General features: G+C 65.8%; 216 protein-coding genes and 4 pseudogenes. 118 read left to right on the plus strand and 102 right to left on the minus strand.

Translation table 11 applies throughout. The features are described 5' to 3' along the window. The first annotated feature begins 122 nt into the window (after window positions 1-122). The 4 genes from HQ325_RS02955 to HQ325_RS02970 all read left to right on the plus strand — a co-directional run bounded on the left by HQ325_RS02955 (window position 123) and on the right by HQ325_RS02970 (window position 2775). Entirely contained in the window at window positions 123-302 is a 180-nt protein-coding gene (locus HQ325_RS02955) for a hypothetical protein (protein WP_222626629.1), read from the plus strand. Between the two features lie 92 nt (window positions 303-394). Then, on the plus strand, window positions 395-1168 hold the full coding sequence (locus HQ325_RS02960) for a hypothetical protein (RefSeq protein WP_222626630.1): 774 nt from the start codon (window positions 395-397) through the stop codon (window positions 1166-1168). A 466-nt stretch (window positions 1169-1634) separates the two neighbouring features. Beyond that, a complete protein-coding gene (locus HQ325_RS02965; protein WP_222626631.1) occupies window positions 1635-1775 on the plus strand; it encodes a hypothetical protein in 141 nt (46 codons plus the stop codon). 43 nt (window positions 1776-1818) lie between these two features. After that, complete coding sequence (locus HQ325_RS02970) at window positions 1819-2775, plus strand: DUF4192 family protein (protein WP_222626632.1); 957 nt, start codon at window positions 1819-1821, stop codon at window positions 2773-2775. Window positions 2776-2925: 150 nt separating this feature from the next. On the opposite strand, the gene HQ325_RS02975 is transcribed toward HQ325_RS02970, so the two are convergent. Beyond that, complete coding sequence (locus HQ325_RS02975; protein WP_222626633.1) at window positions 2926-3105, minus strand: hypothetical protein; 180 nt, start codon at window positions 3103-3105, stop codon at window positions 2926-2928. Between the two features lie 232 nt (window positions 3106-3337). On the opposite strand from HQ325_RS02975, the pseudogene HQ325_RS02980 reads away from it, so the two are divergent. The 4 genes and pseudogenes from HQ325_RS02980 to HQ325_RS02995 form a co-directional block, all read left to right on the plus strand. Continuing rightward, window positions 3338-3463: pseudogene (locus tag HQ325_RS02980) on the plus strand (glutaredoxin family protein); the annotation flags it as partial. 84 nt (window positions 3464-3547) lie between these two features. Further along, window positions 3548-3697: a hypothetical protein gene (locus tag HQ325_RS02985; protein ID WP_222626635.1), complete on the plus strand. Its 150-nt coding sequence runs from the start codon at window positions 3548-3550 to the stop codon at window positions 3695-3697. A 15-nt stretch (window positions 3698-3712) separates the two neighbouring features. Then, entirely contained in the window at window positions 3713-4300 is a 588-nt protein-coding gene (locus tag HQ325_RS02990; RefSeq protein ID WP_222626636.1) for a DnaB-like helicase N-terminal domain-containing protein, read from the plus strand. Continuing rightward, window positions 4297-4521, plus strand: coding sequence for a hypothetical protein (locus HQ325_RS02995; protein ID WP_222626637.1), 225 nt, complete (start codon window positions 4297-4299; stop codon window positions 4519-4521). Before HQ325_RS02990 ends, HQ325_RS02995 begins: the two co-directional genes overlap by 4 nt. Window positions 4522-4649: 128 nt before the next feature. Here the strand turns inward: HQ325_RS02995 and HQ325_RS03000 are convergent, their stop codons facing one another. From HQ325_RS03000 to HQ325_RS03030, 7 genes are all read right to left on the minus strand, one after another. Beyond that, entirely contained in the window at window positions 4650-4919 is a 270-nt protein-coding gene (locus HQ325_RS03000; RefSeq protein WP_222626638.1) for a metal-sensitive transcriptional regulator, read from the minus strand. Between the two features lie 103 nt (window positions 4920-5022). Further along, window positions 5023-6399 carry a rhodanese-like domain-containing protein gene (locus HQ325_RS03005; RefSeq protein ID WP_222626639.1) on the minus strand — a complete coding sequence of 459 codons (1377 nt, stop codon included), beginning with the start codon at window positions 6397-6399 and terminating at the stop codon, window positions 5023-5025. Between the two features lie 59 nt (window positions 6400-6458). Continuing rightward, complete coding sequence (locus tag HQ325_RS03010) at window positions 6459-7238, minus strand: sulfite exporter TauE/SafE family protein (RefSeq protein ID WP_222626640.1); 780 nt, start codon at window positions 7236-7238, stop codon at window positions 6459-6461. Continuing rightward, entirely contained in the window at window positions 7235-7657 is a 423-nt protein-coding gene (locus HQ325_RS03015; RefSeq protein WP_222626641.1) for a DUF302 domain-containing protein, read from the minus strand. The genes HQ325_RS03010 and HQ325_RS03015 overlap by 4 nt, the downstream gene beginning before the upstream one ends. A gap of 69 nt (window positions 7658-7726) precedes the next feature. Next, entirely contained in the window at window positions 7727-7984 is a 258-nt protein-coding gene (locus tag HQ325_RS03020) for a YgaP-like transmembrane domain (protein WP_222626642.1), read from the minus strand. Window positions 7985-8010: 26 nt separating this feature from the next. After that, window positions 8011-10077 carry an MMPL family transporter gene (locus HQ325_RS03025; protein ID WP_222628833.1) on the minus strand — a complete coding sequence of 689 codons (2067 nt, stop codon included), beginning with the start codon at window positions 10075-10077 and terminating at the stop codon, window positions 8011-8013. A gap of 527 nt (window positions 10078-10604) precedes the next feature. Beyond that, window positions 10605-11804: an IS110 family transposase gene (locus HQ325_RS03030; protein ID WP_222626643.1), complete on the minus strand. Its 1200-nt coding sequence runs from the start codon at window positions 11802-11804 to the stop codon at window positions 10605-10607. A 110-nt stretch (window positions 11805-11914) separates the two neighbouring features. Here HQ325_RS03030 and HQ325_RS22750 point away from each other — a divergent pair, with 110 nt between their 5' ends. Genes HQ325_RS22750 through HQ325_RS03050 form a run of 4 tightly spaced genes read left to right on the plus strand, consistent with a single transcriptional unit; the run spans window position 11915 to window position 13161 of the window. Beyond that, window positions 11915-12133, plus strand: coding sequence for a hypothetical protein (locus HQ325_RS22750; protein ID WP_308014235.1), 219 nt, complete (start codon window positions 11915-11917; stop codon window positions 12131-12133). A gap of 39 nt (window positions 12134-12172) precedes the next feature. Continuing rightward, entirely contained in the window at window positions 12173-12322 is a 150-nt protein-coding gene (locus HQ325_RS03040) for a hypothetical protein (protein WP_222626644.1), read from the plus strand. A 15-nt stretch (window positions 12323-12337) separates the two neighbouring features. Then, complete coding sequence (locus tag HQ325_RS03045; RefSeq protein WP_222626645.1) at window positions 12338-12925, plus strand: DnaB-like helicase N-terminal domain-containing protein; 588 nt, start codon at window positions 12338-12340, stop codon at window positions 12923-12925. Beyond that, on the plus strand, window positions 12922-13161 hold the full coding sequence (locus tag HQ325_RS03050) for a hypothetical protein (protein ID WP_222626646.1): 240 nt from the start codon (window positions 12922-12924) through the stop codon (window positions 13159-13161). The genes HQ325_RS03045 and HQ325_RS03050 overlap by 4 nt, the downstream gene beginning before the upstream one ends. 24 nt (window positions 13162-13185) lie before the next feature. Here HQ325_RS03050 and HQ325_RS03055 read toward each other — a convergent pair whose 3' ends face one another. Both HQ325_RS03055 and HQ325_RS03060 read right to left on the minus strand, forming a co-directional pair. After that, window positions 13186-14010, minus strand: a complete 825-nt coding sequence (locus HQ325_RS03055; RefSeq protein WP_222626647.1) for a hypothetical protein — start codon at window positions 14008-14010, stop codon at window positions 13186-13188. A 39-nt stretch (window positions 14011-14049) separates the two neighbouring features. Next, window positions 14050-14367 carry a hypothetical protein gene (locus HQ325_RS03060; protein WP_222626648.1) on the minus strand — a complete coding sequence of 106 codons (318 nt, stop codon included), beginning with the start codon at window positions 14365-14367 and terminating at the stop codon, window positions 14050-14052. 318 nt (window positions 14368-14685) lie between these two features. On the opposite strand from HQ325_RS03060, the gene HQ325_RS03065 reads away from it, so the two are divergent. After that, entirely contained in the window at window positions 14686-14892 is a 207-nt protein-coding gene (locus tag HQ325_RS03065; protein WP_222626649.1) for a hypothetical protein, read from the plus strand. An 89-nt stretch (window positions 14893-14981) separates the two neighbouring features. Here HQ325_RS03065 and HQ325_RS03070 read toward each other — a convergent pair whose 3' ends face one another. From HQ325_RS03070 to HQ325_RS03105, 8 genes are all read right to left on the minus strand, one after another. After that, on the minus strand, window positions 14982-15578 hold the full coding sequence (locus tag HQ325_RS03070) for a hypothetical protein (protein WP_222626650.1): 597 nt from the start codon (window positions 15576-15578) through the stop codon (window positions 14982-14984). A gap of 111 nt (window positions 15579-15689) precedes the next feature. Beyond that, window positions 15690-16259, minus strand: coding sequence for a thermonuclease family protein (locus HQ325_RS03075; RefSeq protein WP_222626651.1), 570 nt, complete (start codon window positions 16257-16259; stop codon window positions 15690-15692). Next, the gene (locus tag HQ325_RS03080) at window positions 16256-17248 is read right to left on the minus strand and encodes a hypothetical protein (protein WP_222626652.1); all 993 of its coding nucleotides are present in this window, start codon (window positions 17246-17248) and stop codon (window positions 16256-16258) included. The genes HQ325_RS03075 and HQ325_RS03080 overlap by 4 nt, the downstream gene beginning before the upstream one ends. Beyond that, the gene (locus tag HQ325_RS03085) at window positions 17245-17622 is read right to left on the minus strand and encodes a hypothetical protein (protein WP_222626653.1); all 378 of its coding nucleotides are present in this window, start codon (window positions 17620-17622) and stop codon (window positions 17245-17247) included. The genes HQ325_RS03080 and HQ325_RS03085 overlap by 4 nt, the downstream gene beginning before the upstream one ends. Window positions 17623-17813: 191 nt before the next feature. Further along, window positions 17814-18089: a hypothetical protein gene (locus HQ325_RS03090; protein ID WP_222626654.1), complete on the minus strand. Its 276-nt coding sequence runs from the start codon at window positions 18087-18089 to the stop codon at window positions 17814-17816. 89 nt (window positions 18090-18178) lie between these two features. Then, window positions 18179-19183, minus strand: a complete 1005-nt coding sequence (locus HQ325_RS03095; protein WP_308014236.1) for a CHAT domain-containing protein — start codon at window positions 19181-19183, stop codon at window positions 18179-18181. Between the two features lie 165 nt (window positions 19184-19348). Beyond that, window positions 19349-19966: a hypothetical protein gene (locus HQ325_RS03100; protein ID WP_222626656.1), complete on the minus strand. Its 618-nt coding sequence runs from the start codon at window positions 19964-19966 to the stop codon at window positions 19349-19351. A 17-nt stretch (window positions 19967-19983) separates the two neighbouring features. Next, a complete protein-coding gene (locus HQ325_RS03105) occupies window positions 19984-20352 on the minus strand; it encodes a hypothetical protein (protein WP_222626657.1) in 369 nt (122 codons plus the stop codon). A gap of 331 nt (window positions 20353-20683) precedes the next feature. Here HQ325_RS03105 and mobF point away from each other — a divergent pair, with 331 nt between their 5' ends. Beyond that, window positions 20684-25408, plus strand: coding sequence for a MobF family relaxase (gene mobF / locus HQ325_RS03110; RefSeq protein ID WP_222626658.1), 4725 nt, complete (start codon window positions 20684-20686; stop codon window positions 25406-25408). A gap of 9 nt (window positions 25409-25417) precedes the next feature. Here the strand turns inward: mobF and HQ325_RS03115 are convergent, their stop codons facing one another. Beyond that, on the minus strand, window positions 25418-25693 hold the full coding sequence (locus tag HQ325_RS03115; RefSeq protein WP_222626659.1) for a hypothetical protein: 276 nt from the start codon (window positions 25691-25693) through the stop codon (window positions 25418-25420). A 189-nt stretch (window positions 25694-25882) separates the two neighbouring features. Here HQ325_RS03115 and HQ325_RS03120 point away from each other — a divergent pair, with 189 nt between their 5' ends. Further along, window positions 25883-26128: a hypothetical protein gene (locus tag HQ325_RS03120; RefSeq protein ID WP_222626660.1), complete on the plus strand. Its 246-nt coding sequence runs from the start codon at window positions 25883-25885 to the stop codon at window positions 26126-26128. Window positions 26129-26191: 63 nt separating this feature from the next. Here HQ325_RS03120 and HQ325_RS03125 read toward each other — a convergent pair whose 3' ends face one another. The 19 genes from HQ325_RS03125 to HQ325_RS03215 form a co-directional block, all read right to left on the minus strand. After that, entirely contained in the window at window positions 26192-26665 is a 474-nt protein-coding gene (locus tag HQ325_RS03125; protein WP_222626661.1) for a hypothetical protein, read from the minus strand. Next, window positions 26662-28572: a type IV secretory system conjugative DNA transfer family protein gene (locus HQ325_RS03130; RefSeq protein WP_222626662.1), complete on the minus strand. Its 1911-nt coding sequence runs from the start codon at window positions 28570-28572 to the stop codon at window positions 26662-26664. The genes HQ325_RS03125 and HQ325_RS03130 overlap by 4 nt, the downstream gene beginning before the upstream one ends. A 416-nt stretch (window positions 28573-28988) precedes the next feature. Beyond that, window positions 28989-30146 carry a DUF11 domain-containing protein gene (locus HQ325_RS03135; RefSeq protein ID WP_222626663.1) on the minus strand — a complete coding sequence of 386 codons (1158 nt, stop codon included), beginning with the start codon at window positions 30144-30146 and terminating at the stop codon, window positions 28989-28991. A 52-nt stretch (window positions 30147-30198) separates the two neighbouring features. Further along, complete coding sequence (locus HQ325_RS03140; protein WP_222626664.1) at window positions 30199-30774, minus strand: hypothetical protein; 576 nt, start codon at window positions 30772-30774, stop codon at window positions 30199-30201. 17 nt (window positions 30775-30791) lie between these two features. After that, entirely contained in the window at window positions 30792-32438 is a 1647-nt protein-coding gene (locus tag HQ325_RS03145; protein ID WP_222626665.1) for a peptidoglycan DD-metalloendopeptidase family protein, read from the minus strand. After that, on the minus strand, window positions 32435-32761 hold the full coding sequence (locus tag HQ325_RS03150) for a hypothetical protein (protein ID WP_042575825.1): 327 nt from the start codon (window positions 32759-32761) through the stop codon (window positions 32435-32437). The genes HQ325_RS03145 and HQ325_RS03150 overlap by 4 nt, the downstream gene beginning before the upstream one ends. Further along, window positions 32762-34579, minus strand: a complete 1818-nt coding sequence (locus tag HQ325_RS03155; RefSeq protein ID WP_261777637.1) for an ATP/GTP-binding protein — start codon at window positions 34577-34579, stop codon at window positions 32762-32764. It lies immediately after the preceding gene. A 79-nt stretch (window positions 34580-34658) separates the two neighbouring features. Further along, window positions 34659-36158 carry an SCO6880 family protein gene (locus HQ325_RS03160; RefSeq protein WP_222626666.1) on the minus strand — a complete coding sequence of 500 codons (1500 nt, stop codon included), beginning with the start codon at window positions 36156-36158 and terminating at the stop codon, window positions 34659-34661. After that, complete coding sequence (locus HQ325_RS03165; RefSeq protein ID WP_222626667.1) at window positions 36155-37669, minus strand: hypothetical protein; 1515 nt, start codon at window positions 37667-37669, stop codon at window positions 36155-36157. The genes HQ325_RS03160 and HQ325_RS03165 overlap by 4 nt, the downstream gene beginning before the upstream one ends. Beyond that, window positions 37666-38502 (minus strand): hypothetical protein, encoded by an 837-nt coding sequence (locus HQ325_RS03170; protein WP_222626668.1) that lies wholly within the window; start codon window positions 38500-38502, stop codon window positions 37666-37668. The genes HQ325_RS03165 and HQ325_RS03170 overlap by 4 nt, the downstream gene beginning before the upstream one ends. Beyond that, window positions 38499-39134, minus strand: coding sequence for a hypothetical protein (locus tag HQ325_RS03175; RefSeq protein ID WP_222626669.1), 636 nt, complete (start codon window positions 39132-39134; stop codon window positions 38499-38501). The genes HQ325_RS03170 and HQ325_RS03175 overlap by 4 nt, the downstream gene beginning before the upstream one ends. A gap of 41 nt (window positions 39135-39175) precedes the next feature. Further along, window positions 39176-39460 (minus strand): hypothetical protein, encoded by a 285-nt coding sequence (locus HQ325_RS03180; protein WP_222626670.1) that lies wholly within the window; start codon window positions 39458-39460, stop codon window positions 39176-39178. Beyond that, window positions 39457-39735: a hypothetical protein gene (locus HQ325_RS03185; RefSeq protein ID WP_222626671.1), complete on the minus strand. Its 279-nt coding sequence runs from the start codon at window positions 39733-39735 to the stop codon at window positions 39457-39459. The genes HQ325_RS03180 and HQ325_RS03185 overlap by 4 nt, the downstream gene beginning before the upstream one ends. Before the next feature lie 29 nt (window positions 39736-39764). Beyond that, entirely contained in the window at window positions 39765-40058 is a 294-nt protein-coding gene (locus tag HQ325_RS03190; RefSeq protein WP_222626672.1) for a hypothetical protein, read from the minus strand. A 40-nt stretch (window positions 40059-40098) separates the two neighbouring features. Further along, entirely contained in the window at window positions 40099-40743 is a 645-nt protein-coding gene (locus tag HQ325_RS03195; RefSeq protein ID WP_222626673.1) for a DUF6668 family protein, read from the minus strand. Window positions 40744-40772: 29 nt separating this feature from the next. Then, the gene (locus HQ325_RS03200; protein ID WP_222626674.1) at window positions 40773-42434 is read right to left on the minus strand and encodes a cutinase family protein; all 1662 of its coding nucleotides are present in this window, start codon (window positions 42432-42434) and stop codon (window positions 40773-40775) included. A gap of 26 nt (window positions 42435-42460) precedes the next feature. Then, on the minus strand, window positions 42461-43279 hold the full coding sequence (locus HQ325_RS03205; protein ID WP_222626675.1) for a hypothetical protein: 819 nt from the start codon (window positions 43277-43279) through the stop codon (window positions 42461-42463). Between the two features lie 72 nt (window positions 43280-43351). Beyond that, window positions 43352-44137: a hypothetical protein gene (locus HQ325_RS03210; protein ID WP_261777638.1), complete on the minus strand. Its 786-nt coding sequence runs from the start codon at window positions 44135-44137 to the stop codon at window positions 43352-43354. Window positions 44138-44636: 499 nt separating this feature from the next. Continuing rightward, window positions 44637-44783 (minus strand): hypothetical protein, encoded by a 147-nt coding sequence (locus tag HQ325_RS03215; RefSeq protein WP_222626677.1) that lies wholly within the window; start codon window positions 44781-44783, stop codon window positions 44637-44639. Window positions 44784-45011: 228 nt separating this feature from the next. Between HQ325_RS03215 and HQ325_RS03220 the strand changes: the two genes are divergently transcribed. From HQ325_RS03220 to HQ325_RS22930, 5 genes are all read left to right on the plus strand, one after another. After that, window positions 45012-45647: an XRE family transcriptional regulator gene (locus tag HQ325_RS03220; RefSeq protein WP_222626678.1), complete on the plus strand. Its 636-nt coding sequence runs from the start codon at window positions 45012-45014 to the stop codon at window positions 45645-45647. Between the two features lie 444 nt (window positions 45648-46091). Continuing rightward, the gene (locus HQ325_RS03225) at window positions 46092-46574 is read left to right on the plus strand and encodes a hypothetical protein (RefSeq protein ID WP_261777639.1); all 483 of its coding nucleotides are present in this window, start codon (window positions 46092-46094) and stop codon (window positions 46572-46574) included. Beyond that, window positions 46571-47710 carry a DUF6545 domain-containing protein gene (locus HQ325_RS03230; protein ID WP_222626679.1) on the plus strand — a complete coding sequence of 380 codons (1140 nt, stop codon included), beginning with the start codon at window positions 46571-46573 and terminating at the stop codon, window positions 47708-47710. The genes HQ325_RS03225 and HQ325_RS03230 overlap by 4 nt, the downstream gene beginning before the upstream one ends. Then, window positions 47707-49119: a cytochrome P450 gene (locus tag HQ325_RS03235; protein ID WP_222626680.1), complete on the plus strand. Its 1413-nt coding sequence runs from the start codon at window positions 47707-47709 to the stop codon at window positions 49117-49119. Before HQ325_RS03230 ends, HQ325_RS03235 begins: the two co-directional genes overlap by 4 nt. Window positions 49120-49626: 507 nt before the next feature. After that, complete coding sequence (locus HQ325_RS22930; protein ID WP_162245516.1) at window positions 49627-50262, plus strand: uracil-DNA glycosylase; 636 nt, start codon at window positions 49627-49629, stop codon at window positions 50260-50262. Between the two features lie 28 nt (window positions 50263-50290). Here HQ325_RS22930 and HQ325_RS03245 read toward each other — a convergent pair whose 3' ends face one another. The 4 genes from HQ325_RS03245 to HQ325_RS03260 all read right to left on the minus strand — a co-directional run bounded on the left by HQ325_RS03245 (window position 50291) and on the right by HQ325_RS03260 (window position 53443). Continuing rightward, the gene (locus tag HQ325_RS03245; protein ID WP_156148856.1) at window positions 50291-50443 is read right to left on the minus strand and encodes a hypothetical protein; all 153 of its coding nucleotides are present in this window, start codon (window positions 50441-50443) and stop codon (window positions 50291-50293) included. 247 nt (window positions 50444-50690) lie between these two features. Then, window positions 50691-51863, minus strand: coding sequence for a TDT family transporter (locus HQ325_RS03250; protein WP_082043007.1), 1173 nt, complete (start codon window positions 51861-51863; stop codon window positions 50691-50693). A gap of 69 nt (window positions 51864-51932) precedes the next feature. Beyond that, on the minus strand, window positions 51933-52838 hold the full coding sequence (locus HQ325_RS03255) for a LysR family transcriptional regulator (protein WP_229746301.1): 906 nt from the start codon (window positions 52836-52838) through the stop codon (window positions 51933-51935). 278 nt (window positions 52839-53116) lie between these two features. Continuing rightward, entirely contained in the window at window positions 53117-53443 is a 327-nt protein-coding gene (locus HQ325_RS03260; RefSeq protein ID WP_371829995.1) for a hypothetical protein, read from the minus strand. Between the two features lie 96 nt (window positions 53444-53539). Between HQ325_RS03260 and HQ325_RS03265 the strand changes: the two genes are divergently transcribed. Continuing rightward, the gene (locus HQ325_RS03265) at window positions 53540-53968 is read left to right on the plus strand and encodes a hypothetical protein (protein ID WP_162245349.1); all 429 of its coding nucleotides are present in this window, start codon (window positions 53540-53542) and stop codon (window positions 53966-53968) included. Window positions 53969-54052: 84 nt separating this feature from the next. Next, window positions 54053-54688, plus strand: coding sequence for a DUF305 domain-containing protein (locus tag HQ325_RS03270; protein WP_042574315.1), 636 nt, complete (start codon window positions 54053-54055; stop codon window positions 54686-54688). A gap of 102 nt (window positions 54689-54790) precedes the next feature. Here the strand turns inward: HQ325_RS03270 and HQ325_RS03275 are convergent, their stop codons facing one another. From HQ325_RS03275 to HQ325_RS03295, 6 genes are all read right to left on the minus strand, one after another. Then, a complete protein-coding gene (locus HQ325_RS03275) occupies window positions 54791-56851 on the minus strand; it encodes a heavy metal translocating P-type ATPase (protein WP_222626682.1) in 2061 nt (686 codons plus the stop codon). Between the two features lies 1 nt (window position 56852). Then, complete coding sequence (locus HQ325_RS22305; protein WP_042574317.1) at window positions 56853-57371, minus strand: helicase-related protein; 519 nt, start codon at window positions 57369-57371, stop codon at window positions 56853-56855. Further along, window positions 57349-57867 carry a restriction endonuclease gene (locus HQ325_RS22310; RefSeq protein ID WP_042574318.1) on the minus strand — a complete coding sequence of 173 codons (519 nt, stop codon included), beginning with the start codon at window positions 57865-57867 and terminating at the stop codon, window positions 57349-57351. Before HQ325_RS22310 ends, HQ325_RS22305 begins: the two co-directional genes overlap by 23 nt. 882 nt (window positions 57868-58749) lie before the next feature. Then, window positions 58750-59007, minus strand: coding sequence for a cytochrome P450 (locus HQ325_RS03285; protein ID WP_222626683.1), 258 nt, complete (start codon window positions 59005-59007; stop codon window positions 58750-58752). Between the two features lie 168 nt (window positions 59008-59175). Next, on the minus strand, window positions 59176-60477 hold the full coding sequence (locus HQ325_RS03290; RefSeq protein ID WP_222626684.1) for an MFS transporter: 1302 nt from the start codon (window positions 60475-60477) through the stop codon (window positions 59176-59178). A gap of 80 nt (window positions 60478-60557) precedes the next feature. Further along, complete coding sequence (locus HQ325_RS03295; RefSeq protein WP_222626685.1) at window positions 60558-61493, minus strand: DMT family transporter; 936 nt, start codon at window positions 61491-61493, stop codon at window positions 60558-60560. A 232-nt stretch (window positions 61494-61725) separates the two neighbouring features. Here HQ325_RS03295 and HQ325_RS03300 point away from each other — a divergent pair, with 232 nt between their 5' ends. The 10 genes from HQ325_RS03300 (at window position 61726) to HQ325_RS03345 (ending at window position 72659) form a co-directional block, all read left to right on the plus strand. Further along, a complete protein-coding gene (locus HQ325_RS03300) occupies window positions 61726-62151 on the plus strand; it encodes a GGDEF domain-containing protein (protein WP_222626686.1) in 426 nt (141 codons plus the stop codon). 494 nt (window positions 62152-62645) lie between these two features. After that, the gene (locus HQ325_RS03305; protein WP_222626687.1) at window positions 62646-64253 is read left to right on the plus strand and encodes a carboxylesterase/lipase family protein; all 1608 of its coding nucleotides are present in this window, start codon (window positions 62646-62648) and stop codon (window positions 64251-64253) included. Window positions 64254-64429: 176 nt separating this feature from the next. Further along, complete coding sequence (locus tag HQ325_RS03310; RefSeq protein ID WP_222626688.1) at window positions 64430-65269, plus strand: citryl-CoA lyase; 840 nt, start codon at window positions 64430-64432, stop codon at window positions 65267-65269. A gap of 4 nt (window positions 65270-65273) precedes the next feature. Next, on the plus strand, window positions 65274-66173 hold the full coding sequence (locus tag HQ325_RS03315) for a nitrilase-related carbon-nitrogen hydrolase (RefSeq protein WP_222626689.1): 900 nt from the start codon (window positions 65274-65276) through the stop codon (window positions 66171-66173). Beyond that, on the plus strand, window positions 66173-66601 hold the full coding sequence (locus tag HQ325_RS03320; RefSeq protein WP_222626690.1) for a thioesterase family protein: 429 nt from the start codon (window positions 66173-66175) through the stop codon (window positions 66599-66601). The genes HQ325_RS03315 and HQ325_RS03320 overlap by 1 nt, the downstream gene beginning before the upstream one ends. 79 nt (window positions 66602-66680) lie before the next feature. Further along, window positions 66681-68207 (plus strand): class I adenylate-forming enzyme family protein, encoded by a 1527-nt coding sequence (locus HQ325_RS03325; protein ID WP_222626691.1) that lies wholly within the window; start codon window positions 66681-66683, stop codon window positions 68205-68207. 117 nt (window positions 68208-68324) lie between these two features. Beyond that, the gene (locus HQ325_RS03330) at window positions 68325-68813 is read left to right on the plus strand and encodes a MaoC/PaaZ C-terminal domain-containing protein (protein ID WP_222626692.1); all 489 of its coding nucleotides are present in this window, start codon (window positions 68325-68327) and stop codon (window positions 68811-68813) included. 10 nt (window positions 68814-68823) lie between these two features. Then, window positions 68824-69876 (plus strand): alcohol dehydrogenase catalytic domain-containing protein, encoded by a 1053-nt coding sequence (locus HQ325_RS03335; protein ID WP_261777907.1) that lies wholly within the window; start codon window positions 68824-68826, stop codon window positions 69874-69876. Window positions 69877-69902: 26 nt separating this feature from the next. Then, on the plus strand, window positions 69903-71219 hold the full coding sequence (locus HQ325_RS03340; RefSeq protein ID WP_222626694.1) for an NAD(P)/FAD-dependent oxidoreductase: 1317 nt from the start codon (window positions 69903-69905) through the stop codon (window positions 71217-71219). Window positions 71220-71231: 12 nt separating this feature from the next. Then, window positions 71232-72659, plus strand: coding sequence for an aminobutyraldehyde dehydrogenase (locus tag HQ325_RS03345; RefSeq protein WP_222628842.1), 1428 nt, complete (start codon window positions 71232-71234; stop codon window positions 72657-72659). Window positions 72660-72741: 82 nt separating this feature from the next. Here the strand turns inward: HQ325_RS03345 and HQ325_RS03350 are convergent, their stop codons facing one another. Further along, window positions 72742-74412, minus strand: coding sequence for a CdaR family transcriptional regulator (locus HQ325_RS03350; RefSeq protein ID WP_222626695.1), 1671 nt, complete (start codon window positions 74410-74412; stop codon window positions 72742-72744). 167 nt (window positions 74413-74579) lie between these two features. Between HQ325_RS03350 and HQ325_RS03355 the strand changes: the two genes are divergently transcribed. The 9 genes from HQ325_RS03355 to HQ325_RS03395 all read left to right on the plus strand — a co-directional run bounded on the left by HQ325_RS03355 (window position 74580) and on the right by HQ325_RS03395 (window position 85298). Next, complete coding sequence (locus tag HQ325_RS03355; protein ID WP_222626696.1) at window positions 74580-75827, plus strand: FAD-binding oxidoreductase; 1248 nt, start codon at window positions 74580-74582, stop codon at window positions 75825-75827. A gap of 122 nt (window positions 75828-75949) precedes the next feature. Then, window positions 75950-77584 (plus strand): GMC family oxidoreductase, encoded by a 1635-nt coding sequence (locus tag HQ325_RS03360; RefSeq protein WP_222626697.1) that lies wholly within the window; start codon window positions 75950-75952, stop codon window positions 77582-77584. Then, on the plus strand, window positions 77581-78051 hold the full coding sequence (locus tag HQ325_RS03365) for a hypothetical protein (protein ID WP_222626698.1): 471 nt from the start codon (window positions 77581-77583) through the stop codon (window positions 78049-78051). Before HQ325_RS03360 ends, HQ325_RS03365 begins: the two co-directional genes overlap by 4 nt. Then, window positions 78048-78458 (plus strand): nuclear transport factor 2 family protein, encoded by a 411-nt coding sequence (locus HQ325_RS03370; protein WP_222626699.1) that lies wholly within the window; start codon window positions 78048-78050, stop codon window positions 78456-78458. The genes HQ325_RS03365 and HQ325_RS03370 overlap by 4 nt, the downstream gene beginning before the upstream one ends. Before the next feature lie 142 nt (window positions 78459-78600). Then, window positions 78601-80781, plus strand: coding sequence for an FAD-dependent oxidoreductase (locus tag HQ325_RS03375; protein ID WP_222626700.1), 2181 nt, complete (start codon window positions 78601-78603; stop codon window positions 80779-80781). 15 nt (window positions 80782-80796) lie between these two features. After that, complete coding sequence (locus tag HQ325_RS03380; protein WP_222626701.1) at window positions 80797-81576, plus strand: SDR family NAD(P)-dependent oxidoreductase; 780 nt, start codon at window positions 80797-80799, stop codon at window positions 81574-81576. A 40-nt stretch (window positions 81577-81616) separates the two neighbouring features. Continuing rightward, complete coding sequence (locus HQ325_RS03385; protein WP_222626702.1) at window positions 81617-82465, plus strand: polysaccharide deacetylase; 849 nt, start codon at window positions 81617-81619, stop codon at window positions 82463-82465. A gap of 39 nt (window positions 82466-82504) precedes the next feature. Further along, complete coding sequence (locus tag HQ325_RS03390; RefSeq protein WP_204870069.1) at window positions 82505-83671, plus strand: acyl-CoA dehydrogenase family protein; 1167 nt, start codon at window positions 82505-82507, stop codon at window positions 83669-83671. 175 nt (window positions 83672-83846) lie between these two features. Then, on the plus strand, window positions 83847-85298 hold the full coding sequence (locus tag HQ325_RS03395) for an APC family permease (RefSeq protein WP_222626703.1): 1452 nt from the start codon (window positions 83847-83849) through the stop codon (window positions 85296-85298). A gap of 193 nt (window positions 85299-85491) precedes the next feature. On the opposite strand, the gene HQ325_RS03400 is transcribed toward HQ325_RS03395, so the two are convergent. Continuing rightward, entirely contained in the window at window positions 85492-85800 is a 309-nt protein-coding gene (locus tag HQ325_RS03400) for a WhiB family transcriptional regulator (RefSeq protein ID WP_222626704.1), read from the minus strand. A 322-nt stretch (window positions 85801-86122) separates the two neighbouring features. Continuing rightward, a complete protein-coding gene (locus HQ325_RS03405; RefSeq protein WP_222626705.1) occupies window positions 86123-87013 on the minus strand; it encodes a LysR family transcriptional regulator in 891 nt (296 codons plus the stop codon). A gap of 99 nt (window positions 87014-87112) precedes the next feature. On the opposite strand from HQ325_RS03405, the gene gabT reads away from it, so the two are divergent. Genes gabT through HQ325_RS03420 form a run of 3 tightly spaced genes read left to right on the plus strand, consistent with a single transcriptional unit; the run spans window position 87113 to window position 93028 of the window. Next, window positions 87113-88483 carry a 4-aminobutyrate--2-oxoglutarate transaminase gene (gene gabT, locus HQ325_RS03410; RefSeq protein ID WP_374107180.1) on the plus strand — a complete coding sequence of 457 codons (1371 nt, stop codon included), beginning with the start codon at window positions 87113-87115 and terminating at the stop codon, window positions 88481-88483. Window positions 88484-88504: 21 nt separating this feature from the next. Further along, entirely contained in the window at window positions 88505-89974 is a 1470-nt protein-coding gene (locus HQ325_RS03415; protein WP_222626706.1) for an NAD-dependent succinate-semialdehyde dehydrogenase, read from the plus strand. 24 nt (window positions 89975-89998) lie between these two features. Further along, entirely contained in the window at window positions 89999-93028 is a 3030-nt protein-coding gene (locus HQ325_RS03420; protein WP_222626707.1) for an NAD-glutamate dehydrogenase domain-containing protein, read from the plus strand. Window positions 93029-93433: 405 nt separating this feature from the next. On the opposite strand, the gene HQ325_RS03425 is transcribed toward HQ325_RS03420, so the two are convergent. From HQ325_RS03425 to HQ325_RS03440, 4 genes are all read right to left on the minus strand, one after another. Next, window positions 93434-94642 carry a cytochrome P450 gene (locus tag HQ325_RS03425; RefSeq protein ID WP_222626708.1) on the minus strand — a complete coding sequence of 403 codons (1209 nt, stop codon included), beginning with the start codon at window positions 94640-94642 and terminating at the stop codon, window positions 93434-93436. Window positions 94643-94668: 26 nt separating this feature from the next. Continuing rightward, window positions 94669-95640 carry a PDR/VanB family oxidoreductase gene (locus tag HQ325_RS03430; RefSeq protein ID WP_222626709.1) on the minus strand — a complete coding sequence of 324 codons (972 nt, stop codon included), beginning with the start codon at window positions 95638-95640 and terminating at the stop codon, window positions 94669-94671. A gap of 153 nt (window positions 95641-95793) precedes the next feature. Next, entirely contained in the window at window positions 95794-96573 is a 780-nt protein-coding gene (locus HQ325_RS03435) for an alpha/beta hydrolase (RefSeq protein WP_308014341.1), read from the minus strand. Window positions 96574-96595: 22 nt separating this feature from the next. Continuing rightward, complete coding sequence (locus HQ325_RS03440) at window positions 96596-97972, minus strand: MFS transporter (RefSeq protein ID WP_222626711.1); 1377 nt, start codon at window positions 97970-97972, stop codon at window positions 96596-96598. A gap of 245 nt (window positions 97973-98217) precedes the next feature. On the opposite strand from HQ325_RS03440, the gene HQ325_RS03445 reads away from it, so the two are divergent. The 10 genes and pseudogenes from HQ325_RS03445 to HQ325_RS03485 all read left to right on the plus strand — a co-directional run bounded on the left by HQ325_RS03445 (window position 98218) and on the right by HQ325_RS03485 (window position 106873). Then, complete coding sequence (locus tag HQ325_RS03445) at window positions 98218-98859, plus strand: 4-carboxy-4-hydroxy-2-oxoadipate aldolase/oxaloacetate decarboxylase (protein ID WP_222626712.1); 642 nt, start codon at window positions 98218-98220, stop codon at window positions 98857-98859. 111 nt (window positions 98860-98970) lie between these two features. Next, window positions 98971-99954, plus strand: a complete 984-nt coding sequence (locus HQ325_RS03450) for a hypothetical protein (protein WP_222626713.1) — start codon at window positions 98971-98973, stop codon at window positions 99952-99954. Beyond that, the gene (locus tag HQ325_RS03455; protein ID WP_222626714.1) at window positions 99951-100613 is read left to right on the plus strand and encodes an RraA family protein; all 663 of its coding nucleotides are present in this window, start codon (window positions 99951-99953) and stop codon (window positions 100611-100613) included. The genes HQ325_RS03450 and HQ325_RS03455 overlap by 4 nt, the downstream gene beginning before the upstream one ends. Continuing rightward, complete coding sequence (locus tag HQ325_RS03460; protein WP_222626715.1) at window positions 100610-101272, plus strand: RraA family protein; 663 nt, start codon at window positions 100610-100612, stop codon at window positions 101270-101272. Before HQ325_RS03455 ends, HQ325_RS03460 begins: the two co-directional genes overlap by 4 nt. Before the next feature lie 5 nt (window positions 101273-101277). Further along, window positions 101278-102378, plus strand: a pseudogene (locus HQ325_RS22935) (FAD-dependent oxidoreductase); the annotation flags it as partial. Window positions 102379-102555: 177 nt separating this feature from the next. Then, window positions 102556-103050, plus strand: coding sequence for a hypothetical protein (locus tag HQ325_RS22940; protein WP_374107206.1), 495 nt, complete (start codon window positions 102556-102558; stop codon window positions 103048-103050). After that, window positions 103047-104654 (plus strand): fatty acyl-CoA synthetase, encoded by a 1608-nt coding sequence (locus HQ325_RS03470; RefSeq protein ID WP_068148308.1) that lies wholly within the window; start codon window positions 103047-103049, stop codon window positions 104652-104654. The genes HQ325_RS22940 and HQ325_RS03470 overlap by 4 nt, the downstream gene beginning before the upstream one ends. Before the next feature lie 3 nt (window positions 104655-104657). Beyond that, the gene (locus tag HQ325_RS03475) at window positions 104658-105047 is read left to right on the plus strand and encodes a RidA family protein (protein ID WP_188547900.1); all 390 of its coding nucleotides are present in this window, start codon (window positions 104658-104660) and stop codon (window positions 105045-105047) included. 47 nt (window positions 105048-105094) lie between these two features. After that, window positions 105095-106096, plus strand: a complete 1002-nt coding sequence (locus HQ325_RS03480; protein WP_222626717.1) for an amidohydrolase family protein — start codon at window positions 105095-105097, stop codon at window positions 106094-106096. 99 nt (window positions 106097-106195) lie between these two features. Next, the gene (locus HQ325_RS03485; protein WP_222626718.1) at window positions 106196-106873 is read left to right on the plus strand and encodes a GntR family transcriptional regulator; all 678 of its coding nucleotides are present in this window, start codon (window positions 106196-106198) and stop codon (window positions 106871-106873) included. A gap of 96 nt (window positions 106874-106969) precedes the next feature. Here the strand turns inward: HQ325_RS03485 and HQ325_RS03490 are convergent, their stop codons facing one another. From HQ325_RS03490 to HQ325_RS03505, 4 genes are all read right to left on the minus strand, one after another. Beyond that, window positions 106970-107914: a dioxygenase gene (locus tag HQ325_RS03490; protein WP_222626719.1), complete on the minus strand. Its 945-nt coding sequence runs from the start codon at window positions 107912-107914 to the stop codon at window positions 106970-106972. Between the two features lie 46 nt (window positions 107915-107960). Further along, entirely contained in the window at window positions 107961-109034 is a 1074-nt protein-coding gene (locus tag HQ325_RS03495) for a maleylacetate reductase (RefSeq protein ID WP_222626720.1), read from the minus strand. 73 nt (window positions 109035-109107) lie between these two features. Then, window positions 109108-110502, minus strand: a complete 1395-nt coding sequence (locus tag HQ325_RS03500; RefSeq protein WP_222626721.1) for a hypothetical protein — start codon at window positions 110500-110502, stop codon at window positions 109108-109110. Between the two features lie 41 nt (window positions 110503-110543). Next, window positions 110544-111347: a glucose 1-dehydrogenase gene (locus HQ325_RS03505; protein ID WP_308014237.1), complete on the minus strand. Its 804-nt coding sequence runs from the start codon at window positions 111345-111347 to the stop codon at window positions 110544-110546. 108 nt (window positions 111348-111455) lie between these two features. Between HQ325_RS03505 and HQ325_RS03510 the strand changes: the two genes are divergently transcribed. Continuing rightward, window positions 111456-114104, plus strand: coding sequence for a LuxR family transcriptional regulator (locus HQ325_RS03510; protein ID WP_222626722.1), 2649 nt, complete (start codon window positions 111456-111458; stop codon window positions 114102-114104). Between the two features lie 6 nt (window positions 114105-114110). Here the strand turns inward: HQ325_RS03510 and HQ325_RS03515 are convergent, their stop codons facing one another. Beyond that, window positions 114111-115289 carry a serine hydrolase gene (locus HQ325_RS03515; protein ID WP_222626723.1) on the minus strand — a complete coding sequence of 393 codons (1179 nt, stop codon included), beginning with the start codon at window positions 115287-115289 and terminating at the stop codon, window positions 114111-114113. A 50-nt stretch (window positions 115290-115339) separates the two neighbouring features. Further along, on the minus strand, window positions 115340-118063 hold the full coding sequence (locus HQ325_RS03520; RefSeq protein ID WP_222626724.1) for an AAA family ATPase: 2724 nt from the start codon (window positions 118061-118063) through the stop codon (window positions 115340-115342). A 70-nt stretch (window positions 118064-118133) separates the two neighbouring features. Here HQ325_RS03520 and HQ325_RS03525 point away from each other — a divergent pair, with 70 nt between their 5' ends. Genes HQ325_RS03525 through HQ325_RS03555 form a run of 7 tightly spaced genes read left to right on the plus strand, consistent with a single transcriptional unit; the run spans window position 118134 to window position 123975 of the window. Next, window positions 118134-119324, plus strand: a complete 1191-nt coding sequence (locus HQ325_RS03525) for an NAD(P)/FAD-dependent oxidoreductase (RefSeq protein ID WP_222626725.1) — start codon at window positions 118134-118136, stop codon at window positions 119322-119324. A gap of 26 nt (window positions 119325-119350) precedes the next feature. After that, entirely contained in the window at window positions 119351-119764 is a 414-nt protein-coding gene (locus HQ325_RS03530) for a cupin domain-containing protein (protein ID WP_204870084.1), read from the plus strand. Beyond that, window positions 119761-120633 carry an NAD(P)-dependent oxidoreductase gene (locus tag HQ325_RS03535; protein WP_222626726.1) on the plus strand — a complete coding sequence of 291 codons (873 nt, stop codon included), beginning with the start codon at window positions 119761-119763 and terminating at the stop codon, window positions 120631-120633. The genes HQ325_RS03530 and HQ325_RS03535 overlap by 4 nt, the downstream gene beginning before the upstream one ends. Then, a complete protein-coding gene (locus tag HQ325_RS03540) occupies window positions 120630-121535 on the plus strand; it encodes an alpha/beta fold hydrolase (protein WP_222626727.1) in 906 nt (301 codons plus the stop codon). Before HQ325_RS03535 ends, HQ325_RS03540 begins: the two co-directional genes overlap by 4 nt. Before the next feature lie 50 nt (window positions 121536-121585). Continuing rightward, on the plus strand, window positions 121586-122452 hold the full coding sequence (gene purU / locus HQ325_RS03545) for a formyltetrahydrofolate deformylase (RefSeq protein WP_204870849.1): 867 nt from the start codon (window positions 121586-121588) through the stop codon (window positions 122450-122452). A 15-nt stretch (window positions 122453-122467) separates the two neighbouring features. Beyond that, window positions 122468-123325, plus strand: a complete 858-nt coding sequence (locus HQ325_RS03550) for a bifunctional 5,10-methylenetetrahydrofolate dehydrogenase/5,10-methenyltetrahydrofolate cyclohydrolase (protein ID WP_222626728.1) — start codon at window positions 122468-122470, stop codon at window positions 123323-123325. Beyond that, window positions 123322-123975, plus strand: coding sequence for a cyclase family protein (locus tag HQ325_RS03555; protein ID WP_222626729.1), 654 nt, complete (start codon window positions 123322-123324; stop codon window positions 123973-123975). Before HQ325_RS03550 ends, HQ325_RS03555 begins: the two co-directional genes overlap by 4 nt. A gap of 4 nt (window positions 123976-123979) precedes the next feature. Here HQ325_RS03555 and HQ325_RS03560 read toward each other — a convergent pair whose 3' ends face one another. Beyond that, window positions 123980-125497: an FAD-binding oxidoreductase gene (locus tag HQ325_RS03560; protein ID WP_222626730.1), complete on the minus strand. Its 1518-nt coding sequence runs from the start codon at window positions 125495-125497 to the stop codon at window positions 123980-123982. Window positions 125498-125626: 129 nt separating this feature from the next. Here HQ325_RS03560 and HQ325_RS03565 point away from each other — a divergent pair, with 129 nt between their 5' ends. Genes HQ325_RS03565 through pcaD form a run of 5 tightly spaced genes read left to right on the plus strand, consistent with a single transcriptional unit; the run spans window position 125627 to window position 130445 of the window. Continuing rightward, a complete protein-coding gene (locus HQ325_RS03565) occupies window positions 125627-126502 on the plus strand; it encodes an SDR family NAD(P)-dependent oxidoreductase (RefSeq protein ID WP_222626731.1) in 876 nt (291 codons plus the stop codon). A gap of 31 nt (window positions 126503-126533) precedes the next feature. Next, a complete protein-coding gene (pcaH, locus tag HQ325_RS03570) occupies window positions 126534-127280 on the plus strand; it encodes a protocatechuate 3,4-dioxygenase subunit beta (protein WP_222626732.1) in 747 nt (248 codons plus the stop codon). Beyond that, window positions 127273-127923 (plus strand): protocatechuate 3,4-dioxygenase subunit alpha, encoded by a 651-nt coding sequence (gene pcaG, locus HQ325_RS03575; protein ID WP_222626733.1) that lies wholly within the window; start codon window positions 127273-127275, stop codon window positions 127921-127923. The genes pcaH and pcaG overlap by 8 nt, the downstream gene beginning before the upstream one ends. A gap of 31 nt (window positions 127924-127954) precedes the next feature. Then, window positions 127955-129292, plus strand: a complete 1338-nt coding sequence (locus HQ325_RS03580; RefSeq protein ID WP_222626734.1) for a lyase family protein — start codon at window positions 127955-127957, stop codon at window positions 129290-129292. After that, window positions 129282-130445 carry a 3-oxoadipate enol-lactonase gene (pcaD, locus tag HQ325_RS03585; RefSeq protein WP_222626735.1) on the plus strand — a complete coding sequence of 388 codons (1164 nt, stop codon included), beginning with the start codon at window positions 129282-129284 and terminating at the stop codon, window positions 130443-130445. Before HQ325_RS03580 ends, pcaD begins: the two co-directional genes overlap by 11 nt. A 6-nt stretch (window positions 130446-130451) precedes the next feature. Here the strand turns inward: pcaD and HQ325_RS03590 are convergent, their stop codons facing one another. The 3 genes from HQ325_RS03590 to HQ325_RS03600 all read right to left on the minus strand — a co-directional run bounded on the left by HQ325_RS03590 (window position 130452) and on the right by HQ325_RS03600 (window position 133200). Beyond that, window positions 130452-131450 (minus strand): alpha/beta hydrolase fold domain-containing protein, encoded by a 999-nt coding sequence (locus HQ325_RS03590; protein WP_222626736.1) that lies wholly within the window; start codon window positions 131448-131450, stop codon window positions 130452-130454. Window positions 131451-131514: 64 nt separating this feature from the next. Continuing rightward, a complete protein-coding gene (locus HQ325_RS03595) occupies window positions 131515-132579 on the minus strand; it encodes a hypothetical protein (protein WP_222626737.1) in 1065 nt (354 codons plus the stop codon). A 27-nt stretch (window positions 132580-132606) separates the two neighbouring features. After that, window positions 132607-133200, minus strand: a complete 594-nt coding sequence (locus tag HQ325_RS03600; RefSeq protein WP_222626738.1) for a TetR/AcrR family transcriptional regulator — start codon at window positions 133198-133200, stop codon at window positions 132607-132609. 199 nt (window positions 133201-133399) lie between these two features. Between HQ325_RS03600 and HQ325_RS03605 the strand changes: the two genes are divergently transcribed. The 6 genes from HQ325_RS03605 (at window position 133400) to HQ325_RS03630 (ending at window position 138686) form a co-directional block, all read left to right on the plus strand. Further along, a complete protein-coding gene (locus HQ325_RS03605) occupies window positions 133400-133711 on the plus strand; it encodes a hypothetical protein (RefSeq protein ID WP_222626739.1) in 312 nt (103 codons plus the stop codon). 5 nt (window positions 133712-133716) lie between these two features. Further along, the gene (locus tag HQ325_RS03610) at window positions 133717-134658 is read left to right on the plus strand and encodes an alpha/beta hydrolase (RefSeq protein WP_261777917.1); all 942 of its coding nucleotides are present in this window, start codon (window positions 133717-133719) and stop codon (window positions 134656-134658) included. 155 nt (window positions 134659-134813) lie between these two features. Beyond that, the gene (locus tag HQ325_RS03615; protein ID WP_222626741.1) at window positions 134814-135476 is read left to right on the plus strand and encodes a TetR family transcriptional regulator; all 663 of its coding nucleotides are present in this window, start codon (window positions 134814-134816) and stop codon (window positions 135474-135476) included. Then, window positions 135382-136194, plus strand: coding sequence for a mycofactocin-coupled SDR family oxidoreductase (locus tag HQ325_RS03620; protein WP_308014342.1), 813 nt, complete (start codon window positions 135382-135384; stop codon window positions 136192-136194). The genes HQ325_RS03615 and HQ325_RS03620 overlap by 95 nt, the downstream gene beginning before the upstream one ends. Before the next feature lie 6 nt (window positions 136195-136200). Then, a complete protein-coding gene (locus HQ325_RS03625) occupies window positions 136201-136956 on the plus strand; it encodes a response regulator (protein ID WP_222626743.1) in 756 nt (251 codons plus the stop codon). 26 nt (window positions 136957-136982) lie between these two features. Next, window positions 136983-138686 (plus strand): GAF domain-containing sensor histidine kinase, encoded by a 1704-nt coding sequence (locus HQ325_RS03630; RefSeq protein ID WP_222626744.1) that lies wholly within the window; start codon window positions 136983-136985, stop codon window positions 138684-138686. A 29-nt stretch (window positions 138687-138715) separates the two neighbouring features. On the opposite strand, the gene HQ325_RS03635 is transcribed toward HQ325_RS03630, so the two are convergent. After that, on the minus strand, window positions 138716-140731 hold the full coding sequence (locus HQ325_RS03635; RefSeq protein ID WP_222626745.1) for an acetoacetate--CoA ligase: 2016 nt from the start codon (window positions 140729-140731) through the stop codon (window positions 138716-138718). A 166-nt stretch (window positions 140732-140897) separates the two neighbouring features. Between HQ325_RS03635 and HQ325_RS03640 the strand changes: the two genes are divergently transcribed. The 3 genes and pseudogenes from HQ325_RS03640 to HQ325_RS22945 form a co-directional block, all read left to right on the plus strand. Then, a complete protein-coding gene (locus tag HQ325_RS03640) occupies window positions 140898-141887 on the plus strand; it encodes an LLM class flavin-dependent oxidoreductase (RefSeq protein ID WP_204870110.1) in 990 nt (329 codons plus the stop codon). A gap of 34 nt (window positions 141888-141921) precedes the next feature. Continuing rightward, window positions 141922-142227, plus strand: a pseudogene (gene fbiC / locus HQ325_RS03645) (7,8-didemethyl-8-hydroxy-5-deazariboflavin synthase); the annotation flags it as partial. Next, window positions 142227-142454, plus strand: a pseudogene (locus HQ325_RS22945) (hypothetical protein); the annotation flags it as partial. The pseudogenes fbiC and HQ325_RS22945, both read left to right, overlap by 1 nt. 74 nt (window positions 142455-142528) lie before the next feature. Here the strand turns inward: HQ325_RS22945 and HQ325_RS03650 are convergent. Beyond that, complete coding sequence (locus HQ325_RS03650) at window positions 142529-143539, minus strand: oxygenase MpaB family protein (protein ID WP_222626746.1); 1011 nt, start codon at window positions 143537-143539, stop codon at window positions 142529-142531. A 409-nt stretch (window positions 143540-143948) separates the two neighbouring features. Here HQ325_RS03650 and HQ325_RS03655 point away from each other — a divergent pair, with 409 nt between their 5' ends. Both HQ325_RS03655 and HQ325_RS03660 read left to right on the plus strand, forming a co-directional pair. Next, complete coding sequence (locus HQ325_RS03655; RefSeq protein ID WP_094695276.1) at window positions 143949-145061, plus strand: NDMA-dependent alcohol dehydrogenase; 1113 nt, start codon at window positions 143949-143951, stop codon at window positions 145059-145061. Between the two features lie 11 nt (window positions 145062-145072). Further along, entirely contained in the window at window positions 145073-146539 is a 1467-nt protein-coding gene (locus tag HQ325_RS03660; protein WP_222626747.1) for an aldehyde dehydrogenase family protein, read from the plus strand. A 37-nt stretch (window positions 146540-146576) separates the two neighbouring features. On the opposite strand, the gene HQ325_RS03665 is transcribed toward HQ325_RS03660, so the two are convergent. Beyond that, entirely contained in the window at window positions 146577-147416 is an 840-nt protein-coding gene (locus tag HQ325_RS03665; RefSeq protein ID WP_222626748.1) for a mycofactocin-coupled SDR family oxidoreductase, read from the minus strand. Between the two features lie 81 nt (window positions 147417-147497). Between HQ325_RS03665 and HQ325_RS03670 the strand changes: the two genes are divergently transcribed. The 5 genes from HQ325_RS03670 to HQ325_RS03690 all read left to right on the plus strand — a co-directional run bounded on the left by HQ325_RS03670 (window position 147498) and on the right by HQ325_RS03690 (window position 152368). Further along, complete coding sequence (locus tag HQ325_RS03670) at window positions 147498-147854, plus strand: DUF4286 family protein (protein WP_222626749.1); 357 nt, start codon at window positions 147498-147500, stop codon at window positions 147852-147854. Window positions 147855-147965: 111 nt separating this feature from the next. Then, on the plus strand, window positions 147966-148562 hold the full coding sequence (locus tag HQ325_RS03675) for a nuclear transport factor 2 family protein (RefSeq protein ID WP_222626750.1): 597 nt from the start codon (window positions 147966-147968) through the stop codon (window positions 148560-148562). Window positions 148563-148624: 62 nt separating this feature from the next. Next, on the plus strand, window positions 148625-149800 hold the full coding sequence (locus HQ325_RS03680; protein WP_222626751.1) for an acyl-CoA dehydrogenase family protein: 1176 nt from the start codon (window positions 148625-148627) through the stop codon (window positions 149798-149800). 10 nt (window positions 149801-149810) lie between these two features. Further along, window positions 149811-150851: an acyl-CoA dehydrogenase family protein gene (locus HQ325_RS03685; protein ID WP_222626752.1), complete on the plus strand. Its 1041-nt coding sequence runs from the start codon at window positions 149811-149813 to the stop codon at window positions 150849-150851. Beyond that, the gene (locus HQ325_RS03690) at window positions 150851-152368 is read left to right on the plus strand and encodes a class I adenylate-forming enzyme family protein (protein WP_222626753.1); all 1518 of its coding nucleotides are present in this window, start codon (window positions 150851-150853) and stop codon (window positions 152366-152368) included. Before HQ325_RS03685 ends, HQ325_RS03690 begins: the two co-directional genes overlap by 1 nt. Before the next feature lie 44 nt (window positions 152369-152412). Here HQ325_RS03690 and HQ325_RS03695 read toward each other — a convergent pair whose 3' ends face one another. The 5 genes from HQ325_RS03695 to HQ325_RS03715 all read right to left on the minus strand — a co-directional run bounded on the left by HQ325_RS03695 (window position 152413) and on the right by HQ325_RS03715 (window position 156170). Next, window positions 152413-153672, minus strand: a complete 1260-nt coding sequence (locus HQ325_RS03695; RefSeq protein ID WP_222626754.1) for an FAD-dependent oxidoreductase — start codon at window positions 153670-153672, stop codon at window positions 152413-152415. Window positions 153673-153736: 64 nt separating this feature from the next. Further along, on the minus strand, window positions 153737-154048 hold the full coding sequence (locus HQ325_RS03700) for a 2Fe-2S iron-sulfur cluster-binding protein (protein WP_222626755.1): 312 nt from the start codon (window positions 154046-154048) through the stop codon (window positions 153737-153739). Between the two features lie 160 nt (window positions 154049-154208). After that, complete coding sequence (locus tag HQ325_RS03705) at window positions 154209-155063, minus strand: SDR family NAD(P)-dependent oxidoreductase (protein WP_222626756.1); 855 nt, start codon at window positions 155061-155063, stop codon at window positions 154209-154211. After that, on the minus strand, window positions 155056-155919 hold the full coding sequence (locus tag HQ325_RS03710; RefSeq protein ID WP_222626757.1) for an SDR family NAD(P)-dependent oxidoreductase: 864 nt from the start codon (window positions 155917-155919) through the stop codon (window positions 155056-155058). Before HQ325_RS03710 ends, HQ325_RS03705 begins: the two co-directional genes overlap by 8 nt. 56 nt (window positions 155920-155975) lie before the next feature. Continuing rightward, window positions 155976-156170, minus strand: a complete 195-nt coding sequence (locus HQ325_RS03715) for a ferredoxin (protein ID WP_222626758.1) — start codon at window positions 156168-156170, stop codon at window positions 155976-155978. A gap of 173 nt (window positions 156171-156343) precedes the next feature. Between HQ325_RS03715 and HQ325_RS03720 the strand changes: the two genes are divergently transcribed. From HQ325_RS03720 to HQ325_RS22325, 3 genes are read left to right on the plus strand one after another with little or no spacing between them, the layout of a single operon-like run. After that, the gene (locus HQ325_RS03720; protein ID WP_222626759.1) at window positions 156344-157606 is read left to right on the plus strand and encodes a cytochrome P450; all 1263 of its coding nucleotides are present in this window, start codon (window positions 156344-156346) and stop codon (window positions 157604-157606) included. Beyond that, a complete protein-coding gene (locus HQ325_RS22320; RefSeq protein ID WP_261777645.1) occupies window positions 157603-158532 on the plus strand; it encodes an alpha/beta hydrolase in 930 nt (309 codons plus the stop codon). The genes HQ325_RS03720 and HQ325_RS22320 overlap by 4 nt, the downstream gene beginning before the upstream one ends. After that, on the plus strand, window positions 158529-159326 hold the full coding sequence (locus HQ325_RS22325) for an enoyl-CoA hydratase/isomerase family protein (protein WP_308014238.1): 798 nt from the start codon (window positions 158529-158531) through the stop codon (window positions 159324-159326). The genes HQ325_RS22320 and HQ325_RS22325 overlap by 4 nt, the downstream gene beginning before the upstream one ends. On the opposite strand, the gene HQ325_RS03730 is transcribed toward HQ325_RS22325, so the two are convergent. Further along, window positions 159314-159463: a DUF1059 domain-containing protein gene (locus tag HQ325_RS03730; RefSeq protein ID WP_222626761.1), complete on the minus strand. Its 150-nt coding sequence runs from the start codon at window positions 159461-159463 to the stop codon at window positions 159314-159316. The two genes, HQ325_RS22325 and HQ325_RS03730, sit on opposite strands and share 13 nt — an antisense overlap. Before the next feature lie 151 nt (window positions 159464-159614). Here HQ325_RS03730 and HQ325_RS03735 point away from each other — a divergent pair, with 151 nt between their 5' ends. Further along, a complete protein-coding gene (locus HQ325_RS03735; RefSeq protein WP_222626762.1) occupies window positions 159615-161240 on the plus strand; it encodes an NAD(P)/FAD-dependent oxidoreductase in 1626 nt (541 codons plus the stop codon). Window positions 161241-161316: 76 nt separating this feature from the next. Then, entirely contained in the window at window positions 161317-162060 is a 744-nt protein-coding gene (locus tag HQ325_RS03740; RefSeq protein WP_222626763.1) for an enoyl-CoA hydratase/isomerase family protein, read from the plus strand. Between the two features lie 50 nt (window positions 162061-162110). On the opposite strand, the gene HQ325_RS03745 is transcribed toward HQ325_RS03740, so the two are convergent. Continuing rightward, entirely contained in the window at window positions 162111-163049 is a 939-nt protein-coding gene (locus HQ325_RS03745) for an alpha/beta fold hydrolase (protein ID WP_222626764.1), read from the minus strand. A 241-nt stretch (window positions 163050-163290) separates the two neighbouring features. Between HQ325_RS03745 and HQ325_RS03750 the strand changes: the two genes are divergently transcribed. Next, a complete protein-coding gene (locus tag HQ325_RS03750) occupies window positions 163291-164163 on the plus strand; it encodes an alpha/beta hydrolase (RefSeq protein ID WP_261777921.1) in 873 nt (290 codons plus the stop codon). An 87-nt stretch (window positions 164164-164250) separates the two neighbouring features. On the opposite strand, the gene HQ325_RS03755 is transcribed toward HQ325_RS03750, so the two are convergent. Continuing rightward, the gene (locus tag HQ325_RS03755; protein ID WP_222626766.1) at window positions 164251-165093 is read right to left on the minus strand and encodes an enoyl-CoA hydratase/isomerase family protein; all 843 of its coding nucleotides are present in this window, start codon (window positions 165091-165093) and stop codon (window positions 164251-164253) included. A gap of 137 nt (window positions 165094-165230) precedes the next feature. On the opposite strand from HQ325_RS03755, the gene HQ325_RS03760 reads away from it, so the two are divergent. The 3 genes from HQ325_RS03760 to HQ325_RS03770 all read left to right on the plus strand — a co-directional run bounded on the left by HQ325_RS03760 (window position 165231) and on the right by HQ325_RS03770 (window position 169022). Then, window positions 165231-166064 (plus strand): SDR family NAD(P)-dependent oxidoreductase, encoded by an 834-nt coding sequence (locus tag HQ325_RS03760; RefSeq protein WP_222626767.1) that lies wholly within the window; start codon window positions 165231-165233, stop codon window positions 166062-166064. Between the two features lie 281 nt (window positions 166065-166345). Further along, window positions 166346-168139, plus strand: coding sequence for an NAD(P)/FAD-dependent oxidoreductase (locus tag HQ325_RS03765; protein ID WP_222626768.1), 1794 nt, complete (start codon window positions 166346-166348; stop codon window positions 168137-168139). Window positions 168140-168188: 49 nt separating this feature from the next. Then, window positions 168189-169022: a mycofactocin-coupled SDR family oxidoreductase gene (locus HQ325_RS03770; protein WP_222626769.1), complete on the plus strand. Its 834-nt coding sequence runs from the start codon at window positions 168189-168191 to the stop codon at window positions 169020-169022. Window positions 169023-169106: 84 nt separating this feature from the next. On the opposite strand, the gene HQ325_RS03775 is transcribed toward HQ325_RS03770, so the two are convergent. The 4 genes from HQ325_RS03775 to HQ325_RS03790 form a co-directional block, all read right to left on the minus strand. Next, a complete protein-coding gene (locus HQ325_RS03775; RefSeq protein ID WP_222626770.1) occupies window positions 169107-170066 on the minus strand; it encodes an ABC transporter permease in 960 nt (319 codons plus the stop codon). A 103-nt stretch (window positions 170067-170169) separates the two neighbouring features. Next, complete coding sequence (locus tag HQ325_RS03780; RefSeq protein WP_261777646.1) at window positions 170170-171657, minus strand: sugar ABC transporter ATP-binding protein; 1488 nt, start codon at window positions 171655-171657, stop codon at window positions 170170-170172. Between the two features lie 56 nt (window positions 171658-171713). Further along, window positions 171714-172856 carry a substrate-binding domain-containing protein gene (locus HQ325_RS03785; protein WP_222626772.1) on the minus strand — a complete coding sequence of 381 codons (1143 nt, stop codon included), beginning with the start codon at window positions 172854-172856 and terminating at the stop codon, window positions 171714-171716. A 325-nt stretch (window positions 172857-173181) separates the two neighbouring features. Beyond that, the gene (locus tag HQ325_RS03790) at window positions 173182-174132 is read right to left on the minus strand and encodes an acyl-CoA dehydrogenase family protein (protein WP_222626773.1); all 951 of its coding nucleotides are present in this window, start codon (window positions 174130-174132) and stop codon (window positions 173182-173184) included. 107 nt (window positions 174133-174239) lie between these two features. Here HQ325_RS03790 and HQ325_RS03795 point away from each other — a divergent pair, with 107 nt between their 5' ends. The 5 genes from HQ325_RS03795 to HQ325_RS03815 all read left to right on the plus strand — a co-directional run bounded on the left by HQ325_RS03795 (window position 174240) and on the right by HQ325_RS03815 (window position 179207). Further along, window positions 174240-175394, plus strand: coding sequence for an acyl-CoA dehydrogenase family protein (locus HQ325_RS03795; protein WP_261777647.1), 1155 nt, complete (start codon window positions 174240-174242; stop codon window positions 175392-175394). A gap of 154 nt (window positions 175395-175548) precedes the next feature. Next, window positions 175549-176298 carry an ABC transporter ATP-binding protein gene (locus tag HQ325_RS03800; RefSeq protein WP_308014239.1) on the plus strand — a complete coding sequence of 250 codons (750 nt, stop codon included), beginning with the start codon at window positions 175549-175551 and terminating at the stop codon, window positions 176296-176298. Further along, a complete protein-coding gene (locus HQ325_RS03805; protein ID WP_222626775.1) occupies window positions 176295-177164 on the plus strand; it encodes an ABC transporter permease in 870 nt (289 codons plus the stop codon). The genes HQ325_RS03800 and HQ325_RS03805 overlap by 4 nt, the downstream gene beginning before the upstream one ends. 40 nt (window positions 177165-177204) lie before the next feature. After that, window positions 177205-178266: an ABC transporter substrate-binding protein gene (locus HQ325_RS03810; protein WP_222626776.1), complete on the plus strand. Its 1062-nt coding sequence runs from the start codon at window positions 177205-177207 to the stop codon at window positions 178264-178266. After that, window positions 178263-179207, plus strand: coding sequence for an SDR family NAD(P)-dependent oxidoreductase (locus HQ325_RS03815; RefSeq protein ID WP_222626777.1), 945 nt, complete (start codon window positions 178263-178265; stop codon window positions 179205-179207). Before HQ325_RS03810 ends, HQ325_RS03815 begins: the two co-directional genes overlap by 4 nt. Before the next feature lie 27 nt (window positions 179208-179234). Here HQ325_RS03815 and HQ325_RS03820 read toward each other — a convergent pair whose 3' ends face one another. Further along, window positions 179235-180053, minus strand: a complete 819-nt coding sequence (locus HQ325_RS03820) for an MBL fold metallo-hydrolase (protein WP_222626778.1) — start codon at window positions 180051-180053, stop codon at window positions 179235-179237. A gap of 105 nt (window positions 180054-180158) precedes the next feature. On the opposite strand from HQ325_RS03820, the gene HQ325_RS03825 reads away from it, so the two are divergent. Beyond that, entirely contained in the window at window positions 180159-180935 is a 777-nt protein-coding gene (locus HQ325_RS03825; protein WP_222626779.1) for an SDR family NAD(P)-dependent oxidoreductase, read from the plus strand. Between the two features lie 78 nt (window positions 180936-181013). Here the strand turns inward: HQ325_RS03825 and HQ325_RS03830 are convergent, their stop codons facing one another. The 3 genes from HQ325_RS03830 to HQ325_RS03840 form a co-directional block, all read right to left on the minus strand. After that, window positions 181014-182543, minus strand: a complete 1530-nt coding sequence (locus HQ325_RS03830; protein WP_222626780.1) for a class I adenylate-forming enzyme family protein — start codon at window positions 182541-182543, stop codon at window positions 181014-181016. Between the two features lie 69 nt (window positions 182544-182612). Next, complete coding sequence (locus tag HQ325_RS03835; protein ID WP_222626781.1) at window positions 182613-183800, minus strand: acyl-CoA dehydrogenase family protein; 1188 nt, start codon at window positions 183798-183800, stop codon at window positions 182613-182615. Between the two features lie 24 nt (window positions 183801-183824). After that, window positions 183825-184949 carry an acyl-CoA dehydrogenase family protein gene (locus HQ325_RS03840; RefSeq protein WP_222626782.1) on the minus strand — a complete coding sequence of 375 codons (1125 nt, stop codon included), beginning with the start codon at window positions 184947-184949 and terminating at the stop codon, window positions 183825-183827. 159 nt (window positions 184950-185108) lie between these two features. Between HQ325_RS03840 and HQ325_RS03845 the strand changes: the two genes are divergently transcribed. From HQ325_RS03845 to HQ325_RS03865, 5 genes are all read left to right on the plus strand, one after another. Beyond that, window positions 185109-186431: an MFS transporter gene (locus HQ325_RS03845; protein ID WP_222626783.1), complete on the plus strand. Its 1323-nt coding sequence runs from the start codon at window positions 185109-185111 to the stop codon at window positions 186429-186431. Further along, window positions 186428-187243: a mycofactocin-coupled SDR family oxidoreductase gene (locus HQ325_RS03850; RefSeq protein WP_222626784.1), complete on the plus strand. Its 816-nt coding sequence runs from the start codon at window positions 186428-186430 to the stop codon at window positions 187241-187243. Before HQ325_RS03845 ends, HQ325_RS03850 begins: the two co-directional genes overlap by 4 nt. A 54-nt stretch (window positions 187244-187297) precedes the next feature. Continuing rightward, the gene (locus tag HQ325_RS03855) at window positions 187298-187702 is read left to right on the plus strand and encodes a nuclear transport factor 2 family protein (protein ID WP_222626785.1); all 405 of its coding nucleotides are present in this window, start codon (window positions 187298-187300) and stop codon (window positions 187700-187702) included. Window positions 187703-189675: 1973 nt separating this feature from the next. After that, window positions 189676-191739 carry a hypothetical protein gene (locus HQ325_RS03860; RefSeq protein ID WP_222626786.1) on the plus strand — a complete coding sequence of 688 codons (2064 nt, stop codon included), beginning with the start codon at window positions 189676-189678 and terminating at the stop codon, window positions 191737-191739. A 26-nt stretch (window positions 191740-191765) separates the two neighbouring features. Then, the gene (locus HQ325_RS03865; RefSeq protein WP_094695201.1) at window positions 191766-191951 is read left to right on the plus strand and encodes a hypothetical protein; all 186 of its coding nucleotides are present in this window, start codon (window positions 191766-191768) and stop codon (window positions 191949-191951) included. Between the two features lie 92 nt (window positions 191952-192043). On the opposite strand, the gene HQ325_RS03870 is transcribed toward HQ325_RS03865, so the two are convergent. Beyond that, window positions 192044-192844: an enoyl-CoA hydratase/isomerase family protein gene (locus tag HQ325_RS03870; RefSeq protein ID WP_094695199.1), complete on the minus strand. Its 801-nt coding sequence runs from the start codon at window positions 192842-192844 to the stop codon at window positions 192044-192046. Window positions 192845-192883: 39 nt separating this feature from the next. After that, window positions 192884-194083 carry an epoxide hydrolase family protein gene (locus HQ325_RS03875; RefSeq protein ID WP_222626787.1) on the minus strand — a complete coding sequence of 400 codons (1200 nt, stop codon included), beginning with the start codon at window positions 194081-194083 and terminating at the stop codon, window positions 192884-192886. Window positions 194084-194300: 217 nt separating this feature from the next. On the opposite strand from HQ325_RS03875, the gene HQ325_RS03880 reads away from it, so the two are divergent. After that, on the plus strand, window positions 194301-195002 hold the full coding sequence (locus tag HQ325_RS03880; RefSeq protein WP_222626788.1) for a FadR/GntR family transcriptional regulator: 702 nt from the start codon (window positions 194301-194303) through the stop codon (window positions 195000-195002). An 11-nt stretch (window positions 195003-195013) separates the two neighbouring features. Here the strand turns inward: HQ325_RS03880 and HQ325_RS03885 are convergent, their stop codons facing one another. Continuing rightward, a complete protein-coding gene (locus HQ325_RS03885; RefSeq protein ID WP_222626789.1) occupies window positions 195014-195982 on the minus strand; it encodes an LLM class flavin-dependent oxidoreductase in 969 nt (322 codons plus the stop codon). Between the two features lie 157 nt (window positions 195983-196139). Here HQ325_RS03885 and HQ325_RS03890 point away from each other — a divergent pair, with 157 nt between their 5' ends. The 5 genes from HQ325_RS03890 to HQ325_RS03910 all read left to right on the plus strand — a co-directional run bounded on the left by HQ325_RS03890 (window position 196140) and on the right by HQ325_RS03910 (window position 200897). Further along, window positions 196140-197042: a nitronate monooxygenase family protein gene (locus HQ325_RS03890; RefSeq protein WP_222628851.1), complete on the plus strand. Its 903-nt coding sequence runs from the start codon at window positions 196140-196142 to the stop codon at window positions 197040-197042. A 68-nt stretch (window positions 197043-197110) separates the two neighbouring features. Then, window positions 197111-198388 carry a MaoC family dehydratase N-terminal domain-containing protein gene (locus tag HQ325_RS03895; RefSeq protein WP_222626790.1) on the plus strand — a complete coding sequence of 426 codons (1278 nt, stop codon included), beginning with the start codon at window positions 197111-197113 and terminating at the stop codon, window positions 198386-198388. Window positions 198389-198489: 101 nt separating this feature from the next. Continuing rightward, window positions 198490-199251, plus strand: a complete 762-nt coding sequence (locus HQ325_RS03900) for an SDR family NAD(P)-dependent oxidoreductase (RefSeq protein ID WP_222626791.1) — start codon at window positions 198490-198492, stop codon at window positions 199249-199251. Further along, window positions 199252-200061, plus strand: coding sequence for an enoyl-CoA hydratase/isomerase family protein (locus tag HQ325_RS03905; RefSeq protein ID WP_222626792.1), 810 nt, complete (start codon window positions 199252-199254; stop codon window positions 200059-200061). A 5-nt stretch (window positions 200062-200066) separates the two neighbouring features. Then, window positions 200067-200897 carry an NAD(P)-dependent oxidoreductase gene (locus HQ325_RS03910; RefSeq protein WP_222626793.1) on the plus strand — a complete coding sequence of 277 codons (831 nt, stop codon included), beginning with the start codon at window positions 200067-200069 and terminating at the stop codon, window positions 200895-200897. Window positions 200898-200959: 62 nt separating this feature from the next. Here HQ325_RS03910 and HQ325_RS03915 read toward each other — a convergent pair whose 3' ends face one another. Continuing rightward, the gene (locus HQ325_RS03915) at window positions 200960-201460 is read right to left on the minus strand and encodes a hypothetical protein (RefSeq protein WP_222626794.1); all 501 of its coding nucleotides are present in this window, start codon (window positions 201458-201460) and stop codon (window positions 200960-200962) included. A 339-nt stretch (window positions 201461-201799) separates the two neighbouring features. Between HQ325_RS03915 and HQ325_RS03920 the strand changes: the two genes are divergently transcribed. After that, on the plus strand, window positions 201800-202792 hold the full coding sequence (locus tag HQ325_RS03920) for an SDR family NAD(P)-dependent oxidoreductase (RefSeq protein ID WP_222626795.1): 993 nt from the start codon (window positions 201800-201802) through the stop codon (window positions 202790-202792). Beyond that, entirely contained in the window at window positions 202789-203271 is a 483-nt protein-coding gene (locus HQ325_RS03925) for a nuclear transport factor 2 family protein (protein WP_222626796.1), read from the plus strand. The genes HQ325_RS03920 and HQ325_RS03925 overlap by 4 nt, the downstream gene beginning before the upstream one ends. Here HQ325_RS03925 and HQ325_RS03930 read toward each other — a convergent pair whose 3' ends face one another. The 7 genes from HQ325_RS03930 to HQ325_RS03960 form a co-directional block, all read right to left on the minus strand. Beyond that, window positions 203272-203964 carry a cytochrome c oxidase assembly protein gene (locus tag HQ325_RS03930; RefSeq protein WP_222626797.1) on the minus strand — a complete coding sequence of 231 codons (693 nt, stop codon included), beginning with the start codon at window positions 203962-203964 and terminating at the stop codon, window positions 203272-203274. Window positions 203965-204290: 326 nt separating this feature from the next. Then, a complete protein-coding gene (locus tag HQ325_RS03935) occupies window positions 204291-204494 on the minus strand; it encodes a hypothetical protein (RefSeq protein ID WP_222626798.1) in 204 nt (67 codons plus the stop codon). Window positions 204495-204562: 68 nt separating this feature from the next. Continuing rightward, window positions 204563-206521: a hypothetical protein gene (locus tag HQ325_RS03940; RefSeq protein WP_222626799.1), complete on the minus strand. Its 1959-nt coding sequence runs from the start codon at window positions 206519-206521 to the stop codon at window positions 204563-204565. A 372-nt stretch (window positions 206522-206893) separates the two neighbouring features. Beyond that, a complete protein-coding gene (locus HQ325_RS03945; RefSeq protein ID WP_222626800.1) occupies window positions 206894-208492 on the minus strand; it encodes an NAD(P)/FAD-dependent oxidoreductase in 1599 nt (532 codons plus the stop codon). 77 nt (window positions 208493-208569) lie between these two features. Beyond that, a complete protein-coding gene (locus HQ325_RS03950) occupies window positions 208570-209670 on the minus strand; it encodes an NAD(P)-dependent alcohol dehydrogenase (protein ID WP_222626801.1) in 1101 nt (366 codons plus the stop codon). A 5-nt stretch (window positions 209671-209675) separates the two neighbouring features. After that, a complete protein-coding gene (locus HQ325_RS03955) occupies window positions 209676-211160 on the minus strand; it encodes an aldehyde dehydrogenase family protein (RefSeq protein ID WP_222626802.1) in 1485 nt (494 codons plus the stop codon). Continuing rightward, window positions 211157-213649 carry a CaiB/BaiF CoA-transferase family protein gene (locus HQ325_RS03960; protein ID WP_222626803.1) on the minus strand — a complete coding sequence of 831 codons (2493 nt, stop codon included), beginning with the start codon at window positions 213647-213649 and terminating at the stop codon, window positions 211157-211159. The genes HQ325_RS03955 and HQ325_RS03960 overlap by 4 nt, the downstream gene beginning before the upstream one ends. A gap of 24 nt (window positions 213650-213673) precedes the next feature. On the opposite strand from HQ325_RS03960, the gene HQ325_RS03965 reads away from it, so the two are divergent. The 5 genes from HQ325_RS03965 (at window position 213674) to HQ325_RS03985 (ending at window position 219997) form a co-directional block, all read left to right on the plus strand. Then, the gene (locus tag HQ325_RS03965; RefSeq protein ID WP_222626804.1) at window positions 213674-214690 is read left to right on the plus strand and encodes a LysR family transcriptional regulator; all 1017 of its coding nucleotides are present in this window, start codon (window positions 213674-213676) and stop codon (window positions 214688-214690) included. 214 nt (window positions 214691-214904) lie between these two features. Then, window positions 214905-216404, plus strand: coding sequence for an MFS transporter (locus tag HQ325_RS03970; protein ID WP_222626805.1), 1500 nt, complete (start codon window positions 214905-214907; stop codon window positions 216402-216404). Between the two features lie 94 nt (window positions 216405-216498). Continuing rightward, window positions 216499-217311 carry a crotonase/enoyl-CoA hydratase family protein gene (locus HQ325_RS03975; RefSeq protein ID WP_222626806.1) on the plus strand — a complete coding sequence of 271 codons (813 nt, stop codon included), beginning with the start codon at window positions 216499-216501 and terminating at the stop codon, window positions 217309-217311. Next, window positions 217308-218891: an acetyl-CoA acetyltransferase gene (locus tag HQ325_RS03980; RefSeq protein ID WP_261777651.1), complete on the plus strand. Its 1584-nt coding sequence runs from the start codon at window positions 217308-217310 to the stop codon at window positions 218889-218891. Before HQ325_RS03975 ends, HQ325_RS03980 begins: the two co-directional genes overlap by 4 nt. A 149-nt stretch (window positions 218892-219040) precedes the next feature. Then, the gene (locus tag HQ325_RS03985) at window positions 219041-219997 is read left to right on the plus strand and encodes a cytochrome c oxidase assembly protein (protein WP_222626807.1); all 957 of its coding nucleotides are present in this window, start codon (window positions 219041-219043) and stop codon (window positions 219995-219997) included. A 721-nt stretch (window positions 219998-220718) separates the two neighbouring features. Here HQ325_RS03985 and HQ325_RS03990 read toward each other — a convergent pair. The 7 genes from HQ325_RS03990 to mftA form a co-directional block, all read right to left on the minus strand. Beyond that, entirely contained in the window at window positions 220719-222506 is a 1788-nt protein-coding gene (locus HQ325_RS03990; protein ID WP_222626808.1) for an NAD(P)/FAD-dependent oxidoreductase, read from the minus strand. A gap of 325 nt (window positions 222507-222831) precedes the next feature. Beyond that, the gene (gene mftG / locus HQ325_RS03995; protein ID WP_261777931.1) at window positions 222832-224295 is read right to left on the minus strand and encodes a mycofactocin system GMC family oxidoreductase MftG; all 1464 of its coding nucleotides are present in this window, start codon (window positions 224293-224295) and stop codon (window positions 222832-222834) included. 42 nt (window positions 224296-224337) lie between these two features. Beyond that, window positions 224338-225015, minus strand: coding sequence for a mycofactocin biosynthesis peptidyl-dipeptidase MftE (gene mftE, locus HQ325_RS04000; RefSeq protein WP_222626810.1), 678 nt, complete (start codon window positions 225013-225015; stop codon window positions 224338-224340). A 1-nt stretch (window position 225016) separates the two neighbouring features. After that, a complete protein-coding gene (mftD, locus tag HQ325_RS04005; RefSeq protein WP_222626811.1) occupies window positions 225017-226204 on the minus strand; it encodes a pre-mycofactocin synthase MftD in 1188 nt (395 codons plus the stop codon). Between the two features lie 47 nt (window positions 226205-226251). Next, window positions 226252-227541: a mycofactocin radical SAM maturase gene (gene mftC, locus HQ325_RS04010; protein ID WP_222626812.1), complete on the minus strand. Its 1290-nt coding sequence runs from the start codon at window positions 227539-227541 to the stop codon at window positions 226252-226254. Beyond that, entirely contained in the window at window positions 227538-227852 is a 315-nt protein-coding gene (gene mftB, locus HQ325_RS04015; protein ID WP_308014241.1) for a mycofactocin biosynthesis chaperone MftB, read from the minus strand. Before mftB ends, mftC begins: the two co-directional genes overlap by 4 nt. Window positions 227853-227859: 7 nt before the next feature. Then, complete coding sequence (mftA, locus tag HQ325_RS04020) at window positions 227860-227970, minus strand: mycofactocin precursor MftA (RefSeq protein ID WP_374107181.1); 111 nt, start codon at window positions 227968-227970, stop codon at window positions 227860-227862. Window positions 227971-228088: 118 nt separating this feature from the next. Between mftA and mftR the strand changes: the two genes are divergently transcribed. Both mftR and HQ325_RS04030 read left to right on the plus strand, forming a co-directional pair. After that, a complete protein-coding gene (gene mftR, locus HQ325_RS04025; protein ID WP_222628859.1) occupies window positions 228089-228700 on the plus strand; it encodes a mycofactocin system transcriptional regulator in 612 nt (203 codons plus the stop codon). A 599-nt stretch (window positions 228701-229299) separates the two neighbouring features. Then, the gene (locus tag HQ325_RS04030) at window positions 229300-230346 is read left to right on the plus strand and encodes a GGDEF domain-containing protein (RefSeq protein WP_222626813.1); all 1047 of its coding nucleotides are present in this window, start codon (window positions 229300-229302) and stop codon (window positions 230344-230346) included. Window positions 230347-230686 lie beyond the last annotated feature (340 nt).

Consider the following 230686-nt stretch of genomic DNA (forward strand, 5'->3'; position numbering starts at 1 on the left):
GGCATGTTATGGGCAGACGCACCGCGCAGAACGACACCAACGGCACACCATCACTGCCTCCGGACCTACGGCCGCACTCATCGTTCGCGGCTTGTCGGTACCCGGCGATACGATCACCGGCTGTGCAAACAGGCGACCGCGTCAAACTCCACGCCCACGGCGTCACCACCTTCGAGATCACCGAACTCGACGACACCCACGCCACCATCACCCCCAGCGAAACCCACGCAAACGCACCCGGCGCCTACCCCTTCCGCATCCTCCGCGACAGCCTCGTCCCCGCGAACACCGAAGGGCATTGAGCTCGCTCCGCTCGCGCAGTTGTTAGCCGGGCGGCCGCTCTGCGGCCACGAGAACAAGCGCCCTGCCAAGGATGCGGCGCTAACATTGCGTCATGCGCGACGTCGACGTCATCAATATCATCGAGACGGTACTTCGCAATCTCATTCAGGAAGTGATCAACGACGAGTGGCAAAACCAGCCGCAGATCAACACTGCCGATTTGGAAAAGAAACGCAGGAGTGACAGCCGAAAGCGTCCCGAGCGAATCGGTGAAGCACCATTGATCGAGTTCCTTGAGTTTTCTCAGCTCAAAGGAATTATCGTCCATGAATGGCAGCGGTTTGAAGATGCCCTAGGCAACCAAGAAGCCTTCGAACTAGACATGACCCGCCTCCACGGCTTCCGCAACCCCAAGATGCACAGCCGCGAACTGTTGGTCTACGAAGAGGACCTTGTCAACGGCATCACCGGCCGCATGCGCGCGCAGATCGCCAAATATCGAAGCGAACAGGGGCCGGACATGAACTATTACCCCACAATCGACCGCATCATCGACGCCACATTCGCGGAAACGCTCACTGACGGGCTGAAGTCGAGCGTGACATTGAGACCGGGCGACAAAGTCACCTTTCGATGCTCGGCAACGGACCCGAACGGTCGTCCCTTCCGCTGGGAACTGCGCGTCTCGAAAGCCGCTGGTCAGCAGCCTACCGTCGATGAAGCAGATGGCAATGACGTCGAACTCACCTGGGAAGTTCAAGACGAACACGTGAAAGATGGAAACTCTGCAAGCATCAAGCTGATAGGTAGCGGCAACTACCACCGCAACGGTTTCTACGACGACTCGTTCCATATCTACTACGACGTTCACCCACCCAAGCACTAAACCCACTCGCAGCGCTGCCGCGACCCGCGGGACGTGGTTGATTCTCGTCGCTCCCGCACAATAACCACCGAGCCGAACGGGTGGGAGGTGGCAGCTCGGGGGAGCGGCCGGCAGTTCCCGGTCGCAGGCCGGCCGTGACCGTCCGGGCGTGGGCCACCCTGCGGGCGTCCGCCTAGTGGAGCTCCGCTGCGCTCCGCACTCTGGAAGAGCATTCGTTCTTTCGACACATCTGGCTACTCCGATGCTGCGTCACCCGTGCCCGTCTTACCAACACCCGACCTCCGCTGCGCTCCGGCCCCTCGGGGTCCGAAAACTTCTCAAAGCGCCTCCGGCTGAGAACTTTTCGTATCGGGTGCAGGACGCCGTTCCCGTGCGCCGCCTCCTCTGCGCCACGCCAGATGACGGCGAAAGAACGTGGTGAGGGACAAGGACCGAGCCACACGAGTCCCGGAAGGAAGCACCAGTCATGCGCGCACAGCACCCGTCCACCGCAGACGAGATCGACATCCTCGTCCACAAGCAGGGCGCACCCAAGATCCGCCGCACCGTCAAACGAGCCAGCGCCCGCTACGACCGCCGTAACGCACGCCGCGCACTCCGATCCTGACCGTCCCCCAGTCACACACCACCCACCCGAAAGGTTCACCATCATGACGCAACCCCGCATCACCCTCACCAGCCCAGCCCAGGTCATCGCCGCCATCCCCGCAGCCCTGCGGCACGTCCCCACCGAGTCCATCGTCGTGCTCGCATTCACCGGCAAGATCCTCACCTTCGCCGCCCGGTTCGACCGCGTCGACGTCGTCACCCAGGCGCACAAGATGAACGACGTATTGCGTCGCCACGGCGTCGAGTCGGTCGTCGTCGTCACCATCGCAGAACGACCCGGCAAGAAAGCGGCCGCCGTCGAGAACCTGGTCATCGCCGGAATCCTCGCCACCGCCGTCGAGGTGATCGGCACCTACTGGGTTCCCACCCTCGCCGGACCGGCCACCGCCCAGGACCTCGACACCCTCGACACGTTCGACGTCGACCCCATCGCGTCCGAAGTGGCCGCCAGCACCGTCGAAGCCGGAACGGTCATCGAGGGCAGCCGCACCGCGATCGGAGACCGCTACGCCCACGCCGAAGAGGTTCACCCGGCCGAGCACGCCGACGCCGCGCAGGTACTCGAAGACCTGGCCGCAGTCGTCTACGCCGACGAGCTGCCCGACAGTGGCCTCATCGCCCGCACCGCCGCCGTCATCACCGCACTGCCCGTCCGCGACGCGATGTTCCGGCTCCCGCTCTACGGCAGCACATCAGCGCACACCGTCATGGCCACCATCGCCCGCCACACCCGCGCAGAGGCCCGCATCCAGGCCCTCAGCATCGCCGGGTGGCTCTGCCACCGCGCCGGAGACGGAGCGGCCGCGAACATCGCCTACGACGCGGCAGAGGACGAAGCGAACAGCGCAGGCATCGCCACCCCGCAGATGCTCCGCCTACTCCGTCAGGCACAAGACGTCGCCATGAGCCCCGATGAGATCCGGACCCTCGACGTCGACGCGGAGACCGTCCGCGCCACCACCGGGGCGCACCTGCCAGGGGCACCCGACCGGGAGTAGAGCACGGGCCGGGCGGCTCCCGCAGTCAGCGGGGGACGCCCGGCCACCGGCGGGGGGTAGCCGGCGATCGGGCATCGAGCCCTCACACCGACCTCGACGCACCCACCACCGAGCGGACCTGTCGCCACCGACCGGGGCCGGCCACCGCGATCACAGGTCAGGCATGTCCTCCGGCACCCACACCACATCCACAGCGCCCGGGGTAGCGGCACGGGGCAGCGTCTCCTCGACAGGCACCCCCGACACCATCGCCTCGACCGCCAGATCCGACGGTGCACTCCGATCCAACGCCATCGACACCAACGCCGACTCCACACGCGAATACGTCATCCCGCGATCCTAGACGAACGCCACGAAAAAACATTGCCGCCGGTGAGGAAGTGCAATCACATAGCCCGCCGAAACGGGACCGAATGACATTCACGAACGCCGCCATATCGGTTGCAGCGCAATAGAAAAGCCCGGTTCATCGTTACCGAACAAATACCGTACAGCGGTGGAAATAAACCCGTTCGTGAAATAGAATGGAACCACTCCACCGAATAGTCGAAAGGCGTGAGCCATGTCCGGAATCACCGTCTACACCAAACCCAACTGCCAGCAGTGCCGGGCGACGTTCCGGGCACTCGACAAGGCCGGCCTGGACTACACCGCCATCGACATCAGCGTCGACACCGAAGCCCGCGAATCTCAATGCGGCTGTCAACACGGACGAGTGTCGGACGCAGCCTGACGAGACCCCGCAACCCACCACCGACCGAAGGAGACTCCCATGGCGCACCTCGCGTTCGACTACCAGCCCGACCACGACTTCATCGCCGCCCAGATCGAAGCGGACCTCGCCGCCGAAACCACCAGTGCCGTCGTCATCCCCGGCCCCTGGACCACCCAGCCGGCCGCCGACTCCACCGACGCCCGGTAAGGCCAGGGACACGTCATGAGCGCATTACGGGCCGTCCCCGAACCCGAGCAGAACCCGAGCGACCCGGTCCTCGACCTCGCACCCGACGCCGCAGACCCCGGCGCCGACACCGGCGCCGGCCTCGACCCGCGGACCGACCCGGAATCGTTGACCCTCTGCGCGCTCATGTGGTCCACGGACACCACGGCCGCCGCCCGCGTCACCGACGCCCTGGAGCCGGCCGACTTCGCCGAGCCCGCCTACGCGGAACTGTTCACCGTCATCGCCGACCTCGTCACCAGCGGACAGCCTCACGACCCCGCGTCCGTGGCTGCTGTCCTGCACCGAGCCGGGGGAGGGCAGAAGGACGCACCGCTGCGCCGAGCGTTGGCGGACGTCGTCACCGCCGACACCACGGGATCCTCCGCAGCCGTGCACTACGCCGACATCGTCCTCTCCCAGTCCTACCGGCGAAGCTTCCACGTCACCGGGCAGCGACTCATCCAGGCCGCCGAACAAGGACCCGAGGACGAGTTGTTCGACTACATGGTCGAACTCGGTACCGCACAGCGGGCAGCGTGGAAGCGGCTCAACACCTTCCGAGCAGGAGGAGTGCACGCATGAGGACTGGATTCGCCATCGATGAACGCTATTTCACGGCCGACGGAAAGCTCACCACGGTCGGGCTCGAGAGTGGTCGGTGGCTCGATGCTGAGCGTGCCCGCGGAGTGAACTGGGCCGAGCTCGCGGACGAACTCGAGGTGCATACCCGCGTCGCCGAACGTCTGTATCGCACTTGGTGCGAAACGGGGGATGATCCAGAGACGCAGTGTTCGTTGTTCTGACGTGCAGCCGCCGTAAAGGCCGCGATCGAGCTTGGGCGCAGCGGTGACGCCGAACCGCAACCGAGACAACGGACGACGTCGATATTCGACGGGTTCGTCGTCTCGATGTGGGTCCAGCCACCGACTGATCAGGCGAGCGCGAGGAACAGCTTCTCGAGTTCTGCTTCGGTCATGGGTTCCTTGTCGTCGGCGGTGGCGCCGGTCATGCACTCGCGCAGTCCGGTGGCGACGATCTTGAACCCTGCCTTGTCCAGTGCGCGGGAGACGGCGGCGAGCTGGGTGACGACGTCCTTGCAGTCGCGGCCGTTCTCGATCATCGAGATCACACCCGTGAGTTGACCGTTGGCGCGTCGCAAACGGTTGAGTACCAGTGCGATGCTGTCCTCGTCGCCGATCATGGTGATGCTCCTGTTCAGTGGTGTCGATGTTGGGTCCCATAGTACCCCTGGGGGCATATGAACTGCTGCTGCTGCTGTGCGGAGTGCAACCTGCAACGTGTGGTCAGTGTTCGGTGTCCAGGCCCAGTTCTGCGGCGTGGTCGTAGTCGTCGTCGATGAGGACGACGGTGCGGTCGGTGCGGTCGAGGATCGACGCGGCGATCGACGCTCGGTATCCGGAGGCGCAGTGCACCCAGATTTCACCCGCCGGTGCTTCGTGGTGCCGTTCGGCGAGTTTGGGCAAGGGAATGTTGACGGCGCCGCTGATGTGGCCGGCGTCGTACTCTTCGGATTGGCGGGTGTCGAGGACGACGAGGTCATTGTCGTTGCGTCCGAGCGCGTCTCGCAGTCCGGCGAAGTCGGACGTTCCGTAGCTGCGGACGGGGTGGTCGCCGGTGAGGTCGGTGATGTCGCCGACTGCGGACCCGGACGGGGAGTCGATGCCGATACGCGCCAGCTCTCGGGTCGCGGTGAGGATGTCGTCGGCGGTGTCGCCGATGAGGGTGAGGGGTGCGCCCCACTGGTAGAGCCATCCGAGGTAGGTCACGAAGCTGGAGGACAGCTCGAATCCGAGGCTGCCGTCGAGGTGACCGGCGGCGAAGGCGGTGCGCGAGCGCAGGTCGACGACCCATTCGCGGGCGTCGATGCGCCGTCGCAGCTCCGCCGGGTCCACTGGTGCGGGCATGGACAGGTCGACGGGGGCGGGGCCGGCGGTGTTGATGACGCCCATGTGGGCGTAGTAGGCGGGGTAGGCGGCGAGGCCGTCGATGAGGGTGTCGACGTAGGTCTGTTCGTCCTGGGTCAGCGCGGGGTTGGCGCTGCGTTGTTCGCCGATGGTGGAGGATTCGCCGCTGGTGGGGGTGGCGGAGCAGAAGCTGCCGAATCCGTGTGTGGGGTAGACCTCGGTGTCGGCGGGCAGTTCGTCGGCCAGTCGGCGCACCGAATGGAACTGGGCGTGGGTGAGGTCGTGGGTGTGTTCGGATCCGAGCAGGTCGGTGCGCCCGGTGGACCCGTAGAGCATGGAGCCGCCGGTGAACACGGCGATCGGGGTGCCGTCCGTGCCCCGCAGGACATAGCTGACGTGATGGTGCGTGTGCCCGGGTGTGTGCATCACCTGCATGAACAGCGGGTCCGCGTCGACGACGTCGCCGTCGACGACGGCGCGGCGCTCGAAGTTGACCGGGTCACCGTCCGGCACGACGTACTGCGCACCGGTCGCGCGGGCGAGTTCGAGCCCGCCGGTGACGTAGTCGTTGTGGATGTGCGTCTCGAAGACGTGGGTGATGCGAGCGTTCTTCTCTTGAGCGAGGGTCTCGATGCGGTCGATGTCGCGTTGGGGGTCGACGACCAGGGCGATGCCGTGGTGGCTGATGAGGTAGCTGCGATCGCCGAGGCTCGAGGTCTCGATGATGGCGATGTCGGGGGTGTCTGTGGTGGTCATGGATGCTCCTCGTCTCGTGGGTGCGTCGATCGGGTGGTCTGGGCGGTGTGGGTGGGGTGTCAGGTGACGATGGTGTGTGCGGCGTCGATCAGCACGTATCCGGCGACGGCGAGCACCAGGTAGGCGAACCAGTTCTTCAGGCGGTCGGCGTTCACCCGGTCGGCCCAGCGGCCGGCGACGAGTGACCCTGCGATCGCCGCCCCGGCGAACGTCGCGGTGAGTGCCCAGTTGCCGCCGAGCCCGTCGGTGTGGGACGCCAGTCCTGCTGCGGAGTTGGCGACGATCACCACCAGCGACGTCCCGACGGCGACGGTCATCTCGATGCCGAGCAGCAGCACCAGCGCCGGGATTATGAGGAAACCGCCGCCGACACCGAACAGGCCCGTCAGCACACCGACGGCGAAGCCGGTGGGGATCGACCGTGGGGCGCAGCGTCGCCAGTCGATCCCGGAGGTGCCTGTTCGGCAGGCGGTCCCGAGGGAGGCGTCGCCGCGAAGCATCCGCACTGCGGCCGCGATCATGACCAGCCCGAACCCGACCAGCACGACCGACTCGGGCAGGTGTCGGCCGGCGGCGCTCCCGAGGAAGGTCCCCACGATGCCGGTGCCGGCGAAGATCGCCGCGAGTCGCCACTCGATCAGCCGTGCCCGGATCTTCGGGACGGCCCCGGTCAGGGACGCCAGCCCGACGACGAGCAGCGACACCGGGATCGCCTCGGTCAGCGGGAGGTGCAGGGCGTAGACGAGAACGGGTACGGCCAGGATGGACCCGCCGCCGCCGAGCAGTCCCAACAGGACCCCGATGACGGCGCCGAGGACCAGCCCCAGTACCAGCGTCATCGGTTTCGGGTGTCCCCGTCGCCGCCGAGGGCGGTGATCGCAGCGCGGAGCTTGGTCGCGGCGTCGTGGGCGACGTCGCCGAGCGCCGGCTCACCGGTCGCCTGGACCATGATGTCGGGGTTCATGGCGTCGACGATGATTACATCCGCGTTGTCTGGGTCTTCGCGGACGACGACGTTGCAGGGGAGCAGCAGGCCGATCTGTCGCATGACGCCGACGGCGCGGTGGGCCAGGGGTGGGTTGCACGCGCCGAGGATCAGGTAGCGCTCCATGTCCTCACCGAGTTTGGCTTTCAGGGTGGCCTGCATGTCGATCTCGGTGAGCACACCGAAACCCTGCTCCGACAGCGCGTCTCGGGTGCGCTGGACGGCGGTGTCGAAGTCTGTGTCGGTCAGGGTGGTGGTCAGGGCGATACTCATGAGGGTGGTTCCTTCCGTCGGCGATGCAGTCGTTCAGGTGGTGGAGATGTCCGGTGTCGTGGGGGAGGGTTACCCGCGGTCGGCGGTGCGAAGACTGCGCGCCCCGATCCGGCGCAGCAGCAGGCTCGCCGGACACCACCCGACCGCGGCGTAGAGGGCCAGGTTCGCCGCGGCGAACGCGCTGAGCAGCCGCCAGTACGGCGATGCGGTCTCCCCGAGGATCAGCCCGGCGGCGACGACGACGCCGGCCAATGCGGGGACCAGGCGTTCGATCGGCCAGCCGGTGAAACCGGCGGAGACGCGGGCGGGACGGGCAGTGGTGGTCATGAGTGTCCTCTTCCGGTCGTGGGGTGTCAGTGGGAGAAGCTGATGGACGGGAGAGCCTTCCGGAGCCACGTGGGTGACCACCAGGCGGCGGAGCCGGTCAGGCGCAGCAGGACGGGTAGCAGGATCAACCGGATGAGCACCGCGTCGAGAAGCACGGCGACACCGAGGATGATGCCCATCTCCTTCGGCGGGAGCGGGTCGGCGAGGGCGAAGGTGAAGAACACCGCCACCATGACCGCGGCCGCGGCGAAGATGACCCGTCCGGAGTGGGCGAGACCGTCGATCATCGCCGTCGTCGCGTCGCCGGTGCGCTCGAAGTGTTCCTTGGCGGTGGCGAGGAGGAACACGGTGTAGTCCATGGCGATGGCGAAGATCATCGCGAAGAAGAACACCGGTCCCCAGCCGTTCAGGAAGCCCTGCGGAGTGAAGCCGAGCAGCGAGGCGCCGTGCCCGTCCTGGAAGATCAGCTTCGCGACGCCGAACGCGGCGGCGGTGGAGAGCAGGCTGACCGCGGTGCCCAGGAACGCGATCAAGGGTGCTTGCAGTGCGACGAGGAGCAGCACGAATCCGAGGATCAGGATGATCGTGACGACGAGCGGCAGGTAGTCGTTCAGGGCCTGCTGCAGGTCGAGGTTCTCCGCGGGTGCGCCGCCGACCAGCGCCGACTCCGGCAGTTCGCCGCGGAGGTCGGCAAGAATGGTGCCCATCGACTCGTCGGACGGGTCGGCAGCCGGAATCGCTTGCAGGAGTGCGTAGCCGGAGCCGTCGGCGGCGGGTTGCGGTGGGGTGACCATGGTGATTCCGGATATCTGCGCCGCGGCGGCGGCCGTGTCGGCGGTGTCGGTGTCAGAGACGACGATCTGCAGTGCGCCGGGGGCTCCGTCGCCGAACTGCTGCTGGACGAGGGCGTAGCCCTGCCGCACGGGCGCGTCCTCGGGGACGACGGAGATCGACGGCATCGCGACCTTCAGGCCGAGAACAGGCAGCGCCAGTGCGACGAGGACGCCGATCGAGGCGAGCGCGAACGGCCACGGGTGCTTGTGCAGGAGTGCGCCCCATGCGGCGAACACCGGTGAGCGGTGCTGCTGACGCTTGGCGTAGGGGAGGGACGCGGCGTTGACCTTCGGTCCGAGCGCGCCGAGGGCCGCGGGGAGCAGGGTGAGGGTGGCGAGCAGGACGAAGGTGACCGCGAGCATGATGCCGACGGCCATGGTCCGCACTGCGGGGGCGGGGACGATCAGCACGGCGGACAAGCTGACGAGGACGGTGAGTCCGGACAGGACCACGGCTTTGCCGGCGGTGTCCATGGTCTCGGCGACGGCCGCGCGGGGATCGCGGGAGCGCAGGGCGTCGCGGAAGCGGGCGACGAGGAACAGCGCGTAGTCGATGCCGAGTGCGAGGGCGAACATCATGGCGAAGTTCATGGCCCACACCGAGATCGGGGTGATCTCGTTGAGCAGGACCAGCCCGCCCGCGGAGGCGACGAGACCGGCGATGGTCAGCAGCAGCGGGAGTCCGGCGGCGACGAGCGAGCCGAACGCGAGAACCATGATGGCGAGGGTGACGGGCCAGGAGATGAGTTCGGCCTGGATCATCGCGTCGTGGTTGGCCTTGTTGAAGTCCGACCACAGCGCCGACGCGCCGGTGGGGTAGACCTCGACACCGTCGCCGGAGAGTGCGGTGAGCTGGTCCTTGACGTCGTCGACGGCGGTGACCATCTCGTCGGTGGTGCCGTCGGCGCCGGCGATGAGGATGCCGGTGCGCCCGTCGGGGCTGATGGTCATCCCCTGCTGCGGGGGCACGATCTCACCGAAACGCGGGTCCGCGTTCAGGATGTCGGTCGCGCCGGTGAGCGCGGCGGTCGCTGCCGGGTCGCTCAGCGCACCGGAGTCGCTGTGGATGACGACCTGCACCGCGGCGGAGGAGTTGCCGCCGAAGTGTTCCTCGGCGAGCTCGCGGACCTGAACCGATTCCGATCCGTTCGCCTGCCACCCGGCGCCGGCGAGGGACGAGAACACCGACGGTGCAGCGGATCCGAGGGCGATCAGCAGAATCAGCCAGGTGCCGAAGACCCAGCGGCGGCGGGTGACCATGGCTGCGCCCCACCGGCCGAGGCGGCCGGGGGCACTGTCGTGGTGGTCGCCTGGCAGGGATTCGGCGACGGTGTCGGACTGGGACACGGTGGACTCCTATACGGGTGGGGGTATCCGAGCGGCCTGAATCGGCCATGGTCGAGAAGTGGTGTGAGGGTGTGATCAGCGGCGGAACAGGGAACGCAGTCCGCCGGACGGGGATGGTGCGGACCGGCGGTCACACGTGCAGCGTTGCGACTGCGGGACCGAGGTCATCACGCTGTCGACATGTCGGCCGCAGCCCGACCACGTGGTCTTGCCGCACTGGGGGCATTCGGCGGGACGGCACACGGAGCACTCCTTCGGGGTTCGATCGCCTGGACGACACCCACCGTGCCACATACGAGGGGGGGTATGCAAGTACCCCAGGGGGTATGGGGAGTGGTCCGGCGTGTCTAACCGACGGAGACGAGCCTGTGGGCGCAGGGCTCTGTCCACAGGTGTGTATGGACGTCCCGCCGCGACATCGGCCGGTCGACCCGCGGCAGTCAGGCAGCCCGGAGTCGCCCGGGTGCCTCTGGGGTGAAGACGCGGTCATCGCGGATCAGGGCCCACACGACGTCCACCTGTTTGCGCGCCACGGCGAGCAGGGCTTGGGTGTGCACCTTGTTCTGGTCGCGTTTGTACTGGTAGTACTCGCGTGAGGGACCGTCGGTGCTCAGGCTGCCCTGTGCTGCGAGGTAGAACATCCGGCGAAGTCCCCGGTTGTACCGCTTGGGTCGTCGAAGGTTGCCCGTGATGCGGCCGGAGTCGCGAGGAACAGGGACGAGGCCGGCGTACGAGGCGAGGTGGCCGGCGGTTGCGAACCCGTCCAGCGTCCCACCGGTCTCGACGAGGAACTCCGCTCCCAGCCGTACGCCGATGCCGGGCACGGATTCGAGTGCTCGGGCGTACTTGTGCTGGTGGAACAGATCCTGGATCTGCTCGTCGACTTCTTTGGTTTCGCTGTCGATGGCCAGGAGCCGACCGGCCATCCGCCTGATCAGCGCCGCGGTGACCTCCTCACCGGCGACGACGCATGTTTGCCGTTGCGCGGCAGCGAGCGCGGCGGTGACCACCGTTCTGCGCCGGTCGCTGCGCACACCGAGGCCGGCGAGGTGCGCGTCGAGACCGTCGGCGCCGACCTCGAGTATCGCCCCTGGTGTGCAGAACGTGGACAGCAGCAGTAGTGCTGACCGCCCGAGGAACCGGAGCTCGATCTCGAGGGCGGGAAAGATGCTGTTCAGGAGGCCGCGGAGACGGTTGACGGTGCGCACCCGATCGGCGACCAGCTCCGCTCGGTAACCGGTGAGATGGCGCAGGTTGAGCACCAAAGGCTCCGGAACCATCACGGTATCCAAATCGGTTCGTGTGCGGGCGATGTCGGCGATAAGGCGGGCATCTTTGGCGTCGGTCTTGCCTTCGCCGCGGTACGCGGACGCCATGGTGTGCACGACCCGGCCGGGGATGTAGACGACATGTTGCTCGGCCAAGGTGAGGAGCGTGAGGAGCAGCGAGGCCACCGCGCTGGTCAGGTCGACCGCCCACCGCACGTTCGCGGTGCCCACCGACCGGATGAGGTCATCGATGGCAGTCTGATCGTTGTCGACGCGCCGCGACCAGACGACGGTGCCGGCGTGGTCGATCGCGCATGCGTGATGGGTGCGTTTACCGACGTCGATTCCGATCCACAGCTCCACTTCGGCCATCGGTTCTCCTTCTGTCAGTGCGTCGTTCCCGAGGACAGCTCCACCATCAGGTCCCTAATCAGCGACACTGTCGTCGCAGATCTCAATGTGCGGCCAGAGTGTCCAGTCCGGTGGGGCAGCCATTCGCGGGAAGCGACTCGAACTGCACTACGTCCTCTGCTACACCCCACCGTTCCGGGCGTCCGGTCCTGCCGGACCTGCAGCACTTTAGGGACTACGTCCTCGCACTCGGCTACCTGGCCGCACCCGTCGTGGTCGCCGGCCCCGACACCCACTGGTCAGGACATCGGGTGACCCGCATCGAGCAGCTCGTCGCCGCCGCGGCCTGACCGAACCTCACAGCCCACCACCGATCGAAAGAGACTCCCATGGCGCACCTCGCGTTCGACTACCAGCCCGACCACGACTTCATCGCCGCCCAGATCGACGCGGACCTCGCCGCCGAAACCACCAGTGCTGCCGTCATCCCCGGCCCCTGGAGCACCCACCCGACCGCCGACTCCACCGACGCCCGGTAAGGCAGGGAACACGTCATGAGCGCACTACGGGCCGTCCCCGAACCCGAGCAGAACCCTGACGACCCTGTCCTCGACCTCGCACCCGACGTCGCAGATCCCGGCGTCGACACCACCGCCGGCCTCGACCCGCGGACCGACCCGGAATCGTTGACCCTCTGCGCGCTCATGTGGTCCACGGACACCGCCGCCGCCGCCCGCGTCACCGACGCCCTGGTGCCGGCCGACTTCAGTGAGCCCGCCTACGCGGAACTGTTCACCGTCATCGCCGACCTCGTCACCAGCGGGCAGCCGCACGACCCCGCCTCCGTCGCCGCTGTCCTGCACCGAGCAGGGGGAGGACAGAAGGACGCACCGCTACGCCGAGCACTAGCGGACGTCGTCACCGCCGACACCACCGGATCCTCCGCCGCCGTGCACTACGCCGACATCGTGCTCTCCCAGTCCTACCGGCGAAGCTTCCACGTCACCGGGCAGCGACTCATGCAGGCGGCCGAACAAGGCCCCGAGGACGAATTGTTCGACTACATGGTGCAGCTCGGTACCGCTCAGCGGGCAGCGTGGAAGCGGCTCAACACCTTCCGGGCCGGGGGAGCGCACGTATGACCCTCGACGAGCTCGACGGCGAGGGTCCGGACCGGTACCTCGCCGCCGATGGGACTCTTACCGCGGACGGTGACGACGCCGGCCGGTGGCTCGACGCCGAACACGCACGCGGCGCCGACTGGGACACCCTGGCCGACACCCTCGAGGTGCACCCCCGCGTCGCCCGTCACCTGCATACCCTCTGGTGCACCGCCCGTGACCGGGCCGCCGACGAGGCGCAACATGCACTGTTCTGATGAGTGAACCGTCGGTGTGTGTTCTCAGTGGGCGCGACGAGGCGCAGGCACGCCGTAAGCCAGAACCGCGATGGGAACGAGGTTCACTGGATCGACCCACACGGTGCACGAACCATGAAGCCGGTCTTGCCTGGTGCTGGCTATGAGACGGATAACGAGCGCGGCGCCGCCCGCGCCGAGTGCGTTGATCGACTCGTCGAGCCCCACGATCCACGAGCTGTACTCGTTGTATTCGTGTCGCCTCGTCACGAGGTCGTCGTGAGAACTTCGCATGTCCGGAGTGAAGTTCGCGCTTTCGTCGTCAGTAAGCGAATCCTCCAGCGCAGCGCGGTATTCGATGATTGCTTCTGTCGACAGTGTCGAGCGGTCGATCGCGTCGAGCAGAGCTGCCTTCGATAGGACCCGTTTGGTGGGCGGCGGACCGAACCCGCGGAACACCCCGTCCGCGCCGACCGCCGACGCGAAGTCGTCGAAGTCCATGTTGGCGAGCGAGAGGTTGTTCTCCACCGACGGCATCTGCGACGGGTGCACCCGGAACGTCGGGAAGTCCGACGGGTCACCTGAGGTGTCGACGGCGAGGATCGAGTGTTCCGGGTCGGCGATGGTGTCGGAGTCGGCGAGGAAGACGTAGTACGGCGGCGGTCCGTCGATGACATCAGCCAGCTCCGCCAACGTGAGGCCGTCGAATGCGGCGTCGTCGACGACCAGGAGGTGGGCGCCAGTGATGACACCGCCGCCCAGGTCCCACGGCTGAGATGCAGCTTCGACGGTGGCACGCCACCCCGCGTCGTCGGAGAAGTCCGTACGAATCAACAGCGACTCGACGGTGTCGGGCAGTGCGCGGGTCATGCCTGACTGTAGAACGGGCCGTCGGTTCCCCGTGTGCCGTCATCGACCCACACGGCTGACACGCACACCGACGATCGCGAACGGAACCGACAGCACCGCCGCGGATCCGGCACCGATCAGCGGGTAGCTCCACCACGGGAGCGTCAACAGATCCCACCAGTTCGCGGCCCAGTCCAGTCCCAAGCTGGTGTCGAACGCTGACGTGGATTCAAGGTCCGTCAACGGTGCATACGAGCCGCCGTAGTAATCGCTGCTGTCGCTGTCGAGATACGCGCGCGCCGCGACCACTCCGGCCCCCAGGAATACCAGACCAATCACCGCACCCGCCAGCGCCGCCCACGCCATCAACTTCGTCATGCGCGCCACCCAACCACACGCCGTCCGCGCTACGCCGACGCCGGAATACAGCCGGCGCCCACACAGTTAGTCAGAGTGACGGTGTTCGATCCCAATGCCCCGGGTACCACCCCTTCGCCGCTACGAGCGGCCACCTGCCGAGAGGCGCACTGGCGAACACCGTCCCGCACGACGAGCCGCAGACCACTGGTCTGCGGCTTTCGTCGTTCTCGCGGACAGTCGTATCGACGAACGCCGAAACGAGCTGACCGGGTCCGTAACCTGTGGTGGCCGGCACCCACACGGGACGGCCCACCCCGAGACGCAGGAGGCAACTTCATGGCTGGAATCGCCGACAAGCTCGACAAGGCGTACGAGGACAAGGCGCTCACCGAACTGGTCGACGCACCCGTCGACGCCCTGCAGGGCGTCAGCCCGGGCGACGCCGAGCACCTCAAGGCCGCCTTCGGTATCAAGACGATCGGGGACCTCGGCCGCAACAAGTACTTCCTGTGGGCACAGTCGATCGCCAAGCTCGCCGAATAATCACCCGCAGCACGCACGAAGGCCGCGCCCCGGACGAGGGGTGCGGCCTTCGTCGGCTGACACCAACTTCTCGCGACCGTCCCGCCTGTTCAGGTGAGGCCGATGATCGCCGTCGTGACCAGGAGAGCGGTGGCGACGACGAGTAGAGCGATCCCGGCAGCGGCGTAGAGCTTGTTGGTCGGCGACGCGGCAACACCGGAACGCTGCGGCGTCACCGCACGCGCTCCCGATGGTGCCGTTCCGGATGTCGAGCGAGAACGAGTGGTGGACGCGACGATGATCGACGCCACGATGACACCCGCCGATGCGATCGGCGTCAGCCACAACCCCCACCCGACCTCGGCCGTCGACGCCACCGCACCGGACCCCGCTGCAATCCGGCGACCGGTGTCCATGATGTCGACGACCCCGACAACAGCACCGAGCACTCCACACAACGCGGCAAGAACCATCACCGTGCGAGAGGCGAACACCGCGCGCACGAACACCAAGAGCAGCGCCGCCGCACCCAGGCCGAGAACGACTTTCCCGTCGGGTGTGCTCGTCCCCGCCGCCGACGCCGACGGGAACCTGTTCGTCGCCCACGGACCCAGCGCACTGATGACCAGAGCCAATGACGACAGCGCCGCGAGGACGTAGCCGGGCATGTTCATGTTCGACATCGCTGTCGGCGTCGTGGCGCTCATCGTCCGCTGCATCCTTTTCGTCCTGATCGGTCTTGGAACGCCATCCAACCCTGTCGACGTCCCGCAGACACAGCGGCCCGCACACAAGGTGCGAAGGACGGACGTCGACGCTCATGCACCGCCGTTGCAGGGCGGTCCCCACAGACCGGCACCCGCTGCCTGCGCGCGGTTCTCGGCGTCGTTGATGTCCACCGCGGCGGTGGGCGGATTGCTGCGGTCGTAGACGTACGGGCGCGCTGCGCCAGCCTCGGTGGCCGCGACCGAGTAGTTCCGCCCATCGGGGAGGACCAGGTACCGCAGGAGCCGGCCGTAGTCGTCCACCTCGTCCTGGCTCGGATCGGTGACCATCCGGACAGCTTGCCCGTCGAGCAGGGCGCGGGCGAAGTCGGTCGCTTCCGGACCCCAGCACTGCACAGGTGTGTTCGGCCGTTTCGTCTCCGGGGTGTCGATACCGATGACGCGCACCCGCGCTGTCACACCGCTGGAGACGGTGACGTCGACGGTGTCGCCGTCGACGACGTTCGTCACCGTCACTGCCTCACTGACACCGACGTCCTCCGACCACCCGCGGACCGGCTCCGGTGCGACCGAAAAGTCAGCCGGTGGTCGGCAAGCGACGACGATGGCGCACACCGACAGTGCGCCGACCACCGCGCCGCGGACTCGGTGACGCCGGGTCACGACGCCACCTGTTCGTCGGTGCCGCCCTGGCCGCGTGCGCGGTCTCGGTACCCGCGGTGGTCGGCATGTTCGGCGGTGATGAACGCCTCGACGTCGACACCGCCGTCCGGGGAGCGGTGCGGGAACGTATCGGGGATGTACCCACACCCGGGCAACGGGGCGACCGAGAACGCGTGGTCGTAGATCGGTTCGAGATCCCCGTCGTCGAAGAACTCCGTCTCCTCCGTCGACACCACTACCGGTACCGATTCCCGCAGTCCCATCCGCCGCGCCTTCTCCGTCGCCGCCGCGGTCCACGCGGCGAGGTAGGCGTCGGTGTCCGCGGCGTAGAGCCGGTCGACGGCGACCAGCTCCGCGCCGTGCTCGGTCACCGCCGAGGACGGTAGGTCGGCCGGCCGCATCGCCGCCCGGATGCTCGTCCGGTCCCGGTGCCACAGTTCCTGGATCCCGTAGTCGGAGAGTTGTTGGTCGCGGGTCTCGAGGTAGAGCACCACCGGCGCTGTCCGCTTCGCCAACGGCAACTGCGGGTCGGTCCCGAACGCCGCCAGTGCGGCGACGTGCTGCGCCGACTCGGACTGCGGCGACGCGGCCAACAGGGTGTCGGTGCCGCCGACGTTCGCCGCCGCCGACGCAGCCGCGTGCTCCAACACCGCGGCGACGTCCACGCTGCGGGTCTGCGCGATGCGGGTGAGGACGGAGGAGATCGCGTGTGCCGCCTCGTCGGGGTGGTCGAGATCCGCGAGTACCGATTCGGTGGACCCGACGATGTTGCGGGTCGGCCGTGCCGGGCCATCGCCGTCGACGGTGACGAGTTGGATCATCACGTCGTCGCCCTCACGGTCGGGGAGCGTCTGCACCTGGTGGCGGATGAACTCGTGCGCGCCGACGTCGTCGACGAACACCCCGTGCGCCAACGGTGTGCGGCCGGGTTCCCCGGTCGGGGTGCGCCGCCGCACCGTCGCCTCGATTGCCGTGGTCGCGCCGGTCATGCGGTCGCCTGCTCGTCGACGGCCGCGCCGTCGCTCGGTACGGTATCGATCGGTGTCGGCACTGTCGGGGTCGTTGCCTTGCTGCGCCGGGGGGTGCTGCGGCGACCGGACCGGCGTGGTGCGGCGGGGGTGGGGAGGCCGGCGGCCTTGAGCTCCGCGGCGGTCCATCCGGCGGCGAGCGCGTCGCGGTACGCCTTCTCGAACACGGTGTCCGCGGTCGCGGCGGCGTCGCGTGCGTCGGCGACCGCGGAGTGCGCGGCGGCGGCATCGGTGGCGGCGTCGAACAGCGTCTCGACGAATCGAGTGCGGGTGTCGATCGCCTCGCGAGCGCGAGCGAGGACAGCGGACTTGTCGAGCGTGGTGATGGCAGACATGAGGGCCTTTCGAGATGGGAGCGTCGACCGGCACACGCAACCGAACACGCACGACTGGTGGAGCTGCCGTGCGGCGGTGGTGCCGGTGGTGATGGACGCTCGACCGTGACCCTCATCGACGGTCGAACACGGACGACTCTAAATCATGGCTCCGACATGTGCACGGCCGCGCCGCGCACATGTCCGCCGGGTCAGTAGTAGCGGCGCGGGTAGACCCCTCGGCTGCCGTTGCCGACTGACCCGCCGAGCAATGCCAGCGGGATCATGAACGCGAACACCACAGCGATGAGCGCGAACACAGCGGCCCCTGCGACGAGCGCGGCGATGACGGCACCGACGACGGTGATGGTGCCGAGCCAGATGATCGCACCGGCGACCCATGCGAGCGGCCCGGTGCGATGTTCGGCGACGTACTTGATCCCGAGGATGAGCAGTCCGCCGCCGGCCAGTGCCAGTGGTGTGAGCATGGTGAGTCCTCCCGGTCGGGAAGTGCACCACCAGGTGCGGCGCACGTGTCGTGACCCGCTGTCTACACCGGGGGTGCGACAGCGTCAGGTCAGGAATCGGTTTCGCTCACGAGGAACGCATCGGCCGCGTCCAGGTCGTCGGCAGCCCGAAGGACGACGATGTCGGGGTCGAGCCCAGCCATCTCGAGTTGCACGAGACCGGCCGCATGAGCCGACGCGATGGACTGACCGTTGGCGATCGAGGCGTAGAAGCGAGCGGCGTAGATGATGGCATCGCTGTCCCCGATCTCGTCGGTCATCCCCACAGCGAAAGGGACCAATCCTCCGATGAGCGCGTCGAGATGCGCAGCTGAGTCGCACGAGTTCAGGACGACGAGAGTCGGTGGCTCGTCTGTCGCCTGCATGGCGCGCGCGAACGCAGTTCCAGCGACCATTGTCCCGTCGTGGGGTGCGTCCTCGTCGTCCTCGAAAGCAAGGATGCTGTTGTTGCTGTGCCCCGAGAAATGAACGACGTGTGGACGGAACTGACTGATCCCATCGAGGAGGTCGTCGGTCGTTGCAGCTGGCCGAGGCTGCAGTTCGATCAGATCACGGTGGTTCGCGTTGCGCACTGCCGCGGCAATGCGTTTGTGCTCGCGTCCGATGCGCAGACCCTCCTCGCCGGCTTCTGCGCCCTTGCTGTCCGCACCCAGCAACAACACGCGCAGTTTCTCGGGCTTGGGTTCGGGGAGGGACCGAGCAGACGTCGTCGCATCGTGTTGCGCCTGTCGGGCAACTGCTTCCGCGGCGGCGATCCGGCGCTCGTATTCGTCGCGCTCCGCAGCGTGCGCGCGCTCGACGCGCTTGTCCTCCGTCTTCTGCTTCTGCTCGGCGGCCTTACGTTCTGACGTCTCGGCGGTGGCCAGTCGTGTCCGGATCCTGGCTTCGTCCTTCCTCAAGCTCGCAGCTTTCGCGTCCGCCGTTGCCGCATCCTTGCTCGACTTCATGGCGTCTTTGTCGCGCCTCTCCGCTTCCGAGGTCTTCGATTTCGCAGTCATCGCGCTGGTCGTTTTAGCGGCGTCCAAGCGTGCCTTGGTCGCCGCGGCCGACGCCACGGACGCCTTCGCCCGGTGTTTTCCCGAGTCGGTTTCGGCGTCCTCACGCGCCTTGATCTTGCGTTCCAGTTCACGCCGAATCTGATCTGCACTCACGAGCCCCACCTCCAGAACCGACCGTTCGATTTGACCGGTCGACGCCAGACTAAATGAGACCTACGACACCTAGAACAGCGTTGCCATGCCGTCGCCGGTGCGGTCTGTTCCAGTGACCGCGGCGCGTAGCCGGTCGGCGTCGTACCCGTGCGCGAGTGCGTCGCGGATGGCGAGTGCGCGACCGTAGCGGCCGCGCGGATCGGCGTACGCCGGTGTCGGTCCGAGGTGTCGGCCGGTGGCGACGGCGTAGGCGAGGTTGCCTGCTTGCGTGCCGAGCTTGAGGTGCCCGTCTCCGACGCGCACGCACAACGTCTCGTTGCAGTCGTGTTCTCCGACGACGTCGGGGCCGAGGTCGCCGTGCGCGAGGATCAGCGCGAACCGGTGTGCACCGATGGTGCGCTGGACGCCGCCGTCGAGGAAGTTGATGCGCCCGTACCCGTCTGGGTTGGACACGGCCCCGACGAAGAAATGGCACCCCGGAGTGACGACCACTTTGGAGCGGAACCGCTCGATCGTCGCCGCCGACGGGGGAGCGGCCAGAGGTGTCCCGCGGTGAGAGCTGCGCGCCGGCGGTGCGGCGACGCCGGCGAAGCCGGGTAGGAGTAGTTGACCGTCGGCCGGTGGCAGACCGGGCAGGGCGAGTTGACCGGGCACCGGGTCGTGCAACGCCGGATCGGGGGGAGGCATTTGCACCCGCAGTGGTGCTAGACCGCCGACTCGGACGAGTCGGAAGCGTCGGCGGTGCGCGGCAGACAGTCAGTGCTCGACGTCGCCGCGGCGTCGTCGTCGGGCGCCGGGTCCGGCGCGGTGAGCACGGCGAGCAGCGTGCGCGCTTCGCCGAGGGTGAGGCCGGCCAGCGCGGCGGCCGCGGTGAGCGTTCCCTCCCGCTGACGGATCGCGGCGAGAGCGCCGGCCTGGCGGCGGCGGGCAGCCTCGATCTCTTCGGCTGCGGTGAAGAACTCGGTGAGCGAGTCCATGTTCGCCTTGTCGCGTTCGGCGCGGGCGGCGAGGACTTTGCGCTGTGCGTCGCGTGCGCGGGTGCGCGCCGCGACGCGGGCCGATGTGGACGCCATGCCGGTCACCCTAGCCGCAATCGCCACTTGCCCGCCGATTCCTAACACAACCCCCACCCGTGTCGACGTTCCGCTCCGCTGTCGACCCAGAGACCACCATTCCTCCCTCGTCGTCACCCAGCATCGCGTTCCTCGCCCCAACCAGACCCCACACACCATTTGCTCTTGCAGAGCGCCTGCGGCACTATCGGACTGTGCATCCCCGGTCGATCGACCCTCTCGCAGGGGGCCTGACGTGCCCTGAACGGGTCGCTGAGCGGCGGGTTTTCACCCCGGCAGGACGCCCCGCAGGGGCACCGATCCAGGGCGCCAGGGGCGGTGGTCTGCGGTGATGACGCTGCACCGCCTGCACGCGGGCGACGGATACACCTACCTCACGAAGCAGGTCGCGGCGTGCGATCACACCGTCACCCGTGGTCAGAACATCGCCGACTACTACACCGCCGAGGGCGCCCCTCCCGGACTGTGGGCCGGCCGCGGAGCGACCGCACTCGGTGTCGACGGTGTGGTGTCCGAGACGCAGATGAAGGCACTGTTCGGCGAAGGGCTGCACCCGGACGCGGAGGCGAACATCGCCCGCGCCGCGGTGTCGGGAGAGAACGTCGACCGCGCCGCCGCCGCGCAGCAGCTCGGTCGCCCGTTCCCCAGCTTCGAGAACAAGGTGCCCTACCTCACCGCCGTCAAGGACGCGACGGCCGCCGCGGCGAAAGACGCCGGTAAGGCGTTGTCGGCGGGGGAGCGTCAGCGTGTCCGCCTGGACGTCGCGCAGCCGTTCTTCCGCGACGCGCACGGACGCGACGGAATGCCGAAGGAGCTCACGGAGTTCATCCGCGCCCAGGAGTCGAAGGTGCGTCACCCCGTCGCCGGATACGACCTGGTGTTCACCCCGCAGAAGTCGATCAGCGCCCTGTGGGGACTCGGCGACGCGGCCGCCAAGGAAGCGGTCGAGCGTGCCCACACCGAAGCGGTGAACGAGACGTTGGAGTGGATCCAGGCCGAGGCCGGGTTCACCCGCCGCGGCAAGGGATCGACCGAGCAGGTCGAGACGGACGGGTTGGTCATTGCCCAGTTCGTGCACTACGACAACCGCACGGGGGATCCGAACCTGCACACGCACTGCGCGGTGTCGAACAAGGTCCGCACCACCGCCGACGGCAAGTGGCGCGCCCTCGATGCGCGTCCACTGCACCGCGCCGCGGTCGCCGCGGCCGCCCGCTACAACTCCCTCGTCGCGGACAAGACTGCCCGCTACGCCGGCGTGCAATTCGAGGACCGCGCCCGCGCCGACGGCAAGCGTCCGGTGCGCGAGATCGTCGGGTTCGACCAGGAACTGTTGTCGGAGTTCTCGCGCCGCGACGCGATCATGGACCGCGCGCGCGAGCTGACCGAGGAGTACCGCGCCGAGCACGGGCGCACCCCGTCGAAGGCGCAGCAGATCCGACTCGTGCAGCAGGCGACGCTCGACACCCGGTCCGGGAAAGCGCCGCCGGTGTCGCTGTCGGTGATGCGCGGTCAGTGGCGTGAACGCGCCGAGACCTTCCTCGCCGAGCGCGGCGCCGACGGCGGGGTGGACGCACTCCTCGCGTCGGTGCAATCGCCGACCGCCACGTTCGACGTCGTCACCGACATCGACGCGCAGCAGTGGGCGCAGCGCGTCATCGACCGCGTGTCCACCGCCCGGTCGACGTGGACGGAGGCGAACGTGCGCACCGTCGTCGAGGACGAGCTCTCCCGCGTCCGGTTCGCCGACCCGGCCCACGCCCGTCGCGCCGTCGAACAGGTCGCCCACGCCGCCCTGCACCGCGACTCACTGCTCCTCGACATCACCCTCGACGACCTCCCGTCCGCGCTGACGCGCGCGTCGGGGGAGTCGGTGTTCACCGACCACGGCGCATCCCGCTACTCCTGCGCAGCGGTCCTCGACGCCGAACAGCGCCTCATCGACGCCGCCCACACCCAGACGGTGTTCACCGTCTCGGCGGACGCGTTCGACGGTGCCCGCGCACGCCGCGAAGCACTCGAATCCGCCCGCACGGGCGGCGAGTTCGTGTTCAACGACGGACAGCTCGAGATGGCACGCCGACTGGCCACCGCGGAAACACTCGTCGCTGTCGGTATCGGTCCCGCCGGCACCGGGAAGACCGCCTCGATGAAACTGCTCGTCGACTCCTGGCACGAACAAGGCCGCACCGTCCTCGCGCTGGGACCGTCCGCCGCCGCCGCGACGGTGCTCGGCGAGGACGTCGGTGTACCCGGCCGCACCATCGCCTCCGTACTGCATCGGCACAGCATCGGCACCGAGACCGGTATCGACCGCGGCACCCTGATCCTCGTCGACGAAGCGGGCATGGCCTCGACCCGCGACCTCGACCAGCTCGTGGCCCTGGCCGCCGAGCGCGGCGCGGTGGTGCGCATGATCGGCGACTCCGCACAACTCAACGCCGTCGACGCGGGCGGCGCACTCGGCATGCTCGCCCGCGAGACGAATGCGCCCGAGCTCGCCGACGTGGTGCGCTTCCGCGACCCCGCGGAGGCGACCGCGTCGCTGGGGCTACGCACCGGCGACGACACGGCGATCGAGTTCTACCGCACACACGACCGGATGATCGGCGGCACGGACGACGAGCTGCGGGTGCGTCTGCTCGACGATCACCTCACCGACACCCGCGCAGGTCTGTCGTCGGTGATGCTCGCCCCCACCAACGAGCAGGTCCGCCAACTCAACACCGCCGCCCAGGCGATCCACCACACCGAAGCCGGCACGGGCGACGGAATCTCCGCGCCACTGTCGGACACCGCCCGCGCCCACGTCGGCGACGTCGTGGTCACCAGACGCAACCGCGCCGAGCTGCGCGCCACCGACGCCGCCGGCCGCCGCTTCTCCGTGCAGAACGGTGACCTGTGGACCGTCACCGGTGTCGGAGAGGACGGCAGTATCGCCGTCACCGGCAACCGGCACGGCGCGCACACCGTCCTGCCCGCCTGGTACGCCCAAGGGCACACCGAACTCGGTTACGCCCACACCATCCACCGCGCCCAAGGGCTCACCGTCGACATCGGCCGCGCACTGCTCTCCGATGCTGTGGACAGGCAGGCCGCGTACGTGGCGATGACCCGAGGGAAGGCCGGTAACTACGCCTACCTCGTCACCGACCAGCTCCCCGACCCGGACCTCGACCACGCCCCGGGGCCGGAAGCGACACCGACGACGGTGTTCGCCGGCATCCTCGCGCGCGACGGCGAAGAACGCGCCGCCGTGGAACACCTACGCGCCGGGCTGGCCCGCGCATCGGACCCGCACCGGTTCCGCGAGTACTACGACACCGCCGCCGCGAAACTCGGCGACGCCCACGCCCGCCACCTGCTCGACACGGTGCTCCCGGCCGCGATCCACACCACCGCGAAGGCGCAGCGCGGGTGGGACGCCGCCGTGGCCGGTGTCCGCGACGCCATCGCCCGCGGCGCCGACGTCGACTCCGTCATCGACGTCCTCAGCGACCGTGGGTTGCACAGCGCCAGCAACATCCCCGTCGCGATCCTCGCCCGCCTCAAGAACGTGCAGACGCCGGCGGCCTCGTCGACGGTGCCCGTGCTGCCCCCGCAGCACCAGGGAGCGGACACGGAGCTGCGCACCTTCGCCACCGCGATGGTCGCGGCGATCATCGACCCGCACGGCCCCGACGCGGTGTGGGCGACGGACCTCGACTACACCCACCCGCAGCAGCAGGCGTACCGGAACGCGGCCCTGGCGATGCAGGATGCAGCGGTGCTCGCCGCCACGAGGACCGTGCTGCCCGATCGCGTCGCCGACACCCTCGCCGACCGTGACTGGAGCGAACTGACCCGCCGCATCGTCGACACCGCGCAGGCCGTGGACGGAGCCGCGGACCGTCTCGAGCTCAGCCTCGCCCGCTTCGACACCACGGAAGCGGAAGCCGTGCGCACACTCGCACAGACCCTCGCCGTCGACACCGCCGACATCGACCTGGCGGTGTACGTCGACGAGCTGCGCGGCTACCTCGACCTGCCCGACACCCGCAGGCAGGCAGACACCAAGGCCGACACCGAGGCACCCAGGGCCGACCGGCCCGGTTCCGCAACCGAGACGGCCGATCGCTCGACGCCCATGCCCACGCCCGCCCTCGACGACCGCGGCACCCGGACCGATCCCGCTCTGCCCACGCGCGCCGACGCGGCGACGAGAGAGGTCGCAGCGGCGATGTCCCGCGACCCGCTGCGACTCCTGGCCAAGCAGGACCTCGATGCGGCGCTGGCGGACGCAGCGCGTCGCCGGGCGACACTGGACCAGCAGATGCGCCTCGCTCGTGCCGCGAAGGCCGCGGCTCTGGGTCAGCGGTCGGTCCACGCGGTGCGCGCAGAGCACGCTGCGGTATCAGCACCCGCGGCGGCGGCGGCGGCCGTGGAGAAGGCACGCGCCCGCAAGGACCAGCTCGACGCCAAGTTCGCCGCCACGGTCCGCGGGCTCGACGCCGCGCAGCAGGACCTCGCACGGGCCGGGCGGTTCGCCGGCGCGGCCAAGGCCGAAGCACGCGAGCGCATCGCCGACCTGACAGTCGAGCGTGAACAACTCAACGCCGCACGATTCGCCGCAGCGGACGACGTGCGCCGAGCGACACAGGCGGCGCCGTCCCCCGCGCAACGCGCAGCACTGATCGAGGCCGCGGCGCGATCGGAAGCCACTCTCGACGACAGGCTTGCCGCAGCCGCCGAGCGTGACCGCGCCGTCGCCGAACGAGCCGACGCCGCAGCGGTGCGAGTGGGGCGCGACCGCGAGAGTGTCGCCGCACTCGGACGCCGCCTACGTGAGGAGAGCGAACGCAGAGGCGGCCTCGACGACTCGTCGAGCCGCATCGAGCAGCAGCTCCGCCGCCCCGCGGAGGCCGAGACCATGCGAGGCACCCGTGACGGTGAGACGTACCGGGATGCCGCCCACGTCGCCGCCACACAGGCGCAGCTCGAACGCCAGCGAGCAAGTGAGCGAGCGGCCGAGGTGCAGCGCGAGCGTGCGAATCGGGGGAGCGAGCGGCAGCTCTGACCGTGGAGGTCAGGCGAGCAAGGTGTTCGGACCGATGTGAAGAACGGTGGGGACTTCGTTCTCGAGCGACCAGAGAAGCATGTAGTCGTCTTGGCCGCGTGGGTGACGCACCCGGAGTGCGAACACCTTGCCGGGGCGAATCAAGTGTCGGCGCACCTCTGCCGCTCCGGGGTCGCGTTCGATCGCATCCGCGATGGCGTCCACGGCGTCGGCCAGGCCGGGGTCACTGTCATACAGCGCGACAAGCGTCTCGTGGGCCTGGTCATCGAATTCGACTTCCGTCATCGTGCATCCCGTCGTGAAGGCGTGTGATGGTTTCACTGTAACAAATGCACCGCCGTGTCAAGCGTAACGTTGCGACAAACGCGACAGCAGCGGTACAGTTGCGGTACAGCAACCCGACCACGCGCCATCGACATCACACGTTGACATCACGCTCCACACCCCCTCACAGAGTCACGGATGGATCCCGCCATGCCCGACGTTCTCGCCGAAATCGACAACCGCAACCGCATCAGCCTCAGCCGAGTCAAGAACCTGCACGAGCGCTACTTCATCCGCGAAGAATCCGACGGCACCGTCATCCTCGAACCGGCGATCGTCATGACCGCGGCCGAGCGGGCGTATCTCGCAGATCCGGAACTGCAGAACATCGTCGACACCGCCCGGGCACACCCGGAGAATCGCAAGCCGCGCCCCCGGCGCCCGAACACCGACTGACCCCCCACAGACGACAGCGCACCCCCGGAGACTCGGGGGTGCGCTGTCGTCTGCGTAGATCGTCTATCGGGTGCCCAGGTCGTCGTAGATGAACGTGGCCGCGCCGTCGACGTCCTCGATAACCGTCGCCGGCACGTACACGCACCCATCGACGGCAGTGTGGGAGCACTCATTCCACCGGGCGGTGCCGCCCAGGCGACCCAGGACCGGCCAGCACCACATCACATGCCACGCAACGAGATCGGACCCCGGCTCACCGTTGTCGTAAGCCGCGTCGTGGGCGACCATCAACGCGGTCAGCTCCTCCACGGCCACACTGTGCCGGAACCAGCACGGCGGGATCGCGAGGTCGGCCGGCACCGGGTACCGCCGCCGGAACCACTCGACCCATACCGTCAGGCGCCCCCACAGCTCCTCCGCCCGGTCGGCGTCCAGATCGGCCCACCGATACGACACCACATCGGCGCCCTCGCCGTCGGTGTCCCCTGCGGTGGGCACCACGCCATCAAGGTCCGCGACGTCGTCGAAATCGGTCACAGCCTCGCCTCCTGTCCGTACTCTTCGTCCACGACGACTCCGTCGGCGGACGTCGGCGTGAGTACCCGCCCGGCCGCCACACTGCGCAGTGCCCATTGTTCCGACTCGGCGACGATCTCGGCGATTGCGGGATCCTCGTAGTAGCCGAGCAACGTCACCATCACCGCCTTGGAGTTGCGTCGGATGACGAGCGCGGTCTTGTCGGGCATCTCGCGGATCGCGCTCTCGGTCATGATCGGCCGCACCACCAGCGATCCTTGCCGCTGCTGGGTCATTCCCCCGTCACGTTTCTTGTCGGGAGCGTTCAGCACCAGTTCCTCGCGCTGCCCGATCAGCGTAGAGATCTCACGCAGCGCGTTGGTGTCGAGCAACCCGGGCAGCACGATCCGGGTGTTCGCCGATCCGACGAACAGGGCAGCACCCTCTCGCCCCCAGCGCTTCTCGGTCTGCGAGCGGTTATGGGTGAAGCACCACAGCGAAATCCCGCGCCCGCCGGAATCGCTCATCTTCTCCGGCAGCTCCGGAATCGGGGCAACGTTGTTGACCTCGTCGAGAAGCATCTTGAGCGGCGGGTCGATCCTGCGTGCGGGCAAGGTCTGGGAGTAATCCGAGGCGACCTTGAACACCTCCGCCGCGAGCAACGCCACGAACGGCGCGACGGACTCGTTGCCACCTTCGGAGAGCAGATACAGAGTGCCTGTGTTGGTGCGCACGAACTCCGCGACGTCGAAGGACTCCTCTGCCGGGCAGTCAACCGCGGCGAGCAGCGCGGGGGAGGCGAGCGGTTCCATGATGGACGAGAGCACCTGGACGATGGTGTCGGTGGTCTTGTCCGCACGGGAGTCGAGGATGCCGCTGAGCGCTTCGGCCCAGTCGGGTCGGTGTTCGCTCAGGATGCGCAGCGCTTCCTCGGGCGCTTTAGACGAGCACCAGCGGGCGACCGCGGTCAGGCCGAGATCGGCGAGTGCCGCGGCGTGCAGGTAGCACCGCAGCATCGTCTTGGCGCGGCCTTCGAAGAAGTCCGCACCGGTCGCGCCTTCCATCGGCCGGGCCGATACCAGCGCAACGGCCCGCCGGATCGCGACATCCGGATCCTCGCACCCTGCGACCGCGGAGAACTTGATCCGGCCCGGCCACTGCGAGATGTTCTCCGGATCGAACACGGCGATCGTGCCCTGCCGCGAACGGGGCAACCACGTCAGATAGACGATCTCGGCTTTCGTGCTGGACAGCACCAACGCCCCGGGCGCGGGAAGGGCGTTCGGAACCACAATCTGCGAGGTCTTACCCGCCTGCGCCGGCCCCTCGATCAGGTGGGAATCGGCGTGCTGAACCCACACCGGGACACCGGAGGCGTGCTCGAGGCCGAGCAGAGCGCCGTAGCGGGTCGACGGAACCGCGGTGTCGTCGCGTCCGGAGCCGCGACGACGGGTTGCTGCGCCGTCCTTCGTGAACGCGGCAGCACCGGCCAGTGTCGCGGTGTGCTCGTAGCGGGCCGAGTTCTCCTGCCCCCGAAGGCGGACGCTCTTCTCGGTCATCCCCGATCGGTGCAGGTCGGTCTTCGTTGCGAGACCTTCCGGTGTGGGCATCGGCGCGCGCGACCGACGCCGCGCCGCTACCCGCACCGCGAATCCCGCAGCGATGACGAGAACGGCAGCCAGCGCCACTGCGATGACTGTGGACGCGGGGTGCCAAACCACCTCTCCGCTCAGCAACGCGGGAATCGTGGCGAATGGGTTGTAGGAGACTTCGCCGTCGCCGCCGGCCAGGGCCGACCCCCACACCGCGGCCACCGTGACGAGCACGGCTGCGATCACGAACAATCCGAACAACCACAACGCAACGGTCGCCCATATCTCGTTGCGGTAGAGGTCGCGGACGATCACACCGTCTTTACGGCGCGTCATCGGACGGCCGCCGTCCGGGCACGTGCGAAGGAAATGACGGGAGTGAATCTCATGAGGGTCCTAACGGGAGCGTCGGAACGACACACCGCAGGTTCGGGTCACCGCGATGTTGATGCGCAGCGACACCGACCTGTGGGGCCGGGTGGACGCTCGACCGTGACCCTCATCAACGGTCGAACAACACCCACGTTAGCGCACGAGAGGCCATCTTGCGACGCACTGTCATGAGCCAGCACGAACGGCATTGCAGCGTCTCTGAGAGCGTCGGAAAGTCGAGCGGGTAAGGGCGGCGATTGTCATGCGGTCCATGCACCCTCGATGATGAACTGTGGCGTTCGTCTGCCGGTCGTTAAGGCCTTGGTGTGAACTTGGTTAGCTCGATGATCCTGTGCACGCCAGTGTTGTTTTGGCCCGGATCAGCAGGAATCAGCAACGGTCACTAAGCTCTGACCACGTTTGTTTCCGTTGTTTGTTTCCGCGGAGGAATCGATTCGCAGTTCTCCGCAGGCGCTTGAGGAAACGTCCGCTCTGTAATATAGGAACGCGTTGGCTCCTGGATTGTACGATCCAATGTTTACACCAGCCCCATTGATGCCATCACCAATGGTGAGGCCTTCTGGGTGAGACCCATTTGTGAGCGTGGAACTGCCGTTGACATAGCTTAGTTCACGAGGAAGCACGTTCTTGAGGACTACATTCTTTTGTTCGGTGCTTCCATCATTTGCGTACGCCAGTCTGATTTCGACCGAGTCGCCCGGTTGCGCTGCGATATTGCTTTGCCAACGATTTGTGCCGGCGATGCGCACAGATGATGAATAGGCGAAACTGGGCCAGTCCGCAGTGAATGAATATGTCACCGTGGCGGATGATCCGGCCTCCAGGATCGGCACACCATCTTCGTCGGAAGTGCCCACCGCGATACCTTCAGGTCCAAAGAAGGATTCGATATCCTGAATCGTCTGCACCTCCTGATCGCCTATCGACACTTTTCCCGAGTCTGGCACGTAGCGGAGTGCAACTCCCGATTCGCTGGATTTTGTGAGAATTGCCCTGTCGTACACGTCGGGCGGTAGCGAAGATGATGAGCTCGCATAACCTGTGGCGTACGCCTCGTGGTCATCGCCCGGTATCACTGAAGGGATAGTGGTTCTGACATAGGTATACTTCGATTCGAAATCTGTGGCGTCATTTCTAACAAAAATGGAAACGTCGTAGCTCTTGCCCGGTTGTATGTCGACAGAGTTGGACCACTCACCCCCCGTTTGTCTAACTAGTACGAAATTGCGCTCGTCGCCGTACTGACTGTCGACCACGGAGTTGAGTACTGATATCCCCGGACGATCAACTTCCTCGAACACGCGGCGTTTAGGCCCCCAAGTGCTGTCCGACGAATCGCCCGCGGCACCTGCGAGCGGACCGGGTGCACTGCCAGAGTCGAAGTGGTGGAAGACCGCGGTAGTACCAGCGATGAGAGCTGTGGCTAGGGCCAACACCCCAACCGCGAGACCCACTACGGCCTGCCATGGCTTTACGTGCTTCTCTACAAACGCGGCGAACCGGTTAGACCCCTCCATGCCGGTAGCTTAACCGGATGCTTTCCCGGTTTTCGGGGTACGTCGGTGCAGGTCACTGGATTATTCCGACAACAAGGTAGTTGGAGACTTTCCACTCACCAGTGATGTCATTCAGGATGACCCTGGCGGTGTAGGTGCTGTACGGGGTGGCCTGCCCGGACTGGTGCTGCACGGTCTGCGCGATGGTGACCGGCACCGTGGCGGTGTCGCCGTCGACGGTGGTGTCCCCGTCGGTCCGTACGACGGCGGTGAGGGTGTCGCCGCTGCACGCCCACGCCGCCCAGTCCGAGATGGGTTTCGGGGCCTGTGACGGCGCCTGTGCGGCGGCGGTGGCCATCGGGCCGGTGAGGTGCCCGGCCTGGGTGTGCAGGGCGTTCCAGGTGGAGTCCTGCACTGCTGGTTGCCAGGTGAACACGCCGGCCATGACGACGGTGGCGACGTCGATCGGGTCGGTTCCGACGGGGTCGATGGTGAACCCGGCGTCGGTTCCCCCGGCCGTGGGGGTGTCGTCGCTGTCGCCAGTGACCCACAGCGCGACGGCGGTGCCGACGGCGACGATCAGGACGACGGCCAGGGCGGCGAGCACGACGGCGATGGTGGGGCGTCGGCGGTGGCGGGTGTCGAACACGGGTGCTCCTTGTCGGGTCATCGGGCGAGGTCGTACTCGCCGGCGGTGGCGGTGATGGTGGTGACGTAGTTCTGCGTCTCCGCGTACGGGGGGATGCCGCCGAACTGCTGCACGGCTCCGGGTCCGGCGTTGTAGCCGGCGAGCATCAGCTCCACCGGATCACCGGTGACGGCACCGGATTCCATACCCGGGCGCAGGTCGTCGAGGACGGCGCAGTTGTACCGTCCTTGCGCCATGACCGCATCCCCGACGTCGTCCGGGTCTCCGGCTCCGGCGGGTCCGGTGACCTCACCGGTCTCGTCGTCGACGGGGAACCCGTAGGACGCCCAGGTGCCGGGTAGGAACTGGGTGTAGCCGCGTGCCCCGGCAGGACTGGTCAGGCCGGGACGAAACCCGGACTCCTGCTTGATCTGTGCAGCGAGGATGGCCGGGGAGAGTTCGCGGCACTGCGCCGCGGAGAGCGGCAGCCACTTCTCGAACTCCGGTGGGATCTGACCGGCCGCGAGGTCGGCGTGGTCGCCGATACCCGCGCCGGGTGCGGTGGTGCAGGTGCCGTTCGCCTTCGGTGCCGATCCCGCTCCACCCGGTGCGGCCCCGTATCTTTGTCCGGGTGCGGGCGGTCCGTGGCCGATGGTGGTGACGTAAACGTGGTCGAAGTGGTTCTGCGTCGGTGATCCCCTGTCCTCCATGACGTTCGGTTCACCGTCGGAGGGGATGTACTGCTGTCGCCAGATCATGTACTCGATCTGCAACACCTCGCGGTTGGCCCAGAGATAGTCCTTCACCTGATCCCCGAGAGCTTTGCCTTCCTCGGAGGACCAGCTGTCGATCATGATGTCCGCGGCACGCCCGGACGGGTGGTCGTCGAAGCCGCCGCCGTCGGCGCGCCACCCGCCGATGGTCGTGATCTGCGGGAACTTGGCGTGGACGGCGCGGGCGACGCGGACGGTGTCGACCTGGAAGTGCTCCTCCGACCCGACCGAGGCGGGGAGTGCTGCCATCTCCGCGCCATTCGATGACACGGCGACGTCCGGTGCGGCCGGGGCCGGCGGGGTGGTCGACGGCGAGCTGCCCGGCGATCCGGAACCGGCTGCCCCGGAACCGGGCTCGGCGGCCGCGGCGTAGAACGGTGCCGGGTCGACGGCGTTGCCGGGTGCCCACCCGCCGGGGTGGTACTCGAAGTGCAAGTGCGCTCCGGTGGTGTCGCCGTTGTTGCCCTCGTTCGCGATGTGTTGGCCGGCGGTGACCCGGTCTCCCACCTTGACGAGGACGCCGTCGGGGAACATGTGCCCGTAGACGGTGGAGACGACCTGGCCGCCGATGTTGTGGTCGAGGACGATCCACTGCCCGAACCCATTGGCCGCACCGGCTTTGGAGACGACACCGTCGGCGTAGGCGTAGATGGGGGTGCCGATCGGTCCGGCGAGGTCGATGCCGTTGTGCTGCGTCCCCCACCGAGGCCCGAAGCCGCTGGTGAGCTGCGCTTCGCCGGTCTTCATGGGCTTGGCGAACGATCCGGCCGGGACCCCCCCGGCCGACGGAACAGAGGCCCCTGATGGCAGGCAGTCCTCGTCGCCACTGGGGCTCAGGGTGGTGACGAACAAGACCACGAACAGTGCCGCCGCGAGGACCGCGACGAGGGCGACGATCCCGCCCTTCTTCACCGCCGCGCCCCGCTCATGACCGACTCGGCGGCCACCGAACGCGGTGAGACCGCGGCGAGCCGGTCGGTGAGTCGGCGGTTGACCGCGAGCAGCCGCTCGATCTCGGCTTCGGCGGCCCGCAGCTTCGCCACGACCTCGTCGGCGGCCGGGGCGCGGGAGGGCCCGAACTCGGTCTTGATCCACCGGTTCACGGTGTTGACGTGCGCACCGATCTGCTCGGCGATGGCGGTGACGCACTGGTCGCGGGAGGCGTAGTTGGGCCGCGAGGACCGGTAGGTGCTCAGCGCCCAGTTCCGGACGTCCGCCTCGTACCGGGGCCGCATCTACAGGTCCCCGGTTCCGGTGTGAGCGGCGACGAGATCGCCGCGATTGCCCTGGAAATACTCAGCGAAGCGGGCGTTGGTGTCGTGGACGCCGGTGTCGAGCTCGACGTCGGTGAACACCGTCTGGATCGGTATGCCGGGGGTGTTGTCCTTGGCGACCTTGATCAGAAACTTTCCCCGCCCGATCGGTGTTCGTGCGGTGCGTCGTTCCGCCGAGCGCAGCGCCGCCCCGCGGGACCACGAGGTCACCATGCTCGCTTCGGCGGGGGTGAACTTGAGCTCGCCGGAGAGTCGTTCGACCTCACCGATGGGCAGCCCCCCGCACACGACCATCCCGGCGCGGTCGATGAACCCTTTCGCAGTCTTGATGTCGGCCTCGGTGGGCAGGGTCTCGAGGTCGCGGCCGGTGTGGGTGATCATTAGCAGCCCGGCGCCGTCGGTGCGGTTGAGTCGGGAGATCTCGTTGACTCGGGCGACCATGCCGGGGCCGGCGCCGATGACCTGCCACAGCTCGTCCAGGGCGAGCAGGAACAGTCGCTGTCGGTCCAGTCCGGCGTCGGCGAGCAGGTGCGCCGCTTCGACGGTGCCGTAGGCGTCGGCCCAGCAGGAGAGCATCACGGCCGCTTTGAGGGTGGTGTCGCCGCGGTCGAGGGAGGAGACGTCGATGACGATCATGGGGGCGTCGAGGTCGAGCGGTTCGGAGGTGTGGTCGGCGAAGATGTCACCGAGAGGGCCGGAGATGAGCGCTCCGAGCGCCTGCATCAGCTCCGTGATCTGCTCCCGGTATCCGCCCCGCGTCGTCTGGTAGGCCGCGCGCTGCATCGCCGCGGACCCGGCGTCGATGCGCTCGTACAGGTCGACCAGCAGCGGGGGCCGGTCGTAGCTGAAACCGCCGTCGGAGTAGAGCTCATCGAGGGCGGTGCCGATGAGGGAGTTCTCGAACGCCTTCACCGAGTGCGTGTCGTAGCGGATCAGCTCCACAAGGGCGCACACGGCGTTGACCTGCCGGGTACGCACGGTCAGCTCGGCCGTGCCGATCAGGTCGTCGAGTTGGGCGACCCTGGCGCGGTCCCCGGCGGCCGCGGCGTCGACGCGGGCGCGGCGGATGCGGGCGACGGCCTGGCCGAGGGTGCCGGCGGCGAGCGGGTTGAGGTGCCCGCCGCCGTAGCCGAGGGTGACGACCTGGCCGCCGACGAGGTGCGCCAGCTTGACGTATTCGGCCTTGATGTCGCCGGCGACGATGGGCGTCTGCCCCCACGCGATCGCGCCGAGCAGGATCTTGCGGATCAGCGAGGACTTCCCGAGTCCGGGGAGGGAGAGGACGAACATCGACGGGTTGGCGATGTGGTTGTCGCGGAAGTAGGCGAAGGGGTCGCACGAGACGGCCTCGCCGGTGATGGCGTGCTGGCCGACGATGGTGCCCGAGGCCGGTGCGGCGGCGCCGATGGCCCAGGGGTTGAACCCGCAGACCTGCACCGAGGATGCCTCGTACTCGATGGGCGCGGGGACGGCGAGCATCCGGCCGCCGCCCGGGCCGGTGTAGCCGCGGGAGGCGGCGCGCTTGGCTCCCCGCCACCAGGGATCGCCCGTCAGTTCCTCGGTCACCTCACCGTGGGCGTTGCGCCACCGGGCCAGCCCGAGGCCGGTGCGGGTCCACCAGGCCGGTTCGTCGTCGTCGCCGTCGGCGATGCGCTGCGCCAACTGCTCGTAGTCGACGTCGGCGATCAACCAGCGCACCCCGCGAGGGAGCATCTGCAGTTGAACGTCCACCCCGGCGTCCGGATCGAGATCGTGGCGGGGACTGGTGGTGATGCTCATGGGGGACCTTCCGGTGGGAACGGCGGGGCGGGGCGGGCGAGCGAAGGCGGGCGGTGCGGACGGGGGTGGTGTGGCCAGCTCAGCTGTGCCGCACCAGCGCCGAGGTGGTGACGTGGTCGGGCAGCAGGAACCCGACGCCCAGGCCGGCGGCGAACGCGGCGTCCTGGAAGCCGTGGGCGCGGCGCAGTCCGAGGCGGGCGCGGGCGGCGAGCGATTCGATGACCGCGGCGGCGTTCGCGACGTCGGCGGGATCGGCGACGGTGATGGTCACCAGCGCCGAGTAGCGCAGTTGTCCGGCCCCGGCGACCATCTCCTTGCGGGTCTGGGAGGTGATCTCGAGGCGCTTCTCCGCTTCGGCGGAGCTGATTTTCGCTCCGCGGGAGTTGATGGCGTGCAGGGCGTCTCGGTGCTGCTTCTCGACCTTCTTGGCCGCGTCACCGGCGGAGAACGGCCGGTAGATCAGGGTGAGGCGCTTGCGGAGCAGGTCGTCGTGCGGTTGGAGCAGCGGCTTGAGGACGGTGTCGGTGAACACCGATTCCGGCGGCGCGGCCATCTCGTAGACGACGGAGACGACTCCGTCGTGCCGGTACTGCCCCCACACCGAGGAGGCGCGGCCGGGACCGGCGTCCTCCCACGCCACCCCGTGATCGAGGCCGGCGATGTCGAGTTCTTCGAAGTCGTTCTCCGTCGAGGGGTTGTACGAGCGGTGCACCGCGGCGGTGATCTCCGCCGCGGTCATCGGCTGCGCGTCGATGCCCGCCCCGGCGAGGTTGCCGTAGAGGTCCGGCAGTCGCCGCGCCAGCTCGGCCGCCATCTCCTCCGGATCGTTCTGCCGTTCCTTGGTGGTGGCGCGGAAGGTGATCGACAACCGGGCCAGGGTGCGGTGACGGCCCGACGGCATCCGCACCGACGACTGCCGCACGAACGCCGTCGACAGCTCCGGTGCGTACGGGACGACCTCACGCTCGACCAGACGGGACAGGCGCAGCCCGGTCGCGGGAATGTTCTCCACGACCACCTCGGCGCCGACGATGTCGCCCGGCAGGCCGAGGTCGGCGAGGTAGACGCCCCATTTGGCGGTGTAGAGGTCCTTCTCCCCGCGGGCGACGGCTTCGTCGCCGCCGGGGAGGCAGTCGATGACGACGGTGTACCGCTGCTTCTTGGGGTGATGGATCATCCCGAACTCGTTGCCGTGCCGGTCCATTCCGACGTAGAGCTTGGTGTGCGCCAACCACCCGGGCAGTCGATAGCGGCCACCGGGGATCGAAGAGTGCGGTCCGGCGTGGTACTCGGCGGAGCGGCTGACGCGGCTGCGGAAGAACTGCATTCTCAGGTGGCCTTTCTCGTAGAGGGAGCGCCCGCCCGGCGCGATCGCCAGCGGCGCGAGGAGCACTGCGCCGAGCGCCATGAGGGCGAGGCCGGCGGGGGCGTTGCCCCAGATCAGGACGGCGAACGCGAGGGCGAAGAAGCCGCCTGCGTAGGCGATGACCTTGTTGGAGAGCCCGAACGCGAAGGTGCTCTTGGGGCGTGTTCCGGCGGAGTAGATCGCCGGCTCTTCGTGGATCGTGGGTGCGGTCATCGTTGAATCCGTCCGTGGTAATTGCCGACTGCGCCGTCGGCGGCGGCGCCGAGGCTCCCGGCGATCTGTGCGGCCCCTCGGACGCCGGACCCGGCGGTACGCATCGCACCCGCGGCTCCGGACATGACACCGCCCGTTGCCCGTCGTCCACCGGAGGCCGCTCTCGACAGTGCGCCCGTGGGCCCGGACCGTCCCGACGAGCCGGCCGAGGCCGATCCGCCCGTGTAGCGGCCCTGCATCCCGGGGACGGGTTTCGCGCCGGTGCCCGCAGCGCCCATCCCGCCGCCTCCCCCGCCGGACGACGGCGGTGAGACGGTGCGGGCCATGCCGCCCAGTGCGCGAGCACCGGTCGCGGCGGCTCCACCCGACAGCGCCCCGCCGGCGGCGGCGAGGCCGGCGGCCTGCGATCCCCCGGCGGCGATGGTCTCCGCGGCCGGGGCGATGATCCGTACCAGCGTGGGCAGCGCGAATCCGACGATCGCCAGCAGCACCGACCCGATGATGACCGAGGACACCGGATCACCGGACGTCGCGGACTGCGCCCAGAACGCGAACAGGTACAGCAGGGTCGCGACGGGCTTGAACAGCAACGCGCCGATGGTGAAGGCGATCATCGACTTGTAGGACGAGCGGCCGGTAGCGGTCGCCGAGGATGCCGCGGCGAGCGGGATGACGGCGACGACGACGCAGAGGACGGCTTCGCGGATGAGCAGGGCGATGAGCTGGGCGACAGAGCCGAGGAAGGCGAATCCGGCGCACGCGAGGGCGAACACCGGTCCCAGGCCAGTCTTGTCGTCGAACGCGGTGATGGCGGTGATCTTCTCGTTCAGGTCCGCCCCGACGAACTCCTTCAGGGCGAACGCCGATGCGGCGTCGCCGCCCTGGTGGAGCATGAGCACCAGCACCGGCAGCAGTGAGACGGTGAAGACGGTGCGCACCAACATGTTCGCGGTCTCCGTCGCCCCCTCCATCACGGCCTGTTTGCGGGCGATGGCGAGTTTGGTCATGGCGATGACGATGGAGGCGAACAGTGCCGCGATGGTGAATCCGGAGACGATGTTGCGTAGCCCCGACATGGCCGTCTCCGCTCCGAGTCCCGGTATGCCGGTGGTCATCCAGAACGTCATCACGGTGCGGAAAGCTTGCGCGTTGCCTTCCATGACGGCTTTGGCGAAGTCGCCGACGGAGTCGCCCCAGAACGCGGAGGCGGCGGACGACGCTGCGGTGGCCACGGCTGCGCCGGGGTTGTCCTCGAACGCGTTGATCAGGCAGAAGGATTCCGGTACGAGGTTTCCGGTTGCACCGTTGATCACATCGCCGATCCACGGTGCGTCGGTCTCGGCGAGGCATTCGCGCCGATCCTGTTGGAAGGCGTTGCCCTCGTCGGCGATCCCGGTCACCGGGGCCACCGGGGGCGGGGTCGGTTCCTGAGCGGCTGCGGTGCCGGCGCCGAGGCCGAGCAGGGCGAGGAGGACGACGACTGCCGCGGTGAGCCGCGCCAGTCGCGTCACGAGAGCGTCCAGGGGGTGAATCCGGCGATGCTCGCGACGTCGGGTGTCGCGAAGACGGATCGGCCGTCGAGTCGAGCGCGCCACTCGACGCTGTCGTGGAACAGTGCCGCTCGCACCACGGTCCAGGCGGGGGTGGTGCGCCGCTGACCGTTGTCGTCGATGGGGATGGCGATCGCGAACTCGACGGAGGCGAAGTCGTCCGTGCAGCTGACGATCCGGAACGCCTCGGGGGCTGGGAACGAGGAACCGCTGAGTCCTTCACCGTCCCAGGACTGGCCGGCCGACTTCTGCGCCAGCTCGTCGGTGGCAACGGTCAGCTTCTCGTAGGCGTCCTTCGCCACCGGGCCGGGGCCGTAGACGCGGCCGATCCAGTTCCACCCGGCGAGCGCCGCACCCTGTGGGGTACGGGAGTACCCGGTGAGCACGTTGCCGTCGACACGGGTCGGTCCGTCGCTGGTGGACACCAGCGTCGGCAGTCCGACGGTCTGCTGGATCTGCACGCCGGACGGGGACGAGACAGGTCCGGCGGTGTCGCATCCGCTGCGATCGCCTGCCGGTTCCTGCGTGAGTGGTGCTCCGACAGGGTTGTTCGGGACGGTGACCTTACGGCCGAGGATGTCCACGACGGGGGTTCCGAACCCTGTGCGGCCGTTGTCGACCGAACCGGGGACGGACGGGGCCGGTGACTGCGCGGCCGTCGTCGACGGGTCGGCGGTGTCGGTGGCCGCATCGTCGTCCCCGAGGTTCGGGACCACGAGGACCAGGCCACCGATGACGGCCAGGACGACGAGGGAGGCGGCCGCGATCAGCAACCGGCGGACGAGGGTGCTCATGACGCAGCTTTCAGTTCGGTGTAACCGGCCAGGTCGTCGAGCTGGGCGGCGTCGATGTTCTCCTCGGGAGTGGGGAGCACGATCCGCCAGTCGTCGCCGACCCACTGCAGCGCGACGGGGTAGCTGTAGAGCTGCGAGTCCTCGCCGATTGTTTGTGCCACCGACACTGCGGCGGTCGCCGCGTCGGGTTCGTAGGCGGTGACGTCGAAGCCGACGAACCGCGGCACGGACTCCTGCGGCACGGTCCCGGCGACGGTGACGGCGGCCCGGGCGACCGCGAACGCGTCGCGTCCCGGGCCCGGCGCGGTGACGGTGTTGACCACCTCGGGCCAGGTGCGATCGTCGGCGACGGCGAGCGCGGTCTGCCCGTTGATCGCGGCCAGAACGGCTCCCTGCGGGGTCTTGTCGTAGCCGTGGCGGGTGACTCCGGTTCCCGTCGACGGTCCGGCACTGGGCGAGCTGGGCACGTCGACGCCCCCGACGGTGCGCCACTCGAGGTCGGCAGGTGCGGAGGCGGTGTCGATCTGTTCCTCGGCAGGCGCGTCAGTGTCGCTCGACTCCGACCCGCAGGCGGCGGCGATCAGGAGGACGGCGACGGCGGAGGTCAGGCAGGAGATGCGGGACAGTGTCACGGGCGGTGCACCTTTCGAGGAGTGGACGTGGCGGCGAGGGTTCATGCCAGGACGCTCTGGGCGAGTCCCGATGCGGAACCGATGACGGCGGCGCAGATGAGGATGCGGGCGAGGGTGGCGTCCTCGATGACCTGAGTGCCGGTGGACTTCTGCTGGTTGACGAAGACCGCTCCGCACACGAACAGCGCTGCGATGCAGACGATGATGGCGAACCACAGCAACCAGGACAGGGCGCTCATCAACGGATCCCACACCTCGGCGGGGAACGTCACCGGGCCGGTCGGCGGCTGTGCGAGCACCGCTTCAGTGGAGGCTTCGCCGATCACGGTGCGGTCCGGCTGCCGGTGGAGGTGGCGACGGCCGTCGTCTGTGCGGTGTCGATCATCCAGTCGATGCCGCCGCTGAGCGCGATGGTGGAGATGGCGACGCCGGCGATACCGCCGAACAGAGTGCCGACGGCGCGAGAGCTTCCGGACACGAGCAGGACAACACCGAACGCGATGGCGATACCGGACGCGATCAGAGTTCCGCGGGCGAGCGTGTCGAGCAGGCCCAGCGCGGAGTCGAGGACACCGGTGGCGGTGCCTTCGAGTTCGGCCACGCCCGTGCGGACGATAGCGGCGGTGGCGCTCACAGGACGAGGCCGTTGACCAGTCCGGCGGCACCGCCGATGATGACCGCTCCGACGAGACCGCCGACGAGTTTGCCGGTGGAATTGCCGCCGCCGCCGGTGATCTTCTCGTAGCCGAGCATCGCACCGCAGATCATGATTCCGGCGACGGAGGCGAAGATGCAGCCCCACATCAGCCAGGACATGAGGGTGGTGATCTTCTCGCCGAACTCGCCGTTGGGTGCCTGAGGATCGACGTCGCCGATGTTCTGGGCGAGGAACACGGTGGCGTCGGTGCGGAGTGTGGTGAGCATGGTGGGTCCTTTCGAGGCAGGTGGGTCGAACCGAGGTGGGTCAGTGCGCAGCGGCGCGGCGGGCGGCGTCGAAGGCGGTGTGACCGGCGGCGACGAGGCCGGGGTGCGGGGCGGCCGCGGAGGTCACCGACCGCATCCGGCCAGGAGGCGGTGGGTCCGGTTCGGCCGGCGACCACACCGCGAGATCGGAGTAGGTGTGCACGCGCAGGTCCGGCACCCACGGCAGATGCCACACCGCGGGTGCGGCGGACGCCACGACGTCGGCGCTGCGCCGCAGCGTCTTCGGCAACTTCCCCGGTGCGTCCGGGACCAGAGCCAGACCGAGGACGGTGCACCCACCGGTGAGACCGGCGGCCGACTGGAGCAGCAGGTCGTGGGCGGCGGCGAGCCCGGTGCGGTGGGTGCGGGCGACGACGATGACCGACCGGTACCGGTCGTGGGCCGGCCACCCACCGTGCGCATCGGCGGCGGGTGCCCAGACGCGCGCCAGAGTCGACACGCCCGCGCCGCCGTGCGCGCCGAGCAACCACATCACCGGCGCTCGCCCGACACCGGCGACCGGTTCTGTGTGGACCGGTGCCTGGCGATCGATCGGCGGGATCCGCAGACCGGCGGGGACGACGGGGGCCGATCCCGAGGTGTCGTCGCTGTAGAGCTCGTGATCGTTGATCGGCTGTGCGGCCATGTCGACGTCTCCTTCTACGGGTGAGTCGGTCACCTGGCGGCGGTCGGGGTGGCCCCGGCCGTCGTCGGCGGTGCCGGCGTGGTGGTGGTGGTGGTGCCGCTGGTGGCCGCGGACCGGCTGCTGGTCGGTGCAGCGCCGACGGCGGTCCGCGCACCCGCGGTGAGGATCTGGCCTGCGCTGCGGACGGTGTCGGGAGTGGCGAGGAGCTGGGCGCTGCGGCCGAGGACGGCCCCGACCTTGTCGGCGAGGGTGCTGTCACCGGTGAGGTCCGCGGCGAGCGCGACGATCCACCGCACCGTCAACTGCACCGGAGTCTCGCCGCGGGTGCCGACCGGGACGCTGTCGTAGGAGCCGTGTTTGACGGCGGTGTTCCAGTACGAGGTGTCGGTGACGAGCTGCGCGAGACCGGAGTTGTCGTCGATGGTGCGGGTGACTTCCTCGAACGCAACGTTCACGGCGGAGTCGATCGTCGCCGGGGGCACCAGCTCGACCGCGGCGGTACCGACCTTCGCGGCGAGGATGGCCAGTGCGGCAGGGGGGTTGGTCAAGCCGACGGCGGCGAGCTGGCCGATGGTCTCCGGGGTGATGACGTCCTTGGCGACGGTGATGGCAGCGCCGATCGCCATGCCCGCGATCTTGGTGACCGCGCTGACCGCCTCGTCGATGGCGTCGTCGTCGTCGCCGACGGTCGTCGGGTCGGAGTACTTGGCCATCTTTCCGAGCACGGTGTCGTGGGCGCTGGTGACCTCGAACTGACCGCGGTCGGTGTCGAAGTCGAGGTTGTCGTTGACCACCGAGGCGCCGGTGAGCAGTGCGGAGCGTCCGACGGCGGCGCTGACGTCGGTGAGGATGCGCACCGGGTCGCGGGTGTCCATCGAGGACTGTCCGGCGATGTTGGCGACCATCTTCGCCGCGGGAGTGTTCGCGGGGGTGTCGCACGCGAGATCACCTGCGGTGCAGTACGAGGCGACGCGGTCGGCGACTGCGCCGAAGTCTGCCTCGGCGGGGTCGGGGGCGATGCCGCCTCCGGCGGGTGGTGTCGAGGCGACGGCCGGTGCCAGCTGCACGGACTGCACCGCTGCGCCGTCGGTACCGGGGGCGGGTGCCGGACTGGCGTCACCTCCGCCGAGGACCGGTTCGCCCTGTCCGCGCGTGGGGTCGGAGAACAGTGCGCCGCCGGCGAACCGGTCGGCGTCGATGGGTCCGGTCCCGGCTCCGATCTCGCGGATGACCTCGGAGGCGATCTGACCGCCCTGGGAGTACCCGGAGACGAACACCCTGGTGCCAGGGCACTTCTCGGCGATGTCGCCGATCATGGTGGTGGCGTTGTCGACGCCGGTCTGCACGGATGTCGCGTAGGTGTCGGAGGACCGATCACCGGGCTTGCCGCCGAACGACGCCGGATACGGGACGTAGCTGCGGTCCAGCGCGGGTTCGGCGCCGGAGTTGGCATCGCGCATGGCCGGGACGGTGAGCCGGGAAAAGAACCCGGAATCGGCGTCGGGTGAGCTGTTCTCGTCGATCTCGGTGGTACCGGGGACGACGACCAGGTGCAGCGGTGCGCACCCGTCGGCGGCGGGTGCTGTCGTGGTCGGTGCGGCGTGCGCGGTCGCGGCGGCGAGCAGGGTCGCGGCGACGGCGGTGCCCGCGACGGCGACGCGAGCCGTTCTGCGGTGCGGGGCGGGGGTCATGGGTGGTGCCTCTCGTCGAGCTCGGATCAGCGGCGGGTGATGGCGGTGATGGAGGTGGTGCTGCCGGACTCGGCGGTGGTGAAGCGTTGAGAGGAGGTGCGCGGGTCGATGCCGGGTCCGCGTTCGAGAACGGTGACGTCGTAGACGCCGGATGAGATGGGGTCGGCGAGGACGCAGAACTCGACCTCCGGTTCGAGGGCGTCGATGCCGATGCGCAGGCGCTCCGCCGACGCCATGACGGCTTCCGGTGCACCGACGGCGCGGGCCGCGACCGGGTCACGGTCGTAGTAGAACGCCTTCTCGAAGCGCCAGATTGTGCTCAGTCCGGGATCGGTGGTGTCCTCGGTGACCGGCTCACCGGCACCTTGGCCGGCGCACCAGGTGAAGTCCGCAGCGGCAGCGGCGCCCGCTGCTGGTTCCGCCGCGACGGTAGGAGCGGTCTGCGTGGTCGGGAGAAGTGGTGCCGGATCCGCGGTGAGGGTGTCCTCGGAGGCTCCGGTGAGGAACACGGCGGTGGCGCCCACCGCACCTACCAGGACGAGGAGTGACGCGGTGACCGCCACGGCGGACCGGTGACGACGCCACCACGAGGGCCTGGCAGCGGGGCCGGTGGCTCCGCTGCGCTGGCTCTCGGTCGCCGCGTCGAACGTCGGTGTCGGAGCGTTTGTGAGCCATCCGCCGTCGTCCGTGTCAGGGCTTTGTTCGGCGAGGACGGTGAGGCGTCGGTTCGGTGGCGTGTCGGTGGACGCGGCGGGACTGGGGGTCGGGACGGGCGAGCGTTTGCCTGTGGCGGGCGGTGCGGCGTCGAACCAGTCGTCGGCTGCTGTGTCGTCGGGATGAGCCACCGCGGGACCTCCTCGGTCGGATCGGGCGAGCGTCGGGTGCGGACGAGCGGTGTCGGCCGCACCCGGCATCGGTCAGGCCCCGATGTTCAGAGCGGACAGTGCGCCGGTCAGGGCTGCTGCGCCCTGATCGAGCGCGGGGGCGTTGTCGGCGATCACGGTGTCGACCGCGGTCAGGACGTCCGCGCCGCCTGGCACGTCGGTGACTGCCTGACGGGCCTGCTCGACGTAGGACGGGGCCGTGTCGAGCACCTGCAGGACGTCCTGCGGGGGCGTCCACACCGGCGCGGCGGGGGCGGGAGCCTGTGCCTTGGCTGCAGGTGCGAGGACAGGGGCGGGCTCCTCGATGATCTGCTGCTCACCACCCGTCACCGTGGCGCCGAGGAGGCCGCCGAGTGCGGCGCCGGTGACGGTCAGACCCAGGACGATCGGAGCGGACAGTGCAGCTCCCGCAACCCCACCGGCCAGCGCGGCTGCACCGGGGATGAACACCCAGCCGACGGGTCCACCCCACACGATCACCCCGCTACCGGTGCTCGCAGCGACACCCAGCGCGCCGCCGAGTCCTGCCCCGGTAGCCGTGATGACGGTCGCCGGGACGAGCGAGGTCAAAAGCCCTGCGGTACCGCCGGCGACAATGCCGGTGGCGACTCCCGCGGAGATGCGGTCGGCACGGGGTGCGTCGGCGAATCCGGCGTCGACGAGGAAGTTCCCGCCGTCTGCCTGCAAGGCCTGACTGGTGTTGTTGAACTGCTCCACCAGGTTTGGATCCACGACATTCCGGTCGTACGGCACGATTTCACCGCCGACGCCGATGTACCCGTCGGGAATGTCGATGGGCGCGATTGCTGTGCGACGCAACGTAGGTGCGGGCGGTGGGGATGGACGAGGAGATGGTGTAGCCGCCGGCCCGAGTGCCTGGCTGTCGTAAGACGACTGCTGATTGCCGGATCGGTAGTCTTCGTAGCTGCGCCAGTCGCTCTGCTGCACGCGAGGTGACGCATGGAAGCCTGGTAGGAAATCTCGTTCCGCGGTGGGCTCGGGCGGCTGAGCGAGGGGAGTGGTGTCCGTTGTTCCAGACTGGGCCGTGTCGGGCGCGGTGACGAAGTCCTGAGGCGCACCTTCCGCTATTCCCTGACCGACCGTGAATGCGATCAAGAGAGGCATCGCAGTGCACGCTCCTGCTCGGTATCGATGAGCGCTGTGTCTACCGGCATTGTGCATTGCAGAGTTCCTTGCCTAGTTGGTTGTGGCACAACCACATCGAGGTCACGAGTGCCCGCCCGGGTCTGAGGGTCGAACTCGGGATGACACGGTGGCGTGCCGTTGCGCTCCATGTTCGCTTCGTCCGATCGCGGCTCTATCTCGCCGCGAAGTCCGGCTCGCACAGGGTGAGCGGTCTCGGTGCGACCCACCGCGCGACGACGAGTCCGTCGTCCGACCACGATTCGTGCTCGCGGTCGAGATGCTCGACCAACGAGCAGCGGAAACGGTCGCCCGTGACCACGTCGACGACAGTCTCCGCACACCCAGGCCCGGTCGCTCTATCGCTCTCTGATGCCATGTCGCTTACCCCCGTCGTCGCAGCAAGATAAAGATAGCAATAAAAACGCAAATAAAGCTAGACAAATAAATATTTCCCGTAGATCGACGAGATGTTGTGAGATCTCCAGGCAGCCGAGTTGGTCTTGGCTTTTCTTGCCGGTCCAGGTTCGGACCCCTTACTGTTCCGAGCGTGGACGGTTATGGACGTTTGGCCGAGTACGCGTGGAAGCGCCGTACGCAGCTGGGTCTGTCGCGTCCGCAGGTCCGCGAGCGGGGCGGGCCATCAGTGCCGACTCTCAAGGACATCGAGGAGGGGAGTGGGCGGACCGTGTCAGCCGGGACACTCGGCAAGCTGGACACCGGTCTCGAGTGGCAGCCAGGGAGCGCCGCCGATGTCCTCCGAGGTGGCGAACCGCGGAGCAAGTCGTCGACCGACGTGGACGCCGTTCTGGGCCCCGACACGGTGGTCGTGTCCGTGCGAGTCGTTCTCGACCTGTTGTCCATCTCCCGAGAACTGGACGCGATGGCGCGCGACCGCCAAGATCTTGCCGAACTGAGTGCTCTGTCGCGACGTATGGGAGTTGCCCTGCGTCCGATCTACGGCGAGTACGTCACGCGCTTGTTCGAGGAGAACAGGCGTCAGAACGGATCGCTGTCGCCGATCTACGCGATGTTCGGGCAACTACTCGACGAGCCGACCGAGTCCACCGACGAGGTGGAGCGCGAGGAGCGTCTGTACAGGCGCTGGCTCGCCGGTCGTGACGTCGATGTGCCGGCGGAGACAGTGGCCCGGTTCGAAATGCGTTTGAACAGGGGGCAGAAATGACGGGAACTGCGGCGCAGGAGGCGGTGCCAGTCAACGCTCGACTAGACCTGCTCTTCAAGATCTGGCGCACTGAGGACGGCTCTGAACGAAGCCCTGAGTCTGTGGCATCGGCCGTAAGTGTGGCCCTGGGCAGGCAGGTCACCGCGCGAGACATCTCCGCTCTCCGTGAGGGGACACGTACTGCCACACGAGACATGCTCGAGGCGATTGCAACCGTGTTCCCGTCGAGCAGCACCTACTTGCTCGACGATTCGGCAGCGCCGAGCATCCATAGTCAGCTCAGTTTGATCGGGGAGGTGCTCCATGGAGGGATCACCGGCATGAGGCTCCGAACAGGTGATGAACGTATGCGCATCGAGCATCTCACGGATCTCCTGGGAAACCTGCGCCGCGCGCGCGAGGCCGGTCCGTAACACCTTCTGATTCACGATTCCTGGGGGGGAAATGACATTTTCAGCACTCGATGTGATCGGGGCAGCCCGCGCCATAGAACTCTTGGTTCCAAGTCCGTGGAACAGAACGGCCTTCCTCGAAGGCCTGTCAGCCCACAGAGGTCGGCCGATTGCGCTGGTGCCCGTCGACGCGGTGACGCTGCAGGGCTTGCCGTGCGGACTGTGGCTGCAGTTCCACGATCACGACGAAATCGTCTGTCACGCGGACTCATCGAGTTACCACGTCGACCAGACGATCATGCACGAAGTCGGACACATGGTGCTGGGTCACGGGGGATCGACAGGTGCAGACGCCACGCTCCGCGAGCTCTGCCCCGACATCGACTTCGATGCGCTCGAATCGGTCATGAAAAGATCGAACTTCGATGACGATCAGGAAGGCGAAGCCGAGACCTTCGCTGATCTGCTCATGTCGGCGGCAGTGTCGCGCTACCGGCGTTCCTCCGCGATGCACGACTTTTTGGGTCTGACATGACGTCTTCGGTGCCGATGCTGGTGTCATACCCACTGCTGCTGTGGAGCGTCGGCATCCTCGTCGCCAGGCTTGTGCTTGCGAGCCGGACTGCCACCTCTCGTCTCGTCAATATGGCTCTGGCGCTCGGTATTTCGTCTGGTCTCGCTCGCGAAGGGGCGATTCAATCGGCGGTGGCGTCAGCGACCGGCACCGTGATCGACGTGCCGCTGATGCAGCAACTCGGTACCGTGGCGCTACTTTTGGCGCTTGCACCGCTGATTGCTATCGCCCTCCGCTGGCGACGACCTGAGGGACACGCCTCGACGACCACAGTGGTGATGATGCTTGCACTTGCCAGCGGAGCGCTGATGGTCGTCGTCGGTTCCTCGGCGCGGGGCTCTGGCGAGTACATCGATGTCCTACCGGGTTGGCGAACGGCGGTGTACTTCGCGCTGTTTTCTGCGTGGGCAGCGTTCATGCCGTATCTGTACCTGCGTGTTTCTGTGGGGGAGCTGCGCCGCGGTCAGCTGCCAACGCAAGTGTCGATGGTGTTTTGGCTGTTTGCGATCGTGGCCGTGTGGGGTTTGGAGGAGGCCGTCTCGATCTTGCTGATGGGAGCGTTCGCCGCAATCGGAATTGCTCGGGACTTCGTGGCCTTGCGGGTGACGCTGAACGAGGTCAGCTTCATCTACTTGCTGGCAGTGGCAACGCTGTGCGCGGCGTTACCTCTCTGGCGAGCGGTCACCGAGTCGCTGGGCGTCGACTGCTGGACCCGGTCGATCCGCTCTCTGACGCCGATGTGGTCCGACCTCGTTCAGACCTGTCCGGAGGTTGTCCTCCGTCACCCGTCTCCGCAGTCGTCGCCCGTGCATCGAGCTCATCGCATGTGCGTGGAGGTCAGGGATTCGCTGAGTCTGCTGGGCCGTTACGTGGAAGACCTTCCTGTGGAGGGGTCGGTCGACAACAGATCAGCCGCGGAGGTCTTCTACCTCGCAGCACATAGACGACGCGCCGACGAGCCGGCAGGAGCGTTCATCAAAGTGCCGATCGAGCCGTCGGTCGACTTGAAGCAAGAAGTTCGAGTGCTTGCCGCCATCGGCCGTCACTGGCCGACCGAGCCGAGACTTATCGCAACAACGCAGGGGGAGCAGCAATGAACGACAACACCGTGAGGCCTGTGCGAGCGTCCGACCGCGTGCTGCCGCATCCACCACGGCGGTTACCGGTGGTCGGCGACATTCTGGACCTCCACGTCACCGAGTCCAGCCAGTGGGCGATGCGGGATGCGCAGAAGTACGGGTCCATATACGAACGCAACGTGTTCGGGACCCGCGTGACGTACGTGTCAGGGCCCGTCGAGATCGCGGCGGTGAACGACGAGACGACGTGGGCCAAGTTCCTCGGCGTACCCATGGGCAACCTCCGACAAGTGGCCGGCGACGGGCTGTTCACCGCGTACAACTCCGAACCGTCCTGGGCAACCGCCCACGCGATACTGGCACCAGCGTTCTCCCAGTCGTCGATGCGCCGGTACCACGACACGATGGTGGGCAAGACGGACAAACTGCTGTCCTCGTGGACCGCCCGAGGTCCGAAAGCGTGGATCGACGTACCGGCGGACATGAACAAGCTCGCTCTCGAAGTGATCGGCGAGGTGGCCTTCGGCTACGACTTCGGATCCTTCGACGACGCAGCACCGCACGAGTTGGTGGTGCGGATCTCCCGTGCACTGAAGTACATCAACCGGGCCGCCTACTCCCACCCCGCTCTCGAGGCGACGATCTACAGGCGTGATCGCAACCAGCACCGAGACGACATCGAGGTAGCTCAACGTCTCGTGGACGACATCGTCGCGACGCGGCGCGAGCGAGATGCCCCGGGCAGCGGTGACCTTCTCGATCTGATGCTGAGCACCGCGGACCCGGCAACAGGGGAGCGGCTGTCCGATCAGAACATTCGCAACCAGATCCTCACGTTCCTAGTGGCGGGCCAGGAGACGTCAGCCGGGGTCATGGCGTTCGCTCTGCACTTCCTGTCGACTCATCCGGACGTGGTCGAGCGGATCCGGGCCGAGCTATCGGCGGTGTGCCCCGATGGTGATCTCCAGTTCGATCACGTGGGCAAGCTGCGGTACCTGCGGCGCGTGGTCGACGAGACGTTGCGCCTGTGGCCGGTGGCGCCCGGTTACTACCGGAAGGCTCGGCGAGACACGATGGTGGGGGAGCACCCCTTCGAGAAGGGGGAGTGGGTGTTCGTGGTGTTGCTACAACTGCATCGCGATGCGGCGTGGGGTGCTGATCCGGAACGATTCGACCCGGACCGCTTCGAGCGCAGCCGCGTTCCAGCGAACTTGGCTGAGCTTTACAAGCCGTTCGGGACCGGACTGCGCGGCTGTATCGGTCGACAATTCGCTTACCATGAGGTGCTTGTTGCGCTCGCCCTCATAGTCGGGCGAGTCGACCTTATCGGGAAACCGAGCTATTCGCTCGAGGTCGACGAGACGGTGACTTTAAAGCCGCGGAACCTGTTCGTGCAGACCCTCGAACGGTCCGATTGGGTCTCGTGACCTCAACGGCGAAGCCTTATCGGCGGGCAGGCGCAGCCCCACTGACTTCGTAAGCGAGCGGTCTTCGGTTCAATCCCGAAAGGAGGCTCTCGATATGCCTCTGACCAGCACGAATGCTCCGAAATAGCCTGATCTGACCTCTCGTTTCACGACTTCCCCCGGGTACGTCCGTGCAGGTCCGCCACGGTCCAGGGCCGTCCGGCCACCTGCGAAAACTACCGAAATCCGGCTCGATGTCACGACTTGTCACAACTCATCCGTAACTCGTTCGGTGGACGCGGGTACCCTAACCGACCCGATCTGGAATCGAAGTCGATGAGAAGACGGGTACAACAGGCATCACACGACCTGTCGTGGTTATCTGACAGGTGTGTTCAGGCAGCGGAGTCGTCGAACGCTCAGCAGTGGTCGTCGAGGCGAGCCACCGAGAGCTGGCGTCTACGGCTCACGGTGCGTTTCCCCATGGCCAGCAGTGCGTGTGGCGTGGTCAGCAGTGAGTGCGGCGGTATGACAGATGATGACGTGTGGTCCGGAAAGCATGCCCGAGCGCACGATGCCCCGGTCCGGTCACTCAATGCGTCGGTGTTGCGATGGAGGATCGACACTGCACGGTCCATTCCACTGTTCGATCCCGACGACGGCGGTGACGCGGCTCGCTGTCTGGTGCTGTTGGAGTCTCCGGGGCCGAAGACGATGCGTCCGGGCGGGACCAACATGTGTTCGTTCGACAATCCAGATCGAACGAACCCCGTGCTGAAATCGGTGTTCGCCGACGCGGGTATCGACCGGGTGCAGTGCGTCAAGTGGAATATTGTGCCGTGGGCAGTGCTCGACGACGCCGGTCATCCGGTATCGCCGACGGCATCCGTTCTCGGTGAGGCGGGCCCATATGTCGGCGAGCTCATGGCCTTGCTGCCGAAACTGGAGGTGGTTTTCGTTCTCGGTGCGAAGGCTCTCGATGGCTACATGCGCGTCATCACTGCATCTGCTCCCACCCGCCTCCTCCCGGTGATTGCGGCACCGCACCCCTCGGCTCGCAACGCACACGCACCGGCGGCTGCTCGCCAGCGGTTGATCAACGCAGCACTGTCGGTCGCAACGCACCTGGAGAAGGCACCTGAACCCCGCACTGTGCTGAGGTAGGGCGGATCGTGCTGCTGCCTCCGACCGGTCAGTCCTGGTGGGGCTGGCGTTCGCCGGTGTTGGTGTCGATGTCGATCACCTCGTCCGGGCTGTCGGGGTGGTACTGGACAATGTGTTGTTCGGCGACACCCCGGCGTGCACCGTCTCGATAGGAGAACCAACATCCCGCGAACAGCACCACTGTCGCGATCGCTGCGACGACGGTCCAGCCCTCCCGCCGGCGAGGGCAGTGAGAAGGGCCCCGCAGCAGCTGTTCCCGCCATCAGCAACAGCCAGGCCAGATAATTTTCGGTGACTCGTGCCCAGATGCGTCCGCGGCGGCCCCGTCTCGGGGTATCGGAAGTCGGTGTGTCTGCATTCGGTGTGTTCATCGATCGACGCCGTTCGTTCGGTATCAGCGTTCCGAGTGGGTACTACCCGCGGTCGGTTCAGCTGGGTTGAAAAATTTTCCCTTGGACGCTGCCGCGGAGAGTGTGGGCGGCGACTGTGCCCCAGGCTGCGAGCAAGGCCGCATACAGTCCGATTGCAAGGGCCTCGACCGCGGCCGACCCCAGAGTGCCGCCGAGGGCAGTGGCACCGGTGACGCACGTGCCGATGGGGAAGGTGAACGACCACCAGGTCAGTGAGAATGTCAGTCCCTTCTGGGCGGCATGGATGGTGAGGGCGGTTGCGAGGATGAACATCAAGACGCCGAAGCCGCCCATGATCAGTCCGTACAGAATGCCGAACACGTGCAGGCCGGTTGCGACGGAGGCGGTCTCGCCGGTGAACACCAAGGGTGCATCGTTGCCGAGCAGGTTCGCGGCGGTGATCGATTGACCGATCATGCCGAGGGTGATCCACACCGTCGGTGCTGCCTGGACCGGCGGGATTCCGCCGTGGACGAGCCGTCCGTAGATGAGCGTCATGGTCAGCATTCCGATGATCAGTGACAGCCCGAACATCGCGTAGCAACCGGACAGCATGGCCAGGCGCCATTGCCCGTCCGCGATATGAGGGAGCAGCAGCGCACCGGTGGAGGCGGACACCATCGGCGGTACGACGGGCATCAACCACGCCGGGAGTGCGACGGCGGTCTGGTGATCGTGGGCGGTGATCATCAGGTAGGGCACGAGAATGCTGGTGATCAGCCCGAGGGCTGTGCCAGCGGTCCACAGGACGGCAAAGATCACGGTTGCGGGCACCGCTCCGATGACGTCTTTGCCCAGCAGCATCGTCCCGGCACCGACGGTCAGCAGCGCCATGGGGGGTGCGCCGTAGAACTGCACCATCACCGGATGCGCGGCGTGCTCACGCGCATACTGCCGGTGTCGGATCCAGTGCACTGCGAAGGCACCGGAGAGTGTGATCAAGGCGACCGACGCTGCGATCCACACGATCGTTGCGAACACGTGCAGTCCGGGGATGTGGGCGGGCAGGGTGGCGGCGGCGTTGGCGACGATACCGGTGCCCATGACCGAGGCGAACCAGTTGGGGGTGATGTGTTCGAAGATCTGGCTCGGGTGGTCGAGGTCGGAGAGCACCGGCCACTTGCGCGGCCGCTCGGTATCGTCGCCGCGCCGAGACGTGATGGAGGAGCGGTGCAGAGCTGTCGTGGTCATGACTTCCAGCGTCCTCGCACACAGTCGTCACCGGTAGACACCGATTACCTGGCCGGTCCCAACCTCAGGTTATGACTGCGGGGATCTGAGGGCGACGACGAGCAGGTCGCTCGACGGTCCTCGCAGTTCACGGCCCGCGGGCCACACGGCACGCAGGAACCGGCGCAGGTCGAGCCCCTCTGTGTGAACGCGGGCCAGTGTTCCGGCGGCGATCTCGGCGGATACCGCGAGGGAGCTGAGTACGGCCGGTGCGAGGCCGCCGATGACGGCAGCTTTGATGGCAGTGGTGGAGGACACCTCGAGCAGTGGCGCGGCGAGTGGGCCTGCAGTCCGGAGCGCACGTTCGAGCGCGAGACGTGTGCCGGACCCGGGTTCGCGGGTGACCAGCGGTGTCGCGGCCAGTTCGCTCGCCGTGATCGTTCGTCGAACCCATTGATGATCGGGGGCGACGACGACGACGAGTTCGTCGCGGGCAACGTCCTTCGAGTGGAGTCCGCTGGGCAGATCGGGGCTTTCGACGAATCCGATGTCGGCGCGGCCGTCGAGCACCGATGCGGCTACGTCGACAGAGTTTCCGGAGGTGAGAGTCGGTGTGATGGAAGTGTCGTGGGAGCGCAGTGTGATGAGCCATCGCGGTATGAGGTATTCGGCGATGGTGAGGCTCGCGGCGATACGAATGTGGCTGTGGCGGTCGGTGCGCAGCATTGCGATGCTCGTGGCGAGCTCGGCGGCTTCGGCGATGACGCGCTCGGCCCAGCCGGCGACCAGTTCGCCGGTTGCGGTGAGGGTGGCACCTCGCTGCCCGCGATGCAGGAGTGCTGCCCCGACGCGGCTTTCGAGTGCTTTCAGGCGTGCGCTCGCCGCTGGCTGCGACATGCCATGCGCAGCCCCTGCGCGTCCGATGCTTCCCAGCTCGGCGACGGACAGCAATAATTCGTAGCTGATCAGGTCGGTCACATGGGTCGGCAGGGGCACGGTGCCAGCGTAGAGACTGCGATCGTAGTGGGCACGGGGCCACGGGCGCGTTTGACGGGAAAGTCCCCATTCGAGCTCAGTGCTCGCGGGAAGTGGAACGGGGTCGCGGCACTGGATCCCGTGGTTCGTTCACCCTCACTGACGCCACCTGCACTTATCCAATTCTCGTCACCCGGGATTGCCTTGGTTCGTGCGAGTTGTTTCGAACTTCACCGGTGCTCTCGCAGCGTGAGCTGGGACAAGGCAGGGGATGAGTCGGACGTAGGCGACCATTCCGATCAGCTCCACCAGTGTCTGCGACACCACGACCACGGCAGCAAGAGACAGTGCTGGTGGCAGCGCGAGCGCCAGCGGCAGTACGACCAACGAAATCGGGTGGCGCCGGAGAAGGTCGAGGCCCGAGCATCCGGGACGTCCTGGCGGGTCACTCTGGCCGTCGCCCATCCGACAACCGCCATGATGACCAGGAACGCTACGAAGATCGGCACCGCGAAGATCGGCACCGCGGCAATCAGCTGGGAGCCTTCGGAGCGGACTGCGTCGATCTGCGACGCCACGACGACGGCAAGAGTGGCCATCATGACCGGCACCATCGCCGCGGCCATGACATCCATGATCTGTGTGCCGAGTCGGCGGCGCGTCAGGATCTGCCTTCGGCCTCGGTGATACCCGTAGGGGGTATTGCTTGGTACGGTGGCAACGTGCGTGACGGTGCTCGGCGACGATCGTCGGCCTCGTCTGCGCTCTCGGTGCTTCGGACGGTTCTGATCGCGCTCGGCGTGGTGCTGATGCACACGACCCTGCCCGTCCCCACCGCCGCGGCCCATGACGCGATGCCCGCACCAGGGCAGCCGAACAGCGTGGTCGCCCATCACTCTGCTGACACACACACCGTCGACGCCGAGACGGCGGCGGCGCACGTGCCGTGCCCGAGCGGTCACGACATGGTGCATCCGTGCATCGGGACGGTCACGTCTTTCCCTGCGATGTCGGTGCCGACCGTGACCGCCGAGTCCATGCCGACACTGGACACCGCGTCCGACCGTGTTGTCGCGATCGTGGCTCGGGCAGGTCGTGCGCCCCCGTGGGCGGTGTACTCACTGGACAAGTCGGTATTTCTTCGGGTGTGACGGGGAGTCCGGGGCCACGGTGCTCCGGCGGATCGCAGGCAGATCCACCTCGTCTCTCGTTCGTCACACCTCAGGAGTACTTCCATGCGCATCAACAGAAGAACAACCACCGTCCTCGCCGCCGCGGCGGTCGGCATCGCCCTCCTCGCAGGGTGTAGCGACGACGGATCGGGCACGTCGATGGAGGGCCACTCGATGGGCTCGTCCACCTCGATGGAGTCCTCGTCGGCGCAGTCCGCGGATCCCGCAGCGAACTTCACCGACGCCGATGTCATGTTCGCGTCGATGATGTATCCCCATCACGCGCAGGCCGTCGAGATGGCCACCATGGTCGACGGGCGCACGACGAACCCGGAGATCGTCGCCCTGGCAGGGGAGATCGCCGCCGCCCAGAAACCCGAGATGGAGCAGTTGACGTCGTGGTTGGTGCAGTGGGGTCAGCCGGCGCCGTCGTCGGACGCGAGCTCGATGGAGGGTATGGACCACGGATCGGGCAGCGGGATGATGACTCCACAGGACATGGACTCGCTGATGGCCGCGTCGGGTGCTGACTTCGACCGCCAGTGGCTGACGATGATGATCGCCCACCACCAGGGCGCGGTCGCGATGGCAGAGAAGGAGATCGCCGACGGCTCCAACACGGACGCGGTCGCGATGGCCCGCACCATCGTCGAGACGCAGAACGCCGAGATCTCCCGCATGCAGCAGCTCTTGGGCTGACCGAGAACCCGGCCGGTACCGCAGTTTCGGGTCCTGCTCGACGAACGACGTAGCCCCGCACCGATGTCGGTGCGGGGCTGCGTCGTATCGGAGGGCCGCAGGTCAGTCCCGCGGGGTACCAGTGCCGGGCCGGAGGTCGAGTCGACGGAGCAGTTGGGCGTTGGCGGCGACGATGATCGTCGACAGGGACATCAGAATCGCCCCCACCGACATCGGCAGCACGAACCCGATCGGAGCGAGCACGCCGGCGGCCAGCGGCACGGAGAGCAGGTTGTATCCGGCGGCCCACCAGAGGTTCTGCTTCATCTTCCGATACGCAGCGCGGGAGAGATCGACCACCGACAGCACCGAGCGGGGGTCGTCACTGGCGAGGATCACCCCCGCGGACGCGATCGCCACATCCGTGCCTGCACCGATGGCGATGCCGACGTCGGCGCGGGCGAGGGCGGGGGCGTCGTTGACACCGTCACCGACCATCGCGACCTTCCTGCCCTCGCCCTGCAGGTCCGCCACCCGCTGCGCTTTGTCCTCCGGGCGCACCCCGGCGAAGTAGCGGTCGATACCCAGCTCACCGGCGACCGAGGCGGCGACCGCGTCGGCGTCGCCGGTGATCATGACCACCTGCACCCCACGGGCGTGCAGATCGGCCACCGCAGCGCGGGACTCGGGGCGGATCTCGTCGGCCAGTTTCAGTGCACCGATCACGGCGCCGTCGGCGACGACATGCAAGATGATGGCCCCGTCCTGGCGCCACCGATCGGCCGTGTCGAGCTCGGAGCGGTGCTCCTGCTCGAGCATCGCCGGACCACCCACCCGAACGGCGGCGCCGTCGACGACCGCGGACACCCCGACCGCAGGTGAGGACCGGAAGTCCTGCGCAGACGGGATATCGAGCCGACGGCCCTCAGCAGCGGCGACGATCGCGCGTGCCAACGGGTGCTCGGAATCCGCTTCCGCAGCTGCCGCCAGCGCCAGAACCTCCTCGACGGTGCGCCCGTCCACGGCCTCGACGTCGGTGACGGCGGGTTCGCCGCGGGTGAGAGTGCCGGTCTTGTCGAACAGCACGGTGTCGACGGTGCGCATCGACTCCAGCGCGAGGCGGTCCTTGATCAGGACGCCGCCGCGTGCGGCACGTTCGGTCGCGATGGACACCACCAACGGAATCGCCAGGCCCAGCGCGTGGGGGCAGGCGATGACCAGGACGGTGATCGTGCGGACGACCGCGTCGTCGGGGGAGCCGAGGAGGGTCCAGGCGGCCGCGGTGAGAACGGCGGCGCCGAGGGCGAACCAGAACAGCCACGCCGCGGCGATGTCCGCGATCCGCTGCGCCCGCGACGTCGAGTTCTGCGCGTCGCTGACCAGGCGCCGGATGCCGGCGAGGGTGGTGTCCTCGCCGATGGCGGACACCCTCACGCGGATCCCGGAGTCGGTGGCGACAGTGCCGGCGACGACGGTGTCCCCGTCGCTGCGGCGCACGGTGCGGGACTCGCCGGTGATCATCGACTCATCCATGCTCGCGGCCCCTGAGACGACGACACCGTCGGCCGGGACCCGGCCGCCGGGGCGCACGACCACCACGTCATCGACCTGCAGTTGCGCCGGATCCACGACGGTCACCTCACCATCGGCGTCGACCCGCTCCGCGGTGTCGGGGAGCAGCGCGGCCAGCGAGTCCAGGGCCGACGTCGTCTGCGCGAGTGAGCGCATTTCGATCCAGTGCCCCAGCAGCATGATCACGATCAGCAGTGCCAGCTCCCACCAGAAGTCGAGCTGATGATCGAGTAGACCGACACTCGCACCGAGGGACGAGACGAACGCGACGGTGATCGCCAACGCGATCAGCAGCATCATTCCCGGTGTGCGGCCGCGTATCTCGCTGACGGCACCGGTGAGGAACGGGGAGCCACCCCACACGAACATGACTGTGCCCAGCACGGGGGACACCCACCCGATCCAGGAGCTGTGCGGAAGTGAATACCCGAGGATCATCGCGAACATGTCCGACGCTGCGATCACCGGAACCGCCAAGACGACCATCACCCAGAACAACCTGCGGAACTGGCCTGCATGATCGCCGTGGCCTCCGTGGCCGCCGGCCATGTCGTGATGGTCGTGATCGTGCGAACTGTCCGTCCGGACGGTGGCCGGTGATGACTCGATCATGTCAATTCCTCAATTTCAAAGGTGTTGCTGTGCGATGCCCTGTACCGGTCGGAGATTCGGACGTGCCGTAGTCAATCGCATCGCTGCGGTCGGCTACCCGCTGTGTCCTGCTCCGCGTCGATACCCCCAGGGGGTATGTAGTCAAGACCATACGCCGCTCGGTCGGCTGTGGGAAGGTGTGCCGTCTCACTCGGTCTCGGTTCCTGCACGCATCGGATCGTGCAGCTGACGCGATTCCGCACCCTTCTGCGGCAGTATCGATGAACACCGGGATCACGATGGTGCCGACGGTTTTGCTCTCGGCCAACCGGATTGCCCGCCCGACCGCCTGAACGATGTCGACCTCCGAGCCTCGTGGGTCGATGAAGGCGACACCGTCGAGGGTGGGGACGTCGACGCCCTCGGCGAGCCATCTGGCGTTGGCCAGCACGCCGCGTTCGTCGTCGTCGAGTTGGCGGAGACGCTGAAGCTTCACGTGGCGTTCAACGGACGACATATCACCGGAGGCGAACCCGGTCACAATGTTCCGGACGGTCGTTCTTCTGCAGGCATCCAGTCGAGAACGTCGGGCATCTCGGCGGCGAATCTCTGTGCTCGCAGCACCCGCGAATGGAAGCGATGACCCGGCGGAGGTCATATTTGCGCATGGCTTCGGCCAGCCCGATCCGGCTGTGGTGTAACCGGTCCGTGGTAGCGATGAGAAGGCGATAGTCGAACCACTTCCTCGACGACTCGGAGAGGACCTTGTCGACGTCGCGCTTCGTGACGGCGTGATCGGGGCTGTACGCCTTAACCTGCACCGCCCAGGCCTTCCCGACACTGTCCTCGACCACGAGGTCGATGCCGGCGTCGCTGCCCCACCTGTGATCCCAGTCATCCCACAGCCAAACCTCCCGAACCGTGTGTCGGTAGTACGGGTCGTTCTCGAGGTACCACTTGCAGATGCGCTCGAACTGCCTGCCTCGGATGTGATTGTTTTCGGAGCAGGTGTCGTAAAGGGCAGCGAATGTGCCCATTCCGAGAACTTCAGCTGGCCGTACCGACTGGTTTGTCGCCCTCGCGTAACTACTCGAATGACTCCTCGGGACCGTTAGGGCGCAGATCCTGCGCCACACCACCCAGGAGTTGCGCGGATCAAACTAGTTGAGTGAGCTGGCGCGAGTGCTTCCGACGAGCGTCCTCTGCGGCTCCGGCAGACCTCCGGTCGAGCTTGGCGGGTTGTCCTCGGAGGTGAGGTCGTTCCCACGCATTGTACTCGGCCGGTGTGGGCCTTCGTTCAGCCGCGTTTGCTAGTGACGCGATCGTGAAGCCGAGTCGCGACTCATTGACGCGTGGCCGCAACTGTCATGCGGCTGGACCCGCGTCTGCTGCTTTGTCGATCAACGAGATACGATGTCCACCAGGGTAATACGGACTAGTCGAGTTCGACGTAGGGGATTCTCGGTGTCACGAGAGTGTCACAAGTCGGGACGGACGGAGGTGGACCGGGGCGGACGCTGATGGACGAACGCGCAGCTCAGACCGGGTTTCGTGAGTCCAGGTGAATTCACCTGATCGGGCCGTCGAAGCCTTGTAAGCGAGCGGTCTTCGGTTCAATCCCGAAAGGAGGCTCTCGATAGGCCTCTGACCAGCACGAAGGTTTCGATATGGCCTGATCTGACCTCTCGTTTCACGACTTCCCCCGGTACGTCCGTGCAGGTCCGCCACGGTCCAGGGGCGTCCACGCACCTGCGAAATGCCCCGAAACTCGGCTCGCTGTCACGAGTTGTCACAACTCATCCTCAACTCGGTCAGTGAACTCGGGTGGACGTGTGTGGCTGTGGGTGGACTTCCGAGTGGAAGAGTCCACAACAGTCCGATGGACCTGTGGGGACTTCCGTGGACGGAAACCACTCACTTCACGGCCGGTTGCCGGTGGCGTGGACCCGGATCCGCTCGACCACGTCCGAATAGGTCGACAGGAAGTGCAGGGCAAACGCCATCACACCGGCTGATGTCTCCTGGCCCGCAACCATGAAGGTAAGTATCTGATTGCGAATATTCTGATCGGACAGCCGCTTACCCGTCGCCCGGTCCGCGGTGTTCAGCGCCAGATCGAGAAGATCACCGCTCCTCGGGGCGTCTCGCTCGCGCCGCGTCGCGACGATAACGTCCACGAGTCACTGTGCCACGTCGATGTCGTCTCGGTGTCGGTTGCGTTCACGCCTGTAGATCGTCGCCTCGAGAGCGGGGTGGGAGTAGGCGGCGCGGTTGATGTATTCCAGTGCACGAGAGATCCGCAACGTGTGGCGATCACTGGAACGGAGTACGTTGCGGAGCAACGATCACGGATTACTTTCTGCTTGTGGCCCGGACCTCGCGGGAGGACGTGGCGGTCGGTTCTGGCGACCGAGGCGTCGACTCAGCACCACTCCAGCAACAGTGCACGCACCCGCCACCACCATCATCACGGCGACCGGTAGCCAGTTGTCGGTCCCGCCGATGCTCGCCTCGGCGACGACGGGGGTGAGTCCGCCCGCGATCGCGAAAGAGACCTGGTACCCGAACGAGACCCCGGAGTAACCCACCTCGGGAGGAAAGAGTTCCGACAGGAAACCCGCCAGTGGTCCGTACATTCCGGCAATGCAGGCAAAGCATCCGACGAATCCCAGGAAAGCAAGCCACCACGAACCGGAACCGAGTAATGGCCAGAAGGCGAAACCCCAGGCGGCCACACCTACCGCACCGACTGTGATCGGAATTCTGCGACCGACAAGATCCGATATGAACCCGGATCCGATCAACATGGGAAGGTAGACGGCCTGGGCTGCCGTCGTCATGGCCAAGAGTTCACCGCTACTGAATCCGAATTGCTTTCCGTAGGCCACCGCGAAAACTAGAACCAGCGAATATGTTGCCGCGGTACCGATCGGCAGCGCAAACGACACGATCAGTTCGCGAGGGTAGTATCGGAAGATCTCGAGGAGGGGATGGCGGACGGTCCGGTCATCCTCCTTTGTGGCCAGGAACACCGGGCTCTCGTCAATATTTCGGCGCAGCCAGAATCCGAAGACCAGAAGGAAAATGCTGGCAATGAAGGGAATTCGCCACCCCCAGGTCTCAAACTGTTGGGTGGTGGTGACTGCAGCGATGATTGCCATGGTTCCCGAAGCAAGCAGGAATCCGACGGCGGCTGAGGCGCTGGTCAGCGAAGTGAGAAATCCACGAAACCGTGATCGATGCCCGTGCTCGGCCATCATGAGTACTGCGCCGCCGTATTCGCCGCCCACGCCGATTCCCTGGATAATTCGCAGAATCACGAGAATCACCGGCGCGGTGATACCGATTTGTTCATAGGTCGGAAGTACCCCTGTGCCGAATGAGGCAACGCCCATCAGGACAAGCGTTACCGTGAGTATCTGCTTTCGTCCGATGCGGTCTCCGAGCCAACCGAAGACAATCCCGCCTATCGGCCGCGCCAGGTAGCCGGCAGCGAAGGTGGCGAACGCCGCCAGGGTGCCCGCTGCGGGGCTGGCTCCTGAAAAGAATGCCTTATTGATGACGAGGCTCGCCACCACTGCGTAGATATAAAAATCGAACCACTCGATCACGGTTCCGATGATGCTCGCCAGATAGGCCTTCTTCATTCGGTGACACCTTTCTCGACGGATCGCTTCGAGGAAAGCTAGTGGGGGTCGCGGGGAGCAAGCCAGTGGAGCATGTCCGGCTAATGGGCTGCCGGTTTGTGAATCCTCTGAAACATGACGGGCCCCAGTGTGCCTTCGTCTCCACGGGCGGGCCCGGCCCTGGAGCCGCTGACGAGGTGGAGCACCCCGATCGAGACGAGGATGAGGATCACATCGATCATCGCAGGCACGGTGAGTCGATCTCCGAGAACGAGGAACGCCAACTCGGTGGCCGTGGCGGGTTCGATGAGTGTGGCGACGACCGCCGCGCTCGCCGGTGCGGTACGCAGACAGGAGTAGAGCAATAGATACCCCGGTGTCATGGTGACGACACCGAGGTAGGCAAGGGCGAGAAACGACGTGGTGTCGGAGGTCACGACGGAACCTGTCGACGCTGCGATCGGGAACAGGAACGCGGCGCCGATCGCTGTGGAGGCCGTCGTGAGGGCAGGAGGCCTCACTCGTCCCGTCGTACGCATGCTCAGCACTGTCGTCACCGCGTACAGAACGAGGGAGCACGTGGCCATCCCCAACCCGAGCGCCCGATCACCGGAACCCGCGTCGCCGTGTTCTGCGGACGAGCTGACCAGAACGAGACCGATCACCGCCGCGATGACGACGATCTCCCGCCCGGTCGACGGACGTGCGCGTGCGCGCCAGCTCTCCCACGCTGGCACGAGTACCGTTGCCGACCCCAGACTCAGAACCGTGGCGGTGCTGGAACCGACATGGGTGATCGAGGCGAACCACAACGTCTGGTACCCGGCAATTCCTGCGCCGAGCATCGCGATTCGGGCCGGATGAGCGAGTACTGCCTCTCCTACCGAGCGAACCAACCCCAGGGAAACGGTAGCCACGACGAGCACGAGCGACGCTATGGCGAGACGCTGCGCGCTGATTGCGATCGAGCTGAGCGCCGCGTGGAAGTGGATCATCTCGAAGGCTATGGGCGCTGTGCCCCAAAGAATTTCGGCCATACTGATCTGCGCGATTCTGCCCGGAGCGTTTCGGGTCCGAGGTCGGGTATATGACATGACAACCTCCTGCGCGCAAGAACGACGGGCACCGGCACAGCACGTTCTCGCAACGGCGCCTGGTGCCGTCGCTCGTGCGCTCGAACGGGGTGTGGGCGCTGGCGGCGGTCCGCGTGTTCACCGCCGTCACGGTGGGGGGGTCCGACTCGTCGCGGCGTGGGCGACGATCACCACCGTGCTGGTGCCGACGATTCTGATGGCATCGCTGCGCTCGTCCGTCACGGCGATGACGGCACGCCTGGTCGATCTTGCCGACACCGACCCGCTGACGGGCCTGCTCAATCGTCGGGGGCTGACCGCACGGGTGACGGTGATGCTCGATCAGGCCTGCTCCTTCGATGTTTCGCTGCAGGCGTGCCTTGTCGACATCGATCACTTCAAGTCCGTCGACGACGATTTCGGTCATGCGATCGGCGACGACGTTCTGGTCGAGGTAGCGGCGACACTGCATGCGGTGGCGGGGCCGGACGCGGTGGTGGCGCGGTTGGGCGGGGAGGAGTTTCCGGTGCTCGGTCTCGTCCCGAGCATGGGCGGCGTGGAAGGAAATCGTACGGGCGAGACGAGGCTGCGTAAGTGCTCGCCGAACCATTGCCCCGGGTGAACCGTAGGAGCAGGTGAGGGACACATGAGCCGGCGGTTCGCAGAATCCCGCCGCTTCCCTGACATCACGGGCCTCTTATCTGCTGTCTCGCGGAAGACTTCCTGGTCGGAGGCCAACAATCATTGTTCTGTTTGGCCTACTTCCAGTACGCGCTGTGACTCAGGACTCGTAGCGTGTCCGCGGGTGGTCCGGGCTCGCGAGTACGACGACGGCTCGGATCACTCCGTAGGCAACTGCACCGATGCTCGGCGCAGGACGAGTGCGCAGGTTCGGGACGAATGGATCGCTGACAGCGGCCGCGGAACGAGTGCTGTGTGCACGCGGAGAAGGCCATGGAGGAGAGGACTCAGCGTTCTCTCGGTGTGGAGCAGGCTCCACGACGGAGTCGACTCCATGCGCCGATATCTGTTCGTAGTTCCACGATCGAAGGGTTGAAGATGAGCAGTAGTCCGCGAAGTTCGCGCCGAAGCTTTCTCAAGATTGCAGCAACAAGCATGCTGGTCGTCACCGGTTGTTCCACGGGGTCCGAGCAGGGTGCCGCGGCCGGTACAGGTACGCAGTCGGCCGCGACCGGCGAGGACCCGATCGTTCGACTTGCTGCCGGGTCGTTGCGCGGCATCAATTCTGACGGATTGAACGTCTACAAGGGGATTCCGTACGCAGCGCCTCCTGTCGGCAACCTGCGGTTCAGGGCTCCTCGTGCGGTGGTCCCATGGTCGGGAGAACGAGATGCCCGTACCTTGGGTCACCCGTCTGTCCAGACCAACGCCGACCTTTCGCCCTGGCTGGATCCGCAACCAGAGTCCGAAGATTGCTTGGTTCTCAATGTCTGGGCTCCGGAGTCGGGCAGCGCGGGCAAGCCCGTCATGTTCTGGATACACGGTGGCGGATATCAGGTCGGTTCCGCCGGCGCTCCTCTGTACGACGGCGCCAACCTGGCGCGCACGGAGGATGTCGTGGTGGTCGGGGTCAACCACCGGCTCAACACATTCGGCTACATGTGGCTCGGCGATCTGGTCCCGGAACTGGCCGGCGACGGCAACCTCGGGCAGCGCGACTTGGTCGCTGCGCTGGGCTGGGTCCGCGACAATGTCGCGGCGTTCGGGGGTGACCCGTCGAACGTGACGGTGTTCGGCGAATCGGGTGGCGGCGGCAAGGTCAGCTCTCTGCTCGCTACGCCGTCCGCACGCGGATTGTTCCATCGGGCGATCGTGCAGTCCGGTTCGGCGCTCGAGATTCAGACCAGGGAGCAAGCGACGGAAGCGGCGCGCGCCACGCTGGCGAAGCTGGGTGACGGCACCTTCGACGTGAACAGATTGCAGCAGATCGGGGTCGCAGAGCTGAAGGCGGTATCGGGTGACCTCGGGGCCCCGTATGGACCTGTACTCGACGGTGACTTCATGCCGCACCAGACGTGGGAGGGCGGCGCGCCCGCAGAAAGCGCTGGTGTCGCGATGATGATCGGCAACAACACCCACGAGATCGTGCTCTTCCAACCCGATTTTGCCGATCCGATCGCGGACGACGCTCAGCTGGAGCAACGATTTCGGGCAGCGAGCTTCTCGCCTGCACTCTCCCCGGAGCAGTACCGAGGGTTCCTGGAAGGGCACCGGGCGCTACAGCCGACGGCCGACCGACACCATCTGTTGGCCGCCATGACATCGGATCCAGCGTTCTTCCGGGACGCACGGCAGCAAGCAGACCTCAAAGCCGCCCAGAACGCAGGGGATGTGTTCTTGTACGAGTGCACCTGGGAAACACCGTGTTTCGGCGGTCAATGGGCGGTGCACGCCGGTGAGATCCCGTTGGTTTTCGGAATCTTGTCGTATGAGTCAGCGTGGGACGGTCTCGACAGTGACGCCGCGCGTGCAGCGGCCGATCCGCAGAACCATCAAGCTCGACTGTCACGAGAGATGATGGCGGCATGGGCACGTTTCGCGCGTGACGGCAATCCGTCGTCTCCCGCTCTCGATTGGCCCCGATGGGACGACCGAACTCGTAGCACCATGGTGTTCGCGGGTGAGAAATCCGTATCGGTCAGTGGTTATGCAGACGAGCGCCTCGCCTTGGTGGAGGGGTTTCCGAAGAACCCCATCCTGTAGTCACCTGGAACCACGACATGGACTCGACGCGATGAGTGGGCGATCTCGCCCACCCATCGTGAGGCTTCCAATGGATTCGCGTTCCCTTGGTTGGTACGCCAGCGGCTTATCGCGTTCGAACGGCCTAACGTCGGCCTCAGCGACGTCACCCATCCACATTCGACCGGAAGCAGCGTATGAGTGAGAGCACGGAAACCTCGAAGTACTGGCACACCGAGATCAGCGAGATCACGCCGGAAACGGTGTACGTCCGCGGCTACAAGCTCGACGATCTGATCGGTCTGTCCTTCACTGCGTCCATCTACCTCATGATCAAGGGGCGGTTGCCGTCTCCCCAGGAGACCCGTGTCCTCGATGCGGTGATGACCGGTGTCCTCGACTACGGCCTGGAGAAGTCCGGTACCGCGGCAGCACGCTACGTCGTGTCGTGCAACCCGAACATGCAGGCCGGCATGGCCGCTGCGACATTGAGTGCCGGGGACTACGGGCTGGCCACCGAGAACACCGCCCGCTTCATCGCTGAGACGCATCGGAGTTTCGTCGAGTCGGGCGCCACCGACATGGACGCCTTCGCCGACGACGTGGTCGCGGACGCCCGCACGAACAAGCGTCGCATCCCCGGCTTCGGCCACCCGGTGTTCAGGAACGTCGACCCGCGTGCGCAGATATTGAAGGACATCGCCGTCGAGGCGGGGTTGTGGGGTGAGCCGGTCGAGTTGTACGAGGCCGTGCACCGCGCCTTCATCAAGACTCCCGGTCGTGAGCATTTCCCCATGAACGACGTCGCAGTGATGGCCGCGATCACAGTGGCACTCGGCTTCACCCCGGAGGAGTCCACTGCCCTGGCGATCATCGGAACGCTGCCCGGCATCGTGGCCCACATCTCGGAAGAAATGACTTCGCGGAAGGTGCAGCGATCGATTCCCCGCGACACCGTCGACTACGAGGTGTCGCGGCGTGATCTCCGGACCGACTTGGCAGCGGCCGGCTGGCCGCAGGAACACAAGGAGAGCTGACGCAATGACCACCCTCAGGATCGCGACCTCCACATTCGAGCTGCGCTCGGAGAGCAGTGTCGACTCACTCCTCGAGCACATGGGCGATATGGTGCGCCGCGCTGCCGAGGCCGAGGCCGAACTGGTGGTTCTTCCCGAGTTCGCCAGCACCGGGCTGCTCGGTTCGATCGCCGACCACGAGGTGACGGCGGCCACCATCATCTCGGATTACCGCGACATTCTCGCGCCTCTGTTCCACGACATAGTCCGCGGTGTCAGCGCCCTTGCTGTGGAACACGATGTCGTCGTCGTGGGGGGTAGTCACAACCGCATCGCCGAGGACGGCTCGCTGCGCAACACCGCGGTCATCGCTCACCCCGACGGGCGAGTGGAGTTCCAGGACAAGATCCACCTGACACCCAACGAGCACTCGATGGGTGCGCAGGGCGGCGATCAGGTGCTGGTGACCACGATCGGGCCGTTCACCGCCGGGGTACTCATCTGCGCCGACATCCAGTTCCCCGAGCTGTCCCGTTACCTGGTGGCACGCGGCGTCGACCTCATCATCTGCCCATCCCTCACCTGGAACCGCCGCGGCGTGCACCGTGTGCGCGTCGGATGCCAGGCACGCGCCATCGAGAACCAGCTCTTCGTGGTCATGTCGGCGCTCGTCGGCAACAGTGGGTTTCCTGTCGACGCAACCCTCTACGCCGTAGGCAACGCACTGGTGTCGACCCCAGTGGATCGGACGTTCGGCATCAACGACGGTCTCCTCGCGATTGCGGAGGATCAACGTGAGAACCTCGTGTTCGCCGACCTCGACCACGCTCTCGTCGAGAAGTCTCGAGCCAACCCCGAAGCACCCGGCCTGTCCCTGCGCCGTACCGAGGTGTTCGCCTCCCTGCGCTCCGAAGTCGACTACTGATGCCGGTGGTACTGCACCACCGGGTGCGTTACCACGAGACCGACGCCCAAGGGTTCCTCTTCAACAGCAGGTTCCTGGAGATCGCGGACGTGGGTCTGACCGAGTTCGTGCGCGCGGCCGGGTGGCCGTACCCACGGCTCCTCGCTGCGGGAGTGGACCCCTCGGTGGTCAGAGCCGCGGTCGAGTTCACCTCGCCGGCGCGCTTCGAGGACGTCCTCGCCGTCGATGTGGCCTGCACCCATGTGGGACGGTCGAGTTTCCGAATGCTCACACGGGTGACGCGTGAGAACACGGCGATCGCGGAGATGGAGCTGACGTACGTCGCTGTCGACCCCGTCGCCGCCACCGCCCGCCCACTTCCGGCCGATGTCGCAGACGCGCTGCGCAGTAGCCACATCGCACCGTCCATCTCAGGAGACTCCGAATGATTAGCTGCACCCTCGGAGACGGTGTCATCACCGCCCTGAGCTGGCCGGTCACGCACGTAGACGAGAAGTGAGAGAACTGATGGACGACCGTATGGCGTACTACCTCGCGGTACTCGAGAACAGCGCCGCCGAGATGCCCGACCACCCCGCCCTCATCGATGAGGGCGGCACTGTCGGGTATCGCGACATGATGACCGAGGTCGGCAGGCGTGCCGATATCCTCGTCCGCGCCGGAATGGTTCCGCGACAGCGGGTGGCTCTCGTGGCGGAGAACTCCGCCCGCTTCCTCATCACCGCACTCGCGGTGTGGAAGGCAGGCGGGGCTCTGGTCACCATCTACCCGTCCAGCGCGAAGGACGACCTCTCGTACAGCATCGCCGGCGCCGACCCAGCGTTGGTGCTGGTGGACCGGGCCTCCGCGCCCGCCGTGGCCGCTGCACTCACCGACCATCGTCCGACCGCCATGATCGACGGCGAGGACTTCACCGTGAACTCGGTCCGCGCGGACACGGCGCCCAGCCCCGACCATGTCCGTGCGCGGTTGCGTCTGATCACCTACAGCTCGGGCACCACCAATCGACCCAAGGCCATCATGGTCTCGGACGTTGCGCTGCTCAACGGAGCCGAAACCTTCACGTCCGTGTGGCATCTCGGCCGAGAGGATCGGACCGTCGTCGCGTTGCCCATGGCGTGGCTCTTCGGTCTCGCGTCGACCTCCATGGCGACGCTGTACGCCGGCGGCACCGTCATCGCGCTACGGCGCTCTCGACCGCAGATGATTCTCGATGCCATCGCCGATCACCGCGGGACCTTTCTCGGTGGCGTGACCACCATGTTCACCAAACTTGTTCGGCACCTCGACACCACTGTCGACAAGCCCGACGTGAGCAGCCTGCGACTCTGCGTATCCGGCGGTGAGGCGCGGAACGATGCAGCCTTCGATCGTTGGGCGTCTCACACGGCGGTTTCCGTGCTCGACAACTACTGCGCCACTGAGTGTTTCCCGCTGGTCACGTATGATCCCACGGTCGATCCCACCCCTGTGCGCGGTGCCGCGGGAACTGTCGTGCCGACCAACGAGTTCCGAGTCGTCGACGACCGAGGCCGAGAGGTCGAACGCGGGATGGTGGGAGAGGCCCAGGGAAGAGGGCCCGGATTGATGCTGGGTTACTGGGACGACCCGACGACCACGGCCGAGGCCATGGTCGACGGCTGGTACCGCATGCGTGACCTCGTGCGTGTCGACGAGCGCGGATACGTCCATGTCGTAGGTCGTCTGTCGGACATGATCATTCGCGGAGGGAGCAACATCTCACCCGCCGAGGTGGAGCGAGTGTTGCACTGCCATCCCAGTGTTCGTGCGGTCGCCGTGGTGGGCCTTCCCGACGAGATCTACGGCCAGAAGGTCGTCGCAGCCGTCGTCCTCGCAGACGACGCCGCCCTCGACGCGGATGCCCTGGGCACGTTTGCCGCCGAGCAGCTCGCGTCGTTCAAGGTACCCACCGAGTACGTCGTGCTCGACGCGCTCCCGCAGAACACCACGAGCGGCAAGGTGGACCGCCGCGCCGTCGCTGCACTCCTGGCAGCACCGTCCGCACGGTCGTGACGCCGAACTCGTAGGAGAATTTCCTACAGACACGGCTGATCACCGGCGTGCTCACAGTACTGCTCGCGGTAACTGCGCTGACAGACTCGACCTCGAATACAACAGTCAGGAGCTTCAATGTCACAGCACGTAGCAACTCGTTCGGCCGATACCAGCATCGGCGGTGGAATGTTCCTCGATGACTTCGAGGTCGGACAGAGCTGGACCTCGCCCGCGCGCACCATCGGCGAGGCCGACCTGGTCAACTTCGCCGGGATCTCCGGTGATTACAACCCGTTGCACACGGACGAGGAGTTCGCCTCACAGACGCAGTTCGGCGGCAGAATCTTCCACGGTCCCGGCGTGTTCGCCATCGCGACAGGACTGGAATCGCGCCTCGGTATCAAAGAGGGCACCGCCATTGCATTCCTCGGCATGAATTGGTCACTCAAGGGCGCCGTCAAGATCGGTGACACCATCCGCGTCGAGCAGTCGGTCGGTGAGGTCAGGCCGTCGTCGTCCAAGCCCGACCGCGGAATCATCTCGTTCGAAGTCCAAGTTGTGAACCAGCGCGACGAGGTGGTCCAGGAAGGTCAATGGCTCGTGATGTTCAAGCGGAGGCCATGACCCGATGACCATGCGTGCACTGGTGAGGCGGGGGGCCTCGGCGATCCTCGAGACACGACCCGTACCGGTCCCGGGTCCGACCGACGCCATTGTGAGGACGACCGCAGCGTCGATGTGTTCCGCCGATATCGCAGCACTCGTCGGGGACATCGATGTCCCCGACGGAAGAGTGTTGGGACACGAGGCGGTCGGCACTGTGCACGCACTGGGACATGACGTCGACGGTTTCGAAATCGGTGACCGGGTAGCGGTGTCCTCCGGAACCAGCTGTGGACGCTGCCGGAACTGTCAGCGGGGCTACGACGGACATTGCGGTGGACGCGAGTGGGGTGCGTACAGCTCCGGAGTGAGCCGCGACGGTAGCCTCGCAGAGTTCTTCACCGTGCCCGACGCGCGTCGAAACCTCGCTCCGATTCCGGATGGAGTGGAGGACTGGGCTGCGGTGTGCGCGGCTGATTCCTTATGTACCGGTACGTCCGCGTACGAGCAGGCCGCCCTGCCGCTCGGGGGCGTGGTCGCCGTGTTCGGTCAAGGCCACGTCGGGCTCGGCGCCACGGCCGGCGGTCGGGTGTCGGGGGCAGGGCTGGTCGTCACCGTCAAGGCCCGTGCCGGCGGAGAAGACGTCTCTCGAGCGATGGGCGCGGACGTGTGCCTCAACCTTGCCGAGCACGACGTCGTCGCCGAGATCGACCGGCTCACGGAGGGTCACGGCGTCGACGTCGCCGTCGAGGCGAGTGGCGTTCGTGAGTCCTTTCCGCGGGCTGTCGAGGTGACTCGCTTGGGCGGCGTCATCTCGGTGCTCAGCTCGTACAACGGTCCACCCGACGCCGAGCTGTCGATTCCGTTGGCTCACTGGGGATGGGGTGTCGGTGACAAGACCGTGCTGTCGAATTTTGCGAGAACCGGTAACGAACGACTGGGTCGTGTGCTGCGGCTCGTGTCGACGGGTCGCCTCGATCCGGCGCCCATGATCACTCACCGCTACCGGTTCGACGAGGTCGACCAGGCCGTGGCCGACCTCCGAGCTCGTCGCGGAGTGATCAAACCTCTCATTACATTCTGACCAGCACCGAGACCTCAGGAGAACTCATGTCGAACGAACGCTACGACGCCGTCGTCATCGGTGCCGGTATCGCGGGTATCACCGCCGCCCGCGATCTCACCGACCGCGGTCGTTCCGTGGTGGTGCTCGAGGCGGGGGACCGGATAGGCGGGAGGACGTACAACCGCCCCTTCGCCGGACTCGATCTCACCGTCGACTTCGGGGGGAGTTGGATCAACCGATCGCTGCAACCGCACATGAGGCGGGAGACGCAGCGATATGCGATCACGGTGAAGGAGGATCCTTCCGTCACCGGAGCATCCTTCTATACCGGCGGCCGCCGACGGTTCATGCCTGTGCCTGCGGACGAGCTGGCCGATCTCGAACGTGCCCTGGCGTTCTTGCGAGATGCCTCTCATCGGGTGGCGACCAACCGACCGCTCAGTGAACAACCGATCAGGGACATCGACGTCACTCCCGACGAGTTCTTCGCCGGATTGGAACTGCCGGATCTGACCCGCGAACTGCTGTACGGGATGATCTCCTGCTACGCCGGTGCACCGTGCTCGGAGATGTCGATGTTGCACATCGTCGCTCAGGTGGCCGCCTACGGCCACTCCACGACGGGCTTCGTCACTGCGCTGTCCGAGCGTTTCGTCGGCGGTAGTGTCAGTCTGCTGGACGCGATGATCGACCGATCGCGACTGGAGGTGCGGCTGGAGCACACAGTGGCCCGGATCGCGCAGGATTCCGATGGCATCACGGTATCCACCGTGGACGGGCAGCATGTCGACGCGCGAGTCTGCATTCTCGCGACACCGACCAACGTCATGCGTCACATCGACATAGTCCCGGGACTCGACCCCGCGAAACAGAGGGTGCTCGCGCACAATCACGTGAGCCGGGCCACCAAACCCAGCATCCTTGTTCGAAATCTCGGAGGCCGACCCTTCGCACTGGGCACGGGAACATTCCAGATGATCTCGCACGCCTACCAGGTCGACGATGATCGCGACATCCTCTACGCCTTCGGCTGTGAGGGCGGCGACAACGACATCGACTTGAACGATCGGGCGGCGGTGCAGACTGCGGTCCGCCAGTACTACCCGGATGTCGAGGTCCTCGCCGTGGACCACCACGACTGGAACGCCGATCCTCTTTTCGACGGCACCTATCGCGTGGACCGCGCTCACGAAGGTTTGGACTCGTTGGCCGTTCTCAACCGGCCGGAAGATCGAATCGTCCTCGCGGGAACGGATGTCGACGATTCCGTGTGGCGTACCTGGATGGAGGGCGCACTCAACAGTGCACGCTTTGCCGCCGACTACGCCGACGCGCGACTGGCCGACATCACCAGCGACTAGGAGATATCCATGATGACCGAATTTCACAACGTGATCGGCGGCCGCGAGGTCGGCAGTGCATCGGGTCGGACCTACGACGTGTACGACCCCTGCACGGGCGACGTCTACGCGCAGGCACCCCTGTCGGACGAGGTCGACATCGACCGTGCCTACTCCGCGGCAGCGGCCGCGCAGAGCGCATGGGCACGGACGACGCCGCAGGACCGATCCACGGCCCTGCTTCGGATCGCCGACGCCATGGATGCGCACGCTGCCGAACTCACCGACCTCGAGGTCCGTGACACCGGCAAGCCGTACGCACAGACCCTCGCCGAGGAGATCCCGGCATCGTCGGACGTGTTCCGATTCTTCGCCGGCGCCGCGCGAATCCTGGAGGGACGTTCGGCCGGGGAGTATATGGCCGGGCACACCTCGTGGATCCGGCGTGAGCCCATCGGCGTGGTCGGGCAGGTTGCTGCCTGGAACTATCCGCTGATGATGATGGCGTGGAAGATCGCCCCTGCCCTCGCCGCGGGCAACACCGTCGTGCTCAAGCCTGGCGATACCACCCCGGCCAGTTCGACCGTGTTCGGCCGCTTGTGTCAGGACATCCTTCCCGCCGGCGTGCTGAACGTCGTGTGCGGAGGGCGGGACACGGGCCGAGCGTTGGTTGCCCACAGGACGCCCGAGTTGGTGGCGATCACCGGTTCGGTTCGGGCGGGGATCGATGTGGCCACGTCGGCAGCCTCCGATCTCAAGCGGGTTCATCTGGAGCTGGGTGGAAACGCGCCCGTGCTGATCTTCGACGATGCCGATATCGCTGCTGCGGCAGCGGCCGTGTCGGCCGGCGGTTTCGTCAATGCCGGCCAGGACTGTACTGCGGCCACCCGAGTCCTGGTGTCCACGAAGATCCACGCGGATTTCGTGGCGGCTCTCGTCGAGGCGTCCGCAGGGGTGCGGACGGGTTCCTCACACGACAATGGTGTCTCTTTCGGGCCGTTGAACAGCGAGAACCAGCTGCGGCATGTCACCGGCCTCCTCGACCGGCTGCCTTCGCATGCGCGAGTGGAACTGGGGGGATCGAGGCAGGGTGACAGCGGGTACTTCGTCGAGCCGACGATCGTCTCGGGTCTGCGCCAGAACGACGAGCAAGTGCAGACGGAGGTCTTCGGACCCGTGATCACCGTCCAGGCGTTCGACTCGGAGGCGGAGGCCATGACGTGGTCCAACGAGGTCGACTACGGACTGGCGGCAAGTGTGTGGACCTCGAACCACGGGCGGGCTCTTCGCGCATCGCGGGACCTCGACTTCGGGACCGTGTGGATCAACACCCATCTGACAACCGTCACGGAAATGCCGCACGGAGGATTCAAGCACTCCGGGTACGGAAAAGACCTGTCGATGTACGGATTCGAGGACTACACCCGGATCAAGCACGTCATGTCGAACATCGACGTCTGACCGGGACCCTCCCGGCAGGTGTGCGGACAGCCGCTCGGTCGGCCGACGGGCCGAGCGGCGCGCACCGGCGGGATGTACGAGGTCAGCTATCGTCCATGACGACGCCCGGGCCGGCTTCGGTGCCGGGATAGTCGGTGGGGGTGCCGCTGGCTGCGATGTCGGCGGCGCGTGCGTGGCCGGAGTTGCGACGAGTCACCCGTGCCGTGCGTGCGTCGAGTTTGCCGCTGAGTTCCAGCGCCGTCAACGCGAGGTAGACGGACGAGATGTCGCCGGCGTCCTTCAGGTGGACACCGAGCGCTTCCTCGATCTTCGACAGTCGGTAGCGCAGGGAATTGTGGTGGATGTCGAGTTCGGCCGCAGCAGCGATGATGTTCTGACCGTGATCGAAGTATGCGCGCAGCCCGTCGATCAACGCCTCCCGATCCCGAATACCGGCGAAGTACACCTCGGCGCGAGCGGCCATCTGATCGAGTCCTACGTCGGAGAAGAGAGCAGTGGCGAGGTCGAAGTCCTCGTAACTCATCGTCGTCTTCTGAGATCCGCTGCGGCGCAATGACTGCACAGCGAGCTGTGCGTCGTGGTAGGAGTCTGCCGCATCTGCGACCACTGTGATCCGTCGACCGATTCCGCACTGAAACTTCACTGGACCGGACTGACGTGACAGCAGTGCTGCGATCTCGGGAGTGTCGGCCTGGGCCAGCACGGTCACCGTGTTGTCCCGCACCGTGATCAGGTGTGAAACGCTCGCGGCGGCGAGCGTCGCGGCAGTGGCGGCTGCGAGTTGTTCGAGTGTTTCGGCCAACCGTGCCTTTCGGGTCGAGCGGACCGGTCGCAGCACTACCACCCGCGCCGCGCCGGTGAAGGTGACGCCCAGGCCCGCAAGTCGTCCCGCAAGCTCCGGATCGTCGCGGATCGGGCGCAGCGCCAGAATCTGTTCGAGGACCGTGGCGCGGATGGCCCGCTCCTGGGCGCGGGAGATGGTCGTCATCCGGCGATCGACCTCGACGAGCGTCGCGGCCATGTGAACTGCCGAGATCACATACGGATCGGGGAAGGGTTGACGCCGTGACGTCGCGACGAGCCAGCCGAGATGCTCGTCGGGCTCGTCGAAGTCCTCCAGTCGTGTCGCGACGCCGTGCCATCCGTCGATGTCGATGATCTGCGATTCCGAGTGCGTCTTTGAGATCTCTCCGAAGAGCAGTGACAGCGGAACAGGCCCGGTGGCATGGAGGACGTCGCCGTTTCGATCGAGCAGGACGATGGTCGCATTGCAGAGCTTCTTCAGGCGAGAAGCGAGACTCTCGATGGTGGAGCGGTCTGCCAGCGCACGGCTGAGTGTCCGCTGAAGGGATGCCAGTCGACGTGACACCGACTCGTCGACACTCTGCGCGGCACGCTCGGTGGCCGAGATGGCGTCAGCGGGCGTTCCGCCCTGTTCGAGGACGACGATCGCGTGGGTGCGGCTGCGGTCGAGGATGTACTCGGCGATCGTCTGGTCCGTAGGGGCGCGAACGACCACGGCGCGCGATTCTGCGCCGTCCAGCAGAGCGCGGACCGTGGCCACGTCGATGAGGGCTTCCGGACAGACGACCAGTTGCTGGGTGTCGACTGGCAGCGGGTCGGCGGCGAGCCAGATGACGGCACCGCTCACCTTGCGATCGAGCCACGCGCCACTGTTGCCGATGAGTGATGCCGCAGAACCCAATTCGCCCAGAACGGTGCCCAGCGTGCACTCCGCCGTCGTGCTGGACATGACAGCCTTTCTTCCCGGGTGTCGAGCACACTACCGACATCTGTCGGGGCCGCCGATGGAATAGTTACGACACCCGCAGTCCGATCACTGGTGTTCTACTGTCGTTCGGGCGAGGTCGACTGACGTAGTGTGCGGTCATCGTTGCACGCTCGGGAAGGAGACCCGTCATGGTCGCCTCGGAACCACTCGCCACCGCCGACGTCATCGTGGTCGGTGCCGGCATCGCTGGAATGTGTACTGCGTACGAATTGCGAGCGAGAGGCTACGACGTCGCGGTCCTGGACCAGCGATTCGCGGCGTTCGGCGGCTCGGGTCGAAATCCGGGCGCCGTGTGGCTGCAATTACAGCGCGGCGGCCTGGAGCTCGATCTGGCACGGGCAGGCGCCGCCCTCTACGCCGAGTACGCGGACCGCATCGGGGGTGGATTCGACCACCGCACCCGTGGTGGTCTGTTCTTCTACGAGACGGACGAGCAGCAGGAGATCCTCGCCGACTACGTCGCTGACAGGCGACGCCACGGTCTCAGCGTCGAATTCGTCACGCGCGCAGACGCACTCGCGCACGCGCCCCTGCTCCCGTCGACCGCGATCGGGGCAGTGTACTGCGCTGAGGACGCTCAGATCGATTCTCAGCGATTCGTTCGCGCACTCGCGACCAGCTGCACCGAGGCGGGTGTGAAACGGTTCGACAACACCCCGGTGCTGTCGACGATCCGACGCGGGGACACCATCACCGGAGTGCGGACCACCCGTGGCGACGTTCACGGACCGGGCGTCGTGTGGGCAACGGGCGCATGGGCGCGGGGCCTGGACGCCGAGGGTGTCTCCATCGCGTTGACCACGAGCCGGATGGGCCAGATCGTCACGCAGCCGCTCGCCCAACGACCGAGCGTGGTCATGCACGGTCCACGCGGAGTGGCGTCCTGTGGTGCGCTCACCGACCTGCCCGGGTTCCGTCGCGAGGCTTTCGCGGCGCCGAACCCGCTCGGTGTGGTCCGCGACGACCCGGACGCGACACCGTCCGACTGGGATTACGACGACTCCATCACGCAGTTCTCGGACGGCTCTCTCCACATCGGATCCAGTATCGACATCACCGGTTCGCTCAACCCGCACATCAGCATGCGTGCGACGCAGTCGATGATCTCCACGACGATCGATCGGTACGCGGAGTACAGCACCTTCGGTGTCACGTCTCTGTGGGCGGGGCTGCAGAGCACGACGGCAGACCTGCTACCGGTGGTCGACAGAGTGGACGGCGCCTACGCCACCATCGGTCACGCTTCCGGTATGGCCACAGGACCGGTGGCGGGCCGTATCCTGGCGTGCCTGATCGCGGGTGAACACCACGAGTTCGCCGACAGTCTCCGTGCGGATCGGCCCTCGTTGACCTCTTCGCCACCTGCCCATGTCTGACGGTTGCTGTGGATCCACCGACACATCGGCTCGTCGATTGTCGTAATTCCGATACCCGCCTCCGGGCTCGGCTCCTAACTTGGGGGTAGTAGGCAAACGCCACCACGGCCCGAGGGAGTGTCATGTCAGGCAAGTTCGGCGGAGCGACCGAGACTCCGGATGTTCTGATCGTCGGGTCGGGCCCGTCGGGCGCCACCGCGGCACGCATTCTCGCGGAGGACGGTTTCAGCGTCACGGTGCTGGAGCAAGGTGGCTGGTTCACCCGTGCGCATTACGCCAGTGACAAGCGTGAGCGGGATGTGCTGTTGGCAGGTCCGTTGTCACCCGACCCGAACGTACGCAAGATGAGCTGGGACTACCCGGTGGACTGCGTCGACTCCGACGTTCACCCGCTGAACTTCAACGGGGTCGGCGGTAGCACCGTCTACTACGGTGCCGAGTGGCCACGTTTCGTCCCCTCGGACTTCCGTGTCAACAGTCTCTACGGCGTCGCCGACGACTGGCCGCTGACGTACGAGGATCTCGAGCCGTACTACTCGCTGTGCGACGAGATGGTCGGAGTGTCGGGGGTCGACGGCGACACGGCATTTCCGCCGGGGTGGGATCTGCCCCAGCCCGGTGTCCCCATCGGTCGCGCCGGCATCACCGCCGCGGAGGGTATGAACAAGCTCGGTTGGCACTGGTGGCCGGGAACCAACGCGATCATGACCCACAGCGAGGGGGACAGGGGTGCCTGCGCCCGGTGGGGGACCTGCATGTCGGGTTGCCCCGAGGGAGCCAAAGGATCCTTCGACGTCGCGATGTGGCCGGCCGCACTCGGCGCGGGCGTCAGGCTGATCACAGGTGCCCGAGTTCGGGAGATCACCGTCGACAAGGCAGGACTCGCGACCGGGGCGACCTGGCTCGACGACGACGGCGCCGAGCACCACACCTCCGCGCAGGTGGTCATCGTGTGTGGAAATGGCGTGGGGACCCCGCGACTCCTGCAGATGTCCACATCGTCCCTTTTCCCGGACGGCTTGGCCAACTCGTCGGGACTCGTCGGGCGCCGTCTCATGATGCATCCCTTCGTCGGTGTGATGGGGGTCTACGAACGTGACCTCGAGAGCTGGCTCGGACCTTTCGGCGCTTCCCTGACTTCGATGCAGTTCGCTGAGACCGATCTGTCGCGCGGTTTCGCGCGTGGAGCCAAGTGGTCGTGCCAACCGATCATCAGCCCGATGGAGGTGCTGCACCGCTACTCCGAGCTCCCGCTCCCCGAACGGTCCGGCGCGGCAGGACAGCGTCTCGTCGAGCGGGTACTGGGCCGATCCTTCGAATGGGGTGCCATCATCGAGGACCTCCCGGACGAGTCGAACAGGGTCACGCTCAGCACCGAGATGGTGGACGGGTCCGGGCTACCTGCGCCAAAGCTGACGTACAAGATCTCCGAGGACACGCGTCGAAACATCGATTTCAATGTCGCCCGCATGCGCGAGGCACACGAGGCGGCCGGTGCCGTCGAGACACGGCGAGTCGACTGGCTGCCGTCGGTCGGATGGCACCTGTTGGGTACCGCACGCTGCGGGAACGACCCGAAGAACTCTGTGGTCGATCAGTACGGGCGCTCACACGACGTGCCCAATCTCTTCGTCATGGACGGCAGCGTGTTCGTGACCTCGTCATCGGTGAATCCGACGCCGACCATCACCGCATTCGCCGCTCGGGCAGCGATGCATCTGGCCGAGACCGCTTCCGCGCAGAAGGTGCCTGTATGACCACGCCCGACAACGACGTGACCGAAATCGACAGCGCCCGCCCGGGCCTAGCCCTTCTGGTCGACGTGCTTCTGCCCGGCACCGACACTCTGCCTTCCGGGCGCGAGGTCGGCGCCCACGAGCGCTTGCTCGATCAGGTGCTCGCCGCCGATCCCGCACTGGTGGCACCGGTGATCGCCGCCGGCAGACGCGCCGGTGACGCGATCTCGGTGACCCTCGACGACGTCCAGATCTGGGATGCCGAGACCCGCGAGCCCGTCGTCTTCGCCTTGACCGCGGCGTATTACATGTCGTCCGCGGTCTACAAAGCGCTGAAACTTCCGCTTCCCGGGCCCCGTCCGATCAGACAGGCCACCGAGGACGAGAAGTATTCGGAGGAGCTTCTCGCTCCCGTCCGATCACGCGGGGCGATCTACGTCGGCGCTCCGACACGACCCGTCACCGATCAAGGAGTGGATCACCCGTGAGTGAGAACGCCCTCGAAACCATCTTTCGCACCCAGATGGCCGCCTATGCCGACTGCGACGTCGAAGCTCTCATCGCAACCTTCACCGACGACTGCGTCTTGGTGGACATGGCGGACGTCGACCACCCATTCGTCGGCACCGACGCCGTCCGCGGATTTCTCGTCGATTACTTCGCAGCTTTGCGTCACGTCGTTGTCGACGTGACGATGGTGGCCACTGGCACGGACAGCGTCATCGGAGAACTCGACGTGACCGCGAACTACGTCGGTGCACCGTTCACCGAGCAGACACCTCGGCCCATCCGACTGCGCTACTGCGTGGCCGAGGAGATCCGCGACGGCGGCGTCTCGAGTGAGCGCTTCTATTGGGACAGTGCAGATCTCGAGCGGCAGCTCACCGTGGTGTGAGATGGCCGCTATCGACCCGGACGTTGTAGGTATCACCAACTGGTGCCGGTGTCCGCGGTGAGTCGCACTAGATACACCACGGTGGTCCCAGATTTACCGTGATCTCAGTTCACACATCATCATTCATGAAGAGGAATCGGACATGTCGCTCTCCCGCCGGTACTCCGTGTTGTTCGACGCCGTGCGCATCGGTCCGAAGGAATCGAAGAACCGCTTCTGGGCCACTCCCCACGCCATCGGTTTCGGCTCGGACCATTCGGGTTCTGCCGCCGGATACCGCAGCATGCGCGCCGAGGGAGGGTGGGGCGTCGTCTTCACGGAAGCGACGACGATCACTCCCGAGATGGACAAGTCGCCGCACCGGATGTCGCGGCTGTGGGACGAAGGGGACGTGCGGAACCTCGCCCACGTCGCGTCCGAGATCCAGCGCCATGGCGCGCTCGCCGGGATCGAACTCGAGTACAACGCCGCCGTCGGTCCGATGACCGAGGGGCGTGGGTTGACCCCGCGCGCCATCGTGGCGACCCCGGGGGAGTCCGCGCTCGCGGTGCCGTACGCAGGCGGCCTCATCGAAGCAGACGGTGCGGCCCTGGCCGAGATTCGTGACATCTACGTTGCGGCCGCTCTTCGAGCGAAGAAGGCCGGGTTCGATCTGATCACCCTGCACTGCGGACACGCCGCGTCGATCTTGGCTCACCTGCTGATCCCCTACTACAACACCCGGACCGACGAGTACGGCGGCTCACTTCAGAACCGCGCTCGGTTCCACCGCGAAGTTCTCACGGCAGTCCGCGCCGCGGTCGGACCCGATGTGGCCGTCGGGTTGCGTCTCGGCGTCGACACGCTCGACGCCCCTCTCGGCCTCGGTGACCGCGGGTTACGCGCCGACGCCGACACCCCGCTGTTCATCGAGCACATGGACGACCTCGTCGACTACTGGGATTTCGTCATCGGTGGTTTCGACTGGGCACAGGACGCACAGTCATCGCGTACGGCCGCCGAGAACTTCGAGAAGCCCTGGGTGGGCGGGCTGAAGGCGTTCACGGCGAAACCCGTGGTCAACGTCGGTCGTCTGAACAGCCCGGACACGATGGTCGACATCGTGAACGCAGGCCAGTGCGACTTCATCGGTGCCGCTCGCGCGGGTATCTCGGATCCGTTTCTTCCGAACAAGATTCACTCCGGAAGCATCGAGGACATCCGAGAGTGCATCGGCTGCAACTACTGCGTGTCACGCGACATCGGCACCATGCCCATCGGGTGTACCCAGAATGCCACCACAGGTGAGGAGTTCCGTCGTGGTTGGCACCCGGAGAAGTTCTCCAGGGCCGCCAACCACGAGAACGACGTACTCATCATCGGCGCAGGACCGGCCGGCATGGAATGTGCGACCGTGCTGGGCAAGCGTGGCATGCGCAACGTCCACCTGGTGGACGCGGCCGATCATCTCGGCGGAAGCATCGACTGGGTCGCCACACTTCCCGGTCGGCACGAGTGGCGACGGCTGATCGAGTATCGCGAACATCAGTTACGCAAGCTGGGCAACGTGGAAGTCATCCTGGGCAACCCGATGACGGTCGAGGACGTCCTCGACTACGGCGCCGGAATCATCATCACCGCCACCGGGTCGCACTACACCCGCGACGGAATCAACCCGCACGATCGAACGGCGTTCGGACTCGAAGCCGTTCTCGGAGATCGTCTGCTGACCCCTGAGCAGGTGGTGCGTGACGACGCCCCGGTCGGGCAGCGTGTCGTGGTCGTCGATTCCGACGGCTACTTCATGGGGCCCGGCATTGCCGAGATGTTGGCTCAGCGGGGGCACGAGGTTATCCTCGCCGCTCGTGGTGAACACATCGGTGAGTACCAGCGATACACCCGTGAAATCACCCCGACCCTGCGGGATCTCCGCCACCTGAAGGTGGGACTACGCGTGGAGACCACCGTGACCGCGGTCGGCCCGGACAGTGTTCGGCTCAGCTCACCGGACCGTGACGACGAGGTGATCGGAGTCGACACGGTCGTCCTCGTCGGCACCCGAGCAGCGGACGACGAGATGTATCACGGCCTGATGGCGCGGCGTGACGACTGGCAGGCCAACGAGGTCTCCGCGGTGTACCGAGTCGGCGATTGCGTGCGTCCGCACTTCATCGCCGACGCCATCTTCTCCGGACATCGGTTGGCGCGCGAGATCGACAGCCCGGATCCGACCCGACCACTGCCGTTCATTCGCGAGCGTCGCATCATCGGCGGCGGCGATGCCGACTTCGTGCTCGGCGCGCCGGCCCAGCAGCCCGTGTTCCTGAACCTGTCCACTCACTAGCGAGAGATCACCAAGATGACGACAACACCGCGCACCGTCCTGATCACCGGCGCTGGGAGTGGTATCGGCGCTGCCGTGGCCGACACTTTCACAGCGCACGGTGACCGCGTCCACCTGCTCGACATATCCGAGTCGCGGCTCGAGTCGGTGATGGCCTCACTGCCGGAGGGGAGCGCAGAGTCGCACGTCGTCGACGTCACCGATTTCGACGCGGTGGGCAGTGTGGTCTCGTCGATCGCCGCCGCCGGACAGATCGACGTGCTCGCCGGTTGTGCCGGGGTGTTCGACGGCTTGGCCGGTATCGAACAGACCAGTCGCGCTCTGTGGGACCGGGTGATCGACATCAATCTCACCGGCACGTTCAACGTGGTCAAACCAGTTGCACAGCAGATGATCTCGCAGTCGTCCGGTTCGATAGTGCTCATCGGGTCCATTGCTGCGTCGCGTGCGCTGCCCGACGGGCTCGCCTACGTCACCTCCAAGGCTGCGCTGGAGGGCATGACGCGTCGTCTCGCAGTCGATCTCGGCCGGTACGGCATCAATGCCAACCTCGTTGCGCCCGGTGTGGTCGAGACCGGCATCCGTGCCACGTCGGAGGAAATACTCGGTGACGTGGTGCCCGACACGAATGTGGGCGTCGGCACGAATCCTGAGCTGATGAAGATGATCATCCCGATGCAGCGAGGCGGCCTCGCTTCCGAAGTGGCCGCGACCGTGTACTTCCTCGCAGGCGACGGCGCTGCCTACATCACCGGCGATGTCATCCACGTCGACGGCGGCTGGATATCCACATAGCCGACCCCCTGTCCTGTCCGACATTCCGAGAGGCCCTCTCATGCCCTTGCAACTCCCCGACGGCAAGCGTCTGGCCGTCTCGCTGAGCCCGGACTTCGACGCACAGAGTGTGTGGATCGGCACCTTCCGGTCGACCTCCCAATCGAATCTCTCGCGAGGAGAGTTCGGCGCGGAGGTAGGCGCCCCACGCTTGCTCGACACGTTCGATCGCTTCGGAATCACGACCACCTGGTGCGTTCCCACGCACACCATGCAGACGTTCCCGCACGCGGTCGCCGCCGTCGTGGACCGGGGACACGAAATTGCGGCGCACGGGGTTTACCACGAATACGTTCCTAAACTGGAGCTCGACGAGGAACGGCGGCTCATGGAGCTGCAGGTTCGTCTGCACGAAGAGCTCATCGGACGTCGTCCGCGAGGGTATCGATCACCGGCTCTCGACGTCACGGACAACACTCTCGCGGTGCTCGCCGAGTTCGGGTTCGACTGGGACTCGTCGCTCATGGGCCGAGACTTCACCCCGTACCACCCTCGAATGGTGACCACGATCGATCTGGAGAAGGGCAACACCTTCGGAGATCCGTCGCCGCTTCTGGAGTTTCCGGTGTCGTGGGGACTGGACGACTTCCCGGAGCTCGAACTGCTCAAAGGCAGTGCGACACAGCAGTCCAACGACACAGTGCTCCAGCGGTGGAAGGACGCGTTCGACTTCGCCTACGAGAGATGCCCCGGCGGAATGATGACGTGGACGCTGCACCCACAGACCATCGGTCGCGGATTCAATCTCTTGATGCTCGAACGATTTCTCCACCATGTCGTGAGCCACGACGGGGTCTGGTTTCCCACCATCTCCGAGGCCGCTGACGCCTGGACCGACCCGCCTGCCTGATCCGACCAGTCCTCATTCTCCCGACACCCAAGGAACATCATGCCCTCCGCATTCGTACCCGCCGGCCTCACCGACGACCATGTACAGCTTCGCAAACTCGTGCGCGACTTCGTCAACGCTCGCGTCATACCCACTGCCTCGGAGCGCGAGGCCAAGGACGAATACCCGGACGACCTGATTCCCGAACTCGCAGATCTCGGTCTGTTCGGTATCACCGTCTCCGAGGAGTACGGCGGATCCGACCTCGACTACGTCAGCTACGGCTTGATCTTCGAGGAGTTGGCGCGAGGCTGGATGGCGCTCGCGAGTCTGGTCTACACCACGAGCTCGGGTGGGTACCTGATCAGCGAGTTCGGAACCGAGGACCAGAAGAACCGGTTCCTGCCGGACATGGCGGCAGGTCGGCGTATGAGCGGTATCGCGCTCACGGAACCTTCCACGGGTAGCGACCTGAAGAAGATCACGCTGTCCGCCCGGCGCGACGGGGACAACTACATCGTCAACGGAAGCAAGATCTTCATCACCCACGCACGGCACGCCAACCCGTTGGTGACCCTGGTCAAGACCGATCCCACCATCGAACCAGCACACCGCGGAGGCATCAGCCAGCTGCTCGTCGAGCAGGACACACCCGGGTTGAGCTACGGCAGCGACTACAAGAAGCTCGGTCACCGTGGACTCGAACTGTGCGAGGTCAACTTCGACAATGCAGTCGTGCCGGCGGCCAATCTCCTCGGCGGCGAGGAGGGCAAGGGCTTCTACCAGATGATGGCGGCTCTCGATCGTGGCCGCATCTACATGGCGGCGGCATCGACGGGAATGTCGCGAGCGGCCCTCGAGCATTCCGTCGAGTACGTCAAGCAGCGCGAGACGTTCGGCAAGAAGCTGTCCGAGCATCAGGCCGTCCAGATGAGGCTCGCTGACATGGCGACGAAGGTGGAGGCGTCGCGCCTGCTGTACCTCAACGCCGCTCTCAAGACCGATGCCGACGGCCGTGCGAGCGCCGAGTCCGGGATGGCGAAGATCTTCGCGACCGAGTCGGCGATGGAGGTCACCTACGACGCCATTCGGCTTCACGGCGGATACGGGTACATCAAGGAGTTCCCGCTGGAGCGGTACATGCGCGACGCTGCGCTCATGCCGATCGGTGAAGGTGCCAACGAGATGCTGCGCATGATCGTTGCCAAGGAATTGACGGCGAAGTAACACGTCCTGTCCGACGACGGGTCGATTACCAAAGCCACGCTGACGAATTCGTGAGTTCACCGATGGTTCACCATCAGTCGGAGCTCCATACTTCGGACCGAGGCGTGATTGCTGTCACGTACCAGAGATGATCGGAGACATCGGTATGGAGTCAACTGGATCGGTCGGACGACCGGTGACCGAAGAACCCGGTGCGACTGCACCGAAACTCGGCGGAAACATGGGAGCGTTCGAGCTCGTCTGCACTGTGCTGGCCTACAACGGTCCGGTGGTGGTCTTCATAGGTTTCATTCCCGTCGCCGTTCTTCTGGGAAATGGAATCGGAGTTCCGGTGTCCATTTTGGTGGCCGGACTGTTCATCGCGTTCCTGGCCACCGGGCTGATTGCGATCGCACGCAAACTCCCCATTGCGGGCGGCTTCTACGCCTACATCAGTGCCGGGCTCGGGAAGGTGGTCGGCCTGTCCGCTGGATTCACAGCGATGATGTGTTACTACGTCGCGTGTCTCAGCGTGTACGCGCTGGGCGGCACCGCCGCCCGTGCCCTCATGTCGGACGTCGTGCACGGCCCCGACCTGCCGTGGTGGGCATGGTCGCTGGTGCTCTCGGCAATCGTCTCCGTTCTCGGCTATTTCCGAGTCGACCTTTCGGCGAAGGTGCTGACGCTTTTCCTCACCCTCGAGTTGGTGTTCTTGGTGGTGTACGACCTGGCGGTGGTCGGACGGGGTGGAGCAGAAGGAATCGGGGTCGACTCCTTCAGTGGCGACGCCGTTTTCTCGGGGTCGATCGGCATCGGGTTCATGTTCGCCCTCGGCCTCTACGGTGGGTTCGAGGCCACCGTGATCTTCCGCGACGAGGTGCGCGATCCGAGCAAGACGATTCCGCGCGCCACGTACGGAGTGGTGGGCCTCCTCGCTCTTCTCTACGGGGCCACGGCATGGATGTTCGTCAACTCCTACGGTCCACAGGCGGTGCTGACCGCTGTGACCGAGGACCCCGCGAGCGCGGCCACTGCCAGTGTCAAGGAGTACATCGGAACCGTCGGGTACGACATCGCAGCGCTGCTACTGCTCACCAGCGCCTTTGCGTTGATGCTGGCGTCGCACAACATCACTACTCGCTACCTGTTCAACCTCAGTGCCGACGGCATCCTTCATCGGTCGCTCAGTCGCGTCCATGGAACGCACTTCTCACCGCACCGGGCGTCCGTGGCGATGACGGTGGCCTCGCTGGTGGGACTGCTCGTGATCGTGGTGCTGCGGCTGGACGAGGGCTTGATGTACGGACGCCTCGCCGGCCTCTACTCCTACACGTTCCTGATCCTGCTGCTGATGGTCGCGCTGGCCATCGTCAATTACCTGATCAAGAACCGCGCGCCCGGCGAGAGCTTGGTCCCGCCGGTCCTGACTGCCATCTCGGCGATCGCCGTGGCAGTGGTCCTCTATCTCGCCACCATGAATTTCACGCTGCTGACCGGAACTACCGGCGCCGCGACGACTTTCATGCTCGTGGTCATCTACGGGGTCGTGGCACTGGGATTGATCACCGCGGCCGTGTATCGCAAGCGCAATCCCGCGGTCTACGCGCGCATCGGCCGCGACGAGCAGGAGGCGGGAACACCGGCCTGACGGCGTTCAGGGGACCCGAAGGTCGGGAGCGTGCTCGGGCGACGTCTGGGTGTCATCAGAGGCCGGGGCTGGGGGGGAGGGGCGAGCGAGTGCTCAGCTCCTCCCCTCACTGCCGGGTGCTTCGCCGGGTACGCTCCCTTGCGCCTCGATGTGGAACACCACGCTGCGTCACCTGGTGGTGAATCCGGTTCCCCTATGTCCGCCATCCCGCACCCGCCGCGTAGAGGCGGCGGCGCCTTCGCCACGCGGGCCTGTTCCACTTCTCGAGAAATCGCTCCTCCGGCGAGAGTCCGCCCCAGATCCCGTAAGGCTCCTCCGCGTCCATTGCATATTCGAGGCACTGAGCGGCCACCGGGCATACTTCGCAGAGTTTCTTTGCCGTCGCTTCGCTGGCTGAATCTGTGTCGAAGAAAGAGGCCGATCGTTCGCCTCGACACGCAGCATCCAGTTGCCAATTCCAATTCTCTGTATGAGCGGGTGGCAGTGACGGCTCTCTTCGCATGATGTCCCCTCAGTGGATTCGCCACATGTCCGACAAGACTATCGCGCTGAAACACACATGAATACGCGTGCGGTGTGCCCAAGCCTCACCCCGTGGCAGGTGATGTTCTGCGCCGTTCGGAGTTCGAGCCATCCGAGCTTTCGAGACCGCGCTTTTCTCAATTGTGTCGACGTTACGTGCCCATGAATATGCCTACCAATCGGAAATATTCCTACATGCCGGACAAAGGTGTGTTCACTTCACGACGCGCCGTGGTCGGTCGAACCGGCCCGGAGTTTCGAGGCATGGGGTGCTCGGGAGTGCGGCCGGCGCGTATCGGTCGTCACGTCTCGTTCTGGACAACCCGGTAACGTTCCGCGACGAAAGAATGCAGCCGGTGAGCTATGTCGGCGAGCGTGTGCGCGCCGGCATGGTCACTGCGCCAGGAGGCGTTCAGTTGGATGCTCAGCACGGTGGAATTCGCGCGTATTAGGGACGGCGCCAGGTCGAATCGGGGGTCATCGGTCACGATGGCGATTCCACGGCCGGCAGCGGCGAGCGCTTGTGCGATCGTTCCGTTCGCCGCTTCGATCGCTCGTCCGGTGTCACTGTCCCAGCTGCTGATGGCATTGCGGAGCGCTTCCCGCGCAGCTGTTCCCGGCGGCAGAAGGACGAGCTGCTCCCTCGACACGTCGTCGACCGTCACTTCCGCGCGACCGGCCAGCTCGTGACGGGGGTGCGCGTAAGCAAGTACCGGAAGTGTTGCGAGGTGGAGACACTCGTAGGTGTCGCCGGCGGCGTCGGCGGCAATCACGATGTCCGCGCCCTCTGTCACCATGTCGGCGAGTTCCCTGCCGTCCGAAGCGATGACGTCCACGGTCGGGTCGCTGTCTGCGAGAGTCGCGACGAACGGCGCCACGATATCCGTGAGAGTGACTGTCGGAGCGGCGATGGACAGACGACGAAGTCCACCGTGCGCATAGAAGTCGGCTGTCGAAACGAACACGTCCGCACGCCGCAGAAGGGACCGGGCATCACCGAGTAATCGGTGTCCGGCAGGAGAGAGCGTGAGTCGATTGCCCGAGCGATCGAACAACTCGACGCCCAACTCGTTCTCCAGCTGTCGGAGTTGCCGGGACAGGGAGGGTTGCGCCACTCGCACGGCCGTCGCTGCAGCATTCACCGAACCCGCGTCGGCGATCGCGACGAAATAGCGAAGGTGTCGAAGTTCCACTATGCCTTCCGGACATCGAGTTCGTGCCGAACAAGTCTTGGACAGGATAACGGCGCAGCGCAATCATGAGAGCACAGCCCCACTATCAGGAGTAATTCGATGACAACTATGCAGCAGTCGATCGACACAGCCATTCCCCAGAAGCGCCGCCTGGTCACTGCCGTCCCGGGGCCCGGGTCCGTGGCATTGGCAGAGCGCCGTCGCGCTGCCGTTGCTGCCGGAGTCACCAGCGTGGTGCCGGTGTTCGTCGAACGGGCCGCAGGCGGTGTCGTCGTCGACGTCGACGGCAACTCGTTGATCGATCTCGGATCCGGCATCGCCGTGACCTCGGTGGGCGCGAGCAATCCTGCGGTGGTCGCTGCAACAGCCGCGCAGGCGGCGGCATTCACTCACACCTGCTTCATGGTGACCCCGTACGAGGGCTATGTCGCTGTTGCGGAGAAGCTGAACGAGTTGACGCCCGGCGATCACGCGAAGCGGACCGTGCTGTTCAACTCTGGCGCCGAGGCCGTCGAGAACGCGATCAAGGTCGCTCGACTCGCGACCGGCCGCGACGCCGTCGTGGCGTTCGATCACGCGTACCACGGGCGCACCAATCTGACGATGGCGCTGACCGCGAAGTCGATGCCCTACAAGCACAACTTCGGACCGTTCGCGCCCGAGGTCTACCGCATGCCCATGAGCTACCCGTACCGGGACGACCTCGGCAATGACGGTGTCGCCGCGGCCCGGCGCGCCATCAGCGCGATGGACAAGCAGCTCGGCGCCGACACGATCGCTGCCCTGATCATCGAGCCGATCCAGGGCGAAGGCGGGTTCATCGTTCCAGCACCTGGTTTTCTGCCCACTCTTGTCCAGTGGTGCCGAAACAACGGGGTGGTGTTCATCGCGGACGAGGTGCAGAGCGGTTTCGCGCGCACAGGACAGTGGTTCGCCAGTGACCACGAGGGCGTGGTGCCGGACCTGATCACCATGGCCAAGGGCATTGCCGGCGGAATGCCGTTGTCCGCGATCACCGGTCGCGCGGAGTTGCTCGATGCCGTGCACGGCGGCGGCCTCGGCGGCACGTATGGTGGCAACCCCGTCGCGTGCGCCGCGGCGCTCGCCTCGATCGACCAGATGGCTGTACTGGATCTTCCGGCCCGCGCTCGCCATCTCGAGACTCTGATCGTCGACTCGCTGACAGCCGTGGACGATCGTATGGTCGCGCAGGGTCGAGGCGTCATCGGCGAGATCCGCGGCCGCGGCGCCATGATCGCAGTCGAGTTGGTCGTGGCCGGCACCACCGATCCGGACGCTCAGCTCACCAAAAATATTGCAGCAGAAGCTCTTCGGCAGGGTGTGATCGTACTGACCTGCGGAACCTACGGTAACGTCCTGCGGCTCCTGCCTCCGCTCGTGATCGACGACGAGCTGCTCACCGATGCGCTCACTGTCCTCGGTGACGCCATCGACTCCTGCGCCAACTGAAGACAAGGACGCCAACACACCATGGTCACACTCTCCCCCGTCGCCGGCACAGATGTCCTCGACGGTGTACCCAGAGGCCTCTGGATCGGCGGCGAGTCGATCCCCGCTGATGCCAACGCCACCTTCGAGGTGCTCGACCCCGCCACCGAGCAGAGTGTGGCCTCGGTCGCGAACGCCTCCGCCGACGACGCTCGACGCGCGGTGGACATCGCCGTGGCGGCAGCGGTCGACTGGGCAGCGACCTCGCCCCGTGAGCGCAGTGAGATCCTTCGCCGCGCTTTCGAGCTGCTCATCGCGCGCGGCGACCAGGTCGCAGCGCTGATGACCCTCGAGCTCGGAAGGGCCCTGCCCGACAGCATGGCCGAGGTGAAGTACGGGGCGGAATTCCTCCGGTGGTTCGCCGAGGAGGCCGTGCGCATCACCGGGCGATACGGGCTCGGTCCGGCAGGCACCGGACACATCGTGGTCGACCATGCTCCGGTCGGGCCGTGTCTGGCGATCACGCCATGGAACTTTCCGCTGGCGATGGGAACTCGCAAGATCGGTCCGGCCCTGGCAGCGGGCAACGTGATGGTGGTCAAGCCCGCGCGCGAGACTCCTCTCACCATGTTGGCCCTGGCCGCCGTGTTCGCGGACGCAGGACTCCCGGCCGGTGTGCTCACCGTCCTACCGACCACGGATGCGCGCGGCGTCGTCTCCGCCGTCCTCGACGACGACCGCATCCGCAAGGTCAGTTTCACCGGGTCCACTCCCGTGGGCAAGGCGCTGATGGCTCAGGCAGCCGAACGCGTGCAGCGGTCGTCCATGGAGCTCGGTGGGAACGCCCCCTTCATCGTCTTCGGCGACGCGGACGTCGACGCAGCGGTGGATGGCGCGTTCGCTGCGAAGATGCGTAACGGCGGCGAGGCCTGCACCGCGGCCAACAGATTCCTCGTGCAGGCCGACGTGGTGGAGGAATTCACCGACAAGCTCACCGCGCGGATGTCCGCACTGACACTGGGCGCCGGGTACGAGGAGGGCGTCACGCTCGGGCCGCTGGTCAGTGCTGCGCAGCGAGACAGCGTCTCGGCGATGGTCGAGTCGGCGAAGGCGCAGGGCGCCCGTGTTCGACTGGGCGGCAGTGCACCTGACGGCCCGGGATTCTTCTACCCGGCAACCGTTCTCGACCAGGTCGATGCATACGCTCCGATCACCCGGGACGAGATATTCGGACCGGTTGCGGTGATCAGCAGTTTCGACACCGAGTCCGAGGCGATCGAGGCAGCGAACTCCACGGAGTACGGGCTCGCCGCGTACTTCTACAGCCGCGATGTGGAACGGTGTCGGCGCGTGTCCACCGCACTGGATTCCGGGATGGTCGGTGTCAACCGAGGAGTCATCTCGGACGTCGCTGCGCCGTTCGGCGGAGTCAAGCACTCCGGGATCGGGCGAGAGGGCGGCACCGAAGGCATCGCCGAGTACCTCACCACCAAGTACATCGCCCACACCTGAGAATTGCTCTGACCGGAGACCATCGTGACCGTTCTGCACACCGATATCCGCCCCTTGGCGACGCCGACAGTCGCCTTCACGCGTCGGAGCGCCACCACCACAGCAATAGTGACATGGCCACGTGACGACATGGTTCTGGCCGAGGTCTGTGTGATGTTCGAACGACTCGGACTCAGGGTGACCCGGCATCGTTCGATCACAGTCCACGAGTCGACCACCGGGATCGGTGTCACGGACGAGTTCGAATTCGTCGATCACAACTATTCGGACACCACCCTGACTCTGATCGGCGAGGCGTTCGCTGCGGGCGTTGCCGGGTCGTGGAGCATCGACCAGTACGCGACGCTGGTGTCGAGCGCCCGGATCTCCTGGCGGCAGGCGACATTGCTCCGGGCGATGTGTCGCTATCTCCGACAGACCCCGGTGGGCCTGTCGGAGGCCTATCTCGTCGACGCGCTCGCATCCGATCCCGGGTTCACTCGAGCCGTGCTGCGCGCGTTCGAGAGTCGGTTCGATCCGGCTGCCCGCTGCCGGGACGGTGCCCAGCAGCAACTCGACCACATCATCGAGGGAGCGCAGTCCTACGACCAGGATCGGATGCGTCGCGCGTTCTCGTGCTTCCTGGCCGCAGTTCAACGAACCAACTGGTTCCAGCACAGTGTCGACGGCTCGCCCAAGTCCTGGATCAGCTTCAAGATCGACTCGAGCCGGCTCCTGAGCCCGGGTGAGATCGTCCCGTTCCGTGAGATCTTCGTGTGCACGGCAGAAGTGGAAGGTATTCATGCGCGCAGCGGGTCGGTCGCCCGCGGTGGCCTGCGGTGGTCGAACAGACCGGAGGACTTTCGCACAGAGGTGATCGGCCTGATGAAGACGCAGGCCGTCAAGAACGCACCCATCGTGCCGATGGGAGCCAAGGGCGCCTTCGTGACCCAGCGCAGCACCACCGGCATCGACGGATACACCGTGTTCATCCGCGGACTTCTCGACGTCACCGACAACATCGTCGGCGGCGCGGTGGTTCACCCGCCGCACACGGTGTGTCTCGACGGTGACGATGCCTATCTCGTGGTGGCCGCCGACAAGGGCACCGCGTCCTTCTCCGACAGAGCAAATGCCGTCGCGGAAGAGTACGACTTCTGGCTCGGAGACGCGTTCGCCTCCGGAGGCTCAACCGGTTACGACCACAAGGTCATGGGGATCACCGCCCGGGGCGCATGGCTCGCGGTGCGACGCCACTTCGACGAAGCGGGACACGACATCAGCGTCCGACCGTTCACTGCTGTCGGCATCGGCGATATGTCCGGTGACGTCTTCGGCAACGGCATGCTGCTCGCCGACACCACACGGTTGGTGGCCGCCTTCGATCACCGCCACATCTTCCTCGACCCCGATCCGGACCCGGCGCGATCGCGGGCCGCGCGCAGTGCGCTCTTCGTCCGCCCCGAGTCGTCCTGGGCCGACTACCCCGCCTCCGCACTCTCGTCCGGAGGCGGGGTGTGGCCGCGGGACGCCGTGTCCATCACACTGTCCCCGCAGGCGCGGCGGGCGCTGGACACACCCGAGATCACGGTGTCGCCGGACGAGCTCATCCGCGCGATACTGCGGGCGTCGGTAGATCTGCTCTGGAACGGTGGCATCGGAACGTACGTGCGTGCAAGCACCGAAACCGATTCCGATGCGCGGGATCCCACCAACGATCGGGTCCGCATCACCGCACGCGACCTGCGCTGCGCGATAGTGGGCGAAGGTGGGAACCTCGGACTGACGCAGAACGCCCGGATCGAATTCGCACTCGGCGGTGGCAGGATCAACGCGGACTTCATCGACAATGCGGCCGGCGTCGCCACATCGGACCGCGAAGTCAACATCAAGATCGCCCTCGACTCTGCAGTCCGAGCCGGACGCCTGACCTTGCAAGCCCGAAACGACGTCCTTGCCGGTGTCACCGACGACGTGGCCACCGGTGTCCTGAATGACAGCGACGACCAGATGCAGGCCATCAGCATCGCTGCTGCCGCCCTGGAACACTTCGATCGGCAGTCCCGATTGATCGACGATCTGCGGTCTGCCGGTGGCATCGATCCTGCCCTGGAAGGACTTCCCACGGGCGCCGAACTCGCCGCTCGGCACGGTCGTGGTCTGACACGACCCGAAATCGCGACCCTGCTCGCTCAATCCAAGAATCTGGTAGCCCGCGAACTCCTCGAATCAGCGGTTCCAGAGGACGCTTCCCAACGGGGGCGTTTGCATGACTACTTTCCAAGCTCAATCAGACGCATCGCGCTCGCCGACATCACCGACCATCGTCTGCGTCGAGAAATCGTGGCGACGACACTTGCCGACGAACTCGTCAACAGGGTCGGACCCGGGACGATCTACTGGCTGCAGGAGCGGTTCGGGGTCACGACCCCCGATGTGGCCCGCGCCTACATCGCCGTTACCGAAATCTTTTCAAGCCGCCTCCCTGCTGACCTGCCGAATTCGACGGCGTCGTGCAGAACGACAGAATTGCGCACGGACGGCATGCCGGCCGAACCAGCTATGGCATGGCTGCTCCGTCACCGTGGTGGTCCGATAGCCCCACACGCGGAAGTCGAGCGATACGCCCACGGTGTGGCGATTCTGGCCGCAGCAGGGGTTCTCGGCGAGATCGGCGTCTCCGTTGCGCTGGCGGTGATCGATGCGGCTTATGACGCCGGCCTGCCGGTTGTCGAGGTCGCCGCTGTTCACGGCGGAGTCGACGACATGCTCGGGCTGTGTGAGCTCTCGGCGGCCCTCGAAGCCGACGTGGACGCGCCCCACGTCGAACTCCTCGCCCGCGCCGCACTGTACGACGAGCTGCACGACCTCCGGGCGGCACTTGTGACCCGCATCATGCTCGACTCGCACACGGAGATGAACCAAAATGCATTGTTGCACTGGGCAATACGTGACGACCAGGTGGAGCGAGCGCGCAGGGTTCTGACGACCATCTCCGCGGACGGGGGCGTCGACCTACCGCGGGCAACGGCCATGCTCGGAGTGCTGCGTACTCTCGTCGTCTGCCTACACTGATTCGACGTCATGCCCGGCTCGGTCGACCGACCACCGTCGATCATGTCGCGTCCACTGTTTCCGCGGGGGCCAGGACGATGTCGAAGCGCACACGCGAGCAGGTGGTGTCCGCGAGGTCTCGCCGTCGGGAGTCGTTGTGCCGACGGGTTGTTCGACGAAGTCCTTGACCAGGGAGTCCTTCAGACCGAAGACGGTGTCGTGGCCGAGAAGGTCATCGCCGCGGCCGAAGATGTGCGTGTCCTGCGTTCGGGGCTCGGGAGATGACGAGCCAGAGGATGAGCGCCACCTCCGACAGGATCGTCGCCGCAAGAACGGCGCCATCCGCCCATGGTGTCGGCGAACGACCAGATGGTGCTGGTGGACAATGCGAATGCGCCGGTGGCGAAGGCGCCGATGAGCTGGTCCCTATCTCAGTGACACGCGCAGCGGCAGGGATTTCCAGGATCGCATCGTGTTGTTGAGATGTCGCTCGGTTTCGCCCGCAAGGCTGATCGTGGAGATCCTCGCGGCCAAGGCTGTCAGAAGGACTTCGGCTTCCAGTCGGGCGACATGTTGCCCGACGCATCGATGGATTCCCATCCCGAAACCGACATGTCCTGAAGGATCTCGGGTCAGATCGTAGCTGTCGGGCGAATCCCACCGACGGGGATCGTGGTTCGCTGCACCCAGAGACAGTAAGACTTTGGCTCCGTCCGGCACATCTGTGCCGTCGATCGACATGTCGCGCGTCGCCGTTCGATGGAAGGTTTGAACAGGAGAATCCCATCTGATTGCTTCATCGAACGCCGTGCGTGCTCGAGTGGGGTCGTCGCGCAGACGCATCCATTGCTCAGGATGTGATGCGAGGGCGTACAGAACTGCCGCCAGACCACTCGCCGTGGTGTCGAACCCAGCTGACAGCAGGGACCGTACAAGGATCGGCGCCTGCTGTTCGGTGATGTCCCCGCGGTCCGCAGCGTACCACACCTGCGCGCCGAAACCGTTGTCTGTGAGGTTCTCGCGTCGGCAGTGAGCCATCGTCCACTCCACGGACCCAGCCTCGTGGACCTTCTGTGCACTGGCTTTCATCAGCGCGCTGTCGAGAGGTCCAACGGAGTTGAACACGAAGTCGCCCAGCGGCAGGAGATGTTCACGACCTGTATCTGGTATGCCGATCTCGTCGGCAAAAATTTTCAGTGGCAGCGCGTTCGAAAGAGCATCGATTCCGTCGAATTCCGTGGAGTCCGAGAGTAGTTCGTCCACCAAGCTCTCGGCGGCGATCGACCAGCTTGCTCGAAGTTGCTGGACGGCTGGTGCTCCGAGAATCTTCGACAGCACCAGGCGAGGCGCATCGTGGCGAGGCGGGTCGGCCTCGAGAAGGGGGCTCGGCGGTCGGATGGGCTTCTCGAAACGGAAGTTCGCAATGCCGACGCCGGCTGACGATTGGTACGACTGCCAGTCCGTGAGTGCTGCACTCACGTGGTCGAATCGACCCATCGCATAGACACCGTAGCGCTCGAGATAGACGACCGGGCCGGTCTCTCGCAGATGGCGATGGAATGTGGACGGATCGGCCAGGATCTCGAGGTCGTACGGGTCTGCGTCGCTCACCGGCGCTCGGGAGGATGTAGACATACGGTCACGCCCTTTCTGCTGTTGTCTCAGAGGTCCAGCACGAGCTTGTCGGAACAGGAACTGGAGACGCACACGAACATCGAAGTCTGCGAACGGTGTTCGTCGTCATCGAGAATCGAGTCTCGGTGGTCGGGACGTCCCGCGAGGACAGTCACCTGGCACGTACCACAGGTTCCTTCGCGACACGAGGAGAGAACGTTCACCCCGCACGCGCGGACGGCGTCGAGGATGCTGCTACCGGGCCGGACCGTCACGGTTCGGCCTGAACGGGCGAGTTCGACATCGAAGGGCGCATTGCGGACCGGGGCGCTGCGTTCTCTCGGGACGAAGCGCTCGGTGCGGAGCGTACCGAGCGGCCTGCCGGTGCAGAGTGCTTCCACTGCATCGAGGAGTCGGCCCGGCCCACATGCGTACAACTTCGTGTCGAAACCGGGTATCTCCGATATCCACTCGGCCAGAGGAAGCAGGCCACCGCGATCCTCCGGGACGATCGTGACATCGCCACCCATATGAGAGATGTCGTCCAGGTACGCCATCGCTCGGCGAGTGCGCCCACCGTAGAGCAGTCGCCACTCCGCGCCGAGTACCTGCGCTTGCCGGATCATCGGCAGAAGTGGCGTGATGCCGATGCCTCCGGCGATGAACGCATACTTCTGTGAGGGCACCATCGGAAAGTTGTTCCTCGGTCCTCCGATGCCGATATGGTCTCCCACTTTCACGTGGTCGTGGATCAGAGCGGATCCGCCGCGTCCCTCGCTCTCTCGCAGAACTGCCACGCGATAGCTGTAAGGGTCCCACCGATCTCCGCACAACGAATACTGACGGGTCATTCCGTTCGGCAATATCAGGTCGATATGCGAGCCAGGCGTCCAGTCCGGCAGTCGTTGTCCGGAAGCGTGGCGGAGCGTCAGGGCGACGACCTTCCCTGCGACCGTAATCTTTTCGCTCACGACATAGGGCGACTGCGCGGTCACGTTGCTCTGGAGTTTCAGGTCCATGTCGGATCCCCCTGGTGTTCGAAGACATGTGAAGCGATCAAGTCGAAAGACCTGGATCGTGCGATGAGAGACTCGGGAACAGGCGTCGCCTTTCGTGTGACGTCCGGCCGGCAGCGACGCCGTGCTGCCCGTTTCGGTGGACCGGCACTGCCGTCAGGGCGCGAGGACAGACTGTGTCAGGAATACAGCGATGTCCTGTCGGATCTGTGCGGCCACCGCAGCGGGGCGCGAGAGGAACGGGTTGTGTCCGGCGTCGAATCTGGTCGTCTTGGTGGTGTGCTCACTCATCGACTGTTGAATCGAGGGGGGCAGCGCACGGTCCTGTTCGCAGAGAATGTAACTCGTGGGGACTGACTTCCAGATGGCATCCCGTAGGGGGTGTGCGGCCGAATCGAGACTCTGGTGGGTCAGTCGCCCACTGTGTTCTGCAGCCCGCTCCGGGGGGAGGTCGTGGTAGAAGACCTCCTCCGGGTGGAGTGCATCCATGTACCCCTCGCTGGGGTGGACATCCCACCAATCCGGAAGCCCGTGCTCCCCGGCGAGGTCTGCCACGGACTGGCCTACGTCCAGCACCCATGCAGCGATGTAGACCACCCCGATGACGTTGTCCAAGCCGCACAACGCTTGGGTTGTCGGAAGTCCTCCGTACGAGTGGGCGACCACGACCACCGGTTCGGTGATCGGTCGGACCATCGAGCGAATGGCGTCGACGTCGTCGTCGAACGACCCGAGTTTCGCAGGGTCGTGTCCGGAGGAGGGGAGTTCGACAGCGTCGACAGTGTGGTCGGTCATCTCGGCTCGGAGGTCGTCCCACACCCACGCGCCGTGCCACGCGCCGTGAACGAGAACTACGGTCGGATTCTTCTGATCGTGCGTCATGACAGTCCGTTTCCTAGGGGTGAGGGGATGGTTGCGGTGCAAGGCTTGCGACATCACGTCGCGACAGCTGCGATGGTCAACCGCGTGAGTGATCGACGGCCGTCGTGACTGTTCTGTTCGAAGTCGCGGCCGGGCGCACCGCCCGGACAGCGTCGAGGTCACGGCCGGAGCGCTCGGGCAACGACAGGGCGGCCCATGCACTCGCTACCGAGATCACCACCAGGAACAACGCTATCGGCCAGGTGTTCGTGCCGCCGCCCGCGGCTGCGAGCAGCGTTGTGGCGATGAGGGGGGAGAATCCGGAACCGATGGTCTGCGCAAGTTGGTAGCTGGTGGATACTGCGGTGTACCGAACCTCGGTCGGGAACAATTCGGTGAGCATCACCGGTGCGACCCCGTTGACCGACGTCATCACGAATCCGAGATAGAGCGACACGGTGATGACCATCGTCGCGGTGCTACCCGTGTTGACGAGGTGGAAGATGGGAAAGGCCAGGACTGCGGTTGCAGTGATCCCGGCGATGATGACCGGGCGACGTCCTATCTTGTCGGAGAGCGCGGCATAGACCGGCGTCATGACGATGCTCGACAGGGTGCCCAGGAGTACTGCGGTCAGAGCAGCGGAGCGTGAGTGCCCGATCGTCGGCGTGTACGAGAGAAAGAAGATCGCGAAAACGCCCATCCCGCAATAGGGTCCGATCTGAAACAGGATCGACTTCAGCAGCGTGGCCGGCTCGGAACGGGTCAAGGCCAGGATCGGGGTTCCCTGTGCGGGAGCCTTCGTGGCCGAGCGGTTGTCCTCGAAGACCGGGCTCTCGGAGATGCGAGCCCTGAAGTACATGCCCAGAGCGAGCAGGCCGAAGCTGCACAGGAAGGGTACCCGCCAGCCCCAGCTGAGCATCTGATCCTCGGGCAGCGAGGCAACCCACAGCATGGCTCCGGTGGCGAGGACCGATCCGGTAGGGGCTCCCATTGCGGCAGAACTGCTTGCAAGGCCTCGCTTTTCAGTACTCGCATGCTCGGACACCATCAGGACCGCGCCGCCGTACTCGCCGCCGACCGCGAAGCCCTGCACCAGGCGCAACATGACGAGCAGCAGCGGTGCCGCCGCGCCTATGCGGTCGTAGGTCGGTAGCAGGCCGATCGCACCACTGGTGATTCCCATGGTGACCATGGTCACCACCATCACGTTCTTTCGGCCGAAGCGGTCTCCGAAGTGCCCGAAGACAATGGCGCCGACGAACCGGGCCGCGTAGCCGGCGGCCAATGTCGCCAGAGCGACGAGAGTGCCGACGACCGGGCTCAGGTTCGAGAAGAAGACTCGATTGAAGACGAGGGCAGCGGCGGTGCCGTAGAGGAGAAAGTCGTAGTACTCGATCGTCGTCCCGAGGTAGCTGGACAGTGCGACGCGGCGGACGTACGAGGGTGATCGATCTGGTCCGAGGGTGCTCATGGGCAGTCCTTCCGAAGATCTGGGTCGGCGTTGCAGCCGCTACTCGACGCGTGATGTGACTCACACTTGTGGGCTGCGAGCAACGTACATCACATGCAAGATTGAATGCAATAGCGCGTAAGTGTGCACCCGTCAGCCGAATAGCCGCAGCTCACGGCTATTGCATTCAATATTGAATGCAGCGTATGGTGCACATCACACGGTCGATCGTCGGTGATCGGCGCCCATGAAAGTGAGACACATCGATGGTTGCGACAGCTGCCGAACGCGCACCAGCCACCGGCGCGATCCCGACCGAACGCTTCTCCGCTGCCACGGCGCACGAGGCGGCCGGCCGGATCGGCGCGCTTCCGGCCAGGATTCGGCCCGCCTATGACGGTGCGGAGATCTACGGTCCCGCCTACCCGGTGCTGTGTCCGGTGGGGGACAACCTGTGGCTGCACCGCGCTGTCGCCGAAGCGTCCCCGGGAGACGTGCTGGTGGTTCAGACGACCGCCGGCGCGGAGTACGGCTACTGGGGTGAGATCCTCAGCGAAGCCGCGCGCGCCCGCGGCTTGGGCGGACTGGTTCTCGATGGAGGTGTCCGAGACGTGGGCGCTCTAGCGCACGTCGGCTTTCCCGTCTTCTCCTCGTCGATCTGCATCAACGGCACCATCAAGGATCCTGATGCACCGGGCAGGCTGGGTGGCCCGATTCGACTGGGCGCCCACCGAATTGCGCGCGGCGACGTCATCGTCGGTGATGTCGACGGTGTCGTGGTCATCCCCCGAGATCGGTGGCCCGAGGTGCAGAAAGCCTCGCGGGAGCGTGAGGAGAAGGAGGCCGCGATCATCGCCCAGATTCGGTCCGGCGCCTCGACCCTCGACCTGTACTCCTTGCCCCGCTGACATCTCCTCCCCGCCGGTGGTCGGGTGCACCGACGCCGTGTCTCACTCACGAAAGAGGTTTTCCATGTACATGTTTCACGCTGGATCAGTCAGGAGCGAGGTCGATGCACGATGAGTCGAATCGTGGCCGTCGTCGGCACTTCTCACAGCCCGATGCTCGGCATGGAGCCAGAGCGCATGTGGAATCTGCGTGCCGAGAACGACGCGGCAGGCGAGTACGACCTGTACGACCGACGGGGAGCTGTTCGCACCTTCGAGGAACTCGTCACCGCGGCTGACGGCCGATACGACGACGAACTGTCCCTCGAGACCTGGAACGCGAAGTACGACGCAGCATCGGCCTGTGTGGACCGCCTTCGCAAGGACCTGATCGCGCTCGAGCCCGACCTGCTCATCGTTATCGGCGATGATCAGGAGGAACTGTTCACGGCCCGCAACCAGCCTGCGATCGCGGTGTATCACGGCGAGAAGATCGAGACGCACAAGCCGATCGAGATGGGAAACGCTCTGCTGAGCCAGGTGCAGCGCAACCTCGGCATGGACGGCGAGATATACCCCGCACATCCGACGGCCGCGCTCCACGTCATCGAGGAGTTGATCTCCCGCGATTTCGACATTGCGTCGAGCTCGGAAACCGAGACCGAAGGTGGCTTCGGCCACGCTTTCGCGTGGGTGGTGGGCAAGATGCTGAAGAACGTCACCATTCCGATGGTGCCGGTACTGATCAACACATACTTCCCGCCCAATCAGCCGACCCCCGGCCGGTGCTACGACCTCGGCCGTGCTCTGGCCGGTGCGGTCGACTCTCTGCCCGGTGACCTTCGAGTCGCCGTCGTCGCCTCGGGCGGGTTGAGCCACTTCGTGGTCGACGACGAGCTCGACCGTCGCATCCTCGACGCCATGATCGACCACGACGAAGCTACTCTGCGCGCTCTGCCTGTCGAGCAGCTGAACTCCGGTACGTCCGAGGTTCGCAACTGGATCGCCGCTGCCGGCGCAGCACAAGACCTCGACCACCGCTGGAGCGAATACATCCCGGCCTGGCGTAGTCCCGCCGGCACCGGTATCGGTCTCGCGTTCGGGCTCTGGACATGAGCGAGTGCGGACGGCTTGCCGCGCTCGACACCTGTGCGGTCTCGGACGCGCTCGACGCGTTACGACTACCGGGTGCGGCACTGGGTCTGCATGCGGTTTCCGGTGAGCGTCGGATCGCGGGACGCGCCGTGACTGTCGATCTCGTCGAAGCAGAGGGTGCCGGCGCCGCGCCGAGGCATCTGTGCACCGCCGCAGTAGATGCCTCCGGACCGGACACGATCATCGTGGTCGCGCATCACGGACGCTCACACGTCGCGGGTTGGGGCGGCGTGCTGTCCGCCGGAGCCGTCGCTCGCGGTAGCGAAGGCGTGATCGTCGACGGTGCGGTACGGGACCTCGATGAGGCCCGCCAGTTCGGACTGACCGTGTACGCGGCGACGTCGGTACCCGTCACCGCACGCACACGCGTCGTCGAACGAGCGTGGGATGTGCCGGTCGAGATCGCCGGCGTCCGAGTCGAACCGGGCGATTACGTACTTGCCGACGGCAGCGGAGTGGTCTTCGTTCCGCGCGATCGTATCGACGAGGTACTCGCCATTGCCGAGAGGATCGCCGCCAAGGAGGCCCTCATGCTCGCCCGTGTCCGAGAGGGCGAATCGATGGCGACTGTCATGAGCGCCGACTACGAAACCATGCTCGATCGAGAGGCAAGCCGATGACCGACCATGCGCAGATCACCGAAGACCTGTCCGCGCTCGACACGAGCCACCTCAGCGACGCACTGGACAAACTCGGCCTCGCCGGACAGTGCGCAGGGCTGCTTCCCCTCGATCGCACGGTTCGTCTCGTCGGTCGGGCCTTCACCGTTCGCTATGTCCCGGTGGGGGACGACGGCGGAACAGTCGGTGACTACATCGACGACCTCGACCCGGGCACCGTTGTCGTCCTGGACAACGCGGGGCGTCTCGACACGACAGTGTGGGGTGATCTCCTCACCGCGACCGCATCTCATCGCGGTGTGTCCGGGACCGTCATCGACGGAGTGTGCCGTGACTCCGATTGCGCAGTGGACCTGAACTACCCGGTGTTCAGCCGTTCGCGGTGGATGCGAACCGGCAAGGACCGCGTACGGGTGGACGGCTACAACGTGCCGGTGTCCGTCGGCGGGGTACGGGTCGAACAAGGGGACTGGCTCGTCGGCGACGCCGACGGGGTCGTCTCCATCCCGCTCGGCCGGGTCGGCGAGGTCATCGACCTCGCGTCCGGAATTCGCGACACCGAAGACGTCATTCGACGCGCCGTCCGATCAGGACAGTCGCTGACCGACGCGCGCCGCGCGCACGGTTACCACACTCTGCAGACCCGACGGAAAGGCTGACCGGCATGGCTCTCGCCGACATCGCCGATGTCGTGATCGTGGGCGGTGGCCCTGCGGGGTTGACGGCCGCGATCCAACTCGCGCAACTGGGAATCGACGTCACCGTCTACGAGCGACGTGCCACCACGTCGCACCTCCCGCGAGCACACCTGCTCAACCAGCGCACGATGGAGATCTTCGACGCGATGGGGGTCGCGGACGACGTGTACGCCCTGTCACCGCCCGAGGACCGATGGCACCGTGTCGGCTGGTACACCTCGCTCGCCGGCGACCGACCGGGACAAGGCAGGGAAATCGGCCACATCGACGCCTGGGGAGGGGGTGCGGACCGCGAGCGGTATGCATCAGCCAGCCCCAATCGATACGCCAACGTTCCGCAGATGCGCCTCGACCCGCTGCTCCGGACACACGCAGACCTGCACTGCGCGGGCAAGATCCACTACGGACACGAGGTGCGTGACCTCCGGCAATGCGATGGCCATGTCGAGCTCGACATAGTCGAGATGGCTTCGGAATCCACGCACACGGTGCGAGCTCGTTACGTCATCGCCGCCGACGGTGGGCGAGTGTGCTCGACACTGCTCGGCGTGTCTATGGAAGGGCCGACACAGCTTCTGGACATGGTCAGCATGCACGTCACCGCAGACCTGTCCTCCTGGGCCGTCGACGACCAGGTACTGCTCTACTACTTCGTCGATCCCAGTGGTTCGGGTTCCTTTCGAGGAAGCATCTGCGCGATGGGGCCCGACACGTGGGGGACAGAATCTCGCGAATGGGCATTCCACCAGGCGTTCTCCTGGGGAGACCCCGCAGCCAAGGACACCGACACCCTCGTCGCTCGTGTCCGGGACATGCTGGGTATCCCGGATCTGCGCTTCGATGTCCACGCGATCAGCCATTGGGAGTTCGAAGGAGTGACTGCCGCGCAGTACCGTGTCGGCGACGTGTTCCTGGTGGGCAACGCGGCTCACCGCCATCCGCCGACCGGTGGGCTCGGACTAAATACCGCGGTGCAAGACGTCGACAATCTCGTCTGGAAGTTGTATCAGGTACTGCGCGGGCACGCCGGCGACGAACTGTTGGACACCTACGACGCAGAGCGCCGCCCGGTCGGCCTGTTCAACGTCCGTCATTCGCTGGAGAACGTCGGCGGTCATCGACGCGTCGCAGCAGCCCTGGGATTGAGTGCGGGCATCTCGACCGACGAGGGCTGGACCGCCATCGACGCGTGGCTCGCACCGGGTGTCGACGGGGAGCGGCGCCGCGCCGATGTCGCCGATGCGGTGGCCTCCAACGCAGACGATTACGGCCAGCTCAACGTCGAACTGGGCTTTCACTATTCGGAGGGCGCTGTCGTCCCCGACGGCAGCGCCCCACCGGTCCCGAGCAACCCGTTACGGGACTACATTCCGACCAGCCGGCCAGGCCACCATCTGCCGCACGCACCGATCGACCAGAGCGCGTCGGCCGGATCGACTCTCGATCTGATAGATCGCCGGCGGTTCACCCTGCTCGTCGATCCTCGGACCGCACAGATCTGGACCGATGCCGTGGCCGCACGACACTTGCCCGTCGAGGTCGTCGCCATCGGCGGAGACGGCTCGGACGAGCGGCCGGGAAGTTGGACACGACTACGCGAAGTGGATTCCGGCGGTGCAATTCTCGTTCGTCCCGACCGCCATGTTGCATGGCGGGCGATGACACTGCCGTCTGAACCGGGATCCGACCTCGCTGCTGCGCTGCACACACTCACACGCACGGAAGGAGCGCTGGCATGAACGACTCGGTCCCTGTCATCGATGACGTGATCTCCGCCCGTCGACATTCGGTGGCAGACGTCCTGCACCGCACCGCGAGGCGAGTCCCGACCAAGACGGCACTCGTCGGCGGCGATCGCGTCATCGACTACCGCGAACTCGACACCTCGGTCGATGTCGTCGCCGGGGCACTCCATGCCCGTGGTGTCCGCCGCGGCGATCGAGTTGCGATTCTCTCGCGCAACAATTGGCAGTTCGTCGTGCTCACCTACGCCACAGCGCGGCTGGGTGTCATCCTCGTCCCGATCAATTTCATGCTCACCGCAGACGAGATCGCGTTCATCCTCGGCAACAGCGAGATCGCAGTCATGGTCACCGAACCGGCGTTCGTACCGGCTGCCGAGCGAGCACTCGCCGTCTACGATCGGCCTCTGGCGGCGAGGGCAGTCATCGGAGCCACCGACGACCACACCGGCTGGGAGCCATTCGAGTCCTGGCTCGGGGTAGGCGACGCCGCTCCCGATGTGGTTGTCGGAGATGATGATCCGGTACGGATCATGTACACATCGGGTACCGAGTCGCGTCCCAAGGGCGCACTGCTGTCCAACCGCGCGCTGATTGCGCAATACACCAGCTGCATCATCGACGGCGGAATGGCGAGCGAGGACGTCGATCTGCACACCCTACCGCTGTATCACTGCGCGCAGCTCGATTGCTTCCTCGGCCCCGACATCTACCTCGGAGCCACCAGCATCATCCTTCCCGCGCCCGACCCCGACAAGATCCTGGCGGCGATCGAGACCCATGGCGTCACCAAGTTCTTCGCACCACCGACGGTGTGGATCTCGCTGCTGCGATCTCCGAACTTCGATCGAACGGACCTGTCGTCTCTTCGCAAGGGGTACTACGGCGCATCCGCGATGCCCGCCGAAGTGCTGCGCGAGATTCTCGAGCGCTTACCGGACGTGCGGCTGTGGAACTTCTACGGACAGACCGAATTGGCCCCGGTCGCCACGATCCTCGGTCCCGATGAACAGGTGAGTCATCCGGGTTCCGCCGGCCGCCCGGTGCTCAACGTCGAGACCGTCGTCGTGGACGAGAACAACACCGTTCTTCCGGTCGGAGAGATCGGGGAGGTCGCTCACCGCAGTCCACAAGCCACCCTCGGCTACTGGCGTGATCCGGTACGTACCTCGGAAGCGTTCCGCGGCGGCTGGTTTCACTCGGGTGATCTGGGCTGCTTCGACACCGACGGCAGGCTGACCATCGTCGACCGCAAGAAGGACATGATCAAGTCCGGCGGGGAGAACGTCGCCAGTCGCGAGGTCGAGGAAGAGATCTACCGTCATCCGGATGTCGCCGAGGTCGCCGTCTTCGCGATTCCCCATCCGAAATGGGTGGAGGCCGTCTGTGCGGTTGTCGTGGCCAAACCGGGAACCGACCTCGACGAGGTGGCAGTGCGGTCACACTGCTCGAATCGATTGGCGGGATACAAGATCCCCAAACACGTCGTGATCGTCGACACCTTGCCGAAGAACCCGAGCGGAAAAATTCTCAAGCGAGACCTACGCACCGCCTTCGCCGACCTCGCAACTACAGCCGACCTCGCAACCACGGAGAGATGACCGATGACACGTCGATCGATCGAGATCCCGGGCCTCCACCACGGCAGAGCCCCCATCCCGCAGGCCTCGCTGGTGGGTCCGTTACTGACCTCGAGCGGAATCAACGGACTCGACCCCGACAGCGGAGCCGTACCCGAGACCGTGGACGCGCAGGTAGCGCTGATCTTCTCCAATATCGGCCGCATCCTCGACAAAGCGGGCGGCACCACGGACGACATCGCCAAACTGACGTTCTTCGTGCGAGACCGGGCGGCACGGGCGGTCATCGATCCGCACTGGGTGGCGATGTTCCCCGACGAGGTCAGCCGCCCGGCACGGCACACCCTCGAGTACCCGCTTGCCGACCCGCTGCTCATCCAGTGCGAACTCATCGCGTACGTCGGCGACGCCTGACACCCCGCGTGACCCACACGATCGAACTACCCCCAGACACGAGGAACATGATGATCATCGACTCACACGCCCACATCGTGGCACCCGACGGCTTGTACGCCTTTCGCGCGAACCTGATGGCCGACGGTGGGTATCACATCGGGCAACCCAAGATCAGTGACGACTCGCTGGCCGCGTGTGCGCACAGCAACGTCGAGACCATGGACGCCGTCGGCACCGATGTGCAACTGCTGTCCCCGCGCCCGTATCACCAGGGACATTCGATGAAGCCCGCACGGCTGGTGGACGCGTGGATCCGCGCGAACAACGACGTCACAGCGCGCACCGTCGAGATGCACGCGACACGGTTCGCCGGTGTGGCCGGTCTGCCCATCACACCCGACGAGCCGGTCGAACGTGCGTTCCCGGAGCTGCGCCGTACCGTCGAGGAGCTCGGATTCGTCGGTGTGACCGTGAATCCGGATCCCCACGAAGGCACCGGCACAGCGCCGGCCCTCGGAGACCCCTACTGGTATCCGCTGTTCGAGCAACTCGTCGAACTGAAGGTTCCGATGCAGGTGCACTCGGCCGGGTGTTACAACGGCCGTGAGACCTACAGCGAACACTTCATCACCGAGGAATCGATCGCGATTCTGTCGATGATCCGGGGAAAGGTGTTCGAACGCTTTCCGACGTTGAACGTGATGATCTCGCACGGCGGTGGCTCCGTGCCGTATCAGCTCGGTCGATGGCAGGCCGAACATCTTCATCCCGGACTCGGCGGCGACCCGCATGCGCCACGCTTCGAAGACCACCTGAAGCATTTCCATTTCGACACCGTTCTGCACTACTCACCCGCGCTCGAACTGCTGCTCAAGACTGTCGGGTCGGACCGAGTGCTCTTCGGAACGGAACGTCCCGGCAGCGGCTCGACCGAGAATCCTGAAACGGGGCGCCCATTCGACGATTTGAAGCCGGTCATCGAGGGCTTCGACTTTCTCGACGAGACCGACCGCAGAAAAGTGTTCGAAGAGAACGCGCGACGCGTTTTCCCGCGGCTGAAGGTCTGAACTTCGGGGAGTGGACCTCCTGTCGGACGAGGGGCGTGATCTGCGATTAGGCTGCAGGTCACGCCCGTCCTGTAGGGACGGGTTCGGATCGTGGAACGGATGACCTCGGGTGAGGAGGATGGGATGGCGTTGCGGACACGGCTGGGTACCGCCGGAATCATCGCCCAACTACGCAAGCTGATCCTCCTCGGAGAGCTCGTCCCAGGTGAGGCGCTGCGCCAGGAAGAGCTGTCACAACGACTCGGCGTCAGCCGCGTCCCCATCCGCGAGGCATTTCTCGTCCTGGCCAACCAGGGTCTGCTGGTGCACCGCCCGAATCAAGGCTTCGTCGTGGCGAAGCGAACAGCGTTCGAGCTCAATCAGTTGCACACCCTGCACACTCTCCTCGAGACCGAACTCAACTCGAGCATCCACTGGCCGGACGCATCCGCACTCGAGCACCTGCGCAGCCTCAACGCCGAGATGGAAGCGAAGGCCGACGACGGCGATGTCATCGGGTTCATCGACCTCAATCACGAGTTTCATCGGTCAGTGTGGAGTTTGTCGCCCCACAACCTGGTGATCACCGAGGTCGAACGCATCTGGACTCTGTCGGATGCATATTTCGTCAGCAACTACGGATCCTCGGAGCGACGGCGGCACGCTGTCGAGCAGCATGCGCAGATCATCGACGCCCTCGCCGCCAAGGACATGTCGATGTTCCAGAAAGTGTCGGCCGAGCACCGTGACGACACGCGCGGGGGAGCGGACGACGCCTTGACGCGCGCCCGCACCTGACTGATCCGGCGGAGCCCTGACATGCTGCTCACATGATCTGGAGATCGGCGGAGCACCGCGAGAAGTAGCATCGACGACTCCGGTACGACAGGAAGGTCAGGTCGGCGCCACGTCGACGCCCGTGGGCGCGAGGACGATGTCGAAGCGCACCCGCGACCAGGTGGTGTCCGCGAGGTCTCGGCCGTCGGGAGTCGTTGTGCCGACGGGTTGTTCGACGAAGTCCTTGACCAGAGAGTCCTTCACACCGAACACGGTGTCGTGGCGGAGAAGGTCGTCGCCGCGGACGAAGATGTGGGTGACCAGCGTCCGGATCTCGGGAGCGCTCACCATGAAGTGCAGGTGTGAGGCGCGCATCGGGGAGCGGCCGGTCGCGGCGAGCATGCGTCCCACCGGTCCGTCGTGCGGAATGGGATAGGGGGTGGGAGTCAACGCCCAGAATCGGTAGGCGCCGTTGGAGTCGCTGAACAGGTGCGCGCGTGCGGAGACGCGGTCGTCGTCGTACTGGACGTCGTAGAAGCCGTCCTCGTCTGCTTCCCACACTTCGATGCGTGCGTTCGGTACGGGATGCCCGTCGGTGTCGCGGACGGTGCCTTCGACCCAGCACGGCTGTCCGGCGGCGCCGCCGGAGAGGTCGCCGCCGTTGTCGATGCGCGGCGCGTCCTCGACGAAGAACGGCCCGAACACCGTTGCCTCGGTGGCGTCGCCGTGGGCCACGTTGTCGACGTTGATGGTCTGCATCGAGGCCCCGAGTACGTCGGAGAGCAGGATGAATTCCTGGCGGCGGTCGTCGGTGATGTGGCCGACCTCGGTGAGGAACTCGATGGCGGTGTTCCATTCGTCCTCGGTCAGGCGTACGTCGCGGACGAAGGCGTGCAGGTGTGTCACCAGTGACTGCATCACCGTTCTCAGGCGCGGGTCGGCGCAGCCGTCGAACGAGCGCAGCACGGTGGCCGTCAGCGTCTCTTCCACGACGACCTGCTCCGGGGTAACGGCGGGCGGTGTCTGCTGCGTGGTCGCGTGATCGTCGATGTGTCCGGTCATGATGGCTCTCACTGATCTGTGCTCGGTGACGATGGGTGGTCGGTGTTCATTCGGCGGCGGTGGGTTCCTCGCCGGCCCACGCAGCTCGCAGCAGCGACGCGACGGCCTCGGTGGTGATGGGTCGGGGGTTGCCGTACGAGCGGCTGGTGACCTCGTCGGCGATGCGGTCGATGTCCGCCTCGTCCATACCCAATTCCTTCAGTGAGGTCGGTGCACCGAGTTCACGCGCGAGCCGCCACAGTCGATCCGCCGGCGCGCCGTCGCCCGGCAGTGCCCGCGTGAGTGCGGCGACGGCCGCGGGTGCGTAGGGGGAGTTGAAGGCGAGGACGTGCGGGAGGACCACGGTGTGAGTGGGGGCGTGGGGAAGGTTCAGTGTTCCGCCGAGGGCGTGGCAGAGCTTGTGGTGCAACGACATCGTCGTCGCACCGAGGGCAGTCCCGCACAGCCAAGCGCCGTAGAGCGCCTGGCTTCGTACGTCCGGGTCGCCGGGTGCGGCCACGACCGCGGGCAGAGCCGCGGCGAGCGCACGCACCCCGTCCTCGGCGAGCAGGGAGATGACGGGATTGGCGTCCGGGGCGTACAGCGCCTCCACGGCGTGCGCCATCGCATTGATCGCACTGGTCACCGATATCTCCACGGGCAGAGCCAGTGTCAGATCTGGATCGTAGACGACACTGCGGGGCAACACCTTCAGATCGCGACCCGTCTCCTTCCGCCCATTGGTGGTCAGGCCCCACACCGGGGTCATCTCCGATCCAGCGTAGGTGGTGGGGACCGCGACCACGGGAAGGGAGTGCTTCAGCGCGATGGCTTTGCCCAACCCGATGGCGGACCCGCCGCCGACGGTGACGCACCCGTCCGCTCCCAGTTCGATTGAGGCGGCGGCGGCCCGTTCGGCGACGTCCGCCGGAACGTGCATCACCGCGTCCGCGCGCACTCCGACGCACCGGCTTCCGAGCAGACCGGCTATGCGATCCGCGGTGTCCCGCCGGCCGGGTGAGCAGAGCACCAGCACCCTGTTCAGCCCGAGCAGGTCGAGTTCCTCGGGCAGAGACGCCAGCGCGCCCGACCCGAAACGCACCCGCATGGGGTTCGCCTCGTACACGAAGTCGTGAGTCATGTTGTCGCTTTCCTGGCCCTCCATGGATGGTGTCGGTCGTCGACCGGGAGTGCACGCCGGTCGACGACCGTGATCAGAGGGCGCTCACGTCGAGCTTCTCGTTACGGAACTCGCCCTTGTAGTACGGGAACTGAGCGACGACGGCCCGGATCTCGATCTGGGGGTGACCCACGTCGCCCCACAGGACCGTCACCTCCGTGCCCTCGACTGTGAGTTCGCGGTCGAGGTAGGCCAGCGAGATCATCGTGTTCTCGACGAACGCGGGGGTGCGACCCGTCGCGAGTCCCACCTTCCTGCCGTCCTTCAGTACGTGGTCGATGCGCATGCGGCCCTTGTGATAATCGTCGACGGAGATCACCGGGTCGTTGCTCATGGGGTCGTAGACGACGGCGTCCGCACCCCGGAACTGTGACGCGTACACCGCACCGATGTCGTCGGCGTTCCACTCGAGTGTGACGGTGGTCCGCTTCGAGCCCTCCGCCTTGATCTTCTGCAAGGCGGCCTTGCCCGGGAACTCGTGGTCGAAGTTGACCAGGTAGCCCCAGCGGACGTCGAACGGGGTGACCCACGCATTCTTCGGATCGTCCGAGGCGCTGCCGTGCAGACCGATGTCGAACGGAATGATGTGCTGGATGTACTCGGTGAGGGCGGGCCAGCTCTCCTTCACCGGGTCTAGAAAGTGGATCACCTGGTTGGGGTAGCCGGCGACGGTGTGGTTGACCAGGGAATAGTTCCAGAAGCCTTGGGGCTTCCCGCCGGCGGCCTCGACTTCGGCGCGCAGTTGTCGGTAGGCCTCGCGGGCGTGAGTGGAGGGTCCGTGGATCTCGTAGGCGAGTGCTCCGGACATCCCGAGTCGGTGCACGGTGGCACCGGCGCCCGCGAGGGTGATCACCTTGTTCTTCGCGAAGGCCAGGTCACTCAGATCGGCGCCCGTGACCTTCTCGATGATCGACTTCGACTTCGGCCCGTCGATCTGGAAGAAGTATTCGTCCTGAACCCACGTGCCCTGAACGTCGAGGTCGGAGGTGTCCAGGAAGAACGCCAGCACGGGGGCGAGCCAGTACGTGCGGAAGTGATTGTCGCCCACCTTCAGCAGGACGCCGTCGGCAATCATGTAGCCGTCGTCGTTGCAGATGACGACGTGCTTGGACGAGCCCTGCTCGAGGAGGCCGAAGTCCTTGTTGACACAGACCGAGTTGAGGAAGGTCGCGGCATCCGGGCCGGAGACGTCGTAGACGGGACTGTTGCTCAGAACGAAGCCGATGGACGCCGCGTCACGCGAGGCGAGGAATTCCTCACGTGTGGTGGAGTACTCCGCAGGCACCAGGCCGAATCCGATGTCGGTGAACACGTTCGAGCCCTCGAAGATCGGGCTGTCGGGTGTGAACAGGACGTCGTGAATCGGAGTGCCGGGAGCGACCCCGTCCATCGAATCAGCGCTCGTGTCGGCAGGTTCCGTGATTGTCACAGGTTTCTCCATCTGTTGTTCCTGAACTGTGTGAGAGGCGGTCACGTCAGCACCCGGTCCTCGAGGTCGTCGTTGCGGGTCTCCGCGCCGCCGATGGTGACACCGCCGTCGACGCTGAGGCTGTGCCCGACGACGTAGCTGGACGCCTCCGATCCCAGCCACAACACGGCCTGCGAGATCTCGTCGGTCCGACCGAGCCGCCTGATCGGCACGGCGCTCAGCAACCGGTCCGTCCAGCTGCTGGGGAAGGAGGAGATGAACGGTGTCTCGATGGGTCCGGGGCACAACGCATTGATGCGAATTCCCCTCTCGGAGTACTCGTTCGCGGCTGCCTTGGTGAGACCGATGACGCCGTGCTTGGCCGCGACGTAGGGCGTGAGTCCGTACGCTCCGATCAATCCGGCCGCCGAGGCCGTGTTGATGATGGAGCCACCACCCGAGGCGAGCATGTGTGGGATCTCTGCCTGCATGCAGTAGAAGACGGACGACAGGTTGACGTCGAGGGTCCGTCGCCACGAGGCCGGGTCCTGCTCGAGCATGAACCCGTGCTGACCCTCGGCGCCTGCATTGTTGTGCGCGACGTCGAGCCGGCCGAATCGGTCGACGACGGTGTCGACGGCGCGGTGCACGGCTTCGTCGTCGGCCACGTCGACCTCGACGAAGATCGCCTCGCCGCCGCTCGCCTCGATCTGCTCGACGGTCGCGCGCCCGGCCGCTGCGTCGATGTCCAGAACGGCGACGCGAGCGCCGGCGCCGGCGAATGCTGCGGCACTGTCACGGCCCATGCCGCTCCCGGCGCCGGTCACGAGAACGGCCTTTCCGGTGTAATCGAAGGTGACGCTCACTCGGTTCCTGCTTTCTGTGGTCTTTCCGAGAAGAGTCGTCGTCGGCACCTCGTGATCGCATCCATGAGTCCACCGGTTGCTGTGACCCAGGTCATCTACTGTGGGGCTGTGAACACCGATGTTCCTCCCTCGAACGGCCGTGAGACGGAGATCAGGCAGCTGTTCGAGATCGTCGAGGGCGTCCACGGCGGTGTCGGCGGCGCGGTGGTGGTCGTCGGCGAATTCGGTAGTGGCAAGAGCACTGTCGGGCGAAGCGTTCGTCCGCGGGCCGGGCTCCGCACACGATTCGTACGGGCGCGGGCGGGCGAGCACGGGACAGACCTGTTCGCTCGACTGCTGGGGACGGGTCCCGTCACCGACGACGTGGACGACGTGGTGGCCGCGAACGCCGCTCTGGATGCGCTCGCCGACGCGACCCGCGGCGGGCCGGTCGTTCTGGTGGTGGACGACCTGGACCGCGCGGATCATTCGGCGCGCAGACTGCTCGGTATTCTCGCCCGCCGGGTGGCGTCGCTACCGGTCTTCCTCGTGCTGATCGGGTGGCGACGCGGCGAGAGTCTTCCGGCCGGTGCCGCGGTGCTGCGGCTGCATCCACTGTCGTCCGGTGACACCGCGGCGACAGTTCGTGGCTGCCTCGAAGCGTCGGTACCCGATTCGGTCGTCGACGACATCGCTGCCGCGTCCGGCGGAAATCCGTTGGCAGCGCGGGAGATGGCAGCGGTCCTGACCCCCGAGGAGATGGCCGGTCACGCGAGTCTCCCGGAGCCGGCCGTGCCGGGCCCGGCATGGACTGCGCGGTGGAGAATGCTCGCGCAGGGCCTGTCGGAGACGGGGCGAGCAGCGATGCTGGTCGTGGCGGTGGGGGACGGGCTTCCGATCACCGTTCTCGCCGGCGCCTGTGCGCGTCTCGGGCTGGGGGGCGACGAACTGGACGTTCTCGAGAGCCGACGGTTGGTGCGAGTCGACGAGTCCGGCCGCGGGTGGTCGAGGCGTCCCCATCGCAGCGCTGCCTTCCACAGCGCGGACGCGGCGTCGAGGCGAGCGGTGCACCGCGCTCTCGCGGACGAGTTGCAGGGCAACGCCGATCTCGTCCTTCCCCGAGCCCTGCACCGCGCAGCCGGGGAGGAGGGGACCGGCACCGACGCCGGTGACGAGTTGGAATCGGTTCTGCGGACAGTGGAGGCGTCGCCCGCCGCGCTGAACGGATGGCTTCGCGCTGCCGAACTGACCACGGAGCACGACGCTAGGGTTCGTCGGCTGGTGTCCGCCGGGCTGGTCTGCTGGGTGCTCGGTCGGCCGGCTCAGGCCGAGTGGCTGGTGACGAGCGCCGGAGTCACCGGTCGGGACGTGTCCATCGCCGGGACCGCAGCGCAGATCCGGGGAGCCGTCGCGTTGAGCCGCGGGTTGCCTGCAGACGCGTTGCGCATCCTCGTCGACGGCGCGGGAGCTGCGGCCCGACGGGATCCGCGGCTGGCCGTCGATCTCGCGGCCCGCGTCACCGGCCTGGCGTGGTGGGGAGGGCGCGCAGACTGGGCCGAGAAGGCGGCGAACCTCGCGGATTCCATCGAGGACGAGGCCGTCGAGAGCAGTGGCGTCTTCGCAGCCCTGGTTCGTCAGGCGGCGCCCGCCGGTGTCGACGTCATGCGCGACAACTTCCGCCCGGCCATCGGTGACCTGACTCGCTCACTACAGGACGCGGTGAACCTGATCGAGCCGCGGGAGCTGCTCTTCGCCGCGGAGATCGCGACGATGGTGGGTGACGACGTGGGCACCCGGGTGTTCTGCGAGCGAGCGATCCGTGCCATGCGGGTGCGCGGTCGAGCCACGGAGTTGCCGTTCGCGCTGCAACTGCAGGCGCTGGTCCTCGCGGGTCAAGGCCGCCTGGAGGCCGCGCGTGCGGCAGCCGACGAGGGTTTGTCGCTCGCTGCACACGCCGGGGAGGAGACCGACGGTGCCTTCCAGCACACCGTCCTCGCGCACCTCGCCGCGCTCGACGGTGACACGGCGTCGTGCGAACGGCACCGACGCGCGGTGACGGGCCGCGGCGCCGAGCACCCGACGGCCTCGCTCGACTGGGCGGCGGGCCGGTCGGCGGTGTCCATGGCCCGGTTCGACGATGCCGTCGAGATACTCGTCCCGACGGTGCTCGGCGAACGTCGTCACCCCGAGGTGAGTCTGCTCGCGACACCTGATCTGGTCGAGGCGGCGGTCGCCGTCGGAAAGCCCGATCTCGCGGAGCGAGCTCTCGAACGTTTCGCGCGATGGTGCGATGCGGGATCGTCGTGGGGCGGTGCGGTGCAGCTGCGGCTGACGGCGCTGGCGGCAGGTGACTCGGAGGATTTGTTCGACAACGCCTGCCGTGCAACGGGTCTGGCGCAGCGGCCATTCGAGTCGGCGCGAACTCGATTGGCCTACGGCGAGTTTCTGCGGGGGAAGCGCCGCCGTGTGGAGGCGCGCGAGCACCTGCACGCCGCGCTGGGTGTGTTCGAGAGCCTCGAACTCCCGGCGTGGATCGACCGGACCCGGTCGGTGCTGCGGGCGAGTGGAGAGGGCCGCACCCACGACATCCCGGTCGCCGACGTCCTGACCCCGCAGGAACTCGACATAGCCCGCATGGTCAGCAGCGGTCGCTCGAACCGCGATGTCGCGGGGGCGCTGCATCTGAGCTCTCGCACGGTCGAGTACCACCTGTCCAAGGTGTACGTGAAGCTCGGGCTCGACTCCCGTGACCAGCTGGCAGGGGCTCTGGCGGACTGACTGCCGTCAGTTCGCCGCGGCCACCGTCATGTCCGACAGCGTCTGGAAACGGTGCAGGTTCTCCGCCTCACCGAGCACACCTGCGGTGAGGCACACGAATGTCAGATCACGTTCCGGATCGACGAAGAACTGGGACGATCCCGCCCCGTATCCGCCGAACGTGCCCGGCGAGGACATCGTGCCGAAGAACGTCTGTCGCAGGCCTGCGCCGCGCATCATGAATCCCAGACCGATACTCGCGAGCCAGGGCTGCCAGTGCTTCTCGGCGACGATGCGGCTGTACCGCTCGTTGACGAGGTCGCCCGTCTGGACGGTCGTCGCCATCGCGATCGACGCGGGGGACAGGATCCGCTCACCGTCGAGCTCCCCGCCCCGACGCAGCATCTCCGCGAAGCGGAACAGATCCGAGACGGTCGACACGCATCCCACCCATGGCAACTCCGCGCCCTCGTGCGCGGCGGATGCGGTGTCGACGATGTCCTGGGGCGAGAAGAACTGTCCGGGAGGGAACTTCGCGACGACGGGCACGAGGCGATCCGTCCACGCCGCAGGCGCGCCCATGCGGGTGTCGGCCATGCCCAGCGGATCGAGCAGCTCGTCGTGGAGGGTCTGCGTGAACGAGCGGCCCCGGCCGAGCGTTCGCACCACTATCTCACCCAACAGCGCGTGAGCCAGGCACGGCGAGTAGCTGACGCGTTCGCCCGGCGTGGCCACCAGATCCATCTCGCCGATCGCGCTGATGGTGCGCGAGAGGTCGGCGCACTCCATCGGCGGCAGCGGCCACGGCGTGGGGCTGGTACCTGCTCGGTGCGTCATGAGGTCGGCCACGCTGACACGATCCTTCGCGCCGACGCGAAACCGGTCTGGACCCCGGAACTCCGGAACGATGTCGACGACCTTGGTGATGGGGCTGAGCAGGCCGTGTTCGAAGGCCTTCAGCACGAGCACGTTGGTGAACTGCTTGGTGGTCGAGAAGATCCAGAACACGTCGTCCGGGGCGGCTGCGCGCCCGGTCGCACGGTCGCTGTACCCGACGGCCTCGTGCAGACCGATCTCACCACCTCGGGCGACCAGCACGACCCCGCCGTCGTACAGGTCGTCGGCTACGTCGGATGCCATCCGCTCGGTGATCCGGTCGAGTGCGCGGCGGTCGAGAGAGGTCGAACGAGTAAGCGATCGCGTCATGTGTCGAGGGTGCGAGACACCGTGCTCACTCGCATCGGTGTGATCACCAGTCACCGGCTGTCGAGGACACCCGGCAATTGTTTCCGCGAGCCGATTCCCAGCTTCGTGTAGACCTTGTGCAGATGCGACTCGACGGTCTTGCGGCTGAGATACAGCTGTTCTGCGACCTGCTGGTTGGACGCGCCGTCGGCGACCAGACGTGCCACGGTGAGTTCCTGCGACGTCAGCATGGTCGCCGCGTCGGGTCCGCGTCGCGCTCGTTCCGCCGTGGCGCTCAATTCGGTGGCTGCACGCTGTTCCCATGCGGTGACACGCAGCCGGGCGAAGGTGGCCATCGATTCCTGCAGCACCACGCGGGCGCGGATGCGGTGCCGCCTGCGTCTGAGGCTCTCCCCGTGGAGCAGCTGGGTCCGCGCGACCTCGAACGGCCGATCGGGATCGATGCTGCCCTCACGGAACCATCGCTCGGCGTCGCTCTCGCTCTCTGCGGTCAGAGCGTGCAGACGCGGCAGCACGCTCGCTGCCCAGGGGGACCCGGCGGCAGCCCACGCAGCGAACCGGGGAAGAGCGGTGCGCGCGATGTCGGGCCGACCGCTTCGTACGGCCGCTTCCACCAGATCGGGAAGTGCGAAGAGTGCGGTCGGAGGGTGCGTCGTGGCCGACTCCGGGTCGGTGACCTCCTGAAGAATCTCGAGCGCGCTCGCGAGTCGACCGGTGGCCAGGTCGGTGCGCCCCATCGCCCAGTGCGCCGCAGCGGCGATGTACCCGACGTCGCGCCCCGTCACCAGACGCAGCGCGGCGTCCGCGGCATCCCGCACCGCATCGGCCGATCCGCGCAGACCGTCTCCGTGCGCCGACATCGTCAACGCGAACGCCTGGCTCCGGCCGTCCCCGATCCGACGGGCGAGGACCGCGCCCTCGGCGAGGAGTTCCGCCGCGTGGGTGGCCTGCCCTCGCCACATCTGCACCGATGCCAGTACGTGCAGCGTGAAGCACGACCGGAACACGTCGCCCTCGGCGCGCAGCAGCGCCACGGACTCGGTGAGGTGGCGGAACGCGGCGACATCGTCGCCGAGAAGCATCGCAGCCTGTCCGGCCATGCGGTGATCACGCGCCGACACCGCGGCTGTGCCCGCGTCCAGCGACACCCGGAGGTGCACACCCGCCGACTCGAGGTCGCCGTCGAACAGTGCGGCGCAGCCACGGACAGCACCGACAGTGATGCGACGGGATGTCGTCTCCCGGCCGGCCTCCGGCGTCACACGGCCGGCCTCCGGCCTTCCCGGCCTTCCCGTCGTCACCCCACCGGCTGCCAGTTCGGCGACACGGGCGATCCACTCGACACGGCCGGACCACCAGGACACCTCGGCGGCGTCCGCGAGCGCCTCGAGCTCGAGTGAGTCGTTCGCGCCGTGGATCAGCTCCGCCGCACGGATCGGGCGCTCGAACCCCTCCTGCGGTGTGCGGGCGGCCGCAGCCATGAGACCTTCGGTCAGCAGGATCCGCGCGCGTGCCTCGACCGGCGCATCATCGGTGTCGACGCGAAGCGCGGCGCGCTCGGTGCCGTCGGGATCGCCGGACGCGAGCCGAGCCTCGGCGACCTGGGCCCAGCGCACCGACCTCCGCTCGGCGTCGGCGGACAGGGCCGCGGCCACGCCGAGTGCGCGGGCTCGGTCCGACGGACTCAGCGCGGATCCGGCCCGGGTGACGGCGCCGTCGAGGCGAGTGGCGGCGTTCTCGTCGGTGGTGGTCGCCGCCCGGGCCCGGTGCCAGGCGGCGCGCAGGTCCTGATCCGCCGCGACGGTGTGGAGGGTGTCGGCCAGAGCGGCGTGGGCGCGGCGTACGTCACCGGACGGGGCGAGCTCGAGCACGGCGGCCGGGAGAAGCGGGTGTACCGGCGCGACTCCCGAGGCCGTCTCGACCAGGAGCCCGCTCTCGATCAGCTCGGCGAGGGCCGCGTCGTCGACGAGGGAATCGGGTACCGCCGGCGTCGGCACGGAGCCGGGGCACTCGCAGGCGACGGACCACATCAGCCCCAGCTCGCGCGCGTGCGGTGACAGGTGCCGGCGGGTGAGCCACAGTGCCGCCACGGCCGAGTCGGCACGGCGCGACACGTCGACGCTGCTGTCCGCACGGAGTACGTCCGGAGTGATCAAGGCGCGGGTGGACAGCACCAGAACTCCCGGGTTGCCCGCTGCCCGGTCCACGATCGCCTCGACGACGCGGCACCGTCGGCGCTGCTGGTCGAGGGTGTCGCCGTCGGTGGTCGCGACCGTCTCCACGAGCGTGCGGCTGTCCTCGTCGGTCAGTCGAGCCAGGTCGAGGCCTCGTGAGACGGTCTCGATGGCCCGGCGACCGGCGAACACGATGCCCCACGACCCCGCGAGCGCGGCCACATCGGTGAGGACCTGCTGCGACAGCGAGTCGGCCCGGTCGACGTCGTCGACGATCACGAGAGTCGGCACGGCGGCGGCGAGACGAGTCAGCAGCGCGGCCAGCGCCTGCGGATCCGTGGTGAGTTCGTGCTCGCCGGGCCGATGCACGGGGCCCAGCAGTTGGTGCAGCAGCCCGCCGGGAATATCGGATTCGGAGTCGTCTCCCGCTGCCGAGAGCACACGCAGATCGGGGGAGGCACCGATGTGCGCGAGCAGCGCCGACTTTCCCGACCCCGGTGGACCCCACACTCCGAGCGACCCACCGCGCCCGGCCCGGACCTCGGCGACGAATTTGGTGAGTCGAGCGATCTCGGCCACCCGGCCGACGAGCTCGTGCATCCGGACAACCTCCTGCCGACTGGTGGTCACCCCGATGCGAGCCGATCGCCGGATCGTGAGCATTGTGACGGTGAGCACGAATGATATCGCCGTCGTCGGCGCCGGCCCAGTGGGTGCGTTGACCGCGCTCGGTCTCGCCCAACGCGGGCACCGAGTTCTCCTGCTCGAATCGGAGCAGGAGCTTCCCACCGCGCCCCGCGCGATCGTCTACTACTGGCACGTTCTCGAGGGGCTCGACGCCCTCGGCGTCCTGGACGACATCGATGCCGCCGGGATCCGCAACACTGCTTTCCGCACGCGCGTCCTCGCCACAGGAGACGAGGCCGTGGTGTCTCTGGCGCCGCTGGAGGCGGTGACCCCGCGCCCGTGGAACATCCACCTGGGCCAACACGACGTGGTGCGCATCGCCCTCGACCATCTGTCCCGTCTGCCGAACGCCACCCTCCGACTCGGCGCTCCCGTGACCGCGGTCCGTCAGGACGGGCACGAGGTCGTCCTGGACGTCGGCGGGGAATCGCCTGGCGAGGTGCGCGCATCGTGGGTGGTCGGCGCCGACGGCGCACGCAGCGCTGTCCGTACGAGCCTCGGAATCGGTTTCGACGGAACCACGTGGAAGGACCGCTTCGTCGCCACAGATATCCGGTACCCGTTCGACGCGGCCGGTCTCGGTAACGCCAACATGATGCTCGACTCCGAGAACGGTTGTGTCATAGCGCGTATCGACGATTCGATGTGGCGATGGACGTGGGGTGAGTCGGCCGAACTCGCCGCCGACACCGTCATGGATAGGCTTCCCGCTCGTCTCGCCGCCCTGGGCTTTCCCGACGTGCCCTACGACGTCGTCACCGCGACGCCGTACCGCATGCACCAACGTTCCGCCGATCGCATGCGTGCGGGTCGGGTACTGCTCGCGGGCGACGCAGCACACGCGACGAACCCCACAGGCGGGGTCGGCCTCACCAGTGGCATGTACGACGTGTTCGCGCTGCTCGACCCGCTGAGCGATGCCGTGCACGGCTCGGACGACGCCCCTCTGGACGCGTGGGCGGCCGAGCGACTGCGCATCTTCTACGAGAAGGCCTCACCGATGGCGACGGCATCGAAGCGTCGGGTCTACGACGACACCGACCGCGACGCGCTCGTCGGCTTCGTACGAGGTGCCGCCGCGGCCGTCGACGACGCGGAGGCCGTTCGACGGTTGTCCGCGATGACGGTGCTGCGCAGTGGTTTCCCGCGCCACCACACATCGTTCGTCTCATGATCACTCGACCACAGCAGGAGGGTTCCATGTCCACGATCACGATCGCCCGAGGCGGCCGCCAGGGATCGCCCGCCGAGCTCCGGACCGGCACCTTCGTCGGCGAGGTCTGGGGCGATCCGGTTCTGCCGGCCACCGGGGGATGGTTGGTCAACAACGTCCACTTCGCCCCCGGCGGTCGGACCAACTGGCACACCCACGGAGTCGGCCAGGTTCTGATCGTCACCGCCGGTGAAGGATTCGTGTTCGACGAACACGGCAACGGCGGACGTATCGGGGTCGGCGACGTCGTTCACATTCCCGGGGAGACGCAGCACTGGCACGGAGCCACGTCGAGCGCGTTCATGACACACACTGCGATCTCCGTGGGTGGCCACGACTGGGGTCGTGAGGTCACCGCCGACGAGTACCGGCAGGCGCACGACCAGGAGTTCGGCGCATGACGCTGTCGGTCGGATTCGTCGGGCTCGGGCGTATGGGGCGGCCGATGGTCGTGGCACTGCAGCGAGCGGGGTTCTCGGTGAGCTCGTACGACCGCTCACCCGGCGCGCGGTCGGCGACCCCCGGCAGCGTCGACACCCTCGCCGACGTCACCGGCGACGTCCTCGTACTCATGCTCCCGAACTCCGCGATCGTCGAATCGGTCCTGACGGACCCGACGTTCGCTGCCCTGCGTGCAGGGGCCGTGGTGATCGACATGAGTTCGTCGGAGCCCGCCAGCACCCGCAGGCTCGGTGAGCAGCTCGATGCGGTGGGTCTGCACTACCTCGATGCGCCCGTCTCGGGTGGTGTGTCGCGCGCCGAGAGTGCGAGTCTGACCGTGATGGCGGGCGGCCCGTCCGAGGTGCTCGAGCGCGTCCGGACAGTGCTGGAAGCGATGGGAACCGTCACCCACGTGGGCGAGCTGGGCGCTGGTCATGCGATCAAGGCGTGCAACAACGTGCTGGTGGGCGTCACACTCCTCGCGTCGGTGGAGGTACTGGGCATCGTGCGTGCTTTCGGGGTCGACCCCGCAGTCGCATTCGAGGTGATCAACAACTCCACGGGACGCAGTTGGTCGAGCGAACACAAGGTGCCGACGTTCGTTCTGACCGAGGAGTACCGCTCCGGATTCGGACTGGGGCTCCTCGCCAAGGACATGGGCATCGCCGTCGGACTCGCCGACGGCCTGGGCGTCGAGCACGAGCTGCTCGGATCGGCGACGAGAATGTGGCACCGAGCCGGTGCCGAGTTGCCGAGCGATGCCGACCACACGTCCATCGCGGAATGGGTTGCGGCGCAGCCGGTGTCCGTGCGGAACGGTGTGTCGTGACCACCGTCGTTCAGCGCTGGATTCTCGACTCCGATCACTCGGACGCGGCAATGTTCGTCGAGACCCGAGCGCCCGACTCGCCGCGCGGGCCGACGGTCGTTCTCGTGCACGGCGGTGGTGGGCAGGGGACCGATTGGGGCACCACGCCCGACGGACGACCGGGGTGGGGGGACCTACTGGTCGAGCAGGGCTTCCGGGTCCACATCGTCGATCGACCCGGCCACGGTCGGTCACCCGGCCGCACGCCCGCCCCCGCGGCGGTGGACATGACGGCCCGAGTGTTCGCGCCCGGCGCGCGGTCCGATCACACGCAGTGGCCCGGACCGGGAGGTGTCGACGACCCCGCAGTGCGCATCCTGGCCGCGTCAGCGACGGGACTGCCCGCGGATCTGGCTGCGGCCCAGAGAGTCGACGCTCTACTTCTCGTCTCGCTGCTGGAGGAGCTCGGACCGTCCGTGGTGGTCGCGCACTCGCTGGGTGCCTGCGCGGCGTGGCTCGTGGCCGAGTCCAGGCCTGATCTGGTGTCCGCGGTGGTCGCGCTCGAGCCCGCCGGGCCGCCGTACCTGGACGTACCGGGAACACCGCTGCGACTGCCCGCCGGCATCACCGCCGCACCACTGTTCGACGGAGAGCGAGCCGCGGGACTGACCTCGGTCCCCGTCGCGATCGTCGAGAGCGACACCTCGTCGATGGGCGCCGCGTGCGGGCCGGTCGCCGACTTCCTCCGCCGCGCAGGCGTGGCGGTCGACCACGTCGTCCTCGCCGAGTGCGGGCTCCGTGGGAACGGCCACGGACTCGCTCTCGAACTCGACAACCGCGAAGTTCTCGGTGTGGTCCTCGACTGGATCGCCGCGAACGCGCGAACACCGTTTCCACTTCCCGACACAGGAGAGCACTCGTGACCAGCTCATCGCTCACGACCGCGCGCACCCAACCGGCCACCGCCGGCAGTGTGCAGGCCACCGACCCCGATCTCGCTCGTCTCCTGGTGCGCTGCCAGGACCAGCCTGGTGTCGTCGCCACCGTTGGCGGATTTCTCACCCGCGCCGGTGCGAACATCGAATCCCTGCAACAGCACACGACAGCACCGAACGGCGGCATGTTCTTCCAACGCACCGAGTTCCGAATACCCGGACTGTCGGCGGCACGGGACGAACTGGAAGCCGGCTTCGCCTCCGAGGTCGCGGCCGGCCTCGGGATGGAGTTCACGCTCACCGAGGCTGCGAAGCCCAAGCGCGTGGCCATCATGGTCTCGAAGACCGACCACTGCGTCCTCGACCTGTTGTGGCGCAACCGCCGTGGGGAACTGGACATGACGATCGCCATGGTCATCTCCAACCACGCCGACCTCGCGGCCGATGTGCGTCCCTTCGGGGTGCCGTTCTTCCACATCCCGGCGACCAGGGAGACGAGAGCCGAGGCGGAGGAGCGTCAGCTCGATCTGCTGCGCGACAACGTCGATCTGGTGGTGCTCGCGCGCTACATGCAGATCATCACCCCACACTTTTTGGCCTCGGTCGGTGCGCCTCTGATCAACATCCACCACTCCTTCCTCCCCGCCTTCATCGGCGCGGGGCCCTATCAGAAGGCCAAGGAGCGCGGCGTGAAGCTCGTGGGAGCGACGGCGCACTACGTGACCGAGGATCTGGACGAGGGGCCGATCATCGAGCAGGACGTCGTCCGCGTCGACCACCGACACCAGACCTCGGACCTGGTTCGGCTGGGTGCCGACGTCGAACGCGCTGTCCTCTCACGCGCGGTGCGCTGGCACTGCGAGGACCGTGTCGTCCGGCACGGCAACTCGACCATGGTGTTCTGAAGGAGACGACGATCCATGACTGCTCGACTGATGGACGGCAAGGCGGTCGCCCGAACCGTATGCGACGAGGTCGCCGCCGACGTGTCGACGCTCGTCGCATCGGGGCGCCCGGCGCCCGGTCTCGCGACGGTGCTGGTCGGCGACGACCCGGCCTCGGAGGTGTACGTACGCAACAAGCGCCGGCAGTGCACCGAAGCCGGGATGACGGACCTGCACCGTCATCTTCCCGCCGACATCACTCAGTCCGCGCTGGAGGCAGTGCTGGACGAGTTGGCCGCCGATCCCGCGGTGTCGGGAATCCTGCTCCAGCTGCCCGTACCGAAGCACCTCGACACCACAGCCCTTCTCGCGCGCATTCCGGCGAGCAAGGACGTCGACGGATTGACCGTCGCCAACGCGGGGTTGCTCGCCCGCGGCCGCGTCGGCCTGGTTCCGTGCACGCCCGGTGGAGTGATGCGGTTGCTCGACGAGTACGGCGTGGCCCTGTCGGGTGCCGATGCCGTGGTGATCGGCCGGTCGGAACTGGTGGGCCGCCCGATGGCCCAGCTACTTCTGCAGAGGGATGCGACGGTGACCCAATGTCATTCGCGGACCAAGGATCTGACTGCGGTGTGCCGCAGGGCCGATGTCATCGTCGTGGCCGCCGGGGTGCCGGGCATCCTGGGCGGTGATGCCGTGATGCCCGGCGCCACGGTGATCGACGTCGGCATCCACCGAACCCCCGACGGCTTGACAGGTGACGTGCGGTTCGCCGAGGTGGAACCGGTGGCCGGCCTGCTCACCCCGGTGCCCGGCGGTGTGGGCCCGATGACGATCGCCATGCTGCTCGCGAACACCGTGGCGGCGGCGCGTGCCCTCGGCGACGTCGCGTGATCCCCTGGACAGACCTGTCACATCGGCTCGATCCGCGTGCGCCGCGCATCCCGATCTTCCCGCCGCCGACTTTCGCGACCGTGGCCGAGATGCCCGCAGATCCGATGACGGTGAGCCGGATGGACATGGTGGTGCACACCGGAACTCACGTCGACGCCCCGTGTCACTTCGTGGCCGGCGCCGAGAGTATCGACGAGATCGACCTGTCGAGACTGACGGGAGAGGGCGTCGTGTGTCGCGTCGACGCCGGCGAGGACGAGGTGTACGGCGTCGAGGCTCTGCTCGATCGCGGTCTCGTTCGCGCCGGCGACATCGTCGTCCTCGACACGGGATGGTGGCGTCACGCCGGCACCCCGCTCTACGCGCGGCATCCCTCGTTGTCGGTCGAACTCGCGCAGTGGCTCGTCGACCGGGGCGTGTCCATGGTCGCCGTCGACACCGGCACCCCGGACCTGCCCGTGCCGCTGCGTGCCGACGGGTTCACCTGGCCCGTCCACCTGGTCCTGCTCGGCGCGGGAGTGTTGATCGCCGAACACCTGACCAACCTCGCCCCCTTGTCAGGGCAGCGGGTCGAAGTGATTCTGGCCCCGTTGAACATCCGGGGCTCCGACGGCGCGCCCGTGCGCGCCGTCGGTCGTCCCCTGCTCTGAACCGTCAGTCCTGCCGGAAGCGCCGTCCCCAGATTCCGGATTTTCCGGGCTGGAGGATGCCGCCCGGATCCAGGGCGTCCTTGATCGTCTCGTTCAGCCGCATGAGCGCGTTGTCGTTGAAGTCGAGCGTCGATGCCACCTGATCCATGTGGTGCAGGTTGGTCCGGTAGATCGGGTAGCCACGCTCACTCATGACGGACACCATGCGTGTGTAGTTGTCGTACACCCGTTCCGTCTGTTCGGCGTTCGTCGAGTCGAAGAACATCGTGCTGATGTGGATCACCGAACGCGGGGAGAGCATCAGGCCGGAGAAGAACTGCTCACCCGTCTCCTGATACAACGAGCGCATCAGCCGTGACGTCTCGACCACGTCCTTCCCGCGGAGCGGACCGACGGGTGAGAAGTCCAGGTGCGCAGTCGTCTTGCCGTACATCGTCTCGAAGAGGGCGAGGATGTCCATGTCGGGGATGCCCGCCATGACGCGGTCCTCGTGCCCGGCGTGGCTCGTGCGGTCCGTACCCGCGTAGTCGCGGCGTCGGAGCGTCGCCGTGGGAATCGTGCCGAGGGTGCGCTCGACAGCGATCCAGTGGGCGTCGACGGCTTCCGACGTGCCGTACAGGGCGAACCTCGCCAACCAGCGGGAGGCATCGGGATCGAAGGACGGGTTGCCGTCCTCGTCGAGGCGGACCCCGCGCATGATCGTCGGATAGTTGGTGACCGTGTTGCCCAGCATGAGCTCGCGCATACCGTCGGCGACCGCCTCGAGCGCGTCGTCGCCGCTGAACTCCACCCAGCACGAGGCGTACGTCTCAGGGCGTCGCTGCAGCCAGAAGCCCATCTTGGTGATGATGCCCAGCCCCGACGAATGGAACAGCCCCTGCAACTGCGGTCCGAACGGGTGGCGGTAGACGTGCGCCACCTCGCTGTTCGGCATCGCCCACATTCCGGTGCGGACCACCTCTCCGTTCGCCAACACGATCTCCATGCCGCAGACGTTCTCGGCATGGTCGCCGTACTGGGTGTATCCGCGGCCGTACTCCGTGCAGTTGCCGATGACACTGCCCCAACCGAGATCGGGAATGGAGGTCCACAGCCGACCGCCCGCTGCCTCGAGAGCCTCGTAGAGATCGAACCAGCGCACGCCGGGCTCGACGACGACGTACGCGAGGTCCTCGTCGATCTCGAGGACCTTGTTCATCTCGCGGAGGTTGACGACGACCGAGCCCTTCACTCGTGGCGCCGGGCCGCCGTAGGTGTTGTTGCGGCCCTGGCTGAAGGTCCACAGCGGCACCCGGCACTCGCCGGCTATGCGGACGACGGCCTGAACCTCCTCGGTGGACGTGGGGCTGACGACAGCGGACGCGTCCCAGTCGGCCGACCCCTGCGCGGTGTACGGATCGCGGAACTCTTCGATGGTGGCGGTGTCGGTGCGGACCCTGTCGGCGCCGATCACCTCGGCGATGCGGGTCAGGGCGCGGTCGAGGTCGCCGAGGTCGATCGGTGGTGTGGAGAGAGTAGTCATGACCCCAGCGTCGGTGACGCCCGTCACGAGTCGCATCCATGAGGCGACCAGTGGCACGGTTGCCGGAGGTGCACCACCGGTGGTCCCACCGATGCGACGGGTGCGTCGCCCCGACGAGCATTGCCTGCCATGAAGACAGTGACAGGCAGAGTGGCCGTCGTCAGCGGTGCGGCCAGCGGAATCGGACGAGCGACGGCCGACCGGTTGGCGGCAGCGGGAGCCAAGGTCGTCATGGCGGACGTCGAGGCGTCGGCCCTCGCGACCGCCGTCGACGAGGTGCGGGCAACGGGCGGCGAGGCGATCGGGGTACGTACCGATGTCAGTCGCGTCGAGGACATCGAGACGTTGGCCCGACGCACCCTCGACGAGTACGGCGCGGTCCACATCCTGTGCAACATCGCCGGCGTCGAGGGCGGTGCGCCGTTCGGCGAGCTCTCCCGCCGCACGTGGGAGTGGGTCATGGGAGTCAATTTCTGGGGCACCCTCGATGCGTGCCGGGTGTTTCTCCCGCACCTGATCGCGCAGGACGAGGCGCACATCGTGAACTGCGCGTCCATGGCAGGGTTCGCCACCGGACTGCCCACGTTCCATCCGTACGTCTCGTCGAAGTTCGCCGTCGTCGGTGTGACCGAGAACCTCGAAGTGGAACTCCGCACCACCACCGCGCCGCACGTGGGCGTGAGTCTGCTCTCGCCGGGACTGGTGAAGACGAACATGAACAAATCCGAACGCAACCGACCGACGGACGTGCCCGCAACCGACACCCAGGACCTGCGCAGGCAGGTGCACGCCACCATCGACGAGCAGACCGAGAAGTTCGGCGTCACACCCGACCATGTCGCCGACCTGGTTCTGGCGGGCATCACGGAGAACCGATTTCACATCCTCACCCACCCCGAACAGACGATCGCCGCATTCCGGAGCAGGTTGGCGTGGATGGAGAACGGCACTCCGCCTCGTTCGCCCGCCGACGCTCCTGACGTGGGCGCTCCCGCGTCGTCGTGACCACGACCCGTCGGCCGTCAGGAACGTCGAGATGACTCCATCGGACATCGGGCCACGTGACGCACGAACCGTGCCGGGTACCTATCGCGATCAGCTGGGGGCGCACGCACCGCGGGACGTGCCCGACTACCGCTCGACAGCACTCCGCCATCCCGCTCGACCCCTGATTCTCCTGCCGCAGCGGCTCACCGAGATCACGGGACCCGTCCTCGGTGAGGGGCGCATCGCCGCGGGCGACGCGGACCTCACTCGCGCGCGTGGCGGAGAAGCGTCGGGGCAACGCATCATCGTGCACGGCCGGGTTCTCGACAGTGACGGGCGCTGCGTGCCGAACACACTGGTGGAGGTGTGGCAAGCAAATGCAGCCGGTCGGTATCGACACGCCCGCGACACGTGGCCCGCGCCGCTCGATCCCTACTTCGACGGTGCGGGGCGCGTGATGACCGACGCGGCAGGACATTACCGATTCACCACCATCAGACCCGGCGCGTATCCATGGGGCAATCATCACAATGCCTGGCGCCCCGCGCACATCCACTTCTCGCTGTTCGGTCGTGCATTCACCCAGCGCCTGGTGACCCAGATGTATTTTCCCGACGATCCGATGTTTTTTCAGGATCCGATCTACAACGCCGCCCCCGAAGATGCCCGGCTGCGTTTGATCGGTGCCTTCGATTACGAAGCTACGCAGGACAACTGGGCCCTCGCGTACCGTTTCGACATCGTCCTTCGGGGACGCAATGCCACTCCGTTCGAGGGAGACGATCACGATGAGTGATTCCGATGTGGCTCACGCGTTCGCACCTCGGTACCCCGTCACCCCCGGCGCAGACTTCACGACTGCACCGTTCGGACAGACACCCTCACAGACCGTCGGCCCCTACCTGCACATCGCCTTGCCCTGGATCGACGGGCCCAGCGTGGTGAGCGCCGATGCGGTCGGTGCCATGATCGTCACCGTCACCATCGTCGACGGCAGCCGCACACCGGTGTCCGATGCCATGATCGAGACCTGGCAGGCAGATGCAGCCGGCCGGTTCGATCACCCCGACGATCCCCGCGGACCGGCATCGCCGACACCGCCAGGATTTCGAGGTTTCGGTCGAGCGGTGGCCGACGCTTCCGGCACGGCAGCCGTGCGGACCGTCAAACCCGGGCCGTTGCCGGCGGAGAACGGTCGAATCGAGGCGCCGCACATCGACCTCGCCATCTTCGGACGTGGCATGCTCGATCGGCTCGTCACTCGCATCTACTTCCCGGACGAGCCGTCGGCCAACGCTGCGGACCCCGTTCTGGGGGCATTGGCCGCCGAACGACGGGGCAAGTTGATCGCACGGCACACTGCCGCTGGATACCATCTCGACGTGGTGATCCAGGACAGCGATCCGGACGGCGACGAGACCCCGTTCTTCGAGCTGTGACAGTTCGAGCTGTGACAGGGGGAACGCGACCATGACGCGCGGTCATCTGTTCGATCCGACGTTCGGGGCTCGGGACGTCTCGGCCACCGTCTCCGACCAGGCCTGGGTGACAGCGGTTCTCGACGTCGAGGCTGCGCTCGGACGGGCGGCGGCGCGCCACGCGCTGATCGCACCGGAGCATGCGGGCACGATCACGGCGGCCGCCGCGGAACTCGGTGCCCCCGGGGGAGTGGACATCGAGACACTGGGCATCGACGCCGCAGTGGGGGGGAATCCTGTCATTCCTCTGGTGTCCGCTCTTCGTGCGGCTGTCGCCGTGTCAGGTGTGCCGGCGTCCGCAGTGCACCTCGGTGCGACCAGCCAGGACATCCTCGACACGGCACTCATGCTCATCGTGAAGAACTCGATCGCGACCGTCCGGCAGTCGATCGGTGCCTGTGTCGATGCGGGCGCAGATCTCGCGCTCGAGCACCGCGGCACACCCATGGCAGGTCGCACTCTCGGCCAGCAGGCCGTGCCGACGACGTTCGGCGCCGTCGCCGCCGGCTGGACGTCCGGCCTTCTGCGTGCCGACGATGCGCTCGCCCGCGTCGCTGCGGCGACCTCGGTCCAATTCGGCGGCGCAGCAGGAACTGTGGCAGCTGTGCACCCGTACGGTCTGCGCCTCGCGGACGCACTCGCCGACGAACTGGGACTGACGCATCAGGGCATTCCCTGGCACACCGACCGCACCCGCATCGCAGAGATCGCCGGCGCCCTCGGCACGGCCGCGGGTGCCATCGCGAAACCTGCCCTCGACATCACCTCGCTGGCCTCGACCGAGCTGGGCGAGGTCAGCGAACGCTCACCCGGTGGTTCTTCCGCGATGCCGCACAAACGAAACCCGATCGCCGCCGTCACCGCCCGCGCAGCGGTGCGGCGGGTACCCGGCCTCGTCGCCACCGTTCTGGCCGGCATGGACCACGAACACCAACGTGCGACCGGTGCATGGCACGCGGAGTGGGAGACAATGACCGACCTGCTGCGTCTGACTGCCGGGGGAGCCGACAAGCTCGCGGTGAGCATGGGCGGTCTTCTGGTCCACGCCGATGCGATGGCCAGGAACCTCGAGATCACTCACGGACTACTTCTCGCCGAGCGCGTCACGACGGCGCTCGATGCTCACACCGACCACGCTCGGGAGATCGTCACGGCCGCGTGCGCCGTCGGAGGCACGCTCGACACCGACCCCGCCATCACCGAGTACCTCGAACCGGCCGTGGTGCGGCGCCTGCTGGACCCGGCCGACCATCTCGGCCACGCGGGCGACATCGTCGACCGCGTCCTCTCCATGGTTCACCTGCGTACCGGAGGACGTCATGACCGTTGAGCTGTCCTACGACCTGGTCACGGGCCGTTCGCCGATGAGGGCGACGGTCGTCCTGGTCGGGTCGCTCGGCTCCGATCGATCCATGTGGGATGCCCAGCGCAGCGCCCTCACCGAGGTCGCCGACGTCATCGTCGTCGATCTCCGCGGACACGGACGATCACCGACACCGAACGGGCCGTACACGATCGCCGACCTGTCCGAGGACGTTCTCGCCGTCCTCGACGCGAACGGACTCGATCGCGTCCATCTGGTCGGTCTGTCGTTGGGCGGCGCAGTGGCACAATGGATTGCGGTCCATCGACCTGCCCGGGTGCAGACACTGACCTTGATGTGCACCGCGGCGCGATTCGGCGAACCGCGGGGCTGGTCGGACCGCGCCGCGGCCGTGCGAGCGAAGGGCACGGATTCCGTCGCGCACGCGGTGGTGTCTCGCTGGTTCACACCCGAACTCGTCGCACGCGACGCCGATCTCGTCTCTCGCCACCGCCGCATGGTGTCCGCCACGTCGGACGAGGGCTACGCCTCGTGTTGTGATGCGCTGGCCGGGTGGGACGACCGAGAGGACCTGGGCCGCATCAGTGCACCCACCCTCGTGATCGCGGGTGAGCAGGATCCCGCCACACCTCCCTCCGATGCTCGGATTCTCGCCGACGGCATCGCACGGTCGCGCCTGCACGTTCTGACGGCTGCAGCGCATCTCGCGAATGTCGAGCGTGCGGGAGAGGTGACGCGGTTGCTCGTCGACCACATTTCCCACGGCGAGTACGACACGGGAAGGGCCGCAGCTCGTGCCGAGGGGATGCGGCAACGTCGGAGCGTGCTCGGGGACGCACACGTCGACCGGAGCATCGAACGCACCACCGACGTGACGGCTCCGTTTCAGGACTTCATCACGCGCACGGCATGGGGCGACGTCTGGGCACGACCGGGACTCGACCACCACCTCAGGCGCCTTCTGACGCTCGCCATCCTGACCGCGGTCGGCAACCAGCACGAGCTCGACATGCACATCAGGGCGGCGTTGCGAGCGGGGCTGTCCGCCGACGAGCTCGCCGAGGTGTTTCTCCACACCGCGGTGTACGCGGGAGTGCCGAACAGCAACGCGGCCTTCGCGATGGTGGACAGGGCAGTGACCGAACACGACTCTCGATGACTCGACTCAGCGTTCCAGCGCGCGCAGGAAGAACTCGTGCCGGGTCGCCGCGGCCGCTTGTGTCAGTGCGGCATTGGTCACCATCTCGTACCCGTGGAAGCCTCCGCCCCACAGGTGGAAGTCGACATTGACGCCGGCCCGGGAGAGCCGCTGTGCGTAGTCCAGAGCTTCGTCTCGGAAGACCTCGACGGAGCCGACGTCGATGTAGGTCCGCGGCAGATCTGCCACATTCTCGGCGCGCGCCGGGGCTGCGTACTCCGACACTTCCGGGCCACCTCGACGGTCGCCCAGCAGCGACGACCATCCGAACTCGTTGGAATCGCTCGTCCACAACGCAGACCCTCGGGCGATCATGCGTGAGCTGTGGGTGATGAATCGGTCGTCGAGCATCGGGCAGCACAGGATCTGATGAGTGAGGTGCGGAAAGTCGCGGTCGCGTGCCATCAGGGCGATTCCTGCGGCGAGTCCGCCGCCGGCACTGACTCCGCTCACCAGAATGCGGTCGACATCGATCTCGAGAAGATCCGCATTCTCGGCGGCCCACCGCAATCCGGAGTAGCAGTCGTTCACCGGTGTGGGGTCCGGATGCTCCGGAGCCACCCGGTATTCGAGGGAGGCGATCACCGCGTGTCCCTCGGCCGCGTAGCGCACGAGTGCGTCCAAGCCGACGAGCCGCCCACCGATCACCATGCCGCCGCCGTGCACGAAGTAGACGAGGGGCCACGGGCCGTCCCCGACGGCAGGCTTGAGAACCGTCATCTGCAGGTCGGCGTCTCCACCGTCACCGGGAACCACGACATCCTCGACCCGCACTCGGCCACCCGCGGTCCAGTCGACCTCCTCGGCCCCCGGAAGGCCGTTCAGGGTGATGGACCGCACCTCGTCGAGGGTGTCGGCACCCAGCGTGGGGACCGCACCCAGAATCATCTTCAGCGGAGGGACGAGTTCGGGATCGAGCGGGGGAGCGACGGGGAGCGACGTCGGCGTCGGTTGTGTTCGAGTCATGACGACAGTCAACAGGCGGAGGGCGGCCGGTCACAGCCGCCGATGTCGTCGAGTGTGGCGTACCTCACCCGCCACGTGGCGGTCGCCGCTCGGGGAGAGGATCCACGGCCGGTGTCGTCCTGTTCTGCGCGGCGCGAGAGATGCGCCAGAGCAGAAGCGTCGTACTGGCTCGCGCGTGACCGGTGGGACTGAGGACGGTGTATCCGAGCCGGCTCTGGAGCCAGTCGAGGCGTTGTTGGAGTGTCGAATGGTGGAGATTCTGCCGACGGGCAGCTTCGCGCACACTGCTGTGACTCAGGATGCTGTCGAGCAGTCCGGTCACCCACTGTCGTTGCAGCCGTAAAGATTCCAATACCTGCACGTCCGCCGATCTGGAAGCCGTGGTGGCATCGATGTTGTCGATCAGGTCCGCCACGGCGCCGAGATCGTCGTGGCAGACGTGCGCCGGTCCGCCGGTGGCCGGGTCGACGGCGATCTTCAGGGCCGACACGGCACGCTGCCAGCGCGTGCACACGAGGAGCCCGTCGGTGATCGTGTAACCGGCCGCGGCATCGGTCGGCACGCCGGCGAGTGTGGGTCGGCTCGAGAGCAGATGGACACGCGCGCCGTCGGCGGTCATTCCGATCGGGGTGCGACGGGAATCGCGGGGCAACGTCGCCGCGATGACGATCGGTCCCGTCAGTCCGAGAGTTGCCAGTGCGGCACTGCGGTGCGCCGGGGAGGCGTCCGCGTCGCAGACCGTCCGGATCGCGGCGACGACCGGATGCCGCTCCCGCGGTTGTTCGACGGATTGCAGGCTGCGGGCGAAACGTTCCAGGATCAGGTGGTCCAGTGGCCACGGTGGCCCCGTCCGGTTCAGCCAGACCGTGATGCTTCCGAACTGCTCGAGGTGGGGACGAGTGGACACGTCCGGTGTCGAGGAGGTGCGACCGTGTTCGTCCACCTCGATGGGCAGTCCTCGATCGGGGTCGTGGAACCCGGCGCCGCAGTCGGCGAGGACCGTGACTGCGCGCAGCAGCGCTGTCGCAGGGACGCGTTCGTCGACCAAGGTGTCGAAGTGTTCGATGACCCGAAGCGCCGACGCGGCGTCGTCGTCGATGGCAGTGAGCCTGATGATCCAATCACGCACGACGTCGGTCCTCCTCGCCGTCGTCCCTCATGCTCGCGCCTCTGCCGGCGCGAGAACGGACAACGCCTCGCGGGCAAGTGGTTCGAGGCTCATGTCCGAGAACGTCCACTCCTCGATGACGGTGGTGAGGAGTGCGGCGATCGCGGCTGCCCGAGCCCGCGCCCGGAACGCGGGTCGTACGACACCGCGTTCCGTCATCAACTCCGCGAGGTCGTCCCGGGCGGCCTGACCGGCCGCGAGCCACGCGGAGCGAAGAGCCGGCGTGCCGAGGACGACACGCAGTTCCCTGCGTTGGTGGTCGTTTCCTGCCACCGAGACGAACGCGTCGAGAACCGCGTCGTCGAACGGAAGGGAACGCCGTGCGCGTATCTCGGATGCCAGCTCCGACGGGCCGGTCGCCAGTCCGAACGTCAGCGCCTCGTCCTTGCTCGAGGAGTGGCGATAGAACGTGCGCAGGGAAATGCCTGCGGCGGCTGCGATCTGTTCGACGGTCGTGCGGTCGTATCCCTGCTGTTCGAAGAGGCGCAGGGCTGCGTCGGCGATGTCACGCCGGGTGCTCGCGCGACGGCGCTCGCGCAGCGGAGCAGCGACGTCCGCTGACGGGAGCGCCTCATCGGTCATTCCGCAAGTATCTCAGACAGCGTGTGGCAGTATGAGTCAAGTTGGCACAATGTGTCAGAACCACGAACCGAGGAGTCGTCATGTCTGCAGTGTCGTTCGAAGGCCGCGTCGTGTCTTCGGACTGGCCAATGTGGTCGCCCTGGAGGGTGCTCCGCACGGGATCCTCACCAACACGATTCTTCCTGCGGCCCTGAGTCGGATGGCAGCAGACATGGCACCCGAGCAGTTCGCCGGAATGCCGACCACCCCGGCGCACATGGAACCGGAGATGATCACCGCCATGGTCGCCTACCTCGCCAGTGAGGAGAACACTCACAACAGGGAGCTGCACTCCATCGCCCGCGGGCGGTACGGACGCGTGTTCATGGGCGTGGCTCCGGGGTGGCACGTCTCGGTCGATCAGCCCGTCGCGACACCGGACGACGTCGCCGAACACATCGACCGGATCCGAGATCTCGACGGGTACGCCGTACCCGAGTCCATGGTCGCCGAGTTCGTCCTCGTCCCGTGAGCACGATGGACTGGCGGGTGCGGCTGCTGGGGAAGCTCATGCCGGACAACATGATCGTCGGCAAGTCCCCGTCGCAGATCGCGAGGCTGCAGAAGCCGAGGCCGCATTCCTTCCTCATGGATCTCGTCGCGGGTTCGATTAAGCCCGGGGTCACCGTCGAGGACGGCGTCGCCCGAGGAGGCGACGGCCACATTCCCGTCCGGTCGTATCGGCCCACGGCGCTGTCGGGCACGCTTCCCCTCATCGTCCTGATCCACGGCGGTGGGTGGACGGTCGGCACCTTGAACCAGTACGACTCCATGGCGAGCAGCATCGCACTGGCTGCAGACGCCGTCGTCGTCTCATTGGACTACAGGCTCGCTCCCACCCATCCCTGGCCGGCGGCGGCGGAGGACTGCTACGCCGCTTTCGTGGACGTGGTGAGTCGCGCTCGGCAGTGGGGTGCCGACGGTTCGCGGGTCGCCCTCGTGGGCGACAGTGCGGGAGGCAACCTGTCGGCGGTGACCGCCATGCTCGTGCGTGACCGGGGTGGTCCGGCCATCGCGTTGCAGGCGCTGTTGTATCCCGCCACCGACCTCACCCTGTCCAGTCCATCGGTGATCGAGAACGCGACCATGCCGGTACTCAAACGCCCTACCCTGGAGGCGTACGTCGCTCTGTACGTGCCTGATCCGGCCGATCGCGCAGACCCGACGGCGTCCCCACTGCTCGCCGAGGATCATGCGGGTCTGCCTCCCGCTCTGGTGCAGGTCGCGGAACTCGATCCGGTCCGCGACGACGGTCTTCGCTATGCGGAAGCCTTGCAGGCAGCGGGTGTACCGGTTCGGTTCACGGAGTACGTCGGGATGCCGCACGGCTATCTCGCCTTCCCGCGCTTCGCTCGGAGTGCGACGCAGGCGTTCTCCGAACTCGTCCGAGAATTACGGACTCACCTCGCGCCGGGCTGACCGCTACTCGGTGAGGGGTGGGTCGACGACGCGGGCGGAACGGCTCTCCAGGTCATCACTTTCCGCAAAACCTGTCACATTGTGACAGTCGGGCGTACGGTCACAACATGGTCGGTCACACCCCTCCACCGAGACGATCCAGGCAAGAACACGCAATGCTGGAAGTCTCCGCCATAGCAGCGGACATGTTCGTCGACCGGGGCTTCACTGCGACGAACGTCGCCGATATCGCCGCGGCAGCAGGTGTGTCCTCGCGCACTTTCCATCGGTACTTCGACGCGAAGGAAGATGCCGTCGTTCCCTTCCTGGAAGAAGGATGGAAGTCCTACGTTGCTGCCGTCGACCACCGTCCGGTAGACGAGTCGCTACTCGAATCTCTGATTCATGCCCTCGACGGCTCATTTCGGTCCGTCAGTGCGTCCTCTTACCGGGACCTTATCGCAATACTTCCTGATTCGGCTCCACTGCAACGGGTTTGGCTCCAAATCCACGAGGACTGTCAGCAGGCGATGCAGCCTGTCATTACCCGTCGATTGGCCCTGACCGGACAAAATCTTCGTGCGCGGTTCGTTGCCGCATGCATCGTTGCCGCCAATCGCATCGCGGCGGAGATGTGGGCGTCGGATCCGACCACATCATCCAGGGAAACTGTCGAAAAATGTCTTTCCATGATCGAAATCGCTGTACTTGAACCGAGTCCCATCACATCGAATGGAGAACCACGTGAAACGGCTAGAAGGAAAAGTGGCGCTCATCACCGGAGCGGCGCGTGGACAGGGGCGAGCCGAAGCACTGATGTTGGCCGAGGAGGGTGCTGATCTGATCTTGGTCGACATCGCGGGTATCCCCGCTGCGACGGACTACGCCGCCGCAACCGAGGCCGAGTTGGCACAGACGGTCGCAAACGTCGAGAAGCTCGGCGGGCGCGTGGTTCACGCGGTCGGAGATGTGCGAGACCTCGACGCGCTGGAGGCGCTGGTCGCGAAAGGTGTCTCTGCGTTCGGACGCCTGGACATCGTCGTCGCGAACGCGGGCATCGTGTCCTGGGGTCGCTTCTGGGAAATGGATCGGACCAGGTGGCAAGACATGATCGACATCAATCTCACGGGCGTGTTCAACACCATGAGAGCGGCAGTACCGGCCATGATCGCGTCAGACAACGGTGGGTCCATCATTGCCACGAGCTCGGTAGCAGGCCTGAAGTCTCTTCCTGGGCAAGCGCATTACAGTGCCGCGAAAGCAGGAGTGGTTGCGTTGGTGAAGTCCGCAGCGATCGAGCTCGCACCGTACCGGATACGGGTGAACTCCATCCACCCATGGGGTGTTCGAACACCGATGGGGGAAATGGGTCCCGACGCGGTGAAAGTGTTTGCCGACAATCCGTCCTACCAGGCAGTCATGGGGCAGATCTGGTTCGATCCGCCCATTTCGGAACCAGAGGACATCGCACGCGCCGTGCTCTTTCTGGCAAGTGACGATTCCCGGACCGTGACCGGAATTCAGCTCCCCATCGACCACGGGGCGAGCAAGGTCTGACGGCGCATGGAGGAGACACCGTTGTCGGACAGCGCGCAGGTCGGTGCCGGCGCGGAAGATGGTCGCCACGTCCTGGTCGTCGACGACGATGAAAGCATTCGCACAGTCGTCAGATGGCAACTGAACGATTCGGGGTTCAGGGTCGTGGAGGCGGACGACGGTGCCATGGCGTTACGCCTCATGGCTCGAGATCAACCTCTTCTCGTCGTTCTCGATCTGTCCCTGCGGGCAGTCGGCGGTCTCGACGTCCTTCGTGAGATCCGTTCCGGACGCGCAGAAGTGCCGCGAGACCTACCGGTGATGATTCTTTCGGGGCGTAGCGGCGAAACCGACAGGATAGTAGGCCTGGATCTGGGAGCGGACGACTACCTCGTGAAGCCGTTCTCACCGGGTGAGTTGGCCGCCCGTATCCGTTCGCTACTTCGCCGGGCCACGCCGTTCATCAACCCGCACGTGGTGTCGATCGGGTCTCTGCGCATCGAGGTGTCGAGTCGTGAGGTGACGGTTGCGCGTGATCTGATCGAACTGACGGTGAAGGAATTCGACCTCCTGTTCTTCTTGGCAACGCACCCACGTCAGGTTTTCACGCGCCGTCAACTGCTGGAGGGGGTGTGGCATTCCAGTGACTTTCTGGGCGAGGCAACGGTGACAGAGCATGTTCATCGTCTGCGGAACAAATTGGGCCGCGACCCCGGAGTTCCTCTCATACGCACCGTGCGAGGAGTGGGTTACCACTTCGGCGGTCCTTCCGTCCCGCGATGAACGGCAGCGACAGAGTGGACACGGCGGTGACCAGCCTGCTGAGTCCACAGGACCTCACCTACCTGATGGCCCAGCAGATGAAAATTCTCGAGATGGTCGCCGCCGCCGTTCCGGTACAGCACACCCTGGACGCAGTCCTCACCGCACTCGAATGCCTGATGACGGATGCTCGGTGTTCGGTCCTGTTGGTCGCGCCCTCGGGCGATACCCTCCACCACGGCGCCGCTCCCAGTCTGCCGCCCGAGTATCTGCGCGCGATAGAGGGACTCCGAATCGGTCCGCTGTCCGGATCATGCGGGGTGGCTGCGCATCTCGGTGAGCCCGTCATCGCTCGAGATGTTCGGATCGACCACCGGTGGGTCGAGTTCAGAGACAGTGCGGTGGCCTCCGGTCTGATCGCATGTTGGTCGACACCGATCGCAGACCCGTCGGGACGGACTGTCGGCACCTTTGCCGTGTACCACGGCGCCCCGCACTGGCCGACTGCCAGAGAACGACAGTTGGTCGACCGATTCACTTACCTTGCCGCGGTCGCGCTCGAGAACGGCCGCCTGCTCGGCGAACTGATCGAGAGCGAAGAGTTGTTTCGCCGATCCTTCGAGGACAACCCCGCAGGCGCAGCCCTGTTGGGCCTGGATTGGGTATTCCAGCGCGTGAACACATCTTTCGCCGAGCTGGGCGGCCATCGCGTGGAGGACTTGGTCGATCGACGACTGGACTCGGCGTTGCTGTTCGATGCGCACTCCGAGAACCGAATACACGAAACGCTGGCACGGGGTGATGTCTTCTGTGTGACCGAACACATGGCGGTGATATGCAACGACGGTGCCACAGTGCCGGTCGAGGCAACCTTCTCTCTGGTACGCGGCCGTGACAACACACCGCTACGGTTCGCTCTGAACCTGGTCGACCTGACCGAGAGACTGTCGGCCGACGAAGCGAGAGCGGAGCGGGAGCGCGCGGAAACAGCACGCCAGGTGGCCGAGTCCCACAGCTCCGCGAAATCGGCTCTGCTCACCTCGGTCAGCCACGAAGTACGTACCCCGCTGCAGGCGATCAAAGGGTTCACCGAACTGCTCCGCACGCTGCCCTTGGACGAGGAACGCCGCGAGGAAGCGCTCGCCCGTATCGATTTCGCCTCCGACCATGTTCTGGATCTGGTCACGGACGTTCTCGACATCAGTCGAATCGAAGCCGGTGTCCTGCCATTGAACATCGAGCCGACACCCGTTGCTCGAACGGTGCACGACATCACCAGACTGCTGTCCGCGATGGCGGACCGGCGCCACACGGCGGTGCACGTCTCGATCGAGCCGTCACTCGAAGTGTGGGCAGACCCGGGGCGCCTGCGCCAGGTTCTGCTGAACGTGATCGGGAATGCTCTTCGCTACGGTCACGCCGGGGGAGCCGTGGAGATCTCGGCGGTGCACGGAACCCCGATGTCGGTGATCACCGTCAGCGATGACGGAGATGGCATACCGCACGACTATCTTCCGAATCTGTTCACGCCCTTCCGGCGTGGACGTGAGGACCGAGGTGTCGGGTCGACAGTTGACGGCTACGGGCTCGGGTTGATGCTTTCTCACGGACTCGTCACGGCCATGGGAGGGACTCTGACCGCGCGCAATCACAGCGACTATGGCGCCGCTTTCGACATCGCGTTGTCCTCGACACCTCGTGGTGTCTCCCCGAGCGGACTGCGCCCACCGGAGAACAGCGACACCGTATGACGTCCGATCCCTCCGCCCGCGTCCTCGATCTAACGATGCCCGGGGAACCTCGATGCGGCGAAGTCCGCGTACCAACGCACCGCGGTCGGATCATCCACTGATGCGATGTTCACCGCACTGCCGACCGACCGGCCGGCCAAGAGTTTCTTGATCGGGATCTCCAGCTTCTTGCCGTTCAGTGTTCTCGGCACAGAAGGTGCCTCGACCATCTCGTCCGGAACGTGCCGGGGCGACAACCGGGTCCGCAACGCGTGAGCGATGTCCTGGCGAAGACGATCGTCGAGGCGACGACCTGCGGCCGGCACCACGAACAGTCCCAGCCAGTACTCGTCATCGGGCAGGTCGACACCGACGACCACGGAATCTGCCACCTCCGGCATACCGTCGATGACGTCGTAGAAGTCCGAGCTCCCCAAGCGCACCCCCGCCCTGTTGAGGGTCGAGTCCGAGCGGCCGTGAATGGTGATGCTCTGATCCGCGTGGACCGTCACCCAGTCACCATGCCGCCAGACCCCTGGCCACGTGTCGAAATACGATTCTCGATATCTCGAACCGTCCGGGTCGTTCCACAGCCTGAGCGGCATCGACGGCATGGGTTCTGTGATGACCAGATCCCCCACTTCGCCGACGAGCGGGATACCCTCGTCGCTCCATGCGGCGGCAGCCACGCCGGCGATCCGACCGCCGATGCGTCCGGGCCGAACCGCGGTGTACGCGTTCCCGCCGACGAAGGAGCCGGCTATGTCGGTGCCACCACTGGTCGAATCGACGTCGATCGTCGAACCGACGTGATCGCCGATCCAGCGGTAGTCGGCGGCCGGCAATGATGATCCACTGACCATCACGTGCCGCAGCGAGCGCATGTCGAAGGTTTCCTTGGGCGACTCGACGGTGCTCGAACCGGCGAATGCCGACACCACCGCGGCGCCGAGCAGCATCACGTTCGCCCGGGTTCGGGCCGCGATCTCCCAGACGCCGCCCGCGGGATGTCCGGGGCTACCTTCGTACAAGACGATGCTCGCACCTCGGGACAGCGCGCCCAGCTGCATGTTCCACAGCGCCCAGCCAGTCGATGTGTAGGTGAACAGTCGCTCACCCGCACGGAGTGCGCAATAGAGCCCCGTCCACTTCAGGCTCTCGAGAACAATCCCTCCGTGGCCGTGAACCAGCCCTTTGGGGAGTCCGGTGGTCCCCGAACTGAACAGCACCCAGAGTGGATGTGAGAAGTCGACCTGCTCGAATTCCAGGGGCGCATCGCGACCGACCACATCCGCCCAGGGCGTCGAGCCTTCCGGCGGCCAGCGGTCGTACAGATAGGGGACATGAACGACATGCTGCAGCGACGGTAGATTGTCGCGGAGCTGTGCGACAACGTCGCTTCGGTCGATGTCCTTGCCATTCCAGTGGTACCCGTCGACAGCCATCAGCACGGTCGGTTCGAGTTGGGACAGCCGACTGATGGTTCCGTCCGGGCCGAAATCGGGTGAGCAGCAGACCCATACGGCGCCGACCGCCGCTGCCGCGAGAACTCCGATGACAGCGTGTTCGGTGTTCGGCAGATATGCGGCAACTCGGTCCCCCGGGCGCACCCCCGCGCGTCGAAGCCATCCGGACGCTGCGGCCACCGAACGCTGGAGTTCGGCGAAGGTGATGACACGATCGACCGCGCCGCTCTCGGACGCGCACACCAACGCTGTGTCGCTGTCCCGTCCGCGCAGGAGCATGTTCTCCGCCCAGTTCAGCCGCGCCCCGACGAACCATCGTGTGTCCGGCATCGGATCGCTCGTGCGCACACGGGTCCAGTGCCTCGAGAATGCGACACCGTGATAGTCGGCTATGGACACCCAGAACTCGTCCAGGTTCTCCGTCGACCAAGACCAGAGCGAATCGTGATCAGGAAAGCGGCGACCTGTGGAGATCTCCAGCCAGTCCAGATAGTCACGCAGGGGTGACTCGGCGATGCTCTCCCCGGTAGGGCTCCACACGACGTCCGGCGATACAGATTCGTCGACCCGGCTGCCACCGGTTCCTGCGCGATGCTCCATACACTCGAATCTAGAGTCGCGTCGCGGCCGGGGCCTCTCTTGGCGACGATATTGACGACCCGTTGAGAATTACATGTGAACGCATTGATACGAGCTCGTTAGCCTCGGACTCGATCGACGGAACCACCTCCGCCGCACGATGTGTCATCACTGAGGAGTACCACCGATGAAGTTGGCTCTGTATCTCCCGAATTTCAGAGATCACGTGACGTTGAAGGAATTGGAGGACCTCACGGCACTTGCGGAGGAACTCGATTTCGATTCGGTGTGGACCCTCGATCGCATCGTCGTGCCGGAGGCGTCGGATAGGGCCGAGTTGGAGTACCCGTTCGGCATGATGGCCGATCTTCCCAACGGGCTCCCGGTCATCTCGCGCGGTAAGTGGTTTCAGGGCATGACCCTGATACCGTGGCTCGCTGCCAAGACCGAGAAGCTCCGAATCGGCATGAGCATCATCGACACTCCCTACCGTTCGCCAGGCGTGCTTGCTGCGGAGTTGGCGACGCAAGATCACCTCGCCAACGGTCGGCTGAACGTCGGGGTGGGGGCAGGGTGGATGCCGGAGGAATTTGCTGCGGCCAGCGCGTCACATCTTTTCGCGCGCCGGCACGGGCACGTTCGCGAGACCATCGAGATCATGCAGGGAATCTGGTCGAACGAGTTGTTCGAATATCACGGGGAATTCGCAGATTTCCCGTTGTCCGGATTCGGGCACAAGCCGATCCAGAAGCCTGGTCCACCGATCTATTTCTCGGGACTGAAAGATCCCAGACGGTCGGCCAAGCGCATCGCCAAATATGGACTGCAGGGGTGGATCGGAATCCAGGATTCACCCGAGGACATCGCTCGCTGGCGCGGTGAGATGAAGAGGGAGCTCGACGAGCTGGGTCGAGACTTCCCGCCAGGGTTCGACATGTGCAGCATGATCTGGTTCACGATCACCGAGGAGAAGACCGATCAGACGGCGGCCGGTAAGGTGACGAACCTGCTGACCGGTACCGCGCAACAGATCGAGGACCGGCTCAAGCGGTACAAGGATGCCGGAATGACGATGCCGATTCTGTGGCCACCGTTCCGCGATGTACCGACGTCGAAGACGATCGACGATCTCAAGCGATTGGTCGAGGACATCATGCCCAAGGTCGAGGCGAGCTGATCGAGCGCGGAGACCGAGGGGGAGTGCTGTCGCACTGTCCGACAGTGTGTTTCCACCCCGACATCCCACGTCGCCGTCGAGTTCTGTGATGCGGCGGGTACTCCGTCGCGCGCGGGACGGTGTGTCGTCGAATGTCGACGAGGCCACGGCACTGTTGCGCGCACGCGGAGACGATCTGGCGGATGTGATGGCGTCGCGGGTGCGCGATGCCGGACTGGCGTCTGCGGGTCGACCGAGGACGGTGTCCTACTCTCGCGCGGTCTTCTCACCCATCACGCGGTTGTGCCCTGACTGCACGTTCGTCACGGTGCCCGGCACGCTCGAAACCGCCGGACACGGGTGAAGCTGGGAGTCGCAGGAACTCGCGCGATGCTCGACGGAGGTGCGAACGATCCGGGCGGGACTCTGATGGAGGAGACGATCTCGCGGATGGCAGGTTCGCAGAACGGTTCGGAGTAGACCGTCTCCGAGCTGCACGAGATCGCCGGCGGTATCGGACGAGCGGTTCGTCAGCGCACCACCACTTACGGAACGGTCGGCGCTGCACCGGTTGTCGACTCGATCTGACGACGAGTGCCGCACGAGAGAGCGCTCACCCGAGCCGACCCGGGTGAGCGCCTCGAACCAGTCGTTCCGAGCCTCTACTGCGCGGGCACCGAGGCCGCGGGGGTCATCGCGACGGTGCTCTTGTCATCGGCGCTCATTCGCGCTCGAGGGCACGCGTTCACATGGGTGCCGAGCAGGTCGACCTGGTACCCATCGGGATACTCCTTGGCGACCAGGTCCTGTGCGAGTGATGTGAGCCCGCCTGGCATGGGGTCCAGCTTTGCGTACAGACGCATCACTTTCCGACTGATCTTCTTGGCAAGGGGGCTCGGCAGGTCGAATCCACAATTGGTGATCAATCGGTCATCGGGGCCGACGGAGAAGAAGAACGCTTGGATCGGTCGGTGCAGGATCTTCGGGTAGTCCTTCAACACGTACTCGACCAAGGTCTCACCGAGGCGTTTGTTCTGTGGCTCGTAAGCGATTTGCGCGTCCAGGTACTCCGCGCAGAATGTCTTCATTTCTTCGAGCGTGTCCGGATACGGCATCTTCTTCTCGCCGCCGTACATGTGGCGACCGCGGAGCTTCGCGAACGCCACTGCCGCAAGCTTCTCCTTCGCGGTGACTGGGCGCCAACCGTAGGTCTCGGCGTACCAGATGTAGGACACGGCTTCCCAACATCCGATGAACACGTAGTCCTCGGGATGGATGTCGTACTGACGATGCATCTCGTTCACACGGCGGATCGAATCCCTGCCGATGCCCGGGACGAACCCGGACTCGTGGTAATGGAAGTCCAACAAGACTGTATCCACCAGCCGTTTCTGTATCGCATCCTCGAATTGGCGAGACTGGGTCAGAATGCGACTGATTCGTGGAACGGCGAAGGTCACGAACAATCCACCGGTGACTGCGAATGCGCTCGATGCCTTGAAGTCGTCGACGAACAATCGGTAGACCTCGACGCAGTCGTCGACCGGGTCCAGCTTCTCGATTTGCTTCAGCCTGCTGTGCTTGTCCTCGAGTGCCGGTGCGCCGAGCGCTTTGCCCAGTACATTCCGGACTTTTCGGCTCATTCGGGAATTCCGTGGCAGTGTGTCGGACATCGAATATCTTCCTCCTCGGCTGGGGCACCTCCAGAACGTATGGATGTGAGCGGTGCCACTCGGAACGATTGTGTCGTGTGTCTGGGTACTCGCGGGCGCAACTTCTACTCAACGCTTCCTCAACGAGCGCTTCTCGCACCGAATCGCTGCCGAACCGGTGCTCGTGCTCGGCTCGACCACCGGGCGATCGACATGCGTGGATCCACGCTCTGACGCGAGGTCTCGGATAAAAGAGTATCATAATCAGTGTGATCTGTGTCATGCTGTGGTCGATGTCAGAATCTGTCACCTCGTTCTGGAAGTCGCCGACGACGTCCGGCCGCCGGATGCACACCCGGGCACCGACAGCCGGCCCCGTCGACCGCAGAACCAGCTGGTCGAGACAGCCCGACCGAGAAAGAAGGACCCCATGAAAGTGCAAGCGTCCGTCCTGTGGCAGTTCGGCGACAACTGGCACCCGTCGACGATCGACCTCGATGATCCGGGACCCGAGGAGGTGCTGGTGCGGGTGGCGTACGCGGGTCTCTGCCATTCCGACGAGCACACCCGTCGCGACCCGGACGCCCGCAAGCCGATGATCGGCGGACACGAGGCGTCCGGGATCGTCGAACAGGTCGGGTCGGGGGTCGAGGACATCGAGGTCGGCGACCACGTCGTGTTCTCGTTCATCCCGACGTGTCGCAAGTGCCGATGGTGCGTGTCCGGTCAGTCGTACCTGTGCGACCTGGGTGCCACCATCGCAACCGGGGTCATGCCCGACGGTACGTTCCGGTTCCACGGGCGGGGCGAGGACATCGGCGGTCTGGCGATGCTCGGTACGTTTGCCGAACGTACGGTCGTGTCCAAGAACTCCTGTGTGAAGATCGACCCCACCATCCCGCTGGACGTCGCCGCCCTCGTGGGTTGCGGCGTGCCCACGGGATGGGGGTCGGCCGTCAACGTCGCACAAGTGCGCCCCGGTGAGGTCGTCATGGTCTACGGCATCGGGGGAATCGGTGCCAATGCGGTACAGGGCGCGTTCCACTGCGGAGCCAGCCATGTGATCGCAGTGGAGCCGAAACCGTTCCGGCGTGAGTTCGCCGAGTCGCTCGGTGCCGAGGCCTACGCCACGCACGAGGAGGCTCTCGCCCGAGTTGCCGAGCTGACGAACGGGCAGGGTGCCGATGCCGTGATCGAGACGGTCGGGGTTCTGACCGCCGAGATCACAGCGCAGTGCTTCGAGTCGACCCGCAAGGCGGGCCGACTGGTGCTCGCCGGCATGGCCGACAGCTTCAGCGACCTCAACGTCCAACTGCCGGGCCAGTTTCTGAGCCTGTACGCCAAGCAGGTTCTCGGCACGCTCTACGGAGGATGCAACGCGCACGTCGACATTCCCAAGCTGCTCGACCTTTACCGCAACGGTCAGCTCAAACTCGACGAGCTGATCACGCGCCGATACACGTTGGACCAGATCGCACAGGGCTACCAGGACATGGCCGATGGAACCATCCTGCGCGGCGTCGTCGAGATCAACCCAGAATGAAGGAGCACCTCATGACCGACAGCACCATCCCCCAGCACCACACGAGCCAGATCTTCGTCGGCGGCACGTGGCGCGCACCGACCGGCAGCCGACGCATCGAGGTGGAGAACCCGGCGACCGGCGAGATCGTGGCCGACATCCCCGAGGCCGGCCCCGAGGACGCGGCGACCAGCGTCGCCCTGGCGGCCGAGGCGTTCGACAAGGGGGTGTGGTCAGGACTCGACGTCACCGAGCGAGGCAAGGTCCTCACACGCGTCGCCGATCTGCTGGACGAGCACCGTGATCAGTTCATCGAGTACGTCGTGCGCGACCTCGGCTCCGCTCGTGCCTTCGCGGCGTTCGTGCACGATATCTCCATCGACATCTGGCGCGACTACGCCCGCCGCGGCGACGAAGTAGCGCTGGAGACGGTCGAGACGGGGCCGGACGGGCGGACCGTGCTGCTGCGCAAGGAGCCCGTGGGCACCGTGCTGGCCGTCGTGCCGTGGAACGGTCCCATCGTCCTCGCGTCCCTCAAGCTGGCGCCGGCGCTCCTGGCTGGGTGCTCGGTCGTCATGAAGCCCGCGCCGGAGACGCCGCTCGCGCCGCTCCTGCTCGCGGACATCCTCGCCGAGGCCGGTGTGCCGGAGGGCGTCGTCAGCATCCTGCCGGGCGGCCGCGAGCTCGGTGAGGCGCTGCAGGCCCAGCCCGGCCTCGACATGGTGAGCTTCACCGGCGGCACCGAGGCCGGCAAGGCTGTCATGGGTGTGGCCGCCAAGAACCTCCAGAGGATGACGCTCGAACTCGGCGGCAAGTCGGCGGCGATCGTGCTCGACGACGTCGAGCCGGTCGACGTCATGCCGGCCCTCGCGGCCGGGATGCTCGGGGGAAGCGGACAGGTGTGCACCGCCCTCACCCGCGTCCTGGTGAGCAAGGAGCGTCACGACGTGTGGCGCGACGCGCTCAAGGAACTGTTCGAGAGCCAGGTCATCGGTGACCCCGACGACGAGGCGACCACGTACGGCCCGCTGGCGTCGCAGGCCCAGATGACCCGGGTGCTCGCTCGCATCCAGGACGCCGAGGACGACGGGGGAGTCATCGTCACCGGTGGTGAGGCCCTCGATCGTCCCGGCTACTTCATCGCGCCGACGCTGGTGGACGGTGTCACGACAAACATGCGGGTGGCCCAGGAGGAAGTCTTCGGGCCGGTGTTCGCCCTCATGGTCTACGAGGACGTCGAGGATGCGATCCGGATCGCCAACGACTCTCAGTTCGGCCTCTCGGGAGCGGTGATGACCCACGACATCGCCGCCGGGGTCGAGATCGGTCGTCGAATCCGTACGGGAACGTTCAGCGTCAACGGGTTCGGAGCGCACATGTCGTTCCCCTTCGGCGGCTACAAGCAGTCGGGGATGGGGCGTGAGGGCGGCGCGGCAGGCCTCGACAGCTTCCTCGAGATCAAGCAGATCGCGCTCCCGGCCGGGGCACAACTGGCCTGACGGGCCCCCGTCGAGGGGCCCGTCAGGGCGGGCGGTGCTACTTGGCGGCGCCGCCCGCGTCGACCGGCAGGGTCACCCCGGTGATGAACCTCGCCTCGTCGGAGGCGAGGAACAGGACGGCGTTGCTGATGTCCTCGGGCTCGGTGTAGGGGACCGGCAACAGGTGCATCGTGGCCATCGCGACCTCCGCATCCGCGGCCGTCGGATGGGGCAGGTCGGGGCGGAACGCGCGGTAGAGCGCGTCGTGCATGATCATCGGAGTCCTGACGTTTCCGGGGTGGACGGTATTGACCCGGATCATGTGTGGGGCGAGTTCGTGGGCGTACGAACGCATCATGCCCACCAACCCGTGCTTGGACTCCCCGTAGCCCCCGCCGGCGCCCAGCGCACGCAGTCCGGCCATCGAACTGGTGATGATGACGGAGCCGCCGTCGCCCGAATCGATCACGTGCTGCTTCGTCGCCTCGACCGTGCAGAAGACGCCGGTCAGGTTGACGTCGACCACCTGACGGAACATTCGTACACGCGTCTCGGCATCGGCGTCCGGCGACATCGAACCGGTGATGCCGGCGTTGGCGCAGACGATGTCGAGCCTCCCCAGCTCGGCCACCCCGTCGTCCACAGCCCCCTTCAGCTGTGTGAAGTCACGGACGTCGGCTCGTCGAGCGACCATACGTCGACCGAGCGCCTCGACACCGCGCACCGTTTCCGCCAGATCGTCCGGCGTCGACAACGGGTAGGGCACCCCGTCGATCTGCTCGCAGATGTCGATGCCGATGATGTCGGCCCCTTCGGCGGCGAGCTTCAGCGCATGGGAGCGGCCCTGACCGCGCCCGCTTCCGGTGATGAAGGCAACCTTGCCCTCCAGTCGACCCATGATGTGCTCCTCGTTTGCTCCATGCGGACGCGTAGAGTGTACTCAATCCGAACACCGTCCGGACATGAACAAAGGAGCATCATGGAAGGCCTGTCCCTCTACATCGTGCAGACCAATGCCGTCGAAGGACGCGACGAGGAGTTCAACGAGTGGTACGACTCGACGCACGTCCCGGACGTGCTGTCGATCGAAGGTTTCGAGTCCGCGCAGCGCTTCACGCGCTCGACGGCACTGGACCGACCAGAAGTCCCGACGCCGCCGTACGAGTACGCGACGCTCTACGAGATCAGCGGTGACCCGGTGGAGGCTCTCGGCAGGCTGGGTGCCGCGGTGCAGGGTGGGCAGATGGAGCTTTCGGACGCCATGGTGCCCGGTAGTGGATCTCTGTTGCTCACTCCTGTGGGTGACAAGGTCGTCGCGCCGAACCGTGGTGAGTGACCAAAGCTGTGCGCTGGCACTGGATTAGGTATACTTTTTAGCGCGAGTGTCCAACACTGCCGGACGGAGGTCGACGCTCCGGGCCCGGCCCTGACGAACAAGGGGTACGAGATGACCGACGGCCTGGAAGACCTGCTGCGGCGTGTGAAGCGACTCGAGGACGAGAGGGAGATCCGCGAGCTTCTCTCCCGGTACGCGTTCGCGGCCGACCTGGGGTACGCAGCCTCCTATGTCGACCTTTACGCCGAGGGCGGGCGCGTCAACCTCGGTGCGGGGCGCTTCGGCGCGCCGCGCGACGGGCGGACCGCGTACGTCGGGCACGAGGAGATCTGGGAGTTCATCACCGACACCCCCCACGTCGAGCAGCAGGGCAACTGCCAGCACCATGCGTTGACCGGACCGCTGATCCTGCACATCGACGGCGACGATGCGATCGCCGAGGGCTACTCGCTCGTCATCGTCAAGAGCGACGAGGACAGCCGCCGCACTCGTAGCGCCCGGCCGGTCAAGCCGTCCATCAACATCAGCGGTGCGAACTTCAATCACTGGACGCTGCGTCGCGTCGACGGCAGCTGGAAGATTCAGGAGCGGCTCAACCGTGAAGTGGGCGATCCCCTGGCGTATCAGGTGGTCGGTACGACCATGCACGGCGCAGAGCCCGACGACGTCAGCGTCAACCCGTTCGGCTCCTCGAGCCCACAGGGCTGAGATGCGCTGAAATAGGTGGGTCTTTCATGACCAGACCGCCTTTAGAAGAGTATGCTTAATTCATGCAGATCGACTTGGACCAGGCTGATGCCGACTTCCGGGACGACGCGGCCTCCTGGTTGCGCGCCCACGTGCCTACCGATGAGCGCCCACCCACCGGCGAGTCCATGGTCGACTTCGACCGCGCATGGCAGCGCTGCACGTTCGACGGAGGGTGGGCGGGTGTGTCCTGGCCGGTCGAGCACGGAGGCCGCGGACTCTCCCTCCTTCAACAGCTGATCTGGTGGGAGCAGTACGCCCTGTCGGGCGCACCACACATCGGCGTGTTCTGGGTGGCGACGAGTCACGCCGGGCCCACGCTGATCCTGAACGGCACGCCTGAGCAGCAGCAGACGCACCTGCCCGCGATCCTGCGGGGTGAGTCGACCTGGTGTCAGGGCTTCTCCGAGCCGTCGGCGGGCTCCGACCTCGCGGGTGTCCGGACCACCGGACGTGTCGACGGCGACGACCTCGTCGTCAACGGGCAGAAGATCTGGACGACCCATGGGCAACATGGCGACTTCCAGGAGCTGTTGGTCCGGACCGACAGCGACCCGAGCAGCCGCCACAAGGGGCTCACCTGGGTGATCTGTGACATGAACACTCCGGGCATCGAGGTGCGCCCCATCATGACGATGGCCGGTATTCCGCACTTCTGCGAAGTCTTCTACGACGATGTCCGCATTCCCCTCACGAACGTCGTCGGTGGCGTCGGCAACGGCTGGGCCACGGCGATGTCGACGCTCTCGTTCGAGCGCGGTGCCGGTTTCGTGGTCGAGCAGATCCGGCTCTCCCGATATCTCGACGAAGTCGTCGACCACGCAGAGAACCACACGGGTCCCGACGGCAAGCGCGCTGCGATCGAGGACGACGAGATCTACCGTCGCATCGCGTCGGCCCGGTCCGAACTCGCGGCTCTGCGTGCCGTGACGTACGCGGCAGTCTCGCGCAACCGGGTGACAGGCAAGCCGGGACCCGAGGGATCGATGTCGCGTCTGCTGTTCGCCGAACTCGAGCAGAACGTGCGAGCGCTGGCAATGGACGTCGTCGGGCTCGACGCGCTCGAATACCAGATGCCGTTCACACCGCAGGCGTGGTCGGGAGAGTGGCTGTACTCGCCGTCCGCGACGATCGGAGCCGGCACGTCGGACATCCAACGCAACATCATTGCCAACCGCGTCCTCGGACTGCCCCGCTAACGGAGAAATTGTGAACCTCGAACCCACGCAAGATCAGAACGATCTCGCCGCGACAGTCCGCAAGTTCATCGATGCCGAGCTGCCGCTGTCGATGCTGCACCGACCGGTCGATGCCGAGCGTCGCCGCAGAACCTGGATGCGGACGGCCGACCTGGGATGGCTTGCCCTCGGTGTCCCGGAGAGCTCGGGCGGGGTGGGACTCGGCCTGGCAGACGAGACCTTCCTCCTCGAGGAACTGGGTCGCGGCCTCGTGAGTGGGCCGTATCTGCCGACGATGCTCGCGACACAGCTGGCCGTCGCGAACGACGCTGCCGATCTCGTCGAGGAGCTGAGCTCCGGGGAGAGCCGCGCCGGACTTGCCGTTGTCCGTGGCGACGACGAGCCGCTCGTCGTGGTCGACGGCATCGACACCGACTACCTGCTGCTGTGGTCTGCGGACGCCGTCTCGCTGATCCGTACGCCCGACGACCTGCAGGACATCGCGTCGTTGGATCCCGGTACGGCCCTGGGCCACGTACGGCGTCCCGAGTCCGACGCGCTGCTCACCGGTGACGACGCGACCGTGAAGGCCCTGCACTCTCGCGCGGCCGTGCTGACAGCGGCGCAGCTCGCCGGGATGCTTCAGGCCATGCGTGACATGTCGGTCGGGTATTGCAAGACCCGGACGCAGTTCGGGAAACCCATCGGCAGTTTCCAGGCCGTGTCGCGGCGCTGTGCCGACATGGCAGTCCGCGCGTGGTCGTCGACGTCGCTGGCTCGCATGGCGGGTCTGTGCATCGATGCAGGACGGGTCGACGGCCCCTACGTCGCCGCAACCGCCAAGACCGTCGCCGGCACCGGTGCGGCAGCCAGCGCGAAGGACAACATCCAGAATCTCGGCGGCATCGGCTTCACAGGCGAGCACGACGCGCACTTGTTCTACAAGCGCGTCCGGATTGTCGACACGGTGTGGGGGGACTCCCGCCACCAGGCCACTCAGGTCAACGACGGCTACCCGGGCATCGTCGGAATCGGCAGCGACCACGGCCTGAGCCTGCGCGGAGAGTACTGATGACAGGCCCGCTCAACGTCCCGTCGAGGCTGCGAGCGATCGCGTCGCGACGAGGTCACCAGATCGCACTGATCGATCCGTGGGGACACACGACATGGACCGAGATGATCGACGGCATGGACGGTGTCGCCGCGGCGCTGCGCGGCACAGGCCTGGCGGCGGGCGACCGCGTCGCAATCGCCATGGAGCCGTCGTCGACCTACGTGACCGTGGTCCTGGGTGCACTCGGAGCCGGCTTGGTGCCGGTGCCGATCAACACCCGTCTGACGCCCTACGAGATCGCGGCCTTCCTCGAACCCATTCAGCCTGCTCTGGTCGTCACCGACCACACACATGTCCAGACGGCACGGGCCACCGGCTACGACGTCGTCGTGTTGGCGGCGTCGCACTCGACGACGGACCTGCGCGCACGTCTGGCACCCTTGGCCGGCGAGCCGACGGTGTTCGCGCCTGTCTCCGAGGACTCACCTGCGATCATCTTCGCGACAGGCGGCACGACCGGCATTCCCAAGGGAGTCTGGTACGACCACCGTGGCCTGTGGCTGTGGTTGAACGCGTCCGCGGCATCGAACCCGGGAACGAGGTTCGATGTCGAGCTGTACTTCGCACCGTTCTTTCACATCGCCCTGGGCACGAACTTGCTCTCTCGCCTGTTCGCGGGCGGAACCGTGCACATTCTGCGCAAGTTCGATGCGGCTCTCGCGCTCGAGGCCATCGCCCGAGGTGCCACTCGGATCACCGGCGCACCGACGATGTTCGCGGCCATCAAGTCCCACGAATCGTTCGAATCGACTCCGCGCGGCAGTATGCGAGCACTACGACTGGGTTCCATGGCAGCCAACGCCGACTTCATCGCCCAGGTCATGCTCGACTACCCCACAGCTGCGATCCGCACGGGGTACGGAGCCACCGAGTTCGGACCGCTCATCGGCGTGGAGCACGAAGACCTGGTCGCCGGCCGCCTGACCGGCATCGGTAGACCCCACCCGGGAGCCGAGGCGCGCATCCTGCGCGCGGACGGCACCGAGGCCGACTGCGGGGAGATGGGCGAGATCGTGGTCAGCGCGCCCTGGCAGAGCCGCGGGTACTGGGGCAGACCCGACGAGACGGAGGCGACCTACACCGCCGAGGGGATCCGTACCGGAGATCTCGGTGCGGTCGACGGCGACGGCTGGTTCTCCATCAGTGGACGTCTGAAGGAGATGGTCATCACCGGCGGGGAGAACGTGTTCCCCACCGAGGTCGAAGACGTGCTGCGTCGCCACGAGGCGGTCCACGACGTCATCGTCTACGGTGTGCCCGACGAGTACTGGGGCGAGCGGGTCGAGGTCGGAATCGTCTGCGCCGAGGGCGGGGACGTCGAGCTCGACGAGTTGCGCGAGTTCGCGCGGCCCTACCTCGCCGGCTACAAGCTACCGAAATCGCTCGTCCGCATTCGTGAGGTACCGCTGACGACCGTCCAGAAGCCCGACCGCCGCGCCGCGCGAGCTGCATCGATCGAGAGCTCGTCCGTCTGACGTTCGCGGGGAGCAGGCCGCGCGGCCGCGGCGGACGCGACCGGTCAGGCCGAGACTCCGCGAGCAATATCCTTCAGTGCGGCGTCGGTGTCCTGGAGCTGATCCACGGAGAACTCCTGCTGCAGCGCGACGATCTTCTTGCACCACCCGAAGTCACGTGAACAGTTGACGGCGTCCGCCGCCACCACGATGCCCTCACGCAGATAGAAGGCGATGAAGCTCCGCGCGCTCATGTCACCCCGCACGGCGACCTGATCGTGGCCGGCCGAGAGCCCCACCATCTGGAGCTTCAGGTCGTACTGGTCCGACCAGAACCAGGGCGGCGACTGGGTCGGCGCCGCAGCCTTCATCACGGTGGCTGCCGCCACCCGTGCGTGCTCGAGCGCGTTCGGCACCGACTCCAGACGGATCGTGGTCCCGGCGTGCACGGAGGGAAAAGCGGCGCAGTCGCCGATCGCCAGGACGTGCGGATCACTCGTCCGGCAGTGCTCGTCGACGACGATGCCGTTCTCCACGAGCAGCCCGGCCGCAGCGGCCAGCTCGACGTTGGCGACTCCGCCGATACCGGCCACGACGAGATCGCACGGCAGCACTGTTCCGTCGTCGCACAGCACCTCGGTGATGTGACCGTCCGGTGCGAAGGTGAACCCGGCAACCGAGGTGTCGAGCAGGATCTCCACGCCCTCGTCGTGATGCACTCGGCGGTAGAACTCGGACACCACCGGGGCCGTCACGCGTGCGAGCAGACGGTCCTGTCCCTCGATCACCGTGACGGCCACGCCACGGCCGCGCGAGGACGCGGCGACCTCCAAGCCGACGTAACCGCCGCCGACCACGACGAGACGAGCGCCCGCGCGCACCTGGGGACGCAGCCTCTCGGCATCGGCGACCGAGCGCAGGTAGTGAAGATTCGGTGCACCGTCGGGGACGGTGATGCCGATCGACGCCAGGGTCCGCGCTCGCGCCCCCGTGGCGAGGATCAGAGTCTCGTAGGTCGCAGTTCCACCATCGGCGAACGTGACGACCCGATCGGTCGTGTCGAGTGCGACGGCACGCGCTCCCAGCAGGGTGTCGATGCCGGCCGATTCGTAGGCTTCGGCGCGACGATCGAGAAGATCGTCCAGCTCCACCTCGCCGGTCAGCAGTCCCTTCGACAGCGGGGGGCGGCGATAGGGAAGAAGGGGCTCGTCGCCGGCTACCAGGATCGCGCCCGTGTGGCCGAGACGTCGCAGGGACACCGCGGCCTCGCCGCCGCCCTGCCCGGCTCCGATGACGAGTACGTCGGTGGTGTGCGTGCTGCTCACGATTGATCCGTCCAGCTGGTCGTGGTGGGGTGGGGTGGATTCGAGGCCCTGACCGCCGGAGACGTCAGAGCTGGGAGGCGGGCACGCGGACGACCGTGGAGGTCTCGCCCCGCAGGATCAGCTGACAGCTCAACCGGCTCTCCGGCTGCTGGTCGACGGCACACTCGAGCATGTCGGCCTCGTCTGCGGTGGGAGGCTGGAAGGACGACTGGTCGTCGACGTAGACGTGGCACGTCGCGCACGTCAGCTCGCCCCCACAGTCGGCGATGATGCCGGAGACCAGGTTGTCCATGGCCGACTGCATGACGGAGGTGTCGTCGACCACGTCGACGACGTCTTCACGTCCATTTGCCTGGATGAACGTCACACGGGGCATGGAGGTCTCCTCGAGATCGAAAGGTCAGGGAAGAAGTGCATGTCGATGGGTCGGGGCCTGTTGTGGCCGTCACCAGGATCCGGGACAAGGTCGACCTCTCCGCGGTGTGGCCCGCGTGACCACGGTCACGCGTCGTGTGTCGAGTGTAGGTGCAGTTCTGCTAATCCTCACCCTCTTTTCTCGAAGGGTCGAAGTTTTCCTGAAACGCCGCTGCATCCATCACCTCGGAGTTGCGGTGATGGAGGTACGTCAGCAGACCCACCGGGATCGTGCTGCCGCCATTGACCGGAACGACGACGCCTGAGACCCACTGGGCCTCGTCGGATGCCAGGTAGACGCACGCAGGACCGACGTCGTCGGGACGGCCCAGACGCTGCAGTGGAACGGTGGCCAATTGGCGCCGTAAACGGGACACGGTGAGGTAGACCTGCGAATTGTTCTCCGTGATCACCAGACCCGGGGCAACGGCGTTGACGCGGATCCCCAGGTGGCCCCATTCCACGGCCATCGTGCGCGTGAGATTCTCGATTGCGGCCTTGGCGGCGCCGTACTGGCCCGTCATGGGATTGGCACCCGTGGCGCTGCGAGAGGTGATGTTGATGATCGAACCGCCGCGCGTCATGGCTCTTGCCGCGCTCTGGGCAGCGAAGAACGTCCATGTCAGGTTCAGCGAGATGACTCGCTCGAACTGGTCGACGTCGAGATCGATGAGTGGTCCCGTGTCGTCCCGGTCGGCACCGCCCGCGTTGTTGACAAAGGTGTCGAGCCGTCCCGTGCGGTCCAGGACGGTCTGGACCAGCGCCTCGACCTCCGATCGCTCGGAGATGTCTGTAGGGACGGGGACGACGACCAGACCTTCGGCCGACGCCAGTGCGGCGACGGAGTGGAGGGCGTCAGGACGGCGACCGGCGATGAACACGGTGGCACCCGAGCGCGCCATCGCGAGTGTGATGGCCCGGCCCAGGCCGGTCCCTCCACCGGTGACGACGACCGACTGGGCGCTGAGGTCAAACATCGGCGGTCGGAGTCTCGTCGCTCAGGGTCCACCGGTCGGGGAACGGAATGGATACGCGCGCGTGCTGGCCGCCGTCACCGGTCGGTATTGCAGTCCCGGACATGTACTGCGACTCGTCGCTGGCCAGAAAGATGACGGGCCAGGCGTTGTGGGCGATGCTGGGCGGTTCCTGGATCCGGAGCGGCATGACCGCGTGGGTGGGGTCCCAGGGGCCGGCCATCTGCTCGTACGACCGACCGAGCACCGGTGCCTCGGGGTCCTGCCCGAAGTTTGCCGACATGCCGTGGGTGGGGCAGGTCGCGTTGACGCGAATGCCGTACTTGCCGAAGTCGTACGCGGCGGCACGCACGATTCCGATCGCACCCGTCTTGCCGGCGACGTACGCGCCGAAACCCGGGTAGGCCACGAGGGCGGAGGCCGAGGTGGTGACGACGATGCTTCCTCCGCCGGTGGTCTTCATGGCGCGGACCGCGTGCTTGATCGTGAGGAAGACGCCGAGGAAGTTCACATCGTTGACGGTGTTCCAGTCCTCGACGGTGACGTCCTCGAACGCGACGGAACCGAAGCCGGGAACGGTCACACCTGCGTTGGCGTGCGCGACGTCGAGTCGGCCGTAGGTCTCGACCGCGTGGGCCACGCCGGCTTCGATGTCGGACTCACTGGTGACATCGACTCGAAGGCCCGATGCGGTGCCGCCTGCGGCTTCGATCGCCTCGACGACCGGCGCGATCCGCGCCTCGATCTTGTCGGTCACGACGACCTTGGCCCCCTCCTGAGCTGCGAGGAGGGCAGTCTCTCGCCCGAGGCCCGATCCGGCGCCCGTGATGAGCATGACCTTGTTCTGAAGTCGGTTCATGATGTCTTTCGTGTCGGTGGATGGGCGCGCCGGTCCGGCGCCGGGTGTCGTGGGCGCTACTCGACCACGCGGATGGCGGCCTCGGGGCATGCGCCGGCACCGACTCGCGCCTGCGGCTCGTGTCCCGGGGCGACCTCGTTCGAACCTTCCTGGGCGATGTAGCCGATCTCGTCCGAGGAGTACACGGCCGGGGCTTCGGTGTAGCAACGTCCGTGCCCTTGGCACTTGGCGTTCTCGACGACGATCTTCACTGTTCCTCCTGGATGGCGTTCAGCCCGGTCGACAGCGTCCGGATCAATTAAGGATACTGTGATTCGGGATACACTACGCGTATGGTGCGAATTATCGAGACCAGATCGGCTGAATACTCACCGCTACCTCGAAACGGCATCCTCTTATCGCTCTTACATCTGAAGGAGACGTCATGACCGACGCGACTGTCACGGAGAGTCCCGACTTCGACGTGCCCGATCACGTGCCAGCGGAGCTGGTCAGGGTGTTCGACCATTTCAACGAGCCCGGTCTGAAGGCGAATCCGGTGACGTTCTACGACGAGATCCGTCGTGGCGACCACCCCACCTTCTGGAGTCCTGTCTTCGGAGGGTTCTGGGTCCTGACCCGTTTCGACGACATCAAGACCGTGCTCCAGGACGCCGAAGGCTTCAAGAACGAGCACATGAGCTTCCCGGGCAAGAGTGTGTGGCCCCGCAAGCTCATCCCGGTCGAGCTCGACCCGCCGCTGCACATGCCGTACAAGACCGTCGAGGCCAAGGCGTTGTCGCCGGTCAAGGTCCGCGACCTGGCACCGGCCATCACGACCGACGTCAAGGAGCTGCTCCAGCCGATCCTCGACAACGGTTCGTGCGAGTTCTTCCGTGACTTCGCCCAGCCGATGCCCACGACGGTGTTCTGCCGATTGTTCGGTCTGCCCGTCGAGCAGGCAACCACCTTTCTGCAGTGGGAGACCGACCTGATCCACGGGAGCCAGCACGGCGACAGCGCCACGCTCCGGTTGGAGGCGGGACTCAAGATTCAGGCCTACCTCGAGGGGCTGATCGCCGACCGGCTCGAGAATCCTGTCGACGACCTGATCTCGATGTTCACCCAGTCCGAGGTGCACGGTCGCCGCATGACCCCCGACGAGACGCTGGACATGTGCTACCAGCTGTTCATCGCCGGTCTGGACACCGTCACGAGTGCGCTGTCCTTCTGCTTCTCGTTCCTCGCGACGCACCCCGAGCATCGTCGGCAGTTGTACGAGGATCCGTCGCTCGTCCCCAACGCGATCGAGGAGCTGATGCGCACGCACAGCTTCATCTCGGGCAACCGAGTGGCGCAGGCCGACGTCGAGGTCGGCGGCGTGCTCATCAAGAAGGGAGAAACCGTTCTCTACGCCCTCGCGTCCGGATCGCGTGACGAGTCACTCGTCGAGCACGCGGACACCGTCGACTTCACCCGTGAAGGCATCAAGCACCTCGCATTCGGGATCGGTCCCCACCGGTGCGTCGGATCCCACCTGGCGAGGATGCAGCTGCAGATCGTGATGCGTGAGTGGTTCGCCGCGACGGAGGACTTCGAGCTCGCCGAGGGTGCGGAGATCGTGTACCGACCGGCCGGCTCGTCGGGCATCATTCACCTGCCACTGGTCGTGACGCCCAGAGCCGTCGATGCGGGAGCATCCGCATGAAGGTGACCTTCGACAGTCTCGGCCTGGAGTGCGCGGCAGATCTCTACCTGCCGGAGGGCGCCGACCCCGACGCAGAGCTGCCCGGCATCGTGCTCGGACACGGCTTCGGTATGGGCAAGACATCGCTGGTGCAGCAGGGACGGCACTTCGCCGCGGCGGGATTCGCCGCGCTGTCTATCGACTACCGCTACTTCGGAGAGTCGGAGGGCGAACCGCGCGAGAAGAACTTCCCACTCGACAAGGTCGAGGACTACCGCAACGCGATCAGCTACCTCCAGTCACGACCCGAGGTCGACGCGGACCGAATCGGGATCTGGGGGACGAGCTTCTCCGGCGGCACCGTCATCCACGTCGCGGGTGTCGATCGCCGGGTCAAGGCCGTCGTGGCCCAGGTGCCGGTCTCGGACGGCCGTGGGTGGCTGCAGGTGTTACGGAACCCGAGCCAATGGGAGGAACTGCTCGACGAGCTCGAGGCCGACCGCCGCGGCAGGTTCGCCGGTCATCCCTCCGGCACGATTCCGTCGATCGGTCTGTCGGGCGAACGAGCAGTTCTGCCGTGGAAGGGGCCCCGTGACACGTCGATGACCACCTCGGTGCCGATGGCGCTCGAGTCGCTCGAGAAGGTGGCCGAATGGCGGCCGCTCGCATTCGCCCGGGAGATCGCTCCGCGTCCGGCCCTCGTCATCGCAGGAAGTGGCTACGACGTGATCCATCCGTTCTCGATGGCGCTGGACGTGCACGCTGCCCTCGAGGAGCCGAAAGAGCTGACGGTGCTGCCGTTCGAGGGCATGGCCTTCTACGGTGGGCCGGGGCTCGTGGCGTCGTTGGCCGTGGCGACGACGTTCTTCCGGACCCACCTGGGTTCGACGGTCGCCGAGAAACAGAAGGCCCTCGAGCCGACGTCCGCATCGGACGCCGACCGGTGACCCACGCGGACCACGACCGGCCTGCCTACTTCGACGCCTACCCCACGATCGCCTTCGATCGCGACGATCTGGGCGTCCTGACGGTCAGGCTGCACAGTGACGACGGCCCGGTCAGGTACTCGCCGCAGCACCACCACGACTGGGTGCGGGCGTTCGTGGACATCGCGGACGACCGCGACAACCGCGTGATGATTCTGACGGGCACGGGGGACAGCTTCATCGACGTCTTCGCCTGGGACGAGCGCACGGCGGACGCCCAGATGTGGGACGTCATCTATTACGAGGGCAAACATCTGCTCCGGCGGCTGCTCGACATCGAGATCCCCGTCATCGGGGTGGTGAACGGGGCCGCGACGATCCATGCCGAGCTCGCGCTCCTGTCGGATGTCACGCTCGCATCCGAGAGCGCGATCCTGCAGGACAAGGCGCACGTTCTGGCCGGCTCGGTCCCCGGAGACGGCGTCCAGGTGGTGTGGCAGGAGCTGCTCGGCCCGAACCGTGGACGATACTTTCTGCTTACCGGTCAGGTGTTGTCAGCGGCGGAGGCGCTCGACCTCGGTGTCGTCAACGAGGTCATGCCTGCGGGCGAGCTGATGCCGAGGGCGCGCGAACTCGCGCGCGAACTGGCTGCACGACCAGTCCTCCAGATGCGCTACACCCGAGTCGTGCTCACCGGCCGATTGAAGCGGCTCATCGACGAGAGTCTCAGCAACGGTCTGGCCGTCGAAGGCCTCGCGATACTCGACTCCGTGCGGCTCGCGCAGGAGACCGCCGCATCGGATCAGGTCGAGTGAGCCAGGAACAGGATCTCGAGCCGCGAGTAGGTGCGGCCGGGATGGGCGCCGGCGAGATGAGTCTCCGTGCGCTCGACCAGCTGGTCGTCGTCGGTCGCGTCGATCGTGGTGCCACAGGGACAGTGGAGACTTCTCATGGTGTCTGCCCTCCCGGGGCGATAGCGGCTCAGGCGTAGAATTCCAATTGAGTGCACTCATAGCAATCACGCGGTACAGTGTCCAGCAGCGGATGGGGACTTTCTCCGCTGAACTCCCGTCAATAGAGAATACTGTAGAGAAGAGCACTAGATGTTCGAAGAGGTCGTGGACGTGCCCGAGACTGCTCGGGAATACGACGTGGTCGTGGTGGGTGCAGGCATCGGAGGCCTCTATGGTGTGCACCGCTTCGCGAGTCAGGGCCTGAGCGTCCTCGGGCTGGAAGGTGCGTCCGGCGTGGGCGGCGTCTGGTTCCACAACCGCTACCCCGGGGCGCGGGTCGATATCGAGAGCTTCGACTACTGCTACTACTTCTCCTCCGAGCTCTACAACGAGTGGGAGTGGAGCGAGCGCTACGCGACCCAGTCGGAGCTTCTGCGCTACCTCAACCACGTCGCGGACCGGTTCGACATCCGTCGTCACTTCTTGTTCGAGACCTGGGTCACCGGCGCGCAATGGGACAAGGAAGCGTCGCGCTACCGCGTGACGGTCAGCTCGGGTGACACTTTCACCTGCCGATTCCTGGTCATGGCGACCGGAAACCTCTCCGCCGCGCGCGATCCGCAATTCCCCGGGCTGGAGAAGTTCCAGGGCGAGTGGGTTCAGGCATCACACTGGCCGGACCGCGAGGTCGAGTTGGCCGGTCGCCGGATCGGCGTCATCGGCACCGGCTCGTCCGGCGTGCAGACAGTCCCGGTCGTGGCGAAGGTGGCCGAGCACGTCACGGTGTTCCAGCGCTCTCCCAACTTTTCGGTGCCTGCCCACAACGGGCCGATGTCCAAGGACACGTGGGACCGCATTCGGCAGGACGTACCCGGCGAACGTGCAGTTCTGATGGCGAGCGCGGGAGCGCGGCACGTCAGCCCGGGAACGTCGAACGCCGCAGATCTCACGCCGGAGCAGCGCGAAGAGCTCCTCGAGAAGTCGTGGAGTTACGGCGGGCACGTGTTCCAGCGGACCTTCGCCGACCAGGGCACGGACGATTTCTCCAACAGCGTCGCGGCCGAGTTCGTGAGGAACAAGATCCGCTCCATCGTCGACGATCCGGAACTGGCCGAGAAGCTGTGTCCCAAGGATCATCCCGTCGGATCCCGCCGCCTGTGCGTGGACACCGACTACTACGCGACGTACAACCGCGACAACGTGACACTGGTCGACGTGTCCGAGCATGCGATCGAGCGTTTCGACGAGACCGGGATCATCACGGCCGACGGGACCCACCACGAGCTGGACCTGGTCATTTTCGCGCTCGGATTCAACGCCTTCACCGGTGCCATCGACAACGCCAACATCCGCAACGCCGAGGGTGCCTCGCCCACCGACCACTGGGATCGCGGTCCTCGTACTCTGCTCGGCATGACGACGACGGGATTCCCCAACCTGTTCGTCTCGACCGGGCCCGGTAGCCCCGCGGTGCTCGCGAACCTGACCGTCCACAACGAGCAGTGCATGGACTGGATCGGCGACTGCATCGCCTACCTCGACAAGTCCGGCTACGCCACGATCGAAGCGAGCGAGGAAGCGCAGGACGAGTGGACTGCCCGCGTCGCAGAGGCGGCCGGTTCGCTGCTGCGTCTGCGCACCAAGAACTACATGGTGCACGTCAACGCAGACGACCAGTCGCGCGTCTTCATCCCCTACGTGGGTGGGTTCGGCAACTACGTCGCCAGGTGCAACGAGATCGCCGAGAACGGTTACGAGGGCTTCGTGCTCAAGTGATTCTCGCGTCGTTACGCCCGGCACCAGACCGCACCACACGACCGGAGCGGATCCATTCCGCCCGAGAGGATCCATCATGACGGACAGCGTGACATGGGAGCTACGAGGCCGAGCAGCGGTGGTGACCATCCGTCTGCCGCAGGTCCGTAACGCTCTCGGACCCCGCGAGGCGGCCCTGCTCGGCCGGACGATCTCGGCGGCCGCGGCCCATCCCGATGCCCTGGGGGTCGTGTTGACCGGCGAAGGAGCCTTCAGCGCTGGTGGTGACTTGCCGGCCATTGTCGAGGCGACCGAAGGCCGCGACGCCGCAGGCGTCTCGGAGTTCGTGTACCGCGACTTCCAGTCGATGGTGCGCGCTCTCCGCGAGTGCCCGATTCCGACCGTGGCTGCGGTGGACGGTGCGGCGATCGGGCTGGGACTCGATCTCGCGCTGTGGTGCGACGCGCGGTTCCTGGGACCGAAGGCCAAGCTCGCGCAAGGATGGGCCACGCTGGGGCTGATCCCGGGCACGGGTGGCGCGAAGGTGCTGCAGGAATTGTTGCCGGGTGCGCTGTGGCACCTGCTCGGGCAGCGACCGATGAATGCGGACCAGGCAGCCACGCTGGGAGTGGGAGTGCGTTCCGACGACGCCCTCGCAGCGGCGGTCGACCTCATCGAGGGGTGGGTCCCGGTGGGACGTCCTGCTCTCGAGGGTTATGCGGCACTGTCGAGGAATCATCTGCCGGACGACACCTACCTGCAGGAGTGCGCCCGCATCCAGGGAGAACGGCTGACGTCCGAGTCGTTCGCCGAGACCGCGCAGGCGATCCTGGCGCGCTGACGGTCGCCGCGCCCGCACGGTTGACCGATGGGTGAGGCCCAGAGCGGCCGTCAGGCGCCCGCTCGTCTCTGCGACGCTCGGTCTCGCTCGACCGCGCCGATGATGGCGTCGCGCACGAGTTCGGGCTGATCCAGGACGAGGTGGTGGTGACCGCCCGGAATAGCTGCGCTCGTAAACAACCCGCCGACCATCACGTCCGCGTCGCGGACAGTCTCGTGCGAGACGAGCGTGCTCTCGGCACCGTGGAAGAAGTCGACGGGGCACGACAGATCGCGCAGATGACGAGCGACTTCGTCGTCGCAGAAGCGCTGGGCGATGGCAGGGTCGAACCGCCAACGCCACGCCCCGTCGCGCTCGACGATGCCGAGCTCTGCGACGTGGCGAACGGCCGCAGGGTTGATCCAGGGCTGAGGCGGAAGCAATCGGAACGCGTCCAGGATGTCGTCCCTGCTCGCGTAGGGACGCAGTGGCTTCCCCGGGATACCGCGCACCTTGGCGCCACCGTGGGGGGTGGGGATGCGCACCTTGCTGTCGAAGGTGACGACCCTGCTGACCCGGTCGGGGTGAAGGGCGGCCGTCGCGTAGGTGACCAGACCGCCCATGCTGTGACCCACGACGACACAGCGTCCACCTGCGACCTGACGGACGACCTCCGCGACTTGGTGGGCCCAGCCTGCCGGGCTGTAATCGTCGTGGGGATCGCTGAGGCCGTGTCCCGCGAGGTCGAACGTCACGACTCGAAGCGAGTCCGCGAGTCCGGCAGCGAGGACGGCGTGCCACCAGCCGCGGTGTGCACGGGCGCCGTGGACGAGCACCACAGCGGGACTCTCGGGGTCGCCACGCACGTCGTAGTGCACGTGCCGACCGTCGACCATCAGGGACGACGACTCCTGCGCACGCGGAACGACGAGTGGATCGCCTGGCGTCCCGGCGCAGGTGGGAGTGTGCCCGGAGGCGGAGTACGACGAGGGGGGCGACAGCTGGGACACGTCAACAGTATACTCAATCCGAGACCGAGTATCAGGATATCGATGCAGGTCCAGCGGCCACCCAGCCGCTGATCGTCGGTTCCGTCGCGCCGACCCCGTGATGTCCGCCAGGAGAAGGAGTGCCATGTCGGTCCCGCTCGAGGAGCACGTCCGCCGTTTCATCGAGAGGGCCGACGCCACCGATCCCTTTCCTTCGGGCGCGAGGTTCGGTTCGCGCGAGGCGGCCGACCACTTGCAACGCATGCGCAGTCGGGTACGGCCACCGCGGGCCTCCCATCCGATCGACCGCGTTCAGGATGTCCGGACGTCTGCAGGCACCGCAGTACGGGTGTACGTGCCGGCATCGGACGATTCGGAGCGGGTACTCGTGGTGTACCTGCACGGCGGAGGATGGGTGAGCGGGGACCTCGACATGCATGACCCGACCTGTCGTTCTCTTGCCATCGGTGCCGACGCTGTCGTCGTCAACGTCGATTACCGGCTGGCGCCCGAGCATCCTTATCCGGCTCCTCTGGACGACGCCGCCGAGGCTGTGGAATGGGCTGTCGCGCACGCCGAGTCATGGGGCGCCGATCCCTCGCGCACGGTTGTCGCGGGCACGAGCGCGGGGGCCAATCTCGCTGCAGCGGTTGCCGTCAGGCGTGCGGAGGCGGTCGCCGAACCAGCTCTGCTCGGCCAGGTACTGATCTATCCCGTCCTCGACGCGGCGATGCATACCGCCTCGTACCGCGAGAAGGCGGAGGGCTACTTCGTCACGGCTGACCACTTGAGATTCTTCTGGGACGCGTACGTCCAGTCCGACGTCGATCGCGCGCATCCGCACATCTCTCCGGGGCTCGCCCCGGGGGTCTCGCAGCTTCCGCCGGCGGTCGTGGTCTCGGCAGAGCACGATCCGCTGCGGGACGAGGCCGACGCCTTCGCCGAGCGGATGCGATCGGTCGGCCGACTGCTGGCGCACTCGCAGGTCCCCGGTCAGATCCACGGCTTCTTGACGGCGTTCGCCGACAGTCCTGCCTCGACCTCGACCCTGCAGCTGGTGATCGACAGCCTCGTGAGGATGCGGACACTCCCGACCGACGGAGCCCTCGTGACCGATGACCCACGAGGACAGTGAGTCTCGGTCCGAGCATGGCGCAGGGTGCCGGGCGACCCGAGCACTCTCGTCGTCCCCGAGTTCGTCCCGGAACGGCGTCAGCGCGCGTCAGGTGCCCGTTGCGTGGGTCGCGTCGGGATCGGGGTTCCACTGCGGCTCGCGCTTCTCGACGAAGGCGCGAGGACCTTCGATGAAATCGGGGTGGGACCACTGCAATCTGATCAGCGCCCACGCATGTTGCAGCGACTGCTCGTAGCTCGTCTCCAGCGAGCCCCAGATGGCTTGCTGCGTGAGTGCCATGGCCTGCGGGGAGTTCTTCGCGATCGAAAGTGCGATCTCCCGAGCCTTCTCGAGTGCTCGGCCTCGAGGAACGAGCTCGTCGACGAGACCGAGTTGGTAGGCGCGCTCGGCGCTCAGCCGGTAGTCACGACCCTGCAGACTCATGCGCAGCGCCGTCCCGAGCGGCAGTCTTTTGGCCAATCCGATGTTTTCGAGACCGCCGACCATGCCGATGTTGACGTGGGTATCGAGGAACTGGACGTGGTCACTGGCCACGACGATGTCGGCGTCGACGACGTGGTGAAGGCCTCCGCCGGCAACGGTGCCGTTCACAGCCGCGATGACGGGCTTCCACACCTTGTTGTGTCGTGCCGACCAGAACACGGTCTGGTCGAGCGGCGCGTTCGCGGCCACCGAGCTGTCCGATGCGGCAATGCCGACGTCAGCCCCGGTGGAGAAATGCCGGTCGCCCGCCCCGGTGATGATGACGACGCGAATCGAGTCGTCGTCGCGGACGTCCTCCCAGATCGCCCGGATGGGCCCGAACATGCCTTTGTGCATGGAGTTGCCACGTTCGGGACGGTTGAGGGTGATCGTTGCTACTGGTCCGTCCTTCTCATAGAGCAGTCCGTCGAGATCTCGGGCGACGTCGAGCTGGTGCCACTTGACCATGGGTTCTCCTTGTAGGTCGAGCCGTTCGGTAATAGAGTATGCTAATAAACCACATCATCAGAACCACGCCAGGGCGTCGACGCCCTGTCCGAGGGTGCCGTGGCCCAGTGCCGCCACGCAGATGTTCAGGAGAAGTCATGGGGATGCTGGACGGTGCGGCCATCGTCGTCACGGGAGCCGGAGCAGGTCTGGGGCGGGCGTATGCAGAAGCTGTCGCCGCCGCGGGTGCGCGGCTGGTCGTCAACGACGTCGATCACGCCGCGTTGGCTGACGTCGCGAACAGCCTGAAAGCCGCTGGGCACGCGGTGGAGGTCGTGGCCGGCTCGGTCAGCGACTGGGGCATCGCGGAACGCCTGATCACGACGGCTGTCGACGTGTACGGCTCGGTCGACGGCGTGGTCAACAACGCCGCTGTCTTCCAGTTCGGTGATCCGCGCGAGCTGACCGAGGAGGCGCTGCGCACGATCGTGGACGTCAACGTGCTCGGAAGCAGCTTCGTGGCCCTCCATGCGTACCGGGTGATGCGGGAGCAGGGTCGCGGTTCGATCCTCAATGTGGTGTCCGGGGCGCATGTGGGCATTGCCGGTATGACGGCCTACGGGCTGACCAAGGGTGCGGTCGCCTCGCTGACCTACAACCTGGCTGTCGACGCGGCAGGCACCGGGGTGAGCGTCATGGCGCTGTCACCGGTCGCACAGACCGGCATGGGCGTCGGCGTCGGCGCGCGGGCGGACGGCGTGCAGCGTCCGCAGCCTGCCCGGATCGCGCCGGCGGTCGTGTACCTGATCAGCGAGCGGGGCCGTCACCTGAACGGGCAGGTCGTCAGGTTCGACTCGCACTCGCTGTCGTTGATGGAGTTGCCGAACTACCGCACCGAGCGGATCACCGACGACATCGACACGGCGGAGGGTATCGGTCGCGCCTTCGAGACCCGTCTCTCGGCCGACGTCGAGCCGGTGGGTCTCTACTGAGGTCGTTCTCGATCTCGCGCGATGCGGGCTCAGGGTGGCGGCAGACGGACGTACCGATGAGTGCACTGTGTGATTGCGCTTAGGGTCCATGTGCCGATTTTGTCTGCTTGTGCACCCAAACAGGATACTGATACCGTCCAAGAATGACGTGAGTCACATTCCCGCGCACTTTGCCGGGAGTTGCTCCGCACGTTCCTCCTGCAGCCCGGGTTCCGCGAGGAACTGTCTCCTTTCCACGTATCCGAACGAACGGTGAGCGCGTGTCAACTGAAGTGTCCTCTGTGTCTTCTGTTTCCGATCCGACCTCGCTGTCAGGCGCCGAACTCGATGCAGTAGCGGCACGGTGGGTGAGCGGTTTCGAGCTCGCCTTGAGCCGAGCTGAGGACGGCGCGGTCCGCAGCCTGTTCCACGACGATGCCTGGTGGCGGGACTTGTTGGGGTTCACGTGGGATCTACGCACTGCGCACGGGCTGAAGCAACTCGACAGCGCAGTATCGGAACGCGCCGGCCAATCGGGCCTGTCGATGGCGATGATCGGGAACGCCTCGCTGGTCGACGCAGGTACCGAGCACTGGATCCAGGCGATGTTCACGTTCACCACAGACCTCGCGCACGGACGTGGAGTGCTGAGGCTGGTGCGCCGTGACGACGTCTGGAAAGCCTGGACAGTGATGACTGCCATGGATGGGCTTGTCGGCCACGAGGAACTCACCGGCACCAACCGTCCCCACGGCGGAGCGCACGGCACCGATCGCTCGCAACGCAACTGGGCCGAATCTCGCAAGCTGAAGAGCGAGTTCACCGCGTCCGAGCCTGCGGTCGTGATCGTGGGCGCAGGACACGGTGGTCTCGGCCTTGCTGCACGACTCGGCTGCCTGGGGATCGACACCCTCGTGATCGATCGCAATCCACGGATCGGCGACAGCTGGCGGAACCGATACGACTCCCTCGTCCTCCATGATCCGGTCTGGTACGACCATTTGCCGTACTTGCCGTTCCCGTCCAGCTGGCCGGTCTATTCGCCGAAGGACAAGTTGGCCGATTGGCTGGAGTCCTATGCCGCCACGATGGAGCTCAATGTCTGGACGGGTACGGAGCTGCGCGCGAGCGACTACGACGCCGCCTCCGGCCAGTGGAGCGTGACCCTCGAGAGGACCGACGGCACTACCCGGGTGGTTCGTCCCCATCACCTCGTTCTGGCCACCGGGGTCAGTGGGACCGAGCCGAACATTCCTGAGATTGCCGGTGCCGACACATACGCGGGAATGCTGTGCCATTCGCACGGTTTCCCCCATGGCCACGACTTCTCCGGGCGCAGAGCTGTGGTGGTCGGGAGTTGCAACAGCGGCCACGACATCGCTCAGGAGCTCTACGAACGTGGTGCCGACGTCACGATGCTGCAGCGCTCACCCACCTACGTGGTGAGTGTCGCGAGCGCGGCCGTCCCCATGACAGGTGTCTACGACGAATCCGGTCCGCCGACGGACGTCGCCGACCTGCTCGGAGCGTCATTCCCGTTCACGGCGGCGCCTGAGATGCACCGCGCCACCACGGCTGCAATGGCGGAGTTGGATTCGGACATCATTGCAGCACTGGAGAAGTCCGGTTTCATGTGGTCGTCCGGGATCGACGGAACGGGTGCTCTGGGCCTCTTCCTCCACAAGGGCGGCGGGTACTACATCAATGTCGGTACCTCCGAGCTGATCGCTGCGGGCGAGATCAAGATCAAGTCCGGCACCGAGATCGAGACGTTCACGAAGTCAGGGTTGGAGTTGTCCGACGGGAGCGCGCTCGCCGCGGATGTCGTGGTGCTTGCCACCGGTTATCGCGGAATGCTCGACACGGCCCGACGGCTCCTCGGCCCGGACGTCGCCGACAGATGCGGACCGGTGTGGGGGCTCGACGACGAGGGTGAGCTGCGCGGCGTCTGGCGCCAGTCAGGGCACGACGGCCTGTGGTTCATGGGCGGCAACCTCGCGATGGCTCGCTTCTACGGCAAATTTCTCGCGCTCCAGATCAAGGCGATCGAAGAAGGTCTCGTCGGGGACGCATCGCGCGCTCGCCCTGCTCTGTGAACGGTCTTCTCGACGAACGGTCTCACCAGTTACAGGAGGAAATTCGATCATGCCAGGACGAGTCGAAGGCAAAGTCGCCTTCATCACCGGTGCCGCACGCGGTCAAGGTCGCAGTCACGCGTTTCGCCTCGCAGAGGAGGGGGCCGACATCATCGCCGTCGATGTGATGGACGATGTCGACACGGTGTCCTACCCGATGGCGACAGCAGCTGACATGGCCGAAACGGTTCGCGGTGTCGAGGCCAGAGGTCGAAAGATCGTCAGTACTCACGCCGATGTGCGTGACCACCATTCGCTCGAGCAAGCCGTTGCTGCGGGCGTGGCCGAGTTGGGTCGGCTCGACATCGTGTCAGCGAACGCGGGCATTTTTTCTTTCGGCTCGGCCACCGAGCTCGACGAGGCGACGTGGCATCAGATGATCGACATCAATTTGAGCGGCGTGTGGCGCACTGTCAAGGCTGCCATTCCGACGATGGTCGCGCAGGGGACCGGGGGATCGATCGTCTTGACCTCGTCCGTGGCGGGACTGAGAGGCTTCGGTCGGACCGGGCACTACGTAGCGGCAAAGCACGGCGTCGTCGGTCTGATGAAAACGCTCGCGCACGAGCTCGCCGAGCACGCGATCCGGGTCAACACCGTGCACCCGACGCAAGTGGACACACCCATGGCCCAGAACCAGGAGATGTACGACGCGTTCTCTCCACACCTCGCTCATCCCACTCGTGACGACTTCGCCGCCGCTTCCAGCGCCACCATTCTCATGCCCATTCCCTGGGTCGAGGACCTGGATGTCAGCAATGCCGTGCTGTTCCTGGCTTCCGACGAGTCGCGGTACATCACCGGTACGAGCCTCCCCATCGACGGCGGCGCGGCAATCAAGTAGCCCCTCAGGGCTGACTCCACATCGAGACGAAAGTACCGATGGTCGAAGACGACCATCGGTACTTTCGTGTCTGTTTCGTTCGGGTCAGGCGTTTCGCGTCTTCGACCGCACCTCTTCGTACCGACGCAGCGCGAGGGACGACAGGAGGATGATGCCGAGGAACATCGACGAACCCCACACCGGGGCACCGGAGATGGCCAGACCGGCCGACCCGACCGCGATGACGAGCACGGCGACCGCTGCGCCCTGGACATTGAACCGTCCACCGCGGAACTGGGTGGCACCGAGAAAGACCGCCGCGAACGACGTCAGTAGGTAGCCCGGACCGATTTCCGGAGATCCTGCCCCGACCTGGGCGGTGACCAAGACTCCGGCGAGACCGGAGACCAGTGCTGAGACCAGCAAGCCGGCGACCTTCAGCCGGCGGGTCTGCACGCCGACGAGGCGGGCAGCTTCCTCGTTGAACCCGGTCGCATAGAGCCGACGACCGGTCACGGTGCGCTCGAGCAGCCACCAGATGAGCAGCCCGACCACGATCGCGACGAAGACCGGGGGCGTCAGCCCGAAGATGATCTCCGTGTTGGCGATCTTGCCGAAGTCCTGGTTCAACCGCTGGTCGCTCACCGGCACGTTGCCGCTGATCAGCAGGATGACGGCCTGGAAGAAGGCGCCACTGGCGAGTGTGGCGATGAACGAGTCGATGCCCAGCATCACGACGAGAACGACATTCAGTAGTCCCGCACCCAGGGCCAGCAGCAGACACAACACGATCGTCACTGTGAAGCTCAGCTGCCGTTCGACGATCAGGTAGGCCGCCGTGACGCTCGTCATTCCCATGACATAACCGATCGACAGATCGAAGACCCTGGTGCACATCGGGACGATCAGGCTGAATGCGACCAGGGCCGCTACCGAGTTCTGGTTCAGGATGAGCTGCACGGTCGTCGAGCGGGGGAAGAGGTCCGGCTGCGTGACGGAGAAGTAGACGACGATGATGAGGCCGACGTACACCGCCCCGATGTTGCCGAATCTCAGCGGTTTCACGGCGCGTTTCCAGGTCCGATCACCTGCGGAGGTGGTCGCGTGTCGTGACGAGATCTCCGTCGATGGCATGTGAGTGGTGTTGTCGGGGTCGGACGCTTTCAGTTCAGACATGACTGCTTTCCATCTCGGTCAGTAAGTGGGGTACGTTGATTCGCTCGCCCTCGGCCGTGGAGGCGATGACTCCCTCGCGCATGACCAAGACCCGGTCGCACAACTCCACGAGATCCTCGACGTCGGACGAGCAGACGAGAATCGTCAGACCGGCCGCGGCTCGGTCCCTCAGGAGTTCGTACAGAGCTCGTCTCGCGCCGATGTCGACGCCGGCCGTCGGCTCGGTCAGCAGTAGGATCCGCGGCTCGGTGCACAGCCACCTGGCCAGAAGTACCTTCTGCTGGTTGCCACCGCTCAGGGTCAGTATCGGATCGTCGGCGACGTGCTCGGCAATCTCCAACGCACGCATCCACTCTCGTGCGAATTCGGATTCGGCTCGCTTGGACGCCAATCGGCCAGGCTTCGACAGGTTTCCGAGCCGTGCAAGGGTCAAGTTCTCGCGGACAGTGAAGTTCGCGATGAGACCTTCTCGCAGCCTCTGGCCGGGCACGAGTGCGATGCCCGCACGGTGTGCGCTGGCCGAGGTGGGCGGGTCGATCGTCTGCCCCGCCACCTGCCAGCCGCCAGAGGCCTTCGATCGACGGGCACCCCCGAGAAGGTAGGCGATTTCTTCGCGACCGGAGCCCTGTAGCCCGGCGATGCCGACGATCTCGCCGGCGTGCAGGGTGATGTCCACATCTTTGGTGTGGTGGCCCGACAGGCCGCGTACGGACAGGACCGGCTCGCCTGCGGCCGGGCGGGCACCTCGTTCCGCAGCCACGGTGTGCTGTGCATTGTCGGTGATCAGGCGAGCCAGATCGACCGCCTTCGCATCGCGGACCGGGGTGTCAGCGACGACCTCTCCCGCGCGGAGCACGATGACCCGGTCTGCGATCTGCTGGATCTCGTCCATGCGGTGTGACACATAGATCACGGCGTGTCCGGCGTCGCGCACGCGATTGATGAGGTCGAACAACTGCGAGACCTCGCGCGAAGGCAGAGCGGCGGTGGGTTCGTCGAGGACCAGGACCCGCGAGTCTCCCTCTTCCCAATCCCACAGCGCCCGCGCGATCGCGACACCGGTCCGTTGGACCGGGTCGGCTTCGCTGAGAGGAGCCGACACGTCGATCTCGATGTCGAAGCGGTCGAGCAGCTCCCTGGTGCGCTTCGCCTGCCGGCCTTGGTCCACTGTGCCGAACTTGCCGCGCAGATAACCGCTGGTGAGGGCGACGTTGTCGACCGTGTTGAGCTCCTCGACGATTCCGAGGTCTTGGTGCACGAAACGTAGGCCGAGGCTGTTGGCACTCTGTGCGTCCCCGAGGATCAACTCGGAGCCGCGGAGCTCCGCGGTTCCGGCATCGGGCTGGTGGAAGCCGGCCAGGATCTTGATGACCGTCGATTTGCCGGAGCCGTTGTGGCCGAGCAACGCGAGCACTTCGCCGTCGTGGACTTGCAAGGAGACGTCGTGAAGGGCCCGTGTGCCGCCGAATCGCTTCGACATATTGCTGATGGACAGAGCTGGTCGCCGCTGTGCATCAGCGATGCGTTCGTCGGTGATCACTTGCCCCACAGCTCCAGGAACTTGGCCTCGAAGTCCTCCGTGATCGGAGTCGTCACGGGCGGATCGCCGAGGGTGTCCGCGGTCACGAGGATGTTCGGGACCGCGCTGTTCGCGGGTGCCGGATCGACTCCGGCTGCAACCCGGGCTGCTCCGTCCATGAAGTACCAGCCGTTCTCGAGGCCGGGGCTCTTGGCCGCGCCCTCGATGGCACCGGTCTTGATGTCGGGCAGTACCGTTTCTTCTGCGTATGCGGTGAAGATCTTGATGTCCTGTAGGCCCGCGGACTTCAGTGCGTTCACCATTCCGAGCGACATGACGCTGGCGGAGAGGAAGACGCTGTCGACGTCCTTGCTCGCGCGCAGTCTGTTGACGATCAGCTCGGAGGCGTTCTTGCCGATGGACTCCACTGGTAGGTCGTAACGTTCGCTGACCTCGCACGTGTCAGGGCAATACTCGTCGAGCCCGCTCTTCATGCCTCTCTCGAGGGAGTCGATGATCGGAAATGCGGGGAGACCGACGAACAGCATGTTGGCGTGACCCTCGGTGCGGTCCGCGACGAGCGAGGCAACGGAAGCACCCTGAGCTTCGATCCCCGGAGGCCCGGAGAAGTTGACCAATGGGCCGGGCTGGCCCGGCGCGGCCGGCTCGTCGAGGACGCCGCCGGAGACGACCGGAATGCCTCTGTCGAAAGCCTCTCGGTAGCCGTCGCCCAGGACCGTGCTCTCGTAGGTGTAGTTCATGATCATGTCGGGGTCTTGGCTCAGAGCCGACTTGAACGCGTTCTGCTGTGCGGCCGCGTTGCTGCTCGACGGAGTGATGATCGAGACGTCCCAGCCGAGCGCTTCGCCGGCCGTCTCCACCTGGTCGCCGAGTGGCTTGCAGAACGACGTCACGCAGTTGACCAGGATGACCTTGAGGCCGCTGGGGATCGCCTTGTCGATGGGCACGGTGATTCCGAGCGGGGCCGATGGAACCGCCAACTCCTGGACCTTGGCGGTTGCGGCCGACACATCGACGGCGGCCCTTTCCTCATCCGAGCCGCGAGAAGCGCTGCCGCCGTTTCCGCATGCGGCGAGCGCGAGCGAACATACGGTCATCGCGGCGATGAGCCCGGCTTTCCGGGTGGTGGTGGGTCGCATGGTGGCGCCTCTCGTGGTTGATACCGAGCTATTCAGGATGTTGTATTGCGAAGGTGGATCCGTGGGCTCGCGTACGCGTTCGTCCCGAGGTCGACCTCTGCTGTCGGTTGTTGCTCTGAAAACCCACATCTACCGGTGGTTCCAGTCGAGTGACCCGCATCACTGTAGGACGCGAGTGTGCTCACAGTAACAACAAGATCAGCCCGTGTCTTCAACTAAGTACACTTTTTTAGACAGCTGGCACGGGGGAGCGGACCCGCTGCCGTCAACGGCGCGTGATCGAACAGCGACCGACGAACAGCGGCCGATCTCAGCGGCGGCGAGGTCAGTCCAGCGATCCGGCGCGATGCAGACTCGGGATGTCGTCGATGTGATCGGCCAGCCTCGTTCGGGTCTGGCTCAACGGGACGGGCTGGTACCGCCTGAACTGCAGGTATTGGCTGATAAGTGCGAGATCGTGCTCGAAGCAGAAGCCGATCGCGCCGTGGATCTGGTGGATGTGGCGCATGACGTCCCGGACGGTCTCGAGGTGGACCAGGCGCAGGGCGAGCGCTGCGCCCTCCCCGGCCGTCGGGTCCGCGTTGAGCCGCCACGCCGTGAACAGTGCGAGTTCGCGGAGACCCCGTGCCGCGACGGCCGCGTCCACGAACCGGTACTCCAGTGCCTGACGTGTCCTGAGCGGCTTGCCGAATTGGATGCGCTCGTTGAGGTGTCGTGCTCCCAGGTCGAGAACGTGGCTCATCGCACCGGAGCTACTGAAGGCGGAGAACGTCTCGTGCCAGGCCCAGGTGCGAGGTGAGCCCACCTCACCGTTTCCGACCGGTCGACACACGGCGGCATGCGGCGCCAGCATCTTGGGATCCGCGGTGAGGGGAGTCGCCATCATCGGAACGATCTGACCGGACGGATCGATGGTGTGGCTCTGATCCAGGAGAGCCGCGTAGTCGAGCAGCACCTGGTCGAGACCGCGGTCGATGGCGTGCAACGGCACGGATCGCCCGATGCCGGCGCCGGTGATGAGGGCGGCGACTGGCGCGGGGAGTGCGGCACGCCCGGCCTCCTCGGCTACCAGACATGCCACCATCGCCAACTCCGGATCGGAGTCGAGTCCGTCGAGATCTTCCAGACCCACGTGTCGTAATCGTTCGACCGCCGTCGAGAGTGCACCGGCCGCGTCCGTTCGGCTGGACCGCGCGAGCGCGAGGTCGTCGGCACCGAAGGATGCGCGCGCCGATCGTGCGACGTCGAGCGCGACCTCGGGGGTGGTCAGGTCCACGAACAGGCTCTTCCGGCCCGTGCGGTGGCTGTCGAATTCATGACAATGAGTATACTTCTTTTGGTCGGCCGAGGGGTCGGTCTTCATGATGTCCCGAGGAGTCCCTGATGATGGACTACGCCTTCTCTTCCTCCGAGACCGAGATGCGGTCCGACCTGAGAGAGCTCATCGGTGAGTCGATGCCGGCCGATTATCCCGGCATCTTCGTCGAAAATTTCGAGGAACCACTGGCCGCCAGTTGGGCCTTCTGCCGCAAGCTCGGAGCACAGAATCTGTTGACCCGCGCCTGGCCGCGGCAGTACGGAGGCGATGACGCGTCCGTGTGGTCGCAGGTGGTCTTCAACGAGGAGATGTGGGCTCACAACGAGCCTCGCGGCGGCCAGTACATGGGCGTGACGTGGATCGGGCCCGCCCTGATCACCTTCGGCAACGAGGCTCAGCGCGAGCAGCACCTGCCCGGCATCGCCAGTGGTGACGTCCAATGGTGTCAGGGGTTCTCCGAGCCCGACGCCGGTTCGGACCTGGCGTCCCTCACAACGCGGGCGACCAAGGTGGAGGGCGGATTCAGGGTCCAGGGTCAGAAGGTCTGGACGTCCTATGCCAGCCATGCGCAGTACTGCGTTCTCGCCGCTCGCACCTCGGTGCTGGAACGCAAGCAAGACGGCCTCACGGTGTTCCTGGTCCCGATGGACCGGGAGGGCATCACCGTCCGACGCATCCCGACCATGCTCGGGCCCAACCACTTTCATGAGGTGTTCTTCGATGACGTGTTCGTCGAGAACGTTGAAGTGCTCGGCACTGTCGACCACGGCTGGGAGATCATGACGGCTGGTCTCGCGTTCGAGAGGGTCGGCATTCCCCGGTATGCGCGGGCCGATCGGATATTGGCGGAAGCGCGAGAGGCCACACAGGGCGGCAGTCCCGCGGCGTCGCCCGACCTTGCAGCGGCCATGGTCCACGTGCTCGTCGCCAGGCTGCTCAACTACCGCAACTACGACGGACGGGTCAGGGGCGAGGAGACGCCTGCAGGGGGCCCGATCGCCCGAATCGCGTCGACGCTCGTGGAGCAGGAGGTCGCCGACGTGGCGATGGACATGGCAGGGGTCACGGCGCTGGCGCCGGATGCTCCCGGCACGCATCCGGCTCTGGGCCACCTCGAGCACCACTGGCGGTATGCGCAGGCCGCCACCGTGGCGGCCGGCGCGCTCGAGATCCAGAAGATGTTGGTCGGTCGACGCCTCCTGTCGCCTCGGCGCGGCTGAGGGCAGTTGCCCGGATTCGACAAATGAGTACACTCCAATCGTTGACTGTGATGTTCGTCATGGTTGCACAGAGCGGAGGCGCGCGGCGATGACCGCATGCCCGCCGAAACCCCGAAGGGAGCAACCAGTGGCAGCCAAGATCACAGTTTCCGGGGTGAGCAAGCGATTCCCCGGCAAGCGTCCGGTCATCGCGCTGGAGAACGTCGACCTCACCATCGAGAGCGGGGAGTTCGTGTGTCTGCTCGGCCCGTCGGGCTGTGGGAAGTCGACGCTCCTGCGGATGTTCAACTCGCTCATCCGGCCGACGAGCGGACAGATCGAAGTCGAACACGAGACGTCGGCTCCTCTGACAGCCATGGTTTTTCAGGACTACAGCATCCTCCCCTGGATGAGCGTCGAGGAGAACGTTCGCTTCCCGCTCGAGGGTAAGGGGCTGACACCGGAGGACACCTCACGACGAGCCGACATGTGGATCGAACGCCTCGGCCTCGCGGCCTTCCGCGACTCGTATCCGTCAGCTCTCTCCGGTGGCATGCGTCAGCGGGTGTCCGTCGCCCGCGCGCTCGCGTTCGAGCCCGAGATCCTCTTGATGGACGAGCCGTTCGCCGCGCTCGACCCACAGCTGCGCCGTGTGCTGCAGGACGAGTTGCTGGCGATCTGGCAAGAGAACCAGCGGACCGTGGTTTTCGTGACGCACAGCCTCGACGAGGCCATCCTGCTCGGCGACCGTGTAGTCGTCATGTCGGCTCGGCCGGGCCGGATCATTGCCGACGTTCGGGTGCCCTTCGATCGCCCGCGCACGTCGGATCTCCGCTCGCACGCCGAATTCGCACGCCTCGAGCAGCATCTGTGGGAGCTGCTGGCAGACCAGGTCCAGACCACGCCGGCAAGGAGCAACGCATGACTGTCCTCCGTGAACGCAACTCCACTCCTGGTGGGCATGTGGTCTCGATCGACCCGGGGCCCGACGACGTCGATCCAGACAAGTTCGCACGGCGACGCCGACTGCAGAACCAGGTGTTGGGTATCGCCACGCCCATCATCCTGCTTGCCGCCTGGGAGATCGGTGGCCAGACGGGTTTCGTCGACAAGCGGTTCTTCCCGCCGCCGTCCGACATCGCCATGACGGCCGTCGACATGGTGCGGAGCGGGTCATTGCAGGGCGATTTCCTCGTCACGATGAAGGCCTGGCTCATCGCCTTCGTCGTGGGCACGCTGATCGGGACGGCTGCGGGCGTCCTGCTGGGGTTGTCGCGCATCGCGCGGGCCGCACTCGAGCCCGTGCTGTCGGCGTTCTACACGATCCCCAAGCTGGCGATCCTGCCGTTGCTGCTGATGATCTTCGGCCTCGGAGAAACCCCCAAGATCATCCTCGTCGCGCTCGGCGTCTTCTTCATCACCTGGATCTCCGCGTTGGAGGCTGTCCTCGATGTTCCTGAGGGCTACTTCGAGACCGCACGATCTTTCGCGGTGGGTCGCGGCCGCATGCTTCGCAAAGTGCTGATTCCCGCTGTACTGCCCCAGATCTTCGTCGGACTTCGGATTGCCGTCGGCCAGTCGATCTTGATCCTGATCGGCGTCGAGTTCGTGACCGGCGACGACGGGCTGGGCCACATGATCTGGAACTCGTGGCAGATCTTCGCCGCTGACCGGATGTACGTCGGCATCATCCTCGTCGCTCTGATCGGGTTCTTCCTCACGAACGCCATCCAGCTCGTCGGTCGTTGGTGCGTTCCGTGGGCGCCTCGTTCGCAGCGCTCACGACGGTGACCACGCCTCGACCGTTCGACTCCCGAGAAGAAGGATTCGCATGAACCTGTCGCCCACCCGAGCTGCGCGCGTTATCGCACTGTCCACCGTGATCGGCGTGCTTCTCAGCGCCTGCGGCGGCAACGGCGACGCATCGTCCGGCGTGACCGTCGACGAGAACGGCCGCCTTTCCGAGCCGACCACGATCACCATGACCTCACCGTGCCAGACGGTCTCGTGCTTCCCGCCCTTCCTGTTCAACGAGTGGGACGAGTTCGAGAAGCGGAACATCACGATCGAGAACACCGTCCTGCCGACGACTGATGCCACGGCGCTCGCGGCGACCGGCAACATCGACGTCTACCAGGGAGGCATGAGCGTAGGCCTGCTCAACGCCATCGCGAGTGGGGCCGACGTCCGGGTTGCTGCGCCCACTTACCAGCTCCTCGACGAGAACGAGGCGGGGTTCTACGTCAGTACCAGGCTGTTGGAGGGTCGGACGTTCGATCCCTCGATGCTCAAAGGTAAGACGATCGCATCCTCTCAAGGCAACGCCGGTGCCACGATGATCGCGCTGACTCGCCTGCTGAAGGAGGGCGGACTGTCGATCGATGACGTCGACATCACCATGATGACCGAGGCGGACCAGATTCCCGCGCTCGAGAACGGCTCCATCTTCATGGCCACGCTCAACGAGCCCTCGACCTTCCAGATCAACAAGAGTGGAGGAGGCGTCAAGGTCGGACGACAGGTGGTCAGTGGATTCCCGATCTCGGTCTACGTCTTCGGGCGAAATCTGATCAGTGGGAACGCCGCCGTCGGTGAGGCGTTCACCGCCGCCCTACGAGCCGTCTACGTCAACCGTCTTCAGGGCGACTACATTGCCGATCCGACGATGCGCGCCGAGATGGAGAAGGCACTAGGCCTGGCACCCGGAGCGCTCGACACTGCCAAGTCCGACTTGTACCCGACGGATCTGGCCTTCCCGGACGGCTGGGTCGAGGCGCACACCCAGACTTGGAGCCAGATCCCCGACCTCTTGCAGGGGGAGGCCGGTGACCTGACGAACGACGACGTCATCGACCGCCGGTTCATGGATTTCGCCAACGGCATCACACCGTGACTGCGGCCGCAGTACCGGTTCTTGCGGGCAAGGTCGTCGTGGTCACCGGGGCCGGCCGCGGTATCGGCCGGGCGATCGCGATCCTCGCTGCCCAAGAGGGAGCCAGCGTCGTGGTGGCCGACGTCGGCGGTCCGGTCGACCAGAGGGAGACTTCGGCGGGTCCCGCGACCGAGGTCGTCGAGCAGATCGAGACGGACGGCGGCATTGCGACGGCTAGCGTGGAGGACGTCTCCACCTCGGCCGGTGCGGCACGGGTGGTCGCAACCGCGCTGACCACCTACGGTCGCCTCGACGCCATGGTCTGCTGCGCCGGGATCCTTGATCACGGGCAGGTGCACGAGATCACCGAGCAGCAGTGGACCGACGTGATCAACGTGCACCTCGGGGGCCACTTCGCATGCACGAGCGAGGCATCCCGAGCCATGATCGCGTCGGGCACCAGTGGTCGAATCGTGCATTTCTCGTCGGCTGCCGCACTCAAGGCTCCCAAGATCCAGCCTGCCTACGCTGCAGCGAAGGCAGGCGTCATGGCGCTGACGTCGAGCAGTGCGAAGGCGCTGGCGGAGCACGCCATCACGGTCAACTGCATCCTGCCGGGAGCTTCCACGCGGATGACCGACAAGGTGTGGGCCGACCAACCCGGCCGAGTCGACGTCGCCGGGTTGTCCATGCGCAGCGAGGACAGCGCCGGCACGTGGCGGGACCCGGCCAATGTCGCGCCGTTCGTGATCCACCTCCTTCGAGACGAGGCGGCCACGATCACCGGCGCCGCCTTCGCCGTGGTGGGCCACCAGGTCACGACCGTGCTCCCGGCGACCTACGGCGCGTCCATCGTCGCCGATCGGCAGTGGACCCTGGAGGCTCTGAGTGCCAGGGTCCCCGGTCTCCTGGCGGACACCGATTCGGCTGAGTCGCCGTGGCCACCGCCCATCGATCGCTGATCGCGCTGGTCGGACGTCGCGCCGGTGCTACTGCACCGGCACGACCTCGCGACGGCCGTCGTGGCCTTCGACAAGACGCGCCCAGTGGAACCCGGGGGAGTGGGCCAGGGCGAAAGGTGTGCTCGTAGCGACCAGATCGTCGGCCACACGAGCGGCCGAGCTGCGTGCTTCGCCGTGCTCGCAGTCAGCCACACCCGGCCAGTCGGAGTCGATCAGCTCGACGGGGTTGTGTGCGACGTCGCCCAGCAGCAGCCCACGCTCACCGTCGGAGACGAGCTCGACGATGGTCGACCCGGGAGTGTGGCCCGGGGCGTGACGCAGGACTACTCCGGGCACGAGCTCGAGCTGGTCACCGTCCCAGCGGTTCACGGAGTCGGCCAGCGGGGCCAGCTGGGTGCTGGGCCTGTCCTGCTGACGCTCGATACGGACCCCTCGGTAGTGATCGGAGAAGAAGTAGCTCCAGTCGGCTTCGTGGGCGAAGTACTGCGCTCGCTCGAAGACGAGCCGATCGTCCTTCACCGCCCAGCCGATGTGGTCGAAGTGCAGGTGCGTGAAGACGACATGCGTGACGTCTTCGGGGGCGACCCCGAGTGCAGCGAGCTCGTCGAGGAAGTCGCCGCCGGTGAACGGGGCAGGCGGGTCGACACCCACGCCGACGTCGGCCAGGATGACCGCCGAGCCCGTTCGGACCAGGTAGCCACCGATGCTGTTGACGTACTCCCCGCCGTCGAGGTGACAGAGGTACGGCTGCCAGTCGTCGATCGTGCGAGTCGGGTACACGAAGGTCGGATCCATGCGGATCTCCCCGTCTCGAACTCCATCGATTCTGATCGACCCGATCTGCATGGTTCGGCTCCTTCCGAGCGCTGCGCACCGCGGATGCCTTGTCACGGGCACCTTTTGCTGATACTCATAACAGTATACTTATTCGGGTCGAACGCCAGGAGTGTCATGGATCTACAAGGTCGAGTCGCCGTCGTGACCGGTGGTGCCTCCGGAATCGGGGCCGCTTCCGTCGCGCTTCTTCGGGAGAGCGGAGCCGTCCCCGTCTCGTGGGACCTCGGGGGTTCTCCCGATATCCACGTCGATGTCAGTGACGCCGCTGCGGTCGGCGCCGCGATCGCCGAGACGGTCGAGCGATTCGGTCGACCGTCTCTGCTCGTTGCAGCCGCGGCCGTGCCGCACCGCTCGTTGATCATCGACCACGACGTCGAGGCCTGGGACAGGGTCTTCGCCGTCGGTATGCGTGGAGTCATGCTCTCGATCCAGGCTGTGGCACGCACAGCGATCGAGGAGGGGACAGGTGGCTCGTTCGTCCTGATCTCGAGCAACAACGGCATCCTTGCCGATCGCTACCTGTCGGCATACTCGTCCGTCAAAGCGGGCGTGAACCACCTGGCCCGCGTTGCCGCGCGCGAGCTGGGCGAGCACGACATCCGGGTCAATGCAATCGGGCCCGGCCCGACCGAGACGCAGATGCTGGCCAAGAACCTCCAGATCCCGGGGTACGTCGAGAAGATCGAACAGGTCACTCCTCTGGGCCGCATCGGCACCTCGTACGACATCGCCGACTCGATCGTCAACCTGATGCGGGCCGGGTGGATCACGGGTCAAGTCGTGCAGTCGGACGGCGGTGCCTCGCTGACCACCCCCCGTGGTGACTCACGCTCCGCCGGCCAGGCCTCCGCCAACGGGTCGAACGGTTCGGTGCCCCAGCCACTGGCGTGAGCGCCGGATCGCAGCGGTGTCACATCCCGAGACACCGCTGCGTGAAGGTCCGACGTACCGGGCCGGCGAGGTTCCCGATCAGCCGGTCGTATTCGCCAGCAGCGCGCGGACACCGACGGAGTCGACCTTCAGCGATGCGCTGCGGGGCAGACTCTCGACGACCAACACCTGAGCCGGAATCTGATAGGCGCTGAGGTGGTCACGCAACCAGCCTCGGATCGCGTTGCCGTCGATATCGGCATCTTTCTCCAGCTCGACGGCCGCGTGCGGGATCTCTCCGAGCCGTTCGTCGGGCATACCCACCACGGCTGCATCACGGATCTGCGGGTGGGTCCGTAAGGTCTCGGCGACCTGCCCGGCGGAGACTTTGAAGCCACCACGGATGATGGCGTCGTCCGCACGGCCCTTGATCCACAGGAAGCCGTCGGCGTCGACGGTCGCGAGGTCGTCCGTGCGGACCCAGCCGTCGGAATCCACCGAGTCGATCGCGAGCTGCGCGGAGCGCAGCTCCAGGAGGCCCACGTCACCGAACGGGAGTGGAGCGAACGAGTCGCGATCGACGACCCGCATCTCGACGTTGGAGTGAGTCCTACCCACGCTGCCCCGCTTGGTCTGGGCATGCTTTCTGCGATCAGCGAGGCTCCAGCCCGCTACACCACCGGCGAACTCGGTCGCTCCGTACACGGTCAGGACCGAGATTCCGTAGGTGGCCTCGAATCGTTCGGCCAGCTCGGGGCTGACCGGAGCCGTGCCGACGGTCAGAGCCTTGAGGCTCGCCAGATCGGCTTTCTCCGTCTCGCGGTCGAGCAGCATCGTGAGCGCGGCCGGCGGCACGTTGGCCACGATGGGCCGATGCTCGCGAATCAGCTCGATCCATCCGTCGATCTGGAACTTGGGCAGCATCGCGACGGCACGGCCCTCCGCGAAGTTCAGAAGCGTCGTCCAGACCCCGCCCATGTGAACCATGGGCAGAGCCACGACCGCAACGCTCTTGCGCAGGCTCAACGGTTCCTCGGCTGACGAGGCGTAGTGACGGCTGGCGTCCAGCGCCGCCGACAGCGACGCGTAGGTCAGGGGGATCCGCTTGGGCGGGCCGGTGGTGCCACTGGTCATCATCTCCAGTGCCACGCCGGGGTGCAGACGGCCGACCAGGTCTCCGGCGGCGTACCCGGCTTCCTGAATCACCGCGAAGGTCGACGGGTCGTCTCCCTCCACACTGATGGCGGCGGCCCCGATGTCGCGCGCGGACGCCAACGTGGCCTCGGTCCAGTCCTGTGGGTTGGCAACGATCGCGACCGCGCGTACGGCGCGAATCGTGTCTGCGAGGCGCTCGTTCGGGACCAGATCGCTCAGGGTGAGGATCGCCTGGTTCGATGCGACGATCGAGACCGTGGCCGCGACGGTCGAGGCACCGTTGCGCATGACGACCGCGACGCCCGCTCCGGGTACCGAGGCACCCATCGAGCCGAGCACGGTCTGAAGGACCTCACCTCCGGCAGCGATGTCACCCCACGAGTGCCACCGGTCGGCTATCTGCAGAGCGCGGGCGCTCGGATCGATCGCCGTCACGTCGCGCATGCGTCGGGGTAGGTCAGTCGGCTCGGTCATGTTATTGAGTATACCCATCTAGGTGGTTTGTTCAGGGGGTGTGCGGAGCGCCCGGTGGTGCTCCGTCGGTCAGCTGGGCTCTCTGGGAAGACCCAGGACGCGTTCGCCCAGGATGTTGCGCTGGGTCTCGTCGGTCCCCCCGGCGATGCGGTTGCCCGGTGCGCCCGTCACGAACGTCGTCCAGGCGAACGTGCCCCACTCGCCCGTGTCTGCCATCAGTCGTGGACCCAGCAGATCTGCAGCAGTCTCCGAGATGGTCCGTTGGTGCTGCGTGTACAGCAGTTTGATCAGGGACCCGTGTGGGGCGCGGGGACCGCCCTTCCGCGCGCGCCGGGCGGTCACGGCCAACTGGCGGCGCTGGATGTACAGCGTCGCCAGACGCTGACGGACGATCGGGTCCTTCGTCCTCTCGAGCCAGCGCGCCAGGGCCAACACCTCGAAGTACGTGCCGCCTCGGTTCTCGCCGCCGCCGCGCTCGAATCCGAGGACTGTCAGCGCGACCTTCCACCCGCCGTCCACATCGCCGATGCGCAACGAGTCGTCGATCCGGACTCCGTCGAGGAACACCTCGTTGAACGTCGAGCCGCCACTCATCTGACGGATCTGTCGCACGTCGATCCCCTCCGCATCGAGCGGAACGAGGAACATCGTCATGCCGTGGTGCTTGGGCGCGTCCGTGTTCGTGCGGGCGAGGCAGATACCCCACTGCGCGTACTGGGCTCCGGAGCTCCAGACTTTCTGCCCGTCGATTACCCACTCTTCACCGTCGCGGACAGCCCGGGTGGAGACCGAGGCCAGGTCGGAGCCTGCACCCGGCTCCGAGAACAGCTGGCAGCACAGTTCGCGGGCACTCATCAGCGCCGGAAGGAACCGTAGCTTCTGCTCCGATGTCCCCAGGCGATCGATGGTGTTTCCGACCAGCACCATCGTGACCGTGAGCAGCTCGTGCGCAGGCGGAGTCCGATAGGCGGACTCGACGGAGCGGAAGGCGCGTTCGTGCTCGTGCGACAAGCCTCTGCCGCCGAGCTCTGCCGGAAGCGTGATGCCGCCGAAGCCGGCGTCGAATTTCTCCTGCTCGTACGCCGAGGCCTCGGCGATGAGTCGACTCTCTTCCTCACGAGTGAGGTCGTGGAAGACCGAGACGTCGTCGTCGCCCTCGCCCCACGCGCGGCGCGACCGATCGCGCTTCGGCAGTCGTGCGTCCAGCCAGCTCCGCGCCGTCGCGGTGAAATCGTCCAGAGAAGTGGTACCGGTCATGATGGCGTCCTCGGGGTGGGTAGGTCAGAAGGCGAGTCGGTCGGCCAGCAGGGCACGATGCGCATCGGCCGTGCCGAGGAACAGTGCCGATGACTGAGCGCGTCGGAAGTAGAGGTGTGCGTCGTGCTCCCAGGTGAACCCGATGCCACCGTGCACCTGCACGGTCTCGGCGGCGACGTCGCGGTACGAGTCGGCCGACGCGGCTTTCGCAGCCGCGGCTGCGACGGGCAGAGCCTCGAGATCGCGCACGGCGGCCGCGGTCGCGTCGTAGGCCGTCGAACGAGCCGTCTCGGTATGGATCAGCATGTCGGCGCAGGCATGCTTCACGGCCTGGAAGGAGCCGATCGGTCTACCGAACTGCTCGCGGGTACGGGCATGCTCCACGCTCATGTCCAAGCACTGCTGCACGCCGCCCACGGCATCGAGGGCCACAGCGGTGCGAGCGATATCCAGGACCGGTGCCAGGAAGTCGGCCGCGGCACCGGCAGCACCGACGCGAGTTGCTGGTGCCCCGTCCAACGTGACCGTGTTCATCGGCCAGGTCGCGTCCAGCACCGTCATCGGGGTACGCGACACGCGGTCGGTCTCGTCGAGGAGGAACAGGGTGGGACCCTCGTCGGTGCGCGCGACCACGAGCAGGGAGTCGGCGGACGCCCCGTTCAGGACGAATGCCTTGGTGCCCGTCAGCCGGTAGGTGGTGTGGCCGTCGGCTCGGGCCGACATGGACACGTCGTCGAGGTGCCAGGAACAGGTGGGCTCGACGTAGGCCAGAGTGGCGAGTCGCTCGCCGCTCGCCAGCGCTTCCAGCAGCGGGCCGGAGGTCTTTTCGTCGTCGGCTGCGAGCAGGGCATGGGTGGCGATGACCGCACTGGAGAGGAAGGCGGATCCGGCAAGCCCTGCCCCCAGTGACTCCAGGACGACGGCCTGCTCGGCGAACGAGACGCCACTCCCGCCGAGATGCTCGGGGATGACGAGTCCAGCGATCCCGACGTCGCGGGCGAGTCGACGCCACAGCTCGGCGTCGTGACCCGTCTCGAACTCGGCAACCTCTCGGACGCGCGACGTGGGGCTCGCGACTCGCACGAGATCCTTCACGACGTCACGCAGCTGTTCCTGCTCCGACTCGAACACCATGGACACCTGTTGCACCCCTGAAACCTAGGAACGTCGCGCTCTGACCGCCATGACAGTGTCACCGCCGCGTGTGTATAAAGGATACTGTACTCGGTGGAACACTCGCTCGTAACTTGATTCGTCCTAATCAGGGATTCACCATCGGGTCAGTTCTCGACCGGAGAGGAAATATCAGTGCCCTCAGAGGCAGTCGCGCCGCGTGCTGGGAAACCATCGCCGCGAACAGCGCGCGCACTGCTTCTCGACCCGGTGTTCGGTGGCTTCTTCGTGGGCAAGATCGTCGCGACCTGCGGTGTCTGGGTGCACAACCTGGTGGCCGCCGTCGTCGTGTATCAGATCACCGGCTCGGCCCTCGTAGTCGGACTGGTGACGGCCGTACAGTTCGGCCCTCAGCTGGTGCTGTCGCCGTGGGCGGGCGCACTGGCAGACAGGGGCAGCCCCGCCCGGCAGATCATCATCGGGCGACTCGTGCAGGCGTGCGGTTCGGCCGCGCTGGCACTGGTCATCTGGCTGCAGGGCGGGGTGTCGTCGATGTCCAGCGCCGCACCCGTCGTGATCTGCTCGGCGATCGCCGGTGTCGGCACCGTCCTCGGTAGTCCTGCCCTGCAGTCGATGGTGCCGCTGATGGTCCGGGACGACGAGATCGGTACTGCGGTCACGCTCAACACCTTTCCCATGACGGCGGCCCGGGCGGTCGGCCCGGCTCTCGGAGCCGTCGCGCTCACCAGCCTGGGTGCGGCCTGGGCACTGGCCGGTGCAGCGGCAGCCGGTCTCGGGTTCGCCGCCTTCGTCGCGGCGGCTCGGCTCGGCCGGCTGACGCCCACCAAGCAGCGCGGCACGGACTACTCGGTGCGGGCTGCAGTGCGTGCCGTGCGCGCGGACGGACCCATGGTGGCTGCGCTGATCGGTGTGGCGGCCGTCGGCGTCGCCGCCGACCCCCCGTTGACGCTCGGGCCGGTGACGGCATCCGCACGAGGCCTGGGGCCGGAGGGCGCCGGGTGGATCGTGTCGGCCTTCGGGATCGGTGCAGCTCTGGCCTTCACGCTCGTGGGCCGGGCCCAGCGACGATGGGGCGAGCCGCTCGTCGCCTCGGCCGGCCTGGCGCTCATGGGCGTAGTCACGGCGCTGTCGGCGATCGATGCCCCACTGGTCGTGACCCTGGCTCTGTTCTTGCTCTCCGGAATCGGCATGAGTGCCGCGATCGCGAGCCTCACCAGCATCGTCCAACAGCGGTGTCCCGCCGAGCTGCGCGGACGCGTCATGGCCTTGTGGCTGATGTCGTTCCTCGGTCTGCGCCCACTCGCCGCAGCGCTCAACGGCTTCCTGGCGGACGCCGTGTCACTCGAGGCGGCCTATCTGGTCAGCGGCGCTCTCGTCCTGGCAGTACTCGCGCTGTGTCGGCCGCGCCGGCTCGGCGCGACAGACCACCCCGGCCGGCGCCGCATCCTGGCGTCGGGCACAAGCATCAACCGCAAGAGAACAGAGGGGATCGCATGACAGATCGCATGAAGGACAAGGTCGTCTTCATCACCGGAGCGGCGCGGGGTCAAGGCCGAGCTCACGCCGTCGAGCTGGCATCGGAGGGTGCAGACATCATCGCAGTCGACGTGTGCGCGGCGCCGGCCGTGATGGACTACGACGCCGCGACGCCGGAGGATCTCCAGGAGACGGTGGCCGCGGTCGAGGCGCTGGGTCGCAGGATCGTTCACCGCGTCGTGGATGTGCGTGACCTGGCCGGACTGGAGAGTGTCGTCCGCGACGGGGTCGAGAAGCTGGGCCGGATCGATGCGGTCGTCGCGAATGCGGGTTTCGTCACCTGGGGTCGCTTCTGGGAGATCGATCCGCAGACCTGGGACGACGTCGTCGCGGTCAACCTGACGGGGGTCTTCAACACGATGCGAGCAGCGGTCCCCGCCATGATCGAAGGCGGCCGCGGTGGTTCGATCATCATCACCAGCTCGGTTGCAGGGCTGAAATCCTTGCCTGCGCAGGCTCCCTACAGCGCAGCAAAATCTGGTGTCGTCGGCCTGGCCAAGACGGCCGCGATCGAGCTTGCCGAGTACGGGATCCGCGTCAACACGATCCACCCGTGGGGCGTCACGACGAAGATGGGAGTCATCGGTTCGGACGGCCAGGCCGTCTTCGGGTCGCACCCTGACTACGAACCCCTGCTGCAGCAGATATTGAAGGAACCGCGGCAGTCGTCGCCCGAGGACATCGCGAACCTGGTCGTTTTTCTGGCCTCCGACGAATCACGCACCATCACGGCTGCCCAGATCCCGATCGATCACGGCGCGACCAAGGTCTGAACCGACCCCGTCCGCCGTCCATCCCGTTCATCCCACGACAGAACAAGAGTTCCCATGGACGAGTACGCATCCATAAGCCAGTTCATCTCACGCGCGGTCTACGGCATCGATCACCAACGCGCTGACATCGTGTCGGAGGCCTGGGCCGAGGACGGACGCTTCACGTTCACCCTGGACGGTGCCGAGCTGCGCCGGGCCGAAGGCCGCGACACGATCGTCGAGAGGCTCAACGCAGGGTGGGCGAAGCCGGTCGGCACTTCCCGTCACATCGTTACCAACCTGTGGGTGGAGGAGATCGATGACGTCTCGGCGGTCGCGGTCTACTACCTCACCTTGGCGTCGGGGCGTGCGCAGCCGCCGGCCCTTCGTGCCACCGGCTGCTATCGGGACCGGCTGGTGAGGCACGGCGAGACCTGGCAGTGGCAGGAGCGCACGCTGGAGCTCGACGCCCCGTTGTGAGTTGTGACGATGCTTCCTCGCTGATCCGTGCCAGTATTTTCGGAGGGTTTGTCTCAGGGAACGGTGAAACCTCATGGCAGCAGGATCGAAGCGGTGCTCGGCGGAGTTCGAGAAGGATGCCGTCGATGTGGTGGCGCGGAGCTGTACACGGAGTTGACGGCGATGCGCAAGACGGCAGATGCGCTCGGTGGGGGTGCCGCTGAGACCGTTCGCCAGTGGTTTCGGTAGGTGCCCATCGACGGGCCGGGCGGCATTGTCGAGATACCGACCCCGAGGTCATCAGGAAGTTTGCGTCAGGGTGACCCAGAGTTCGAACGGGCCAACGGGATCCTGAAGTCGGCGTCAACTTTTTCGCGGCCGGCATCGACCGGCACCACCGATATGTGGATTTCATCGGCACTCACCAGGGAAACCGGGTGGGTGCCGATGGTCTTGTCCGGGGTATCGACTCGATGTACAGGATGCTTTCCGAGCACTACATGCGCATCGCCCCGTCCACGTCGTACGACCATGTCGCATGGGTGTCGTGCGCTCGAATGCATTCCGATGTCCGATGCACTGGTCATCGATGTCACGTGCATGCTCCGGGCACGGCAACCGCTCGCACGGGTGCTCGGTTCGCGGAATGCCTGGATTATGCTGCGCCGCAGATGTATTGATGTAGCTCGATGTATCGTCGAGCGCCTGATGCGGAAATGGGATGGCACGGTGAACTCGAAAGAATGTGGCTCCGCACCACGTTGCCGGCGCGACCCACGCACGGGCGGGGGATCTTTGAAGCGCCGGTCCACCGCGGTTGCACCGAACCGACTGTGAGTTGTCCCCACCCCCACTTATCGCCGCGACATGTGGGGGTGGGCGTTCACGGCGTTCGTCGTCGCTGTGTTCGACCGGCCTCACTGTGGTGGATCGGATCCTTCAAATTGATTGGTGCATAACGTTTTCGGGAATCGATAGCGTTAGTGATGGCTGTATCGACGAGTCCCGTGGTCATCTGCGATGCGACTTCCCATCCGACGATAATCCACGCCCAATCGCTCTATACGGCAATCGCGTTCGGGCAACGTTCGGCGCAGGGGCACATCGCAGCGTCGATTGGAACGGTGGGCGACAGTCCCTCCAGAATCATCTGGACGGATCACGCGTCGCTTCGCGGTCATCGACGCGCACGAGCTTGCTTCGCACCGCGCAATGCCCTTTCGAGCACGTTGAGATGCTCGCTTACGCGATTTACAACCTTGGCAAAAAAGGTGATCGTGATCACGTCGGTTGTTCGCATCGAGTTTTCGCCTGTGGTGACAACTGGACACCGCAACCCCGAATCCTCGAGGAGGAGATCATGACCACCTCGCTCACCGACGTAAAGTCCGGTGTGACAAACAACGTCGGCTTGTGGTGCTTGGAGCCCTGGGCGGGGCCGAGTTCCTTGCAGCTGCGGGGGCTGGGTGGATCCTCTGGAAGCTGGCGAAGTCTTCGGCTGGCGGTCACGATCCGATGAGCATGCATCACGACACGGTGGCGACGGACCAAGGCATGGCTCGTGGTCCCGAGATCAGCCTTGGACTCTTGTCGTCGACGGTCCTCGTGTCCGTGCTGGTGCGGCGTTGGTCGGACCGACCGCTCTCCGGCCCCCCTAGGTCATGTGACGTCCGGTGGCCTCAGCGCGCCATGGCCGACCAGGAGCCGGGGTGCTGATGATGACTGTGGACTTCCTCTTCTTGGTGCCGCTTCACTTCGCGACTGCTTTCAGTCGCTCCGAGTTCGACAAAGAAAGGGGGTGACGAGATGGCGTGCTGCATCTTCATCGGGACCTTGATCCGAATGGCGTTCTCGAGGCTCGCCGGCAACCGCAAGGTGTCAGTGAGCGAGCTCGCAATCCAGAACGAACGCAAGCGTCGCGCGCACACGAGCGCGACTCGAAGCTGAATCTCTTTACTCTTCCGAACCACAGAATCTCGATGTAGGAGCATGCCATGAAGAACAAGCGCAACAAGCAGAGGGGCGGCGCGAGTCGTGCAGTCGTTGCCGGACTTGCCATCGTGCCGCTGGCGGCCAGGCTGATCGACCGTCCTAAGGCTATCGGCGAGGAGAGCGTGCCGCCCTTCGATGGGGGTACCCACCGAGACGTCGTTCATTCCACCAGCATCACCATCCCGCCCCGCGATTTCCGCAGTGGGCCGCTGACTCGCAAGCGCCAGGCCCGCGCATTTGCCATTCTCGGTGCGATGGAGGCCGTAGGGCTCGTGCTGGCGGCGGCCGGAAAGTCGCCGAGGATGCGCGCTGCCGGACTTGGACTCATGGTTCCCGGCGGTGGTGACTTGTTGAACAAGGAGCCTGTTCGCGGAGCGGCCGCTGCAGGCAGCTCGGCACTTGGACTCGTGCTGTGGATCGGCTCGGGCAATCACCTGGTGACCCCGCTGGCTTGGCTGGGGTCTGCCGCACTCTCTGCCCGTCGCGCTGAAGGGCGCGGACAGGCTGGTTTCGTTCGCTGTGCCGTTCCTCTCGCGGTGGGCGGAGCGGTTGCTGGAATGGCGATCCGTCTGAAGAAGGATTTCGAGAAGCAGAAGGCCACGGCGCTGGAGACCAATCAGTACTTGGAGGACTTCGAGCCGCCGCTGCGGGGGGACGACCGTCCAGAACCCTTCGTGGGCCAAGAACTTTCCAAGGACGAGTTGCTCTTCGCTCGACACTTGCTCGGGATCGCATTGCAGGACGCCGACAACTGGGACAACTACGACATCATGGAGCAGTTCCAGCCGACGGCCATCAGGTATCAGCTCAACTGGCTCGGCTGGGCACTGTCGGCGCTGCAGTACTCGCGGATGCCAGCCTTTCACGGCTACCTCAGTGAAGCGCAACGTCGCCTGATCGAGAAATTTCAGCAGCGCAAGGTCTGGAGCTATTGGTGGCTGGAGAATCTCTGGGGCAATCTCGAGTCCAATCCCGACCCGGTGCGCAAGCAGAACGTCATGTTGTCCGGGTTCTTCGGACTGCAGCTCAGCACCTACCAGTCAGCCACGGGTGACATGCGCTACGCCGAGCCCGGTTCGGTCAAGTTCCACTGGGATCGCAAGAGGACTTATGAGTACAGTCTGCCGTCCATCTGCGACGCGATGGCGCGCGATATCGACGCCTCCGAGTGGGGCATGATCGTCTGTGAGCCGAACTGGCTCTACCCGTACTGCAACAGCGTGGGTGCCAATGCGTTCAAGATCCAAGACCGAATGACGGGCAGCGACTACTGGCCCTCACTGCAGGGCAGGTTCACCCGCACTGCTGATGAGGAGCTGCACCGTCCGGACGGACTCGTGATGCACTTCAAGTCGACTCGGACCGGCTACGGGAATGGGGCCCTACCCACGACAAGTGTCGAGTTTCGTCCGCTCATCCCCGACCTGGCCGACCGCGGCTGGGCTTTGTTGAAGGCAGGGGTCTGGCTGACCGACGACGACGGCAAAGTGAGCGGCACGGTTTTCCGGGACATGCCGAAAGGACTCGACTACGGCAACGCCGGAGCCAGCAAGGTAGGCATGTACGGCTCAGTGATGCATGCTGCGCGCGAGGCCGGTGACGAGGAGCGCGCTTCGGTGGCCTGGAACGAGCTGCTCGAAGTCGCCAACCCCGTGCGGACGCGTGAAAGCCTCGAATTCACTGGAGCCTCCGTCATGTCGAAGGCCAACGTCGCTATGGGAGCATTCGGGCGCAAGGGTGGGTGGCTGGATCTCATAGATCGTGGTCTCCCCGAGACGTGGGCGACGGGCCCCATCCTGAAAGATGTCCCGTTCGCTGACGCGATGGTGGCCCGGGCCGAGACTGACGGCCAAGCGCTGGATCTCGTCCTGCATCCGGTCGACGACGAGGCCCACACCCGGCTGACTCTTGCTCGCCTCACGCCCGGGATTTCCTACGAAGTCACGGGTGACGTGACGGCATCTGTCGTCGCCGACGAGAACGGCGAAGCCGTTATGCCCGTCCATCTCGCGGGCCGCACCGCGATCAATGTACGCCCGACCGATACAAAGACGAACGCGCGATGAGCTCGCGACTTCGAAGGAGCACTTTCATGAGCAAGAACATGCGATCGATGGCGTTTGCGTCGGCTGCTCGGCAAGCTGCCACCAAGAGTGGCCACACGGCTGAGAACTGGATCAGCATCGAGAACTGGTACCGCCTTCTGCACCTCATCAGCCTTCGGCCCGGAACGCCATTCCAGCGGGCCGTCGAGCGCTATTGGTACTCGAGGCGCTGACCCCGATACAAGGACCGGCGGCCAGTCCGTCAAAAGGGGGCGACGTCATCGACATCGCCCCCCTTTTTTGGACTTCAGCGCCTTGAGGCCGTTCACGTACCGCGGTATTCGGGGTCCCGCTTTTCGCGCAGCGAAGACATGCCCTCCTTGAAATCAGCGGTACGCAGCGAGATCTCCAGCGCCGTGGCCTCGCGGTCGAGAGCCTGTTCGAGGGTCATCTCGTGACTGCGGTTGAGCATCTGCTTGGCCAGTCCGACGGACACGGTCGCAGCGCGGGCGAACTCCTGCACCACTTCTTCGACTCTCTCCTCGACAGCGTCGTCCGCCACGATGTCGTTGACCAGTCCCCAACGCTCGGCTCGTTCGGCCGGGAGTGGGCGCGAGAGCAGCACCATCTCTTTGGCCCGTTGCGTGCCGACCAGGCGGGGCAACAGGTAGGACGTGCCGCTGTCGGGGGTGAAGCCACGCCCCACGAAGGGTGCCCACAGCTTGGCCGTCTCCGACGCCACCACGTAGTCCGATGACAGCGCGAGCATGTTGCCGATGCCCGCGGCCCACCCGCGCACTCCCGTCACGACGGGGAGGGGCACCTCGATCAACGTCTTCACCAGACGGTTGGCGCCGAGGTTCGTGCGCCGGCGCAGGTGCCCGGTTCGTGGCCGCTCCTGGTTGGTGGTATTGGCCTCCACGAGGTTCATTCCCGTGCAGAAGTGTCGCCCCTCGGCGGTCAACGCGATGACCCTGACGGTGTTGGACCGGGTCGCCTCGTCGAGCGCCGCCACGAAGGCGTCGATGCCGGCCTGACTCAGCGCGTTGCCGGAGGCGGGATGGTTGAGGTGCACACGCAGGACGACGCCGTCTCGCGTGATGTCGACCCCTGTTTCACTGGTCACGGTGGTTCCTTCGTGCTGTTGACTGGATGATGGGCATAGTCATCTGAGGGGTCGAAAGAATTCGCGAACCTCGTCGACGTAGAGGTCGGGTGTCTCGAGGGCGGGGAAGTGTCCCCCGGTCGGCGCTTCCGTCCACCGCGCGACGTTGAATGCCTGCTCGACGCGTGAACGGGGAGGTGCACCGAACCTGTCCGCGGCGGCCGTGCCGCGCTGCCGCCCCGTCACACGCTGGTGCGAACCCGTCTCGAGCAAGAATCCGGACGGCACCTCGACGCGCTCGCCGGCCGTAAGACCCTGCGGCTTAACGGCGGCTTCGTAGTAGAGGCGGTTGGCGCTGCCGATGGTGCGGGTGTGCCAGTAGATCGACAGTGTCGTCAGGATGTCGTCCCACGGCACCATCGAACTGCCGTCTGTGTGGCGATCCGACCATGTGGACCACTTCTCGACGATCCAGGCCGCCATTCCGGCAGGTGAGTCGGTGAGCGCCGTGGCCAACGTCTGCGGCTTGGACGACTGGATGGCCACGTACCCGTGCTCCACCGCTCGCCACGCGCGAAAGCGTGCGGCGTACTCCTTCTCTTCGGCGCTCGGCGAGACTCCGGGCTCTCGGGGGGCGCCGAGGCTGACCATTCCCATGTGCACCCCGATCAGGCGGTCGGGATGATCCAGTCCCAGGAAGGAGGTCACGAAGGACCCCCAGTCGCAGCCCTGGGCTCCGAATCGGTCGTAGCCGAAAGCGGCCATGACCTCGACCCACAGTGCGGCGATGTCGCGCGGGGTCGTCCCGGGCTTCGAAGGAGCCGGCGAGTACCCGTAGCCCGGCAGGGACGGCGTGACGACGTCGAACGCATCGGCAGGGTCGCCGCCATGGGCTTCCGGGTCTGTCAGCGGGCCGATGACCCTGTGCCACTCGTGGAACGTGCTCGGCCACCCATGGGTGATCACCAGGGGCAGAGGGGCCGGTCCCGTGCCCCGGTGCCTCACGGCGTGGATCTGATTTCCACCGACCGTCACGAGATGGTGATCGTCCCGGTTCAGCTCTGTCTCCCTCGCCGACCAGTCGAAGTTCATCCAACGATCTACCAGCTCACGCTGGGCGCTGATCGGCATGCCCGCCGCCCAGCCCGAGTCCGCGACGTCGTCGGGCCAGCGGGTGCCCTCCAGCCGTCGGCGCAGATCGTCGACCGCGGAGACAGGGGTGGTGAGGGTGAGGTCTCGGACAGAGCGCTGCAGGATCAAGAAAACCTCCCGGAGGCGGGCTGCGGACGTGTGAGGCGGGCTGATAAAGTATACCGTATTGCTGAACCTACATCGTTCGCTGCGTGAATCGCGGCATTACTCGGATATGATGCGGAGCATTATGAGTACTCAACGAGAGTTCGTGGCCTCAAGCTCCGAGGAGGTCGAGTCAGATGGTTCGAACGACTCCCGCCCTGGATCGGAAATCGATGAGCGGATGCCGGAGGCCGCTGTCGCCAAGACCGGTGGCTCGACGAAGCTGGCCGATCGTGTGGCTACCAGGATCGAGGCCGAGGTCATGGCCAAGAAGTGGCCCGTCGGCGCGAACCTCGGGTCGGAATCCGACCTCATCGCGCAGCACGGGGTGAGCCGGGCTGTGCTTCGCGAGGGTATCCGCATTGTCGAGAGCCACAACGTCGCTCGGATGCGTCGTGGGCCCAGCGGCGGTCTGATCGTCACTGAGCCGAACATCGAGTCGGTGTTGGCATCGGCTGCGCTGTACCTCGACTTCGCCTCGGTCCGACAGCAGGATCTGTTCGCAGTGCGGACGGCGCTGGAATTCACGTGCCTGCGTCAGCTCAGCGAGAATCTCGACGAGGCAAAGATCGCTCGTCTGAGAGAGGCCATCGCCGACGAGGGACGCGTCATGAAGACGGAAGGCGTCGGCGCTCACAACAGTGATCTGCACGTTCTGCTCGCCGAGCTCTCAGGCAATTCCGCGCTGCGGTTGTTCGTCGACGTGTTGGTCAGGCTCACCCAGCAGCGAGCCAAGCAGAACATTCCCAACGATCCGGAGACCGCAGGCGTCCTGCACCACACGCACAGCCGGATCGTCGAGGCGCTCATCGACGGCGACCTGGCGGTGGCGCAACACCGCCTGGCCAAGCACCTCGAAGCGATGTCTGCTTACTACCGCTGACTTTCACTGGGTCAGGCGTCCGCCAGCAGGGGCGCAAGACTCTGTGCCAGTGTTTGCACATGCTGCATGGCCAGCTGCTCGGGGAGGGCCCCGGGCGATGCCCACGGAAATATTCGCACGACAGGGCACCCTGCGAGCCGTTCGAGAATCTGGGCCGCAGCATCCTCCGGAGTGGCCACCAGAATGTTGCCCAGTCCAGGCGTCAGCCCCCGAGCGCGGGCCCTCTCGCCGTCGAAAGGTCGCACCGGAACGCCGGTCTCCTGGGCAGACATACGGCGATAAGAGTCCCACTGGTGATGGTGGTGCTTTCGCACGATCGCCCAGTCACGTTCGGGGTCGTCGCTGACGAATAGGTTCATGGGACCTGCCATGCGTGCTTCCTCTTCGGTGTGCCCGCCCTCGCGCAGCCCAGCTCGGTAGATGGGCAACAGACCAGGATCGAGCGACAGCAGGCCCTCGTTGAGCAGACCGGCGCGACGCGCTCCTTTGGGGCCCCTGTAGCCCAGCCAGATCGGCAGCCTCTCCTGAGCTGTCGGCGGCGTGACCACACCCTCGGCCCAGATGGCGCGCAGCTCGGTGACCCGCGCAGTGGTGTCGGTGAAACGCTGGTCGATGTCGACGCCGTAGAGGTCGAACTCCGGGGCTCGATAGCCCGCGCCGAGGCCGAGCTCGAGACGGCCACTGCTCAGCTGATCGACGACCGCCGCCTCTTCTGCCAGATGAGCAGCGACCCGCAGCGGGGCGAGCATGATCGCCGTCCCGATGCGGATCGACGACGTCCGGGCCGCGACCGCGGCGGCGAACGTCAACGGCTGGGGGAGGTGGCCGTCGTCGAACAGGTGGTGCTCGGAGAGCCAGACCGATTCCAGGCCGAGACGCTCCGCCTCCTGGCTCAGCTCGAGATTGAACCCGTAGACGCGGTCCCACGGTGCTCGCCAACCCGCGGGATTGCGTACATCTATATGTATGCCGACCTTCATCCCAGGCCCCGTCTTTCCTGGACGCGGGTGCGTCTCTCTCCTAAAGAGGGTACTGTATAGACGAAAGTGGCGATCAGGCGTCGTCAGATGACTCGAAGGGCAGCCGGTGACAAACGCGTGGCGTGACCGATTGGCCGTACCTGCCGTGTGCGCGCCGATGTTTCTCGTGTCCGGTCCGGACCTGGTGCGGGAGGCGTGCAAGGCAGGGCTCATGGGAGTGCTGCCTCGCCAGAATGCTCGTTCGTTGGAGGGATTCGACCAGTGGCTCGGCGACATCCGCGCAGGACTTGCAGCCGATGAGGCTGCGCGTCCGGGCGTGGTTCACGGACCGCTGGCAGTGAACCTGACCGGACGGGTGTCTCCGGACGACATCCCCGCCAATCTCGAGATCTGTGCCCGTCACGGCGTCGAGATCGTCGTCTCTGCGGCCGGTGATCCGACCGAGTTGACCAAGCGCGTCCACGAGTGGGGCGGGCAGGTGTTCCACGACGTCACGACCTGGCGGCACGCCGAGAAGGCGATCGCCGCCGGCGTCGACGGGCTGGTGTGCATTGGTTCCGGGGGTGGTGGGCACGCCGGCACGGTCAGCCACCTGATCTTGGTTCCGCGCCTACGCGCGATCTTCGACGGCACCATCGTCATGGCCGGCGCAGTGGCGCATGGAGCTGCGATCCGTGCCGCAGAGGTGCTCGGGGCCGACCTTTCCTACGTGGGCACGCGCTTCATCGCGTCCGAGGAGTCGTTGGCGCCGCCGGAGTACAAGCGCATGCTGGTCGAGGCCACGTCCGACGATCTCGTCTTCACCCCGTTCGGTGGTGGTGGTCCGGCCCGATGGCTGCGCCCGTCGGCCGCCGCTCTGGGGTTGGACCTGGACGGAGAACTCGCGGCGCGTACCAGAGACGGGGTACGTCCCTGGAAAGACGTCTGGTCTGCAGGCCAGGGCGTCGATCTGATCGAGGACGTCGCCCCAGTCGCGGTCCTCGTCGACCGACTACGCGTCGAGTACGACGCCGCGAGCGCAGTGCCGGTTCGCACCGCCACTGCCGTGGCTCCGGGCTGACCTACCGGGATCACCATGTACCGGCGGCGCGGACGCCGCCGGCCCGTTCAATCGAGGAAGGCCGCATCATGACAGACGTCACCACCGAGTTCGAGAAGGCCACCGAGGCGGTATTCACCGACGGCGACGTGGAGCGCGCCCGGCTCCTTCTGGGGGTCGACACGCCGATCAAGAACCAGGAGCACGTCACGACGGCGTCCTACGACAGCATTCGCAACTTCGCGTGGGGCGTGGGAGACAGCAACCCGCTCTACACCGACGAGCACTACGGGGAGACGACGCGCTGGGGCTCGCAGGTGGCGCCGAACATCATGTCCCAGATCATGGGGGCGCCGATGCTGGGCGATCCCATGCCGGACGAGATCAAGCGCGCTGCGAAGGGCCTGTTCACCGGTATCCATGTCTTCGTGTCGGGCGGGAGCAACGAGTGGTTCCGGCCGATCCTGCCCGGCGACCGAATCGTGGGCTATGCGGGCGAGGAATCGATCGAGGTCAAGAACTCGGAATTCTCCGGAACGTCGGTGATCCAGGTTCGGCGCAGCGTTCGCCTCAACCAGCGTGGCGAGATCGTCGCGATCCAGCGAGTCGTTCGGGTCCTCAGCGAACGAAAGAAGGCTCGGGAGCGCGGCAAGAACTCGACGATCGAGCCCGCGTCGTACACCGACGAGGACATGCGGCGCATCGAGGAGATCTACGCCCAGGAAGGTCCGCGCGGTGCCGATCCGCGGTACTGGGAGGACGTTTCCGTGGGCGACGATCTGCCACCGATGGTCAAAGGACCTCTGACGACCACCGAGATCATCGCCTTCCATGCGGGTGGCTACGGCTTCGCGCCCTACGGCCTGAAGTCGAGTCGCCTGGCGTACGAGAACCGGCAGCGGATCCCGGCTTTCTTCGTCAAGAACGACCAAGGTGTCCCGGACGTCGCTCAGCGTCTGCACTGGGACTCGGAGTGGGCCAAGGCGATCGGCAATCCGCGCGCCTACGACTACGGAGTTATGAGACAGACATGGCTGCACCACTACCTGACCGACTGGGCCGGCGATGATGCTTTCGTGCTCCGGCAGGAGGACTCGATGCGCAAGTTCAACTATCAGGGCGACACCCAGTTCATCTCGGGTGCGATCACCCAGAAACGTCAGACCCCCGAAGGTGGTGTGGTCGACATCGAGATGCAGATGACGAACCAGCGTGGCGAGAAGACCACCTTCGGCACCGCCACGGTTGCTCTACCGAGTCGCATCGGTGGTGCGTTGGTGCTTCCGCAGCCCGAGATCAGCGAACAGCGCAAGGCGGCCGAGATGTACGCGCGGCACCTGGAGCTCGTTGCCGAACGCCGGAGATGAGACCGCCCCGGTGAGTGGACATCACCACCGAATCGAGCAGCTCGTCATCGCCCACTCGGCGGCGACCCGCTGAGCGCCCCCACACGCGACAAAGGACCGACATGGACATCAACGGTGCAGTAGCAGTGATCACTGGCGGCGCATCCGGACTGGGAAACGCCACCGCCATCGCTCTGGCGCAGCGCGGGGCACGCGTGGTGCTCCTCGACCTCCCCAGCTCCGACGGCGCCGACGCGGCGCTGCGCATCGGCGACGCGGCTCGTTTCGTGCCGACCGACGTCACCTCCGGCGACGACGTCGCCCAAGCTCTCGAGGTGGCTGGTTCGCTGGGGCCGGTTCGGGTGGTCGTCAACTGCGCCGGCGTCGCGACCCCCGGCAAAGTGCTGGGGCGAAGCGGGCCGCTGCCGCTCGAAGACTTCGAACGTGTGGTGCGCATCAACCTCGTCGGAACGTTCAATCTCATTCGCCTCGGCGCACAGAAGATGCTCGAAGCCGACCCCATCGGCGAGGAGCGCGGCGTCATCGTCGACACCGCCTCCGTCGCAGCATTCGACGGACAGATCGGGCAGCCCGCGTACGCCGCGTCCAAGGGCGCCGTCGCCGCGCTGACGCTTCCGGTTGCTCGCGAGCTCGCACGCCACCAGATCCGGGTCATGACCATCGCGCCGGGAATCTTCGAAACTCCGATGATGGCAACACTTCCCGAAGAAGCACAGAAGTCGCTCGGGCAGCAGGTGCCACACCCGTCGCGGCTCGGCAAAGCCGCCGAGTATGCGGCCCTGGTCTCGCACATCATCGACAACCCCATGCTGAACGGCGAAACCATCCGGCTCGACGGCGCTATCCGGATGGGACCGAAGTAGATGACGACAAAGGTTCGACTCGATGTCACCGACGGGCCGACGGGCAGTATCCTCGCCATCGAGCTGATCGACCCGGACGGTGGCAACACCATCGACTTCGACTTCGTCGACGAGTTGGCGGAAGCCGTTCGAGCCATCGGTCCGTCGACCTCCTGCATCACGATCACCGCTCGGGGGAAGAACTTCTGCCTCGGGGGAGATCTGGCGGGGTTCGCCTCGGCGGCTTCCCCCGACGACTACGTCGGGACTCTGGCGGTTCGGCTCCACGAATGCCTCGAGGCCCTGGCGTCGTCCGGTGTACCCATCGTCGTCGGGGTGCAGGGGTGGTCCGCGGGTGCCGGAATGAGCCTTGCATTGTTCGGCGACATCTTGATCGCCGAAAGATCGGCACAGTTCCGCACGGCATACGGGGCAGTAGGCCTGACCCCTGACGGCGGCATGTCGTGGTCCCTCCCTCGCGCAGTAGGTCGATCGGTTGCCCTGGATCTGTTCCTGACTCGACGCACGCTGGGCGCTGGCGAGGCTCATACGCTCGGTGCAGTGAGCCGAGTCGTCGACGACGGCACCAGCGCAGATGCGGTGGCGGAGTTGGCGGCGACGATCGCAGCGAGTTCCGCATCTGCCGTTCGCGCCACCCGAGCACTCGTCCACGAAGGTCTGACCTCATCGTTCGTGGACCACCTCGACGCGGAGGCGCGCGCAATTCGTGCGGCAGCAGGCGGACTCGACGGACGGGAAGGCGTGGCCGCATTCGTGGAACGTCGACCGGCACAGTTCTCCACGACCGGCGTGTCAACGGACCGAAAGTGACGACCATGACGACGAACAGCTTTGCAGGGAGAACGGCAGTGATGTCGGGCGGCAGTCGCGGAATCGGACTCGCGATCGCACTCGAAGTCGGTAGACGCGGCGGAAACGTGGTGTTGCTCGCCAAGACCGACACTCCCGACCCGAGGCTTCCCGGCACTGTTCACACCGCGGTCGACGAGATCGTCGCAGTCGGCGGACACGCCGTCGCGGTTGTCGGCGATGTTCGCAACGACGAGGACATCCAGCGTGCCGCGGCTACTGCAGCGGAGACATTCGGCGGCATCGACATCGTCGTGAACAACGCCAGCGTTCTGAACTTGTCGAGGACGACCGAGCTACCGTTGAAGCGGTTCGATCTCATGCAGCAGGTGAACGTCAGAGGCACGTTCGCTCTGACGCAGGCATGTCTGCCTCATCTGGTCGAGTCGGAGAATCCACATGTCCTGACGCTGTCGCCGCCCCTCAACATGTCGAAAGAATGGCTCGGTAAGCACCCGGGGTACATGTTGGCGAAATACGGCATGACCCTGGCGGCGTTGGGTATTGCGGCCGAGTACGCCGACGAGCAGATCTCCTGCAATTGCCTGTGGCCCGAAAGCACCATCGCCACCGCAGCTGTCGAGAACCTGCTCGGAGGAAAGGAAGGCGTCGCGCACTCGCGCTCACCGCAGATCATGGCCGACGCTGCCGTCGCCGTTCTCGGACGCAAGAAGGGCGAACTGACGGGACAGACGCTGATCGACGTGGACGTTCTCACAGAGGCGGGGGTCTCGGACCTCAGCATCTACGGCGGGATCGAGCCCATTTCCCTCGACATCTTCGTCGATCCTCGCTGATCGATGCGTCGGGCCCGTCGTGTCGGTTCACGACGGGCTCGCAGTGGTCTCTTTCGTCCTCGTCAGTCCCAATTGCTGTCGAATTCCGACACCATTCCGACATTCACCACACTGACCGTGCATCCGTCCGGCCCGGCAAGCCACGCGTGTTCGGTCGCTGGAATCACGAGCGAATCGCCCTGCTCCATCACAATTCCCCGTCCGGAGCTGAGAATCAACGTCACACTCCCCGCGACCACGACGTTGAAATCGAGAGAACTCGTGCGGTGCATGGGGCTTCGATACCCGGGACCGTAGCTGACCTGTCTCAACACGACCTGACCAGGATTCACGTTCGGCGTGAACGGTTCGTCGCCCGAAACAGGATCATTCGTACCGTGGACCGTACCTCCGGCCGAATCTCTCCAGAGCTCTGCCACGAAGCCGGAAGACGGTCCGAGATCTGGAACACCGACAACGCGTTCGCGCGTATGTCGTCCATCCGTCGTCGTGAAATGAAATGCGCGAGGGGGCATTCCGTCACTCACGACGTACGACTTGCCCTCGGTGTCGGACGCCGTCACGATTCTCCGCATTGCGCTGCCTCTTGTCTGTAGTCATCACTTCTACTTCTGGCGAACCTGCCATGGCTGCGGACGCGCATGTCAACGCTCGATCCGGCACCCGCGACATCGGTGGGAGTCACTCTGAACAGGATACTCATTCTGTGGAACTAGGTGATGTGGCGGTTGCAGGGAACCCCGTGACGACAGTTGACTCCGACGGCGGGCTCTGCCAAGCTTTGATCGATTAAGCATACTTAATTGCCAAGTTGACTGTTGCTTGTGAGCGCCGTCCGGGGTGCACGTCTCGCCGACCCCCCGTGCGACCCGGAGAGATGAGCAACGATGAAAGGCGGGTCGATGACCGACATCGTGATGAACCATCGGACAGCAGTGGTGACTGGTGCAGGTAACGGCCTCGGCAGGGCATATGCGCTTGCCCTCGCCGAGCGTGGCGCGTCCGTGGTCGTCAACGACCTGGGGGCGAGCACGACCGACAAGGGCGCTGACCGCGCGCCGGCGGACGAAGTCGTGGCAGAGATTCGCAGATCGGGGGGCCGGGCCGTGGCCTCCTACGACTCGGTTGCCACGGTCGAAGGTGCGCGCGCCGTGGTACAGCACGCTCTGGACACGTTCGGATCGGTCGACATTCTGGTCAACAACGCGGGTAATCGCCGGCCATCGCCGTTTGCCCTGATGTCCGAGGAGGACTTGCGCGCAGTCCTCGACACCCACCTGATCGGTTCCTACCTCGTCACTCAAGCCGCATTCGGTCATATGAAGGAACGGAAATTCGGCCGGGTGATCTTCGTGAGCTCGAATACCGCCGCCTTCGGCGGCACTGGTCTGAGCAACTACGCGACCGCGAAAGCTGGGATCCTGGGACTGGCTCGCGCGGTGGCACTGGAAGGCCACGAATTCGGCGTGATTGCCAATACGGTCATGCCGATGGCGCGTACGCCGAGGTCGCAAGCCGCACACGGGGCAATCGTCGGCCTCGCCGGATCAGCGACCGGTCAGAATGCGACCACCGGTTCAGTGCCGGGACCTCCGCCACTGACGACGGACGAGGTGGCCCCGCTCGTCGTCGCGTTGAGCAGTGACGAGTGGACGGGGACCGGCTCCGTCTATTCGATCGGCTACGGAAGGATCGCGGAGGTGTTCACGGCCGTGACGCGCGGGTGGTACCCGAGCGATCCATCGTCTTACGGAGCCCGGGACGTCATCGACAACCTGAGCACGATCCGGGATCGCACGGGGTTCGGCGAGCCGAGTTCAAGCCCGGACGAGCGTCAACTCATCGCTGCCTTCGCTCCGCGATCTGCGGGCACGGCCGGCGGGGCGACTTCGTGACGGCCGCCGACTCTCACCCCGAGGATGCACACAGCCTGCCGTCGCAGCTCCTGACCCTCGTGGCGGTCCAGGAGATACAACGAGTCATGGCGCGCTACAGCCAGTTCGTCTCCGCGCGGCGTTACGGCGAGTGGGCGGGTCTCTTCGCTGCGGACGGGCAATTCACCGGTCCCGAGGGGGTGCGGGCAGAGGGAACCGAAGGCCTCGAGAAGTACATCCGTGCCTCGCACGCCGGATGGGTGATGAAGCAGATCACCACCAATTCCCTCATCGATGTCGACCTCGGCAAGGGAACTGCGACAGCATCTTCCGACTGGTTCGTCTTCCGTGTCGATGGAGGGCAGAACCGGGTCGCCGCGGTAGGTCGTTACGAGGACGAGTACGTGCTCACTGCTGGTCGGTGGCGGATACAGCGGCGCCATGCGGTCACGTTGAAAGACGGTGTCGTCGGCGGAGCCACCGTTCCCGACGCTGGGTGATCACGCGACGCGAGCAGTCGTAGGCCCTCGGCGTTCGTTGTGTGGCAGCAGGATCGGAATCAAGAACACTGCCTCGACCAGCATCATGACAACGCCGCCGGCTCGTTGGTCGGCGATCGCGCCGAGGCCGCTGGTTCCGTGTATGTGCCCTGCCATGATGGGCTCCGTGGCGATGATGAAGGCAAGTCCGAGAAGGCCGGCCGGAATGCCGGCGACGTAGACAGTCAGCCGCCGAGTTCTCTCGATCTCGGGGCGTTCGTCGGACAGAATCGAGCACCACAGACACAGACCGACCAGCAGCGCTGCCGTGAACAACACGCCCGCCGTCGTTCCGGTCACGGTGACGATCGGCAGATGCCAGAGGTACATCACGATCACGTAGCCGAGCGCGAAAGGTACAGCCGCGACTCGAACAACATTCGTGGACAGGCTGATCCGTTGTAGGAGGAAGCCGGATGCGAGTGCCGGAGCGATCATGACGAGGATCATCGCCTGCGTCATCATGGCAAGGTGCGACATGTCGGCGGCGCTGCGAACCGACGGCAGGAGCGCAACGACAACCGCCGACACCGCCGCGACCGCCAGTGCTGCGTCGACCGAGACCTGAGAGAAGCGCGTGGTCAGGCGACGTCGCGCCATCCACAGCGCCGCGCCGGCCACGCAGGCGGTCGCCAATAGTGCCCACGTGCTCATCGATGGACTCGAACTGACGGTGTGGGCAGTCGTGTCCATCGATGATCCGGAGTGGTGGTGACTACTCGTGCCGCCGTCCGGTGCGATCGCGGTGACGGCAGAGGCTCCGCTCTCATCGTCACGAAGTGTCGTGCCGACGAAGATCAACCCGCGAGCCACGATGAACGCAGCGACGAGTTCAGCCTGGGCCAGAAGGCCGATCCTCAGCAGTGTGGGTTCGGTCCGTCCACGTCGGGGTGCCGACCGGGGCCGCTCGGATGGTGCTGACATACACACACTTTCGTTGGCGTGGGTTGGGAGGCAACTCCATCATGAGCGCCCCGACATCACCTGCTCGCGTGGAATTCTCGTTGTGCCAGGCGATGGAGAGGCTTGCCGGGAGTGAGTCCGATCGCCTTGATCAACACGTACCAGGCGGGGACGCTGATCCAGTTGTCGACGATCACACCTGCGGTGGAATCCACCGTTCTCACCGCACGCAGCACGCGTGCGAGTGGTGACGGCGTCGGGTCCGCGTTCGATGAGGTCATAGCTGTGTTCTCCTGCTTCTGGTGAACGTCGGGAGTCGGATGCTCTGGGGGACTGTGGGGGCCAGTGACTACGTGGAAGCCGGTCCGGTCGACCGGGGTGAGGCGGGCTGAATCGAGACGGCTGTCCGCCCTGCGAGGTTCACTGCGACCGAGGCACGACCATCCGCATCCGCCACGATGTTCGTCGTCCGGCCACCGGCGTCGACCACATACCGCGAATGGGGAGTCAGCCGAGCAAGCGTCAGGTCGGTCGTCACCGCGCCGGAGACCGGGTGGAGTACCACGTCGAGACCGGTACCGTCGGTCTCCGCGCGAGCCACCATCGCATCGGCATAGGCAACCGCGTCGAGGACAGGCCCGTGCAACCAAGCGTCTGGCAACCCACGTTCGATCAGGTCGAGCCAGCCGCCCTTTCGGTTGAACGCGCTCTTGGCCAAGAACGCAGTCGATTGGAGCGAGGCTCCCGCGAAAGCCAGCCGACCGTGATCCCTGGCGACCGTTGTCGTCTCGAACAATTCGCCCCACGCGGCTTGCGCCAGCTTCTCGTCACCGGCCTCACGTGCGGCGTCGATGATGCCGCCGTACTGAAGGACCTTCCCGCTGCCGGCGTTGCCGGGGTCGAATCCGCGCGGAAGGTCTCTGAACACGGTGCCGATCGGATCCCCGTTCTCGTCGAAAGCCCCCACGCCCGCGCGGGTGAGTGCCCAACCGCGGTCGGCGAGTTCGGGAGTCAGGGGTCGCATCTCGGTACTGTTGAAGGGCATCGCGCCGTTGCCGTACCCCGTGCGCGTGGACTTGAACATGTGCGAGGTTCCGTCAGGCCGATGGAACTCCACGTCCATCGACTTGGTGAAGCCGTACTTGATGCGGTCCCAGTACCCGGTGCCCGACATCCGGTCGTGAATGCGGAAGGTGTTGGCGCCGGTGCCGTTGCAGTAGGGATAGACCCAGTTCGGTTCGCACGCGATCATCGACCACGGTGATCGGGAGATGTCGTCCACGATCGCATCGCACATGGTGGTGAGGGAATAGTCGAACGAGTTCTCGTCGTCCCACCGAAACTTCACCGTTCCGGGCTGGGTGTAGCGCATATCGCCCGTCGCGGACTGATATGTCGCGATCTGCAGGCCGAAAAATCCGGTGAGCATGATGTTCTGTCTGCGGACGGGGTCCGGATTGTTCTCCAGATTTCCCCAGAGGTTCTCGAGCCACCAGTAGCTCCACACCTTTCGTTGCTGGAACTTCTGGATCAGCTTGCGTTGCGCTTCGCTCAGGTAGCCGTGGAAGGCCGGCATCCGGCTGTACTGGAGCATGGACAGTGCCCAGCCCAGATAATTGAGCTGATAGCGGACCGCAGAAGGTTGAAACTGTTCGAGGATGTCGTAGTTCGACCAATCATCGTCATCCTGCAATGCGACATCGAGAACAGTGCGAGCGAGCATCAGCTCATCGAGAGTCAGTTCGGCGGCCACGTATGGCTCGGGCCGGTCGTCGCCGCGCAGCGGGGGAGCGAAGGTTTCCAGATACTTGTTCGTCTCCGCAGCGACGGCCTGCTGTTTGACGAAGTCCTCGCGGATGCGGTCGACCAACCACGCGGTAGTGCCCGTCACCAGCAAGGGGATCACCACGCGCGCTGCATCGGAGACCCTCGTGGACTCGTCCGCGTCCTTGCCCGCCGATGCCGCACTGCCCAGCCACACCAGCGGGGTCATCAGCATGTTCCCGCTTCCGATCCACACGATCAGTCCGGTCGCGCTGGTGAGAGCTGACAGCAGCGCTTTCACCGGCTTTCGGGTGTAGGCCTGGCCGCCACCTGGTGCCACCAGCCCCAGTCCCACTGCTCTGGCGCGCTTACTTCGTCCGAAGACGGTCAGGGCCAGTCCGGCCGCCTCGACAGATCCCAGGACGATGAACGTTCGGCGTTGACGCGCCCTCGTCAACGGTCCGGTGCGCTGATCTCGGTGGGGGATCGTGATCGACGAGGGATAGATTCCGGTCTCGGTCGCCCGGGTCGCGGGGCTGTCCACGCTCCTGAGCTTCGGCGCAGCGATGGTGGCCACACCGCCCAGAGCGCCGACTGCAAGTCTCAGCGGTCCAAGCGTTCGCCGTCGCGTTCTTCTGTTCACGGGTTTCGACTCCTCGTCGGCTCGAATCAGGACGGACCGAGTTGTCCGGCTGGGTGCTTCTTCTCAGGCTTCGGACGCTTTCCGTGCGCGACGGCGCTCGGCGTCGATCACGATGTCGTTGAACGACGGTTGTCCCTTGCGGATCATTCGCGTCCTCAGCGAGGTGAAAAGGGTCATGACGAACAAGCAACACGCCATGGTCGACTTACCTCCGACATGAGCCGGCGGTAGTGCGCCGGTAGGATGAATGCAGGCACGGCCCAGCGCTGTGCGTCAGGAGAAGGCAAATCCTCGGTAGCCCTCCGCAGCAATCTCATCGCACATGGCTCGGAAATTTCCGACGCCACCGATATAGGGCATGAAGACACGGGGTTTTCCCGGTATGTTCGCGCCGACGTACCACGACGACCCTGTCGAGAAAAGTGTCGTCTCGCCGACTTCTGCCACGTGACGCACCCATTCTTCCTGGGCGTCGAGGTCCGGTTGAGAAATTCGGTATCCCTTGTCTTTCATGAACGTGATGTGGTCCGCAATGAATTCCACGTGTTGTTCGATCGACACGACCACGTTGCCGAGCACCGACGGGCTCTGTGGGCCGGTGATGATGAACATGTTCGGGAATCCGCTGACTGCCACTCCCAGGTACGTCTTGGGTCCGCTGCTCCACTGATCCCGTAGAGACGTGCCGCCCTGTCCGCGTATGTCCACGGCGAGAAGTGCGCCGGTCATTGCGTCGTACCCAGTGGCAAAAACGATGGCGTCGACGTCGATCCGGTCTCCAGCCGTCGCGATACCGTCAGCGGTGATTCTTTCGATCGGTGCGGAAGACACGTCGATGATGTCGACGTTGTCTCGGTTGAATGTCTCGTAATAGTCGGTGTCGACGCATACTCTCTTCGAGCCCAGCGCAAAACCTTCCGGTGTGAGAATCTTTGCTCGATCTTTGTCTGCCACCGACTCCGCGATCTTGCCGCGAACGAATTCGGCTACCGTGTCATTGGCTTTCGGTGACGTCATCAGGTCCCCGAATGCGTTCATTATTCGGGCGCCACCCATCGCCCAGTACTGCTCGTACCGAGCAGTCCTCTCCTCGTCGCTCACGTCGAACGCGCTGTCCGTGCTCGGAGGATAGGGTGCTCCGGCTGCCGAGTTCCTGCTGGCCACTCGAAGGGAGGCGTAATTTGCCTTGACATCGGATATCTCGTCGTCCGTCAACGGAGTGTTGCGTGCGGGCATGCTGAACGACGGAGTCCGCTGGAGAACTGTGACGTGCTCGGCCCGGCGAGCGATCTCGGGTATGACCTGTATTCCGGAGGAGCCGGTGCCGATGATCGCGACAGATTTTCCCCGGAAGTCGACATCATTCTCTGGCCAGTTCCCCGTGTGGTAGGTCTCGCCTGTGAAGTCGGTCAGTCCGGGGAAATCAGGGATCTGGGCGGCCGACAGGTTGCCCGACGCCATCACGAAGAACGTGGACGTGAATTCATGTCCCCCGGCCGAGATCAGATTCCACAACGTCGAGTTGTCGTCGTACCGTGCTGAGACGATCTCGGATCCGAGGCAGATGTCGTCACGCAGATCGAATCGATCTGCAACGTGGTTCAGGTAGGCAAGGATCTCGGGTTGAGTGGGGTAGCGCTCGGTCCAATTCCATTCCTGATCCAACTCGGGAGAGAAAGAATAGGAATAGTAGAAACTTTCGACATCGCACCTTGCGCCAGGATAGCGGTTCCAATACCACGTGCCTCCGACTCCATCGCCGCGTTCGAAGACCTTCGCGTTCAGTCCCTGCTCTCGCGCTTTGTGAAGCATGTAGAGGCCGGCAAATCCTGCACCTACGATAGCAATGTCGAGAGTTGGTTCGTGGTTCATCCGACCTGTCCTTCATAGTGGTGATCAGAAGCTGTTTCTGGAGTGTGCACATGGGTCGTCGACGACTGCACGCGTCGTCACTGCCCCTTCGAGAACGTCAGCACAGGCTTGATCGAGGCCCCGCTCGCGGCGCTCGATACCGCGTCGTTGATGTCACCGAAATCGAAGCGGTGCACGATGTGGTGCATCGGTAGGTGGCCTTCCTGATGAAGGCGAACCAGCCTGGGGATCATCACTTGTGGGTCGGCATCGCCTTCGATGCAGCCACGCACAGTCTTTCCACCGGCGATGAGATCCTGCACGTCCATGCTGACATCGGCCGGCCCGGTCCCGACGACGACGAGTGTGCCTCCTCGGCGTAGCGACCGGGCTGCGCCGCGGATGACCCCGGGGTTTCCCGTCGTGTCGAAGGCGTGGGTCGGTCCGCCGTCCGTCATCTCGTCGACAGCGTTCGCGATCTCGGGATCACCGCCGTCGAGGACGTGGGTCGCGCCGACCTCCAGTGCAGTGTCCAGTCGTGAAGGCGACATGTCGACGCCGACGATCTGTCGGGCGCCGAGATACGAGGCGGCCATGACGGCCGCCATACCAACGCCTCCCAGGCCGTACACGATGACGCGTGAGGTCGGATCGGGTCGAAGGATGTCGAGCATCGCGCCGGCGCCCGTCTGGACGCCGCACCCGAACGACGCCATCTCCACCAAGTCCGTACCCGGCGCGACGACGACAGCGTTTCGGCGTGCCGTGACGGCGTGCCGGGCGAAACTCGACTGTCCGAAGAACGACCCGAACGCCACCTCTGCGCCGTGTCGCAGGGTTGCGCTTCCGTCCAATCGCCGCCCGGAGACGTTGGCCTCGACGAATCTCGTGCAGTAGGCGGGGCTGCCCGCTGCGCACGAGTCGCAGAGACCGCACGACGCGAAACTGATCAACACGCAGTCACCGACGGCGACGTCGTGCACATCCGCCCCTACCGCCGCCACGACACCGGCTCCTTCGTGACCGAGAACGGCCGGGGTGCCCGCTGGACTCATCGCGCGAGCCACGAGGTCGGTGTGGCAGAGCCCGACGGCTTCCATCTCGACGAGAATTTCGTCGGCTTGCGGAAGACTCAGATCTACTTCACCGATCCGAAAATCCGAGACGGTGTCGAAACTCAGTGCGGCGTCTGTCTTCATGACGCTCATCGGCCGATCTCCCGCAGCACCTCGGAATGCGCGTGCGCGATGCGGCTGCGGATGTCCGTTGCGGCTTCCGCCGTCATCGAGGACGGTCCGATCATGCCGACGACACCGCCGGGAATCTCGGACGACGCGACAGCACGGTGGTGGCTGAACGTGTCGAAGCCGGCCTTTCCGTGGTATCTCCCCATGCCGCTTCGTCCGACTCCGCCGAAGGGTACGTCCGGGAGCATGGCGTGTACGGCGAAGTCGTTCAGACTGATACCGCCGGACATGGTTCGGCTCCGAAACTTTGAGAAGGATGGGCCGTTGTTGTCGCCGTACCAGTAGGCGACGAGCGGCGACGGGCGCGTTGCGATGTACTCGATGACGTCATCCATGGACGAGTACGGCATGACGGTCAGGACGGGGCCGAAGACCTCCTCGTTCGCCACCTCCATCTCGTCGGTGACGTCGAGCAGGATGGTCGGTGCGATTCGACGAGTGTCGGGGTCGGGAAGCAGCGCGCGCTCGTCCTCCGGTACGGCCTCGACGGCCCGTGCCCCCTTCGCTACGGCGTCGGCGATCAGACCGGTCACCCGTCGAAAGTTGCGGTCGTCGACGATGGAGGTGACGGCGGTGTCGGTGGAGTAGTGCGGGTGAAGGGCGATGAGACTCGACGTCAGCGCAGCCACCAGCTCGTCCACCCGACTCGCCTGCACGAAGACGTAGTCGGGGCACAGGCAGACCTGGCCGCCGTTCGACATCCGAGAGCCGGCGATGCGTCGGGCGGCTTCCTCGATGTCCGCATCCTCTGCGACGACGGCAGGATTCTTGCCTCCGAGTTCGAGGGTGACAGGTGTCAGGTTCTCGGCGGCTGCCCTCTGCACGATCGTGCCGACCGCAGGCGAGCCGGTGAAGAAGAGATGACCGAAGGGAAGGGACGAGAAGGCTGCTGCGACGTCCAGGCCCCCGGTGACGACCACGAGCTCGGAGGGATCGAAGTACCGGGACACCGCCTCCGACAGCACCGCACCCGCACGAGGACCGCCGTCGGAGAACTTGATCATGACGCGGTTTCCGGCCGCAATGGCCTCGGCCGCAGGATGAACCACGAGGCTGACGGGGAAGTTCCACGGGCCGACGACACCCACGACCCCCAGCGGCACCGCATCGATCTCGGTGGGAATCCCAGCTTCCGCCGATCCCGCGACCACGACCGGCGTCATCCAGTTCTCGAGACTGTCCTTCAGGTGGGCGATGTGATCGACAGCGCCCACGATGTCTGCGCTCAGGCTGAACGCGAGAGGGCGATGACCGAAATCGGCCGACATGGCCTCTGCGAGATCGTCGGAGGCGCCGAGAACCGCAGCCAGTAGCCGGTTGAGCCGGTCCGTGCGCACCTCGATCGACGGCGGCCCCGCGCGTAGGTGTGCCGAGCGCTGAGCGTCGAACAGCGGTCGCAGGTCGGCAACGGTCTGCTCGCGGGGCTGAAGTGTCGTGGTCATGAAGGGTCGAGCCTCTCGTCGTGCGTGTGCGAACTGGAGATGAGTTGATCGTGCGAGAACGCCGAGTGCTGCGGTGTCGTCTCGACGAAGCCTCGTGACACGAGGTCGTCGATCGTCGAGCGGTCGAGCCCCAGCACGGAACCGAGTACCTCGTACGTGTGCTCGCCGGCGAGCGGCGCGGGCCGCTGCGGGGCGTCGGCCACTGCGGTGAAGAGGGCAGGGAGGTTCTCGGCGGGTAACGCCTGCGACAGCAACGGATGATGCATCGACCGGAAGAAGTCACGTTCGGTCAGATGCTGGTCGTGAAGCAGTTCGGGAACTCTGAGCATCATTCCGGCTGCGATGCCGGCGGACTGGAAAAGATGTGCTGCCTCCCGAGGCGTCCGGGTCCGGGTCCAGGCGGCCACCACCTCGGTGATGTGATCACGGTTCGCGTCGCGGTCGGCAGCGGTCGCGAACCGAGGATCGCTCGCCCACAGAGGCCTTCCGATGACAGTGCTCAATCGGCGGAACGTGTCGGTTCCGGCCACGTCGACGACGACCCACTCGTCGTCGCCCAGGCACGGGAACACCCCACGTGGTGCGTCGCCCCGGAGCTGGTTTCCTGCCGCGGTGAGAGAGCCCGGACGCAGCGATTCGACCGCGAACGCCGGCCCCAGGTGATTCAGGATCACCTCCGCTTGAGCGACGCTGACGGTTCCTCCTCGTCCCTCTCTCATCCGTCGCAACAGGAGTGCCAGCACGCCACTCGCCGCGACACGAGCCGCAGTGTGGTCGGGGTAGATCGTCGAGGCATCGCTGAAGCCGTCACCGGATTCGGGGTAGCGCCACAGGGACGTGAGTCCGGTCTCGGACCGGACGAGGGGGCCGTATCCCATCCGTCTGCTCCACGGACCCGTCTGGCCGTACGCGGAACTGTCGGCGACGATCAATCGCGGGTTGAGACCGCTGAGGACGTCCCACCCCAGTCCGAGCGACTCCATGGTTCCGGGTTTGAAGTTCGAGAGGATCACATCGGACTTCAGCGCGAGCTCCTTGAACAGCCGGAGTCCCTCGGGGGAGCGCAGATTCAAGCCCAGGCTTCTCTTGTTGCGGTGACCCCACGCGAATCCTGCCGTGATCGGGTCCGACCCTCGGCCTTGGCGCCCTCCGTCCGGGAAAGCGCTGTTCTCCACCTTGATGACGTCGGCGCCCAGATCGGCGAAGAGTCGTCCCAGCTCGGCGCCCATCACGATGACACCCAGATCGAGCACACGAAGGTCGGAGAGGGGGTGACGCTTGGTCGGTGCCACAGCGGAGATCGGAGCCCGACTGGCTTCGATGTCGATCAGTTCACAGAGCCCGTCGGCCTCCGCCAGGATCTCGTCGCGGTGCTCGTCGAGACCTGGTGCCGGGCCCCGAATTCCGGCGCGGTGCCCGTCGATGACTACCGTCCCGTTCGGGAGCGCTGCCTCCCCGAAGGGCGTCATGATGCGCACGAATGCACCGCGTTCGTCGAAATGGTCGCACGCGAGGACTTCACTCGGGTCGAAGATTGCGGCCACCGGGACGCCGTGGGACTGTGCTGCGATCACGATCTCCGCACGGTGGAGAGTGGCGAACAAGTGTTGGATCGCGGGATAGATGATCGGTGCCGCGGCGAAGCGCTGCGGCAGAGACATCAGCTCCGGGTCGCTGAGCTCGACGGGTCTGCCGAGCCAGTCGAACATGCCCATCCATTGTCGTGGTGCCAGCATGCAGATGCGCACGAAGCCGTCTGCGCAGGCGAACACCGGGTACAGGTGGCGGGCGTCGGGACGGTCGCGCGGGCCGTCCGCGGCGGGGACACCACCGGTTGCAGTTCCACCCATTCCCCAGCCGGGATCCATTGTCTGAACCAGGGTCTCGAAGAGGGACACATCCACGTGGCCCCCGGTGCCCGTCTGGACACTACTGAGATGGGCCACGAGAACCGCCCATGCAGCCTGGGATGCCGCTGACTCGACGGCGATGGGTGAGGGCGGCAGCAGTGGCTGCTTCCCCGGGAGGCCGGACCTCGAGAGCTCGCTCGACATGGCGTTCAGTACTGCGTCGGTAGCGATCCAGTCGCGATAGGGACCCGTCTGCCCGAACCCCGTGATCGACGCCACCACTGCGTGCGGGACGCGATCGCGAAGTGCGGAAGGGGAGACGGCCAGCGTGTGATGGATGGCTGGTCGAGAGTCCTCGACAATGATCTGGCAGGTCCCGGCAAGTCTCCAGAACGCCTTCTGGTCGGCCTCGTCCGTCAGATCGAGCGCGATGGACCTCTTGCCGGTGTCGCGAACGAACGAGGTCGATGGTTCGTCGGGGGACGCGTGGTCTCGCGATGCGGCAAGGTCCCGCACCTGTATGACGTCGGCACCCAACTCACCGAGGAACCGCGAAGCCGAGGCGCCTGCACCCGCGCACATGTCGAGTATTCGAACCCCGTCCAGAGGTGCATCGCTGACGGTCGACCATCTCGGCATTCCTGCTCCTGCTGTCGGAAAAGTGTGACGCCCTTCACCCTGAGCTGTCGCCGGGGCGATGGCCAGCGCCATCTTTCGCACGTAAACGTGCTCGAATGCGCAACGTTGGTGCAGACTTCCCGCATGGACGTCCACCATCTGCGCTGCTTCGACGCCGTTGCGCGGGAGCTACATTTCGGCAACGCGGCGGCGCGTCTCCACCTCACGCCCTCGCCCGTCAGCCGGGCGGTCAAGGAGCTGGAGCGGGAGCTGGGAGTGGATCTCTTCGTGCGCAAACACCACGAGATCATGCTGACGCCGGCGGGCCTCGCGCTGGCTCCGAGAGCGCGAGGAGTCCTTGCCGACATCGCGGACATGGCACTGATCGCGCAGTCGACAGCGCCTGATCGTGCGCGGGTCGTCCGAGTCGGCGGTTCCTTCCATCTGCCGCCCGCCTACTTCGACGAGTTTCTCGAGTCGGTAGAGGGTGTGGCCGCGCCGCGCGCAGTCGACGTGGTCTCGCACCCCTCGGCCAAGCTGGTTTCGTCGGTCGAGCAAGGTGAGCTCGACCTCGCAATGGTCTATCTCCCGGTAGTCATCCCGGAGGTATCTGTACTCGAGACGGCGAGGTTGTCGTTCTCTGTGGCCATGAAGTCGGACGACCCGTTGGCTGCCAAGGAACACCTCATGCTCGAACATCTCCGTGACAGGACCGTCGCAATCGCGTCGCCGCGCTCTCAGCCCGCGGCCGTCAATGGCTTGTCCGAGCGTTTACGTCGCGAGGTCGGCTCTATTCGACACCTCGAAGACACCGACATGATGAGCATCGCCAACCACATCAGACACTCCGACGACGTCACTCTCAGTCTCGATCTTGCGATGGGCGGCACCAGCCGCGTTTTCGACGATGTGGCGTTCACGCTTCGGCCACTTCACGAGCCCTCGATTTATTTCGCGGTCGGCCTCGTATGGCGAACGGGTGCAATAGCAACCGATCGCGTCCTGCTCAGCCTCGTGGACATGGCCCGTGAGCGCTGGCGCGACGGACCCGAATCCCTCTGAGGCGACCGCGCTCTCGATCGGCGTCGAGCATTGCCCAAAGTGCAACGATGAAATGTGGAATCGCGCAATAGACGCAGGGTCCGGGGTTGTGCCAGATTGAAAGCCCCGAGGGTGCGACGTGGATCACAACAACGGTCTGACGAACGAGCTGTTGACCGTCGCCCGGTGCGGGCCATCTCGCGCTTTCGTGCGCACTGCCTGTAGGAGATTGACCATGGCTCTGGACGACACCATCTATCGGGACGGATCAGGTAGCGATCGCAAACCGAACGCCGTCGAACACGCTGCGCGATCGTCATCAACCACCGGCCTACCTCGATCCGTCATCGCGATGATCGTCACCCTCGCATTCAGTGAGACCCTCGTCGCGATCAGTGCCACTGCCGCGATACCACTGATCCCGAAGATGTCCGAGTCCTTCGGTGCCTCAGGCGCGGCCACAGCGTGGATCGCCATAATCTCCCCGCTGATGGGCGGCGTAGTCACTCCTGTCATGGGCCGTCTGGGCGATGCGATTGGTTATCGCAAGCTCCTTGTGGCCGCGTTCGGCTTGTTGTGCGTGGGCACACTGTTGTGTGCGGTGTCGACGAGCCTGGCGATGTTTCTCGGCGGACGGGCGCTGCAGGGATTTGTCATCGGCACAATGCCAGCGGTTGTCGGCTTATTGCGCAACCACCTCGAGCCGAAAGCCGTCGGATCGGCACTCGGCATTGTCGTGGCTGGTCAAGGCTTCGGCGTCGGTGTCGGCTTTATTCTGGGCGGCATGCTCCAGGATTTCGACTGGAGTGTCACGTTCTGGGTCGTACTCGGTCTCGCGGTTCTTGCCTTGATTGCTCTTGTGACCACCTTGCCTGGTTCGATCAGCGAGCACACTGGCGGTCGGTTGGACCTCGTGGGTGCAGCGGTCTTTTCATGCTTCTGTCTGGCACTGCTCCTTCCTCTCAGCATGGGAAGCACCTGGGGGTGGTCGAGCCCGATAACGCTCGGGCTCTTCGCACTCGCGGTCACCGCCCTACCCCTCTGGGCCGTCTGGGAATTACGGCACCCCCAACCGACCGTCGACGTGAGGCTCTTCTCGAATCCGCTCTTCGTCCTTCCGAACATCGCCGGCTTCATGATGGGAGCGAGCGTCGGGGCGCTCTTCCTGCTCTTCGTAGGCTATGCCTCGTTGCCTCGCGAGGTGGCCGGGTTTGGTTTCTCGGCCAGCATCCTCGAGGCCGGCTCCTTCCTCGTGCCCTACGCGATGTGTGTGATGATCGGCGGGTTGTTCGTAGGGCGGTTCGCCTCTCGCCGGGGGCCGCGATTCGTGTTGCTCGTCGGTTCCGTATTGACCGCAGTGACGTACTTGGTCTTGACGGTTGCCCACATCGAGCAGTGGCAGATTTATCTTGCTTCGGCAATCATCGGCTTTGGAGGAGCCGCGTCGAACACAGGCATGTATCTGATGGTGGCTCAGACGGTGGCGCCCGACCGTGCCGGGATGGCGCAAGGCGTGAACTCTCTCGTCTTCGCGTTGGGATCCGCGACCGGAAGCGCTGCGATAGCCGCAATCCTCACAGCACACACGAATTCGTTGCCATTCTCGGACGACCGTGGCTACGGCGTCAGCTACGCCCTCTGTTTCGTCTTCGGGCTCCTCGCCGCCGGCTCGACGGTCCTCCACGGGTTCCTGGCGAGACGACGCGGTGCTGTGGAACTCCCTCTGTCCTCCTGATCTGCGAACTGTGAGCACAGCAAGGCAGCGGCCTTCCGAGGCCACAAGGGCGACGATCGTCGACCTTCACTCTCTGACAGAACGGACGACTTGGATGAGCCGAACGATCGACGTCGCGGGCAACGGTTGCGTGCTCGTAGAGCAGCAAGGTCACACGCTTGTCGTCACGATGAACAGGCCGGCTGTGCGCAACGCGGTCAACTTCGACCTCTCCATCGGGATCGGGGAGGCGATGGAGTTCGCGGAGGCGACGTCCAGCGTGAGGACCGTGATCCTCACCGGGGCGGGAGACATGGCCTTCTGCGCCGGTGCAGACCTGAAAGCTGCGGCGGCGGGGGAGCTCAGCACCAACGATGAACGACTGGCACGCTGGGGCTTCGCCGGCTACGTGCAGCACGCGATCAGCAAGCCGACCATCGCCGCGGTCAACGGCTTCGCTCTTGGGGGCGGAACCGAGATCGCCCTCGCGAGCGACCTGGTCGTTGCGCTGGACACAGCTACCTTCGGCCTTCCGGAGGTCAAGCGTGGTGTGTTCGCTGGGGCCGGCGGAGCATTCCGGCTGCCTCGACAGATACCGACGAAAATCGCCATGGAAGCGATGTTCACTGGTCGACCGATTTCGGCCGCGCGGGCGTATGAGCTCGGATTGGTAAACGCGCTGGCTCCAGCGGGCGAACTTATGAACACCGCACTCGATTTGGCCGAGGTGATCAATGCGAATGCGCCACTCTCCGTCCGAGCTACGAAGAAGATCGCGGTGGGAATCGACGACCAGAACGTTCCAGCGGAGCGAGACGATTGGGCTCGCACTCGTCGAGAGGGTCACCTTTTATCGAGGAGCGAGGACTCCCGCGAAGGGATGCGCGCTTTTGCCGAGAAGCGTGAGCCTGTCTGGTCCGGTCGATGACAGCGACCTCGCACGGCGAACGAGAGCGAGGAACGGTGGATCACGTGCATCTAGACCCCAGTACCCCCATCCTCGTCGGATGCGGACAGGTGTCCGACCCACTGGATCGCGACGACTACCGCCGTTGGTCGGCCGTTGAACTCGCAGCCGAGGCATCGAAGAGGGCCCTCGCGGACGCGGGGCTGGCGGCATCGGCGGTCGACACTGTCGCAGGTATTCGTCAGTTCGAGATCTCGTCCGACTTCGGCACCGCTCCTCTCGGCCGTTCGAACAACTTCCCTCGCTCGGTGGCGAATCGCCTCGATGCTTCCCCTCAGCGGGCCGTACTCGAAGTCGTAGGTGGGCAGGGCCCGCAGCACCTTGTCAACGAGTTCGCCAAAGAGATCGCTGCCGGACGTGTGCAGACCGTCCTCCTCTTCGGTTCCGAGGCAATCTCCACTGCGCGGGCGTTCGCCGGGAAGGGAGACTCGCCCGATTTCAATGAATCGGTGGAAGGCGATCTCGAGGACCGAGGATATGGCCTCGAAGGCCTCATGAACGAGTACGAGATGCGGCACGGGTTGGTGGGCGCGCCCTCTCAATACGCGTTGCTCGAGCACGCGCGACGACATCGATCAGGGCTCTCTGTCGAAGCTTACGCAAATCAGATGGGTCAGCTCTTCGCGCCGTTCACCTCCGTGGCAGCGCGTAACCCGTTCGCTGCTGCACCGGTCGAGAGGACGGCTGACGAGCTCGCGGCAGTGTCCGAGAAGAACCGCTTGATCGCCGACCCCTACCCCCGATACATGGTGGCCCGAGATCAGGTGAACCAGGGCGCTGCCGTGGTCATGACATCTGTCGGGGCGGCAGATGCCGCGGGGATTTCTGAAGACCGCCGGGTCTATCTTCACGGATCTTGCGACCTTCGCGAGCTCAACTTGCTGGACCGGCCGGACATGTCCCGTAGCCCCGCGTCGGTACGAGCGTCGGAAATCGCTCTGCAGCGGGCCGGTGTGTCCGTGGACGACGTCGCATTCTTTGACCTTTACAGCTGTTTCCCGATCGCCGTGCTGAACATATGCGACGGGCTCGGGCTCGCGGTAGACGACCCGAGAGGGCTGACTCTGACGGGAGGGCTGCCCTTTTTCGGTGGGGCGGGAAACAACTACGCCATGCATGCTATCGCCGAAGCGATGAACGCAGTTCGCTCGGGCACCGATGGACCAGCCTTCGTGGGTGCCAATGGCGGGACGTTGAGCAAGTACTCCGTGGGGATCTACTCGACTGTGCCGCAGTCGTTCTGCGTCACGTCCGACGTCGCGACCCAGGCCGAACTCGACTCGGTCGAGCGAATCGCTGTGGCTTCGCTCGACGGCACGACCGTGGCGATCCTGGAGACATACACAGTGGAACCGCAGAAGAGCGGCGGTGCGGTGTCGATCGCCGTGGGCCGACTCGGCGACGGCTCGCGAATTCTTGCTGTCTCCGATGATGAAACAATCGCGTCGACTCTCAGGCTCGGCGCTTCGATCGGAAGCGAGTTCAGTGCACGGCCATCAGATGGGCGTAACGTCCTGATAGAGGTCGGCAGTGCGAATTGACCGGACGCCCCACATCGCCACGTCGCAGAATCTCTTAGTCAACCGATCCGCATGAACTCCTCACCCGCTCGGCTGGTTACGCCGGGCGGGTAGGGCTTCCACAGCGCGAGGTTCCTTACCGTTCTCTACTCGCACAGCAAGGATGTGTCATGGTCCCTGACACTCACGGACGAGAGCGTCCAGGCCCGTCCAAAGGCAAACTAGTTCGACTCGCGCTTCTAGCTGTTCTCGAACTCTGCGCGGCATGGCTCCTTGCAAAAGGCCTTGTCTGGCTGGGAAAGTTGTACGCCGACAACTATTTTCAACAATCCGTGACCCTGAACCAGGTCACGGTTGTCCCCGATGCAGGGCGCGTTGCGCACTCTCACCACACAACTTCGCCCGGTCTGATCACGGACACGGCAATGGACCAGCAGCCTTCACTGGTTGGATGGGTTTTTTTGGCCGTCGGCTGCATTGCCGGCATCGTGGTATGGATGTTCGTCCAGCGAGGTCGTACAACGACCAGAGACGGGTCCCTTTCCTTGGGCTGTGGCCTCGGTGTAGTTGTCATCGCCATGCTGCCTGCTGTGCGTGCAGTCACGGAGGCCTCGCACGCAGCCATGATGATTCAGTTGATGATGTTGATGGTCATAGCCCCGGCACTGATTGCCTCGGTCATCCGACCGCGGAGCACTTCGAGAGCAATCGCGCAGACACGCATGGTGGCAATCCCATCGGCTCTCGGTTACGCCACAGTGATGGTGTGGTGGCATCTCCCGCTGCAGTCGGCGGCAGGCAACACGGCCTGGCTCGCTGTGGCGGCTTTACTCCTCGGTCTCATTTTCTGGGCGGGGATTTTGAGTGACGACCGCCCCGAACACCAACGTCTGCAACGAATATCGATCTATGTGGCCGGGTTACCGTCCGGTCTCATCGGACTGGCTTCGATCTTGAGTACCGAACCGATCCTCGGCGTTCATGATCACTCGAACGCCGTGCTCGGTTCGGTAACTGACCAGCGGCTGGGCGGAGTGCTGATGATGCTCGTCGAAGGGATATTCTTGATCCCACTGCTGTTGCGAGCCAGCGTGCCCCGAGAACGCTCACAGGGTTCGCCCAGCTGAAGCAAGTCCCGCGGTTCGACACCACACCCGCTGCACTCTCCCACGGCAGAAAATCCCGTTCACGCTCGCCGAGGTGGACCTCGCTGCCTTGCACGATGGCGAAATCGCACCCGGTAAGCCGGTTGAGACAGTAATCGAGGTTTATCCTTTCGAGGAGATCCCCGACGCGATTGCGGAAATGCGCCATACCGTGATCGAGCCAATTCTTCAGTTCTGTCACCAATTCGAACCACTACACCATCACGTGCGAAAATGTGTTGCCGTGGAGTGCATCCGGGAAACCCCGACACATGTTGAACTCACTCGTCAACTCTGACCGCTCGCGCTCCATTCCCGCCACGCAATGTCGTACTGGTCGGCTACTACGGACAAATCGAGACCCGCGAAGATATTCGTAGGCCCGACAGCACTCGGGTAGACGTGATCAATGCAACGGCGCAATCGATCGACCTATTGCAGACTTGCTGTGCGCTGCGCCAGGAATTGCCGTAGGAACGGAGAACGAGCTGCCTGTACCCAGTCGCGCACCGGATCGGTCCGTTGATCCAGCATCGCCATCCCTGCGCCCGCGAGCATGCAGGCTCGTAGAAAACGGTGTGGTCGCGCGTCCGAGACAGATCTCATCACTATCGACGGCTTTGGTCGTTCCCCCCGTACGGCAACGAGATCTGCCTCCTGGCCGGTGTTCTGGTCAGGAGGCAGATCTCGCTGAAATCCGTTTCTAGGAAACTTCTGTCAGCGTTTCGACCCGAGCGGGTCGTCGAGCGATGCCCAGGAGATTCGCCTTGATCTGGAGGGCGACGAGCTCGCCGTGATTGCGACCTCCCGCAAACCCGCTGGTCATGAACCACAGACCGGGTTGCTTCGTGGGCCGCCAGACGTTGCGCAGCTCTCCGTCCTCGTCGAACCCGCCGATCGGACCCAGCTCATCGGCCACCTCGTTGCCGAAGAATCGACGGACTTCGCCCTGCAGATTCTCGTAACCTGTTGCCAGAACGACAGTGTCGAACGGCAGCTCGTGTCCGTCGTGCCGCCGAACTCCGTCGGGGGTGAACGTCTCGACGTCTCGAGTCTGCAGCATCTTCACCTGGCCCGAGATGATCATCTCCGAGCAACCGGTGTTGAGGTAGTAGCCCCCCGATCGCTCGAAGAACTTCCAGAACCACCCCGTGCCCTCCCATCCGTCGTCGATCTCCATTCCGGCACGTCGCAGGTTGTCGAGGAGCTCACGATCGTTCTCGTTCGTCCTGCGGGTGAGCGCCTGGAAGTTGGGGATCATCAGAGGCCGCACGAATCCGGCAGAGGAGAGCATGTCGCCTTCGTACAGTGGTGTCCCGTCCATGTACTGCAGGTAGGACATGTCGGCGCTCTCGAGGCTCACGATCGAGGTGGGGTTGCGCTGCAACATCGTGACGTGCGCCCCCATCTGGGTCATGTATTTCGCAGCGTCGTGGCCACTCGAGCCTGTTCCGACGACCAGCACGTTCTTGCCTTCGTAGCCCAGTGCCGAGTGGAAGTCCTTGGTGTGGAAGACCTCGCCGCGAAACGCGTCGATGCCTTCGAGTCGAGGAATGTTGGCTGCACCGCCCACTCCGCCCGTCGCCATGACGATGTGCCGCGGGCGGAGTTGCCGACGAACGCCATCGCGCTCGACGTCGACCTTCCAGGTCTGTGACGAGGCGTCGTACTCGGCACTCCGAAAATCGGTCGACGTCCAGTAATTGATCTCCATGGCGTCGACATAGGACTCGAACCAGTTGGCGAGCTTGTCCTTCGGGAGAAACTCGGGGAACGACCTCGGGAACGGCAAGAACGGGAACTCTACCATCAGAGTGGGGTTGTGCAGCGCCAACGCGTCGTACCGCGTACGCCAGTTGTCGCCCACTCGCGGATGGCGGTCGACGACCAGAGCATCGACGCCGAGATTCTCGAGGTAGGCGGCCGTGAACACCCCGGAGTGACCGCCGCCGACCACCAAGACCTCGGGCTCACGATCGATGTAGGAACTCTCCAGGTCCCGATGCGCCTGCCACGACCATGCCTCGGGGCTCGGTTCGTAGCCCAACCCTGCCGGCCACGGTTCGGAGACGTGTCCTGTGAGGGTGCGCAGTCGCGTGAGAAGCGTCCAGCAGCGGAAGCGCCCGTCGCGGTCGTCCTGCACCAGTCGGACCACGCCCGTTCCTCCACCGATGCTCAGATCGAACTCGATGAACGCCTCGGTAACGTCTCTGCCTCCGCGGACCACTCGACGAGGCGCGGACATGGACTCGGCGATGCGCCAGCGGGTCGGTCCCACCCGATCCGACTCGCTCAGCATCTGCTCGGCGATGGCCTCGTCACCCGCGGCGCAGCACAGGTCCCAGGTGAAGGCGACCATGTCCCGCCAGTACGAGTCCGCGACGAACAGGTCCGCCAGAGACTGGGCATCGCGCTGCGACACCGCGCGTTCGACGTCGCCGAGCCAGGAGGCGATCAGATCGCTGGGCTGCTCGGGTGCTCGCGAAGTCATGCCACGGGCCCGGGCTGGTCGGACGGCGAGCCGACGAGGTCTCGGGACGCCTCGGCGACCGTCGATGACCTACGAGCGGAACGGTTCGTACTCGCACACGTCGGGTGACCTCGATGGGCCTCGGCCGGTCGCTTCATGCTCTTCCTCACTTCGATGGACCCTTAGCGTGGTGCTGATGAGGGTATTCATTACGGTGTTTACGTCGGTAGCGCTCGCGTCTATCGTGAACTTACAGCAGTTTTCAGATGGTCGCGGTGGGTCTGACGATAATAAGTGGCCTTTATTGCTGGCCGCGATCTGGCGGGCGCAGTGGATCCAGCATCGTTCAGATCTCGGCGATCTGCGCTGCGCAGGCGCGATGCGCGGCCATCACGACGGTGGCGTGGGGGCCGCGTGACACCGGGGACGGGAACATCGATGCGTCGACGACCGAGAGGCCCGCCATCCCTCGCACCCGGCCGACGGAATCCAGAACGGCGAGGGGATCGTCGTCGGCGCCCATGCGCGCGCTGCCCATGGTGTGCAACGACCCGCCCAGCGACATCTCGGCGCGGGACATCTCGGGAGGAAATACCTCCGCCACCGCCGCTGCCAGCATCGGAGACGACAGGATGTCCATCGCCACCCGGACTCCGGTTCGCAGCGCTTCGCGGTCCGCCTCTGTCGCTGCATAGTCGTGGTCGACCGCGGGCGCGGAGAACGGGTCGTCCGACACGACGGTGACGACCCCTCGTGCTTCGGGGGTCATGTGTGCGACGCCTACGGTCGGCAGCATCGGAGGAAGCCCGGGGATCATGCGATCGAACGAGGACGTGTAAGGACGGATCTCGAGGGGTCCGATCTCCAGGACGGCCTGCAGGGGTGTACCTGCATCCGGTGCACTCGGACCGGTCACCGGCTGGTACGTGACGACGATCTCAGGATGGTCGGCGACCCCGAGTCCGACGCCAGGGAGATGCTGAACTGTCGGAAGACCGATCTGCCGAAGCTGTGCGGCGTCGCCGATTCCGGAGTGCATGAGCAGGTTCGGTGTACGCACCGCTCCGGCCGCCAGTACCACCCGATCCGCGTAGGCCGTGAAGTCTCCGTGGTCGTCCCGGCCCGTGACCCCGACGACTCGCTCGTCGCGCACGATCAGTCGCGCCACGCGCGACCGCCCGCGAACGGACACCGTGTCCGCGACCGGTCGCAGGTAGGCCTGTGCCATGGAGATGCGTCGACCGTGCACCACGTTCGACGGCACGGCACCGATCCCGTCGCGGGCATCCGGGGCGTTCAGATCCTCGACGTACTCGTACCCCGAGGCCACCGCTGCGCGGAGAAACGCCTGTGGGAGTGGAGCAGTGACCGCGCGAGTCACCGGCACCGGACCGTCCGAGCCATGATGGTCGCGCGCTCCGAAATCGAGATCGTTCTCGATGCCGGCGTAATGCCGGGCAACGGTCGCCCTGTCCCACCTGTCTTGTGGCCAGCTGTCGAAATCGGACAGTGGTGCGCGCACGAAGTACCCACCGTTGACGGCGCCGGATCCACCGAGAACGCGGCCCCGGGTGGTCACGAAGTGATGGTTGCGCGTCGTGTGCGCCGTGATCGGATCGATGTAGCGAGACCCGGGGCCGATCGGCATGCGCCGGGCGTCCGTCAACTCGGACGGCCACGACCCGGTGGGGGCCGAGAGCGCGAAGGCGTGGCCGGCCTCGAGAATCAGGACCGAGGCGCCGGCCTTCGCAAATGCGGCAGCAGCGACGCAGCCCGCGCTGCCCCCGCCGACGACGATGACGTCAACCATCACGCCCGGACCGATGAACCGACCATGCGCAGAACACGCCGGTCACCGAAGGATGCCGAGGTCGTCGGGTGTCCATCGTTCGACAGCGGAGACGAACCGTTGTCTGAGTCCCGCGAGCAGGTCGGCGCCCTCTGCCGGTGTCGCGCCGCTGGGATCGCCGAGAACACCGGAGCTGGACACGCTCATGACGCCGGACACGGTCATGTGCTCCATCAACGTGGCGACGGGGTCGGTGTTACCGACGACCGCAGCCTCGATCACGACCTGATCCGGTGCGATGTGCAGCATCAGCGACGTCTCGGTCCGTCCCGCATGCGCGTCGGCCCCCGGGATGCTGCACGGGAACCAGGCCACGTCGCGCCCTTCGTACCGCAGGAGCGCCACGGCCTCGGCGAGGGCGGATCCGTTGCCGCCGTGCCCGTTCACGAACACGACCCGGTCGGCCCACCGGCAGATGGATCTGCCGTACTCGACGAGAATCGTGCTCAGGGCAGTGCGCCCGAGGGACACGGTGCCGGGGAAGCCCTCGTGTTCTCCGCTCGATCCGTAGGCGAGGGGAGGGGCGATCCATGCATCCGACACGCCGTCGGCGACCGCTTCGGCAATGGTGGTGTCCGTGTTCAGCGGGAGGTGGGGTCCGTGCTGTTCCACGGACCCCACCGGCACGACCACCAGACCGCCGTCGACGTGCGGCCATCGAGCGGACCCGAGTTCGGCCATGTCAGAGAGTGTGCGCAGCCTGATCGACGTCGGCTCCCAAGGCCCTGGCGAAGCCGTCGGGCACGACGATGTCCTGCGGGGTCAGGTCGTGGATCGAACTCTTGCCCATGCCGAGCAGCGCGCTGTCTGTGCCCATACGCAGCACATCCAGAACGTTCTCCACACCGGCCTGCCCGTTCGCGGCGAGACCCCACAGGTAGGCGCGGCCGATCATGACTGCGCGGGCACCGAGGGCGACGGCTTTGACGACATCGCTGCCGCGGCGGATTCCGCCGTCGAGTAGTACCTCGATCTCGTCGCCCACGGCCTCGGCGACGGCGGGCAGCATCCGGATGGTGGCCGGTGTGCCGTCGAGGTTGTTGCCGCCGTGGTTGGAGACGGAGATCGCGGAGAATCCGGCGTCGACGGCTCGGTGGGCGTCGTCGATGCGGGAGATGCCCTTGAGCATGAACGGGCCGTCCCACTGCGCACGGAGCCAGGCGATGTCGTTCCAGGACGGCGGCGGGGTCTGCTGCCACATGCCGTACGCGCCGAAGAAAGTCGGCGGTTGTGGAGCGCCGGCGGGCAGGATGTTCGGTGTCGTCAGATCCGGGATGCGACCTGACTTGGCGAACTTGTAGAGCCACGCCGGGCGGATCAGGCCCTCGGGCGCGAACTTGACCATGGCGGCGAGGTTCATCGTCTCGGGAATGGCGGGGCTGCCCCAGTCGCGCCCGTAGGAGAACGACCAGTCGAGGGTGAGGATCATCCCCACCGCGCCAGCGGCTTTCGCCCGTTCCATGCGGGCGACCATCTCCTCGCGGGTGCCGAGCCAGTAGACCTGGAACAGCGTCTGCGAGTTGACCGCGGCGACGTCCTCGACGGATTTGGAGGCGAAGGACGACAGTCCCATGATGGTGCCGCGGGCGGCGGCGGCGCGGGCGACAGCGACCTCACCGTCGGGGTCCACGGCCTGCACGCCGGTGGGCGAGATGATCACCGGCATGGAGATGTGTTGCCCCATCACCGTCGTCGACTGATCACGGACGGCCGCGTGGCCGGCGACGTGGGGTGCGAAGCCGAGTTCGCCGAACGCTGCCATGTTGTCGTCGTAGGTGTTGCCGCGTTCGGATCCGGCGATCAACGCCGAGTACACCGACGGGGGAAGCCGCTTCTTGGCTCGTCGCTGCATCTCGGCGACGCTTTCCATCCACGGGTTTCTCGCCCACGGGTTGTGGGCTTGGATATCGCGAAGCTTCACTGATCGTCCTTGCTGAAAGTCATTCCTGCGAGCGGGTTCTCATCACAGAGTTTCGATGCCGGCGGCCGGCCTCCGGCCTTCACGTTGGCGGGTGCGCCGTCGCGGCGGGTGAGCAGCGTCAAGGGGATCGACGCTTTCGGGGTGGACCGCTTCCCGGTGCGTGAGTGGTCGACGCTCGATTTCGGGACGGTGCCGCGGTCGGCGGCGAGCGCGGATTCGCCGTAGCCCTGGACGCATTCGGGGTCGGGGCCGTCCATGGGCAGTCCGGTGAAGAACTTCGCGGCCATGCATCCGCCGCGGCAGGCGTCGAAGTGCGCGCACTTGGTGCAGGCGCCGCTAGTCTGCGGTGAGCGCAGTTCCTGGAACAGTTCCGAGGTCTGCCAGACGGCCTGGAAGCCGCCCATGTCGGGGGTGGCGTCGCGGACGATGTTGCCGGCGAGGAACTGTTCGTGGATGGCGAAGGGGCAGGCGTAGACGTCGCCGATCGGGTCGATCAGGCACACCACTCGTCCTGCGCCGCACAGGTTGAGCCCCGGCAGGGCGTCGCCGAAGGCGGAGAGGTGGAAGAAGGAGTCGCCGGTGAGCACACCGTCGCCGTTGGCGACGAGCCAGTCGTAGAGTTCGCGCTGTTGTCCGGCGGTGGGGTGCAGGTCGTCCCAGACGTCGGCGCCGCGACCGGACGGGCGCAGGCGGGTGATGCGGAGGGTGGCGTCGTAGGCGTCGGCGAGGGCCTTGAACTCGTCGAGCTGGGAGACGTTGTGGCGGGTGACGACGACGGAGATCTTCGCGTCCCGGAACCCGGCGTCCTTCAGGTTCTTCAGGGCGCGGACGGCCATGTCGAACGAGCCGGGGCCGCGGACGGCGTCGTTGACCTCGGCGGTGGCGCCGTCGATGGAGATCTGCACGTCGACGTAGTCGGACGCGGCGAGCCTCGCGGCGACCTTCTCGTCGATCTTGACGCCGTTGGTGGAGAACTTCACGCCCACCTGGTGGGCGGTGGCGTAGTCGACGAGTTCCCAGAAGTCGGATCGGACGGTCGGTTCACCGCCGCCGATGTTGACGTAGAAAACCTGCATCTTCTGCAGTTCGTCGATGATCGACTTGCACTGCTCGGTGGACAGTTCTCGTGGGTCGCGCCGCCCGGAGGAGGACAGGCAGTGCACGCAGGAGAGGTTGCAGGCGTAGGTGAGCTCCCACGTCAGGCAGATGGGGGCGTCGAGCCCGAGTTCGAACTGGTCGACCAGGCGGCCGACCGGTTGCTCGGGGCGGGCGAGAGTGGAGGTCATGCCGGGCCTTCCTTCACGTGAGTGGGAACGATCATCGTCGAGTCCGCGAGAGCGGCGAGTGCCTGCGCGTAGCGCGGCATCGCTGATTCCTCGATTCCCATGGCCGACATCGCGGATCGTGCATCCGGATGCGATGACAGCGAGGTGACCAGTGACACGATGACGGTGTTCTTGAGGAACGAGAGCTTGCGGGTCCCGAAGTGATACAGCAACGCCCCGAACGGTTCCGGGCGCAACGCGACCTGAGGATTGAGCTGCCACGCCAGGTCCAGGTCCACCGTTCGGGGCGATGCAGCGAGCACGTCGGTCACAGCCGACTCAGTAGACGCCGCACATACCGTCGATGGAGACTTCCTCCACCAACGACTCCTGTACCAACGGCTCCTCGGACTGGGATGCTTCGGGCATGGTGTTCGACGGATCAGACATGGGAACCTCCATGAGAGTGTGATGCGGGACGCGTGAGGACGACGTGGTGTCGCACACCACAGACAATAATGGCATCGAGTGCACAAAGTAAACAGTTCGCGGGAACCGAACCGGGAGGATCGTCGTGCAGCAGGAACCACTCAGTGCCGTGGGTCGGCCTCCCTCCGCCACCAAGGGGGGAATCAGTGACGTGGCCATAGCGTTGTTCGCGGAACGAGGGTTCGATGCGACGAGCGTCGACGACATTGCCCGCGCGGCGGGCATTGCCAGACGAACCTTCTTCCGATATTTCCCGTCCAAGAACGCCGTCCCTTGGGGAGATTTCGACGCAGGTCTCATTCATCTTCGGCAGATGCTGTCCGAGACCTCGCTGTCTTCATCTATCCCGGACGCAGTGATGGACGCGGTGCTTCGCTTCAACGCGTTTCCGGACGAGGAACGAGAGGTCCATCGAACACGTCTGCGCCTCATTTTCGAAGTGCCGGCACTACAGGCATATTCGATGGTGATGTACCAGGGGTGGCGGCAAGTAATCGCCGAGTTCGTGGCCGGACGCGTCGGACAGAATGCCGATGACCTTTATCCCCGAACCGCAGGTTGGCTCGCCCTGGGAGTCGCGATCTCAGCGTACGAACAGTGGCTGTCGGACGATGGTGCGGAACTGGTCGATCTACTTCGAGAGGCATGCGGGCCGCTACACAGCGGTCTGCAATGCGGGCCCGGGCTGTAGTTGTTGTTCTGCGCACGCCCGTTATTTCGGTCCTAACGCCGGCCGACGGGCTGACAACCGACCTCGCAGCCCAGTGTCGGAGACGACCGTTCGAAAACCCTGCTGGAGAGGGGCTTCTGCATTACAGTTCGAGTACCGCCAGTGTAATCCGATCACCGAGAATCGGTCGGCCCAGTCGAGGCTGTCGGTAGACGACATTTGCCCGCGCCACACAAAATGAAGTGAGTGGTCAGCCCGGCAATGGGACTCATCGCGTGATCCGAGTGCCTCCACTGCGGTGCTGTTGCATTTGAATCCTTCAGGGCCGCGAGGGTCGCGCCAGTCGGGCCGCCACTCATGTTGCGCTCGCGTGTGGTGTCGGGCGGGATCTTCCGATGGGATCGGTGCACCACCACCACCACCACCACCACCACCACCACCGCCTCCTCTCTGTGTGTCCTTCCGAGTTGTGTTGTCGCCGTTCATCGTCTGTTTGGCCCCGGGTGCTCGGGCTGGAAGGAGTGTGTGTGGTCATGCGTGAATCCGGCAGCACTCCTCGGCTCGTGCGGGGCCGCTACGATATTCGGTCTCTCGCGGTGGCGTGCGCAGCATCGGGGGCAGTGCCACTGCTGGTGGTCGCCCTCCTCGTGCCTACGCTGGTGGGCCCGAACGGGGTGTGGGCGCTGGCAGCGGTCAGTGTGTTCACTGCGGTCACGGTGATGGTCACAGTGCGCGTCGGTGTGCTCGACGACCGCCAGTTCGTGCTGCTGGGGTCCGGCGGCATGGCGGGAGTGGCGGTATCGGCGTTCGTCATCGTCGACCCCGCGTCGACAACAGCCGTCGGGGCTATGTTGGCGGTGGTCCCGGCGATCGCCGCGTCGGGATCCTCGCGTCATATCACTGTGGCTCTGACTGCGGTTGCGATCGCGTTGGCGACTGCGGTGTGCATCGACGAGACCGTCGGGACCGTCCGACTCGTGGCGGTCGGGGCGACAGTCACCACGGTGCTGGTACCAACGGTGCTGATGGCTTCGCTGCGATCGCGTGTCTCCGCCGTGACGTCACGCCTCGAAGACCTCGCGGATACCGACCCGTTGACGAGGCTGCTCAATCGCCGGGGACTGACCGCGCGTGCCGCGGCGATTATTGATCAGGCCTGTATCTCCGGTGTCCCGCTACTGGTGTGCCTGGTCGACATCGATCACTTCAAGTCCGTCAACGATCAGTTCGGTCACGCGGTCGGCGACGACGTTCTTGTCGAGGTCGCGGCCACGCTGCATGCGGTGGCGGGTCCGGACGCGCTGGTGGCGCGGCTGGGCGGCGAGGAGTTCCTCGTCCTAGGGCTCACATCGGTCATGGGCGGTGTGGAGGGGACGATCCTGGCCGCCATGCGCGATATGGGGACGGTGACCGTCAGTGTCGGAGTGGTGCGCTGCACCGTCGTGAGCGACGACGAGGTAAACGACCCGTGGTCGGCGGTGGACTCGTTGACCGCGACTGCTGATCGGGCCCTGTATGCGGCGAAGTCGTCCGGGCGGGACCAGGCGGCATACGTCCTGGCTGAGTCACTGTCCTGGTCGGGAGCCGCGGTCGGGGGCCGGGGCAGGCCGGTCTTTGATTACGGTCATCCGCGTAGTCAGGTCGGCCGACCGTCGACCAAGCGCTGACTGCCTGCTGGAGAATTCGAGCATTCTGATCGATCGCCGCGGAGCGCTCTCGTCACAACGCTCCATCAACACGCCCTTCGCCTTCCCGAAGAGATCGCTGCTGGCCAGCGCAGTGCGCCGCGACGCGTCGTCCCCTAGCGAGAGTTCAGTCGCCGCTCCTTCGATCTGACGAGATATTCTGTGCAGCAGAGCAATACCAGGCTATTCGGCTTCACGAACAGTATTTTTGGTGTCACGAGAGTGTCACAAGTCGGGACGGACGGAGGTGGATCGAGGCGGACACGGCTGGACGAATGTGCACTCAGAGCCGCTTTCGTGAGTCCACGTGAATCCACCTGAT

The sequence above is a fragment of the Rhodococcus sp. BP-349 genome, assembly GCF_019835845.1.
GTDB lineage: Bacteria > Actinomycetota > Actinomycetes > Mycobacteriales > Mycobacteriaceae > Rhodococcoides.

Coding starts and splice junctions, on each gene's coding strand:
- HQ325_RS02960 (WP_222626630.1), top strand. CDS start 395: ATGCGCGACGTCGACGTCATCAATATCATCGAGACGGTACTTCGCAAT.
- HQ325_RS02965 (WP_222626631.1), top strand. CDS start 1,635: ATGCGCGCACAGCACCCGTCCACCGCAGACGAGATCGACATCCTCGTC.
- HQ325_RS02970 (WP_222626632.1), top strand. CDS start 1,819: ATGACGCAACCCCGCATCACCCTCACCAGCCCAGCCCAGGTCATCGCC.
- HQ325_RS02975 (WP_222626633.1), bottom strand. CDS start 3,105: ATGACGTATTCGCGTGTGGAGTCGGCGTTGGTGTCGATGGCGTTGGAT.
- HQ325_RS02985 (WP_222626635.1), top strand. CDS start 3,548: ATGGCGCACCTCGCGTTCGACTACCAGCCCGACCACGACTTCATCGCC.
- HQ325_RS02990 (WP_222626636.1), top strand. CDS start 3,713: ATGAGCGCATTACGGGCCGTCCCCGAACCCGAGCAGAACCCGAGCGAC.
- HQ325_RS02995 (WP_222626637.1), top strand. CDS start 4,297: ATGAGGACTGGATTCGCCATCGATGAACGCTATTTCACGGCCGACGGA.
- HQ325_RS03000 (WP_222626638.1), bottom strand. CDS start 4,919: ATGATCGGCGACGAGGACAGCATCGCACTGGTACTCAACCGTTTGCGA.
- HQ325_RS03005 (WP_222626639.1), bottom strand. CDS start 6,399: ATGACCACCACAGACACCCCCGACATCGCCATCATCGAGACCTCGAGC.
- HQ325_RS03010 (WP_222626640.1), bottom strand. CDS start 7,238: ATGACGCTGGTACTGGGGCTGGTCCTCGGCGCCGTCATCGGGGTCCTG.
- HQ325_RS03015 (WP_222626641.1), bottom strand. CDS start 7,657: ATGAGTATCGCCCTGACCACCACCCTGACCGACACAGACTTCGACACC.
- HQ325_RS03020 (WP_222626642.1), bottom strand. CDS start 7,984: ATGACCACCACTGCCCGTCCCGCCCGCGTCTCCGCCGGTTTCACCGGC.
- HQ325_RS03025 (WP_222628833.1), bottom strand. CDS start 10,077: ATGGTCACCCGCCGCCGCTGGGTCTTCGGCACCTGGCTGATTCTGCTG.
- HQ325_RS03030 (WP_222626643.1), bottom strand. CDS start 11,804: ATGGCCGAAGTGGAGCTGTGGATCGGAATCGACGTCGGTAAACGCACC.
- HQ325_RS03040 (WP_222626644.1), top strand. CDS start 12,173: ATGGCGCACCTCGCGTTCGACTACCAGCCCGACCACGACTTCATCGCC.
- HQ325_RS03045 (WP_222626645.1), top strand. CDS start 12,338: ATGAGCGCACTACGGGCCGTCCCCGAACCCGAGCAGAACCCTGACGAC.
- HQ325_RS03050 (WP_222626646.1), top strand. CDS start 12,922: ATGACCCTCGACGAGCTCGACGGCGAGGGTCCGGACCGGTACCTCGCC.
- HQ325_RS03055 (WP_222626647.1), bottom strand. CDS start 14,010: ATGACCCGCGCACTGCCCGACACCGTCGAGTCGCTGTTGATTCGTACG.
- HQ325_RS03060 (WP_222626648.1), bottom strand. CDS start 14,367: ATGACGAAGTTGATGGCGTGGGCGGCGCTGGCGGGTGCGGTGATTGGT.
- HQ325_RS03065 (WP_222626649.1), top strand. CDS start 14,686: ATGGCTGGAATCGCCGACAAGCTCGACAAGGCGTACGAGGACAAGGCG.
- HQ325_RS03070 (WP_222626650.1), bottom strand. CDS start 15,578: ATGAGCGCCACGACGCCGACAGCGATGTCGAACATGAACATGCCCGGC.
- HQ325_RS03080 (WP_222626652.1), bottom strand. CDS start 17,248: ATGACCGGCGCGACCACGGCAATCGAGGCGACGGTGCGGCGGCGCACC.
- HQ325_RS03085 (WP_222626653.1), bottom strand. CDS start 17,622: ATGTCTGCCATCACCACGCTCGACAAGTCCGCTGTCCTCGCTCGCGCT.
- HQ325_RS03090 (WP_222626654.1), bottom strand. CDS start 18,089: ATGCTCACACCACTGGCACTGGCCGGCGGCGGACTGCTCATCCTCGGG.
- HQ325_RS03100 (WP_222626656.1), bottom strand. CDS start 19,966: ATGCCTCCCCCCGATCCGGCGTTGCACGACCCGGTGCCCGGTCAACTC.
- HQ325_RS03105 (WP_222626657.1), bottom strand. CDS start 20,352: ATGGCGTCCACATCGGCCCGCGTCGCGGCGCGCACCCGCGCACGCGAC.
- mobF (WP_222626658.1), top strand. CDS start 20,684: ATGACGCTGCACCGCCTGCACGCGGGCGACGGATACACCTACCTCACG.
- HQ325_RS03115 (WP_222626659.1), bottom strand. CDS start 25,693: ATGACGGAAGTCGAATTCGATGACCAGGCCCACGAGACGCTTGTCGCG.
- HQ325_RS03120 (WP_222626660.1), top strand. CDS start 25,883: ATGCCCGACGTTCTCGCCGAAATCGACAACCGCAACCGCATCAGCCTC.
- HQ325_RS03130 (WP_222626662.1), bottom strand. CDS start 28,572: ATGACGCGCCGTAAAGACGGTGTGATCGTCCGCGACCTCTACCGCAAC.
- HQ325_RS03135 (WP_222626663.1), bottom strand. CDS start 30,146: ATGGAGGGGTCTAACCGGTTCGCCGCGTTTGTAGAGAAGCACGTAAAG.
- HQ325_RS03150 (WP_042575825.1), bottom strand. CDS start 32,761: ATGCGGCCCCGGTACGAGGCGGACGTCCGGAACTGGGCGCTGAGCACC.
- HQ325_RS03155 (WP_261777637.1), bottom strand. CDS start 34,579: ATGAGCATCACCACCAGTCCCCGCCACGATCTCGATCCGGACGCCGGG.
- HQ325_RS03160 (WP_222626666.1), bottom strand. CDS start 36,158: ATGACCGCACCCACGATCCACGAAGAGCCGGCGATCTACTCCGCCGGA.
- HQ325_RS03170 (WP_222626668.1), bottom strand. CDS start 38,502: ATGAGCACCCTCGTCCGCCGGTTGCTGATCGCGGCCGCCTCCCTCGTC.
- HQ325_RS03190 (WP_222626672.1), bottom strand. CDS start 40,058: ATGCTCACCACACTCCGCACCGACGCCACCGTGTTCCTCGCCCAGAAC.
- HQ325_RS03195 (WP_222626673.1), bottom strand. CDS start 40,743: ATGGCCGCACAGCCGATCAACGATCACGAGCTCTACAGCGACGACACC.
- HQ325_RS03200 (WP_222626674.1), bottom strand. CDS start 42,434: ATGACCCCCGCCCCGCACCGCAGAACGGCTCGCGTCGCCGTCGCGGGC.
- HQ325_RS03225 (WP_261777639.1), top strand. CDS start 46,092: ATGACATTTTCAGCACTCGATGTGATCGGGGCAGCCCGCGCCATAGAA.
- HQ325_RS03230 (WP_222626679.1), top strand. CDS start 46,571: ATGACGTCTTCGGTGCCGATGCTGGTGTCATACCCACTGCTGCTGTGG.
- HQ325_RS03235 (WP_222626680.1), top strand. CDS start 47,707: ATGAACGACAACACCGTGAGGCCTGTGCGAGCGTCCGACCGCGTGCTG.
- HQ325_RS22930 (WP_162245516.1), top strand. CDS start 49,627: ATGACAGATGATGACGTGTGGTCCGGAAAGCATGCCCGAGCGCACGAT.
- HQ325_RS03250 (WP_082043007.1), bottom strand. CDS start 51,863: ATGACCACGACAGCTCTGCACCGCTCCTCCATCACGTCTCGGCGCGGC.
- HQ325_RS03260 (WP_371829995.1), bottom strand. CDS start 53,443: ATGGCCGCGGCGATGGTGCCGGTCATGATGGCCACTCTTGCCGTCGTC.
- HQ325_RS03270 (WP_042574315.1), top strand. CDS start 54,053: ATGCGCATCAACAGAAGAACAACCACCGTCCTCGCCGCCGCGGCGGTC.
- HQ325_RS03275 (WP_222626682.1), bottom strand. CDS start 56,851: ATGATCGAGTCATCACCGGCCACCGTCCGGACGGACAGTTCGCACGAT.
- HQ325_RS22310 (WP_042574318.1), bottom strand. CDS start 57,867: ATGGGCACATTCGCTGCCCTTTACGACACCTGCTCCGAAAACAATCAC.
- HQ325_RS03290 (WP_222626684.1), bottom strand. CDS start 60,477: ATGAAGAAGGCCTATCTGGCGAGCATCATCGGAACCGTGATCGAGTGG.
- HQ325_RS03295 (WP_222626685.1), bottom strand. CDS start 61,493: ATGGCCGAAATTCTTTGGGGCACAGCGCCCATAGCCTTCGAGATGATC.
- HQ325_RS03305 (WP_222626687.1), top strand. CDS start 62,646: ATGCTGGTCGTCACCGGTTGTTCCACGGGGTCCGAGCAGGGTGCCGCG.
- HQ325_RS03310 (WP_222626688.1), top strand. CDS start 64,430: ATGAGTGAGAGCACGGAAACCTCGAAGTACTGGCACACCGAGATCAGC.
- HQ325_RS03315 (WP_222626689.1), top strand. CDS start 65,274: ATGACCACCCTCAGGATCGCGACCTCCACATTCGAGCTGCGCTCGGAG.
- HQ325_RS03320 (WP_222626690.1), top strand. CDS start 66,173: ATGCCGGTGGTACTGCACCACCGGGTGCGTTACCACGAGACCGACGCC.
- HQ325_RS03325 (WP_222626691.1), top strand. CDS start 66,681: ATGGACGACCGTATGGCGTACTACCTCGCGGTACTCGAGAACAGCGCC.
- HQ325_RS03330 (WP_222626692.1), top strand. CDS start 68,325: ATGTCACAGCACGTAGCAACTCGTTCGGCCGATACCAGCATCGGCGGT.
- HQ325_RS03335 (WP_261777907.1), top strand. CDS start 68,824: ATGCGTGCACTGGTGAGGCGGGGGGCCTCGGCGATCCTCGAGACACGA.
- HQ325_RS03340 (WP_222626694.1), top strand. CDS start 69,903: ATGTCGAACGAACGCTACGACGCCGTCGTCATCGGTGCCGGTATCGCG.
- HQ325_RS03345 (WP_222628842.1), top strand. CDS start 71,232: ATGACCGAATTTCACAACGTGATCGGCGGCCGCGAGGTCGGCAGTGCA.
- HQ325_RS03350 (WP_222626695.1), bottom strand. CDS start 74,412: ATGTCCAGCACGACGGCGGAGTGCACGCTGGGCACCGTTCTGGGCGAA.
- HQ325_RS03355 (WP_222626696.1), top strand. CDS start 74,580: ATGGTCGCCTCGGAACCACTCGCCACCGCCGACGTCATCGTGGTCGGT.
- HQ325_RS03360 (WP_222626697.1), top strand. CDS start 75,950: ATGTCAGGCAAGTTCGGCGGAGCGACCGAGACTCCGGATGTTCTGATC.
- HQ325_RS03365 (WP_222626698.1), top strand. CDS start 77,581: ATGACCACGCCCGACAACGACGTGACCGAAATCGACAGCGCCCGCCCG.
- HQ325_RS03375 (WP_222626700.1), top strand. CDS start 78,601: ATGTCGCTCTCCCGCCGGTACTCCGTGTTGTTCGACGCCGTGCGCATC.
- HQ325_RS03380 (WP_222626701.1), top strand. CDS start 80,797: ATGACGACAACACCGCGCACCGTCCTGATCACCGGCGCTGGGAGTGGT.
- HQ325_RS03385 (WP_222626702.1), top strand. CDS start 81,617: ATGCCCTTGCAACTCCCCGACGGCAAGCGTCTGGCCGTCTCGCTGAGC.
- HQ325_RS03390 (WP_204870069.1), top strand. CDS start 82,505: ATGCCCTCCGCATTCGTACCCGCCGGCCTCACCGACGACCATGTACAG.
- HQ325_RS03400 (WP_222626704.1), bottom strand. CDS start 85,800: ATGCGAAGAGAGCCGTCACTGCCACCCGCTCATACAGAGAATTGGAAT.
- gabT (WP_374107180.1), top strand. CDS start 87,113: ATGACAACTATGCAGCAGTCGATCGACACAGCCATTCCCCAGAAGCGC.
- HQ325_RS03415 (WP_222626706.1), top strand. CDS start 88,505: ATGGTCACACTCTCCCCCGTCGCCGGCACAGATGTCCTCGACGGTGTA.
- HQ325_RS03425 (WP_222626708.1), bottom strand. CDS start 94,642: ATGTCTACATCCTCCCGAGCGCCGGTGAGCGACGCAGACCCGTACGAC.
- HQ325_RS03430 (WP_222626709.1), bottom strand. CDS start 95,640: ATGGACCTGAAACTCCAGAGCAACGTGACCGCGCAGTCGCCCTATGTC.
- HQ325_RS03435 (WP_308014341.1), bottom strand. CDS start 96,573: ATGTCGCAAGCCTTGCACCGCAACCATCCCCTCACCCCTAGGAAACGG.
- HQ325_RS03440 (WP_222626711.1), bottom strand. CDS start 97,972: ATGAGCACCCTCGGACCAGATCGATCACCCTCGTACGTCCGCCGCGTC.
- HQ325_RS03445 (WP_222626712.1), top strand. CDS start 98,218: ATGGTTGCGACAGCTGCCGAACGCGCACCAGCCACCGGCGCGATCCCG.
- HQ325_RS03450 (WP_222626713.1), top strand. CDS start 98,971: ATGAGTCGAATCGTGGCCGTCGTCGGCACTTCTCACAGCCCGATGCTC.
- HQ325_RS03455 (WP_222626714.1), top strand. CDS start 99,951: ATGAGCGAGTGCGGACGGCTTGCCGCGCTCGACACCTGTGCGGTCTCG.
- HQ325_RS03460 (WP_222626715.1), top strand. CDS start 100,610: ATGACCGACCATGCGCAGATCACCGAAGACCTGTCCGCGCTCGACACG.
- HQ325_RS03470 (WP_068148308.1), top strand. CDS start 103,047: ATGAACGACTCGGTCCCTGTCATCGATGACGTGATCTCCGCCCGTCGA.
- HQ325_RS03475 (WP_188547900.1), top strand. CDS start 104,658: ATGACACGTCGATCGATCGAGATCCCGGGCCTCCACCACGGCAGAGCC.
- HQ325_RS03480 (WP_222626717.1), top strand. CDS start 105,095: ATGATGATCATCGACTCACACGCCCACATCGTGGCACCCGACGGCTTG.
- HQ325_RS03485 (WP_222626718.1), top strand. CDS start 106,196: ATGACCTCGGGTGAGGAGGATGGGATGGCGTTGCGGACACGGCTGGGT.
- HQ325_RS03490 (WP_222626719.1), bottom strand. CDS start 107,914: ATGACCGGACACATCGACGATCACGCGACCACGCAGCAGACACCGCCC.
- HQ325_RS03495 (WP_222626720.1), bottom strand. CDS start 109,034: ATGACTCACGACTTCGTGTACGAGGCGAACCCCATGCGGGTGCGTTTC.
- HQ325_RS03515 (WP_222626723.1), bottom strand. CDS start 115,289: ATGACGCGATCGCTTACTCGTTCGACCTCTCTCGACCGCCGCGCACTC.
- HQ325_RS03520 (WP_222626724.1), bottom strand. CDS start 118,063: ATGCACGAGCTCGTCGGCCGGGTGGCCGAGATCGCTCGACTCACCAAA.
- HQ325_RS03530 (WP_204870084.1), top strand. CDS start 119,351: ATGTCCACGATCACGATCGCCCGAGGCGGCCGCCAGGGATCGCCCGCC.
- HQ325_RS03535 (WP_222626726.1), top strand. CDS start 119,761: ATGACGCTGTCGGTCGGATTCGTCGGGCTCGGGCGTATGGGGCGGCCG.
- HQ325_RS03550 (WP_222626728.1), top strand. CDS start 122,468: ATGACTGCTCGACTGATGGACGGCAAGGCGGTCGCCCGAACCGTATGC.
- HQ325_RS03560 (WP_222626730.1), bottom strand. CDS start 125,497: ATGACTACTCTCTCCACACCACCGATCGACCTCGGCGACCTCGACCGC.
- HQ325_RS03565 (WP_222626731.1), top strand. CDS start 125,627: ATGAAGACAGTGACAGGCAGAGTGGCCGTCGTCAGCGGTGCGGCCAGC.
- pcaH (WP_222626732.1), top strand. CDS start 126,534: ATGACTCCATCGGACATCGGGCCACGTGACGCACGAACCGTGCCGGGT.
- pcaG (WP_222626733.1), top strand. CDS start 127,273: ATGAGTGATTCCGATGTGGCTCACGCGTTCGCACCTCGGTACCCCGTC.
- HQ325_RS03580 (WP_222626734.1), top strand. CDS start 127,955: ATGACGCGCGGTCATCTGTTCGATCCGACGTTCGGGGCTCGGGACGTC.
- pcaD (WP_222626735.1), top strand. CDS start 129,282: ATGACCGTTGAGCTGTCCTACGACCTGGTCACGGGCCGTTCGCCGATG.
- HQ325_RS03590 (WP_222626736.1), bottom strand. CDS start 131,450: ATGACTCGAACACAACCGACGCCGACGTCGCTCCCCGTCGCTCCCCCG.
- HQ325_RS03600 (WP_222626738.1), bottom strand. CDS start 133,200: ATGACCGATGAGGCGCTCCCGTCAGCGGACGTCGCTGCTCCGCTGCGC.
- HQ325_RS03605 (WP_222626739.1), top strand. CDS start 133,400: ATGGCAGCAGACATGGCACCCGAGCAGTTCGCCGGAATGCCGACCACC.
- HQ325_RS03610 (WP_261777917.1), top strand. CDS start 133,717: ATGGACTGGCGGGTGCGGCTGCTGGGGAAGCTCATGCCGGACAACATG.
- HQ325_RS03615 (WP_222626741.1), top strand. CDS start 134,814: ATGCTGGAAGTCTCCGCCATAGCAGCGGACATGTTCGTCGACCGGGGC.
- HQ325_RS03625 (WP_222626743.1), top strand. CDS start 136,201: ATGGAGGAGACACCGTTGTCGGACAGCGCGCAGGTCGGTGCCGGCGCG.
- HQ325_RS03635 (WP_222626745.1), bottom strand. CDS start 140,731: ATGGAGCATCGCGCAGGAACCGGTGGCAGCCGGGTCGACGAATCTGTA.
- HQ325_RS03640 (WP_204870110.1), top strand. CDS start 140,898: ATGAAGTTGGCTCTGTATCTCCCGAATTTCAGAGATCACGTGACGTTG.
- HQ325_RS03650 (WP_222626746.1), bottom strand. CDS start 143,539: ATGTCCGACACACTGCCACGGAATTCCCGAATGAGCCGAAAAGTCCGG.
- HQ325_RS03655 (WP_094695276.1), top strand. CDS start 143,949: ATGAAAGTGCAAGCGTCCGTCCTGTGGCAGTTCGGCGACAACTGGCAC.
- HQ325_RS03660 (WP_222626747.1), top strand. CDS start 145,073: ATGACCGACAGCACCATCCCCCAGCACCACACGAGCCAGATCTTCGTC.
- HQ325_RS03665 (WP_222626748.1), bottom strand. CDS start 147,416: ATGGGTCGACTGGAGGGCAAGGTTGCCTTCATCACCGGAAGCGGGCGC.
- HQ325_RS03670 (WP_222626749.1), top strand. CDS start 147,498: ATGGAAGGCCTGTCCCTCTACATCGTGCAGACCAATGCCGTCGAAGGA.
- HQ325_RS03675 (WP_222626750.1), top strand. CDS start 147,966: ATGACCGACGGCCTGGAAGACCTGCTGCGGCGTGTGAAGCGACTCGAG.
- HQ325_RS03680 (WP_222626751.1), top strand. CDS start 148,625: ATGCAGATCGACTTGGACCAGGCTGATGCCGACTTCCGGGACGACGCG.
- HQ325_RS03690 (WP_222626753.1), top strand. CDS start 150,851: ATGACAGGCCCGCTCAACGTCCCGTCGAGGCTGCGAGCGATCGCGTCG.
- HQ325_RS03700 (WP_222626755.1), bottom strand. CDS start 154,048: ATGCCCCGTGTGACGTTCATCCAGGCAAATGGACGTGAAGACGTCGTC.
- HQ325_RS03705 (WP_222626756.1), bottom strand. CDS start 155,063: ATGTTTGACCTCAGCGCCCAGTCGGTCGTCGTCACCGGTGGAGGGACC.
- HQ325_RS03710 (WP_222626757.1), bottom strand. CDS start 155,919: ATGAACCGACTTCAGAACAAGGTCATGCTCATCACGGGCGCCGGATCG.
- HQ325_RS03720 (WP_222626759.1), top strand. CDS start 156,344: ATGACCGACGCGACTGTCACGGAGAGTCCCGACTTCGACGTGCCCGAT.
- HQ325_RS22320 (WP_261777645.1), top strand. CDS start 157,603: ATGAAGGTGACCTTCGACAGTCTCGGCCTGGAGTGCGCGGCAGATCTC.
- HQ325_RS03730 (WP_222626761.1), bottom strand. CDS start 159,463: ATGAGAAGTCTCCACTGTCCCTGTGGCACCACGATCGACGCGACCGAC.
- HQ325_RS03735 (WP_222626762.1), top strand. CDS start 159,615: ATGTTCGAAGAGGTCGTGGACGTGCCCGAGACTGCTCGGGAATACGAC.
- HQ325_RS03740 (WP_222626763.1), top strand. CDS start 161,317: ATGACGGACAGCGTGACATGGGAGCTACGAGGCCGAGCAGCGGTGGTG.
- HQ325_RS03750 (WP_261777921.1), top strand. CDS start 163,291: ATGCGCAGTCGGGTACGGCCACCGCGGGCCTCCCATCCGATCGACCGC.
- HQ325_RS03755 (WP_222626766.1), bottom strand. CDS start 165,093: ATGGTCAAGTGGCACCAGCTCGACGTCGCCCGAGATCTCGACGGACTG.
- HQ325_RS03760 (WP_222626767.1), top strand. CDS start 165,231: ATGGGGATGCTGGACGGTGCGGCCATCGTCGTCACGGGAGCCGGAGCA.
- HQ325_RS03770 (WP_222626769.1), top strand. CDS start 168,189: ATGCCAGGACGAGTCGAAGGCAAAGTCGCCTTCATCACCGGTGCCGCA.
- HQ325_RS03780 (WP_261777646.1), bottom strand. CDS start 171,657: ATGTCGAAGCGATTCGGCGGCACACGGGCCCTTCACGACGTCTCCTTG.
- HQ325_RS03785 (WP_222626772.1), bottom strand. CDS start 172,856: ATGCGACCCACCACCACCCGGAAAGCCGGGCTCATCGCCGCGATGACC.
- HQ325_RS03795 (WP_261777647.1), top strand. CDS start 174,240: ATGATGGACTACGCCTTCTCTTCCTCCGAGACCGAGATGCGGTCCGAC.
- HQ325_RS03805 (WP_222626775.1), top strand. CDS start 176,295: ATGACTGTCCTCCGTGAACGCAACTCCACTCCTGGTGGGCATGTGGTC.
- HQ325_RS03810 (WP_222626776.1), top strand. CDS start 177,205: ATGAACCTGTCGCCCACCCGAGCTGCGCGCGTTATCGCACTGTCCACC.
- HQ325_RS03820 (WP_222626778.1), bottom strand. CDS start 180,053: ATGCAGATCGGGTCGATCAGAATCGATGGAGTTCGAGACGGGGAGATC.
- HQ325_RS03825 (WP_222626779.1), top strand. CDS start 180,159: ATGGATCTACAAGGTCGAGTCGCCGTCGTGACCGGTGGTGCCTCCGGA.
- HQ325_RS03830 (WP_222626780.1), bottom strand. CDS start 182,543: ATGACCGAGCCGACTGACCTACCCCGACGCATGCGCGACGTGACGGCG.
- HQ325_RS03835 (WP_222626781.1), bottom strand. CDS start 183,800: ATGACCGGTACCACTTCTCTGGACGATTTCACCGCGACGGCGCGGAGC.
- HQ325_RS03850 (WP_222626784.1), top strand. CDS start 186,428: ATGACAGATCGCATGAAGGACAAGGTCGTCTTCATCACCGGAGCGGCG.
- HQ325_RS03855 (WP_222626785.1), top strand. CDS start 187,298: ATGGACGAGTACGCATCCATAAGCCAGTTCATCTCACGCGCGGTCTAC.
- HQ325_RS03860 (WP_222626786.1), top strand. CDS start 189,676: ATGAAGAACAAGCGCAACAAGCAGAGGGGCGGCGCGAGTCGTGCAGTC.
- HQ325_RS03865 (WP_094695201.1), top strand. CDS start 191,766: ATGAGCAAGAACATGCGATCGATGGCGTTTGCGTCGGCTGCTCGGCAA.
- HQ325_RS03880 (WP_222626788.1), top strand. CDS start 194,301: ATGCCGGAGGCCGCTGTCGCCAAGACCGGTGGCTCGACGAAGCTGGCC.
- HQ325_RS03885 (WP_222626789.1), bottom strand. CDS start 195,982: ATGAAGGTCGGCATACATATAGATGTACGCAATCCCGCGGGTTGGCGA.
- HQ325_RS03890 (WP_222628851.1), top strand. CDS start 196,140: ATGTTTCTCGTGTCCGGTCCGGACCTGGTGCGGGAGGCGTGCAAGGCA.
- HQ325_RS03895 (WP_222626790.1), top strand. CDS start 197,111: ATGACAGACGTCACCACCGAGTTCGAGAAGGCCACCGAGGCGGTATTC.
- HQ325_RS03900 (WP_222626791.1), top strand. CDS start 198,490: ATGGACATCAACGGTGCAGTAGCAGTGATCACTGGCGGCGCATCCGGA.
- HQ325_RS03905 (WP_222626792.1), top strand. CDS start 199,252: ATGACGACAAAGGTTCGACTCGATGTCACCGACGGGCCGACGGGCAGT.
- HQ325_RS03910 (WP_222626793.1), top strand. CDS start 200,067: ATGACGACGAACAGCTTTGCAGGGAGAACGGCAGTGATGTCGGGCGGC.
- HQ325_RS03920 (WP_222626795.1), top strand. CDS start 201,800: ATGACCGACATCGTGATGAACCATCGGACAGCAGTGGTGACTGGTGCA.
- HQ325_RS03930 (WP_222626797.1), bottom strand. CDS start 203,964: ATGAGCACGTGGGCACTATTGGCGACCGCCTGCGTGGCCGGCGCGGCG.
- HQ325_RS03935 (WP_222626798.1), bottom strand. CDS start 204,494: ATGACCTCATCGAACGCGGACCCGACGCCGTCACCACTCGCACGCGTG.
- HQ325_RS03945 (WP_222626800.1), bottom strand. CDS start 208,492: ATGAACCACGAACCAACTCTCGACATTGCTATCGTAGGTGCAGGATTT.
- HQ325_RS03950 (WP_222626801.1), bottom strand. CDS start 209,670: ATGAAGACAGACGCCGCACTGAGTTTCGACACCGTCTCGGATTTTCGG.
- HQ325_RS03955 (WP_222626802.1), bottom strand. CDS start 211,160: ATGACCACGACACTTCAGCCCCGCGAGCAGACCGTTGCCGACCTGCGA.
- HQ325_RS03960 (WP_222626803.1), bottom strand. CDS start 213,649: ATGCCGAGATGGTCGACCGTCAGCGATGCACCTCTGGACGGGGTTCGA.
- HQ325_RS03970 (WP_222626805.1), top strand. CDS start 214,905: ATGGCTCTGGACGACACCATCTATCGGGACGGATCAGGTAGCGATCGC.
- HQ325_RS03975 (WP_222626806.1), top strand. CDS start 216,499: ATGAGCCGAACGATCGACGTCGCGGGCAACGGTTGCGTGCTCGTAGAG.
- HQ325_RS03980 (WP_261777651.1), top strand. CDS start 217,308: ATGACAGCGACCTCGCACGGCGAACGAGAGCGAGGAACGGTGGATCAC.
- HQ325_RS03985 (WP_222626807.1), top strand. CDS start 219,041: ATGGTCCCTGACACTCACGGACGAGAGCGTCCAGGCCCGTCCAAAGGC.
- HQ325_RS03990 (WP_222626808.1), bottom strand. CDS start 222,506: ATGACTTCGCGAGCACCCGAGCAGCCCAGCGATCTGATCGCCTCCTGG.
- mftG (WP_261777931.1), bottom strand. CDS start 224,295: ATGGTTGACGTCATCGTCGTCGGCGGGGGCAGCGCGGGCTGCGTCGCT.
- mftE (WP_222626810.1), bottom strand. CDS start 225,015: ATGGCCGAACTCGGGTCCGCTCGATGGCCGCACGTCGACGGCGGTCTG.
- mftD (WP_222626811.1), bottom strand. CDS start 226,204: ATGGAAAGCGTCGCCGAGATGCAGCGACGAGCCAAGAAGCGGCTTCCC.
- mftC (WP_222626812.1), bottom strand. CDS start 227,541: ATGACCTCCACTCTCGCCCGCCCCGAGCAACCGGTCGGCCGCCTGGTC.
- mftA (WP_374107181.1), bottom strand. CDS start 227,970: ATGTCTGATCCGTCGAACACCATGCCCGAAGCATCCCAGTCCGAGGAG.